This is a genomic window from Ruminococcus sp. RTP21484sp1_RTP21277st1_D2_RTP21277_210401 (assembly GCF_040924225.1).
GTDB lineage: Bacteria > Bacillota > Clostridia > Lachnospirales > Lachnospiraceae > Blautia_A > Blautia_A faecis.
This window is the reverse complement of record NZ_JBCOMJ010000002.1, coordinates 57,672-239,329: the sequence shown is the minus strand read 5'-3', so window position 1 is coordinate 239,329 and position 181,658 is coordinate 57,672. Positions and strand designations below refer to the sequence as shown.

144 protein-coding genes, 2 pseudogenes, 1 riboswitch and 1 other annotated feature (1 of these 148 only partly in view) are annotated in these 181,658 nt (G+C 43.2%); of the genes and pseudogenes, 129 read left to right on the top strand and 17 right to left on the bottom strand.

All coding sequences use genetic code 11. The annotated features are described in order from the left end of the window. Positions 1–212 precede the first annotated feature (212 nt). From AB5706_RS02235 to AB5706_RS02160, 16 genes are all read left to right on the top strand, one after another. Positions 213–1,061, top strand: coding sequence for a class II fructose-bisphosphate aldolase (locus AB5706_RS02235; RefSeq protein WP_118577759.1), 849 nt, complete (start codon positions 213–215; stop codon positions 1,059–1,061). 11 nt (positions 1,062–1,072) lie between these two features. Beyond that, a complete protein-coding gene (locus tag AB5706_RS02230; RefSeq protein WP_173734870.1) occupies positions 1,073–2,080 on the top strand; it encodes a LacI family DNA-binding transcriptional regulator in 1,008 nt (335 codons plus the stop codon). Further along, positions 2,077–3,591, top strand: a complete 1,515-nt coding sequence (xylB, locus tag AB5706_RS02225) for a xylulokinase (RefSeq protein WP_148461179.1) — start codon at positions 2,077–2,079, stop codon at positions 3,589–3,591. Before AB5706_RS02230 ends, xylB begins: the two co-directional genes overlap by 4 nt. 14 nt (positions 3,592–3,605) lie before the next feature. Next, the gene (locus AB5706_RS02220; protein ID WP_118577758.1) at positions 3,606–4,655 is read left to right on the top strand and encodes a galactitol-1-phosphate 5-dehydrogenase; all 1,050 of its coding nucleotides are present in this window, start codon (positions 3,606–3,608) and stop codon (positions 4,653–4,655) included. Further along, complete coding sequence (gene pfkB / locus AB5706_RS02215) at positions 4,645–5,589, top strand: 1-phosphofructokinase (RefSeq protein WP_368365704.1); 945 nt, start codon at positions 4,645–4,647, stop codon at positions 5,587–5,589. Before AB5706_RS02220 ends, pfkB begins: the two co-directional genes overlap by 11 nt. An 88-nt stretch (positions 5,590–5,677) precedes the next feature. Further along, positions 5,678–6,688: an aldo/keto reductase gene (locus tag AB5706_RS02210; protein WP_118577756.1), complete on the top strand. Its 1,011-nt coding sequence runs from the start codon at positions 5,678–5,680 to the stop codon at positions 6,686–6,688. A 423-nt stretch (positions 6,689–7,111) separates the two neighbouring features. Continuing rightward, positions 7,112–8,734, top strand: coding sequence for a response regulator (locus AB5706_RS02205; RefSeq protein ID WP_368365703.1), 1,623 nt, complete (start codon positions 7,112–7,114; stop codon positions 8,732–8,734). Further along, a complete protein-coding gene (locus AB5706_RS02200; protein ID WP_368365702.1) occupies positions 8,731–9,801 on the top strand; it encodes an FAD:protein FMN transferase in 1,071 nt (356 codons plus the stop codon). Before AB5706_RS02205 ends, AB5706_RS02200 begins: the two co-directional genes overlap by 4 nt. 116 nt (positions 9,802–9,917) lie before the next feature. After that, positions 9,918–11,732, top strand: a complete 1,815-nt coding sequence (locus AB5706_RS02195; protein WP_368365701.1) for a sensor histidine kinase — start codon at positions 9,918–9,920, stop codon at positions 11,730–11,732. After that, positions 11,719–12,705 (top strand): substrate-binding domain-containing protein, encoded by a 987-nt coding sequence (locus AB5706_RS02190; protein ID WP_226815126.1) that lies wholly within the window; start codon positions 11,719–11,721, stop codon positions 12,703–12,705. The genes AB5706_RS02195 and AB5706_RS02190 overlap by 14 nt, the downstream gene beginning before the upstream one ends. A gap of 380 nt (positions 12,706–13,085) precedes the next feature. After that, positions 13,086–14,063: an ABC transporter permease gene (locus AB5706_RS02185; RefSeq protein ID WP_118577750.1), complete on the top strand. Its 978-nt coding sequence runs from the start codon at positions 13,086–13,088 to the stop codon at positions 14,061–14,063. A 20-nt stretch (positions 14,064–14,083) separates the two neighbouring features. Continuing rightward, positions 14,084–15,595 (top strand): sugar ABC transporter ATP-binding protein, encoded by a 1,512-nt coding sequence (locus AB5706_RS02180; RefSeq protein WP_148461187.1) that lies wholly within the window; start codon positions 14,084–14,086, stop codon positions 15,593–15,595. Positions 15,596–15,605: 10 nt separating this feature from the next. Beyond that, entirely contained in the window at positions 15,606–16,583 is a 978-nt protein-coding gene (locus AB5706_RS02175) for an ABC transporter permease (RefSeq protein WP_118577748.1), read from the top strand. Positions 16,584–16,762: 179 nt separating this feature from the next. Beyond that, positions 16,763–17,875, top strand: coding sequence for a substrate-binding domain-containing protein (locus AB5706_RS02170; protein ID WP_173773161.1), 1,113 nt, complete (start codon positions 16,763–16,765; stop codon positions 17,873–17,875). A 414-nt stretch (positions 17,876–18,289) separates the two neighbouring features. Further along, a complete protein-coding gene (gene rhaB / locus AB5706_RS02165) occupies positions 18,290–19,693 on the top strand; it encodes a rhamnulokinase (RefSeq protein WP_118577746.1) in 1,404 nt (467 codons plus the stop codon). Positions 19,694–19,762: 69 nt separating this feature from the next. Next, positions 19,763–21,181, top strand: coding sequence for an arabinose isomerase (locus AB5706_RS02160; protein ID WP_173717089.1), 1,419 nt, complete (start codon positions 19,763–19,765; stop codon positions 21,179–21,181). A 166-nt stretch (positions 21,182–21,347) separates the two neighbouring features. Here the strand turns inward: AB5706_RS02160 and AB5706_RS02155 are convergent, their stop codons facing one another. Next, entirely contained in the window at positions 21,348–23,195 is a 1,848-nt protein-coding gene (locus AB5706_RS02155) for a sensor histidine kinase (RefSeq protein WP_368365700.1), read from the bottom strand. A 70-nt stretch (positions 23,196–23,265) separates the two neighbouring features. Next, positions 23,266–24,813, bottom strand: coding sequence for a response regulator transcription factor (locus tag AB5706_RS02150; protein WP_173717937.1), 1,548 nt, complete (start codon positions 24,811–24,813; stop codon positions 23,266–23,268). Between the two features lie 319 nt (positions 24,814–25,132). Here AB5706_RS02150 and AB5706_RS02145 point away from each other — a divergent pair, with 319 nt between their 5' ends. From AB5706_RS02145 to AB5706_RS02125, 5 genes are all read left to right on the top strand, one after another. Then, positions 25,133–26,644 carry a sugar ABC transporter ATP-binding protein gene (locus tag AB5706_RS02145; RefSeq protein ID WP_368365699.1) on the top strand — a complete coding sequence of 504 codons (1,512 nt, stop codon included), beginning with the start codon at positions 25,133–25,135 and terminating at the stop codon, positions 26,642–26,644. Further along, positions 26,644–27,639 (top strand): ABC transporter permease, encoded by a 996-nt coding sequence (locus AB5706_RS02140; protein WP_148461193.1) that lies wholly within the window; start codon positions 26,644–26,646, stop codon positions 27,637–27,639. Before AB5706_RS02145 ends, AB5706_RS02140 begins: the two co-directional genes overlap by 1 nt. Before the next feature lie 2 nt (positions 27,640–27,641). Beyond that, complete coding sequence (locus AB5706_RS02135) at positions 27,642–28,646, top strand: ABC transporter permease (protein ID WP_148461194.1); 1,005 nt, start codon at positions 27,642–27,644, stop codon at positions 28,644–28,646. A gap of 110 nt (positions 28,647–28,756) precedes the next feature. After that, positions 28,757–29,779, top strand: coding sequence for a substrate-binding domain-containing protein (locus AB5706_RS02130; protein ID WP_148461195.1), 1,023 nt, complete (start codon positions 28,757–28,759; stop codon positions 29,777–29,779). Between the two features lie 92 nt (positions 29,780–29,871). Continuing rightward, positions 29,872–30,030, top strand: a complete 159-nt coding sequence (locus AB5706_RS02125) for a DUF6783 domain-containing protein (protein WP_368356779.1) — start codon at positions 29,872–29,874, stop codon at positions 30,028–30,030. On the opposite strand, the gene AB5706_RS02120 is transcribed toward AB5706_RS02125, so the two are convergent. Further along, a complete protein-coding gene (locus tag AB5706_RS02120; protein ID WP_118577739.1) occupies positions 29,993–30,376 on the bottom strand; it encodes a DUF3783 domain-containing protein in 384 nt (127 codons plus the stop codon). The genes AB5706_RS02125 and AB5706_RS02120 overlap by 38 nt on opposite strands. Before the next feature lie 117 nt (positions 30,377–30,493). On the opposite strand from AB5706_RS02120, the gene AB5706_RS02115 reads away from it, so the two are divergent. The 23 genes from AB5706_RS02115 to AB5706_RS02000 all read left to right on the top strand — a co-directional run bounded on the left by AB5706_RS02115 (position 30,494) and on the right by AB5706_RS02000 (position 60,478). Continuing rightward, entirely contained in the window at positions 30,494–31,426 is a 933-nt protein-coding gene (locus AB5706_RS02115; protein ID WP_173717085.1) for a helix-turn-helix domain-containing protein, read from the top strand. 1 nt (position 31,427) lies between these two features. Beyond that, entirely contained in the window at positions 31,428–31,940 is a 513-nt protein-coding gene (locus tag AB5706_RS02110) for a hypothetical protein (RefSeq protein ID WP_173717084.1), read from the top strand. 286 nt (positions 31,941–32,226) lie between these two features. After that, positions 32,227–33,513: an ABC transporter substrate-binding protein gene (locus AB5706_RS02105; protein ID WP_148461198.1), complete on the top strand. Its 1,287-nt coding sequence runs from the start codon at positions 32,227–32,229 to the stop codon at positions 33,511–33,513. Positions 33,514–33,746: 233 nt separating this feature from the next. Then, positions 33,747–34,646, top strand: a complete 900-nt coding sequence (locus AB5706_RS02100) for a carbohydrate ABC transporter permease (protein ID WP_148461199.1) — start codon at positions 33,747–33,749, stop codon at positions 34,644–34,646. Beyond that, positions 34,639–35,466, top strand: a complete 828-nt coding sequence (locus AB5706_RS02095) for a carbohydrate ABC transporter permease (RefSeq protein WP_173717083.1) — start codon at positions 34,639–34,641, stop codon at positions 35,464–35,466. Before AB5706_RS02100 ends, AB5706_RS02095 begins: the two co-directional genes overlap by 8 nt. Before the next feature lie 53 nt (positions 35,467–35,519). Further along, positions 35,520–35,873, top strand: a complete 354-nt coding sequence (locus AB5706_RS23040) for a DUF6783 domain-containing protein (protein ID WP_472515470.1) — start codon at positions 35,520–35,522, stop codon at positions 35,871–35,873. Then, positions 35,860–38,985, top strand: coding sequence for a beta-galactosidase, LacZ type (lacZ, locus tag AB5706_RS02080; RefSeq protein WP_368365698.1), 3,126 nt, complete (start codon positions 35,860–35,862; stop codon positions 38,983–38,985). The genes AB5706_RS23040 and lacZ overlap by 14 nt, the downstream gene beginning before the upstream one ends. A 75-nt stretch (positions 38,986–39,060) precedes the next feature. Next, positions 39,061–41,085: a beta-galactosidase gene (locus AB5706_RS02075; protein WP_313719196.1), complete on the top strand. Its 2,025-nt coding sequence runs from the start codon at positions 39,061–39,063 to the stop codon at positions 41,083–41,085. Positions 41,086–41,192: 107 nt separating this feature from the next. Further along, complete coding sequence (locus AB5706_RS02070) at positions 41,193–42,176, top strand: AraC family transcriptional regulator (RefSeq protein WP_173769564.1); 984 nt, start codon at positions 41,193–41,195, stop codon at positions 42,174–42,176. 178 nt (positions 42,177–42,354) lie between these two features. After that, positions 42,355–43,659, top strand: coding sequence for a BMP family ABC transporter substrate-binding protein (locus AB5706_RS02065; protein ID WP_173769565.1), 1,305 nt, complete (start codon positions 42,355–42,357; stop codon positions 43,657–43,659). A gap of 252 nt (positions 43,660–43,911) precedes the next feature. Further along, complete coding sequence (locus AB5706_RS02060) at positions 43,912–45,444, top strand: ABC transporter ATP-binding protein (protein ID WP_368365697.1); 1,533 nt, start codon at positions 43,912–43,914, stop codon at positions 45,442–45,444. Beyond that, complete coding sequence (locus AB5706_RS02055; protein WP_173734883.1) at positions 45,445–46,542, top strand: ABC transporter permease; 1,098 nt, start codon at positions 45,445–45,447, stop codon at positions 46,540–46,542. It abuts the gene before it with no gap. Further along, a complete protein-coding gene (locus AB5706_RS02050; protein ID WP_148461206.1) occupies positions 46,543–47,535 on the top strand; it encodes an ABC transporter permease in 993 nt (330 codons plus the stop codon). A 449-nt stretch (positions 47,536–47,984) separates the two neighbouring features. After that, on the top strand, positions 47,985–49,289 hold the full coding sequence (locus AB5706_RS02045) for a trigger factor (protein WP_368365695.1): 1,305 nt from the start codon (positions 47,985–47,987) through the stop codon (positions 49,287–49,289). A gap of 192 nt (positions 49,290–49,481) precedes the next feature. After that, entirely contained in the window at positions 49,482–51,158 is a 1,677-nt protein-coding gene (locus AB5706_RS02040; protein ID WP_173734885.1) for a M3 family oligoendopeptidase, read from the top strand. Positions 51,159–51,237: 79 nt separating this feature from the next. Next, positions 51,238–51,810, top strand: coding sequence for a hypothetical protein (locus AB5706_RS02035; protein ID WP_173734886.1), 573 nt, complete (start codon positions 51,238–51,240; stop codon positions 51,808–51,810). Between the two features lie 202 nt (positions 51,811–52,012). Then, a complete protein-coding gene (locus tag AB5706_RS02030; RefSeq protein WP_173734887.1) occupies positions 52,013–54,274 on the top strand; it encodes an ABC transporter substrate-binding protein in 2,262 nt (753 codons plus the stop codon). A gap of 91 nt (positions 54,275–54,365) precedes the next feature. After that, entirely contained in the window at positions 54,366–54,494 is a 129-nt protein-coding gene (locus tag AB5706_RS02025; protein ID WP_368072609.1) for a DUF6783 domain-containing protein, read from the top strand. Positions 54,495–54,545: 51 nt separating this feature from the next. After that, positions 54,546–55,532 (top strand): ABC transporter permease, encoded by a 987-nt coding sequence (locus tag AB5706_RS02020; protein ID WP_118579276.1) that lies wholly within the window; start codon positions 54,546–54,548, stop codon positions 55,530–55,532. A gap of 10 nt (positions 55,533–55,542) precedes the next feature. Beyond that, on the top strand, positions 55,543–57,285 hold the full coding sequence (locus AB5706_RS02015) for an ABC transporter permease (protein WP_226815132.1): 1,743 nt from the start codon (positions 55,543–55,545) through the stop codon (positions 57,283–57,285). Positions 57,286–57,437: 152 nt separating this feature from the next. Next, on the top strand, positions 57,438–58,490 hold the full coding sequence (locus AB5706_RS02010; RefSeq protein WP_334285095.1) for an ABC transporter ATP-binding protein: 1,053 nt from the start codon (positions 57,438–57,440) through the stop codon (positions 58,488–58,490). Then, the gene (locus AB5706_RS02005) at positions 58,483–59,490 is read left to right on the top strand and encodes an ABC transporter ATP-binding protein (protein ID WP_148461212.1); all 1,008 of its coding nucleotides are present in this window, start codon (positions 58,483–58,485) and stop codon (positions 59,488–59,490) included. The genes AB5706_RS02010 and AB5706_RS02005 overlap by 8 nt, the downstream gene beginning before the upstream one ends. Before the next feature lie 658 nt (positions 59,491–60,148). Then, positions 60,149–60,478: a hypothetical protein gene (locus AB5706_RS02000; protein ID WP_173773153.1), complete on the top strand. Its 330-nt coding sequence runs from the start codon at positions 60,149–60,151 to the stop codon at positions 60,476–60,478. A gap of 94 nt (positions 60,479–60,572) precedes the next feature. Here the strand turns inward: AB5706_RS02000 and AB5706_RS01995 are convergent, their stop codons facing one another. Together AB5706_RS01995 and AB5706_RS01990 are read right to left on the bottom strand one after the other, a co-directional pair. Then, positions 60,573–61,253 carry a GTP pyrophosphokinase gene (locus tag AB5706_RS01995; RefSeq protein WP_173773152.1) on the bottom strand — a complete coding sequence of 227 codons (681 nt, stop codon included), beginning with the start codon at positions 61,251–61,253 and terminating at the stop codon, positions 60,573–60,575. Positions 61,254–61,329: 76 nt separating this feature from the next. Next, positions 61,330–62,244, bottom strand: coding sequence for a LysR family transcriptional regulator (locus AB5706_RS01990; protein WP_195391741.1), 915 nt, complete (start codon positions 62,242–62,244; stop codon positions 61,330–61,332). A gap of 218 nt (positions 62,245–62,462) precedes the next feature. On the opposite strand from AB5706_RS01990, the gene AB5706_RS01985 reads away from it, so the two are divergent. The 16 genes from AB5706_RS01985 (at position 62,463) to AB5706_RS01910 (ending at position 80,103) form a co-directional block, all read left to right on the top strand. Continuing rightward, positions 62,463–63,923 carry a UbiD family decarboxylase gene (locus tag AB5706_RS01985; RefSeq protein WP_195391742.1) on the top strand — a complete coding sequence of 487 codons (1,461 nt, stop codon included), beginning with the start codon at positions 62,463–62,465 and terminating at the stop codon, positions 63,921–63,923. A 109-nt stretch (positions 63,924–64,032) separates the two neighbouring features. Further along, on the top strand, positions 64,033–64,626 hold the full coding sequence (locus AB5706_RS01980) for a UbiX family flavin prenyltransferase (RefSeq protein WP_195391743.1): 594 nt from the start codon (positions 64,033–64,035) through the stop codon (positions 64,624–64,626). Beyond that, a complete protein-coding gene (gene lpdD / locus AB5706_RS01975) occupies positions 64,608–64,997 on the top strand; it encodes a prenylated flavin chaperone LpdD (RefSeq protein WP_237925774.1) in 390 nt (129 codons plus the stop codon). The genes AB5706_RS01980 and lpdD overlap by 19 nt, the downstream gene beginning before the upstream one ends. A gap of 132 nt (positions 64,998–65,129) precedes the next feature. Next, a complete protein-coding gene (locus AB5706_RS01970) occupies positions 65,130–66,173 on the top strand; it encodes an amidohydrolase family protein (protein WP_195391744.1) in 1,044 nt (347 codons plus the stop codon). Positions 66,174–66,328: 155 nt separating this feature from the next. Continuing rightward, positions 66,329–67,234, top strand: a complete 906-nt coding sequence (locus tag AB5706_RS01965; RefSeq protein WP_195391745.1) for a LysR family transcriptional regulator — start codon at positions 66,329–66,331, stop codon at positions 67,232–67,234. Positions 67,235–67,328: 94 nt separating this feature from the next. Beyond that, entirely contained in the window at positions 67,329–68,777 is a 1,449-nt protein-coding gene (locus tag AB5706_RS01960) for a subtype B tannase (protein WP_195391746.1), read from the top strand. Positions 68,778–68,934: 157 nt separating this feature from the next. After that, the gene (locus AB5706_RS01955) at positions 68,935–70,506 is read left to right on the top strand and encodes an ABC transporter substrate-binding protein (protein WP_195391747.1); all 1,572 of its coding nucleotides are present in this window, start codon (positions 68,935–68,937) and stop codon (positions 70,504–70,506) included. Between the two features lie 74 nt (positions 70,507–70,580). Then, the gene (locus AB5706_RS01950; RefSeq protein ID WP_195391748.1) at positions 70,581–71,543 is read left to right on the top strand and encodes an ABC transporter permease; all 963 of its coding nucleotides are present in this window, start codon (positions 70,581–70,583) and stop codon (positions 71,541–71,543) included. Then, the gene (locus AB5706_RS01945; RefSeq protein WP_195391749.1) at positions 71,543–72,436 is read left to right on the top strand and encodes an ABC transporter permease; all 894 of its coding nucleotides are present in this window, start codon (positions 71,543–71,545) and stop codon (positions 72,434–72,436) included. The genes AB5706_RS01950 and AB5706_RS01945 overlap by 1 nt, the downstream gene beginning before the upstream one ends. Positions 72,437–72,448: 12 nt before the next feature. Then, positions 72,449–73,447 carry an ABC transporter ATP-binding protein gene (locus AB5706_RS01940; RefSeq protein ID WP_330386289.1) on the top strand — a complete coding sequence of 333 codons (999 nt, stop codon included), beginning with the start codon at positions 72,449–72,451 and terminating at the stop codon, positions 73,445–73,447. A gap of 19 nt (positions 73,448–73,466) precedes the next feature. Beyond that, entirely contained in the window at positions 73,467–74,423 is a 957-nt protein-coding gene (locus tag AB5706_RS01935) for an ABC transporter ATP-binding protein (RefSeq protein ID WP_195391750.1), read from the top strand. Between the two features lie 97 nt (positions 74,424–74,520). Then, positions 74,521–75,084 (top strand): hypothetical protein, encoded by a 564-nt coding sequence (locus AB5706_RS01930; RefSeq protein WP_195391751.1) that lies wholly within the window; start codon positions 74,521–74,523, stop codon positions 75,082–75,084. Positions 75,085–75,095: 11 nt separating this feature from the next. Beyond that, positions 75,096–76,349, top strand: a complete 1,254-nt coding sequence (locus AB5706_RS01925) for a hypothetical protein (protein WP_195391752.1) — start codon at positions 75,096–75,098, stop codon at positions 76,347–76,349. Positions 76,350–76,356: 7 nt separating this feature from the next. After that, on the top strand, positions 76,357–78,144 hold the full coding sequence (locus AB5706_RS01920; RefSeq protein ID WP_195391753.1) for an MBL fold metallo-hydrolase: 1,788 nt from the start codon (positions 76,357–76,359) through the stop codon (positions 78,142–78,144). Continuing rightward, positions 78,122–78,799, top strand: a complete 678-nt coding sequence (locus AB5706_RS01915; protein WP_195391754.1) for a response regulator transcription factor — start codon at positions 78,122–78,124, stop codon at positions 78,797–78,799. Before AB5706_RS01920 ends, AB5706_RS01915 begins: the two co-directional genes overlap by 23 nt. Positions 78,800–78,948: 149 nt before the next feature. Beyond that, the gene (locus AB5706_RS01910) at positions 78,949–80,103 is read left to right on the top strand and encodes a tetratricopeptide repeat protein (protein ID WP_195391755.1); all 1,155 of its coding nucleotides are present in this window, start codon (positions 78,949–78,951) and stop codon (positions 80,101–80,103) included. Between the two features lie 191 nt (positions 80,104–80,294). Here the strand turns inward: AB5706_RS01910 and AB5706_RS01905 are convergent, their stop codons facing one another. Then, positions 80,295–81,494 carry a sensor histidine kinase gene (locus AB5706_RS01905; protein WP_195391756.1) on the bottom strand — a complete coding sequence of 400 codons (1,200 nt, stop codon included), beginning with the start codon at positions 81,492–81,494 and terminating at the stop codon, positions 80,295–80,297. A gap of 279 nt (positions 81,495–81,773) precedes the next feature. On the opposite strand from AB5706_RS01905, the gene AB5706_RS01900 reads away from it, so the two are divergent. From AB5706_RS01900 to phoU, 5 genes are all read left to right on the top strand, one after another. After that, entirely contained in the window at positions 81,774–82,634 is an 861-nt protein-coding gene (locus AB5706_RS01900) for a substrate-binding domain-containing protein (RefSeq protein ID WP_368365694.1), read from the top strand. 176 nt (positions 82,635–82,810) lie between these two features. Further along, the gene (gene pstC / locus AB5706_RS01895) at positions 82,811–83,665 is read left to right on the top strand and encodes a phosphate ABC transporter permease subunit PstC (protein ID WP_148461214.1); all 855 of its coding nucleotides are present in this window, start codon (positions 82,811–82,813) and stop codon (positions 83,663–83,665) included. Further along, positions 83,658–84,515: a phosphate ABC transporter permease PstA gene (pstA, locus tag AB5706_RS01890; protein WP_173717954.1), complete on the top strand. Its 858-nt coding sequence runs from the start codon at positions 83,658–83,660 to the stop codon at positions 84,513–84,515. The genes pstC and pstA overlap by 8 nt, the downstream gene beginning before the upstream one ends. A gap of 176 nt (positions 84,516–84,691) precedes the next feature. Beyond that, complete coding sequence (gene pstB, locus AB5706_RS01885) at positions 84,692–85,441, top strand: phosphate ABC transporter ATP-binding protein PstB (protein WP_179988267.1); 750 nt, start codon at positions 84,692–84,694, stop codon at positions 85,439–85,441. Position 85,442: 1 nt separating this feature from the next. Then, on the top strand, positions 85,443–86,123 hold the full coding sequence (phoU, locus tag AB5706_RS01880; RefSeq protein WP_173736609.1) for a phosphate signaling complex protein PhoU: 681 nt from the start codon (positions 85,443–85,445) through the stop codon (positions 86,121–86,123). Here the strand turns inward: phoU and AB5706_RS01875 are convergent. Next, the gene (locus AB5706_RS01875; RefSeq protein WP_472515469.1) at positions 86,104–86,283 is read right to left on the bottom strand and encodes a DUF6783 domain-containing protein; all 180 of its coding nucleotides are present in this window, start codon (positions 86,281–86,283) and stop codon (positions 86,104–86,106) included. The two genes, phoU and AB5706_RS01875, sit on opposite strands and share 20 nt — an antisense overlap. Between AB5706_RS01875 and AB5706_RS01870 the strand changes: the two are divergent. Then, positions 86,200–86,373: pseudogene (locus AB5706_RS01870) on the top strand (DUF6783 domain-containing protein); the annotation flags it as partial. The gene AB5706_RS01875 and the pseudogene AB5706_RS01870 overlap by 84 nt on opposite strands. A 62-nt stretch (positions 86,374–86,435) precedes the next feature. Here AB5706_RS01870 and AB5706_RS01865 read toward each other — a convergent pair. Further along, entirely contained in the window at positions 86,436–87,845 is a 1,410-nt protein-coding gene (locus AB5706_RS01865; protein WP_173717955.1) for an alanine/glycine:cation symporter family protein, read from the bottom strand. Positions 87,846–87,847: 2 nt separating this feature from the next. Continuing rightward, a riboswitch (glycine riboswitch) is annotated at positions 87,848–87,957 on the bottom strand. Positions 87,958–88,780: 823 nt separating this feature from the next. Between AB5706_RS01865 and AB5706_RS01860 the strand changes: the two genes are divergently transcribed. The 25 genes from AB5706_RS01860 to AB5706_RS01740 all read left to right on the top strand — a co-directional run bounded on the left by AB5706_RS01860 (position 88,781) and on the right by AB5706_RS01740 (position 121,249). Continuing rightward, the gene (locus tag AB5706_RS01860) at positions 88,781–90,247 is read left to right on the top strand and encodes an aminotransferase class I/II-fold pyridoxal phosphate-dependent enzyme (RefSeq protein ID WP_118583008.1); all 1,467 of its coding nucleotides are present in this window, start codon (positions 88,781–88,783) and stop codon (positions 90,245–90,247) included. A gap of 77 nt (positions 90,248–90,324) precedes the next feature. Next, positions 90,325–91,179 (top strand): polyamine aminopropyltransferase, encoded by an 855-nt coding sequence (speE, locus tag AB5706_RS01855; protein ID WP_148461219.1) that lies wholly within the window; start codon positions 90,325–90,327, stop codon positions 91,177–91,179. Between the two features lie 3 nt (positions 91,180–91,182). Next, positions 91,183–92,040, top strand: a complete 858-nt coding sequence (gene speB, locus AB5706_RS01850) for an agmatinase (RefSeq protein ID WP_173769572.1) — start codon at positions 91,183–91,185, stop codon at positions 92,038–92,040. A gap of 43 nt (positions 92,041–92,083) precedes the next feature. Beyond that, positions 92,084–93,343 (top strand): saccharopine dehydrogenase family protein, encoded by a 1,260-nt coding sequence (locus AB5706_RS01845; RefSeq protein WP_173769573.1) that lies wholly within the window; start codon positions 92,084–92,086, stop codon positions 93,341–93,343. Beyond that, positions 93,343–94,557: a carboxynorspermidine decarboxylase gene (locus AB5706_RS01840; RefSeq protein ID WP_173773135.1), complete on the top strand. Its 1,215-nt coding sequence runs from the start codon at positions 93,343–93,345 to the stop codon at positions 94,555–94,557. Before AB5706_RS01845 ends, AB5706_RS01840 begins: the two co-directional genes overlap by 1 nt. Before the next feature lie 216 nt (positions 94,558–94,773). Beyond that, the gene (locus AB5706_RS01835; RefSeq protein ID WP_173770669.1) at positions 94,774–96,141 is read left to right on the top strand and encodes an MATE family efflux transporter; all 1,368 of its coding nucleotides are present in this window, start codon (positions 94,774–94,776) and stop codon (positions 96,139–96,141) included. Between the two features lie 13 nt (positions 96,142–96,154). Beyond that, positions 96,155–96,742 carry a cytidylate kinase-like family protein gene (locus tag AB5706_RS01830; protein WP_148461225.1) on the top strand — a complete coding sequence of 196 codons (588 nt, stop codon included), beginning with the start codon at positions 96,155–96,157 and terminating at the stop codon, positions 96,740–96,742. A 432-nt stretch (positions 96,743–97,174) separates the two neighbouring features. Then, positions 97,175–97,816, top strand: a complete 642-nt coding sequence (locus AB5706_RS01825) for a class I SAM-dependent methyltransferase (RefSeq protein WP_148461226.1) — start codon at positions 97,175–97,177, stop codon at positions 97,814–97,816. 16 nt (positions 97,817–97,832) lie between these two features. After that, on the top strand, positions 97,833–98,633 hold the full coding sequence (locus tag AB5706_RS01820) for a class I SAM-dependent methyltransferase (protein WP_368365693.1): 801 nt from the start codon (positions 97,833–97,835) through the stop codon (positions 98,631–98,633). 26 nt (positions 98,634–98,659) lie between these two features. Continuing rightward, complete coding sequence (locus tag AB5706_RS01815; protein ID WP_173770666.1) at positions 98,660–99,610, top strand: acyl-CoA thioester hydrolase/BAAT C-terminal domain-containing protein; 951 nt, start codon at positions 98,660–98,662, stop codon at positions 99,608–99,610. Further along, on the top strand, positions 99,597–99,716 hold the full coding sequence (locus AB5706_RS01810) for a TnpV protein (RefSeq protein ID WP_233455994.1): 120 nt from the start codon (positions 99,597–99,599) through the stop codon (positions 99,714–99,716). Before AB5706_RS01815 ends, AB5706_RS01810 begins: the two co-directional genes overlap by 14 nt. Positions 99,717–99,943: 227 nt before the next feature. Further along, a complete protein-coding gene (locus AB5706_RS01805; RefSeq protein ID WP_173717963.1) occupies positions 99,944–100,906 on the top strand; it encodes an ORF6N domain-containing protein in 963 nt (320 codons plus the stop codon). Between the two features lie 79 nt (positions 100,907–100,985). Then, positions 100,986–101,480 carry a hypothetical protein gene (locus AB5706_RS23035; protein WP_243872619.1) on the top strand — a complete coding sequence of 165 codons (495 nt, stop codon included), beginning with the start codon at positions 100,986–100,988 and terminating at the stop codon, positions 101,478–101,480. Positions 101,481–101,714: 234 nt separating this feature from the next. Further along, on the top strand, positions 101,715–101,933 hold the full coding sequence (locus tag AB5706_RS01795; RefSeq protein WP_173717964.1) for a helix-turn-helix domain-containing protein: 219 nt from the start codon (positions 101,715–101,717) through the stop codon (positions 101,931–101,933). Between the two features lie 14 nt (positions 101,934–101,947). After that, entirely contained in the window at positions 101,948–102,553 is a 606-nt protein-coding gene (locus tag AB5706_RS01790; protein WP_173717965.1) for a DUF1819 family protein, read from the top strand. An 11-nt stretch (positions 102,554–102,564) separates the two neighbouring features. Then, positions 102,565–103,125, top strand: coding sequence for a DUF1788 domain-containing protein (locus tag AB5706_RS01785; protein ID WP_173717966.1), 561 nt, complete (start codon positions 102,565–102,567; stop codon positions 103,123–103,125). Positions 103,126–103,138: 13 nt separating this feature from the next. After that, the gene (brxC, locus tag AB5706_RS01780; protein ID WP_368365692.1) at positions 103,139–106,687 is read left to right on the top strand and encodes a BREX system P-loop protein BrxC; all 3,549 of its coding nucleotides are present in this window, start codon (positions 103,139–103,141) and stop codon (positions 106,685–106,687) included. Positions 106,688–106,707: 20 nt separating this feature from the next. Further along, positions 106,708–107,694, top strand: coding sequence for a hypothetical protein (locus tag AB5706_RS01775; protein WP_173770662.1), 987 nt, complete (start codon positions 106,708–106,710; stop codon positions 107,692–107,694). Positions 107,695–107,707: 13 nt separating this feature from the next. Next, positions 107,708–111,241, top strand: a complete 3,534-nt coding sequence (gene pglX, locus AB5706_RS01770; protein WP_368365691.1) for a BREX-1 system adenine-specific DNA-methyltransferase PglX — start codon at positions 107,708–107,710, stop codon at positions 111,239–111,241. A gap of 13 nt (positions 111,242–111,254) precedes the next feature. Beyond that, on the top strand, positions 111,255–111,485 hold the full coding sequence (locus AB5706_RS01765) for a DUF3791 domain-containing protein (RefSeq protein WP_368365690.1): 231 nt from the start codon (positions 111,255–111,257) through the stop codon (positions 111,483–111,485). Positions 111,486–111,529: 44 nt separating this feature from the next. Continuing rightward, positions 111,530–112,357: a hypothetical protein gene (locus AB5706_RS01760; RefSeq protein WP_173770660.1), complete on the top strand. Its 828-nt coding sequence runs from the start codon at positions 111,530–111,532 to the stop codon at positions 112,355–112,357. Between the two features lie 39 nt (positions 112,358–112,396). Then, positions 112,397–113,869 (top strand): RNA-binding domain-containing protein, encoded by a 1,473-nt coding sequence (locus tag AB5706_RS01755; RefSeq protein ID WP_173770659.1) that lies wholly within the window; start codon positions 112,397–112,399, stop codon positions 113,867–113,869. A gap of 9 nt (positions 113,870–113,878) precedes the next feature. Continuing rightward, positions 113,879–116,521: a BREX-1 system phosphatase PglZ type A gene (gene pglZ / locus AB5706_RS01750; protein WP_368179379.1), complete on the top strand. Its 2,643-nt coding sequence runs from the start codon at positions 113,879–113,881 to the stop codon at positions 116,519–116,521. A gap of 20 nt (positions 116,522–116,541) precedes the next feature. Continuing rightward, on the top strand, positions 116,542–118,659 hold the full coding sequence (brxL, locus tag AB5706_RS01745) for a protease Lon-related BREX system protein BrxL (protein WP_368365689.1): 2,118 nt from the start codon (positions 116,542–116,544) through the stop codon (positions 118,657–118,659). Positions 118,660–118,675: 16 nt separating this feature from the next. Then, a complete protein-coding gene (locus AB5706_RS01740; RefSeq protein WP_368365688.1) occupies positions 118,676–121,249 on the top strand; it encodes a TrlF family AAA-like ATPase in 2,574 nt (857 codons plus the stop codon). Between the two features lie 216 nt (positions 121,250–121,465). On the opposite strand, the gene AB5706_RS01735 is transcribed toward AB5706_RS01740, so the two are convergent. Next, positions 121,466–121,930 (bottom strand): XRE family transcriptional regulator, encoded by a 465-nt coding sequence (locus tag AB5706_RS01735; protein ID WP_306467778.1) that lies wholly within the window; start codon positions 121,928–121,930, stop codon positions 121,466–121,468. Continuing rightward, complete coding sequence (locus tag AB5706_RS01730) at positions 121,887–121,991, bottom strand: hypothetical protein (RefSeq protein WP_308768482.1); 105 nt, start codon at positions 121,989–121,991, stop codon at positions 121,887–121,889. Before AB5706_RS01730 ends, AB5706_RS01735 begins: the two co-directional genes overlap by 44 nt. 378 nt (positions 121,992–122,369) lie before the next feature. Here AB5706_RS01730 and clpB point away from each other — a divergent pair, with 378 nt between their 5' ends. The 9 genes from clpB to hslO all read left to right on the top strand — a co-directional run bounded on the left by clpB (position 122,370) and on the right by hslO (position 135,678). Next, a complete protein-coding gene (gene clpB, locus AB5706_RS01725; protein WP_368365687.1) occupies positions 122,370–124,952 on the top strand; it encodes an ATP-dependent chaperone ClpB in 2,583 nt (860 codons plus the stop codon). A gap of 26 nt (positions 124,953–124,978) precedes the next feature. Next, complete coding sequence (locus AB5706_RS01720; protein ID WP_118582984.1) at positions 124,979–125,152, top strand: DUF4250 domain-containing protein; 174 nt, start codon at positions 124,979–124,981, stop codon at positions 125,150–125,152. Positions 125,153–125,618: 466 nt separating this feature from the next. Beyond that, on the top strand, positions 125,619–126,110 hold the full coding sequence (locus AB5706_RS01715; RefSeq protein ID WP_226837944.1) for a MarR family winged helix-turn-helix transcriptional regulator: 492 nt from the start codon (positions 125,619–125,621) through the stop codon (positions 126,108–126,110). 77 nt (positions 126,111–126,187) lie between these two features. Beyond that, positions 126,188–128,350: an ABC transporter ATP-binding protein gene (locus AB5706_RS01710; protein WP_368365686.1), complete on the top strand. Its 2,163-nt coding sequence runs from the start codon at positions 126,188–126,190 to the stop codon at positions 128,348–128,350. Further along, entirely contained in the window at positions 128,347–130,194 is a 1,848-nt protein-coding gene (locus AB5706_RS01705) for an ABC transporter ATP-binding protein (protein ID WP_195379263.1), read from the top strand. Before AB5706_RS01710 ends, AB5706_RS01705 begins: the two co-directional genes overlap by 4 nt. Before the next feature lie 277 nt (positions 130,195–130,471). Next, entirely contained in the window at positions 130,472–132,547 is a 2,076-nt protein-coding gene (locus AB5706_RS01700) for a UvrD-helicase domain-containing protein (protein ID WP_368365685.1), read from the top strand. 324 nt (positions 132,548–132,871) lie between these two features. Then, positions 132,872–133,885: a hypothetical protein gene (locus AB5706_RS01695; RefSeq protein WP_368365684.1), complete on the top strand. Its 1,014-nt coding sequence runs from the start codon at positions 132,872–132,874 to the stop codon at positions 133,883–133,885. A gap of 81 nt (positions 133,886–133,966) precedes the next feature. After that, entirely contained in the window at positions 133,967–134,728 is a 762-nt protein-coding gene (locus AB5706_RS01690; protein WP_148461235.1) for a class I SAM-dependent DNA methyltransferase, read from the top strand. A 71-nt stretch (positions 134,729–134,799) separates the two neighbouring features. Beyond that, a complete protein-coding gene (gene hslO, locus AB5706_RS01685; RefSeq protein ID WP_295260592.1) occupies positions 134,800–135,678 on the top strand; it encodes an Hsp33 family molecular chaperone HslO in 879 nt (292 codons plus the stop codon). Here the strand turns inward: hslO and AB5706_RS01680 are convergent. Further along, positions 135,635–135,856 carry a DUF6783 domain-containing protein gene (locus AB5706_RS01680; protein ID WP_442973365.1) on the bottom strand — a complete coding sequence of 74 codons (222 nt, stop codon included), beginning with the start codon at positions 135,854–135,856 and terminating at the stop codon, positions 135,635–135,637. The two genes, hslO and AB5706_RS01680, sit on opposite strands and share 44 nt — an antisense overlap. 40 nt (positions 135,857–135,896) lie before the next feature. Between AB5706_RS01680 and AB5706_RS01670 the strand changes: the two genes are divergently transcribed. After that, entirely contained in the window at positions 135,897–137,813 is a 1,917-nt protein-coding gene (locus AB5706_RS01670; RefSeq protein ID WP_195409424.1) for an NAD(+) synthase, read from the top strand. A gap of 93 nt (positions 137,814–137,906) precedes the next feature. Here the strand turns inward: AB5706_RS01670 and AB5706_RS01665 are convergent, their stop codons facing one another. Then, positions 137,907–138,362, bottom strand: a complete 456-nt coding sequence (locus tag AB5706_RS01665) for an FMN-binding protein (RefSeq protein ID WP_173735222.1) — start codon at positions 138,360–138,362, stop codon at positions 137,907–137,909. A gap of 185 nt (positions 138,363–138,547) precedes the next feature. On the opposite strand from AB5706_RS01665, the gene addB reads away from it, so the two are divergent. Together addB and addA are read left to right on the top strand one after the other, a co-directional pair. Continuing rightward, positions 138,548–141,880: a helicase-exonuclease AddAB subunit AddB gene (gene addB, locus AB5706_RS01660; RefSeq protein WP_368365682.1), complete on the top strand. Its 3,333-nt coding sequence runs from the start codon at positions 138,548–138,550 to the stop codon at positions 141,878–141,880. Continuing rightward, positions 141,880–145,635 (top strand): helicase-exonuclease AddAB subunit AddA, encoded by a 3,756-nt coding sequence (gene addA / locus AB5706_RS01655; RefSeq protein WP_368365681.1) that lies wholly within the window; start codon positions 141,880–141,882, stop codon positions 145,633–145,635. Before addB ends, addA begins: the two co-directional genes overlap by 1 nt. An 87-nt stretch (positions 145,636–145,722) precedes the next feature. Here the strand turns inward: addA and AB5706_RS01650 are convergent, their stop codons facing one another. After that, a complete protein-coding gene (locus AB5706_RS01650) occupies positions 145,723–147,132 on the bottom strand; it encodes an RsmF rRNA methyltransferase first C-terminal domain-containing protein (protein ID WP_368365680.1) in 1,410 nt (469 codons plus the stop codon). A gap of 277 nt (positions 147,133–147,409) precedes the next feature. Here AB5706_RS01650 and AB5706_RS01645 point away from each other — a divergent pair, with 277 nt between their 5' ends. The 12 genes from AB5706_RS01645 (at position 147,410) to AB5706_RS01585 (ending at position 159,626) form a co-directional block, all read left to right on the top strand. Then, positions 147,410–149,911, top strand: a complete 2,502-nt coding sequence (locus tag AB5706_RS01645; protein ID WP_368365679.1) for a winged helix-turn-helix domain-containing protein — start codon at positions 147,410–147,412, stop codon at positions 149,909–149,911. Between the two features lie 75 nt (positions 149,912–149,986). Beyond that, positions 149,987–151,480, top strand: coding sequence for a hypothetical protein (locus AB5706_RS01640; protein WP_148461243.1), 1,494 nt, complete (start codon positions 149,987–149,989; stop codon positions 151,478–151,480). A 293-nt stretch (positions 151,481–151,773) separates the two neighbouring features. Further along, positions 151,774–152,886: an RluA family pseudouridine synthase gene (locus AB5706_RS01630; protein ID WP_368365678.1), complete on the top strand. Its 1,113-nt coding sequence runs from the start codon at positions 151,774–151,776 to the stop codon at positions 152,884–152,886. Then, positions 152,883–153,395, top strand: a complete 513-nt coding sequence (locus AB5706_RS01625; RefSeq protein WP_148461244.1) for an HD domain-containing protein — start codon at positions 152,883–152,885, stop codon at positions 153,393–153,395. Before AB5706_RS01630 ends, AB5706_RS01625 begins: the two co-directional genes overlap by 4 nt. Before the next feature lie 272 nt (positions 153,396–153,667). Then, entirely contained in the window at positions 153,668–154,021 is a 354-nt protein-coding gene (locus AB5706_RS01620) for a PadR family transcriptional regulator (protein ID WP_148461245.1), read from the top strand. A gap of 5 nt (positions 154,022–154,026) precedes the next feature. Next, complete coding sequence (locus tag AB5706_RS01615) at positions 154,027–154,752, top strand: DUF1700 domain-containing protein (protein WP_148461246.1); 726 nt, start codon at positions 154,027–154,029, stop codon at positions 154,750–154,752. After that, entirely contained in the window at positions 154,749–155,615 is an 867-nt protein-coding gene (locus AB5706_RS01610; protein ID WP_148461247.1) for a DUF4097 family beta strand repeat-containing protein, read from the top strand. Before AB5706_RS01615 ends, AB5706_RS01610 begins: the two co-directional genes overlap by 4 nt. A 93-nt stretch (positions 155,616–155,708) precedes the next feature. Then, a complete protein-coding gene (locus AB5706_RS01605) occupies positions 155,709–155,894 on the top strand; it encodes a PspC domain-containing protein (protein WP_021924744.1) in 186 nt (61 codons plus the stop codon). A 207-nt stretch (positions 155,895–156,101) separates the two neighbouring features. Then, on the top strand, positions 156,102–156,290 hold the full coding sequence (locus tag AB5706_RS01600; protein ID WP_118583262.1) for a small, acid-soluble spore protein, alpha/beta type: 189 nt from the start codon (positions 156,102–156,104) through the stop codon (positions 156,288–156,290). A gap of 381 nt (positions 156,291–156,671) precedes the next feature. After that, positions 156,672–157,547, top strand: a complete 876-nt coding sequence (gene pdxS, locus AB5706_RS01595; RefSeq protein WP_173716383.1) for a pyridoxal 5'-phosphate synthase lyase subunit PdxS — start codon at positions 156,672–156,674, stop codon at positions 157,545–157,547. Between the two features lies 1 nt (position 157,548). Continuing rightward, positions 157,549–158,148 carry a pyridoxal 5'-phosphate synthase glutaminase subunit PdxT gene (gene pdxT / locus AB5706_RS01590; RefSeq protein ID WP_173735229.1) on the top strand — a complete coding sequence of 200 codons (600 nt, stop codon included), beginning with the start codon at positions 157,549–157,551 and terminating at the stop codon, positions 158,146–158,148. Positions 158,149–158,321: 173 nt separating this feature from the next. Next, positions 158,322–159,626, top strand: coding sequence for an O-acetylhomoserine aminocarboxypropyltransferase/cysteine synthase family protein (locus AB5706_RS01585; RefSeq protein ID WP_173770639.1), 1,305 nt, complete (start codon positions 158,322–158,324; stop codon positions 159,624–159,626). Between the two features lie 13 nt (positions 159,627–159,639). On the opposite strand, the gene AB5706_RS01580 is transcribed toward AB5706_RS01585, so the two are convergent. Further along, the gene (locus tag AB5706_RS01580; protein ID WP_368357340.1) at positions 159,640–159,771 is read right to left on the bottom strand and encodes a DUF6783 domain-containing protein; all 132 of its coding nucleotides are present in this window, start codon (positions 159,769–159,771) and stop codon (positions 159,640–159,642) included. Between the two features lie 176 nt (positions 159,772–159,947). Between AB5706_RS01580 and AB5706_RS01575 the strand changes: the two genes are divergently transcribed. The 14 genes and pseudogenes from AB5706_RS01575 to AB5706_RS01510 all read left to right on the top strand — a co-directional run. Beyond that, a complete protein-coding gene (locus AB5706_RS01575) occupies positions 159,948–161,630 on the top strand; it encodes a bifunctional diguanylate cyclase/phosphodiesterase (protein WP_173770638.1) in 1,683 nt (560 codons plus the stop codon). Positions 161,631–161,843: 213 nt separating this feature from the next. Further along, positions 161,844–162,065, top strand: a complete 222-nt coding sequence (locus tag AB5706_RS01570) for a CotH kinase family protein (RefSeq protein ID WP_308768394.1) — start codon at positions 161,844–161,846, stop codon at positions 162,063–162,065. A 141-nt stretch (positions 162,066–162,206) separates the two neighbouring features. Next, complete coding sequence (locus AB5706_RS01565) at positions 162,207–163,169, top strand: hypothetical protein (RefSeq protein ID WP_368365677.1); 963 nt, start codon at positions 162,207–162,209, stop codon at positions 163,167–163,169. Positions 163,170–163,422: 253 nt separating this feature from the next. Then, positions 163,423–164,139 (top strand): ABC transporter ATP-binding protein, encoded by a 717-nt coding sequence (locus tag AB5706_RS01560; RefSeq protein ID WP_118583251.1) that lies wholly within the window; start codon positions 163,423–163,425, stop codon positions 164,137–164,139. 7 nt (positions 164,140–164,146) lie between these two features. Further along, on the top strand, positions 164,147–168,217 hold the full coding sequence (locus AB5706_RS01555) for an FtsX-like permease family protein (RefSeq protein WP_368365676.1): 4,071 nt from the start codon (positions 164,147–164,149) through the stop codon (positions 168,215–168,217). A 121-nt stretch (positions 168,218–168,338) separates the two neighbouring features. Continuing rightward, positions 168,339–168,620 (top strand) — a binding site (T-box leader). A gap of 38 nt (positions 168,621–168,658) precedes the next feature. Continuing rightward, positions 168,659–171,310: a valine--tRNA ligase gene (locus AB5706_RS01550; protein WP_118583247.1), complete on the top strand. Its 2,652-nt coding sequence runs from the start codon at positions 168,659–168,661 to the stop codon at positions 171,308–171,310. Between the two features lie 14 nt (positions 171,311–171,324). Further along, the gene (locus AB5706_RS01545) at positions 171,325–173,337 is read left to right on the top strand and encodes an LTA synthase family protein (protein ID WP_173716390.1); all 2,013 of its coding nucleotides are present in this window, start codon (positions 171,325–171,327) and stop codon (positions 173,335–173,337) included. A gap of 374 nt (positions 173,338–173,711) precedes the next feature. Then, complete coding sequence (locus tag AB5706_RS01540) at positions 173,712–175,004, top strand: bifunctional folylpolyglutamate synthase/dihydrofolate synthase (RefSeq protein WP_173716391.1); 1,293 nt, start codon at positions 173,712–173,714, stop codon at positions 175,002–175,004. A gap of 61 nt (positions 175,005–175,065) precedes the next feature. Beyond that, positions 175,066–175,218 (top strand): hypothetical protein, encoded by a 153-nt coding sequence (locus AB5706_RS01535; protein ID WP_021925740.1) that lies wholly within the window; start codon positions 175,066–175,068, stop codon positions 175,216–175,218. Between the two features lie 15 nt (positions 175,219–175,233). Next, complete coding sequence (locus AB5706_RS01530; protein WP_368365675.1) at positions 175,234–176,598, top strand: tetratricopeptide repeat protein; 1,365 nt, start codon at positions 175,234–175,236, stop codon at positions 176,596–176,598. A gap of 123 nt (positions 176,599–176,721) precedes the next feature. Next, positions 176,722–177,066, top strand: coding sequence for an STAS domain-containing protein (locus AB5706_RS01525; protein WP_173716393.1), 345 nt, complete (start codon positions 176,722–176,724; stop codon positions 177,064–177,066). Next, positions 177,066–177,491 (top strand): anti-sigma F factor, encoded by a 426-nt coding sequence (spoIIAB, locus tag AB5706_RS01520; RefSeq protein ID WP_118583239.1) that lies wholly within the window; start codon positions 177,066–177,068, stop codon positions 177,489–177,491. Before AB5706_RS01525 ends, spoIIAB begins: the two co-directional genes overlap by 1 nt. Positions 177,492–177,503: 12 nt before the next feature. Next, on the top strand, positions 177,504–178,220 hold the full coding sequence (locus AB5706_RS01515) for a SigF/SigG family RNA polymerase sporulation sigma factor (RefSeq protein ID WP_173716394.1): 717 nt from the start codon (positions 177,504–177,506) through the stop codon (positions 178,218–178,220). 8 nt (positions 178,221–178,228) lie between these two features. Then, positions 178,229–178,300, top strand: a pseudogene (locus AB5706_RS01510) (DUF6783 domain-containing protein); the annotation flags it as partial. Positions 178,301–178,409: 109 nt separating this feature from the next. On the opposite strand, the gene sstT reads toward AB5706_RS01510, so the two are convergent. The 3 genes from sstT to AB5706_RS01495 form a co-directional block, all read right to left on the bottom strand. Next, complete coding sequence (gene sstT, locus AB5706_RS01505) at positions 178,410–179,633, bottom strand: serine/threonine transporter SstT (RefSeq protein ID WP_173716395.1); 1,224 nt, start codon at positions 179,631–179,633, stop codon at positions 178,410–178,412. A 124-nt stretch (positions 179,634–179,757) separates the two neighbouring features. Then, positions 179,758–181,281: a response regulator gene (locus tag AB5706_RS01500; protein WP_173716396.1), complete on the bottom strand. Its 1,524-nt coding sequence runs from the start codon at positions 181,279–181,281 to the stop codon at positions 179,758–179,760. After that, on the bottom strand, positions 181,271–181,658 hold the final stretch of the coding sequence (locus AB5706_RS01495) for a cache domain-containing sensor histidine kinase (protein WP_226840987.1). The gene runs 1,370 nt beyond the window's last position; the window shows 388 of its 1,758 coding nt (coding positions 1,371–1,758); its start codon lies off the right edge, out of view — the gene reads right to left on this strand; the stop codon is at positions 181,271–181,273. The genes AB5706_RS01500 and AB5706_RS01495 overlap by 11 nt, the downstream gene beginning before the upstream one ends.

The following is a 181,658-nucleotide window of genomic DNA, read 5'->3' as shown; positions in this document are numbered from 1 at the left end:
CTGTTGATGGAAGCATTATACTACATTGGGACATTTTCCTTTATGGTATATTAGGACATTATCATAAATGGTTCATATTTACGCAAAAAGATGAAATATTTACTGTTGACAGAAATTTGGAAAAGAGTTAATATGAACTAAAACAGAAACGTTTCGGTTTCTCAAAAAACAGAAGATTCACGGCCTGTATCAGCAGGCAGAAGGAGGAGAATATGCCACTTGTTACATCTAAGGAAATGTTGTTGAAAGCTCAGCAGGGCGGTTACGCAGTGGGTGCATTTAATGCAGAGAATATGGAGATGGTGAAAGCGATCATTCAGGCAGCTGAGGAGTTGAAAGCACCTGTTATGATCCAGACTACTCCATCTACTATTAAATATGGCACTCTTGAGACCTATCAGGCAATCGTTGCAGCAGAAGCTGCAAAGGCTTCCGTTCCGGTTTGCCTGCACCTTGACCATGGCAGTAGTTTTGATCTTGCGATGAAGGCACTGAAGGCTGGATATACTTCCGTGATGATTGACGGTTCTAAGCTGGATTATGAAGGAAACATTGAGGTGAGCAAGAAGGTGGCTGACGTAGCAGCTTCTATGGGAATCCCATGCGAGGCAGAACTTGGTAAGGTAGGTGGTAAGGAAGACGACCTGGTTGCAGTTGCAGATACCAATACCGATCCACAGGAAGCCAGAGGATTTGTAGAGCGCACCGGCGTTACTTCTCTTGCGGTAGCAATCGGCACAGCACATGGCTTCTATGTGGGAACTCCTGTTCTTGATAAGGAGCGTTTAAGTGAAATTCGTGAAGTTGTAGATATTCCTCTGGTTCTTCATGGCGCTTCCGGCCTTAGCGATGAGGATGTTATGGATTGCGTAAAGAGAGGAATCTGTAAGGTTAATTTTGCCACCGAGCTTCGTGCAGCATACTCCAAGGCTGTCAGAGAGACACTTGAGGATGAGAAGGTATTTGATCCTAAGGCATATGGCAAGGCTGGAATTGCAGCTGTGAAAGAGCTTGTAATGGCCCGTATGAAAGTTTGCGGCTGTGACGGAAAGGCTGAGTAAGAGGCTGATTTATGGCAGCGACGATGAAAGATATTGCCAGACGGACAGGACTTGGTCTGGCAACGATTTCCTCTTATTTCAATGGGGGGAATGTAAGAGAGAAGAACCGTATCAAGATCGAAGAAGCCATCGAAGAATTACATTACGAAGTAAATGAAGTTGCCCGCGGTCTGAAGACCAATGCGACCAAGACAGTGGGGGTTGTGATTCCAGAGCTGAACAATGTTTTCTGCGCAGAAATCATCAGTGGAATGGAGGATATCCTCCGAAGCCATGGATATGCAGCGATTGTCTGTGACTGCAGAACAGATAAGAAGCTTGAAAAAGAAGCAGTGGATTTCCTTACCCGGAAACGTGTGGATGGAATTATCAATATGCCGGTAGATATGACTGGAGCCCATCTGAATGAATTTCAGAAAACAGGTAAACCCATTGTGCTTATCGACCGTATGATCCAGGGAATATCCTGCGACTGTGTGCTGGTGGATAATGTAAATGCAGCTGAGAAGGCTGTTGGCATGCTGGTAGAAGAACAGCATCAGAAGATTGGTCTGATCGGTGGACCGGATGAGGTATTCACTGCCAGACAGCGTATGTTAGGATATATGAAAGCACTTAAGGCTCATGGAATTGCGGTTGATGAAAAGCTGATCTGTCATGGTGATTACACGATCCAGGGAGGGGTTCAGGCAGTAGAAGAGCTGGTGAAAGAGAATCCGGATATGACAGCTGTTTTTGTGACGAACTATGAGATGACTATGGGGGCAGTGATCGGGCTTAATGAGATGGGGGTATCCATGCCAGAGGAGATTTCCCTGGTGGGATTTGACAATCTGCCTTTTGCCCGTGCATGCAGACCTGCACTTACCATTGTTTCACAGCCCACAGAGAAAATTGCAAGGGAAACAGCACAGATCATGCTGGAACGGCTTGAAGGAAGAGATGAGCTTCCTGACCATATTGTACGGAAACTTCAGACTGATATTTTTATGGGGAAATCCATAAGGAGACAAGGATGAGCAAAGACTATTTATTAGGAATTGATATTGGAACCAGCGCGTGCAAGGTTGCCATATTTAACAAGAACGGAAAGGTGATGGCTTCCGCCAATGGGGATTACCCTGTTTATTATCCTCATGAGGGATGGGCGCAGCAGAAGCCGGATGAATGGTGGCATGCGGTTTGCGGCGCTATTTGCGAATGCCTGGAGACAGGTAATATTTCAGGAGAGCAGATTGCCGGAGTGGGAATTGATGGGCAGAGCTGGTCGGCTATTGCCATTGACCATGAGGGAAATGTTCTGATAGATACACCTATCTGGATGGATACAAGAGCCCAGGAAATCTGCGACAGACTCAATAATGAAATCGGCAGTGAGAATATTTTCAATGTTGCAGGTAATTCTCTTCAGCCTTCTTATACCACAGCGAAGATTCTCTGGTATAAGGAGAATATGCCTGAAGTATATAATAAGATTTACAAGATCCTTCAATCAAACAGCTTTATTGCTTACAGACTGACTGGTGCCATCACACAGGATCTTTCACAGGGATATGGCCTGCATTGCTTTGATATGCGTACTGGTACCTGGGATGAAGTGATGTGTGAGAAACTGGGAATTCCTGTGGATTTTCTTCCGGAGATTGTTGCGTGCGATAAGGTAGTGGGAACTGTGACGGAAGAGGCGGCAGCCCAGAGTGGACTGACTGTCGGAACTCCTGTAGTGGCCGGCGGTCTGGATGCAGCCTGTGGGACACTTGGTGCAGGTGTGATCCATCCGGGGGAGACCCAGGAGCAGGGTGGACAGGCTGGTGGCATGAGCATCTGCACAGATACATACAAAGCAGATCCAAGTCTGATCTTAGGATATCACGTAGTGCCAGGCAAGTGGCTTCTTCAGGGAGGAACTACCGGAGGCGGCGGTGTCATGCGCTGGTTTGAGAGAGAATTTGCAGCTTATGAGAGGAGCCGCAAGGCGGATACCGGGAAATCCTCTCTGGAACAACTGAATGAAATTGCCGAGGCAGTACCAGCCGGAAGTGAAGGCGTTGTGTTCCTTCCCTATATGTCCGGGGAGAGATCCCCTGTCTGGAATCCATACGCCAAAGGCGTTTTCTATGGACTTGATTTTGCTAAGACCAAGGGACACATGGTAAGAGCCTGTATGGAGGGCGTAGCATTTTCCCTGCGCCATAATCTGGAGGTGGCTGAAGCAGCAGGTGCTAAAGCAGAAGTTCTTCGTGCTATGGGAGGTTCAGCCAATTCCCTTCTCTGGACTCAGATTAAGGCTGATGTGACAGGCAAGGCAGTGGTGGTCCCTGCTTCCGATACAGCAACCACATTAGGTGCTGCAATCCTGGCTGGCGTAGGAGTTGGATTTTATAAAGATTACGAGGAAGCGGTTTCCATGACAGTGAAAGAGACAAGACGCCATGAGCCCAATCCTGAGAATAAAGAAGTTTATAATAAGACATACCGTACATATAGGGATTTATATGAATCTCTGAAAGCTATGATGGTACGGAAGTAAGGAGGTATTTCAAGATGAAAGCAGCAGTTGTAGTTGCAAACGAGGATGTACAGTACCAGGAAATCGAAGAACCGCAGGCAAAACCAGGCTGGGTAAAGATTAAAGTAAAAGCTTCCGGCATTTGTGGCTCTGATGTTCCGCGAGTATTGAATCATGGTGTTCATTTTTATCCTATCGTTCTTGGACATGAGTTTTCTGGTGATGTAGTAGAAGTTGGCGAAGGGGTCACTAAGGTGAAAGTTGGCGACCGCGTTTCCGGGGCTCCGCTTCTTCCGTGCATGAAGTGTGATGATTGTCAGAATGGAAACTTCTCCTTATGTAAGCATTACAGTTTTATCGGTTCCAGGCAGCAGGGAAGTAATGCGGATTATGTAGTAATTCCAGAGCAGAATGCGATTCCTTTTGATCCGTCTATTTCCTATGAACAGGGTGCAATGTTCGAGCCATCCACAGTTGCTCTTCATGGACTCCTTCAGAATGATTATCAGGGCGGTCGCTGCGTAGCAATTTTAGGATGTGGAACAATTGGCATATTCACAATGCAGTGGGCAAAGATCTTTGGTTCCAAGAAGGTTGTCGTATTTGATATTAGTGAGGAACGCCTGGATCTTGCCATGAGAATGGGCGCAGATGCAGTTATCAATACAACCAAAGAGAATTATATGGAAGAGGCTATGGCAATTACCGGTGGTAAGGGCTATGAATATGTGTTTGAAACAGCCGGACAGGTTCCCACTATGCATATGGCATTTGAACTTGCTGCGAATAAGGCACACGTATGCTTCATTGGAACACCTCATGCAGATCTTACATTTACACCAAAGCAGTGGGAGAATATGAATCGTAAAGAATTTAAACTTACAGGCTCCTGGATGTCCTATAGTTCCCCGTTCCCAGGCAAAGAGTGGGATCTTACAGCTCATTATTTTGCAACCGGTCAGCTGAAATTTGATCCGGGATTTATTTATCGCAAAATGCCAATGAGTCAGGCTCAGGAAGCATTCCAGCTCTATAAGACACCTGGTCTTGTAAAGGGGAAGATTCTTCTGATGAATGAGGATTGAGCATATAATACTGACAGTAACATTAAATGCAGCCATTGATAAGCGGTATGTGGTAAATAACTTTAAGACTGGAGAAGTGAATCGTGTAAAGGAATGTACTTATGTTCCTGGTGGAAAAGGTCTGAATGTATCCAAGCCGGCTTCAATTTACGGAGCAGAGGTGACTGCCACAGGTTTTGTAGGTGGTTATGCAGGAGCTTATATTGAGAATGCATTGAAACCGTTTGGTATTAAAAGTGCTTTTTATCATGTAGCTGCAGAAAGCAGATCCTGTATTAATATCTGGGATGAAGTTAATAAAGTTCAGACAGAATTTCTGGAACCTGGGTTTACCCTTACAGAAGAGGATTTTGCCGGATTTGAGGAAAAATTCTGTAATCTTGTAAAAGAAGCGAAAGTAGTTGCAATGTCAGGAAGTGTTCCGAAAGGACTTGATGGAACTGCTTATCAGCGACTTATAAAGATTGTAAAAGAGGCAGGAATTCCGGTTATTCTGGATACCAGTGGCAAACTTCTTGAAATGGGAATTGAAGCAGCACCTACTATGATCAAGCCCAATATTGATGAAATCCGTATGCTCACAGGCAAGAAATGTGATAATATTCAGGATATTATAGATGCGGCGAAAGAGATTCATGCAAAAGGTGTGGAAATCGTAGCTGTTTCCCTGGGAGCTGACGGTTCTCTTGCAGTAGGTAATGGAGGAATTTTCCGTGCACTGGTTCCGAGAATAAATGCAGTGAACACAGTTGGGTGTGGAGATTCTATGATCGCAGGATTCGCACTGGGTTTATCCAGGAGACTTTCACTTCCTGAGACAATGAAACTGGCAAGTGCTATTTCAGCGGCAGCAGCCATGCGCGAGGAGACTGGATTTTTTGTGATGGAAGATATGGAAAAACTGCTTCCACAGATTGAGGTTACTAAATTATAAGAAAATGTAGTAAAAGATATTAAGCGAAAGTAAATTGCGTTGTAATTGAAAGCCATAGTGCAAAAGAAATGTTAAGGAGGATAAGAAAATGACAATGATTGATCCGGCAATTGTTCCGCAGAGAACACTTTATACTGGCGCTAAGATGCCAGCTGTTGGAATGGGTACTTTTGGAAGTGACCATGCAGATGCAGACGCAGTTTCTGCTTCTGTTGCAGGTGCACTTCGCGTAGGTTACCGTTCTTTTGATTGTGCTGCATGTTACGGAAATGAAGATATGATCGGAAAGATTTTCGCAGATGCATTTGCAGAAGGTATTGTAAAAAGAGAAGAACTTTTTATTGCCTCCAAAGTATGGAACGATATGCATGGTGACGGAGATGTACTGATTGCCTGTGCGAAGACCTTAAAGGATCTGAAGCTTGACTATCTGGATATGTATTATGTTCACTGGCCATTCCCGAACTATCATGCACCACATTGTGATGTGGATTCCAGAAATCCTGATTCCAAACCGTTTACAGTAGAGCGCTTTATGAAAACCTGGCGCCAGATGGAGCGCCTGGTAGATATGGGTCTGACGAAACATATCGGTATGTCTAATATGACAATCCCGAAACTGGAGGCAGTACTTCCACTTTGCAGAATTAAACCAGCTGCGATCGAGATGGAGCTTCATCCATGCTTCCAGCAGCCGGAGCTGTTTGATTATTGCAGAGCGCATGGTATTGAAGTGGTAGGATTCTGCCCAATTGGTTCTCCTGAACGTCCGGAACGTGATAAAATGCCAGAAGATATTGCGGATATTGAACTGCCAGAGCTGAAAGCAATTGCAGCGGCACATGGTGTACATCCAGCAGTTATCTGCATTAAATGGGCTGTACAGAGAGGTGCTTCCCCAATTCCATTCTCTTTGAAAGAGAAGAATTACACCATGAATCTGAAATGTGTCACGGAAGATCCTCTGACAGAAGAAGAGATGGAAACCATCCGTTCCCTTGATAAGAATAACCGTCTGATCAAAGGCCATGTATTCCTGTGGGAAGGTGCAAAGGACTGGCACGATCTCTGGGATGAGGATGGAGTGATTGTAAAATAATGGTTATAATTTCAAAGCTTCTTTGAATATCTTACACAGCAGAAAAGCTGCAGGGTTTATAATGCTTATAACTTTGCAGCTTTTTTGTTACCAGTAAACAGTAACAGTAACCAAACAGTTACTGTTCACTGGTAACGTTCCGCGAGGCGTTTTTTGTGAACAAAGTTCACAGAAAACCCGAGAATTGCGGCGCGAAATCATGCGAATGCATGATTTCTGTGCATCGCGAAGCGCGTTACTGTGAACGGAGTGAACAGTAACACACCAAACACACTCTGGAATTGTTTGTTTAGTTTGCATGATTTTATGGTATGTGATAATATAATATTTAGCTGAAATTAATAGAATACCATGTGCAAACAGGCATCGGGGGGGGGGAGCCGATGAGGTACATGCTGTGTATAGAAAGGGAAAGCGAAAACTATGTATCGAATTTTACTTGTAGATGATGAGATCCTGGTACGTGACGCCATAAAGGAGAATATTGACTGGAAGTCCATGGATTGCCAGCTTGTAGGAGACTGCGAAAACGGAAAGCAGGCAGCAGATTTTGTGAAGAGCCATCCGGTAGATATTGTTCTCACAGATATTTTGATGCCGTATATGGATGGAATGGAACTGAGCCATTTTCTGCATGATAATTACCCGGAGATCGTAATTGTGATCTTCAGTGGCTTCGGGGAATTTGAATATGCAAAGAAAGCAATTCAGTATAATGTAAGCGAATACATGCTGAAGCCGGTAACTGCTATGGAGCTTAGGGAAGTTATTGGCAAAATGAAAGAAAAAGTAGATCAGCAGAGAAAAGAAAAGAAGAAAATAGAATCCCTCACAAAGACATCTCAGGATTATCACAAAAATGCTCTGGTGATTCGTTCGAAAGCGATTGAATCTCTGGTAAGCTGTACGCGGGATGTGCAGGAGAGCCTGGAGGAATTGTCTGGAATGGGAATTAATCTGGAGGCAGCATCTTATCGGGTTGCGTTATTTGACATGGATCTGTTTTCCGATATTCATCAGATTGATATGGAAAAACGCCAGGAGAGCGCATTAATGGCTTTTGTTTTATTTAATGTTGCAGATGAGATCGTGACAGATCGTAATGCAGGAATTGCCTATCAGGAAGGAAATAACCGGGTGTGTATCCTCTTTATGGGAAACCGCAGCAGGGAGTTTTCCAGAGAAATACAGGAAATCTGTCAGGAAATCCAGAAAAAAGTAAAAGAAGTGATCGGCATTGAAGCTTCAGCAGGAATTGGGGGCTGGGTAAGGAATCCCGGAGATACGATCCAGTCTCATAACCAGGCTGAGAAGGCTATTGAACTGCGCTATTTACTGGGCGGAAATCTGCTCATTGACACAGAAACATTGAATCCGGAGAGAAGTATTTCTTTGCAGCAGCCATTAAGCGATATGGTAGATGGAATCAAGAAAGGCAATGAAGCTGAGATGAATCAGGCTCTTTCTGTTATGAAATCTGAGATCAAAAAGGCCAGAGTGGATAAAAGTCAGGCCTGTGTCTGCCTTCAGATGATTCTGCGCCATGCAGGAAGCTGCTGGGAAGCTCTTTCTTCCGAGAATGAAGATCTGTTCCACAAAAGAGAAATTCTCATGGGACAGGTAACCGAACAGAAAACTTTTAAGGAAGCCTTTAAAATGGCAGAGGACTATGTTCACGAGGTATTCGAAAGGTGCTCTTCCCTGAACAGCTCCAGCGGTCAGAAGCAGGCGGTACTTGCTATGGAATATATTCGCCAGCATTACAATGAGCCGGAATTAGGATTGAATGATATCTGCTCCTATCTGAATATTGGTACAAGCTATTTCAGTACTATTTTTAAGGAAGCCACAGGAGGCACTTTCCTGGAATTCCTCAGTAAGACCCGTATGGAAAAGGCAAAGGAACTCCTGGAACAGACTGCACTTAAGAACTATGAGATTGCGGAGAAGGTGGGCTTTTCAGATCCCCATTATTTTGGAATTTCTTTTAAGAAAATGACAGGTAAGACTCCTACCGAGTATGCAAGGGAAAAAAGATCCTTATGAAAAGAAAAGTACTGACGGCAGCCGGCATATGTATTGGAATTTTGATTCTTACAGAAGGCAGCAGGTATTTTGTTCAGAATCAGAAATGCCAGAAGCAGCTGTTTGCGATGGACACCTATATGGAGTTTACCGCATATGGTAAAAACAGCGAAAAAGCTGTAGATGCAGCTATAGAAGAAGTACAGAAACTGGATGCGATGTTATCAGCAGAAAACAGTAAAAGTGAAGTATATGCCTTAAACGAACAGGGAAATCTGCAGGCAACAGATGATCTGGCAGAACTGATCCTCCGGGGAAAAGAGATTTATCAGGAGACAGACGGACTTTTTGACGATACGATTTATCCGGTGATGAAGCTATGGGGATTTCCCACAGGTAATTATCATGTGCCTACAGCTGCAGAAGTACAAAAAAAACTGGCACTGGTGGATGGAAATAAAGTAGAAATACAGACCCGGGACTCTGATGAAAAGGGCAGGGACAGCAAAGAAAAAGCAAAGTTTGTAACGCTTGGAGCAGATCAGCAGATTGATTTTGGAGGAATTGCAAAAGGATATACAGGTCAGAAGCTGGCAGAGCTTTTTCAGGAATATGGCGTTTCTTCCGCATTGGTTTCTCTTGGAGGAAACATTCAGGCGATAGGGACGAAGCCAGACGGCAGCAGCTGGAAAGTGGGAATACGTGATCCAAAAGGCGGACAGCAGGATTATATTGGTGTTTTATCTGTGGAAAATCAGGCCGTAATTACTTCTGGCGGTTATGAGCGGTATTTTGAAGAAGATGGGAAGACCTATATTCATATCATCAATCCCAGGACAGGATATCCGGCAGATGGAGATCTGCTGTCTGTGACAATCGTATCAAGGGATGGTACACTTGCAGATGGAATGTCCACGGCTCTTTATATCATGGGTTATGAGAAAGCTTGTCAATTCTGGCGGCAGCACAGGGAAGAATTCAATGTGATCCTGGTGACAGATGATGGGAAGATTCATATTTCAGAGAATCTTAAGGGAAATTTTCAGACAGAGTGGGAGCTGGAAATGATTGAATCCGGAAGTGAATAATTGCAGCTATAAAAAGATTTGCTGCCAGCAGGTGGATTATTTCTACAGAAATCAGTGATGAAAGATATGAAAAATAAAAAGTTAAATGAATGAGAAAACGCAAGGGAGAGCAGCCTATGAATAAAAACAAAAGAGAACGAAAATTTCTTAAAGGCTTTAAAAGTATTCAAAGCACTATATTTGCGGCTGTTTCTGTTCTGGTTCTCTGTGCGGTGCTTGCAGCGACTGCAGTATCAGTAAGATATACGAATTCTACAGTTTATGAGAACTCTGCCATTTATACCCAGACCATTATACATCAGCTGAATCAGAATGTTGATTCGTATATTACATATATGGATAATATTGCCTCAGTTATTGCAAAAAGCCAGGATGCGTATCAGCTTTTGTACCAGCGTATCGGTGAGGATGAGGCTGTAAAAGAAGGGCACAGGAAGCGTCTCCAGGAACAATTCAGTACGATATTGAAAGGACGTGATGACATCTGCAACATTGGAATCGTGCAAAAAGATGGGGTTATGCTTATAAACAGCGGATATCAGGCTACCAATCCGGATCTGGATCTTTCCACTCAGGAGTGGTACACCAATGCAGTAGATAATTATAATCAGTATTGTCTCAGTTCTTCCCATGTCCAGCATGTGATTAAGGACCAGCGTCCGTGGGTGATTACATTAAGCCGCGAAGTCCATAATTTCTATGGCACGGGAAACAGTGACGGTGTTGTATTTATTGACTTGAATTATAGCGCCATCAGTGAGCTCTGCGACCAGAACAGCATTGGGGATAAGGGATATGTATTTATTCTGGATCAGGATGGGAACATCGTTTATCATCCAAGCCAGCAGCAGCTGTATAATGAGCTTCAGACGGAGAACATTGATATTGTTATGAATGCCGACACAGATACGGTAGTAACAGGAGAGGGAGATGACGAAAAAATCTATACACTTGCCCGCTCAGAGATAACTGGCTGGACGATTGTTGGCTGCATGAATATGGCAGAGCTTTTAAAGAGCAGCAAAGAGGCCAATAACATATATGTAATGACGGCCATTGTACTGGTTGTGATCGCCATGCTTATTTCCAGCTTTATTGCCAGAAGCATAACTCTTCCGATTCAGAAGCTTCGTGATTCTATGGAAAGGGTTCAGGAAGGAGATTTCAAGGCAGCAGATGATCTGGTTATACCTTCCCAGAATGAAATTGGAAGTCTTACCACATCATTCAATGTGATGACCCATAAGATTGAAGATCTGATGGCACAGAATGTCCACGAACAGGAACTGAAGCGAAAGAGCGAACTGAAAGCTCTTCAGTCCCAGATCAATCCCCACTTTCTTTATAATACGCTGGATTCCATTATCTGGATGGCAGAAGGAAAGAAATATGAAGATGTAGTACTGATGACCGCTTCTCTGGCACGGCTTTTGCGGCAAAGTATCAGCAACGAAGATGAAACGGTCCTCATCGGCCAGGAAATCCAGTATGTAAAGAGTTATCTCACCATTCAGAAAATGCGCTATAAGGATAAACTGGAATTTGAGATCAATGTGGATCCATCTATTAATAGTGTGCATATAGTGAAGCTTGTACTTCAGCCAATTGTGGAAAATGCAATTTATCATGGTCTTAAATATAAGGAATCAAAAGGGATGCTTACTGTTAACGGATACCAGAAAGATGGAAATGCAGTTATCGAAATAGCAGATGACGGTGTGGGAATGGATGAGGAGACCCTGAACCGGATTTTTGAGAAGCATAAAGTCAATTATCGTTCTAATGGTGTCGGTGTATACAATGTTCAAAGACGTCTCTGTATGTACTATGGAAAGGAATATGGTCTGAGCTATAAAAGTGAAAAAGGAAAAGGTACGACTGTTACAGTGGTAATTCCGATCGAGCAGGAGGAACATCATGAAAAAGCGTAAACAATGGCTTATGCTTGTATGCATAGCGCTGGCGGTGTGTCTGGTTTCCGGAGGAATGCTTTATATTCGTCAAAAAAATAATAACAAAAAGTGGTCATTAATTTACATACCGAAAACAGAGGATGGAACCAATGACTTCTGGACCTCCCTGATTTCCGGGACAAGAATGGCGGCGCAGGAATGCGGTGCAGAACTGGAAGTGCTGGCACCGGAGAGAGAACAGGATGTGGAGGTACAGAATAAACTTCTGGAAGAGGCCATTGAGAAAAATCCGGATGCAATATTATTTTCCCCTTCCAGCTTTGATGCTTCCGATGAATTATTGCAGGAGGCAAAAGATAAGGGAATCAAGATCACATTTATAGATTCCTATACAGAAAGCAATATTCAGGATATGACAGTTGCCACAGATAATCTGGAAGCAGGAAAGCAGCTGGGGGAATATGCCAGAACTTTTTTAAATAAGGATTCCCAGATTGCAATTGTAAGCCATGTAAAAGGTGTTTCCACCGCAATCGAAAGAGAACAGGGCTTTCGGGAAGGTCTGGGGGATTATAACAAGAATGTTGTAGACGTAGTATATTGTAATTCCCAGTTTGATAAAGCTTCACAGCTTACAGAAGAACTGATGGAGAAATATCCGAATCTTGAAATGATTGCAGGAATGAATGAATATTCCTCTGTAGGCGCAGCACGGGCGGTACAGAAACATGATATGGAAGACCAAATCCAGGTAGTGGGGGTAGACAGCTCCCAGGAAGCAGTCCAGCTTATGGAAAAGGGTGTCTTCAAGGGAATTGTTGTGCAGAAAGCGTTTAAGATGGGCTATCTGGGTGTAACGGAGACTGTGCGTATGCTGCAGGGCAAACCTTACGATGAGAATGTAAATTCCGGCTGTCAGCTTGTAACTCCGGAGAATATGTATTCCAGCGAAATCGAAAAGCTGATCTTCCCATTTAATACCATAAAATAGACTTTGTAGCTGTTCTGTATCTTCACAGCTGCACGTTTTGCGGAAGAGTTACCCGATTTATGCTGTACCAGATCTTTTTAATATACTCTGTCAGATAAAATGAGACCTCAGGTTCGATCCTTTTGCGTTTCTTACGTATGAAAAGGATTGAATTTGAGGTTTTTTGATTTTACATGGTAAAGTGTTAGTGCATATTTCACATAAAAGGTTAAAAATTTATGACCATACCGTAAATATTTAACCTTTTTCTGGAAAATATTCTATTACAATTGTGCAGAATTCAAGGTATTATATAGAAAACGCAGAGAGTGCAAAAAGTTATTGCTCAGGAAGAGTGAGGTAAACCTGGACAATAACAAAAAATCAAGGAGGGTGAAAAGTTGGAAAAGTTAAAACAAAATCCAATTGTGAAAAAGCTCGGCCTGAACAGAATCATGCTTGTCTGTATTCTTGTTCTTATGTTCGTAGTTTTCAAGGTAGTACTCGGAAGTAAATTCCCTGTTGGCGACAGTATCAAATCTACTTTGAACTATGTATACTTCCTGGGCTTTTTATCACTTGGAGTAACATTTGTAATTGCTACAGGAGGAATTGATTTCTCCATCGGACCGGTTATGTTCTGCTGTGCACTGGTTTCCGGTTACTGCATGACTTCTTATGGAGTTCCTTGTGCAGCTGCCATGGTTCTGTGTGTGCTCATTGGTCTTGCATTTGGTATATTTAATGGATGGCTGGTTTCTTATATGTCAGTTCCGCCATTTATCGTATCCATGGCTTCCATGAACATTGCAAAAGGTATTGCTTCTGTATTTACCAAGACACAGTCAGTCAGCTGGCCGCAGAGTTCTGATCCGGTAAACGGATGGTTCCGTAATATCGCATCTTATAATGGATTCCCGGTTGGTCTTGTGATCTTCCTTGGAATGGCAGTGGTTTGCGGTATTGTTCTTTACAATACAAAGCCAGGACGTTATATCCTTTGTCTTGGATCTAACAGCGAGGCAGTTCGTCTTTCTGGTGTCAATACCAGAAAATGGAGAATGCTTGCATATGTGATCTGTGGATTCCTGGTAGGAATCGGAGCACTGTTCTTTGTAGCTACTTATACAACCGTTCAGCCAGGATATGGCGATCAGTATAACAACGAGGCAATTGCAGGCTGTGTAATGGGTGGTACATCCATGGTTGGTGGACTTGCTTCCATCGGCGGTACTGTAATCGGTGTATTTATCATCTCTCTTCTTCAGCAGGGAATCATGGCATTTGGTCTTGGCAAAGGACAGCAGATGATTATTACAGGTATCATTGTTATTGTAGCAGTTTACGCTGACGTTTCTGCAAGACGCAGAAAGAACTGATCATAAGGGAGGATTCGATAATGGGTGAAGTTATTTTAACTATGAAGGATATTGATAAGTCCTTTCCTGGAGTTCATGCCCTGGATCATGTTAATTTCGAAGTGAAACGCGGTGAAGTACATGCACTTATGGGAGAGAACGGAGCCGGAAAGTCCACACTGATGAAGGTGCTTACCGGTATTTACCAGAAGGATTCCGGAACAATTACATATAAAGGCAAAGAGACAGAATTTCACAATACCCGTGAAGCTCAGGATGCCGGAGTGGTAATCGTACATCAGGAATTAAATATGATCGGAGATCTGACTGTTGCACAGAACATCTTTATCGGACGTGAACCGAAGAAGGGAATCCGTGTAGACGACAAGAAGATGATTGAAGATTCCAGGAAATTATTTCAGGATCTGAATATTGAAATCGATCCGAGAGAAAAAATGAGTAATCTTACTGTTGGTAAGCAGCAGATGTGTGAGATTGCAAAGGCTATTTCCCACAAAGCTGAGGTAATCATTTTTGATGAGCCGTCAGCAGCTCTTACTGAGAAGGAGATTGCGGATTTATTTGAAATCATCAAAGACCTTCGTAAGAAGAATCTTGGTATTGTATACATCTCACACCGTATGGATGAGATCAAGGTCATCACAGACCGTGTAACTGTCATGCGAGATGGTGGCTATGTTGGAACCCTGATCACAGCTGACAGTACAAAAGAAGATATTATCAACATGATGGTTGGTCGTGTTATTTACGAAGATCCGAAGGATCATAGCATGGTTGCCCCAGATGCTCCGGTTGTTTTGAAGGTAGAGCATCTGAATGCAGGCAAGATGGTTCAGGATGTAAGCTTCGAGCTTCGTAAAGGAGAAATCCTTGGCTTCTCAGGACTGATGGGAGCAGGACGTACCGAGACAGCCAGAGCACTGTTTGGGGCAGATCCGAAACAGAGCGGTAAGATTTCCATTATGGGTAAAGATGGACAGCTCCATGAAGTAACCATCAACAGCCCACAGGATGCTGTTAAATATGGTATCGGTTATCTGTCTGAGGACAGAAGAAGATATGGAGTTGTTGTTCAGAAATCTGTAACAGAGAACACAACCCTGGCTACCATGGAAGAATATTGCAACGGTTTATTCATCAACAAAGCCAAAGAGAAAAAAGTTACAGAGAGATATGTGAAAGAGCTTGCAACCAAGACTCCTTCTACAGACCAGCTGGTAGTGAATCTTTCCGGTGGTAACCAGCAGAAGGTAGTTATTGCAAAATGGCTTACCCGTGACAGTGAGATCCTGATCTTCGATGAGCCTACAAGAGGTATCGACGTTGGTGCGAAGAACGAGATCTACAAGTTAATGAGCAAGCTTGCAGCAGAAGGAAAATCTATTATTATGATTTCCTCTGAAATGACCGAGATTCTCCGAATGAGTGACCGAATCATCGTTATGTGTGAAGGTAAGGTAACAGGAAATATTGATATTTCTGAAGCTACACAGGAACACATCATGAATAAGGCGACACGGAATATCGATTAAGGAGGACGTCATGACTAAGAAGAAAAAAAGTATTTTAAGTGATCAGAGATTTATTGTTTTGCTGGTTATCATTGCACTGTCTGCTGTTTTCTCCTTTATGAGTAAGGAGTTCAGACAGTACACCACAATCCTGAGTATGCTGGATTTCTCATATTATGACCTTCTGATGGCAATCGGTGTTACATTCCCGCTTATCACAGGCGGTGTAGACCTGTCAATCGGAACTGGTATGGTATGTTACGCATTGATCGGCGGAACACTTGTAAGAAGCAACAATGTTCCAGTAGTAGTAGCAATGCTGCTCTGTGTAGTGCTTGGAATTGCAATCGGCGCATTGAACGGTGTTCTCATTGGTATCATGAACCTGCCGCCATTCCTTGCTACTCTTTGTACCTGTATGATTACCCGTGGTGCTGGTTCTCTTTGCAGTGCTACACCATGGCCAACACTGAATCAGCCAGGCGGATGGTTCCATTCCATCTTTAAACTGACAATCGGACAGGGAAGAAGCGCTTCCCGTTACCCGCTCGGTTTCCTTTGGATGATCCTTCTGGTAATCCTGATGGAGTTCGTTCTGAATCATACAAAATTCGGACGTTACACCATCGCAATCGGTTCCAACAAAGAAGCAGCAGCTCTTTCCGGAATCAATGTTAAGTTTTACCATGTAATGGTATACGTAGTTTGCGGTCTGTTTACCGGACTTGCAGCTATCGCATACGCAGCAGTAACTCCTACTGTACAGCCTGGTACTGGTGCTGGACTTGAGATGGACGCAATCGGCGGTGTATTCGTTGGTGGTGTTGCAGCTTCCGGTGGTTATGGATCTGTAGTAGGAACTCTGGTAGGTATTTTCGTAATCATGCTGTTAAAGACCGGTCTTCCATATGTCGGTCTGCAGGCAAACTGGCAGCAGATCATCACAGGTGTTGTATTGATCGTTGCAGTATTGATCGATATCCTGAAAGAGAAAAAAAGTGCACACTAATAACTGAAACATACAGGCTGGCTTACAGACAGTCAGCCTGAAGAAAAGCAGAATTCTGTTTATAAGCAGAACAGCTGGTAAACAGCAACAATTTCATAACGGATGTGAAGCGTCGGAGAGTGTAGCGACGTATCATCATAAAAAACTATATAATTTTTATTTCAAGGAGGAAGTAGTAAATGAAAGCAAAGAAAGTTATGGCATTAGTACTCTGTGCAGCAATGGTATCTGGTTTAGCAGCAACAACTGTTATGGCAGCTCCGGAAGATCAGTTTGAAGGACTTACAGCTAACGAAGCTTATGAATTCCCTATGATGGTTAAATCTTTCCAGTCTACATACTGGGAAGCAGCTATGAAAGGTATGGACAAAGCAGCTGAAGAATTAGGTGTTACCTATACAGCACAGGGACCAAACAGTGAGTCCGATATCGCTGACCAGGTTAACATGATCAATACAGCTATCGCAGCTAATCCTGTTGGATTAGGACTTGCAGCTTGCGATACATCTTCTGTTCAGGAAGCTCTTCAGACATGTGTTGACAAAGGAATCCCGGTTGTTACATTTGATACAGGTATCGCTGATGCTCCGGAAGGATCTGTAGTTTGCGAAGTCTGCACAGACAACAATCAGGCTGGTTCTGTAGCAGCTGAGAACATGTATCCGGCAATCAAAGACGTTATCGCTAATGCTGACGGACAGGTTATCATCGGTGAGGTTAATCAGGATGCTACAGCTCTTAACATCCAGCAGCGTGGTACAGGATTCATCAATAAGATGATCGAGCTGATTAAAGCTGATGGAAAAACAGTAGCAGTTAAAGGTAATGAGTTCTATGTAAACGCAGCAGAAGGTGCTGACGCTGAAGAAGCTGACGCAGACGTTGTTATCCAGGTTGCAGTTCCGGCACAGACAACTGTAGAGCTTTGCTCCACAGAGGCTCAGGCTATCCTTTCCCAGGAAAACTGTATCGCAATTTTCGGTTCCAACCAGGTTGCAGCAGAGGGTGTTCTTGCAGCTAACGCTAACCTGAACGTTCTTGGTTCTGACGCAGCTAACGGCGACGTTATCGGTGTTGGTTTCGACGCTGGTTCTATCATTAAAGCAGCTGTAACAGATGGCACATTCCTTGGTGCAGTTACACAGTCTCCTCTGATGATGGGATATTATGCAATCTACGCTCTGACAGCAGCTGCTAACGGAGCTGAGCTTGAGGATGTTCCTACAGCTGGTTACTGGTATGATTCTACAAACATCGACGATGAAAACATCGCTCCAAACCTTTACGACTAATTAAAAAGTAAAGAGACGACACAACGTCCAATGTTTGCAGGTTTATAAACTGTGAATGAAACAGACCCCTGGGGCATTGCCCCGGGGGTTTTCTGGGTGAAAGAGGAATTATTGCAGCACGGAAAATATTGTCACTATCTTCCGGATACTTTATGTGAGAGGTTTTTGGTGAATATAGTGGACAGAACATTCTGGTTGCAAATAAGGACACTTTTTTAGACAAACAAGGTTCTTATTTATTGATGGATATTATAGTACTATGATATCATCAATTAGAAAGGCAGCTGTGTGAGGAACATCAGGATTTGTACGTTATTGTTTATGGAAAATGTTCGATGCGACATTTGTGTGTGACAATAAGACAGGAACCTTGATACATACAGCGTAATTTTACAATTGAGGAGGTTTCATAAAATGACAAAGTATTATTTAGCAGTAGATATCGGTGCTTCCAGCGGACGTCTGATCCTTGGACATCTTGAGAATGGAAAAATGGAGCTTGAGGAAGTTCATCGTTTTGAGAATGGAATGGTAAAGAAAGACGGCGAGCTTTGCTGGGAGTTTGACAGACTTTTCCAGGAAATTAAGAATGGTCTTAAGAAATGTAAAGAGATCGGCAAGATTCCGGTAAGCATGGGCGTTGATACCTGGGGCGTTGACTTTGTACTGATGGATAAGGACGACAAGGTTCTTGGAAATACGGTGGGATATCGTGATCACAGAAATGAAGGTATGGATGAGGAAGTATATAAGACGATTTCTCTTGAGGATCTTTATGCACGTACCGGTATTCAGAAAGCAATTTTCAACACGGTATATCAGCTGATGGCTGTGAAGACAAAACATCCGGAATATCTGGAACAGGCTGAAACTATGCTTCATGTACCGGATTATTTCCATTATCTTCTTACAGGCAAGAAAACCTGTGAGTATACAGAGGCAACAACAGGTCAGCTGGTAAATGCAGAAACAAAGGACTGGGATTACGAACTGATTGATAAACTTGGATATCCAAGAAAAATGTTCCAGAAGCTGATCATGCCTGGTACCAGTGTTGGACACTTTACAGAAGAGGTAAAAGCAGAAGTTGGGTTTGATGTGGAAGTTGTAGCACCGGCTACACATGATACCGGATCCGCAGTTCTTGCAGTTCCTGCAAACGACGACGATTTTATTTATATCAGCTCAGGAACATGGTCATTGATGGGAATTGAAAGAGAAAAAGCTGACTGCTCCAAGAAGAGTTGCGAGATGAACTTTACAAATGAGGGCGGCTATGCAGGAAGATTCCGTTATCTGAAGAATATCATGGGACTTTGGATGATCCAGTCTGTTCGTCATGAATATGATGATAAATATGGATTTGCAGAAATCTGTCAGATGGCAGAGGAAGCGAAAGATTTCCCATCCAGAGTAGATGCAAATGATGAGTGCTTCCTTTCTCCGGAAAGCATGATCGAAGAGGTTAAAGATTACTGCAGAAGAACCGGACAGAAGGTTCCGGAAACTTTAGGAGAAATTGCTACTGTTATTTATACCAGTCTTGCTGAGTGCTATGCAAAGACAGCAAAGGAACTGGAAGAGATGACAGGAAGAACCTTCAGTCGTATCCATGTAGTTGGCGGCGGTTCCAATGCAGGCTATCTTAATGAGCTGACTGCGAGAGCAACAGGCAAAGAGGTTCATGCAGGTCCTGGAGAGGCAACTGCAATCGGTAATATTACCGCTCAGATGTTAAAAGCAGAAGAGTTTAAATCAATCGAAGAGGCTCGTACTACCATTCATGAGTCCTTTGGAATTAAGGTATATCAGGCTTAATGAAAAGTTAAAACAGCCGGGATATACGATCATTTGTATAATATATCAAATTAAACAGGAGGTACTACTATGTTAGTAAACACAAAAGCAAAAGTTGGTGTATTTTCTATTGCTTTAGGCGCATATCTGCCTCAGTTCCCTTCACTGGTACCAGAGTTTGAGGCTCAGTACGAGGCATTTAAGAAAACAATTCCGGATACCGTAGAAATCATCGATGGAGGAATGGTAACAACAAAAGAACAGTCTATGGCTGCTGGGGATAAATTCCGTGCAGCAGACGTTGATCTCGTTTTCCTTCAGATGTTAACCTACGCTACATCCTACAACATGCTTCCTGCAATCCGTGACCTGAATGTTCCGGTTGTTCTGGTAAATGTTCAGAAGCTGAAAGCTCTGGATTACGATCACACAGACATTGCTACATGGCTCGGCGAAGGATATGCCTGCGGTGCTGTTGGAGAAGCTGTTGCTGACCTTGAGAGAGCTGGAAAGAGACATGCTGTTATCACTGGTGTTGTAGAAGGCGGAGATCCAGATGTTCAGGCTGAGATTGAAGACTGGTGTAAAGCAGCTCAGGTAAGAAGAAGATTCCGTGACACAAATATTGCCCAGATTGGAAGACCTTACCCAGGTATGATGGACCTTTACATTGATGAGACTAACCTGTATAACAGAATGTTCCTTTATACCAAACAGTTTGACTGGGAAAAAATGTGGGCAATTGCGGATGATATCACAGATGAGGATGCAATTCGTGCAAAAGCTCAGGATATTCTGGACACCTTTGATATTGAGGGCGGCGGAACAATTGAGAAAGTATGGGATATGGCAAAATATGTTGTAGCATTTGAGAAATGGGTAAAGGACGAGCATCTTGGAATGATCGCTTCCCATTATGACGGATTTGCACAGGGCAAGGCTGGTGTCCTTGACAGTATGCTGATTCCGGCATTCTCTATGCTGATCAAACAGGGTACTGCATGTGCTGTTGAGGGTGATATGAAGGTTGCCATGGCAATGAGTATTCTGAAGACAATTTCCGGCACAGGCCAGCTTTCCGAGATGTATTCCATTGACTTCAATGATGACATCTGCATTATCGGTCATTCTGGAAGTGGTGATGCCGATATTTCTGATAAGAAACCTACCATGAAGATCGTACCAGTGTTCCATGGCAAAACAGGCGGCGGATATCTGACACAGTTCTATCCATACACAGGTCCGGTTACCTATCTTGCAATCACACAGGATGGAGACGGACGCTTCAAATTCGTTGTTGCTGAGGGAATCAACGAGGAAGGACCAATCCTTTCCTTTGGCGATACGAACATGAGAACTCGTTTTACATGTGGCGCAAGAGAGTTTGTAAACCGCTGGAGCGAAGCTGGCCCGACACATCATATGGCAGCTGCAACAGGCAGACATATTGATACCATCCTGAAGGTTGCAAAGATCTTCAATGTACCGGTTGATATTGTAACAAGATAATTTTCAAAGTTGTGTAAATAATAGCAAGAATAAGACCATCTATATGGTCTGTACACATATTCATATTCAATAAACGGGAGAGTCTGTGGACTCTCCCGTTTGTTATCTTCTGTGAAATTCCATACAAAAAGCACCGCCTGCGTAAGACGGTGCTGAAAACATCAGTTTACAGGGGCTTTGGCGTTTCGCCAGAGGTTTCATCACTCTTCGCTGGAATCCGAATCTGCACCTCGGTTCCTTTTCCTACATCGCTGGAATAAGTCAATCCATAATCTGCGCCATAAAGCACCTGAAGCCGTCTGTGAGTATTATAGATCGCAATATTGGTTCCACCTGAAATACTGGTTCCTTCCCCGGAAAGAATCATGGGCAGTTTATCTGGTGCGATTCCAACTCCGTCATCAGAAATCAGAAGTACAATATCCCCATCCTCCATCCATCCGGTAAGTACAATAGTTCCAGACTTGGAAGGTTTTTCCAGAATGCCGTGTAGTATGGAATTTTCTATAACAGGCTGCAGGGTCAGCTTTGGAATCTGGTATTCCATCAGTTCATCCGGAATATCGGAAATGAAGGAAATGCTGTCATGATAGCGCATATTCTGCAGGTGCACATAGATGGAAACATGTTCTTCTTCCTTGGCGATAGTACTGATTCCCTTTTTGCGACTAAGTGTCAGCTTGTAGAATCTGGAAAGACTTTGCACTGCGTTACAGACCTCAGAGGTACGTCCCTGCTGGGCCATCCAGTTGATCATATCCATGGTATTATAAAGAAAATGGGGATTGATCTGAGCCTGAAGGGAATTAAACTCGGCAATTCGCAGATCCTCAGCAGCCTGGGCCTGTTTTTCCATAAGCTGGTTCATTTTGCGTGTCATATAGTTGTAAGTATCAATAAGGTCACCGATTTCATCGTGTGCGCTTGGACTGTCCATAGGAACCGGAGGACCGTGGCGGACTGTCCTCATCTGACTGATAACTGAGGAAATTCGCCCTGTAATGGATTTGGACAAGGTACTTGCAAGCAAAAAGGCAAGCACCAGTACCGCAATATAAATGGATAAAAACTGCAGAACCAGGATATTACTCTGATTGATCAAGGGCTGGGAGGGAAGTACCGTCACCATAAACCAGCCTGTCTGTTTGATCCGGTAGAAACCAACGTAAACGGTTTTCCCCAGAATATCCTGTTCTATGAAACTGTTGGAGGACATGTAGGACTCCATGATCTTGTCGTAATCCAGCCAGTAAATTCCGGCGAGAGAATCACTGGAAGCAGAAACCAGATTGTTTCGCTCATTCATAATATAAGAAACACTGCCGTCCAGAGTAAGATTTCCAGACAGAATCTGTTGAAAATCATGACCGGAATAATAGACTGCCATATAAGCATCGTAGGTTCCGTTTTTATAGATCACGGAAGCATGGGTGATATATGCCTGATCCCCATATGCCTTTTGTTCCTTTGTACCAAGATAAAAGGAGGGACAAAAAAGCTGGGAAACGCGGCTTCCGCGGAAAATACCGTACCAGTAGGTTCCCCGGACCTGGTCGAGAGATAGAAAAGTATCTTTCAGGTCTTCCTTATCGAAAAGTGCATTTATGTCTGAAGGAGAGTCTTTTGGCACCTCCATATAAATCTTGACATTGGTAACGGGCGTACCAGCAATCAGCTGATCTACCTTTCGGGAAAAAGATGCCGCATCCGGGGAATCTGCCAGATCCGTGAAGGATTCGGTTAAGGCATTTTTAAAAAGTGTCTGGTAAAAATCAAGGGAAGAAATCTCTTCGCTTACATCCAGGACTTTCTGAATGGATTCTTCTATTAACGGCGCCATTTCAGCAGACCGGTCCTGTTCCTGGCGGATCGTATAGGAGACTACCATGTCGTAGGCTTTTCCATAAAAAAAGAAGATAATGGCAATCGCAGGAATTGACACGATCAAAAGAAGTACCAGGGTAAACTTGGATTGCAGGTTCAGATCCTGGTACCATTGCTTAAGCTTATGCAAATTATTTCACACTCCTCAAAAATATATAGGTGTTTTGAAATATATAAAATTTTTTATGTGTTGCAGAAAACTAACTCATTTTCTCTCGATATTCAGAAGGAGAAAAACCTGTATACTTCTTAAAACTTTTACCGAAATAATTCCCGTCACTGTATCCCACCCGCGAGGAAATATCTGTAATTTTATACCTGGGGTCAGACAGCAGCTGCTTGGCCTTTTCCATTCTGTATTCTGTGAGGTACTGATTTAAAGTCTGACCGGTCTCATTTTTGAAGAAGGTACACACATACGAGGTTGATAAAAATACATGATCACTGATATCTTTCACAGATAAGGTCTCGTTCATATATTTCTGCCCTATGTAATCCTTGATCAGAAAAATAGTAGAATTTTCTTCTTCTGTGCTGACTGCTGTCTGGAAAAAAATCTCTGTCTTTTTCACCAGCTTCTGGTGCATCTCATTATAGGAAAAAATCTTTTCCAATGTGTCTATTAAATTTTCCTGGGTATCTGATAAGGTTAGCTTCAGCTGACGCGCAGCATTGTCCAAAGCACGGAATAATTTGTAATAGAGATCCTTGGCCTGATTAGGCAGAATATTCTGATTCTGGTTATAATACAGAAACAGATTATCAAGGAAAGCTTTTGCTTTTTCCTTATTTTTTTCAGTGAGAAGAGTGAGAAATTCATTCTCCGGACTGGCAGAAAGCTCTGCGGCTGTTTCGGAAACAGGTGCCTGATAAAAAGGAGACAGAAAGGTACCTGTGGGGAAAAAGAAGCTGCTCTGCAGGGAAATAACAGCAGAAGTATAGGACTGATAAGCTCTGGAAATACCTGTAACAGTGTCTCCGGCTGCGATGCAGAATCTGGTGCAGCGGGAATACAGATTACAGAAAAATTCTTCAATACTTTTTCGAACGGCAGCTCCGGGAGTGGAACCAAACAAAAAGTAAACCATATACTGCACACGCTTTTCTGCAAAAATACAATCTATATGGAAGGTTTTTAAAAATTCCCGGACTGACAGAAACATGGCGTTTGCCTCTGAAAGAGGAAGCTCCTCCTCTGTATCGGTTTTAAGCACAATTGCAGTAAAAGGAGTGGTATTGCTGATAGACAGAGACAGCTCCGCTATGAGCTGATCAATACTTTCTTTCGCATGTGCGAAAGGCTGGGTGAGAAGAAGTGCCAGGCGGGAAGCGCTTTCCATGGAATGGATGGACGCATTTTGCCGGGTGCGTTTTTTCTCCAGGCAAAGATCACGGGCTTCCATAATGGCATCCCGGATTTCCACTGGGTTCAGAGGTTTCTCTATATAATTGACGGCTTTTAGCTTGATGGCAGCCTTTAGATATTCCTTATCCGAATATCCGCTCATAAAAACAGGAACAATATCAGGAAGAATTTCTTCCAGCTGTTCCAGCATTGCGATTCCATCCAGACGGGGCATACGCACATCGCATAGTACAATGTCCGGTCTGTGTACCCTGGCCATTTCAATTCCGTTTATTCCATCATCTGCCTGAAGCACTTCCTGGATTCCGATGGATTGCCAGTCAATGGAAGAAATCACACCGGTACGGGTGAGCTCTTCATCGTCTACGATCAGTAATTTCATAATGAATCTCCGTTATATCCCTCCGGAAATCACCGGAGCTCCTGATTAGTGAAATGACAGTAACTGCGAAAGAAATGAACAGTTATCTGTAAGGTTATAAAAACGTATTAATAAAAAATGCCACACCTATCATACCACAATTATATCCAAAATACGAGACTAAAAGTACCTTGCTTTGTGGAATATTTTTAAGATCAGTGGAAAATTTTACCCATTAAGTGGAAAATATTTTACCCTGTTTCAAAATATTTTCCCATTTTCAAACAAAGTGCACAGGTGGTAGAATAATAACAGATCAAGAAAGGGAGGAGAAAAAGCCGTGTCTGAATATGTTCTTGAATTAAAAGGCATTACGAAAATTTTCCCCGGCGTTAAAGCACTGAACAATGTACAGTTCCAGTTAAAGCCTGGCGAAGTTCACGCACTGATGGGCGAAAACGGTGCAGGTAAATCTACCTTCATTAAAGTAATTACCGGTGTACATAAAGCAGAAGAAGGCGAAATGTACCTGTTTGGAGAAAAAGTGGATTTCAAAGGTCCGAAGGATGCACAGGAAGCAGGAATTGCAGCTGTTTATCAGCACCCCACATCCTATCCACATTTAACAGTAGCTGAAAATATTTTTATGGGACATGAGATCAAGAAGAATCACATAATCCAGTGGAAAGCTATGAATGAGGAGGCAAATAAGCTTCTGAAGCAGCTGAATGCAGATTTCGATTCCACAGCAGAAATGGGAACCTTAAGTGTGGCCCAGCAGCAGATGGTTGAGATCGCAAAGGCATTGTCTACAAATGCAAAGATCGTGATCCTGGATGAGCCTACCGCTTCTCTTACAAAGAGAGAATCCGAGGAACTTTACAGAATCGTAGATCAGTTAAAGGAAAAAGGAGTTTCTATTATCTTCATTTCCCATCGTTTTGAGGATATGTACCGTCTGGCAAGCAGAGTTACCGTATTCCGTGACTCTCAGTACATTGGTACCTACGATGTAGATGGAATCACCAATGCAGACCTGATCAAAGCCATGGTTGGCCGTGAGATCAAGGATCTGTTCCCGAAACCGGAGGTTAAGATCGGTGATGAAATGCTTCGTATCGAGCACTTATCCCGCACCGGATATTTCAAAGATGTTTCTTTCAATGTACACGCTGGCGAGATCGTAGGTCTTACAGGTCTGGTTGGTGCAGGACGTACAGAAGTTGTAGAGAGCGTCTGTGGAATCACAAATCCAGATGAAGGTAAGGTTTATCTGGAAGGAAAAGAAGTACATATCAAACAGCCGTCTGACGCAATGAAGGAAGGAATTATCCTTCTTCCGGAGGATCGTCAGAAGGAAGGTCTGATCATGAGCTGGGGACTTGGAAGAAACGTAACACTTCCGACTATCAGCAAATATGCAAAAAAAGGCTTCAATGACGAGAAGACAGAAAGAGATCTTTCCAAGAGACTTCTGGAAGAGGTTGATACCAAAGCCGTTGATATTTTCCAGCCTGCAAGCTCTCTGTCAGGTGGTAACCAGCAGAAGGTTGTAGTTGCCAAGGCGCTTAGCCAGGAGATGAAGGTGGTCATCATGGATGAGCCTACAAAAGGTGTTGACGTTGGTGCCAAAGCTGAGATTTATGCGATTATGGGTGATCTTGCAAAGAAAGGTTATGCAATTATCCTGATTTCCTCAGAAATGCCGGAAATCCTTGGAATGTCTGACAGAATCGTTGTAATGTGCAACGGACGTAAGACAGGAGAGCTTGGAAGAGGAGAGGCAACCCAGGAGATGATCCTTGAGCTGGCTATGGAGAAAGGTACAACAGGAAAGGGGGCAGCTAAATAATGGAAAAGAAATCTTTCATGAAAAAGCTGACAGGTTCCCGTGAAGCACTGCTTGCAGTGATCCTGGTTCTGCTTTTCGTAGTAATCACAATCATCAGCCCGTCATTCCTTACATTCAAGTCTCTGACGGATATGCTGAAAAACAATGCGGTAACAATGGTAATGTCACTTGGTATGCTGTGTGTTATGCTGGTAGGCGGAATTGATATTTCCATCATGTCTACTCTGGCACTGACTGGTATGTCAATCGGTATGCTTCTGAAATACGAGCACATTTCCAGTACTTTCCTGGCATTTGTGATCGCACTGGCAATCGGAATCGCATGTGGTTTCCTGGTAGGTCTTGTGATCTCCAGAGCAGATGTTCCTCCGATCATCGCAACAATGGGCTTCATGTACATTTACCGTGCTATGGGATATCTGGTTTCCCACAACGGTGAGTGGGCAAGTGCAGCAGCCCTTGGTAAATTTAAAGATTTTGCAACAACAAAATTCCTGGGAATGAGCCTTGTAATCTGGGTGATCATCCTTTGCTATGTGATCTTCTTCGTATTCATGAAATGGACTACCATCGGAAGAAGAATCTATGCAGTAGGAAGTAACCCAAGTGCAGCTGAGGTTTCCGGTATCAATGTAAAAAATATTAAACTTCTTGTTTATACCATTATGGGTCTTCTTGCAGGTCTTGGCGGAGCTCTTCAGGTTTCCATTTACGCTTCTGCAATGCCTGATATGCAGCAGGGCGGTGAGATGGATGTTATCGCAGCCTGCGTTATCGGTGGTGTAAGCATGAGTGGTGGACGTGGTACAGTACTTGGTGCTCTTCTTGGATCCCTGATCCTTGCAACTATTGCAAAGGCACTTCCGCTGATTCCATTCTTCGATCAGCTGTGGCTGAATACCATCAAGGGTGTTATCATTCTTGTAGTCGTTGTTGTAAACATTGTTTTACAGCGTACAGCTGACAAAAATGCATTAAAGGGAAGGGAGATGTAATCATGGCTGGAAAATCTGGAAGAAGTATTAACAACGTGCCGAAAAGCCCTGTGAAACAGATGATCTTCAGCTGGGAAGGCATTCTGGTACTCCTGTTTATTGCAGTAAATATTTTCTGTGCAAACTTTTCCGAGTTCTATAATCTGAAGAGTCTGCTCCGTCAGATGCCTGTTTATCTGGCAGAAATCTTCTTAATGCTGCCGATGGCATACATTCTGGTACTTGGCGAGATCGATATTTCCGTTGGATCTATCGTGTGTCTCTCTGCAACAATGGCTTGTATTATGGCAAACACAGGAGCTCCATTCATCGTGGTAATCCTTGCCACACTTCTGGTTGGATCCCTTTGCGGTGCTGTAAACGCATTTGTCCTTACCAGATTTGAAGAACTGCCTCCAATGATCGTAACACTTGCAACCCAGATCATTTTCAGAGGTATTGCAGAAATCGTTCTTGGAAGCGGCGGAAGTATTTCCGTAACAAACACAGAAGGCTTTGCTGCACTTGGCGGAAAAGTAGGACGTGTTCCTTACATTCTTTTCCTGGTTCTGATCCTTGGAATCATTGCAGCAGTTATCCTTGGAAAATGTACCTTCGGACGCAGAGTATATGCAATCGGTACCAACCGTCTTGCAGCTTACTACTCCGGAATCCATGTACAGAAGATCCGTTTCGTGATCTACACTCTGATGGGAACCATCTCCGGACTGTGTGCACTGTTCCTGATGTCTTCCTCATTCGGTGCAAATACCACAACCGGTAACGGATTTGAAATGGATGCCATCGCAATGGCAGTATTCGGAGGAATCTCCTCCACAGGTGGTAAAGGTAATATCGCCGGCGGTCTGATTTCCGCATTTATCATCGTCTGCCTTCGTGTTGGTCTTGGACAGAGAAACATTCATCCGCAGGTTATCCTGCTGATCATCGGTGTGCTTCTGATCGGTGCAGTTGCACTTCCGAACATCATCAAAGAGATTCAGAAAAAAGCAAAAACAGCGAAATAAAAAATCCTTAACGAACTCATATATAACCTTATAAAGCTTGTAAACTGCCTTGCAGAAGGCGGGGCAGTTACAAATACAAAAACTATATTATTCCATGGGAGGAAAAAAACATGAACAAAAAAATCGTAAGCGCACTTCTTTGTGGAGCAATGATCCTTGGATCCGCAGTTCCGGCTATGGCTGGTTCCGCTGATGGAAAGAAAATCGCACTGGTTGGTAAATCCGCTGGTAACGCATTCTTCGAAATCGCTGCAAAATCCTTCGTAGAGACAGCTGAAGCAGAGGGAGCTACAGTTGATACTGTTTACCCAGAGGCAGCTACAGCAGATGCTCAGATCAAAGTTCTTGACAACCTGATCTCTCAGGACTACGATGCAATCTGCATCTCTGCAAACGATGTTAACGCACTTCAGGCAAAATTACAGGAAGCTATGGATGAAGGAATCAAGATCTCCTGCTTCGACTCTGCTACAAACCCAGACAGCCGTCAGATCTTCATCAACCAGGCTGGTACTGTTGCTGTAGGACAGGCTCTTCTTGATGCTTGCCTTGATATCTCCGGTGGAGAGGGACAGTTCGCAATTCTTTCCGCTACTTCTCAGGCTGCAAACCAGAACGCATGGATCGACGCTATGAAGAAGATTATGGAAGAGGATGACAAATATTCCAAGCTTGAGCTTGTAGAAGTTGCATATGGCGATGACGAGCCACAGAAATCCACAGACCAGACAGCAGCTCTTCTTGAAAAATACCCAGATCTGAAAGTTATCTGCGCACCTACAACAGTTGGTATCGCTGCAGCTGCTAAATACCTTCAGGACAATGGATCTGCTTGCAAACTGACAGGTCTTGGACTTCCATCTGAGATGCTTGAGTACACAGGTGCTGATGATGAGCATTCCTGCCCATACTTCTATCTGTGGGATATGCAGGGCCTTGGAAAACTTTCCGCTCTGACAACAATCGCTCTGATCAATGATGAAATCACAGGTGCTGTTGATGAAACCTTCACAGCTGGTGACCTTGGCGACTACACAATCACAGCAGCTGATGACGGTGGTACAGAAGTAGTTCTTGGTGCTCCACTTGAGTTCAACCCAGACAACATCGAAGAGATGGCTAAACTGTACTAATCAGACCGTTTAAGATTAGATGTTAATAAAGAAAAGGCCCTGCCGAGTGCAGGGCCTTTTCGCGTCCTGGATTTTCAGATACGCTCTAAAGTGTGTCTGAAAAATTATTCCCGCAATCTGCACGCACACTTTGCGGTACATTTTGCCCGAATTCGGTTGCCGTAGCCCGCTGCGGCGCCTTCATCCAGACAAGGAAGCAGATCTTGATTTGGCTTATTTGTGTGAATACATCTCCGTATGTTCTTTCATAAGCTCATCATGCAGCTTCAAAGAATCCCAGTGAACCGTAACCGGTGTAAGCATAGCTTTTAAGTTCACTGGCAGCAGGCCATTTTCCTTAAAGAAAGCCAGAAATTCATCCAGCTGCTCACTGGAAAAATCCTTCAGCACCATCATTTCTTCCTGAAAATTTTTTCCAAGATTAAATACCGGATTCTTAGAAAACCCAGGAATCTCGAAGAGAAATCCGAGACTTTCCAGGTACTCTGGTTGCTGTACCATGCGGACAGAGATTCTGTGTCGGTTCAAATATCTACGGATCTGGTGAAGACGATCCTCATCTTTAAAATTATATAATAAAATCTGGGTTTGTGACATAAGTATCCTCCTTTTTGCGTTTATCTAAAAAGAGAATAACAGAAAAATTTCCTTTTTACAAGGAAAGTGTGGTATGATAAAAAAAACTATATTTTTAATTTTGTTACAGGAGACTACATGGCGAAAAAACGAAAAATGAAAATGGAATTCCGCTATTACCAGATGCAGGATGGAATCCCCATTCTGGCACTTCTTGGTGAAAAGTGGGTGCAGAATTATGGAAGGGATGTGGATTACCTTCACTTTCATAACTATCTGGAGATCGGTTTCTGCTACAGTGGCGAAGGAGAGCTGGTGTTAGGAGAAGAGCCTGTACGCTTTGCAGGGCGGGAATTTACCATTATTCCACCGAACTTTCCCCATACGACCACCAGCGATGTGGGAAATATCAGCAAATGGGAATATTTGTTTATTGATGCGGAAGGTTTTTTGCAGGTGGCTGCAGGAACGCCCCTCAGGGCAGAAAAAATGATCCAGCGTATTTATTCAAAAGCACTTTGCCTGAAAGAATCAGAATATAAAAGCCTTTCAAACAAAATAATCAAGATACTGGAAATTATGCGCGCCAGTGATGAGTTTTATCTGGAAGAGGCCAAAGGAGTATTATTGGCATTACTTGCGGAAGTGGCAAGAATGAACCGTTCCTCTGAGGAAGAAAATATTGAGGAAAAAGGAAAAATCACCAATATGATTTCCAGGTCTATTGACTATATTTCCCAATGTTATATGGAGGATATCCGAATTGGTGATCTGGCAAAAGCCTGTCATATCAGTGAGACTCATTTTCGCAGGGTGTTTACCTCCTATATGCATATGAGTCCTCTGGAATATATTAACAAGGTAAGAATTCAGACAGCCTGTGAGATTCTGAAAAAGACGGATGAGTCTATCGCAGATATTGCCTACAAATGTGGCTTTACAACAAATTCCACATTTAACCGGAACTTCCGCCAGCTGATGGGAATGTCGCCGGCAGAGTGGCGGAAACGCCCGGAAAATTACGAGCAGCAGCTCTTGAAATTTGATATTCATTCAGAGGAGGGATGGTAGAATGTACGATTACAAAATAGTAGAACAGGTGACCAGAAAGAAAAAGAGGCTTTCCGGAGTATTAAAAAAGACCATGGTATTTTTTGCCGTAGTGTTTGTTGTTATGGGAATTACCATATCTCAGGCCTTTATGCTGGCTGGTTTTTGCCTGGCAGGTCTTTATTTTATTTACGGGACCTTTTGCCAGCGGGATTATGAATACATAATGGAAAATGAACAGCTTACCATAGATGTGATTTATGGAAACAAGTACCGTAAGACAGCCCATGAGCTGGATCTCCGGCAGCTGGAGGTGGTAGCCCCTCACTGGCATAGCTCAGTGGCAAAGTACAAAAAGAACGGTGGAACAGAGCACTTAAAGAAGTATGATTATACTTCCTATGAAGAAGATACTCCCTATTACACAATGATCATTAAGGAAGACGGACGTAAGATCAAATTACTTCTGGATCTTACAGAAGAGATGCTCCATACCCTGAAAACCAGGTATCCACAGAAAGTCTTTTTTGCATAGAAACAAAAGAAAAGAATGTGAATAGTTCACAAAATATACATATAAAGTTTGTGAAAAAGTACAGAAAAACAAATGAAATATGTGTGCTTTAGTGAAAAAAAACCATATACTTCGTAAGCATGACGAAAAAATTGAAAAAATGAACGAAACATGAAAAAGAAAAAAACAAGCATAATGGTCGAAAATGCACATTATATGGGCGGTATTGCATACATCACCCTATATGCGGATGGTATAATACATTCATAAGAAATACAGAGAAACAATTTTAAGGGAGGATATTTCTATGAAGAAAAAAGTACTTACCGTATTACTTACAGGTGCAATGGTAGCTTCCATGGCAGCAGGAGCAACAGTTGTATCTGCAGAGGACAACGACAACACATTAACCGTATGGGCATGGGACCAGAACTTCAATATCAAGTCCATGCAGATCGCAGCTGATCAGTATGCAGCTGATCATGAAGGCTTTTCAGTAGATATCATCGAGACATCTTCTGATGACTGCCAGACCAAGCTTACTACAGCAGCTAACGCTGGTGACTACAGCACACTTCCGGATATCGTTCTCATGCAGGATAACAGCTATCAGAAATTCCTGAAAGCTTATCCGGATGCTTTCACAGACTTGAAAGATATGAATGTTAACTGGGATGATTTCGGAGCTCTGAAACAGTCCTATTCTATGGTAGATGATACACATTACGGTGTTCCGTTTGATAACGGTGCTGTTATCGCCTGCTACCGTACCGATATCCTTGAAGAAGCAGGATATACACTGGATGACCTTACAGATATCACATGGTCCAAATTCGAAGAGATTGGTAAAGATATTCACGAGAAGACCGGCAAATACCTTCTTACAAGCGAAGCAACAGGCGGCGATACCCTTATGATGATGATCCAGTCCTGTGGTGCGAACTTCGTTAACGAAGACGGCGAAGCTTATATCGTTGGCAATGAGACAGCTGAGAAATGTATCGACCTTTACACAGAGCTGGTTCAGAACGACGTTGTGAAACTTGTAAACAACTGGGATGAGTACATTGCAACCATCACAAGCGGTGAGGCTGCTGGTATTGTAAATGGTAACTGGATCACAGCTACTCTGATGTCCACAGAAGATCAGAAAGGCTTATGGGGAATCACCACAATGCCTAAGGTTGACGGTGTTGACACAGCTACAAACTATGCAAACAACGGTGGATCTTCCTGGTATATTACCTCTAACTGCAAGAATGTAGAGCTTGCTGAGGACTTCCTTGCAAGCACATTTGGCTCCAGCACAGACTTCTATGATGCAATCCTTTCTGAGACAGGTGCTATTTCCTGCTATCTGCCAGCTGGTGAGTCTGATGTTTACAACGAGCCAAACGAGTTCTTTGGCGGACAGCCGATTTTCTCAACAATCGTAGAGTACTCTTCTCATATTCCGGAGTTCACAAAGACTCCATATCACTATGAGGCAAGAGAGTGCGTAAACACAGCTGTTGTTAATATCGTAAACGGAACAGCTAAGGAAGACGCTCTTCAGGAAGCACAGGATACACTGGCATTCAAGATGACTGAGTAATCCTTTCCGGGACAAGTAATTGAAATTAAATAGGAATTAATTATTAGGAGGCGGGGGACTGCTAAGTAGTCCTCCGTTTTCTGTTCAAAGAAAATGCCTGTTACTCCATACAGGCGCCTATCTAACAGTTGTACGGCTGAGCAAAAGGAAGTTACATAAAAATATTTTGCTCACTGGTACAGCTGTTAGATGGAAAAGTTGCAGTATATATAGGCTTGAAAGGAGGAGTTCCTGTGAATTCCAAGAAAAAAGGTATGACACTGGCTACGAAGCAGAAAGCTGCCGGATGGATATTCCTGGCACCAGCTTCTATCATGATCGCCATCATGAGCTTTTATCCAATGATTCGGGCATTTATCATTTCCCTGCAGACAGGTGCCGGCGCAAATATGCGTTTTGCAGATCCAATCTTCAGTAACTACAAACGTATCCTTGCAGATAAAGTGTTCCAGCAGTCCATTGGCAACACATTCCTGTATCTGATCATTCAGGTTCCGATCATGCTGATTCTTGCGATTCTGCTTGCACAGCTTCTGAACAACAAAGACCTGAAGTTCAAAGGCTTTTTCCGTACATGTGTATTTCTTCCATGTGCAACTTCCCTGGTTTCCTATTCCTTGATCTTCCGTTCCATGTTTGCAACAGACGGTCTGGTCAACAGTGTTCTGATGAAACTGGGAATTCTCTCCACAGGATATAATTTCCTTGGAAACTCCACCAGTGCGAAGATTGTTATTATCATCGCCCTGATCTGGAGATGGACCGGATACAATATGGTATTCTATCTGGCAGGACTTCAGAACATCGAATATTCTGTTTATGAGGCAGCGAAGATCGATGGTGCAAACGGATGGAAAACCTTCTGGAAGATCACAGTACCGCTTCTGAAGCCGACTATTATCATGACCTTCATCATGTCCATCAACGGTACCTTACAGCTGTTTGATGAGTCCATGAACCTGACAAAGGGTGGTCCTGCAAACTCAACCATCACAATGTCACATTATGTTTACAATACCTGTTTTGTCAACGTGCCGAACTTCGGATATGCAGCAGCAATGTCCTTTATTATCTTTATTATGGTAGCAGTTCTGGCATTTATCAACTTGAAAGTAGGTGATACTCGTGACTAAGAAAAACAAATCTGCAATCCAGAGAAGATTGATTCCTACATACATTTTTCTGATCATTGTATCATTTTTCTCCGTTTTCCCGCTGTACTGGATGATTTCAGCAGCTACAAATACCTCCACGGATGTATCACGCGGACGTATTATTCCGGGAAGCTATTTCATGGAGAACTTTAAGAACCTGACATCCCAGCAGCCACTTTGGAGAGCACTTGGAAACTCTTTCTTCTATGCAATCCTGACTACAGTGATCTGCCTTCTGATCTGTTCCATCGCCGGATACGGATTCGAAGTATATCATGACAAAGGAAAAGACAGATTGTTTTCTATTCTCCTTCTTGCCATGATGGTTCCTCAGGTTGCTACTATGGTTCCGTTGTTTAAGATGTTCTCAAAAGCGAAGCTTCTGAATACATCCATCGGATTTATCCTTCCGATCATTTCCACACCGTTTATGATCATGATGTTCCGACAGAATGCAAGAGCTTTTCCAGTAGATATTATCGAAGCAGCACGAATTGACGGCTTAAGCGAAGTGAGAATCTTTTTCCAGATGTTTATTCCAACCATGAAATCCACCTACGCGGCAGCCGCTGTTATTACCTTTATGAATGCCTGGAATGCATACCTGTGGCCGAAGGTAATCATGACAGATAACAAAGCCATCACAATGCCAATGCTGATCGCCAACCTGATCACAGGCTATGTAACCGATTACGGTATGCTGATGTGCGGCGTATTATTCTGTTCCATTCCGACCATGGTTGTATTCTTCGTTCTGCAGAAGCAGTTTGCAGAAGGTATCACCGGTGCGGTGAAATAAGTTTGAAAATCTAAGGGTGCTGCGATTTATTTGCGGCGCCCTTTTTTCTGAACATGGATACGCAATCTATGGACGATTTTTATATATTGTTCTGTAAAAAATCCATGGAAATAGAAAGTTTATATTACTATAATAAAACTAGAACGTGTTTGAAAAAGGCTTTCTGCAAGATGTGCGTCACAATTTGTGGGAGATTTCGCTCGAATGAGGGCACCGTAGCGGGCTACGGCAACCGAATTCGGGTGAAATCTCCCGCAAAGTGGGGCGTGCAGATTGCGGGAATGATTTTTCAAACACGCTCTAGTGCAGGGCATCTGGAAAATATTGCCCGCAACGTTTATAGAGAGAGGGTTACTGTTGTTACCAGTGAACAGTATCGAGAAAGGACTACATATGAAGGAATTTGATTATTCATTAGTTAAGAATCCCGAATATTTTAAAGACGGAAGAATGGAGGCTCACTCCGATCATATCACTTATGCAAACGTGGAAGAGGCTTCCGCAGGTGAGACTTCTTACCGCCACAGCTTAAATGGAATCTGGAAATTCCATTATGCCCGCAATTACGGAAATACCATAAAAGGCTTCGAGAGAGAAGATTATTCCTGCAAAGACTGGGATGACATCCGTGTGCCGGCCCATATCCAGATGGAGGGCTACGATGCACCTCAGTATGCCAATGTGCAGTATCCATGGGAAGGACACGAGGATATTCACCCAGGGGAGATTCCGGAGCATTTCAATCCTGTGGCAAGCTATGTGAAATATTTCACAGTGCCGGAACAGATGAAAGGAAAACGTCTTTTTATTTCCTTCCAGGGTGCAGAAAGTGGAATCGCTCTCTGGCTGAATGGCCAGTTTGTAGGATATAGTGAAGATTCTTTTACCCCGTCAGAATTTGAACTCACCGATTATGTGAAAGAAGGGGAAAATAAGCTGGCAGCTCAGGTGTTCAAGTGGACAGCCAGCAGCTGGTGCGAGGATCAGGATTTCTATCGTTTCTCCGGAATTTACCGGGAGGTTTATCTTTATACAGTACCGGATGTGCATGTGTATGATCTCCAGATCCGCGCAATCCCGGATGAGAGCCTTAACAAAGCACGGTTTGAAGTCAAGACCAGCACCTGGGGAAAGGGAAACGTACATATTGCTCTGTCAAAAAAAGGACAGACCATATTGGAGGAAAATAAGAGCTTAGGCGAAAATGCAGCAAGTACAGGAAGTGACCGGAACGGAAAAGATACAGCCACTGAAGCTGCTGGCAGAACCGTTCAGAAAGGTGTTGCTGATACATTTAGCTGGACAGTGGAGAATCCGATTCTCTGGAGTGCAGAAGATCCTCAGCTCTACGATTTGATCATGGAGGTTTTCGATGAGAATGGTATTCTTCAGGAAGTGATCCCTCAGAAAGTCGGTTTCCGCCGATTTGAAATGAAAGACGGAATTATGACTTTAAATGGAAAACGAATTGTATTTAAAGGTGTGAACCGTCATGAATTCAGTTCCATAACAGGAAGATGTGTATCCGAAGCAGAGCTACGCAAGGATCTGACCATCATGAAGCAGAATAACATCAATGCCATCCGCACCTGTCATTATCCGGATGCTTCTCTGATCTACCAGCTTTGTGATGAGTTTGGAATTTACATGATCGATGAGACCAACCTGGAAAGTCACGGCTCCTGGGATACAGCGGAATTTACGAAGGACTATACTTATGTGGTTCCCCATGATAAGCCGGAATGGCAGTCTATGATGTTAGACCGCGCCAATTCCATGTATCAGAGAGATAAGAACCATCCGGCAATCCTGATCTGGTCCTGTGGAAATGAGTCCTTCGGTGGTAAGGATATTTTTGAAATGTCCCAGCTCTTTAGAAATGCAGATCCTACCCGTCTGGTACATTATGAAGGTGTCTGCCATGACCGCAGATATAACGCTACCAGCGATATGGAAAGCCAGATGTATCCATCCGTGGAAGCAATTAAAGAGTTTCTTGCAAAAGATGCTTCTAAGCCCTTTATCTGCTGTGAGTATACCCATGCCATGGGAAATTCCTGCGGTGCCATGCATAAATATACAGATCTGACAGATACAGAGCCGAAATATCAGGGTGGTTTTATCTGGGATTATATCGATCAGTCTATTTACAAAAAAGACCGTTATGGAAAAGAGTTCCAGGCATATGGCGGAGATTTTGGCGAGCGTCCTACTGATTATAATTTCAGTGGAAATGGTATTGCATATGGCGGAAATCGTGATGCGTCTCCGAAGATGCAGGAAGTGAAATTTAATTATCAGAATATTACCGCACAGGTAAGTGCTGATTCAGTGAAGGTGATCAACAAAAATCTGTTTGTAAATACGGACACATTTGAATGCAGAGTAACTCTTCAGAAGGATGGAAACGTAATTCGTACAGAAGTACTGGATACAGCAGTGGCTCCTTTGAGCCAGATGGAATATGCTCTTCCATTTAAGAAAGAGGAGAAAGCAGGTGAGTACACGGTAACTGTTTCTTTCCATTTGAAAGAGGATATGCCATGGGCGAAAGCAGGTCATGAGGTTGCCTTTGGACAGTATGTTTACCAGGTGGAAGCAGCTGTTAAGCCCTGCACAGAGCATCTGGAGGTAATTCGCAGTACCCATAATATTGGCGTGCGCGGAGCGGAATTTGAGGTGCTTTTCTCCGTATTGAACGGTGGTCTTGCTTCCTATAAATACGCAGGAAAAGAAATGATCGAGGCAATTCCGAAGCCTAATTTCTGGCGTGCACCAACAGACAATGACTGTGGAAATCTGATGGCAATGCGCTACGGACAGTGGAAGCTTGCCAGCATGTATGTAAACCATAAGGATTACCGCGGAACGGCATATGGACCTGGAAATGCACCAAAGGTAGAGGAAAAAGAGCATTCCGTAAAGGTATCCTATACCTATTTTCTTCCCACTATTCCGGCAGCTGAGTGTACACTTGCTTATGAAGTTTTCGGAGATGGAAGAGTTCGTACCACACTTTCCTATGATCCGGTGAAGGAGCTTGGCGATATGCCGGAATTTGGTGTGATTTTCAAGTTTAATGCAGATTATGACCATGTATCCTGGTATGGACTTGGAGAAGCTGAGACCTATGCAGACCGTAAGAAAGGTGCAAAGCTTGGAATCTACGATAATATGGTAAAAGATAATGTGGCAAGATATATGGTTCCACAGGAATGCGGTGCCAAGGAAGAGGTCAGATGGGCGAAGATCACAGACCGGAAAGGCAGAGGAATGCTTTTTGAGATGGATAAAGAAAACGGCCCGATGATGTTCTCTGCCCTGCCATACACACCTCATGAGATGGAAAATGCAATGCATCCATATGAGCTGCCCCAGATTCATTACACAGTAGTGCGCGTGGCAAAAGGCCAGATGGGAATTGCCGGAGACGACAGCTGGGGAGCAAGAACCCAGGAAGAATATCTGCTGGATACAAGTAAGCCTATGGAGTTTTCATTTGTATTTAAGGGAATCTGAGAAAAAATACGTTACTGCTCACTCCGTGGTCAGTAACAAAAATACTCTTATCATGGCAACAAAAAGGAGATTGAGATGGCAAAAAAAATAGAATATGGCCGTATGCTGCATGGTGGTGATTACAATCCGGAGCAGTGGCTTGACCGCCCGGACATTCTGAAAAAAGACATTGAATATTTCAAAAAAGCCCATATTAATACAGTATCTGTAGGAATCTTTTCCTGGGCAGTACTGGAACCAGAAGAAGGAAAGTACAATCTGGGCTGGCTGGAAGAGATTATTGACAATTTATATAAAGAGGGAATTTCCACGATCCTGGCAACACCGTCAGGCGCAAGGCCAAAGTGGATGGCCGATAAGTATCCGGAGGTCCTTCGCATGGATCCGGACCGCACCAGAAGATTTTTCGGAGGCAGACATAATCATTGCTATACATCTCCGGTATATCGTCAGAAGGTTCATGATATGGACAAGCTGCTTTCCCAGAGACTGGGCAGTCATCCTGGTGTGATTCTGTGGCACATTTCCAATGAGTTTGGCGGAGAATGCTATTGCCCTCTTTGTCAGCAGAAATTCCGGGAATGGCTGAAAGAAAAATATGGAACCATTGAGAAGCTGAATTCCAGCTGGTGCACCACATTCTGGAGCCATATTTACAATAGCTTCGATCAGATTGAAGCCCCTTCCCCAAAGGGGGAGAACGAGCTTCATGCATTGAAGCTTGACTGGAACCGGTTTGTTACAGACCGCACCATTGATTTCATCAAAGGAGAGGTTGCTGCAATCCGTGAAGGTGGTTCTGAACTGCCGGTAACAGCCAATCTGATGTATGATTACAACGGTCTTGATTACAAGAAGTTCCGCGATGTTCTGGATGTGGTATCCTGGGACAACTATCCAAGCTGGCATAAGAAAGAGGAATTTTTCACTGCCATTGATGCAGGTATGCAGCATGATCTGATGAGGAGCATTAAGAATCAGCCATTTCTTCTCATGGAGTCCTGCCCATCTGCCACAAACTGGAAGCCCATCAATAAGCTGAAAAAGCCGGGAATGATGCTGGCTGCCTCTCTTCAGGCAGTAGCTCACGGCTCCGACAGCGTTTTATACTTCCAGCTGCATCAGAGCCAGGGGGCTTCTGAAAAATTCCACGGCGCAGTGATCGACCACTATGGCGGAGAGGATACCCGCGTGTTTAAAGAAGTGACAGAGGTTGGAGAGGCTCTGGAGACACTGAAGGAAGTCTGCGGCAGCCAGATGAAGTCTCCGGTAGCAGTCCTTTATGACAGAGAAAATAACTGGGCAATCCAGGATGCACAGGGACCGCGGAATGAGAACATGTTCTACACAGAAGCGGTACAGAAGCAGTACCGCGCCCTGCGGGAACAGGGACTGAATGTGGATGTGATCTCTATGGAGCATGAGCTTTCCAGCTATAAGATCGTGGCAGCGCCAATGGCTTATATGTTCAAAGATGGTTACGAAGAAAGATTAAGAGCATATGCAGAAAATGGCGGAACCCTGGTGATCACTTACTGGACCGGCCTTGTGGATGGTACAGACAAGTGCTTCCTTGGAGGAACACCATACGGGCTTATGGAGGCAGCCGGTCTTCGTACTACGGAGATCGATGCTCTTTATGACTGGGAAGAGAACCATGGAATTTCAGAACCGGGCAATCATCTGGAAATCAGCGGCACCTACACTTGCAAGAACCTTTGTGAGCTGGTAAAGGTTTCTGACGCAGAAGTGCTTATGCGCTATGGCGATGACTTCTATGCGGGAGCTCCTGTAGTGACACATAAAGCATATGGAAAAGGTCACGTATATTACGTTGGCGCAGATATGGAACAGGCTTTCTACAGTGATTTCTACGGAAAGGCAGCAAAGGAAGCTGGCATTCAGGCACCGCTGGGATTCGTACCGGCAGAGGTTTCTGTCACCTTACGTGAAAATCAGGAAAATGAATATCTGTTTATCCAGAACTATGCAAGAGAAACCAAGGCAGTTCCGGTTCCAGCAGAATATGAAGTGATCTACGGCGCAGCGGATGAGATTATGCAGCCGCTGGCAACCAGGGTCCTGAAAAAGAAAAAATAGAGATTAAAAATAGCGGAAGAAGTTAGTGTGAAAAGAGGTTTTGACACTAACTTCTTTTTGTGTATATAATTAGAAAAACAGAAATCATGCAGCAGGAGGTATGTGCAGTGCAGAGAGAACTCTTGGAGCAGCTTCGTGAAATTACAGAAGAAGAGAGAAGGATCCTGAACGGAGACGCAGAAGTGGACAGGGATCTTTACACGTCTGGAAGCGATTTTACCATTGACAGCAATAAGATGCTGGAGGAAGGAAAGCTGATCGCAATCCGCACCCATACCAGGTTTGTTCATTTTCCCCTTCACCGCCATAATTATGTGGAAGTACTCTACGTATGCGAGGGAACTCTTACGAATATTATAGATGGCAAACAGGTTATTGTGCGAAAAGGGGAACTGCTTTTTCTGAATCAGTTTACCCATCATGAGATTCTGGCAGCTGGCAGGAGTGACATTGCCATAAATTTTATGGTATTGCCGGAGTTTTTTGATGTGGCATATTCAATGGCAGGAAATAATAATGTTCTGGCAGATTTTCTGGTGAATGTACTGCGCCGGGATAACCAGCAGGGGGAATATCTTCATTTTAAGGTATCTGAGGTTCTGCAGATCCAGAATCTTCTGGAAAATATCATTTATTCCCTTGTAACAGGAAGAGGCAACCAGAATAAAATCAATCAGACTACCATGGGACTTATTTTTCTTTACCTTATGGACTCTGTACAGTATGTGGAAATGCGCCTTCCAAATCAGTACGAGAACATGATATCCATGACGACTCTGGATTATATTGAGCAGAAATACCGCACGGCCACCCTGACTGAGCTATGCGACATGCTTCACCTTCCCATGCATGTATTAAGCAAAATGATAAAAAAAACAACATGCTTTAATTTTAAGGAGCTACTTCAGCGGAAACGTCTTAGCAAGGCTGTGGAACTGATGTGTGATACCGACCTTCCCATCAGCGATATCATTGCAGCAGTGGGATATGAGAACAACAGTTATTTTCACCGTGTATTCAAGGAAAGATATGGGGTAACGCCAAGAGCTTTCCGCGTGGCTAATCAGAAAAATGATAAAGTAAGATTATGAAGAACGCGTAAAAATATTTTTACAAAAAAATTATCATTTGTTCAAAAATATTTTTTGAATTATATATAAATAGTTGACATTTAATTAGAAAAAAAATAAAATAACTGTAACGTTTAAGATTTTTCTTACATAGAGGGGAAAAGTCTCAGGCAAATAAAAATATCAAGGAGGAAGTAAAATGAAAAAAATGTGTAAAAAAGTAGTCAGCCTTCTTCTTGCAGCAGTGATGGTGCTTACAATGACCGCCTTCGCTTCTGTTGTTTATGCCGCTGACGAGGACAGCGTTGAAGCTGATCCGAACTTCAAGATGGGAGTTATTCTTGTAGGTGATGAGACAGAAGGATATTCTGCAGCTCATATCGCCGGTGTTAAGGAAGCAGCTAAAGAGCTGGGCCTTGACGACAGCCAGATTATCTGGAAATACAAAGTTCCGGAAGACTCCAGCTGCTACGATGCAGCAATCGACCTTGTTGGACAGGGATGCTCCCTGGTAATCGGTAACAGCTATGGACATCAGACTTATCTGGTACAGGCTGCTCAGGAATACCCGGATGTAACATTCGTTTCCATGACAGGTGATTTTGCAGCAATCAGCGGATGCGAGAATTTCAAGAATGCATTCACCAACATCTATGAATCCCGCTATGTATCCGGTGTTGTAGCTGGTCTGAAGCTGAAAGAGATTCTTGAGGATGGTACTCTTACTACAGAGACACAGCCAGACAGCTTTGATGCAGACGGCAATGTAAAGGTTGGTTATGTTGGAGCATTCAGCTATGCTGAGGTTGTTTCCGGTTATACCGCATTCTACCTTGGTATTAAGAGCGTTGTTCCGAACGTTGTAATGGAAGTTAAGTACACAAACTCCTGGTTTGATATTGACAAAGAGGGTGCAGCAGCTGAGGCACTTATTGCAAACGGCTGTGTGATCATCGGACAGCATGCAGACTCTACAGGTGCTCCTGCAGCTACACAGAAGCTTCATGATGATGGCAAGATCTGCTACTCTGTAGGCTACAATATTGATATGCTTGAGACTGCTCCTACAGCAGCACTTACCTCTGCTACCAATAACTGGGCAGTATACTACAAACATGCAATTGCAACCGTAATGGGCGGTGGTGACCTTGAGCAGGACTGGTCCGCAGGATATAATGACGATGCAGTAGGAATCACAGAACTTGGTGAGTCCTGTGCAGAAGGAACAGCAGACTATGTTGCTGATATCGAGAGCAAACTGAAAGACGGTTCTCTTCAGGTGTTTGATACCTCTACATTTACTGTAGGCGGCGAGGAAGTTACTTCTGCACCGGTTGACCTTTCCTTCATGGATTACACAACTGATCCTGCAACTGTTGTATATCAGGGCGAGACTGTTGAGGCTATCGAGGATGGACACTTTGCAGAGTCCACATTCAGAAGCGCTCCATACTTTACACTTCGTATTGATGGAATCACAGAGGACGCAGACGCTGTTGAATAAGCAGTAATGCGAAATCCTGCGAAGCATGATTTCTGTGCATCGCGGAGCAGGTAGCTGGGAAGAAACCTGAACAGTTATCGAATTACATGAAATCCAAAAGGGGAGCTGTAAAAAGGCTTCCCTTTTGTTTCGTAAGCGGGAAAGTTAAAATCCACGCGGATGTGGGATTTTGGCGAACGCTTCAAAGATAGGCAAAAAACCAGAAGAGCTTGTTTTGCCTTGATTATAAAACGGGAAGGGAGGCACAACACTTTGGAATATGCCATTCAATTAAAAAATGTTACCAAAACATTTGGAAAAGTTGTTGCCAACAAAAATGTCAACCTTGACGTAAAAAAAGGTGAGATTCTCTCCCTTCTGGGAGAAAATGGAAGTGGCAAGACCACTCTTATGAATATGATCTCCGGTATTTATTTTCCAGATTCCGGCGAGATCATGATAGACGGCAGGAAAGTGGAAATCCGCTCTCCGAAAGATGCCTACGATCTGGGAATCGGTATGATTCACCAGCACTTTAAACTGATCGACGTCTTCAGTGCCACTGAGAATATTGCGCTTGGTCTTGATAAAAAACAGAAATTTGATCTGAAAGAGGTTCGTAAAAAAGCACAGGCTATCTGTGACAGGTACCACTTTGATCTGGACCTGAATCAGAAGGTTTACGAGATGAGTGTATCTCAGAAACAGACTCTGGAAATTGTAAAAGTTCTCTACAGAGGAGCAAACATCCTGATTCTGGATGAGCCTACGGCAGTTCTGACTCCTCAGGAAACGGCAAGACTTTTTGAAGTAATCCGAAACATGAAAGCAGATAACAAATCCGTTATTATCATTACCCACAAGCTTCACGAAGTTCTGGAGATTTCTGACCGCGTGGCAATCCTTCGAAAAGGGGAGTACATAGGCACAGTAGAGACCAGTGAAGCTACAGAAAATTCCCTTACAGAGATGATGGTTGGCAAGAAGGTAGAACTGAATATTGCCCGCTCTGCGCCTGTAAATCCTGTGAAACGCCTTTCAGTTTCCCATCTGACTGTTTATAACCGTGAGGAAATCAAGGTGCTGGACGATGTAAGCTTCGATGTTTTCGGCGGAGAAGTCCTTGGTATAGCGGGAATTTCAGGAAATGGACAAAAGGAGCTTCTGGAAGCCATTGCAGGACTTCAGATTACAGCCCAGGGCAGCAGCATTGAATTCTATGAAAAAGGTAAAGAAGACCAGCCCCTTCAGCTGGTTGGCAAAACACCAAAGAAAATTCGGGATGCCGGTGTGCATCTTGCATTTGTTCCAGAGGATCGTCTTGGAATGGGACTTGTTGGTTCCATGGGTATGACGGGAAATATGCTGTTAAAGAGTTATGGAAATGGTCCATCTCCGATTACCGATATGCGTGCTCCGAAGAAAATGGCAGAAAAGGTAAAAAAAGAGCTGGAGGTAGTTACCCCAAGCTTAAATACTCCTGTATCCCGCCTTTCTGGCGGTAATGTACAGAAGGTTCTGGTAGGCCGTGAAATCGCAGAGGCACCGACAGTCCTGATGACTGCCTATGCAGTACGTGGTCTGGATATCAATACCTCCTATACGATCTACAATCTTCTGAATGAGGAGAAAAAAGAGGGCGTTGCAGTTGTTTATGTAGGTGAGGATCTGGATGTGCTCATTGACTTGTGCGACCGCATTCTGGTTCTCTGCGGCGGCAGGGAGAATGGTATCCTGGATGCCAGAACCACCACAAAAGAAGAAGTTGGTCTGCTGATGACAAATCTTCGGAAGGAGGGGAAATAAATGAGTGAATTAAAAACAAAAGAACCCTTAGTCCGAATTATAAAGCGTGACAAAAGCAGCTTCGGCTACAAAGTATGGGTTCGTGCAGCTGCCATTTTACTGGCACTGGTTGTAGATGCAATTTTCATTTACAGCGTAACCGGACTGAATCCGTTATCCGTATATGTAGTTATGTTTAACGGTACCTTTATGACAAGTATTCGTTTTTCCTGGGCAATGCGAGATCTGGTAACCCTGCTCTGCATCGGTATTGCTCTTGCCCCTGCGTTTAAAATGCATTTCTGGAACATTGGTGCAGAGGGACAGGTATTGGTGGGTGGTCTTGCCACTGCCATGGTTATGGTAAAATGCGGAGCCAGCCTTCCTACACCGGTGCTTTTCCTGGTAATGTTCCTTACCAGCGTGATCGCAGGCGGTCTGTGGGGCTTTATCCCGGCTGTGTTTAAGGCATACTGGAACACAAACGAAACACTGTTTACCCTGATGATGAACTATGTGGCAACCAGCATTGTGGCATGCATGACTAATATTCTTCGTGGAAAAGCCTCCAGCCTTGGTAAACTGAACATGTCTACACAGGTTGGATGGTTTCCGCAGTTTTTGGGACAGAGATATAATATTAACATTCTGATTGTTGTGATCCTGATGTTTGTCATGTTCTTCTATTTGAAATATTCCAAACAGGGATATGAGATCACCGTTGTCGGAGAATCTGAGAACACTGCAAGATATGCCGGTATCAATGTAAAATGGGTAACCATCCGTACCATGATCATTTCCGGTGCTATCTGCGGTCTGGTTGGTTTCCTGATCGTAGCAGGAAGAGACCAGACCATTTCCACCACATCTGCAGGTGGAAACGGATTTACCGCCATTATTGTAGCATGGCTTGCAAAGTTTAATACGTTTTATATGGCTCTGATCTCCTTCCTGCTGATCTTCCTTTCCAAAGGTGCAGCAGAGATTGCTTCTGCATACAGCCTGAACGATTATGCAGCAAGTATTATTGAAGGCGTGATTCTGTTCTTTATCCTTGGAAGTGAATTCTTCATCAACTATAAAATGATTTTCCGTGGTTCCAAAAAGGAGGTGCACTAAATGAGTAATCTGATTGCGTGGATCATCAGGGCAATTCCATTTGGAACAATTATCATGTTTGGTTCCATGGGCGAGATCACCACTGAGAAATCCGGAAACCTGAATCTGGGAGTTCCGGGAATTATGTATCTTGGCGGCTTTGCTGGCTTCGCCAGCTCCTATTTTTACGAGAAAAATTCAGCAGATCCAAAGGGTTGGATATGTGTGATCCTGGCGCTTGTGGCAGCAATTGCAGCCTCCATGCTGGGAGGGCTGATTTTCAGCTTCCTTACCATTACCCTTCGTGCAAACCAGAATGTAACCGGTCTTGCACTTACCACATTCGGTATGGGCGTTGCTAATTTCTTTGGTGTATTTATTTTAAATGGTGCAAGCTACACTGCAGCACCGCTGGCATACGCTTCTTTTTCAAAGAAGATTCCATTCCTGTCCAGTAAGCTGGGAATTGTAAGTAAAACTGTTTTTGCCTATGGTTTTCTGGTATATGCGGCAATCATCATTGCTGTTGTTCTGCATTACGTGCTGAACAAAACAAGAGTAGGTCTGAATCTTCGGGCTGTAGGTGAAAATCCGGGAACTGCAGACGCAGCCGGAATCAATGTAACCAAATATAAATATCTGGCAACCTGTATTGGTGCCGGTCTTTCCGGAATCGGCGGATTATATTACGTTCTGGATTATAATCAGGGCATCTGGGCGACAACGGGACAGATCGAGGCTCTTGGCTGGCTGGCTGTTGCACTGGTTATATTTACCACATGGAAACCTCTGAACTGTATCTGGGGCGCGTATCTTTTTGGTATGCTCTACTGGCTGTATCAGTTCCTTCCAAGTATTCTTGGAATCAAGGTTGCAAGCTATGTCACAGACCTGATCCAGATGGTTCCTTATGTGGTTACCATTATCGTACTGGTTGTAGTAAGCTTTCGAAAGAAAAAAGAGAATCAGCCTCCGGAAAGCCTGGGACTTTCCTACTTCCGAGAGGAAAGATAACAGGGATTGGTTTGATAGAATATTGAAATTTCAGAATCCTCTGCTTATGCTGTATGGTGCAGCATGCAGAGGATTTTTTATTCTTCAGACGGCAATACGATTTGTGAAAAATAAGTGTCCATAGGAAAAGAAAGTTTACAAAATATTTCGAAAATGTTATATTATTATTAAATGATATGAGTGTCAAAAGGTCTTTTGCCACTCATTTGATACCCCGGATTGCTCCGCAGCTACGCTGCTCCCGCAATCCTCCAAATATTCGAAATCCGCTGATTTACTGCGTAAATCGCTACTTTCTCATATTTGGCGTGTCCCAAGTTCAAACGCCTTATCGTGCAAGCACGAACGGCTTTTTGACCTTTTGACACTGGTATCATTAAATAACATGCGAAACATATAGAAAGGATAGCTGGCTCTTAGCTATACAGTTATCAGAAAGGAATAAAAATATGAAAAAAAGATATGTTCTTGCTGCGCTGGCAGCTATGACAGTACTTGCAGGCTGTGGAGATAATGCTTCTCAGCAGAAAAACACGGACAATACTACCCAGGAGAGCACAGCAGAGGATGATCTGACAGCTGCAGATCCGGATGAAGATGGAGAAGAACTGGATCCTGAATTTTCCCAGGATGTAGAGAATAATGAAGTAATCGATGCCGATGACGCAGAGGAAGAAGTGGCGCTTGATCCCATTACTCCTTCTGAATATCTGGTTCAGAATGCTTCTGATTATGTAACTCTTGGAGACTATGATGGTGTAGAGGTTACCAGGTACACCTATGAGATCACTGATGATATGGTGCAGGATGAGATTCAGGAAGAACTGGCAGATGCCAGCGATGAGCAGTCTACCAATGCACCTTCCGAGGACGGAAATATTGTATATATGAATCTTACTGCCACTGTGGAGGGTGAGGAAGCTGCTGATCCTGACGAGACTTTTATCACTTTGGGACAGGAAGAATTTGGTGCAGAATTTGACCAGAAGCTGACAGGTGTTTCTGCAGGAGACAAACTGGATTTTAGCATCACATACGGAGATGACACCTGGCAGGAAGACTGGCAGGGAAAAACCGTTGACTTTTCAGTGGAGATAACAGATGTTACAGCTTCCAATACTCCGGAATATGATGAGGATTATGTGAAGAATTATACCGGGTATGACACGAAGGAAGAATATGAGGCTTCTGTAAAAGAATATCTGGAGCAGTCCTATGAGGAACAGAGTACTTATGATGAGGCAGAAGATCTGATTTCTGCCTGCCTGGCACGTACAGAGTTTACGGGAGAATATCCGGACGACCTGTTTGAGGCATGCAGGGAAGAGGCACTCTCCGGTTATTCCATGTTTGTAGAGGAAGACGGAGATGTAAATGATGTGCTGGATATGTTCGGGGTTACAGAGGATGATATTGCAGAAGAAGCCAAAAATCTTGTAAACCGCCGTCTTTTCATCAGTGCATATGCCGAAGCCAATAATATTGAGGTAACAGAAGAGGAATACGTGAATTATGTGAATGAGTATGCTGACTACTATGGCGAGAGTCCTGCTGATTTTGAGACTCTTTATACACGGGAAACGCTTGTAAATGCCCTTTATGAGAGCAAGGTAACAGAGCTTCTTCTGGAAAAGGCAAACGTGACAGAAACTCCATATACACCAGAAGATTATGAGGAAGAGGAATCCGAAGAAGATGACACGCTTGATGATCTGGAAATCGTAGAAGAAGGAGAAGAAGGCGTAGCTGAATAAAATCTGAAGATTTGGCAAAACACACTTTTAACGTCATAATGTTCTTTTATTAATATTTTTTATAAATTTAAGCCTTTTAATTTAGATGTGATTATGATATAGTAAATAATACGCGACAATGGATGGACAGCATTCTGAAGATAAGCTTTAGGAAGTTTGTCCGCCCATTTGTGTCTATAAAGGAGGAACGAGATGAAATTTTCAGAAATGCCTTACACTCGTGTGGATTTTCCAGCTGTAATCGCACAGGCACAAGAGATTATCCAGCGCGCATCTTCTGCGAAGAGCGGAGAAGAGCAGTTCGAGATTCATCAGGAGTTTAACAAGCTGATGGATCACGTGAGAACTCTTTACACCATCGCCCATATCCGCAGGGATGGAGATGTGACAAATGAGTTTTATGACGGCGAGAAGAGCTACTATGATGAGAAGCTCCCGGAACTGAACGCAGTGACAAATGAGTATAAGAAAGTACTTTTTGCCACTCCATATCGTCAGTATATGGAAGAGAAAATCGGACCGGTTGCATTTAAGTCCATGGAACTGGAGATGAAATCTTTCGATGACAGTCTGATTCCGCTGATGCAGGAGGAGAATACCCTTGCTTCCCGTTACAGCAAGCTGATCGCTTCTGCCAAGATCATGTGGGAAGGAGAAGAACTGAACCTTTCCCTTATGCGTAAGTATATGCGCTCCCAGGATCGGAATACCCGTAAGAAAGCATGGGATGCTTTTTCAGGCTTCTTTGAGGAGAACCAGGCTGAGCTTGATGAAATCTACGATCTGATGGTGAAGAACCGTACCAGACAGGCACAGATGCTGGGCTTTGAGAATTACATTGATATGGGCTACTTCCGCATGAACCGTAATTCTTATACCAAGGAAGATGTACAGAAGCTTCGCGAGCAGATTAAGACTGTATTTGTACCGTTAGCTTCCAGAATGCACAAGAACCGTCAGGCACGCCTTGGGGTAGACGCACTTCGTTATTATGATATGGGTGTTTATTTCCCACAGGGAGATCCGGCGCCGATCGGTACTCCTGAGGAGATTCTTGAGAGCGGCCGCAAAATGTACACGGAGATGTCTGATGAGACAAGGGATTTCTTCAACATGATGATGGAGAATGAGCTTTTTGATGTATTCGGACGTAAGAATAAGGCTACCGGTGGTTACATGACGGAGCTTCCGGATTATGGTGTACCGTTTATTTTTGCAAACTTTAACGGAACCAGTGGTGACGTGGATGTAATCACACATGAGTGTGGACATGCATTTCAGAGTTATGTATCCTGCAAGGATCCAATCACCGATCACTCCAGGTATCTGACCATGGAGACAGCAGAAATCCATTCCATGTCCATGGAATTCTTTGCGGAACCATGGATCGAGCTTTTCTTCGGAGAAAGAGGCGATGATTACCGCAAGATGCACCTTGAGGATGCCATCGACTTTATTCCTTATGGAACAATGGTGGATGAATTCCAGCACATTGTATACGGCAATCCGGAGCTTACACCTAAGGAGCGACGTGATGCATGGAACAAGCTGGAGCAGGAGTACCGTCCATATATGGATTCCACTGGCTGCAGGTTTATGGAAGAAGGCGGTTACTGGCAGAGACAGCATCACATTTTTGAGATGCCTTTCTACTATATTGATTATGTACTTGCACAGCTTTGTGCATTCCAGTTTAAGATCCGCATGGAGAAAGATCATGACGCTGCATGGGCTGATTATATGAAGCTCTGCCGGCTTTCTGCAAGTGATTTCTATCCGTCCATGCTGAAACAGGTGGGACTTACAGTTCCATTTACAGATGGCTGCATTCAGAAGATTGTGGATGAACTGGATAAGAAGCTGGGTTGAGTCATCAGACAAAGACTGTGAGAGGAAAAGCAATTTCGGGTAAGAGATTGGGAATTCACAGGAAAGTTGAGGCAGAATTGTGAAAAAATATGGGAATGATTACCGTCAGAGAGGGAAACAATTTGAATATACCGGAAAATGGTATGGCAGCAGCCTGTCAGTGAAGGAGCTGAAAAGACATGCCCTTAACAATACAGGCCTTATGGCAGCCGCCCTTGTGATTTATTTTGCCAGTTTAATGCTGAACAATGAAGGCAGCAGGATCTTCTGGATATTGCTTCCCTATATGGTGGTAGTCTTCCCTGTTTCCTATGGAATCATGGGAGGTGCTTCCTTATTCCTTTTTTGCAGACAGCAGGAGGGAAAAGCAGATCACTCACAGGTGGTAATCCCGGAAGAGCATATAGGGCATATGACCTGTGCCCAATATGAAAAAGGGGTGCGACGTCCGGTAAGATGCAGCATTGCCATCACGGTACTGGGACTTTTTACAAGCGTGGCAAACCTGATTTTTTTGTTAAAAGATTTCGAAAATCTTATTTTTACAAGGGAACTATTATTCGAGGCTGCTGCCGTGTTGATTTTAGTACTGGGAAGTGTTAGCACTGCGCAAAACTGGCGGATTAAAGCGAAATTTACAAATTTTGAGTGAAAATCTTTCAGTTTTTGACAATTATGGACAAAATTCCAGACATATTTCGCCATATAGCTATTGCACATGTAATAAAACATGGTAAAATAGAGAGGTATAAGACAACAAATTTTCAGGTTGTCTGTAGTAGCTGGCCTCAAGAGTCCCCAACAGGCTCTGATGAATAGTTACAATAAAATATCTTAAAAAAGGAGGATAAGATATGAACAAGAAGAAGTTGATGGCCCTGTTATTAACAGGTGTCATGGCAGCATCAACAGTGAGCGTACCTGTTTTTGCTGAAGAAGCTGAGGGAGGTTCTTCTGATACACCACTTGTTATTGGACAGACTAACTTCTCCGAGAAATTCAGTGGATTATTCCACGAGGCAGTTCCGGATCAGCAGATCGCAGAGAATGTAGGTGAGTATCTGTTTGGAAGTGACCGTACAGGTGCTATTATTTACAATGGTATCGAGGGTGAGACACATGAGTATAACGGAACGGATTATACTTATACAGGACTTTCCGACGTAACTGTTACAGAGGGCGAGGATGAGACTGTATACAATTTCAAGCTTCGTGAGGGTGTAACATTTTCTGACGGTGAGCCTCTTACCGCAGATGACCTGATTTTCACATATTATGTACTTTCTGATACAGATTATGATGGAAATGCAACATTCTACTCCACCAATATCAAAGGTATGAAGAATTACCGTCTGAATTCCACAGCAGCAGATTCCATCACAGATGAGGATGTTGCAAATACACTTGCAGACATGCCGGATGAAGTTGCTGCAAGAGTGAAAGATGAGCTGATTGTTCCGCTTCTTACATCTGAGTATGAGTGGGCGCAGACTGCATGGGAAGATTATGCAGATGCTTATGGTGTTACAAACGGAGATGAGTTCTTTGGAATGCTTTACGCAGCAGATGAGAACTATTCTGTAGATGGCAAAGATCAGGATACGATCATTAATGAGATCGCAGACCAGTATGGCAAGGACTATCTTGCACTTGCAGCTGCCTACGGCGACGAAGCATACTTCGATGAAGATGCAGCAACAATCGCTTCCGAATACCTGGTAGAGCAGAAAACTGCAGCAGGTGAAGGTGAAGAGGTTGCGAACATTGAGGGAATCAAGAAGCTTGGTGATTACGAAGTTGAGGTTACCACAGATGGTTTCGAGGCAACTACAATCTATCAGCTTGGGGTAATCGTTGAGCCAATGCATTATTATGGAGATGCTTCTCTCTATGACTATGATAACAACCAGTTCGGTTTCACAAGAGGAGATCTCTCCGCTGTACGTGATAAATCCAACCAGCCACTTGGCGCAGGTCCGTACAAATTTGTGAAATATGAGAACAAGACTGTATACATGGAAGCAAACGAGAACTACTACAAGGGTGCTCCTAAGACCAAGTACCTTCAGTGGCGTGAGACTTCTGACGCAGATAAGATTGCCGGTGTTGAGCAGGGTACAATCGACCTTTCCGACCCATCCGGAAGCAAATCTGCATTTGACCAGATCAAGAGCATTAACGGAAACGACGAGCTCAATGGTGATAAGATTATCGTTAACGCAACAGACAACCTCGGATACGGATACATCGGTCTTAATGCAAACACAATCAATGTTGGTGGAGAGCCAGGATCTGACGCTTCCAAGAACTTAAGAAAAGCTCTTACAACTGTACTTGCTGTATATCGTGATGTAGCAATCGATTCCTATTATGGAGATGCTGCTTCCGTAATCAACTACCCGATCTCCAATACATCCTGGGCAGCTCCTCAGAAATCTGATGCAGATTATCAGGTAGCTTACTCTGTGGATGTTGATGGAAATCCGCTTTACACAGATGATATGACGGATGATGAGAAGTTTGCAGCAGCAACACAGGCAGCTCTTGGCTTCTTCGAAGCAGCCGGATACACTGTAGAGAATGGCAAGGTAACAGCAGCTCCGGAAGGTGCTAAGATGACTTATGAGATCATCATCGGCGCTGACGGAAGTGGAGACCACCCAAGCTTTGCAATCCTTACAGATGCGAAGGCAGCTCTTGAGTCCATCGGATTTACACTTGAGATCAATGATGTTACAGACTCCAACATTATGTGGGATGCTTTAAATGCAGGTACCGCAGAAATGTGGGCAGCTGCATGGCAGGCAACAGTGGATCCTGATATGTATCAGGTTTACCACAGCGCAAGTGTAAAGAGCAATTACTACCACATCAATGATGAAACACTGGATCAGGATATTATTGATGCCCGTTCCACAGCTGATCAGGAATACAGAAAATCTGTTTACAAACAGTGTCTGGACATTATTCTTGACTGGGCAGTAGAGATTCCGATCTATCAGAGACAGAACTGCGTTATTTACAGCCCTGAGCGTATCAATGCAGATACCTTTACGAAAGATGTTACTACATTCTATCCATGGTATGGAGATATCATTAATATCGAAATGAACTAAAGGTATAAAAGAAGAATGACTTGTTAGCGCAGTGGGTCCACCATAACCAGTGGACCCACTGCCTTACTGGCAGTATGCCTTGGGCTAGAGCGTGTCTGAAAAAGCATTCCCGCAATCTCCCACAAATTGTGACGCACATCTTGCAGAAAGCCTTTTTCAAACATGCTCTGGAACCCGGCCCGGTAAAACGGACAGAACCGGCAGGACACACTGCCAGTAAGAACAAGGTAAGTCAGTCTTCCCGCCCGATACTGAAAGGATAATTTATATAATGAAAAAATTTATTGTACGTCGTGTACTTCTTGGAGCGATGATCCTGTTCTTCGTTTCCATGATCATTTATTCAATTGAGAGAGCCCTTCCGACTTCTTATGTAGAGGGAAGAGCCCGTGATATGTCAATGAAACAGGGCGCGAAGCCCTATGATGAGCTGGTTGCTGAGTTAAATGCCGCTTATGGACTGGATAAGCCGGTCCTGGAAGGTTATTTCATCTGGCTTGGAAAAGCTGTTCATGGTGAATTCGGAGAATCCTGGATTTTCCATCAGCCAGTAAAACAGAAATTTGCCAGTGTCATCTGGTATTCTTTTGCTCTGGCACTGGCCTCCTTCCTGTTGGAAATTATCATTGCCATACCTTTGGGTATTATATCGGCAACGAAGCAGTACAGCAGGATTGATTATGCAGTTACCGTTTTTGCATTGATCGGTATTTCGCTGCCGTCCTTTTTCTTTGCTACCATTTTGAAATGGATTTTCTCTATTAATCTGAAATGGGTTGACCTGTATGGTATCGTAAGCCGTATGCATGAGTCCTATGGAAGTGTAGGTAAGGTACTGGATATGGCACAGCATATGATCCTTCCGGTTATTACGCTGACTATCGTAAGTGTTGGTTCCCTTATGCGTTATACCAGAACCAATATGCTGGAGGTTCTGAATGCAGATTATATCCGTACTGCCAGAGCGAAAGGTGTTCCGGAGAAAAAGGTAGTTTCTCATCATGCATTCCGCAATACTCTGATTCCGATCATCACCATCCTTGGAAGTACACTTCCGAACCTGTTCGGTGGAGCGATGATCACAGAGACTTTGTTCCAGATTCCGGGAATTGGATATACCTCCTACCAGGCATTAACTCAGGGAGATATTCCGTTTACCATGTTCTATATGGTATTTCTGGCATTTCTGACATTAACCGGCAATCTGATCGCAGATATCCTGTACGCTGTGGCAGATCCAAGGGTACGAGTAAATTAGGAGGAAAAACATGAGTACAGATCCAACAAAGAAAAAAGACGATCATGTCAGTACCTCCAAGGCACTGGATGATGAACAGCGTGTAAAAGTCCTTTCACCAGGAATGCTTGTTGCAAAGCGTTTCTTCCGCAATAAACTGGCTGTGGCAGGACTTGTAATTCTGGTAGCGATGTTTTTGTTTTCATTTATAGGTGGTATGGTAAGCCCTTACAATGAAAGCCAGGTATTCCGTAAAACAGATCATGTATGGAAAGACTATGCGGGAGCTACCTATAATAAATCTTATATTTTTACAACAGCAAATGGTGCAGAATTTCCTGCGCAGGGACAGCAGAAATTTATCCTTGCTACAAACAAGGGAAATGATTCCTTTGAAGCAAATGATGTAACCTACGGATTGGAACAAAAAGGTGAAGATTACTGGGCAATTTATTCTTCAGAATCAGTAGCAACCGTTCTTACACTGAAAGGAAAATCTACTTATAAACAGGTTGGAAATACAGAAATAACAGATGAAATCAAAGAAGGCTATGAAGAGGCTGTGGCAAATGATGCCAATACCTTTGAAGTAGATGGAACTACCTATACAATTGAGAAGGCCGGACGTGAGAATCAGATCACAATTTCCGGCGAAGTTGCATTTGCAACCAAGAAAGTATTCAGCGCAGCAACGAATGATGCAGAGATGGGATTTGATTTCCAGCAGGCAGCACTTGATGCAATTGAAGCAGGAGATGCTTCTTTTGAATACGATGGCGCAACCTATGAGCTGACTACAACAGAGAAAGAGACATCCACAGAGGTTGTAAAGGATGGCGAAGTTTATGCTACTGTTTCCAATCTTCTGGTATCTCCTCAGGCAAAAGGTGTGTTCCTTTCTCTTTCCTTTAAAGAAGCAGTAGAACAGGCAATTGCTGACAAAGCTTCTACATTTACAGCTGTTAATGAGGCTGGCGAAGAAGAAACCTATCAGCTTCAGACCAAGAATACACAGTATGTTGTAAGAAGCCAGAAAGCAACTACTGTAAATGATACTTATTCCGGACCAAGCAAAAAGCACTGGTTAGGAACAGACGGAAACGGTATGGACATGCTGACCAGACTGATGTATGGCGGACGTATTTCCCTGATGATCGGTTTCGTTGTTATCATTATTGAAGGTATTATTGGTATTCTGATCGGTGGTGTGTCCGGTTATTTTGGAGGATGGGTAGATACCATTCTCATGCGTGTGGTTGATGTTGTAATCTGTATTCCGGCAATGCCGCTGTACATTATCATCGGTTCTGTTATGGATTATTACAAAATTGACCCGCGAATCCGAATTTATGCACTTTGTGCAATTCTTGGTATCGTAGGATGGCCGGGAATTGCCCGTATGGTTCGAGGTCAGATCCTGTCTCTTCGTGAGCAGGAATTTATGGTTGCTACAGAAGCTACCGGTGTTCGTATTTCAAGACGTATTTTCCGTCACCTGATTCCGAACGTTATTCCACAGCTGATCGTTATTGCAACAATGGGACTTGGTGATGTTATCCTGATGGAAGCAACTCTTAGCTTCCTTGGAATCGGTGTTAAATTCCCATACGCTTCCTGGGGTAATATTGTAAATGCGGTAAATGATGTATACGTATTGACCAACTTCTGGTTCGTATGGATCCCGGCCGGATTCTTAATCCTGCTGACCGTTCTTGGATTTAACTTTGTGGGTGATGGTCTTCGTGATGCATTTGACCCGAAAATGAAACGGTAGGTGCGAATATGGCATTATTTGGTAAGAAAAACGCAAACTATATCTCAGCTAAGGAAACCAAAAGGATCTCCAAAGAGAATCGAAAGATCACCAATGAGATAGAGAAGAAGAGAAACAGAAAGAATATTCCGGAGTCAGAGTATATCACTACCATGAAGAACCCGGAAAACGTAGTTGAGTTTGACAATGTTCATACTTATTTCTTTACAGATATCGGAACTGTTAAAGCCGTTGATGGTGTAAGCTTTGAAATTCCTCAGGGAAAAACAGTTGGTGTTGTTGGAGAGTCCGGTTGTGGAAAGTCTGTAACAAGTCTTTCCCTTATGCAGCTGGTACAGCGTCCTCAGGGACAGACCGTAGAAGGAGAAATCCGTTTTAATACTGGCGACAAGGTTTACAATATTGTAAATACTCCTACAAGTGAAATGCAGAAGCTTCGCGGAAATGAGCTTTCCATGATTTTCCAGGAGCCTATGACTGCACTGAATCCGGTATTCCGCATTGGAGAGCAGGTTGATGAGATCACCAAGCTTCACAATCCGGATATGAGCAAAGAGCAGGTAAAGGCCAGAACCATCGAAATGCTGAAGCTGGTTGGAATTGCCAACAGTGAGGGCGTTTATAAGATGTATCCTCATGAGCTTTCCGGTGGTATGCGTCAGCGTGTATGTATCGCAATCGGTCTTGCTTGTAATCCAAGACTGATCATTGCTGATGAGCCTACCACAGCTCTTGACGTTACAATTCAGGCGCAGATCCTGGATCTGATGCGTAACCTGAAGGATAAGATCAATTCTTCCATTATGCTGATCACTCATGACCTGGGTGTTATTGCAGAGATGGCAGATTATGTAGTTGTTATGTATGCTGGCCGTGTAGTTGAGAAGGGTACTGCAAGCGAGATCTTCAAGAACCCGTCTCATCCATACACCATTGGACTTATGCGCTCCAAACCGGTTGTAGGCAAGAAGGTTGACAAGCTTTACAGTATTCCAGGTAAGGTTCCGAACCCTATTGATATGCCGGATTACTGTTATTTCCGTGACCGTTGTGAACTTAGCTGTGACAAGTGTCAGGGAAGCTATCCAGGCGTGATCAAATTAAGTCCTACACATGAAGTAAGCTGTTACCGTTATGCAGACCGTCCGGAAGCCGGATGGCTGGCAAATGTTCATCCGGGGGAAGGGGGCAAAACTCATGAGTGAGAATAAGACAGCAGAAAATACAAAGAATCAGCAGTCCGATAACATTCTGGAGGTATCCCATCTTAAGAAATATTTCCCGATCAAGGGTGGAATGTTCGGTAAGCAGGTTGGAGCTGTAAAAGCAGTTGATGACGTTTCTTTCACATTAAAGAGAGGAACCACAATGGGACTTGTTGGAGAGTCCGGATGTGGTAAATCTACCACAGGAAGAACCATCTTAAGGCTGATTGAGAAAACAGACGGACAGGTTCTCTTCAACGGAAAAGATGTTTACGGTCTTTCCAATAGAGAAATGCGCGATATGCGTACCAAGATGCAGATCATTTTCCAGGATCCATATTCTTCCCTTTCTCCAAGACTGCCAGTCGGAGAAATCATCGGGGAAGCAGTAAGAGAGCATAACCTGGTTCCCAAGTCTGAATATGCAGATTATGTGACCAAGATCATGGATGACTGTGGACTTCAGTCTTATCATAAAGACCGTTATCCTCATGAGTTCTCTGGTGGACAGAGACAGCGTATCTGTATTGCGAGAGCACTTGCATTGAATCCGGAGTTCGTTGTGTGTGACGAGCCGGTTTCCGCGCTTGATGTTTCCGTACAGGCACAGATCATCAACCTGTTAAAGGAACTTCAGGAGAAGAGAAATCTGACTTACCTGTTCATTTCTCATGATCTTTCCGTTGTAGAGCATATTTCCGATACCATCGGTGTTATGTATCTGGGAGGTCTTGTGGAGACTGGTACCACATCAGATATTTTTGCAAATCCTCTTCATCCGTACACAGAGGCTCTGTTCTCTGCAATTCCAATGCCGGATCCGGATCTGAAGAGAAACCGTATCATTCTGGAGGGAAATATTCCATCCCCGGCGAATCCGCCTAAGGGATGTAAGTTCCATACCAGATGCCGGAAGTGCATGGAGATTTGTAAGAATCAGGTGCCTGAGGTAAAAGATATGGGAAATGGGCATAAGGTGCGCTGCCATCTGTATGACTAAGAATAAAGCAGGCCAGGGATTACCTGGTCTGTTGCTATTTAGTGTGTTGAAAGTTGTTCAAGGCGGACGCATTCGGACAATGGTGATTGCTCACTCGCCGGCGCAACGCTCCAGCGAACTAACTGCTAACTGCGACTAAATCGTTCAGGAGAGCCTTCACGATTAAGTCTCCGTAAGCAGTGGATTTCGCCTACGCTAAAACCGCGCCTGAAATGGCTCGCTAGAGCAATCACCATTGCCCGAATACTGTGTACTGTCTGGGACTTATTTGTGCATAGGAACTTTCGACAGGGGGGAGGGGGAGTGATTGGTTTCCCGATACTTTTTTGACAACGATAGATTAAAAAAAACAATAAAGTTGCGGGATACCAACTACTTCACCCCACCCGCGTTGTTGTCGTTACTGTTTCTTTCTTCCCTTTCCAGTAACCAGCGATTTTGCAATGTATATTCGCAAGCCGCGCATTTTAGGAGCGGTTTTAGTGGAGGCGAGATCCATGACTTACGGAGACTTAGGCGCGAAGGCTTTCCTGAGCGTCTTAGTCGTAGTTAGTCATTAGCTTGCCGGAACGTTGCGACGCGCGGCGGTGAATATACATTGTAAAATCGCGTCTGGGATAACGACCAACACATTAAATAGCAAAACAGGAGGTTCTACATGGGAAAAAGAAAAAAAGAAGAATTGCCCGATTACACAGTAGCCAATATGGATGTGGATGGTATGCCCTGGAATTCCAGAAGACCATGGCAGATATTTCCTGGCGATCCATCTAAGAGCAGAAAAGAATTTGATGTAAAAGTACCGGAACCGGGAATGGAAAATGAAGTACCGGATGATCTGAGCGCTTTTCAGAATCCGCCGATGACGAAGGAAGAAAGAAGAGGAATCATCTGGCTTTCGTTGAAGGCGTCGCTGACTGTGGGGCTGATCTTTGGCGGTGCGGCATTTATATTTATTTTGTTTTGCGTATTCGTGTGGCTGAAATAAAAGAAATCTTATCAGAGAAAAAAGTTATATTTCTAAAAAATAGCGGCAGACAATTAATTTTGTCTGCCGTAAAATTATGTAGATTGAGCCTGTCTCAAATATCATGAAACATTCCAATCTTATTCTTAATCTGCTGCATTTCATTATCCATTTCGATTACTGCCTGTGCAGAGCGATACAGTTCCTCACTGATATCTTCGTATCCAGGCAGTTCCTCAATACCTTTTTTATAGCGCAGCTGATGTTCCAGCGTAGCCCAGAAATCCATACCATTTGTACGGATCTGAAGTTCTACCCGCATAGGTGTTTTCCCTTTGGAGAAGAATACCGGGATTTCAATGATCATATGATAACTACGATAACCATTTGGCTTTGGTTTTTTGATATAATCCTTGATTTTAATAACTTTAATATCATCCTGACCGGCAATCAGATCAGCAACCGTATAAATATCGTCTATAAAAGCACAGACGATTCGCACTCCGGCGACGTCGTTCAGCTGTTCCTGAATATTTTCTGCTGTAAAATCATACCCCAGCTTCTGCAGCTTGCGGTAAATACTCTCTGGTTTCTTAATTCTTGTCTTAATAAAGGAAATAGGATTCCTCTTATATTCCACTGAAAATTCATCATCAAGAACTTCCAGCTTGGTTTGTACTTCGCGGATAGCGCATCGGTACATCATCATCAGATCGCTGAACTTCGCTGCATTATTAATAAAACGCTGGGGGTCAGGAGTGTCCAGCCAGGGTACTTTCTTTTCTTCTTCAGTCATAGTAAATCCTTTCTTTTTATTTCAAAATTTAACTGTTCAAAATCCATTTGGTATTTCACTTGTTTGTCAATTCTTCTCATATTATATAAGAAGAGCAGGAAAGACGCAATATTTCTATTGGTTGTAAATGGTCAGTGTTTGAAGGAATGGCACTTTTTGAAGCATTACTTTTGGAACTATGAAAAACAGCACCGGTTATCAGAGATGGTGCTTCCCTCAACGGAACAGAAACAATATTGGTGTGCTGAAACAGGTCAAAATTTTTTTGCGCAAAAAGGCTGATGCCTTCTCCAGCCTCAACGGCGCTGATAATAGACTCCAGGCGTACTGTGCGAAGAATGTGTGGGCATATACCTGCTTCGTCAAAAAGCTGGAGACACAGTTGATGAATGGAAGTGTAGGGATGCATGAGAATAAAGCTTTCCCTGGAAATCTCATGAATAGAGATTTCGTCCCTATGTGCCAATGGATGGGAAAGGGGAAGTATGACGGAAAGTGTATCAGAAGCCATTGGGATAAAGATGCAGTCAGGATCCGTGATCATGGATTCCCTGGCGATGATACAGTCGAAACGCCCCTTTTCAAAGCCAGCCATAAGCTCAGGCTCTTCCACCTCAAATAGAGATAAGGAAATCTCAGGATGCAAAGTGGCAAACTGATGGAAAAAGTGTGTGAGACCATACTGGGAAAGAACCGGGAGAGTTCCTACGCAAAGGGAAGAAGAAAATCTGGTATTAAATTCTTTCATTTTTGCAATGGTCTGCTGATATTGAAGGGAAAGCTTTTGGGCCTCAGGATAAAAAAATTCGCCTGCCTGCGTGAGAACCGCGGAGCGCTTGCTTCTGTCAAAAAGCTGGATACCCAGTTCCTGCTCCATTTTTTTTATCTGCTTGGAAAGAGAAGACTGTGTGATATGAAGTGCTTCTGCTGCATCAAAAAATGTATTTTCCTGCACGGCATAAATAAAACATTCCAATTGTTCAAATGTCATGAGATGCCTCCTTTTGTTTCCAATCTGGAAACAATTGTACCATAAACAGAATTGAATATCCAGAGAATGAATTATAAAATGTTCATATCTGGAATGGTATTGTTACAGCTTGCGTAATAAATAGTAATACAGGAATAGAACTCACTTGCTGAAGTATTGCATTAAAAATGAATTGTAGTAGGCAGCAAGATAAAATGTTATACAAAGAGGGAGAACACATGGAAAATCAGGTTAGGGATTTAAGAAGTGCATTAAAATTACTAAAAGAAATACCAGGACAGCTGGTAGAAACAGACGTGGAAGTGAATCCAAAGGCAGAGCTGGCTGGAGTTTACCGTTATGTGGGAGCTGGCGGGACTGTGAAACGGCCTACAAAAGAAGGTCCCGCAATGATTTTTAACAATATAAAAGATCATCCCAAGGCGAAAGTGGCAATCGGCCTTCTTGCAAGTAGAAAAAGAGTAGCGGTATTGCTTGGCTGTGAACCGGAAAATCTTGGAAAAATGCTGTATCAAAGTGTGGCAGAACCCATACCGCCAGTGGAAATCTTCACGCCAGCTCCTTGCCAGGAAGTGATTCATAAGGCAGATGAACCGGATTTTGACCTGTATAAACTGATTCCGGCTCCGACTAATACTCCTGTGGATGCGGGACCTTACATTACCCTGGGAATGTGTTATGCAACCCATCCGGATACAGGCGTTCATGATGTGACGATTCATCGGCTTTGCATACAGGGAAAAGATGAATTGTCTATATTCTTTACCCCAGGTGCGAGACATATTGGGGCAATGGCAGAACGGGCAGAAGAACTGAATCAGACTTTACCTATTTCTATCAGTATTGGTGTGGATCCGGCTATAGAAATCGGTTCCTGTTTTGAACCGCCTACAACACCGCTAGGCTATGATGAACTTTCGGCAGCCGGGGCAATCCGCAAAGAACCGGTACAGCTTTGCAAATGCGTTTTCATAAAAGAAATGGCAATTGCAAATGCGGAATATGTGATTGAAGGAGAAGTGATTCCTCATGTGCGGGTCAAAGAGGATCAGAACAGTCATACCGGATATGCCATGCCGGAATTTCCCGGGTATACCGGACCGGCAAGTGAAGAATGCTGGCTGATCAAGGTAAAGGCAGTAACACATCGGAAGAATCCTATCATGCAAACCTGTATTGGCCCAAGTGAGGAGCATGTGTCAATGGCAGGAATCCCTACAGAGGCAAGCATTTATGGAATGGTGGAAAAGGCAATGCCAGGAAGACTTCAAAATGTATACTGTTGTTCAGCTGGTGGTGGAAAATATATGGCTGTGCTCCAATTCAAAAAGTTGTCTGCAAGTGACGAGGGGAGGCAGCGGCAGGCTGCTCTGCTGGCATTTTCTGCATTTAGTGAGCTGAAACATGTGTTTCTTGTAGATGAAGATGTGGACTGCTTTGATATGAATGATGTGCTGTGGGCAATGAATACCAGATTCCAGGGGGATGCAGATATTATTACCATTCCGGGTGTCAGATGTCATCCACTGGATCCATCCAATGCTCCCTCCTGTTCACCAGGTATAAAAGACCATGGAATTGCATGCAAAACTATTTTTGACTGTACAGTACCGTATAGGGAAAAAGGCAGGTTTACGCGGGCTGAATTTATGGAAGTGGATCCTTCGCGTTGGTTATAGAATGGGAAAATAATAATGATAAGTAACAATTGAAAAGATTCCTGATAAAAAAATATCAGAATTGTAATGGCGAAAAACAATATTGGAAATGAGAATAATAGAAAATAAAATGATTAAGAAGATTCCAAAAGAGAAAAAAAGATTGATTGTAGGTGCAACAGGTGCAAGCGGAATTCCGATTTTGCAAAAATGCCTGGAACTGATAAAAGAAGAGGAAGATTATGAATCCTGGCTGATCTTGACAAAAAGTGGTGAGCTGACCTGTAAGCAGGAAAGTTGTCTGTCCGTTGAAGTAATTAAAAAGCTTGCAGATTACTGCCTAAACCCGGAAGAAATCGGAGCAGAGCCTGCAAGCGGCTCTTTTAAAACCTGTGGGATGTTGGTTGTTCCCTGCTCTATGAAAACAGTAGCCGGAATTCGCAGCGGATATGCAGACAACCTTCTTCTGAGGGCAGCAGACGTAACCATGAAGGAACAACGCCCTCTGGTTCTTGCTGCAAGGGAAACGCCCATGAGTGCGATACATTTGCGGAATCTTTATGAATTATCCATGATTCCGGGTGTCCACATAATCCCGCCGATGTTGACCTTTTACCAGAAGCCAGAGAACATAGATGAAATGGTATATCACATTGCCGCGAAGCTTCTGGAACCATTTGGAATAGAAGCAAAGGAGTACAAACGATGGAATGGACTGTCGTAAAAAAAATCAGCACACCAGATTTTGATATAGAAGCCGGGGCTGCAAAAATCGGAGAAGACATTTTGTTATACATACAAGGCGGCGATAAACCTCATATTGGCTGTACGGTTATGGCAGTGCCAAGACCTTCTCTTTCAGGAAATGGGGAGAGAAGTGTCACGTCCTCTGTGGTGAATCTTACCGGGCATAAAGACGAGAGAATATGCCGTATGTTGGCTGAAGATGTATGCAGGACATGCGGAAAAACAGTGGTATGCACAGGCGGTTTTCATTTGGAGCAGATTACTATGGAGCAGACAAAGGAAGTGGAGAACGCAGCTAAAAGACTGGGAGTGGCATTATTGGGCGTTTTGCAGGAAACTCCATTGTAGGAAAATCTATTTATGCATGTTGCGGATAAATACAAAATGTAATCGAATTGCTTGTGAAAAACATCTCAGATATAATTCAGACTATAAGAAAGCTGGTTATCAATATTCTATAAATTGTAAGGAGGAACCAAAATGACAATTGATGCGAATATGTACTGGCTTCCGGAAGAATTATTCACCAACGAAAAAATGTTGGAAGAGTTTATGAGATGTATTCCGGAAGTATATGGAGTGCATGCAAGATGCGAAGAAGTCCCGGGCACCACAAAGAAACAGATTGTGCTGGAAGAACCAAAAGGCTGTGAGAACCTGAATTACGTTCAGGGAGAATATCAGATGGAAAAGCAGTTGGAGGACATGGATAAGGCTGGCGTTGAGAAAGCCATCCTGAAGATTCCCTGCTGTCATACCTGGCTTTCCCTTGAGATGTGTAAAAAATTTAACGATGGTCTTGCAAAACATGTGAAAGAGGGAAAGGGCAGATTTGCGGCACTTGCAGTTGTCCCGCCTTATGGTGGAAAAGAAGCCATCTATGAACTGGAACGGTGTGTAAAAGATCTTGGAATGACTGGCGTACAGATTTCTTCCCATTATGGAAATAAATATCTGGATGATGAAATTTTCCGTCCCTTTTTCCGAAAATTAAATGAAATGAAAATGACAGCCTATGTCCATCACTCTCCGATACCGGTAGATCACCAGTCCATTACCGATTACACTAATCTTCGCCGTTCCTATGGCCGCTGCATGGACCAGACCATTGCCATTGGCCGAGAGGTATTTGGGGGGCTGTTTGATGAGTGCCCGGATGTAAAACTGGTACACTCTATGCTGGGAGGTGCATTTTTCTCCTATTTGAGCTCAATGTTCCGTAAGAAGCCGGCAGGCGCCCAGCAGGATACGGTAAAACGTTTTGAAACAGACACAGACAGGTTCTGTGACCAGATCCGGGAAAACATTTATTATGAAGTGTCTCATGCGCAGCCTTGGGGAAAAGATCTTCTGGAATGTGCAGCGAAGATTCTCGGTGCAGATCACATTATTTTTGGAACTTCTTATCCGGTACGGGCAGAGTGGCTGACCGGAGGACCGGAATTTATCCAACAGCTGGAACTTACAAAAGAAGAGAAAAAACAGATTCTTGGTGAAAATGCAAGAAGCATCTACAGGTTTTAAAAACAGAAAAATTTTCTTTGATTCCCACTGTTGCATGAAAAAATTAAAAACAGTGGGAATTTTTGTGGATTTATGCTAAAATACATTGGTAAACAGACAATAAGGTTGTATGTAACAGACAAAAAGGATTCTAAAGTGGAGAGGACGGCAAATTTATGGAATTAAGCTATATTCGTGAGTTTGTGGTGCTGGCGGAGATGGGAAACTATCTGGAAGCTGCGGATGCTTTATTTATAGCCCAGTCATCTTTATCCAGACACATAAAAAGCATTGAGCTGGATCTTGGTTCTCCTTTATTTGACCGGACGACCAGAAAAGTAGTGTTAAATGGTTTCGGACAGGCGTTTTTGCCATATGCAAAAAAGATGGTGGAAATACAGGAAGAGTATGAAAATGTGCTTCAGAGCTATTTAAGCGGAGTATCTTCTACGATCACTGTTGCCTCGATTCCGTCTATGGTCCGGTACAATATCACCGATGTACTGGCTGGTTTTAAACAGGCCAATCCCAGATATAAGTTGAATATACTGGAAGCGGACTCTTCCCAGATTTTACAACTCCTTTTGGAGGATAAATGTGAATGCGGATTTGTCCGGGATAAGGATGGATTATTTGATGGATTTAATAAAATTCCATTTACAACAGATCATCTGGTTGCTATATTACCTAAAAATCATCCGCTGGCAGAACGGGAATACCTGTCTCTGGAAGAAATACAGAATGAGCCATTTTTGTTTTTGAATAAAAATACAACGATGTACAGCATCTGTGTCAATGCCTGCCGGGAAGCCGGGTTTGAACCCAATGTAGCATTTACTGGACTTCGGGGAGAGAATCTGATCGATCTGGTTGCGAAAAAGATGGGGGTGGCAGTACTTACAAGAAGACCGATCTCTGGCAGGATTTATGAAGATGTGGTTCTGGTTGATGTAGTTCCGTATGTGACAACCAGTATCTGTCTGGTCTATCAGAAAAATAAGAAAATTGCAGATCCCCTGAAAAGTTTCCTGGGATATGTGCAGACTTATGTAAAAGAAAATGAGAACGCAACTGAGAAATAGAAAGAATAAGAACCCCCGTGAGGCGTAAAGCAGTGAGAATGGAAGCGCGAAATCATGGGGGTTCTATTTATGCAAAGAACAGAAAGGAAAAGCAATGGGAAATCTGAATATAAAAGAACAAAAGAAATCATGGATTTATTTAAAAAAATGGAACTGCTACAAACTGGAGCAGGTCTGTTATTGTGAGAAACCGAGAGTGCCCAAGGAACAGTGCATGAACATTTTCGTTCCGGCAGAATACATGGATAAGCAAGGAAATCGTATTACAGAAGGAAGCAGGATGGGTTATACAGCGGATACAGCACCGGTTATTTTCGAAAATGGACTGGCAGGCTATCATGAAGCAGAGCCTTTTGAATTGGATGACCATCGCTCCATGGGTGTAGAGTCTATTTTGGCTGGTTTTGTGTATGTGTCCTGTGGCTGCAGAGGAAGAAGCTCTGTAGATAAAAAAGGCATACTATGCGGAAAAGCTCCTGTGTCAGTAGCAGATCTGAAGGCGGGAATCCGTTTCCTAAAAAGAAATGCCAGCGTGCTTCCGGGGAATATGGATCGTATCATTTCAGTGGGAATCAGTGCAGGTGGCGCAATGAGCACCCTTCTTGGATGTACTGGAGACTGTACTGATTACGAGGAAGAATGGAAGGAGATGGGAGCAGATCTTACTCAAAGTGACAGTATTTTTGGAGCTCAGTGTTATTGCCCAATCACGGATCTGGATCATGCGGATTTTGCATATGAATGGATGTTTGAAGGTCAGATACATTATATGGGAATGCCCTTTGTAGGTTTTAATGAAGGTAATTTAAGTCCGTTTGCACAAAGCCTTTCATGGAAAATGGGAGAAAAATATGTGGAGTATTTTAACACTCTGGAGCTGAAGAACCCGGATACAGGGGAAATGCTAAAAATATCCAAAGATCATGGTGGAAATGGGAGTGCTTACCTGAAAAAACAGCTGGAGAAAGCAGCAGATAAATATGTGGCGAAATTTCCAGAACGGAAACAGGAACTGGAACATTATTCCTGGCTGCATTTCCGGGAAGGGAAAGCTTACATTTCTTCTATTAAGGAAATGGAACAGGATTACCACAAGCGCCTGAAACTTTGCCCGGCTTTCGATGATCTGGATCTGATCCAGGCAGAAAATCAGGAATTTGGAACCAGTGTTACAGATAAAAGACATTTTAACACCCCGCTGGCTAAAATCATGGAAGAACTGAAAGTGGAACATCCTGGTGAAACAGCCAGGTATCTTCCTGGTTATAAAAAAATTTGTGGGGATAAAGAGCTTGCCAGACAGAAGAGATTATTAAATCCTCTGAATTATATAGGAAAAGAAAAAACTGCGCCTTACTTCAGAATCAGAGTAGGTGCAAAAGATGCGGATACTTCTCTGACTGTGACCATGATTCTTGCCCTGAAACTGATGGAATGTGGAAAGACCAACGTGGATTATGAAATTGTGTGGGATGAAGCTCATGGAAGAGCTGATTATCCAGGTGAAATGGTGGAATGGGTACGGTCGATTTATGCAGTTTAAGCATAAAAGCCTTTTTAAGTTGGATTGCTTGTTGAATAATCATAAAGTATAATGCATTTATAAAGAAGAGATGTACAAAATGACGAGTCGAAAGATGCTATAGCAGAAAAGTAAAAGAAAAAATGATGAAAATGTCAGTGAAGAAAGGGAGAATATCATGAGAAAAAGAAATATCGCACTTATCCTTGCAGCAAGTATGATGGCAACATTCGCATTCGGAGGAACAACTGCTTTTGCAGCTGAAGAAGGCAAAACCGATTCTGTTACAGTAGGAATTATGGCAGATCCGGAAAATATGGGACCGTGGTCCGGAATGTCTATGGGTCGTATTGCTGTTCTTTTTACTACTTATGAGTATCTGCTTACCAGAGAAGACGGCGTTGCATATGGAGTTCTTGCAAAGAGCTGGGATGAGGTAGATCCGAAAACTTATGATGTAGAGCTTTATGATTACATTCATGATGCAGCTGGGAATCCGCTGACCGCTTCTGATGTTGTATTTAGTTTTGAATCTGCAATTGCAACAAAGAACTATGGAAAACTTTCCGTAATTGACAGTGTAACTGCAACAGATGATTACCATGTAGAGTTTAAATTTAATAAAGATCTGGAAATCGGAGAATTTGAGAATGTTATGCTGGAATGTGCCATTGTAACACAGGCAGCTTATGAAGCATCTCCAGACCAGATGGCAACCACACCTGTTGGAACCAGCGCATATCTGGTAGACAGCTATGTACCAGGTTCTGAGATCGTTATGAAAGATACCGGGGATTACTGGCAGACAGATGAATCATTGGTACATGGAACAAGTATCCACAATGCAGGAGAAATCCACTTCTCTGTAATTACAGAGGCTTCCCAGCATACTGTTGCTCTTCAGACAAATTCTGTAGATATTTCCAACGGTGTTCCGGATACAGATATTTCCAAATTTGAAGAGGGCGGCGAGTTCTCAGATGGCAATGCAGTCAGCGTTGTAATGGATAATCTGACCTACGATGTAGAGTACAATATGTCTGACAGTTCTGTATTTAAGGATGATGACAATCTTCGTCTGGCACTTGCTTATGCCATTGACAAAGATGGAATCAACGTAGGTGTATTTAATGGAAACGGAACAGCTGTAAAAGATTTCGCAAATGCAACCTATCCGGATTACAACAGTGAGTGGGACAGTGAAGATTATTATGATTATGATGTAGATAAAGCAAAAGAGTATCTGGAGCAGTCAAATTATGACGGTTCTACCTTAAAACTAGAATACATCAATTCCGGAATGAACGAGATGATCTGTCAGATGCTTCAGGCTTACTGGGGACAGATTGGTGTAACAGTAGAACTGGTTGGTTACGATCAGATGATGGGCCAGCAGGAGCAGTACAATGCAGACGGATTTGACATTCTTCTGAAAACGACAGGTTCTACAGACTACATTGTAAACCAGTGGAAGCTTTGTTGGGATAAGAGAGATTATGAGTCTCTTACCGGCGGTGCTGCAAACTTTACCCAGGATGACCAGCTTCAGAGCCTGATGGAAGCAGCTTTAAGCACCAAGACCTATGGTCCGGAGAGCATTGAAGCATTCCATGATTATCTGGTTGAAAAATGTTATGGTTATGGCGTTGTAGAAGGACCAATCAACATTGTACATTCTGACAAGATTTCAGATGTAGCACTTGACATCCGTAACCAGATCCTTCCTGGAGCCTGCACTTACGCAAAATAAAAGGGTACAGCCCTGGTCAGCCACCGGTTTTTTGTACATCGGTGGCTGTGCCAAAGGAAAGGAGTTCTTGGAATATGTGGAAATATACAGTAAAGCGTATTCTCTGGATGATCCCGGTACTTCTGGGAATCTCCATTGTAATTTTTACAATCATGTATTTTTGCCCTGGTGATCCGGCAGTTGCCATTCTTGGAAATGGTGCCACACCTGCGGCTATTGAAGCAAAACGTATTGAAATGGGTCTGGACAAGCCTTATCTTGTCCGTTTACTTTCTTATTTAAATCAGGTGTTTTTACATTTTGATCTCGGTACCTCTTATTTTCAGAACCAGTCTGTTATGTCCGGTATTTTATACAGACTTCCTTACACCTTTACCATTGCCCTGATCTGTATGCTTCTTCAGATCGTAATCGGTACCCCGCTTGGAATTACAGCAGCAGTACATCAGAACGGAATTGCAGACCGTATCTGCATGATTATTGCACTTGCAGGAGTTTCCATTCCTGGTTTCTGGCTTGCCATGATGCTGGTTCTGTTTTTCTCTGTAAAACTTGGATGGCTGCCGCCATATGGCGTAGGCGGACTCCAGTATTTCATTCTTCCTTGTATTGCAAATGCTTTTGCCGGAATTGCTTCCCAGGCAAGGCAGACACGCTCCAGTATGCTGGAGGTCATTCGTTCTGACTATATTGTGACCGCAAGGGCAAAAGGTCTGTCTGAGCGGGACATTCTTTATAAACATGCGCTTCCAAATGCATTGATCCCGATTATTACCGTAGTTGGAAATGGTATGGGAATGATGCTTGGCGGTACAGTAGTAATCGAGTCCGTATTCTCTATTCCGGGAATCGGAATGTATACCACATCTGCGATTAACAACCGAGATTACCCCATCGTTATGGGGGGTGTATTGTTCCTTGGAGCAGTATTCAGTCTGATCATGCTGCTGGTTGATATTATCTACGCATATGTAGATCCGCGTATCAAAGCACAGTATGAAGGACAGCAGAAAAGCTGGAAAAGGAGGAAAAAATAATGGCAGGCAGTGCAGCTGTTGCAGGACATGCAGCAAAGACTAGAAAAAAGAAAGAAAGCCAGTTCAGTCTGGTAATGAAGCGTCTTCGTAAAAACAAGCTGGCTATGGCCGGTCTGGTCATTATTCTTATATTATTTGTCGTAGCGCTTCTGGCACCATGGATCATGCCTTATGCATATGACGAAATGAACATGCTGGAACGTTTTTCCGGTCCTTCTTTCGCACATCTGTGTGGAACAGATGAAATGGGAAGAGATATTTTCAGCCGTCTTCTTTATGGAGCAAGAGCTTCCCTTTCCCTTGGATTTCTGGCAACGATCATTTCTACTGTGATTGGTATGTTTATTGGTTCCATTGTTGGATATTTCGGTGGAATTGTAGATACCGTTGTAATGAGACTTGTGGATATCCTTCAGGCAATCCCCGGAATCCTTCTGGCAGTTGCAATTTCAGCCTGTCTGGGAAGCGGATTTGTGAATACCATCATTGCCCTTTCCATAGGTGGAATTCCTATGACTGTAAGACTTCTCCGCGGCTCAATTATGGGGGTACGCAAAATGGAATATCTGGAAGCTGCGCAGACCATCAACTGCTCCGTTCCCAGACTGATTATGAAACATATTCTTCCAAACAGTATTTCTCCGATTATCGTTTCGGTTACCATGGGAATCGGAAATACTATTCTGATGGCTGCATCCTTAAGCTATATCGGACTTGGTGTTCAGCCGCCTACACCGGAATGGGGCGCTATGCTTTCAGCAGCAAGAACTTATATGAGAGATTATCCTCATATGGTACTGTTTCCAGGACTTGCCATTGCACTTGTGGTTCTTTCGCTGAATATGCTGGGTGACGGACTTCGTGATGCATTGGATCCGAAACTGAAAAAATAGGGGGGACAAATCGTGAATACTCAAAAGAATACCACTCCTTTTATTGAAGTGAAAAATCTGACCGTACATTATACCTCTGAGGAAAAAGAAATTCATGCTGTAAATGATGTTTCTTTTTCCCTGGAAAAGGGAGAAACCTTAGGTTTGGTGGGAGAAACAGGTGCCGGAAAAACAACGATTGCCAAATCTATTTTGCGGATCCTTCCAGAACCACCGGCGCAGGTAGATGAGGGAGAAATCCTTTTGGAAGGGAAAAATCTGCTTCCTTTGTCAAATGATGAAATGCGTAAAATCCGAGGAAAAAGAATTTCCATGATTTTCCAGGATCCTATGACAGCTTTAAATCCGGTTATGCGTGTAGGTGCCCAGATTGCAGAAGGTATTGCCCTTCATGAACATGCTTCAAAAAAAGAAGCAGAAGAAAAAGCAAAGAGAATGCTGGAAATGGTTGGAATCCCAGGTTCCAGATTCCGTGATTACCCACATCAGTTTTCCGGCGGAATGAAACAGAGAGTTGTAATCGCCATGGCACTGGCTTGCAGCCCGGATCTTCTTCTGGCTGATGAACCTACCACTGCTTTGGATGTGACCATTCAGGCGCAGGTTCTGGATATTATAAAAAATCTTCAGAAAAAGTTAAATACAGCTATGATTATGATTACTCATGATCTTGGAATCGTAGCTGAGGTGTGTGACAATGTAGCAGTTGTGTATGCTGGTGAAATTGTGGAATACGGAAGCAAGGAAGAAATATTTGATCATCCTACACATCCTTATACCATTGGTTTGTTTGGCTCGCTTCCAGATATTCATTCTGATGTGAAGCGGCTTTCTCCAATCGCAGGAATGCCGCCTGATCCGAGTAATCTTCCAGCTGGATGTGCGTTTTCACCTAGATGTCCTTACGTAACAAAAGAGTGCAAAAAAGATGCTGTCGGTCTGGAATTACTTGGCGGCACTCATGTATGCAGATGCATCAAAGCAGCAAAAGCTGCTAATGACAAGGCATGAAGCGGAAAGGAGAATAGAGATGTCAGAGAATTTGATGGAAGTAAAACATCTGAAAAAATATTTTGAAACTCCTAAGGGAATGCTTCACGCAGTAGATGATGTGACTTTTTCTATAGGAAAAGGTAAAACAATGGGGGTAGTCGGGGAGTCTGGCTGCGGAAAATCCACTTTGGGACGAACTTTGATTCATTTGTACGAAAGCACAGATGGTCAGATCTTTTTCAACGGAGAAGATATTACCCATGTGCATAAACATAAACTTCATCAGTTAAGAGAACAAATGCAGATTATTTTTCAGGATCCTTTTGCTTCTCTGAATCCCAGAATGACAGTAGAGGAAACTATTCGGGAACCTCTGGAATTGTCGGGGAAGTTAAAAAAAGGAGAACTGAGTGACGAGACAGACCGTATTATGGAACTGGTAGGAATTGATGAACGTCTTCGGTACTCTTATCCTCATGAATTGGACGGAGGAAGAAGACAGAGGGTAGGAATCGGTCGTGCTCTTGCGCTGAATCCGGCGTTTGTGGTGTGTGATGAGCCGGTTTCCGCGTTGGATGTTTCCATTCAGGCACAGGTACTGAATCTTTTGCAGGATCTTCAGGAAAAATCAGGAGTCACTTATATGTTTGTTACCCATGATCTGTCTGTAGTAAAACATATTTCTGATAATATCTGTGTTATGTATCTGGGGCAGCTTGTGGAGACTACCACTTCAAAAGAACTGTTTGACAGACCGTTGCATCCTTATACAAAGGCTTTGCTTTCTGCAATTCCTTCTATTGATATTCATCATCAGTCACAGCGGATCATTTTGAAGGGAGAAATCGTTTCTCCCATTGAACCGAAACCAGGATGCCGTTTTGCAGCAAGATGTCAGTATGCTACAGAAAAATGCCATCAGCCGCAGGAACTTCGTGAGGTTTCAAAAGACCATTTTGTATCATGCTGTAGGGTGGAAGAGATTAATTCGTAACTGTTTAGTTCCTTTACAGTTACAAGCCAAAATACATCCCAAATCACCTTTGGCGATGGCATTTTGGTAACATCAGAAATAAAACAGGAGAGAAAGAATGGGCAGATACTATCAGAAATATTTCGAGGATTATGAGGAAGAACGTGTTCCGAACAAACGTGGAAACGGAACACATCTTCAGTATACCTATAAAGGATTTTATTACAGACAGGAGCTTAATCCGGTTATGCAGGCGCTTCTTCGGGTGTGTTATGTGGTACTCTTTGTCCTGGAATTGTACTTTTTTGCAAAGGCAGGCACTAAGGAACTTCACTGTAATTTGAATCCGGTAATGGCTCTGCTTCAGGCTTTTAGTATGCTGGGATATGTATGGCTTGGCTGGATCCTTTTCTTTTATGTATCTGCACCAAGGGATATGACCATTTATAAGTACAAAAGTACTGCAGTTCAGATTCAAAAAGCACAGAAGCTTTCGGTAGGATTGTCACTGGTCATGCTTTTTATGGCTGCGGGGATAACAATAGCTTACAATGGTTTTTCTTTCGTTCTTGTGATAGACCTGCAGGAATATATTCTGGTGGCAGTTCTTGGAATTTTATGGCTATATACGGAAAAAAGTATGCGATACAAAAAAATATATAATTCCCAGAAGGGAATGTGAGGAGGGGCTGTATGAAAGCTGGCGCAGGAAAATCAGAAATCGTACTGGCTGAAGAATATTTGGAAATAGAGGATTTTGCTGTCATCCACAGAACCCTGAATGCACGTGCGGTTGTAATCCAAAGCGGGCAGACTGTGGTGCTGCTGTCCCTTGAGATAACATCTATGCCAGATGAGGAAACTTATGCAATCCGTAAGAAAATTGCAGAAAATTATCCGGTTGAGGAGGATCATGTGTGGGTATGCGTCACACATACTTTTTCTGCACCTCATTTATTACCGGATTTTGTTTTGAAAGATTCGGATAAAATTGCAGAAAAAGCAAAATATCGTGAAGAATTGATAAGAGCTTCTCTGGAGGCTGTAGGAAAAGGCTTTGCAGGTCTTCAGAAGGCTTTCGTGGGAATAGGAGAAGGCTATAGTCTGGTAAACTGTAACCGTGATGTACAGCTGGAAGACGGCTGGTGGGTAGGAACCTGCGGTCCGGGGATTTGCGACCATAAAGTCTCTGTTGTACGTATTAATAAAGAAGACGGAACACCTATGGCTGCCTTGTTCCATTATGGTCTTCAGTCCTCGGTGCTTGATGGTTCTGCATTAAGCGCGGGTGGAAAAGCCGTAAGTCCGGATGTTGCAGGAATTGCCTGTGACTATGTGGAAAAAAATACAGGAGATGACGATTTTGTTGCACTGTATCTGATCGGGGCAGCAGGTGACCAGGCTCCGGTAGAAAAAGCAGTTACAGAAACATTTGTCCGTGGAGAAAAAATCAAGACAGACCGTAGGGAAGAGGGATTTGGAATCTGTGAAAAACTTGGCAACAGTCTGGGAGAGACTGTATGCCAGATAAACGGACAGATTACATGCGAAGAAATGGCGCAGGAACTGGAAGTAGGAAAAATAGAATTTTCAGTACCGGGAAAGGAAATGGAACGAGAACTGAAAAAACTGCATCCAATGAAAATACCAGAATATATTCCAGCGCAAGATAAAGTGACGACAGTGGAGACAATCTGCCTGGGAGATCTGGCTCTGGTCGGAGTGAAACCGGAATTGAACTGCAAAAGTGGTATTGCACTTGGGACTTTTTCCCCATATCGCTATACATGGGTATGCACCATGGTAAATGGCGGAGCCAAGTACATGGCAGAGCGGGATGCTTATGATAACAGCAAATATGAAGCAATGAATTCTCCTTTTGGAAAAGGGGCTGCAGAGATTTTATTGAGAAAGGCACTGGGACTTCTGGAAAAAATGAAAGGATGAAACATATATGACGGAAAAAAACTATACCAGAGAAGACATAGATAAGGCATGTATACAGGCTGCGAACCGGTTTAACCAGTTTGAATTCCAAGTTCCGGATGCTCCTGGTGAGGAAAAAGGACGCAAGATGGCATACAACCTATATGTTCCAGAGAACATGCAGGCTGGGGAAACCTATCCTTTGGTTTTGTTTATCCATGATATGGGAAGTTGCTCAGAGGATGTGACCAGAACCCTTACCCAGGGAAAGGGAGCGACTGTGTGGGCAACCAGCTACTGGCAGAACCGCCAGCCGTGTTTTGTGCTGGCTCCCTGTTATCCAAGACAGGCAGCTGATGATGATTTTCAGGTGACTTGGGAGGCAGATGCCACCGTAGAATTGGTAAAAGAGATACTTCGTCTGCAGCCATCTGTAGATGAAAAGCGGATTTACGGAACTGGGCAGTCCATGGGATGTATGATGCTGATGGAACTGATGCTTCGCAATCCTGGATTTTTCGGCGGATGTTTCTTGGTGGCAGGACAGTGGAATCCCCAGACCTGCGGTGCACTGAAAAATGAAAATATCTGGGCACTTGTTTCGGAAAAAGATTTTAAAGCTTTTCCCATTATGGGAGACTGCATGAAGCAGATAGAAGTGAACGGTGGTAGAGTTACCAGAGGAAACCTGGACGCAAAAGCATCGTTACCAGAACTGAATCAGAAAGTAAGGACAATTGCAGGATCAGGAGAGCATATCTTTTTCACCTGGTTTGAGGGGGATTCTGTATTGGAAGAACTGGAAGATATCAAGCCTTGGTTTTACCATATGGCAACCTGGCCACAGGCGTACAATCTGGAAGCAGTTGGAGACTGGCTGTTTGCACAGCGAAGAAGTCCTATTGATTTTTCGTGTAAACATCATATTTTACTGGAACATGAAGATGGAAGCCGTCAACCTATGGATGTACCTTTTTTTCAGTCAAAGAAGATTGCACCGGGAACCTGGCAGATTTTAAGTGATGGGGATTATTCTTATCTGGTAGAGGGGGAAAATGAGGCGCTTGTAATTGATTCAGGCTATGGATGCGGTAATCTCCGCGCATACTGTCAGAGTCTGACCGACAGACCAGTAAAACGGATTGCTAATACTCACGACCACTTTGATCATACAGCAAATAACAGTTATTTTGACTGTGCATATATGTCCGCAGAGACAAAAAAACTGGCGACAATTCCGTTCCCTAGTTTTGAGGGAATCTGTTTCCCAAGATCTTACCCGGTACAGGTGATTGACGAAGGCTATGTATTTGATCTTGGCGGAAGACATCTTGCCACCTTTAAGATTCCGGATCATGCAGTAGGAAGCCTTGCCTTTCTGGATGACCAGGAGGGAATCTTGTTCTGTGGGGATGAGCTTTGCATGCCTTTTGGAAAGCCGGTAAACGGCAGCGTTGAATATGTACATGACCTTCTTTTGAAGCTTTGGAAACGAAAGGATGATATCAAGGTTCTTTATGGCGGTCCTGGAAAGGGAGAAACACGGATTATTGGACAATTGCTGGAAAACATGGAATATATTGTGTCTGGCCATGAGGGCGAAATGATGCAGCCTGAACCTGGAAAGGATGCCGGTAAAAAACCACAGGGAAGTGAACCTATTGTTTATCAACGCCGCCTGCCTCACCCGCCAGACCGTCACCAGGATGATCCGGCAGATGCTGCTTATAAAAGAATTATGAACTATGCAGGTATTTGCGTGATTTATGACATTCGGAGAGTAAAAGAGAAGAATGCAGACGATATTAATATGTGACGATAATAAAGCGGTACATGAGGGGCTTTCAGGATATCTGAAGGCCCTTCATTATCATATATATTCAACTTATGATGGAGAAAGTGCCATAACGGTGCTGGAAAGAGAAAAGATAGACCTTGTGATACTTGACGTGATGCTTCCAGGAATATTCGGGACGGAGGTCTGCAGGCAAATTAGAAAGAAAAGTGATATTCCGGTTCTGATGTTAAGTGCAAAAGGGGATGAAATTGACCGAATCATTGGGCTGGAAATAGGAGCAGATGATTATGTCACAAAACCTTTTTCTCCAAGAGAAGTAGCTGTCAGAGTACGGAATATGCTAAGAAGAGCAGAAAAAAGTCAGGAAAACCAACGGCTTGTGTGTGCTGAGCTATGTATTGTGATAGAAGCTTATGAAGTCTTTGTAAGGGAGGAAATGGTTGACCTGACGCCAAGGGAAACAGAGGTTTTGTATTATCTTGCAAAAAATGCAGGCAGGGTTTTAACCAGAAATCAAATTATGAACTGTGTATGGGGATATGATTACTGCGGAGATACCAGAGCCGTTGATAATCAGATTAAGAGGATACGGCAAAAACTTCCTGCTGACGGAGTTCATTTCGAAATAAAAGCGGTATACGGAGTGGGCTATAAGTTTGAGTTTGCCCTATAAAATTACATTGCAACCATTTTTCTGCCACAATTCCAGATTATGATAAAAGAACAGAAGAACAAAAAGGATTACCGGTGAACAGAAAGTAACCAAACATGTAACAGGGGGATGAACGTTCTTCAAAATAAAGAATACGGAGGAGATGTAGCATGAAGAAAATGATATTGGCAGGTATGATGGCATCTGTGCTGGCAGCAGGAGGAAACGTGAGTGTAAATGCCCAGGCACTTACTCTGGAAGAGTTAAAAGAGTCTCTGGCATTGAAGATTGATACCAGTGACCTTTCTAGTGAAGAGCTTATGGAAAAAGGGCTTCAGTATGAGAATGGAGAAGGCGTTGTACAGTGGTATGCCATGGCAAAAGCCTACTATGAAGCAGCCAAAGAGACTGGAAATGAAGAAGCAGAGACTGCTTTGGAACGGCTTGATGGGGTAAAAAAGGAGATGTTGGATAATAGTCCGGATGGACAGGGGGACGTATTTGAGTTTTTCAGAACTGGTGTAACAGCAGGTCAAGGGGGAGACTATGAAAAAGCCTATGCCGTTTCCTATGATGACGCGTTCTTTTTTGAAGATCCGTTGTACCGTGGAATTGGAAATCTGGGAGATCTTTTGCGAGATGGAAACGGTGTAGAACAGGACATTGAAAAAGCAGTTTCCATTTATGAATTTAATGCAGAGGTTCTTGGAAAAGGAAATGGCTATACAAGTCTTGGACTGCTTTATAGTGCAGAAGATGGTACCTATCCGGGAATCGAACACAGTACAGACAAAGCTATGGAATATTTTTTGAAATCCTATCAGGATGAAAGCTTGGAGGAAACTGATTTTAAGGGTCCACGTTATGCAGCAGATTTGTTTGATGAAGGATATGACCATGATGATGGAACCCATGAGAATCCGGATTATGTAAAAGCAGAGGAAGGCTATCTGGTTGCTGCTGAAGGAAATGGACGTACCTTTGACGGAACAGCCTGCTATAAACTGGGAACGTATTACGAAGAGGGTAGAGAAGGCATTGAACAGAATGATGAAAAAGCGCTGGAATTTTATCTGAAAGCAGTTTCTGATGAAAACGTACATGGAACCATGCTGGGAATTCCCCAGACTTATCTGTCATTAGGCCGCTTTTACGAAAAGGGAATCGGAGTAGAAGCAAACGAAGAAACTGCGTGTGAATATTACACCAAAGCGCTTGAGGCAGCAGACGAAAACCTGGCACTTGAGAATGCAGCTGGAAATCAGGCCGCACAGGAGGTTCATGATCAGGCGCAGGAAGCATTGAACCGATCGGAAGCAGAATAAGACAGAGGAGAGAAAATAAGAATAAAAAGAAAGCCAGAAGGAAAAGAAAACAAGAGCAAAAAAGCACTGGAATAAAAAAAGTGCTAGAATAAAAAAAGTGCTAGAATAAAAGCCAGCCGTATCAGTAAAGGAATCTTTCACGTTTACTGATGCGGCTTATTTTAATGAAGGGAGAGTTTTTTATCGTTTAATTAAGAAAGGGAAATTGTAAAAATAAATTCAGTTCCCTTATTCGGCTCACTGAAAACCTGGATGGATTCCTGGAGTTCATCCATAATTGTTTTTACAATAGAAAGCCCTAGTCCGCTCCCAGATGCATTATGTGAGGAATCGACCTGATAAAAGCGCTCAAAGATATGGGGGAGCGCTTGGGGGGGAATGCCGCAGCCATTGTCTTTTAAGTGTAAGGTCAGGTGTTTTTGTTCTGTATAAATACTAAGAATAATGGATCCGCCTTCCGGTGTGAATTTGAATGTATTGTGAAGAAGCAGATCCAGTGCGCGCGACATCAATTTTTGATTGGTTTTAAGTGAGGGAAGCTGTGTAATGTCCGGGAAAAGAAAGACAATTCCCTGGTCTTCTCCAATGGTGGAGTAGCGAAAGAGAATTTCTTTAAATACCTGTTCAGCGGAAACAGCTTCTTTTTGAATCTTTTTTTCAAAAAGCGAGGATAGTTCCAGAATTTCCTGAATGGTAGCTTCCAGCCTGGAAGTTTCCGTTAAAATCATTTCGTAATACTGATAAAGCTTTTCCTCATCGGTAACGTATCCATCCAGAATGGCTTCCATCAGGCTGCGGATAGATGTAATGGGAGATTTCAGTTCATGATTCATATCAGCAAGATACATTTTTTCACGTTTTTCTAATTCACTTTTCTTTTTATCAATATAACGAAAACTTAGAAAAACGGTAAGATATATTAAGGTAAAGACTGTAAAAAATATTACCAAATATAGAAAGATGTTTGGTAAATCGCGGATCATCACAAAGGTTCCGGCTCTCATTTTATTTTTAAAAAAAGGACAGCTAGAAATCAGGACGATTCTGGTGGAATGATCATAAGCAAAGACGGCAGTACCGTAGCGTAAATCGTATGTTTTGTCAGCAAGTTTTTTTTTGCAGGAACTGATGTTAAAATCCTGGATCCCTTGGCTGTTACTAGGGGAAAATTGCTGGATTAGATGATCTTCATTGTCATAAAGAAGATAGATTGCACCGAAATAATTAGGTGTAGAAAGTTTACCGTCTTTTGCCAGACTGGCAGCATTTTCGATGGGATTCTGGATTAGATCCCATCGATGGGAATAATAGTGATAAGAAAAAATAGCCAGGGGTATAAGCATTAGTCCGGACAAATAAACAGATGTAAAAAAAACATAAACTTTTTTCATGATTAGCACCTACACTTGTATAGAAATAAATAACACAAGTTTATGATAAAAAATTTTTTGTTTTGTAGCAATTCGATTTTTGCATTAATGTTATCACAAAATGCATGAATGACGTATATTTAGGAAAAGCAGATTTAAAGTATGTTTGGGTAAAAAATGATTTTACAATGATTTTACTATTTGAAGCTAGTGTATTTTACATCAGGACAGTATCATACACCTGTAATCGCGAGAGAGAGAATAACAAAAAGGACCGCGAAGAAAAGGAGAAAATAAATCATGAAAAAAGGTTTAGCAGTAGCAATGGCGGCATTATTAGGAGTAGCAACAATGGGAACAACAGCAATGGCAGCAGCTTCCGGAGATATTACAATCTGCTCCAGAGAAGACGGATCCGGTACAAGAGGTGCATTCATTGAACTGTTTGGAATTGAAGAAAAAGACGCAGATGGAAATAAAGTAGACAATACAACAGAAGCAGCAAAGATCACAAACAGCACATCCGTTATGTTAAGCACAGTAGCACAGGACGTAAATGCAATCGGATATGTATCTCTTGGTTCTCTGGATGACAGTGTAACAGCATTAAAAATCGACGGAGCAGAGGCAACAGCAGAAAACATTGAATCCGGAGATTACAAAGTAGTTCGTCCATTCAACATTGCAACAAAGGATGATGTAAGCGAAGCGGCACAGGATTTCATTACATACATCATGAGTGCAGATGGACAGAAGATCATTGAAGACAACGGATACATCTCAGTAGGCGACAAACCTGCATACGAAGCAGCTGCTGTAGAAGGAAAAGTTGTAGTAGCTGGTTCCTCTTCTGTAACACCTGTTATGGAAAAACTTGCTGAAGGCTATAAAACAGTAAATGACAAAGTTGAAATTGAGGTTCAGCAGAGCGATTCCACAACCGGTATGACATCTGCAATCGACGGACTTTGCGATATCGGTATGGCATCCCGTGACCTGAAAGACAGCGAGACTGAGGCTGGTCTTACCGCAACTGTTATCGCAAAAGATGGTATCGCTGTAATAGTAAACAACGACAGCGGTGTTGAAGAACTTACCAGTGAGCAGGTAAAAGATGTTTACACAGGAAACATCACAATCTGGGAAGACCTTACAAAATAATAAGAAATAAAGTTACTGTTCGCAAAAAAGACCTTGTGGAATGCTACCAGTGAATAGTAAAGAAATAAAGTACCTTTACAGTTACGAAACATGAAATAGAAATAAGGAATCCTGCAAAGCCGGTTAAAAGCTTTGCAGGATCTAAATTTTCCGAATAAAAAAGGAACTTACTTTATATGAAATCGATCAATGAAACTGTAATGAAATTTGTTTTCCTTGCAGCGGCCTGTACCTCCGTATTAGCCGTTGCATTAATCTGCATTTTCCTGTTTGCAAACGGAATCCCGGCAATGGCGAAGATTGGCCTGCCAGATTTCCTGTTTGGAATGAAATGGAAACCATCCAATGGACTGTATGGAATTTTTCCATTCATTCTTGGAAGTATCTATGTAACAGCCGGGGCCATTGTGGTGGGAGTTCCAACAGCTCTTCTGCTTGCAATCTTCCTTGCATTTTATTGTCCGAAAAAGCTGTATGCACCATTAAAGGCAATGGTAAACCTCCTTGCAGGAATACCATCTGTTGTATATGGATTTTTCGGTTTGACAGTGTTTGTCCCGCTGCTTCGACAGCTTACCGGTCATGATGGAAGTACCATGCTGACAGCTTCCGTGCTTCTTGGAATTATGATCCTTCCAACGGTAACCGGCGTTGCAGAACCAGCCTTAAAAAGTGTTCCCACAAGTTATTATGAAGGGGCATTGGCACTTGGAGCAACCCACGAAAAAAGTGTATTTGGCACTGTTTTCCCGGCTGCAAAATCAGGTGTATTAGCTGGCGTGGTTCTTGGAATCGGACGTGCCATTGGTGAGACGATGGCAGTGATCATGGTAGCTGGAAACCAGACCTGGATGCCACAGGGGCTTTTCAAAGGACTTCGAACCATGACCGCAAATATTGTAATTGAAATGGGCTATGCAACCGATCTTCACAGGGAAGCGCTGATTGCTACAGGTGTTGTACTTTTCGTATTCATCCTGATTATCAACCTGTGTGTATCAGCCCTGAAAAGGAGAGCAGAAGATGAGTAAAAATAAATTATCTTATTGGAAAAATCATCCTGGTTCTGCCATCCTGAGGCTCCTGGTATGGTTATCTGCAATTATTACAGTGGCAGTTATGGCGTTTCTTGTTGGTTTTATTCTGATAAAAGGTGTTGGAAATCTGACACCAGACTTGTTTGCACTGGAATATAATTCTGACAATGCATCTTTGATGCCGGCACTGATCAACACCTTGATTATCACCCTGTTATCTCTGGCGATCGCAGTGCCATTTGGAATTTTTGCAGCAATTTATCTGGTTGAATATGCGAAAAAGGGCAGCAAGCTGGTTAAGATCATCCGTATTACAACAGAGACTCTTCAGGGAATTCCATCCATTATCTTCGGTCTGTTCGGTCTTCTGTTTTTCAGTACCGCTCTCCATTGGGGATATTCCCTTCTGGCGGGAGCTATGACATTGGTGATTATGATCCTTCCGCTGATCATCCGTACTACAGAGGAGGCACTTATGGGTGTCCCGGATGCGTACAGAGAAGCTTCCCTTGGCCTTGGGGCAGGAAAGCTCCGCACCGTGTTTAAAGTGGTGCTTCCAAGTGCAATTCCTGGAATCCTTTCCGGTGTGGTACTTGCGACAGGACGTATTGTTGGTGAGACTGCAGCCCTGATTTATACTGCCGGTTCTGTGGCGAAGGTTCCATCCAGTCTGATGGGATCCGGACGTACCCTGGCAGTACATATGTATGTGCTTTCCAGTGAGGGACTTTACATGGATCAGGCTTATGCTACAGCGGTTATTCTGCTGATCTTCGTACTTGTGCTGAACTGGGTATCCGGTTTCTGTGCAAAGCATTTAAGCAAAGCCACAAACGGACAGTAAGTGCCACAGGTGTTGCGAATGTATGCAGTTGTGGCAGCGCAATAGGCGAGAAATAACTAACTTTCATATATGATAATATTGCCAGCAGGCGATACGTCAGCTTGATAAAAATTCACACTCAGCAGAGTTGTTTAGAAAATGCAATAGAACTAAAAATTTCTGCAGCAAGGAGAATTATGGGTAAAATAGATGTAAAAAACATGGATCTGTACTACAGCAGCTTCCATGCCTTGAAAAATATTAATCTGGAGATTCCGGAAAAGAAGATTACCGCGTTCATTGGTCCAAGCGGCTGCGGAAAATCCACATTGCTGAAATCCTTAAACCGTATGAACGATCTTGTGGAAGGCTGCAAGATCACAGGCGATATTTGTCTGGACGGTGAGGATATTTATGGTGATATTGATGTAAACCTTCTTAGAAAACGTGTTGGGATGGTTTTCCAGAAACCAAATCCTTTTCCAATGAGCATTTATGATAACATTGCATATGGACCTCGTACTCATGGAATTCATTCCAAGGAAAAACTGGACGATATCGTAGAGCGTGCTCTTCGAAATGCTTCTATCTGGGATGAGGTAAAAGACAGGTTGAAAAAGAGCGCCCTGGGTATGTCTGGCGGACAGCAGCAGAGACTTTGCATTGCAAGAGCTCTTGCAGTAGAGCCGGAGGTACTTCTTATGGATGAGCCTACCTCTGCACTTGATCCAATTTCCACATCTCACATTGAGGATCTGGCGTTGGAATTAAAAGACCGTTACACCATCGTGATCGTAACTCATAACATGCAGCAGGCAGTCCGTATTTCTGACAAGACTGCATTTTTCCTGCTGGGTGAGATTATTGAATACAACGATACTACAGAACTGTTTTCCAGACCACAGAACAAGAAAACAGAAGAGTATATTACAGGGAGGTTTGGTTGATATGAGAGATGTGTATACCGCAAAGCTTTCCAGGCTTTCAGATGAGATCCTGGAAATGGGAAATCTGTGCGGTCAGGCCATCATGAAGACCTGTCAGCTTCTGGCAAGCGTGGAGGTTCGTGAGGCTGCCACAAAGGAGATTGGAAGAATTGAAAAGGAGATTGACGACAAAGAACATAATATTGAGGCTCTTTGCATGCAGCTTCTTCTGAAACAGCAGCCGGTTGGTACTGATCTTCGCAAAATTTCCGCAGCACTTAAGATGGTAACAGATATGGAGCGAATCGGCGACCAGGCTACTGATATTGCGGAGATTCTGAACACAGGCAGCGTTCATGTACCAGTAACTGCTATTCCACTTCAGGAAATGGCAGATTATGCCATGCATATGGTAAATGACAGTGTTACTGCTTATGTAGAGGAAAAAAGTGATCTGGCAAAAAAGGTGATCAGCAGTGATGATATTCTGGATAATCTTTTCAATAAAGTAAGAAATGCGTTGGATCAGAACACCATGGACTTTTCCAGTGACGAGGTTCTTGATCTTCTGATGATCTCCAAATACTATGAGCGAATCGGCGACCACGCCACCAACATCGGAGAGTGGGCAGAGTTTTCTGTAGACGGAATTCACAGAAACGGAGACAGCATCAGCGATCTGTTTAATCCGGATTCCTTATAATAAGATTAGAGCGTGTTTGAAAAATCATTTCCGCAATCTGCACGCCCCACTTTGCGGGAGATTTCACCCGAATTCGGTTGCCGTAGCCCGCTACGGCGCCCTCATCCGAGCGAAATCTCCCACAAATTGTGACGCACATCTTGCAGAAAGCCTTTTTCAAACACGCTCTAGAACAAAGACAGGGGCAAACATGTTTTGCCTCTTTTTTGCAGGAAAGTTACATATAAAAGAACCTTGTCTGACTGGCTAAAAGCATCGTATCAGACAAGGCTCTATGTTTTTCAGGAGAGGAATTCTTTCTGTTCTTTTATCTTATTCGTAATTTTTATGTTTTTTAAAGAAATCCTTTGTTTCCTTTACGACTACACCGCTTAAAGCAAGCAGGGCAATCAGGTTCGGGAAGGCCATCAGGGCATTGAAGATATCTGCAATGTTCCAGACAGCAGCAACAGTCATGTACGGTCCGAAGAAGACGCAGATGATATATAACCAACGGTAAGTCTTTACTGCAGTCATGTTGCGGTTGAAAAGGTATTCCAGGCAGCGCTCACCGTAATAATCCCATCCAAGGATGGTTGTGAATGCGAAGAATACCAGGCACAGCATAAGAGCAAAGGAAGCAAACTGTGCAGGGAATGGAAGTCCCTTCTGGAAAGCAGCAGTAGTAATCGCAACACCCTCAAGTCCTGTATTCCAGGTCTCAGTAATGACAATGGAAAGACCTGTCATGGTACAAATTACAATGGTATCAATAAAAGTACCGGTCATGGAAACAAGTCCCTGACGAACCGGTTCCTTTGTCTGAGCGGCAGCAGCAGCAATAGGAGCGCTACCAAGACCAGATTCGTTTGAGAAAATACCGCGGGCAATACCTTTCTGCATTGCCACAACCATGGTTCCCATGGCACCGCCTGCAAGGGCACTTCCGTTGAAGGCTGTTTTTACAATTGTAGCGATGGCACCAGGAACTGCAGTAATATTTGTGATCACAATGATCAGTGCAAGTGCAACATAAAGAACCGCCATAAATGGAACGATGATCTGGGAAACCTTTGCAATACGCTGAATACCGCCAAGAACTACAAGTCCTACACATAAGGTAAGAATCAGGCAGGCAATTACAGTTGCCCAGGAGTATGTATTTCCAAAAAGGGAAACGGTGTGTACAGTATCCGGGTCAAAGAAGTTCTTTACTGCAGAAGCAATACCGTTTACCTGAGTAAAGGTACCAATTCCGAAAAGACCGACCCCGGCTCCGAAGAATGCAAAAATCTTTGCAAGCCATCTCCACTGTTTTCCCATACCATTCTCAATATAATAAAATGGTCCGCCAAGAACGTGTCCGTCCTTGTCGATGGTACGGTATTTGATGGCCAGAAGTCCTTCTGCGTATTTGGTTGCCATTCCGAAGAATGCAGCAACGATCATCCAGAACAGGGCTCCGGGTCCGCCTGCAGCAATAGCAGTGGCAACACCTACGATGTTACCGGTTCCGATAGTTGCGGACAAAGCTGTGCAGAGCGCACCAAAGCTTGTGACTTCACCTTCGCCGCCTTCTTCATTTTTTACCATAAATTTCAGTGCTTTTCCCAGATGTCTTACCTGTAAAAAGCCTAACCGAACGGTTAAAAGGAATCCTGTGATCAGGATCAGAATGATTAACGGAAGTCCCCAGACTACTCCGTCAAACCAGGTGATAAAGTTGTTGATTTGTGTAAACATGTTCTCTTTCCTCCATCCTTTTGCCTGAGAGATTAACAGCATTACAAATGCTGCGTACACCTTCGGCGCTCTTCCATAAATTTTTTTGAAGAGACTCTCCTGAGTTACGAAAAACCTGCTTATACATTTTCTATAAAATGTACGAGCATGACGGTCATTCGTACTGTGTAGAAACACACTAATACACAGAATATCATATACGATCATAAATTTCAATGAAAATGTTAGAAAAATATTTTGTTTTGACAAGAAAAATATTTGCCTTTCCTTCATTGCAGCACAGGAGCGCGTTTGGAAAATCATTTCCGCAATCTGCTGGTATTATAAAATGAAACAATCTGCTGGTATCATAAAATGAAACAGTTGACATGCATTTTCATATGTGCTATGCTTATGAAGATTTTGAAAGACAAAGAAAGAGTCTTTTCAAAGCAATTATTTTGGATCACTCCATTTGGGGTTAAGGCCATACGGACAGCCGGGTCCACTGCCGCTGATGGTAACTTTGGTTGCCTTATTGATTGAGTTAGAAGCTCAAATTTTATAAGTTGGTTCCTTTGATAACCACTATGCGCCTGAGGCGCAGACTTGTGAAACGGTCAATAAGAGTAGTAAAAGTATGATTGCTATATAGACTCTGACATATATCATCCGGATTTCTATTTTATGTAAATACGAGGATTCTTATATTTATTATAAGTCAATGGAGATAGAATCGGGAAGAATGATCCAAGCAGGTTTGCGGTTTTAAGGCAGCCTGCTTTTTTTTATGTAATAGAAAATTACGTTGGAATTTCCTATTATATAAAAAGCTCTGCCGGGTAGGATTCCACTGCAGCGGAAGCGCAGATGGCGCTGGAGACGCCCCTTTGCAGGCGGAGAATCCTGCAAACAGGATTCTTTATACAGACAAAGGAACTGGAAATGGAGACGCAATGAACAGAACTCGTTTTAAACTGGACCAGAATCGTGCACCAATTCACGAGGCTCTGGAAAATTTCCGGCGCATGAGGGTGGTACCCTTCGATGTGCCAGGACATAAAAGAGGAAGAGGAAATCCGGAGCTTACTGAGTTTCTGGGGCAGAAATGTGTAGGCGTGGATGTAAACAGCATGAAGCCGCTTGATAATCTCTGTCATCCTGTATCTGTGATCCGGGAGGCAGAAGAACTGGCAGCTGATGCCTTTGGAGCAGCTCACGCCTTTCTCATGGTTGGCGGAACTACAAGCTCTGTACAGACCATGGTGTTAACTGCCTGTAAGAGGGGGGACGAGATCATTCTTCCCCGCAATGTTCACAGAAGCGTGCTGAATGCGCTGGTTCTGTGCGGAGCAATTCCGGTTTATGTGAATCCGGAAGTAGATCAGAGACTCGGAATCTCTCTTGGAATGCGCCGTGAGCAGGTGGCAAAGGCAATTAAGGAGCATCCCAATGCAGTAGCTGTGTTGGTAAACAATCCTACCTATTATGGAATTTGCAGTGATCTTCGTGCAATTGTGCGGATGGCTCATGAAGCAGGAATGCTGTGTCTGGCAGATGAAGCCCATGGGACTCATTTTTATTTTGGAGGAGGCCTGCCGGTTTCGGCAATGGCAGCTGGTGCAGATATGGCATCTGTATCCATGCATAAAAGCGGCGGAAGCCTGACCCAGTCCAGCCTTCTTCTGACTGGACCTGGCGTCCATGCCGGCTATGTCCGTCAGATCATCAACCTGACCCAGACTACTTCCGGAAGCTATCTTCTGATGTCAAGTCTTGACATTTCCCGGCGGAATCTTGCACAGCGCGGACGTCAGATTTTCCATCAGGTAGCAGATATGGCAGAATATGCAAGGGAAGAGATTAACGCCATTGGCGGCTATTACGCATTTGGAAAAGAACTGGTGAATGGAGATTCGGTTTTTGATTTTGACATTACGAAATTAAGTGTACATACTCTGGATATCGGACTTGCAGGAATTGAGGTTTACGACATTCTGAGAGATGAGTATGATATTCAGATCGAATTTGGTGATATCGGAAATATTCTGGCTTATCTGTCAATTGGAGACCGTGCCCAGGAAGTAGAGCGGTTGGTAAGCGCCCTTGCGGAGATCCGCAGGCGTTTTCAGAAGGATAAATCAGGATTGCTGGATCAGGAATATATTGATCCCCAGGTAGTAACAAGCCCTCAGGAAGCTTTTTATGCAGAAAAATGCAGCCTTCCTCTCAGGGAAACGGAAGGAAAGGTATGCAGTGAATTTGTAATGTGTTATCCTCCGGGAATCCCAATTCTGGCTCCAGGGGAACGGATCACCCCGGAAATCCTGGATTACATTGAATATGCCAAGGCAAAAGGATGCAACATGACAGGTCCGGAAGATCCGGATATATTACGGTTAAATGTGCTGGAGCATGTCTAAAAAAGGCTGTCTGCAAATTGTGACACACATCTTGCGGGAATAATTTTAAAACACACTCTGGCAGGGAGGTAAAGAAAATGGAAATGTGGTTTTCGGAATTTCATACACCGGATGTGAAGCATAGTATCCGGGTAAACCGTCAGCTCTACTCAAGGCAGAGCGACTATCAGCGAATTGATATTTTTGAGACACCGGAATTTGGCAGGGTTCTTACACTGGATGGCAATGTAATGCTCACGGAACGTGACGAATTTATTTATGACGAAATGATTACCCATGTACCTATGGCTGTCCACAAAGAAGCCAGGGATATTCTTGTAATCGGAGCAGGAGACGGTGGAGTGGTACGTGAACTGACCAGATATGACCGTGTCCGCCATATTGATCTGGTAGAGATGGATCCCATGGTAGTGGAAGCCTGCCGTGCCTATCTTCCGGGAAATGCCTGCAGGCTTGATGACAGGAGAGTGCATCTTCATTATGAAAATGCATTGAAATTTATCCGACGCTGTGAAAATAAATATGACCTTATTATTGTGGATTCTTCCGATCCTTTTGGCCCTTCGGAAGGCTTGTTTACCCGTGAATTTTATGGAAACTGTTATAATGCGCTGAAAGAGGATGGCATCATGGTCAATCAGCAGGGAAGTCCTTTTTATTCTGAGGATGCCCACGCCATGCAGCGCAGTCACAAAAGAATTGCCAGTACGTTCCAGATCAGTCGTGTTTACCAGGCACATATTCCTACCTTTGCTGCCGGTTACTGGCTGTTTGGTTTTGCAAGCAAAAAGTACCATCCGGTGGATGATCTGGATCCGGAGGCATGGAACGCCCTGAATCTTCGCACCCGTTACTATACCACAAGGCTTCACAGAGGTGCATTTTATCTTCCGGCTTTTCTGGAGGAAATGCTTCAGGAGGTGGAGGACTGATTTATGATTTTACCAAATATTGAGAATTTTATTGGCTGTGACAGCAGCTTTGAGGAAGCAGGGATTGTTCTTTACGGAGCGCCCTTTGATTCTACCACAAGCTTTCGCCCTGGAGCCAGGTTCGGCCCTTCTGCCATTCGTCATGAAAGCTTTGGACTGGAAACCTACAGCCCTTATCAGGACCGCGACCTTACAGATATTCAGGTATTTGACAGTGGAGATCTGGAGCTTTGCTTCGGCAGCAGTGAAATGGCACTTGCTGATATACAGAATCGTGCCTGGGAAATTCTGGAAGCAGGAAAGATACCCTTGCTTTTAGGCGGCGAGCATCTGGTGACACTGGCGGCTGTAAGAGCCACAGCCAGAAAGTATCCAGGGCTTCATATTATTCATTTTGATGCCCACGCAGATTTGAGGGATGATTATCTTGGTGCCCGTTTAAGCCATGCGTGTGTCATTCGCAGATGCCATGATATACTGGGAGATGGACGGATTCATCAGTTTTGCATCCGAAGTGGGGAAAGAGAAGAATTCCGGTTTGCAAAGGAGCATACAGATTTTCATCCTTTTACCTTTGAAGGCTTGGAAGAGACCATACAGGAGTTGGACAGGGAGCAGGTTCCGGTATATTTTACCATTGATCTGGATTGCCTGGATCCATCCGTATTTCCGGGAACTGGTACACCGGAGGCGGGAGGCGTAAGCTTCCTTGAGCTTCTTGCGGCTATTCGGAAGGTATCAGAATTAAATATTGTGGGAGCAGATGTCAATGAGCTGGCACCTATGCTGGATCCAAGCGGTGTTTCCACAGCCACAGCATGCAAGGTGGTCAGGGAACTGCTGCTGGCAGTGGCGAAATAAAAACAGCTGCGATAGTGAAATATAAAATAAGGAGATAAAAAATATGAGCAGAGTACTTGTAATCGGCTGCGGCGGAGTAGCCAGTGTAGCAATCCAGAAATGCTGTCAGGCAGATGAGGTATTTACAGAACTGTGTATTGCAAGCAGGACAAAAGAAAAATGTGATGCCCTTGCCCGGAAGCTGGAGGGAAAAACAAAAACAGTTGTTACCACAGCAAAGGTAGATGCAGATGATGTAAACCAGCTGATCCAGCTGATCAATAGTTACAAACCGGATCTGGTAATGAACATTGCACTTCCATACCAGGATCTGACAATTATGGATGCCTGTCTGGCATGTGGCGTAAACTATATGGATACGGCAAATTATGAGCCCGAAGATACCGATGATCCGGAATGGCGGGCTATTTATGAAAAACGCTGTAAGGAAGCTGGATTTTCCGCATATTTTGATTATTCCTGGCAGTGGGCATACCGGAAGAAATTTGAAGAGGCAGGACTTACTGCACTCCTTGGCTGCGGCTTTGACCCTGGCGTTACACAGGCATACTGTGCATATGCATTAAAGCATGAGTTTGACCAGATTGATACCATTGATATTCTGGACTGCAACGGAGGAGACCACGGATATGCGTTTGCAACCAACTTTAACCCGGAGATCAACCTTCGTGAGGTAAGCGCTCCTGGAAGCTACTGGGAGAATGGACATTGGGTGGAAATTCCTCCGATGGCCATCAAGCGGGAATATGATTTTGACCAGGTCGGCGATAAGGATATGTATCTTCTTCATCACGAGGAAATTGAGTCCCTTGCCCAGACAATTCCGGGAGTAAAGAGAATTCGTTTCTTTATGACATTTGGACAGAGCTACCTGGATCACATGCGCTGCCTGGAGGATGTGGGAATGCTTTCCACTACCCCGATCAGCTATAACGGACAGGAAATTGTTCCCATCCAGTTTTTGAAGGCGCTTCTTCCGGATCCGGCAAGCCTTGGTCCTCGTACCAAAGGTAAAACCAATATTGGCTGTATTTTCACCGGAGTAAAGGATGGAAAAGAGAAAACCTACTATATTTATAATATTTGTGACCATCAGGAATGCTATAAGGAGGTTGGAAGCCAGGCAATCAGTTACACGACAGGCGTTCCGGCCATGTGTGGGGCATTAATGATGCTTACTGGAAAATGGATTCGTCCAGGAGTGTATACAGTAGAAGAATTTGACCCGGATCCGTTCCTGGAGGCACTTGACAAATACGGACTTCCACGCAGTGAAAATCATAATCCGGAGCTGGTTGATTAATGGAAAAAACAGATACAAGACCACCTTTTGCAGCATCCGGTGGAGTTATTCCGCCGGAATTCCGGAAAATCAAGACGCCTTGTTATGTTCTTGACGAAACAGCGCTTATAAAAAATGCAGAATTAATGGGAAAGATTGCCGAAAGAACTGGATGTAAAATGCTCCTGGCGCAGAAGGCTTTCAGCAATTATGACTGCTATCACCTTCTGGAGCCTTATCTGGCTGGAACAGAAGCAAGTGGACTGTACGAAGCAAGGCTTGGCGCCCAGGAGATGCCAGGAAAAGAGGTACATGTATTTTGTGCCGGATACCGTGAGGATGAATTTGAAGAACTGCTTTGCTTTGCAGATCATATAGTGTTTAACTCACCCTCCCAGCTTCTCCGTTTTGGAAAAAGAGCGAAGCAGGCCGGAAAAAGCGTAGGGCTCAGGATCAATCCGGAATGCTCTACCCAGGAGGGACATGAAATTTATGATCCCTGTGCCCCGGGCAGTCGTATGGGTACCACGAGAGCACAGTGGGAGGCTGCTGTGAAAATGTATCCGGATCTGACCGGATTATTGGATGGTATTCACTTTCACACCCTTTGCGAGCAGGATTCCTCTGATCTGGAAACCACTCTTGCAGCGGTGAAGGTGAAATTCGGAGATCTGATTTCTCAGGTAAAATGGCTGAACCTGGGAGGAGGACATCATATTACAAGACCAGGTTATGATATTGCACGGCTTGAAAAGTGCATTGAGGCGGCAAAGGAAGAATGGAAGGTGGATATTTACCTGGAGCCTGGAGAGGCATGGGCTTTAAATGCCGGATTCTTTCTGACAACCGTGCTGGATGTGCTGCAAAATGGTGATACCCGGCTTGCAATTTTGGATGGAAGTGCGGCATGTCATATGCCGGATGTTCTGGAAATGCCTTACCGTCCTCCCCTTCTTGGAGCAGGGGAGCCAGGAGAGAATGCCGTTACCGTCCGTCTTGGAGGACCAACCTGCCTGTCCGGGGATGTTATAGGAGATTACAGCTTCCAAAAGCCTTTGACATACGGAAATCTTCTCATGTTTGGTGATATGGCCATATATACAACCTGCAAAAACAATACCTTTAACGGAATGCCCCTGCCTGATATCTGGCTGCGGCATGGTGATAAAACCATGGAACGTCTGACTGATTTCGGTTACGAGGATTTTAAAGGCAGACTTGGACATCGCAGGTGATCATAAAAAATCTGTTTGACTTTTTGAAAAACAGGCAATATAATTAAATCAAACGAGTAGCAGGTAAGCGTAAATCCAGTTTACAAGCTACTCGTTTTTTATTTTACCAAAATTGAATATCGCCATGAAAAAGTGTGTAGCCTGTCAGCGTAAGTCCAGCTTATATGACAGGGTGCGCGCTTTTTTTGTGCAGAAAAAGAGAGGAGTTAAAACAAAATGGCGAAAAGCAACAAGATGAAGGAGATGCCGGTGAATAAGCTGATGGTCCAGATGGGAATTCCGATGATCTTATCCATGGCATTGCAGGCAGTCTATAACATTGTAGACAGCGCATTTGTAGGAAATATGAGAGTGGGCAGTGAATCAGCACTAAATGCACTGACTTTGGTATTCCCGGTTCAGATGCTTATGGTGGCAGTAGGAATTGGAACAGGTGTAGGAACCAATGCACTTCTTGCAAGGACACTGGGACAGGGAAACCGTAAAAAAGCTGCAAAGGTAGCAGGAAACAGTCTGTTCCTGGGTGTGATCATTTATGTGGTTTGTTTATTATTTGGCATCTTTGGAGTGAGAGCATATATTTCATCTCAGACAGTAGATGCAGAAGTACTTGAGATGGGAGTCAGTTATCTGCGGATATGTTGTGTGATTTCTTTTGGAATCATCTTCTTTTCTTTGTTTGAAAAGCTGTTACAGGCCACAGGACGCTCTCTTTATTCTACAATCGGTCAGGTGGTTGGAGCAGTTATAAATATCATCCTTGATCCGATCATGATCTATGGGATTGGACCTTGCCCGGAAATGGGAGTGAAAGGTGCAGCCTACGCAACTGTAATTGGACAGGTAGCATCCGCAGTATTACTGCTTATCTTTCATATCAAATTAGATAAGGAATTTGAGCATGGGGCAAAATACATGAAGCCGGATGGCAGAATTATCAAGGAAATCTATGCGATCGGACTTCCGGCGATTATCGCTCAGGCGCTGATGTCTATTATGGTTTATGTGATGAATCTGATCCTGAAGTTCAATCCGTCAGCACAGACAGCTTATGGATTGTTCTATAAAGTTCAGCAGTTTGTTCTCTTCCTTGCATTTGGTCTGCGAGATGCAATCACTCCGATCATTGCATTTGCTTATGGAATGAGAAGCAAAAAGAGAATCCAGGATGGAATCAAATATGGTCTGATCTACACTATTGCATTAATGATTATTGGAATTGCAATTACGGAGATTTTCCCTGGAGCATTTGCAACGCTGTTTAATGCAGGACAGTCAAGAGAATATTTTATCGGCGCGATGAGAGTGATCTCGGTAAGTTTCCTGTTTGCCGGAATCAATGTTGCTTATCAGGGCATTTACCAGGCACTGGACGGTGGTGTGGAATCATTGGTTATTTCACTTTTGAGACAGCTTATTATCATCCTGCCGTTGGCAGGAATCTTTTCCCTGTTTGTGAGAAATGGTCAGGTGGGCGTTTCCTTGATCTGGTGGGCATTTCCGATTACAGAAGTAATTGCATGTCTGGTAGGATATGTATTTTTAAAAAGAATCAGAAAAAATAAAGTTGATGCTTTGCGTTAAGGAGGAACTGGAAATGGCAAAAAGAATTATTACAATCAGCAGAGAATTTGGAAGCGGTGGACGTTTTATCGGAGAAGAAGTCGCGAAGAAGCTGGGAATTGCTTATTACGATAAAAATGTTATTAATGAAATTGCAGAAAAGTCCGGATTATCGCCAGAATACATTCAGGAAAATGCAGAATTATCTCCGAAAAAAGGGATGTTTGCATATGCACTTGCCGGACGTGACATCACAGGAAGATCTGTGGAGGATATGGTATATGAGGCGCAGAGAAAAGTTATTTTAGAACTAGCCGAGAAGGTCCCTTGCGTGATCATTGGAAGAAATGCGGACTATATCCTGAAAGACCGTGATGATGTGCTGAATGTATTTATTCATGGAAATATGCCGGAGAAAACACAGCGGATCATTCGATTATATAATGTAGATGAGAAAAAAGCTGTGAAAATGATGGCCGACACAGATAAAAGACGTATGACAAATTATAACTTTTACACGGAGCATAAATGGGGAAAGGCCAGTAATTATACGTTGTGCCTGAACAGTTCACAGCTTGGATATGACAGATGTGAGAAGATCATTATGGAATGTATTAAATAACAGGAGGTGTATACTGTTTACTACAAATTGCTGTTGGTTCCAGGGCAGGAATATTAGACGAAATAGTCAGTGAGGTTTCTATGGCGATTTCTATTTTTCGCTATGGATGGAAAAATATGGATTGTTCTGAATGTGAGACATAATGACAAAATCTGCTTGATAAACCAGATAAAGGTGATATACTGGATGCATAAGAAAAGAAACCGTGTGGAATTACAGTTTTGTTTTCACACGGTTTTTTAGAAGATATGAGTTAGATAATACTAACACTGGCGACTTACTTGAAAAAGAGGGCAGATTTTTATGAAAATATTGATTTATGGAAAATGAATATTTGGGGTTTCCTGTCTTTACAAATTCTAATGGTTATGTGAAAAAATTGAAGACATGTGAATGTAAGGCGAAAACAGCACAGTGATTGGAGGAAAAAGCATGAGAAACGAAGAATACAAAAGGTTGTCGATTGCTGAATTTACAAAAGCAGCAGGAAGATATGAAAGTAACCATGCGGGTATATACGAAATGTGTAAGAAGGATTATCCAGATATTCTGGCGGAGCTGGAGAAAGAGTCGTTTAGAGAATTGTTGGATGCAGGCTGTGGTCCGGCTCCAATGATTTCTTTATTATCAGAAAAATATCCAGACAGGCATTATACCGGGTTGGATCTGACTCCTGCGATGATCGAACAGGCAAAAAAGAAAGAGATTCCAAATGCAACATTTGTTGTGGGAGACTGTGAGAATTTTCCTTTTGAAAATGATTCATTTGATGCAATTATTTGTTCTATGAGTTTCCATCATTATCCGGATCCACAGGCATTTTTTGACAGTGTAAAAAGATGCCTTCGCCCAAATGGGAGATTGATTCTGCGTGATGTGACCAGTGACAATAAAGTATTGGTATGGCTGATGAATACACTGGAAATGCCTTTGGCAAATATATGTGGACATGGAGATGTCCGGGTTCCAACAAGAGATGTGGTCATGAAATGCTGTAGGAAAGCAGGATTAAAAGTAGAAAAATTTGAAATCCGTAAAGGTATGAGGATGCATTGCGTTGTAAGAAAACAATAGAAGAAGGCGATAGACAATGAAAAAAAAAGTGAATGTGACAGGTGTGCCGGAAACGATGGTACAGACTTTGTATGCAAGAGCAAAAGAAACAAAAAAGCAAAATGCCAAAATCAAGGATAAGATTGCAATAGAACTTGTGGAGAAGCTGGACTATAACTTTTCCAAAGCAGATAAGGATAAAGCCATGAATTATGGCGTAATTGCGAGAACAATCGTATTAGACCGGATGGTTAAGCAATATCTGGAGAAGCATGCAAATACAGTTGTTATAAATATTGCATGTGGACTGGATACCAGATGTTATCGGATGGAGAGAAAATATCTGCACTGGTACAATGTGGATCTGTCAGAAACGATGAAGATAAGGAGTCAGTTCCTTACCGAAACTGGTCCGGTATATCAGATTGCAAAGTCTGCAATGGATGAATCCTATGTAGATGATATCGATTATCATGGTGAGAATGTTCTGGTAATAATCGAAGGTCTTACAATGTATTTGTGTGAAAAGGATATTAGAAAAATGTTTTCTATTATTGAGAAATCATTCCAGAAGGTAACCGTAATGGTTGAAACCATGTCCCCTTTTGTTGTAAAACATGTGAAAGAAAAATCTATAGAGAGGAGCAATGCAAAATTCACATGGGGAGTTAAGAATGGAAAGGAACTGCAAAGAATCATACCGGCATTTTCTGTTCGACAGGAAGTCAGTCTGATTGAAGGAATGAAAGAGCTTATGCCGATTTATCATGTGATAGGAAAGTTTCCAATCGTTCGGAACATCTCAAATAAAATAATAGTTATGGAGAAACGTGGCTGATATTATACAAGCAGGAGCTGATATAGATGATGAAAAGACATTTTGATGTGGAATCAGATGGATTTTATGGTGCATACTGGAAATGCAAAACAGGTTCAGACTGTGCAATGATTGCAATGATCGGAGATGATCCGGAGGATTATCTGGCGCGTACATCCGTGAAATGGCTACATAAACTCGGTGTGAATGTGATGACAATGTCACCTGGAAAAAAAGATTATGGACATCATAATTATCCATTGGAACGTATAGAGAAAGCAATCAATTGGTTAAAAGCACATGGTGATCAGAAGATAGGAATTGTCGGGGCATCTACTACAGGAACACTTGCCTTAACTGCCGCTTCTTATTTTGAAGATATTACATTGACGATCGGTCTGACACCGAGTGACTTTGTCTGGCAGGGATTTATGCAGGGCAAAAAGGATGGCTGTAAGGAATGGCCGATAGAGGGAGAATCTCTTTTTTCGTATAAAGGAGAACCACTTCCGTACATGCCTTTTTGCTATAAACATCCGGATTACTGGCATGTGATTGAAAAAGAAACAAAGCGAACCGGTGATATGATTAATTCAAGAAAACTGTTTGACGATTCGGAAAAGGCTCATCCAATCCAAGAAGACGAGATGATCAAGATTGAAAAGATCAATGGAACATTATTGCTGATTGGTGCGGAAGATGATGCGTTGTGGGATACTGCAAAATACATCCGTCGAATGAAGCAGCGTATAAAAGAACATCCGCATACATGCAGATTAGAGTCTGTAATTTATGAGCATGGAACCCATTTTGTTTTTCCGGAGAGCATGCTAAAGACAATGCTTCCGGTTGGTTCCGGACTCTTTGTGAAACTGGCATTTCAGGCAGCAAGAAAACATCCGAAAGAGTGTCGCAGAGCACGTCTAAATATTGATCAGCGGGTGAGAAATGCTGTTGCAAAATGGAAGAGAGTAGATAGATCTTTTGAAAGTGGATAAAGCAGCTAGAGAACGGGAAAAAGTGATCTTGAAACAGTTAGAAGAAAAAGAACCACTGCCGGATAAAGAGAAAGATCAGATGGCATGGGTAAGAGCAGTCAACTAGCACAGAGCGATTGCAGAAGAGATTATTCTCAAGGAATTGATTTATGTTTAAATGAAGGTGATGAGGTCGTGGATTGCGACCTCATTATTATATGAAAAATAGCAGTAGGCAGAATGAGAAAAATAGGGTAAAATGGGAACATGGATTTTGGAAACTCATAAGAAATGATTGTGCGGTAAAGTAATTTGAAATGCCAGTTTGGCATTTCAAGTTATAGAGGAGATGGAATGGCGGATCAGAAAGTAAAAGAAATGGAACCAGTGGAAACACAAATAGTTGAAATCATGCCACCGGACATTGAAAATCTGATTTATGTAGTAAGAAACAAACAAGTCATGGTGGATAGTGATCTGGCAATGCTTTATCAAGTAGAAACAAAAGCTTTAAATCGTGCAGTAAAAAGAAATATAAAACGATTTCCAGAAGATTTTTGTTTTCAGCTTACAACAGAAGAAACAGAATCTTTGAAGTGCCAATCTGGCACCTCAAAAATACAAGAGCCAGAAAAAAAGGATGGACGAGGTGGCAGACGTACGCTACCGTATGTATTTACAGAGCAGGGAATATCCATGCTGGCCAGTGTATTGCATAGCGAGGTGGCAATTAATGTAAGCATAGGTATTATGCGTGCATTTGTAGAAATGCGACGGTTTATAGCCAACAATGCACTTTTGTTTGAAAGGATTAGTAACGTTGAGCTAAAACAACTGGAATATCAGAAAAAGACAGATGAAAAGCTGGAGCAAATTTTTGAGTACATATCAGATCATGAGGAGTCTAATCAAAAGATATTTTTTGATGGTCAGATATATGATGCGTTCAGTTTACTAATAGGACTGATTCAGAAGGCAGAAACGGAAATTGTTCTGGTAGATGGATATGTGGATGTAGGAACATTAAATATTTTGTCAAAGAAGAAAGAAAATGTGGCGGTGACAGTTTATACACTGCAACGGACAAAATTATCTCAAACAGATGTAGATAACTTTAATGTACAGTATCCTAAACTGGATGTGAAGTACACAAGAGCATTTCATGATCGATTTTTAATTCTTGATAAAACGAAAGCATATCATGTTGGTGCGTCTTTGAAGGATGCAGGTAAAAAATGTTTTGGAATTAATCTGATTGAAGATGCAGGTATTGTAAGGGATATTTTACAGAGAGTGGAATTAGAAACAGAAGAATAGAAAAGTAAGTTATGCAGAAAGGCGTGAGTCATAAGAATATGGCTTGCGTCTTTTTCTGTCTGGAAAGGAAGTGGGGAGAATGGCACAGATTTTTCGTGTAGAGAGAACTAAGAATTTTACGGTAATGAGTAATCATCATTTCAAGAATAAGAATCTGACATTGAAAGCGAAAGGGCTATTATCGCTGATGTTAAGTTTGCCAGAGCTATTCTTCGAGAATCACGAAATGCAAGACGAAATTCGGAAATTAAACGACGAAATTCATCGTTTGACAACCGAACTGTCCGAAACGCAGAAGCTGAATCAATTGCTTCAGAAGAACAACGACGATCTGAGGAACAGAAACGGTTTGAAGAGCAGGAGCGAGCAAGAGCTGCTCGAAGAAGAAATAAAAGACGTTCGGGACCAGAACTCTAAATTGCAGATACAGGTGAATAAATCATCTGTGCAAGCTGTTGATGAGGCATATAGAAAACAAAAAGGAGCAGAAAAACAATTACAGTCATTAAAGTATCAGGCGGAACAGAATAGAAAGACAGCTGAGAAGGAAGTGCAAAAATTGAAAAAAGGATAAGATTGCAATCAGAGAAAATAAACGAGATAAAATTTTTCTGTGGAATCGGATATATAGTGGCACGTGTACTTTCAGCTTGTCTTATTAAGATGTGCTTCGTGTGATTTTAAATGCGATATTTCAGAATTGAATTACGATTTTTGATAGATTAGATTGTTTGAAACGCATTTTTATGATATGATGATAAATACCATGTGAACAGATATTTCAAGCAAATAAGATTGAGGTGAAAAAATGGCAGTTAGTTACAAGAAATTGTGGAAATTGTTAATTGATAAAGAAATGATGAAGAAAGATTTGCGTGCAATGACAGGAGTTAGTACAACAACGATGTCTCGATTATCAAAAGATGAAAATGTAAGTACAGAGATTCTGTCAAAGATATGTTCTGCTTTGAATTGTGATGTTGGAGACATCATGGAATTTGTTCCCGATAAAAAAGAGAAACAGTAAGGAGGTACGGGAACATGGATCATTCTTATCCTTATATTGCGTCTTTGACCAGAGAGCCGTTCCTTTTCTACGAAATGCGTTCTACCGCAAAGCTAATGGTAGAAGGAAATTCTGATGATGCAATTGTTAAAGAAATTGTAGAGCAGAATCTTTTTCAGTATCCAACTGAAAAATCTATTACACGCATGGCGAAAGCCTGCATCAAACGGCTTCATGTACTAGAAGATGATTCACTGGTTGCTGCGATTGCGTCACAGCCAACGGATGTAGCAAAACAGATTTGTCTTTATGCATTGATGAAGCAGAGCCGACTGGTTTGGGAATTTATGCTGACCGTCATTGGCGAGAAGTACAGATTAAGGGACACGTTTTTTGGTAAGATAGATTTGAATACATTTTTTATGCGTTTACAGGAGCAGAATGATACCGTAGCTTCCTGGAGCGATAGTACGATAACAAAGTTAAAACAGATTATTGCCAGAGTGCTTGTCGAAACAGAATATCTCGACAACCTCAAGGCAGATCATTTGAATCCAGTATGGCTGCATCCTATTTTGGAGAATGCCATCAGAAGCAATGGCGACACGGCGGTACTGCCGGCGTTTAATTGCTTTGTGTAGGAGGTAACCCGATGAGTGAAATAAAAGAGCGCCTGGACAAAGTTCGGGCATTGATTCAGGAGCCGGAGTTCCTGGAAGGCAAGGGACTCAGCAATGAGGTGAATATCAGAATCTTCTGTTATGAACCGGAGAACGAAATGGTTGTCCGCCATTTTGTAAATCAGCTGGAAACCGATCAGTCCTTAGATTGCCATTTGATTGTTTGTAATTTATATAAAATATTTCTTTCTATCTGCGATGATATGGACATCACAGATGCGATTCCGGATATGGAAGAAGCTGACGGAAGTGCTTATCTTCTGGAGCAGCTTAACTCCGCAATCGGCAATGGAGAGTTCATTGATAAAATCCAGTATGAGCCACACGAACCGGGTGATGTGCTAATGCTGACAGGTGTGGGCGAGGTGTTCCCGTTTATGAGAATCCATACGTTACTGGAAGCTTTGCAACCGTATTTTTTCGATGTTCCGATTTTGGTTATGTATCCGGGTGAGTTTGATGGTCGTCATGTAAAATTGTTCAATCGTTTGACACCAAATGATTATTACCGGGCATTCAATGTCATAGATTAAGGGGGATAAAGCCATGATGATTCGAGATATGTTTGCGGATGACATTAACCGCAAAATCAATGGTGTAATTAAAGTAGATCAGGCTGCTGATGATGTAATCGAGCAGGAGTTAAATGAATATGTCATTACCAGAGAATTGAAGAAACATTTCATTACGTTCTTCAATTATTACGGTGATGCTTTCGACCAGCCGACCGCTGATATGGGTGTTTGGATTTCTGGTTTCTTTGGAAGTGGTAAATCTCACTTTTTGAAAATGCTTTCCTACCTTTTGGAAAATAAAGAGGTAAAAGGTATCCGCAGTGTGGAACGTTTCCGTAAAAAATTTGAGGATGACCCGGCAACTTTTATGCTGATCGACCGTGCCACGAAGGGACAGACGGAAACCATTCTTTTCAACATTGATATTGAAGGCTTCAGCAATAAAGACAAGACTGCCGTACTTCGTGTATTTGCAAAGATGTTCTACAACCATTTGGGATTTTACGGTGAGAATCTGAAAGTTGCCATGATGGAGCGTTATATTGACCAGCAGAGAAAAACCGAGGAGTTCCGCAGAGTTTTTGAAGAAAAGAAAGGCAAGCCTTGGCTTGAAATGCGCCGTGCCTTTGCTTTCAATGGCAAGTTCATCATCCCGACGTTGATGGAAGTTCTGGATATGAGTGAGGACGATGCTAAGGCGTGGTTTAATGATAAAACCGCAACAGAAATTTCGATTGCACAGCTTGTGGAAGATATGAAAGCCTATGTAGATACCAAGCCTGCCAACTTCCGTCTGCTGTTTATGATTGACGAGGTTGGTCAGTATGTTGGTACGGATACCGATATGCTTTTGAACCTCCAGTCTCTGACTGAAAAAATCGGAAGTGAGTGCGATGGTAAGATTTGGGTGATCTGCACCGGACAGGAAGCCATTGATGAAATCATCAAAGTTCGTGCGGATGAGTTCTCCCGTATCCAGGCTCGTTTCAAAACAAGACTGAGCTTATCTTCTTCCTCCGTGGATGAAGTTATCCAGAAGCGTATCTTAAAAAAGAAGCTGGAAGCAACGAAAGACCTGGAAGGTGTTTATGAGCAGAATGATTCTGTTTTGCGTAACTTGTTCAGTTTTAGCGGCTCTATTCTGGATATTAAAGGTTATTCCGGACCGAGAGAATTTACAGAGAACTTCCCATTCGTGCCGTATCAGTTCATCATCATGCAGAAAGTATTTGCTGAAATCCGCAAGCACGGAAATTCCGGTAAGCACCTGTCTGGTGGTGAGCGTTCCATGCTCTCCGGTTTCCAGGAAGCTGCACAGAAAATTCAGGATAAGGATGAATACGCACTTGTTCCATTCTTCCGTTTTTACGATACAGTACATACTTTCCTGGACGGTTCTATTCGCCGAGTGATCGAGCGTTGCCAGAAAGCTGCTGACAACGGGGACGGTATCGAACAGCAGGATGTAGATGTACTGAAACTTCTGTACCTGATTCGATATATTGATGATATTCCTTCCAATCTGGACAATATTGTTATCCTTATGGCAGACGATATTCGTGTAGATAAGATTGTTATGCGTGAAGCTGTACGCGGATGCCTTGATCGTCTGATGAGCCAGAACTATATCGGCAGAACCGGAGACACTTATAACTTTCTGACTGATGAAGAACAGGACATTCAGCGTGAAATCCGGGATACCAACGTGGATACCGCTTCTATTGTGGAGCGTATCGCTCAGATGATTTACGGTGACATTTTCACAACTAAGAAGTTTCGTCATGGAAAATATGACTTTGCTTTCGATCAGATGGTTGACGGCATTACCGTTGGAGTGGCAACAGGTGGTATGCGTCTGCGTTTCCTGACCGTTGCTACCGATGCTATTGAAAAAACTGATTACCGTCTGATGGCAGAGTCAAAAGGAAACGAAGCAATCGTGGTTCTGGCTGATACGCCTTACTATGAATCTCTGGAATCTGCTATGAAGATTCGTAAGTATGTAAAGCAGAGAAATGTAAGCCAGCTTCCAAAAACTGTGCAGAAAATCATCAGTGACCAACAGGACGAAGCCGGAAAATATGAGCTGAGTGCAATGACCGAATTGCAAAATGCCATTGAAAGGGCGCAGTTCTATGTAGACGGCGAACATCTGGAAATTAAAGCCGGAAATGCCAAAAGCAAAATTGACCAGTCTCTTGAATATCTGGTTGCTCATGTATATAGCAAGCTCGACCTGATTACAGATAATGCAGGAAGTGACGCAGATATTATTGCAATTCTGACAGGTGCGGTAACGGCACTTCCGGGCATGGAGCCAAACCGTGATGCTGCTTCTGCTATGGAAGAATATCTGGAAATGCAGGATGCGAAAAAACTGCCGACATCTATGGCGGACGTACAAAGCAAATATAGTGCAATTCCGTATGGATGGAAAGAAATTGATATTGCTGCGGTTACGGCACAGCTGATTTATTCCCAGAAAGTAACCATCAAGTATGCAGGCAATACCATTCAGCCAGATAACCCGAAATTGCCAGATATGCTCCGCAAAAAGAGTGAGATCGGCAAGACTTCCATCAGCAAGCGTAAAACCATTTCTGCTACGATGATGCGTGATGTAAAAGCGATGCTCCGAGAGTATTTCGATATCATGGATGTACCGGATGATGAAGATGGTCTGATTCGCTTTGTGACTGAGAAATTCAGTGAACAGCGTGATTACTATGCTTCTTTGGATGCCCGTTATGATGGACATAAATACCCGGATCGTGCATTGGTACAGGAAGCCATTCATCTGATGGATGATGTACTTTCTCAGAAGAAAGACAATATTGCCCTGATTGAGCGTGTCCTGAAAAAAGAGGATGCTCTCTTTGATAATAAAGAAGTCATGAGCAACGGCATTGAAAACTTCTTCAAAACTCAGGTGACAGTATTCGACCAGGCAGTACAGTTTGAAAAATCTCTGCATGATGACCTTGAACGTATTGCAGAAAATGAAGAAGCACACAAGGCACTGAATACCATCCGTTTGATTACTATGGTTCAGACCGGAAGCAAGTTCAACTATACCCGGATTCGTGAACTGAATCCGTTGATGGATACGGTTCGTACCGCCCATGATAAGATGCTGGAAGAAAAACGTGCCGAGGTTCTGGAAACAGTTCGTCAGTGTATGGAAGCAACCCACACTGCCGCAAACGGCGATTCCAAGGCATCCCATCTGATTGAAAAATCAGACCGGTATTTCAGCCAGTGCAAGGAGAAAATTGCAGAATTAAAGAGTCTTGCCCTTCTGGATGCTATGTTCTTGCCGATGTGTCAGTACAAGGATGATACAGTCGGTAATATTGAATCTGTTTTGGCTCCGCCTACACCGAAGCCGCCAGTACAGCCGATACAGCAAGGAAAAGAGCAAACGACTGCAAAGAAAAAGGTAGTTCGTGCCTATAACCGTCAGGTTGTATTCCAAGCAAAGACCTTACAGACGGATGCGGACATTGATGATTATGTAGAAAAGATTCGTTCTCAGCTGAAACAGTTGCTGAAGAATTGCGATGAGATCAAGCTGAATTAGAAAAAGTATAGGGGAAAATAATGGATAGCAATGAATCATCTAACGAGAAAACAGAATTTCAATTAGAAAGCGAAAGAAATCCAGAAATGGACAAATTAGCTGAGAGAAAAATTTCAGGACAGCAGTTAGAGAAAAGTATAAGCCCTGCAATTAAGAATATGACTTCGATTATTCAAAAAAATCAAGCGAGTATGTTGGGATTGTTGCAGACTAATATGAATTATGCGTTGGAGCCATTAAAAAATTCAGTACTAGGTCGAATGCAAGAATTATTAGATGTTTGGAAGCAGGCATTTGCTGTAAAATATGATTTTAGCGAGTTAGCTGAATCGGCTCGTAGAATGAGCGAAATAATTTCTGAATCTGTACAAAGAATTAGAATTCCAGCTCTTTCTGAAGAACGTAAACAGGAACTTATAGAGGCACATAAATTATGGGGAAGTTATGGATGGACAATGAATCCGTGTGAGAATGCAAAAAAGATATTTGAGCATATGCCTAGTGATAAAAAGTCAGCAGATATTATTGCATTAAAACAATGTTCAGGCCAAAAAATGGAGCAGATTTTTGAGATTATTAGCGAAACTAAGAGAGTGAAAAAAGCAGACTTTGAAGAAGCAGTGTTTGATTATAATCATAGGCAGTATAAATCGTGTGCACTTATTTTATTTTCATTAGTAGATGCGGTATTGATTAGATTGCAGAAAAAATCAGACTTAAAGGGAAAAAGGCGTGAAGTTGGTTTAAGAGCCGTGAGTAAAGCAAAGACACGTACAGAAACAGATATAAATGTACAAATGCTTTTTATTGCTATGTTTTATACAAATCTTTTTGCTTGCCTTGAAAAAGTATTTGAAGGTGGAAAAGATTTCAAAAATCAGCCAGATGTAATAAACAGAAATTTTCTTGATCATGGAATGATGACAAAGAAGGTTAGAAAAAAGGATTGTATTCAATTATTTTTATTGTATTATAATATGCTTGAATTACTTGATATGATTTATTAGAAGGGTAAATACTATGGATAAAAATGCGATTAAAAAATTTGCTGTCTGGGCAAGAACAGAGCTGATCGCCCGTGTTTCCCTAAAAGGTGTGGAATACGGTATCACTGAGGACAAAATTGAGGATGCCAATGTGGACAGCGTTGGCGGCAAAGTCCTCACTGCCGACGAAAAGAAACAGCGTCAGGCTCTTATTGCTGAGATTAACGATAAAGGATATAAGCAGGTCATGGAGGAGGTTGCCTATACTTGGTTCAACCGCTTCTCTGCTCTGCGATTCATGGAAGTCAACGGCTATCTTCCTTCTCATGTGCGTGTATTCACGGATGAGGAAAACAACTTTAAGCCGCAGATTATAACCGAAGCCATTCATTTGGATTTGGATGGACTGGATATGGAAAAGGTCTATGAACTGAAAGATGCCGAAAAGACCGAAGAACTGTATAAATATCTGCTGATCGTGCAGTGTAACGCCTTGAATAAGATTCTGCCAGAAATGTTCCAGAAGATTGCAGATTACACCGAGCTTCTTCTACCGGACAATCTGCTCCGTGAAGGCAGCGTCATTCAGCAGATGATTGAGCTGATACCGGAGGATGATTGGAAGGATGCTGTCCAGATCATCGGCTGGTTGTATCAGTATTATAACAGTGAGAAAAAGGATGACGTTTTCGCAGCACTGAAAAAGAATGTGAAAATCACAAAAGAAAACATCCCTGCAGCAACCCAGCTTTTCACACCGGACTGGATTGTTCGCTACATGGTGGAGAACAGCCTTGGTCGTTTATGGCTGGAGGGACACCCAGATGTCAAGGAGCAGCTTCTTCCTACCGAGGAAGAACAGTCTGCTTATGCTGCCGGAAACCGTGAACCGGAAGATACCAAATGGCACTACTATCTGGAAGAAGCCGAGCAGGAGCCGGAAGTACAGGCACAGCTTGCCGAGATTCGTAAGGAATACGCCGCACTGACGCCGGATCAGCTGAAAGTCATTGACCCTTGCTCCGGTTCCGGTCATATTCTTGCGTATATGTTTGATGTGCTGATGAAGATTTATGAATCCTACGGCTATACCACCCGTGAAGCAGTGGCAAGTATTGTAGAGAATAATCTTTACGGTATGGATATTGATGATCGTGCGGCACAGCTGGCTTACTTTGCGGTAATGATGAAAGCCCGTCAGTATGACCGCCGATTCTTTGGCCGTGGCATTCAGCCCCATGTATATGCTATTGTGGAGAGCAACCATGTAGATAAATTTGCAGTGGACTATTTCTGTAATGGCGATGTGAAGCTCACAACAGCTATGGACACCATCATCAAAGAACTGCATGATGCAAAGGAATACGGCTCTATTCTGACTGTAACACCGCAGAATTGGACTGCTCTGTATGACCGTTTTGCTGAGATTACGGAAGATATAAATATGTCTCGTGAGACAGCATTGAGAGAATTGCTGCCGTTGGTGCAGGTGGCAGAAGCACTGGCACAGAAATATGATGTAGTTGTGACGAATCCACCGTATATGGGATTAAGTAATGGAAATGCAAGACTTAATAATTATGTTAAAAAGGAATATCCAGATGGTAAGGCTGATTTTTGCACATGCTTTATGATAAAGTGTATGGAAATGTGTAAGAAAAATGGAAAAATGTCGATGATAAATATTCCTGCTTGGATGTCCTTAGTTAGTTTTGAAAATCTCCGAAAAAATTTCATAAAGAATTATATAATTGATAATATGCTTCATTTCGGAAGAGGAATATTCGGTTCGGATTTTGGCTCGGTTGCATTTTCAATTACAAAACACAGTAATACGGACTTTACTGGAACTTATATGCGACTGTTTGAAAAGCAGGGAGATGTTGAAACTGTTGAAGAAAAAAATAAAAGATTCTTTAGTGAAAGAAAATATAATTGCAGCGGAAAAGAGTATTTAGCAATACCAGGTGTTCCAATTGCATATTGGCTATCACATAAATTCTTTGCAACATTTAATGCTAAACAATTAGGTGAAGTGTTGGTAACGAGAGAAGGTATGGCAACTGCTGATAATGATCGTTTTCTTAGATTGTGGTCAGAAGTGAAGATGGAGTCCATTGGATTTGGAGTGCAAAACGAACGAGAATGTATAGCTTCAAAGAAGAGATGGTTTCCTTATCAAAAAGGTGGAGAATACAGAAAGTGGTATGGAAACCAAAATTACCTTGTTAATTGGGAAAATGATGGCTATGATGTGAAACATAACTATGATCTAAAAACAGGGCGGTTAAGATCACACAATTATAATGGCGAATATGCTTTTAGAGTTGGTTTAACATGGACATCATTAAGTATCAGTAGCATTTCTGTAAGATACTCACCGACAGGTTTTTTGTTTGATTCAAAAGGGGCGATGGGTTTTTGTGATAATAGAAAAGATTTAATGAGAGCGATTGCATTGTTAAATAGCAAAGTGGGTTCAGAATATTTGAAAATATTTTCTCCAACAGTTGATTTTAAGGTGGGAGATGTTATTCAAATACCAGATTATTCTCAAAAAGATGAAATTATAAGTGAATTAACAGAGAAGTGCATTGAACTATCAAAGAGAGAATGGGATTCATACGAAACATCATGGAATTTTGAACGTCATCCTTTTATTGGTCATTTTTGCACAATAGCAGAGGCATTTCAAAAATGGGTAGACCAATGCAATGATTGGTTTGAGAGTATGAAAACTGCCGAAGAAGAATTAAATCGTGTGTTTATAAACATTTATGGTTTACAGAATGAAATGACACCGAATGTAGATGAAAAGAATATTACAATCCGCAAAGCCAATCTTAGTAGGGATATTCGTTCCTTCATTTCCTATGCAGTTGGCTGTATGTTTGGTCGTTACTCTTTGGATGTGGATAGTCTTGCTTATGCAGGCGGTGAATGGGATGCCAGCAAGTATGCTTCTTTCGATGTTGATAAGGATAACATTATCCCAATTTGCGATGATGAATACTTTGAGGATGATATTGTTGGTCTATTTGTGAAATTTGTGAAAACCGTTTACGGTGCAGATACGTTGGACGAAAACCTGAAATTCATTGCCGATGCTCTGGGTGGCAAAGGTCAGCCGAAAGATGTGATTCGGAATTATTTTATAAATGAATTTTTTAAGGATCATTGTAACACTTATCAGGTTACGGGTTCTGGAAAGCGCCCGATTTACTGGCTGTTTGACAGTGGCAAGAAGAATGGTTTTAAGGCTCTGATTTATATGCACCGTTATCAGCTGGACACCATTGCTCGTATCCGTACCGACTATGTGCATGAACAGCAGGCTCGTTATCGTACAGCCATTGCCGATCTGGAACAGCGCATTGCCAATGCTTCCACCGGCGAGCGTGTGAAGCTGAACAAAAAGCTGACCACATTGCAGGCACAGGATACTGAAATCAGAACCTACGAGGAAAAGATTCATCACCTTGCCGACCAGATGATTTCTATTGATCTGGATGATGGTGTGAAAAAGAATTATGCAATTTTCCAGGATGTTTTGGCTAAAATAAAGTAAGGAGGGATTGCGTATGATGACTGCAAACCCGATTTTACTTCAGAAAAAATATGCCCGTGTCATTGAGTGTTTTGCCAAACAGCAGGGACTTTCACTGGATGAGGCATTGGGATTATTTTATCATTCCGAAGTTTATCGGCTAATGCGAGATGGTGTTTCTGATATGCACTGTATGAGTGATCTGTATCTTGCAGAGAAATTAAGACTGGAATATACAGAGAAGTTTCTGGAAAATCGCCAATAACTGAAATGTGAGTTTGGTATTTATTCGTGATGAGGTGCTACAAAATGATTGATTTTAACAATCCGAACACGTTCCCCAAAGAATTGAGAAATTGGGGAACTGAATTTGAAAAGATGATTTTAAGAAGAGTAAATACGGATAATATTGAGGAATGGTGGCAAATTGAACATCAGTTGCAAGATATTAGAATCGATGAATCGAAGTTGGTTACTGATTTTGTTAAAGATAATATGGATACAGAAATTGCAGTATGTCATTGTACACGTATTTTAGATGAGAATGAATATTGGAAACATGGTCTTGTGACTGCGGGAGGGAAAAACAGTGCTGGCGAGAAACGATTACAAAAACTCCTTGTGGATATAGGTTTAGATGATGACAAAATAGAAGAAGTATTTTCGCATGTATATTATTTATGGAATCGAGATAAACAATCCAGAACAAAGCCGGTACATTTCTTTATTGATAAAAGTCAAGTATATAAGGACGATCAATTAAACCATTTTGCTATCAATTTAGGGGGCGAAATTTTGCGATGGTCTTTGGAGGCGATTGACAGGGAACTGTATAAAGAAGAACCTTATAAGCGTTTATGGATTATGGGGACTCCGTCTGTAATAACATTTAAGGTAAAATTAGATGATATTCATGAGATATATCGCAATAGTTTAATTGCCGAAATAGTCAAATATAACATAACGAATGATCTCTTTGGCTTTAATTATGAATTTGAATTTACAGGAATGACAGTTGGAGATGTTCCGCCGCAAAATATTTTAAGTATCGAAGAAATAAAAGATTACATACAAATGCAAGAAAAATATTCCGATTATAAGGGATTCTATGATGAATTGAAAAGTGACTTTAAATAATCAGGTGGCGAATGCTACCAAAGAGAGCGAGGTGTTACAATGACCATAGAAGAAATTCTTGCAGGAGAATCGAAGAATGTGGAGTTCAAAGAGAACCTGCCGGAGAAAAGCATCAAATATATGAAGTCTGTGGTTGCCTTTGCAAATGGAACCGGAGGAAAAATCATTTTCGGAATTGCTGATAAAACCAGAGAGGTGGTTGGCTTTGACAAGGAAGATGTATTCAAGAAAATGGATGCCATAGCCAATGCCGTATCAGACAGCTGTGAACCGGCAATCATCCCGGATATTACTTTACAGACGGTCGATGGTAAGACGGTCATTGTGGTAGAGGTTTCTGAGGGCAGACAGCGTCCATATTATATCAAAGCCCTTGGCAGAGATGGCGGTGTATATGTCCGTGTTGCCGGAACAACCCGCCTTGCCGATGAGTATATGGTAAAGGAGTTGCTGTTCGAGGGCAGTAACCGCTACTACGATCAGGTTTTGTGTACAGGACTGAATATCACGGATGAAGATATTGATGCTCTTTGCAAAGCAATGAAGGAACAGGCAGTCAGGAATGCCCATAATGAGGAACAGAAAGCATCTATCAAAGATGTCGGCAGGCAACAGCTGCGTTCCTGGGGTGTTTTGATTGAGCGTGATGGAAAAGATTATCCGTCCAATGCCTTTGCTATTTTGACAGGCAACGGTGGACTTCATGTTGCAACGCAATGTGGCGTGTTCAAAGGTACAACGAAAGCGGTATTTGTTGACCGTAGAGAATATACCGGTCCGCTTTGGGAACAGATAGACGAAGCATTTCAGTTTGTCTTGAGAAATATTCATCTGGGTGCTACTATTGTGGGAATTTATCGCCAGGATGTTTATGAGATTCCACCGGATGCCATTCGTGAGTTGATTATCAATGCTATGGTACATCGTAGTTATCTGGATCATGGTACGATACAGGTAGCGGTATATGACAACCGATTAGAAATTACTTCTCCAGGAAAGTTGCCAATGGGACAAACGATGGAGCGTATGAAAGAAGGCTATTCTAAAATCAGAAATGAAGCTCTTGCTCATGCGTTTGCTTATATGAATCTGATCGAGCATTGGGGAAGCGGCATTCCAAGAATTATAGACAAAGTAAAAGCTTCCGGACTGCAGGAGCCGGAGTTTATTGGTGGCGAAGTTGATTTGCGTATCAATATTTATCGAGGTCAGGTTCATACCAATAACGCCATAATTAACGCCAATAACACTAAAAATGGCGCTAATGGCGTTAATTATGGCGCTGATGATGGCACTAATGGCGCTGAAGTGCCACTTAATAAGGAACAGACGCAGATAGAAAAATTGTTGCAGATTATAGAGAAGAATCCGTCTGCAACACAGGCCTATTATGCAGAAAAAATGGGTATATCGAAAAGAACGGTTTCTCGAATGTTCGCTTCTTTACAGGAAAAAGGTAGATTGGTACAGAGCGGAACAAAACGAAAAGCAAATTGGAAAATTATAAGGTAGGAGGACAGCATGGATACAGATAAAATAATACAAGATTTAAATCGCAGGTTTGCTGCACCTCTTCCTGAGTTTTATCAGCGTCGTATCATTTTCTGGTACGATGAAGATAAGGAATTTGAGGATAAACTGGATGAAGTGGTTTTGGAAAATGCAAAGGTGATTGCGCTGACTGGAAATAATGCGTTTTCTGTAAAAAAAATGCTTTCAGTAGATGATTTGACCACAAATTATCTGGTTTACAGTCCGTGTGTCTATAACCGCCCAGATGATAACTGGCTTCTAGATGTGGAGCTTTACAGCGAAGAGTTTCGGGCGGATCTGATTTCTATCTGGATGGATGAGATGGGACTTATATCAAATCCGGCAATGAGGAAACAGGTTAAAAATTATCGTGCTTATTTCAATGCGAAAGACCGTCGTTTGAAAGTTAGCACGCAGAATAAAGTTCCGGAAACACCGGCACAGTTACACATGGCTGTCATGGCGGCAATCTGTGGATTGAAAGATGCACAGCCTAATATGATTCTCCGTAGTGTTTTCCAGGCGGGACTGGATTTGAATAATAATACGGTTTATCAGGATTTTGTAAAATATCATGCAGACGCAGCTTTTTGGGCGATGGTTCGTCAGGGATGCGGATTTGTGGAGGAAGAACCAGATCTTGGGCGGTTGGCAATTCATCTGCTTTTAACTGCGGCGACCCGTACCATGCGGCAGGAATATCTTGCCGGACTGGACGGTTTTATTTCCATGCCACATCAGGCATATTGCTATGATTTTATTTCTGAATGGCTTCATAGTGATAACATTCCGCAATTATATGATGTGGCACGTTATGTTGAGGATGAAGCTCGTCTGTATCAGCGTTTTGAAAAGCTGACAGTAGAAGATTTGGTAGGAACAGAGTGCTTTCCGTGTATTAATGAAGTGATTCTGACAAAGCTAATGACAGAGATCAGTGACCATATCATTGATGTGGATACCATTACGAATACCGTTGAAAAACGGAGAACTTGTGCATGGTATGAGCCATTTGAGAATTTTTATGACGGTATCTTACAAGTGGCGAATATGCAAAGCTTCTTTAAGGAACATTCTGCCGGATTCCATACCGCAGAAGCGAAAAGTATCTGGAAAGAATATACAGAGAGTTACTATCAGATGGACACTTATTACCGTTTGTTCCATCTTAGTTTTCAAAAGAGTTTGGAGACTTCTAATATTCTGCTGGATGATTTATTTAAGCACGTTGTCGATAAAGTGGAAGGACTCTATAATCATTGGTTCTTAGGTGAGTTGGGCAACAACTGGTCGGCTGTATGTGCGGATGAACTGGCAACTTACGGTAAAGTTCTGGAAGTACCGCAACAGGAGGATTTTTACCGTTCCCGTATCCAAACCTCGGATACGAAAGTATTTGTAATTATCTCAGATGCCATGCGTTATGAAGTGGCAGCTACGATGGCAGATCAGCTTCAGCGAGAAACGCAAAGTAAGGTTTCTATCAGTAGTATGCAGAGTATCTTCCCTTCTACTACAAAGTTTGGTATGGCGGCTTTGTTGCCGCACAAAGAACTGACAGTAGAGGTTCGGAACGATATTTTGACGGTTTTGGCAGATGGACAGTCTACGGCAAGTACTTATAGGGATAAGGTTCTGAAAACAGAAGATTCGGCAAGCGTGGCTTTAAAGTATAATGACATCATTGCTATGAAACGAGCGGAAAGAAGTGCTTTAGTAAAAGGTATGGATGTGGTCTATATTTACCACGATACCATAGATGAAGCCAGCCACACTTCGGATACTGCTGTTTTTGCTGCGTGTGACAAGGCGATTTCAGAATTGAAGAACCTCGTGCGTATCATTGTAAATGAATTTGGCGGAACGAATATTTTAATTACGGCAGACCATGGATTTCTTTATACATACAGTCCTTTGAAGGAAGATGACAAAGTAGATAAAAGAGGCTTTTTTGATGTGGATGTAACAAATTCTGATATCAGAAAAAAAGAAAGCATCAAGCGGTGTGTAGAATATGGCAGAAGATATGCAATTATGCAGAAAGGTGTGCAACCAGATTACTTGATGCCTGTAAAATTCCTGGGCGGAAATACAGAATTCGATGGATTTGCACCGAGAGAAAGTATTCGTATCAAAATGAATGGCGGCGGTATGAATTTTGTGCATGGTGGTATCAGTTTACAGGAAATGGTTGTTCCGGTGATTGAGTATCATTATCTCCGCAATGATTCTATGGAATATAGGCGAAATAAGCAGAAATATGATACCAAGCCGGTAACGGTCAATTTACTGTCCGCAAACCGTAAAATCAGCAATATGATTTTTTCGTTGAATTTCTATCAAAAAGATGCGATCAGTACAAATCGTGAAGCAGCAACCTATCAAGTTTATTTTACAGATGAGGACGGCAAACAGATTAGTGATATTCAGAAGATTATTGCAGATAAGACCAGCGATAACGGTGCAGAAAGAACTTTCCGTTGTCAGTTTAATTTGAAATCTCTGAAATACAGCAATACAGCTACTTATTATCTGGTAATTGCAGATGAACAGGGATTACAGCTGCCACAGCGGGAGCCATTCCAGATTGACATCGCCTTTGCGGTGGACGAGTTTGATTTTTTTAGTTAATGCCGCAGGAGGAGAGAAAGATGGAGCAATTTGCAGAGGGTGAAAGTACCCGTGAAGAAATAAAGAACAAGCTCCGTCAGAACTTTGACGGTAAGATTGTTCGGAAAGACCTGACAAAGAAAATCAAAGAAGGGGCGAATGTCCCAGTGTATGTTCTTGAGTTCTTGTTGGGACAGTATTGCAGTTCAGATGATGAGACGGTTATAGAGAAAGGCGTACAGAATGTGAAGCGTATTCTTGCTGACAACTTTGTACGTCCGGATGAATCACAGAAGATTCTGTCTCAGCTGCGTAAAAAAGGCAGTCACACAATCATTGATATGGTGACTGTTCGACTGGATATGAAAAAGGATTGCTTTTTTGCAGAGTTTTCTAATTTGGGCGTTGGTAATGTACCGATTGCCGATGAATATCCAGAAAAATTTGATCGCCTGCTCTGTGGCGGTATCTGGTGTATTGTTCAGCTGGATTATGAGGTTGAAGGCGACAATAATTTTGGTATTGAGGACATTGATGGAAATCCGCTTCGTTCCAAACAGAAAAAGCAGAAAGATATTTCTCCAATCAGTATCCGTAAGCTGACACCAATCCAGATGCCGCACATTGATATTGATGAACTAAAGCAAGGGCGAACAGCTTTTACGAAAGATGAATGGCTGGATATTCTTCTTCGTTCTATCGGCATGGAGCCAGATGAATTTGCATATCGTGAGAAATGGCTGCTCCTGACCCGCATGATTCCATTAGTTGAGAATAACTTTAATCTTTGTGAGCTTGGACCGAGAAGTACCGGTAAATCTCATCTTTACAAAGAGATTTCACCGAACAGTATTTTAATTTCCGGTGGACAGACGACGGTTGCAAACCTGTTTTACAATATGGGACGCAAAACGGTCGGACTGGTCGGCTTATGGGATTGTGTAGCCTTTGATGAAGTGGCAGGTATCAAGTTTAAAGATAAAGATGGCATTCAGATTATGAAGGATTATATGGCATCCGGATCTTTTGCCCGTGGCAAAGAAGAAAAAGCTGCTACTGCGTCCATGGTATTTGTGGGAAATATCAATCAGAGTGTGGAGGTGCTGTTGAAAACCTCCAGTCTGTTTGCACCTTTCCCGCAGGAAATGGGAACAGATACTGCATTTCTTGATCGTATGCATTGTTATCTTCCAGGATGGGAGATACCGAAGTTCAGACCGGAGCATTTTACCGATGATTACGGTTTTATCAGTGACTATTTGGCAGAGTTCATCCGAGAACTTCGCAAGGAGCAGTATGGAGATGCACTTGATAACTACTTCCGCTTGGGGAGAAATCTGAATCAGCGTGATACAATTGCGGTTCGTCGTATGATAGACGGTTATCTGAAGTTGATGTACCCAAATGGTGAGTTTACCAAAGAAGAACTGGAAGAAATTATTCAGATTGCATTGGAAATGCGTCGCCGTGTCAAGGAGCAATTGAAGAAGCTGGGCGGTATGGAATTTTATGATGTAAACTTCTCTTATATAGATTTAGAAGACATGTCAGAACATTATGTTTCCGTACCAGAACAGGGTGGCGGTAAGCTGATACCGGATGGAATGTGTAATCCGGGACAGGTTTATACCGTATCCAGAGGAAAAAGTGGCATGATTGGTGTATTCCGTTTGGAAAGTCAGATGCTTCCGGGCAATGGCAAAATTGAACGAACTGGCTTAGGCAGTGATTCTAAATGCAAGGAAGCGGTGAACACGGCATTTAATTATCTGAAAGCCAACGGCAATCGAATCAGTGGCGCTATCAGCACTTCAACCAAAGACTATATCATCAACTATCAGGATTTACAGGGAATTGGTATGACAGACAAATTGGCACTTCCAACATTGATTGCACTTTGTTCGATTGCCCTTGGAAAGTCTGTTGTCAGCAACTTGGCGGTGTTGGGAGATATAACAATTAGTGGCACAATGATAAAGGTGGATGAACTTGCCAATACACTTCAAATCTGCCTGGATAGCGGCGCAAAGAAGGTGCTGATTCCGAGTACATCGTTTGTTGATTTCGCAAGTGTTCCTGCTGATCTGATGAGTGCATTTCAGTTGATTCCGTATCAGAGTGCTGAGGATGCGGTGTTTAAGGCGTTGGGGGTAGAGTAATATAAGGAGGGATAAAATGTTTGAATCAGGGCTTGAATTTTTAAGGGCAGATTTTCATCTGCATACACAAAAAGATAAAGAATTTTCATATAGTGGTGAACCAAATGAGTTTGTGAAATCATATATTTCGGCATTGAAACAAGCAAATATTTCTGTTGGAGTTATTACCAATCATAATAAATTTGACAAAGATGAATATAAAGCCTTAAAAAGGGCAGCAAGTAAAGAAAAAATATTTATATTACCTGGTGTGGAATTGACTGTTAAAGAGGGAGCTAATGGTATACATACTCTTATAGTTTTTAATCCTGATGAATGGTTAGAAAATGGTAATAATCACATTCAAACATTTTTAACAGCCGCATTTGCAACAATATCTAATCCTGAAAATAGAAATACAAAATGTTGTTATGATTTAAAAAGCACATTGGAAAAACTGGAAGAGTATGGAAAAGATTATTTTGTAATATTTGCCCATGTTGATCAAGGCAGTGGTTTGTTTAACGAATGTGGAGGCGGTCTTTTAGAATCGCTCTCAGGGCTTGCTCCGTTTAGAAAACGAGTTTTAGGAATACAAAAATCGAGGACAAGGGATAATATAAATAAATTTAATCGTTGTTTTGGATATATTCCAGCTCTTATAGAAGGATCGGATCCTAAATCATTGAAAGATATTGGAAAAGGCGATAAACAAACATATTTAAAAATCGGAGAATATTCATATGCGGCGATTAAATTTGCATTACAGGACTATAAAAGTAGAGTTGCTGAATCATTACCGGAAAGAAGACATGGGTATATTGAATCTATAAGTTTTCAAGGCGGAAAATTTGATGGACAGACCATTAGATTTTCATCAGAGCTTAATTCGTTAATTGGAATTCGCGGAAGTGGAAAGTCGTCTGTGCTTGAAGCAATTCGTTATATATTTGATTTGCCGTTGCAAACAGATAAAGAATATAAAGAATCACTGATAAAAAATATTTTTGGCTCAGGAGGAAAAGCAACATTATCTGTTGTTGATAAACATGGCAAACATTATATTGTTAGTCGTATATACGGAGAACAGAGTAATGTTATAGATGAAAATGGGCTTGACTTAAATATACAACCGTCAAGCTTGTTTGATGGAATTCAATATTTTGGGCAAAAAGATCTATCAAGTAGTGCTGATCATGAAAATGGTCTTCTTGAAAAATTGGTTGGTGGAAAAATAGGAAAAAGTGCAGAAATAACATCTTGTGTGAAGGAGTTGACAACAGCGGTTTCTCAATTATTAGATGCGAATAAAATTCCAGAGCAGATTGAGGAATGCAAAATTAAAAAATCTGAAGTTGAGCATAAAATGTCTATTTACAAGGAAAAAGGCGTTGCAGAAAAATTAAAAAAACAAACTGGATACACAACAGATAAAGCAAAGTTAGATTCTGTAAAAGGACGAATTGATTCGGCAGTACGAGAATTAAAAAAGTGTTATGATAATAATAAAGATGTGACTTTAGGCCTGCAGGGCGTGGAAAGTATTTATAATTCTGATATTATAAAGAAGGCAAGTGATATTTTAAGTGCAATTGGAAATGAAATTTTAAAAATTGGAGAGTCCGTCACGCAGATAGAAAGTACTTCGTTAGAATTTGCAGATGTAGTGGAAATGTTATCGAAAAAAATAGATGGATTATCTGATGAATTTGCTGAAATAAAAAGAGAAATCAAAGATGATACGTTGGATATTGATGGATTTGTCAAAATGACAGAAGAGCTGGAAAAATGTAAAGAGAATTTAAAGCAACTAGATGAACGAGCTAAATCCAAAAAACAAATAGAAAGTGCATTCAAGAAAGCACTGCGCGAAAGAAATGATATATTATTAGAACAATTCAATGCATATAAACTTGAAATTCAGAAAATTAATGAATCACAAAATGAATTAAAAATCACTATTGATTTTAAAGGTGACAGAGATAATTTTAAATCACAGATGAAGACTGATTTTAGGGGGTCAGGTATTTCTGAAATAAAATATCAATCCTTATGTGACACGTTTAGAGATTATGTGGAGCTTATAGAAGACTGGATATTATGTGATGGTATGAAAATCAAGGAAATTATTTCATCCCCAGAATATACAAAGCTTGATAAAAAATTGCAAGATCAGTATGCGGATCTTCTGAAGAATCAGGTTTCCAATAACGTTGAAATATATTATCATGACAAATTATTACGACACCATTCAATAGGGCAGCGTGCGTCAGCTCTTATATTGTTTATACTCATGCAGTCTGATAATGATATTATTCTTATAGATCAGCCAGAAGATGATTTGGATAATAAAATTATTTACGATGAAGTAATTACAGCAATTGCAAAAAAGAAACAAGATATACAATTTATTTTTGCTACACACAATGCTAACATTCCAGTTCTGGGTGATGCTGAAAGAATTTTTGTGGTTGAGTATCAAGATACAACGATTGATATATCGCAAGGGAATATTGACCTGAAATCTACACATAAGCAAATTGTAGATATTATGGAAGGCGGAGAGGAAGCATTTGATAAAAGGCAATTAATTTATACATCATGGAAATAGATTGCATAGATGATCAGATTAAAAAATCAAGAACAAACAAATAAGTATATTCCATATTGGGTATAATTTAAGTTTCGCTAAGTTTCACTTATGTAGGTGTCTGAGGGAAATTCAATAGTTAAAACATGAAAAAAAGCACTGAAAACCGTTGGATTATTGGTTTTACAGTGCTTTTTCTTTTGCCAAAGAGGAAAAATGCAGAGAATTTAAGTTTTGTTAAGTTTCACTGAGTTCCGATTTTACAGAGCGCCATTGTTTCTTTGGCTCATATTTTCCACATCCATCACAGGTCTGTGGCCAGTTGATTTTCCATTCAAAATATTCATCTCTGGTAATTTCACCGGATTTCAGTTCATCCATCCGAACCACCCATTCTTTCAGAAAATCATTCAGAACCCCATAATCAAACCACATACAGACAGGAGCATGAGCAGGCCAGCTATCATTGTCATGGTAGTAAACGGAAGTGTCAGCTACTTCATTGCATTTTTCACCGGGAAATTTCCGAGGGAGAAACAGATGCAGGGCAGATGGATTAAATTCATCCAGCCAGAAAAGCAGTTCCATCATTTCGGAAGCGTCACGTCCAGTGGTATCATAGAGGGTATAAGGATTAACATCAAGAGCCTGTGCCATTTTATCGACCAGATCTTTTTGGGGGAACACGAACGCCTTTTTCATATTGTACAATTCTATGTTGATCGGTCAGTCCGATCTTCTCTGACAGTTCTTTTTGTGTTATTTTCCGGAATGTCCGGATTTTTTTAGCTTCAGATTAAAATTCATAAAGTCAACTCTGCATTAGTCCTGATAAACATCCATTGAACATTGTAAAATTAAGGAATGAACAACTATTAGCCATGTGAAGCTGTGATATACGTCATGCACAGCTCGGAAATTGCATGCTCGTAGCGTTCACACAATCTTCATAAATAATTAGCACTCACATATTGACAGTGCTAACAATCCATGCTATATTAAAAACCGTAATAAGAAACTACCTATACAAAACGCAGCCCCTGCGAGTTACTTTTTTAAAGAGCCGCGGCAGCTGCGTTTTATATATAAAAATAGGTGGGTGAAATTATTTTCATTCACCCAAGCTGAAGGAGGAGAGCCTATGAACATCAGCAAATTTACGCAGAAATCCGTACAGGCTGTTCAGAATCTGGAGAAGGTTGCTTACGAATACGGCAATCAGGAAATCGAACAGGAGCATCTGTTATATACCCTCCTGACACAGGAAGACAGCCTGATTCTCAAGCTTATTGAGAAAATGGAAATAAATAAAGATTATTTTATTGATACTGTAAAGAAAGCTCTGGATGCCAAGGTAAAGGTATCCGGCGGAGAACTCAGATTCGGACAGTATCTGAATAAGGCTTTGGTAAATGCAGAAGATGAAGCTAAGGCAATGGGAGATGAATACGTATCCGTAGAGCATCTTTTCCTGGCCCTGCTGAAATATCCAAGCCCCAGCATGAAGAAAATCTGGAGCGAATTTGGCATTACCAAAGAACGCTTCCTGCAGGCACTTTCCACAGTACGTGGAAACCAGCGTGTAGTAAGCGACAATCCGGAAGCCACTTATGATACTTTAAATAAATATGGCGAAGATCTTGTGGAAAAGGCAAGAAGCCAGAAGCTGGATCCGGTCATTGGACGTGACTGTGAGATTCGGAATGTGATCCGTATTCTTTCCCGTAAGACCAAGAACAATCCGGTTCTCATCGGTGAACCTGGTGTTGGTAAAACAGCCGCTGTAGAAGGTCTTGCACAGCGAATTGTAGCCGGAGATGTACCGGAAGCACTGAAGGATAAGAAAATTTTTGCCCTGGATATGGGTGCACTGGTAGCAGGTGCCAAATATCGTGGTGAATTTGAGGAACGTCTGAAAGCAGTTCTGGAAGAGGTGAAAAAGAGCGAAGGTCAGATCATCCTGTTTATTGATGAGCTTCATCTGATCGTAGGTGCAGGTAAGACGGATGGCGCAATGGATGCCAGCAATATGCTGAAACCAATGCTTGCCCGTGGTGAGCTTCACTGCATCGGTGCTACCACACTGGATGAGTATCGTCAGTATATTGAGAAAGACGCTGCCCTGGAACGTCGTTTCCAGCCGGTTATGGTAGATGAGCCAACTGTGGAAGATACCATTTCTATCCTTCGTGGTCTGAGAGAACGTTACGAAGTATTCCATGGTGTTAAAATCACAGACAGCGCACTTGTTGCAGCTGCAACACTTTCACATCGTTATATTACAGACCGTTTTCTTCCGGATAAGGCAATTGACCTGGTAGATGAGGCCTGTGCCCTGATCAAAACAGAGCTGGATTCCATGCCAACTGAGCTGGATGAGCAGCGCCGTAAAATCGATCAGATGAAAATGGAAGAGTTGTCTCTGAAGAAGGAAACCGATAATTTAAGCAAAGAGCGTCTGGAAGAGCTCCAGAAGGAGCTTGCGGAAATGCAGGATTCCTTTAATACCCAGAAGGCTCAGTGGGAGAACGAGAAACATTCTGTAGAGAAGCTTCAGAAGCTTCGTGAACAGATTGAGGATATGAACAAACAGATCCAGATCGCAAGACAGAACTATGATCTGGAGAAAGCTTCCGAACTGCAGTATGGCGAGCTGCCGAAATTACAGCAGCAGCTGGAAATTGAAGAGCGCAATACAAAAGAGAGTGACAGAAGCCTTGTCCACGAAGTAGTAACAGACGATGAAATCGCAAGGATCATTTCCCGTTGGACTGGCATTCCGGTAGCAAGGCTGACAGAGGGAGAGCGTGCCAAACTGCTTCATCTGGAAGATGAGCTCCACAAACGTGTTATCGGTCAGGAGGAAGGTGTGCGCCGTGTAACCGATGCCATCCTTCGTTCCAAAGCAGGAATCAAAGATCCGACCAAACCAATCGGTTCTTTCCTGTTCCTTGGACCTACCGGTGTTGGTAAAACAGAGCTTGCCAAAACTCTTGCACAGACTCTTTTCGATGATGAGCAGAATATGGTTCGTATCGACATGAGCGAGTACATGGAGAAATACTCTGTATCCAGACTGATCGGAGCTCCTCCGGGATATGTTGGATACGAGGAAGGCGGACAGCTTACAGAGGCTGTTCGTCGGAAACCGTACAGCGTTGTACTTTTCGATGAGATTGAGAAGGCACATCCAGATGTATTCAATGTACTTCTGCAGGTACTGGATGATGGTCGTATTACCGATTCCCAGGGACGTACTGTAGACTTCAAGAATACAATTCTGATCATGACCTCCAATATCGGATCTCCTTATCTGCTGGATGGTATTGATGAAAATGGAGAAATCAAGGAAGAAGCCCAGAAAGAGGTTATGGATGATCTGCGCGGACATTTCCGTCCGGAATTCCTGAACCGTCTCGATGAGATCATTCTGTTTAAGCCGTTGACAAAAGATAATATTGGTAGTATCGTTGATCTGATGGTAAAAGAGCTGAATGACCGTCTTGCCGACCAGGAGCTTTCCCTGGAGCTGACAGATGCAGCCAAGAAGGATGTTATTGACAATGGTTATGATCCTGTCTACGGTGCAAGACCTCTGAAGCGTTATCTTCAGAAATATGTAGAGACACTGACTGCCAGGAAAATCCTTTCAGGCGAAGTCCATACCGGCGATACACTGGTACTGGATGTGGAGAATGGAGAGTATGTGGTTAAAGTGAAGTAAAGGAAAAGAAAAGGAGTCCAAGTCTTATGATACCAAAAGATCCTATGATTTTGCTTAGTTATGTAAATACCCAGCTTCGGGATTATTACGATTCTCTGGAAGCACTGTGTACCTGCCGCGGACTGAACAGGGAATCCCTGTTGGATAAGATGGATTCCATCGACTACCACTACGACGAAGAGACCAATCAGTTTATTTGAAATCACAATATTCAATAATTTAATACCGCTTGTCAAAGCTGTGAAAACCGCTTGGCAGGCGGTGTTTTTTTGCTACAGGAAATTCCTGTTACGTATTACATAAAAAGCCTACCGGGCAGGATTGCACTGCGGCGGAAGGGGAGTTGTTGCTCCAGGCGACCCGCCGCAAATGGAGAATCCTGCAAGCAGGATTCTTTTTATCATGAAAACTCCGGATAACAGATAATATGGTCTTATACATAATTGTTAGCCGACAAAATAAATACATATTTTAAATTCAATAAAATTAAGATATTAATCTAAAAAAAATATAAACTGCACAAAAAACACTTGCGTTTCTTGTGAAAAAGTGTAAACTATAAAATTAGTCGGCTAACTAATATAAGAAAGCTGAACAGGAACCTGAAACTGTGATACACACTCTAAAGCCTGTATTCCAGTTTCAGACAGCAAGTGAGGTGAGAATTTGGAAAATGACAATGAGAAAAGCATTCAACGTCTGATTATGGAAATCAGCCGCATGTATGTGGAAAAATGCTTTGGTAAATTAAAAGGTCTGGGAATCCATCCAAGACAAATGCCTATTCTGGCTGTTCTGTGGAAAGAAGACGGATGCAGCCAGAAAGAACTGGCCAGCCAGTTAGGCGTGAAGCCGCCTACTGTTACCGTAAGTATCCAACGCCTGGAAAAAATCGGTATTATAGTTCGAAAACAGGATGAAAAAGATCAACGCATAAGCCGGATTTATCTTACAGAAGAAGGAAAAGCAATAATTAATGAAGGTATGCGAATGGTAAAGGAAGGAGAAAAACAGGTTCTGACAGGATTTTCCGAAAGTGAGTTATGTCTGATGAAACGATTCTGCATACAGATTAAGGAAAATATTGCGGCAATGCCAGCACCAGAGTTTTCACCGGAAGAAATGTGCATGGGACATTTTTGCCATAATAAAAAGTAGTACAGGAAACTGAAAAACAAAGCAAAAGGCAGAAAAGCCCGGATGCTTTGAAAAAATGTAGAAAGGACAACCCAAGCATGATTAACTTAATGAAGTATCTGAAAAAATCAGCAGGCTACATCGTCCTGATCATTGGACTGCTGTTTTTGCAGGCATACTGTGATCTGTCCTTGCCGGATTATACCTCCAAGGTAATTAACGTAGGGATCCAGCAGGGGGGAATACCAGATGGTGTTCCGGAAAAAATGCGTCAGAGCACAATGGAAAATCTGCAGATTTTTATGGACGAAGACACACAGAAAGAAGTTCAGGACTCTTATGTCCTGGATGGAGACACATATGAACTGAAAGATGGCATTACAGGGGATAAACGTGAGGAATTAAACAATCTTCTGTGCAAACCTCTGATGATGTACACCTCTTTTACCTCTGGCAGTGAAGAGAGCCGGAAAATGCTTTCCCAGATGCAGGTACCGGAAGGAACGGACCCAATGCAGGTTCTGTCAGCAATGCCGGAGGATGCAAAAAAACAGATGCTGGAGGCTGCAGATGAGAAGCTTTCCGACATGCCGGAATCCATTCTTACACAGGCCGCTGTCAGTGGTGTGAAAGCAGAATACGAAGCTATGGGCGAGGATCTGGATGCAATTCAGATGAGGTACATCCGGACATCCGGAATCCAGATGGTCCTGATGGCGCTGGTGATCATGCTGGCCGCTGTAAGTGTTACCTTCCTTTCAGCAAGAGTGGCAGCAGCCCTTGGACATGATCTGCGAGATAATGTATACCGCAAGGTTATTCATTTCTCCAGTAACGAATATCATAAATTTTCTACTGCATCCCTGATCACGCGAAGTACCAACGATGTGCAGCAGGTACAGCAGGTTATGACCATGATGTTCAGAATCGTTCTGTATGCGCCCATCCTTGGCATCGGAGGCGTGATCAAGGTTCTCAAGACCGATTCCTCCATGACCTGGATCCTTGGAGCCGCAGTAGCCATCATTCTGATTGTTATTTTTGTACTGTTCCAGATTGCAATGCCGAAATTCACCAGGCTGCAGACTCTCATTGACCGTCTGAACCTGGTAACCAGGGAAATCCTTACCGGAATCCCGGTTATCCGTGCGTTCAGCCGTGAGAAGCATGAGGAAGAGCGTTTTGAAAAAGCAAATATGGATCTGACAAAGACAAACCTGTTTGTAAACCGCTGTATGACATTTATGATGCCGATCATGATGCTGATCATGAACGGTGTATCTGTAGCGATTATCTATTTCGGTGCACATGGCGTTGACAATGGAACTATGCAGGTAGGAAATATGATGGCATTTATCCAGTACGCAATGCAGATCATCATGTCCTTCCTGATGATCACAGCAATCTCCATTATGCTCCCAAGGGCAAACGTGGCAGCCGGCCGTATCTGTGAGGTTCTGGAAATGGAGCCATCTGTAAATGATCCGGAGGAACCGGTAATGCCAGATAAGCAGGAAAAAGGAACGGTCGAATTTGACCATGTAAGCTTCGCTTATCCGGAAGCAGGGGAAAATGTCATTAACGACATTACCTTTAAGGCAGAAAAAGGCCAGACTGTTGCCATTATCGGAAGTACCGGAAGCGGCAAGAGTACGCTGATCAACCTGATTCCCAGATTTTATGATGCAACGAAGGGCTGTGTCAAAGTAGATGGTGTGGATGTACGAAATATGACACAGCATGAGCTTCGTGACCGTCTGGGCTATGTACCTCAAAAGGGAGTCCTGTTCTCTGGAACCATCGACTCCAACATTCGTTACGGTAAGCCGGATATGCCAGAGGAAGATGTAAAACTGGCAGCTCAGATCGCGCAGTCTGATGACTTTATTGAAGCGAAACCGGAAGGCTACAAAGCACCTATTTCACAGGGAGGAAATAATGTATCCGGTGGCCAGAAGCAGCGTCTTTCCATTGCAAGAGCGATTGCCAAAAAGCCGGAGATCCTGATTTTTGACGACAGCTTTTCCGCACTTGATTTCAAGACTGACAGCAAGCTTCGCAAGGCTCTGAAGGAAAAGACAAAGGATATTACCACTATTATCGTAGCACAGCGAATCAGCACCATCCTGAATGCAGATCAGATCATCGTGCTGGATGACGGAAATATGGCAGGCATCGGCACCCACAAGGAACTGATGAAGAACTGCGAGGTTTACCGCCAGATCGCCATGTCACAGCTTTCAGAGGAGGAATTAGCATGAGTGAAAACAAAGCCAGAGGCCCTGTGATGGGTGGTCATCGGAGCCGTGCAATGAACTCCGGGGAAAAGGCAAAAGACTTTAAAGGAGCAATGAAACGACTTTTGAAATACATGGAACGCTACAAAATCCGTTTCGTTCTCATGTTTCTGTTTGCAATTGCAGGAACCATTTTTAACATTGTAGGACCAAAGATCCTTGGAAAGGCAACAACAGAGCTTTTTAACGGTCTGGTAGCCAAGGTAAACGGCACCGGAAGCATTGATTTTGAAAAAATTGGCTATATTTTGTTATGGACATTAGGACTGTATCTGGCAAGTGCCTGCTTCTCCTTTATCCAGGGTTATGTGATGACCGGAATTTCCAACGACGTTACCTACAATTTACGTAAAGATATTTCAAAGAAATTCAGCCGCCTCCCAATGAACTATTATGAGAGCCGGACAAACGGCGAAATCCTTTCCCGCGTAACGAACGATGTGGATACCCTTCAGATGAGCCTGAACCAGAGTATTACCCAGCTGATCACATCAGTTACCACCCTGATCGGTGTGTTTGTGATGATGCTGTCCATCAATGTGTGGATGACTCTGGCTGCCCTTCTGATCCTTCCGCTGTCCATGTTTATCATCAATTTCGTTATGAAGCACTCCCAGAAATATTTCCAGGCACAGCAGAAGTATCTGGGTGAGGTAAATGGCCAGATTGAAGAGAACTACGGTGGACACAATGTAGTGAAGGTATTTAATAAAGAAGAAGACGTAGTTGCAGAATTTGAAAAAGACAACCAGAAGCTTTACGAATCAGCATGGAAATCCCAGTTTTTCTCCGGAATCATGATGCCGGTCATGCAGTTTGTTGGAAACCTTGGATATGTTATGGTAGCCCTTCTTGGAGGATGGTTCACGATCAAGGGTTCTATTGAAGTGGGTGATATTCAGTCCTTTTTCCAGTACATCCGTAACTTTACCCAGCCCATCCAGCAGATCGCACAGGTAACCAACCTGCTTCAGTCCTCAGCAGCCGCTTCCGAGCGTGTGTTTGAGTTCTTGGATGAGGAGGAAGAGGAGACCACCAAAGAGAATGCTGTTTCTATTGACGGGCTCAGCGGAAATGTAGAATTTGATCATGTAAGCTTCGGCTACAATCCGGAAAAGATCATTGTCCACGATTTTTCGGCAAAGGTCAGAGATGGTCAGAAAATTGCGATTGTAGGTCCTACCGGTGCAGGAAAAACCACAATGGTTAAGCTGCTCATGCGCTTCTATGATGTAAACAGTGGTTCTATTAAAGTAGATGGCCATGATGTAAAAGATTTCAACAGAAGCGAGCTTCATGAAATGTTTGGAATGGTGCTTCAGGATACCTGGCTGTTTTCCGGAACCATTATGGAAAACATCCGCTATGGACGGCTGGATGCTACCGATGAGGAAGTGATCGCAGCAGCAAAGGCTGCTCATATCCACAACTTTATCATGCAGCAGCCGGGAGGCTATAACATGGTTCTGGATGAGGAGACCAGCAATGTTTCCCAGGGCCAGAAGCAGCTCCTGACAATTGCAAGAGCCATTCTTGCAGACAATAAGATCCTGATCCTGGATGAGGCTACCTCCTCCGTTGATACCAGAACCGAGGTACAGATCCAGAAAGCTATGGATAACCTGATGAAAGGCAGAACCAGCTTTGTCATCGCTCACAGACTTTCCACCATCAGGGACGCAGATCTGATCCTGGTTATGAAGGATGGGGATATTATCGAGCAGGGCAGCCATGAAGAGCTGCTTGCAAAGAAAGGATTCTACGCAGATCTTTACAACAGCCAGTTTGATAAGACGCAGACTGCATAAAAGTAAGTGAAACAGATAAAAAAATACAGCAGCTTTTTCGGAAAATATACGGAAAAACTGCTGTTTTTTTTGTCTTCAGAGAGAAAAAATCCAGGGATTTGCTGTCTGTACTTTTACCCGCAGATAATGTATAATGGAGCAAAGTTTCTGCCGGAAAGGAAGGCAGGGACAAAGTCATGACAACGAAAAAAACTCATTTATTGCAGCTGCCCTGGGTGTCTTTTTACAAGGCTGGTAGAAAGGGCTGCAGCGCGAATGTTAAAGGAGTATACCCCCAATGACAATTGATAATAAAGACGGAGCAGCTTTTCTTGCATACGTTACAGATAAATTAGAAACCAGGATCGCCCATATCAGCCAGTCCATTCTGGAAGGACAGAAGGATATCGAAGGAATGCATGAGTATTACTGGGAGAACTATACGGAGATGGACCAGTATGGCTACGAAAATTTCGATAACCAGCAGGCGCTTCTTCACCAGATCAACGCCAACGAGCAGCAGATCCATCTGCGAAAGAGATTTCGTAAAATGCTGGATTCCCCTTTCTTTGGAAGGGTGGATTTCGTATTTGAAGGGGATGAGGAGCCGGAGATTTTTTATATTGGAATCGGAAATTTTGCAGAAGAGGCAGGGCATACGCCGCTGATCTATGACTGGCGTGCTCCTGTCAGCGGGCTTTTCTACGACTATGATAAAGGTCCGGCGTCTTACCAGGCACCGCTGGGAACTATCTGCGGTGAAATTGTCTCCAAGTGGCAGTACAAGATTCGAAATGGCCGTATGATTTACCAGTTTGAAAGTGATGTGAAGATTGATGACGAGATTCTTATGGCAGAGCTTGGCAGCGGAGGCAGCACTGCGCTGAAAAATATTGTCCGCACCATCCAGAAGGAGCAGAATGCCATCATCCGAAACACCAGGGATAAGATCATGGTAATCCAGGGCGCAGCCGGAAGCGGTAAGACCTCCATTGCCTTGCACAGAATTGCCTATCTTTTGTATCACGACCGCAAGAACCTGAAATCCTCCAATATCCTGATCCTGTCTCCCAACAGCATTTTTTCTGATTATATTTCCCATATACTTCCAGAACTGGGAGAGGAAAATATTAAAGAAATGAGCTTTGATCTTTTTGCCTACAGACAGCTGAAAGATACGGTATCTGACTGCGAAGACCGTTATGACCAGATTGAGCGCAGCCTGAATTTCCCGGATATGCCTTCCTTATATAAGGAAAAACAGTCCAGGGAATTTTTGAATCAGATGGAGGGGTATCTCACCTCCTTAGAAGATGAGCTGATGGATTTTCATGATGTGGAATATAAGAGCTTTACGAAAAAGGAAGAGGAGATCATTGATCTTTTTTACTTTAAATTTCAGGATATCCCTCTGTTATCACGTATGGAGGCAGTTGCAGAGAATTTCATTGATGAGGTAGAGACGCTTCGGGATAATGATATGGATGAGGAAGAACGTGCCATTGTAATGGAGAAATTCATGAATATGTATGAGACACAGGATCTCTATGTGATCTACAGCCGTTTTCTGGAAAGCTGCGGCTATCCGGGACTTCCCCATGTACAGCTTCAGGAGCGAAAGCTTCGGTACGAGGACGTCTATCCGGTGCTTTACATGAAGTACCGTCTTCTTCGCCAGACCAGTCACAATGGTATCAAGCACCTGGTAGTAGACGAAATGCAGGATTATTCAAGGCTTCAGTATCTGATCCTTAAAATGATGTTTCCCTGCCGTATGACCATCCTGGGGGACAAAGCCCAGACTATGGAAGATGAGGCTCAGGATGTCCTTGGGTTTTTACCGAAAATTTTCGGAAAAGAGATCCGCAGGATCGTCATGAACAAAAGCTACCGAAACACTGTGGAGATTGCTTCTTATGCGAATCAGCTTGCAGGGATTACAGATATGGATCTGTTTGATCGTCATGGCCAGCCAGTGGAAGAATTATTTTTTAAAGGGAAAAAACAGCAGGCAATGGAAGCGGCTCTGGATGAGCTTGTGAATAAGCTTCAGCTGGGAGCAGAACAGTTTGAGACAGCTGCGTTGATCCTTCGCACGGAATCTGAGGCAAAAGAAGCCGCCCGCATTCTGAAAGAAAAACTGAAAAATACAGGGTTTGATATGGAAAATCGTTTCTCGTACCTGCATCGTGACAGCAACAGCTTCTGCAAAGGCCTTACAGTTACTACGTTTTATCTTGCAAAAGGTCTGGAATTTGACCAGGTATTTTCCCTGTTCCCTGTAGCAGATCAGAGCCCGATTGCAAAACAGGGACGTTATATTGCAGCTACCAGAGCGCTTCATAAATTGCATATGTACGAATACGGAAAATAAATATTACAAAAGTATGACAAACAGAGCGTAAAATAAAAAAGAAATTCAGGTTGGCGGAACATGCTGTCAAATGCAATGTACATTTTGCAGACAGGATTTTACCAACACTCTTTGAAAAAATGTATAAAGTTCGTCACGAAAGTTTATAATATTTTCACAGCAAATTTAGATTCTGCAGTGGGAAATCCATTGACAGGATTGTAATAAAATTGTAAAATACAGCTCGGGAGATTTTTATAAACGAGAAATATTTTCGTTTTGTTAATGAAATAGAATAATGTAAATTTACAAAATTTACTTATGAAAAGAAATAAGGAGGATACTATGAAGAACAAAAAGATTTTAGCTATCTTAACGATATCAGCAATTGTTTCTGCAGCTGCCACAGGCTGCAGTTTTGGCGGAGACGAGCCGGAAGAACAGGTAGTGGTAACTGAGACACCTGCTCCGGAAGCAACCGCTACACCTACTCCGGAGCCAACCATCGCGCCAGACGTACAGGACAGCACCTATACATCAAGCAATGGGGCTGTCTCCATTAAGCTTCCAGATGCTACCTGGTCCAATAAGGCGGATGAGGCAGATATGCTCAGCTTCGAATCCCCGGAGCAGGGTAAGATCCTGATCCTTCATGGACAGGGAGAAGAGGACATGTCTTCTGCTATGCTTCCGGATACGCAGGATCTGGCTGTGGCATTAGAGCAGGCTTCTGACCTTGCAGAAGGTACTGACTTTGAAATCCAGGATTATACCGCCAGTGATGTGGAGGGAGTAGGCGTTTATTCTTACACTGTGAAGTACACAGATGCTTCCAAGAGCGGCGGATATGTTTATGCGATCCATAAAATTTATAAGAGCTCTGATGAGTATTACAATATTTGCGGATCTGTTGTGGATGAGGCTTCTTATGCAGGAGTTAAGGCTGCAGTTGATTCCTTCGGAATTGTAGGAGAGTCTTCTTTGAAAGCTGCTGCACCGGTACAGTCTTCTGACAGTGCAGACGGAAGCACTGAGGGAAGTACAGATGGTTCCACTGACGGAACACAGAGTGCAGGTACTGATTCTGCGTCCTCAGGTGATGGAAGCAGTGATGGAACAATCACAAACTCCGGCGGATTTACCCAGGAGCAGCTTACAGACACCAACCAGACCAGAACTATTTACCGTAACTCCGATGGCCATCCCCTTGTAATTACTCCGGATGGAAATGGAAACTGGGTTGACTTTGATGGAAATACCTATCGTTTTGTGAATAATGAGGATGTTTACGATCAGAATGATGTGGATTATTACTGGCATGGAGAAGGTGCAGACGTATATTACATGCCTGTAGAGTAATAACAGAAAAAGCAGAATGTTGACTTACACGGACACAGCTACCCGGGATGGATGGCTGTGTCCGTGACAGTTGGAGGGAATATGGATAATTTTCAGGCTTATGGCGAATTTGCCAGAGTATATGATATGTTCCAGGACAATGTGGACTACCAGACCTGGGGCAAATGGCTGAAGCAGCAGCTTGCAGCGCAGGGAATCACAGACGGACTTGTGCTGGATCTTGGCTGCGGCACGGGAACCATGACTGAGATACTGGCAGAGGCTGGCTATGACATGATCGGAGTGGATAATTCCGGGGAAATGCTGGCAGAGGCCATGGAGAAACGGGTAGAGTCCGGGCATGACATCCTGTATCTTCTTCAGGATATGCAGGAGTTTGAACTTTATGGAACCGTACGGGCTGTGGTAAGCGTGTGTGACAGTCTGAATTACATAACAGAGGAAGAGGAGCTGGAGCATGTGTTTGCCCTGGTAAATAATTATCTGGATCCTCAGGGGATTTTTCTGTTTGATATGAATACGGTTTATAAGTATCAGACTATGATCGGGAATACTACGATTGCTGAGAACCGGGATGAGGGAAGCTTTATCTGGGAGAACAGTTATGATGAGGAGACCGGGATTAATACGTATGAGCTGGCTCTGTTTATTCCAAGAGAGGACGGACTTTATGAGAAGGATGAGGAGGTTCACTATCAGAGAGCCTATTCTTTGGAGAAGATCAAGGAACTTATTGGAAAAGCGGGGATGGAGCTTCTGGCAGTGTATGATGCTTATACACTGGAGCCACCGAAGGAAGATAGCGGCAGGCTTACCTTTGTAGTAAGGGAACATGGTAAATGATAATATAATAATAAGATAAATAGCTATAGGATTACGATTAACATTATAACAGTATAGATTGGAGAATACACATGAATGATTATATCATCCGCGCGACTGCAGCTAATGACCAGATCCGTGCATTTGCGGCAGTGACCACTGAGATGGTGGAGACTGCAAGAGAGCATCATAATACAAGTCCGGTGGCTACGGCAGCGCTTGGAAGACTTCTGACTGCAGGAGCCATGATGGGCTCCATGATGAAGGGGGAAAAAGATGTTCTGACCCTTCAGATCAAGGCCGGCGGTCCCCTTCAGGGAATTACGGTAACTGCCGATTCCCAGGGAAATGTAAAGGGCTATGTAGGAAATCCAGATGTCTGCATTCCGGCAAATTCAAAAGGTAAGCTGGACGTTGCAGGAGCAGTTGGTCCTGGATTCCTGACTGTGATTAAGGATATGGGGCTAAAAGAGCCATACAGCGGACAGGTTATGCTTCAGACCTGTGAGATCGCAGAAGACCTGACCTATTATTTTGCAACAAGCGAGCAGGTACCGTCCGCAGTTGGACTTGGAGTCCTGATGAATAAGAACAATACAGTACGTCAGGCTGGTGGATTTATTGTACAGCTGATGCCATTTGCAGAGGAAGAAGTGATTTCCAGGTTAGAGCAGAACGTACAGAAAATCAACTCTGTCACCAACCTGTTAGAGGAAGGACATACCCCGGAGAGTCTGCTGGAGAAAGTGTTGGAAGGCTTTGACATACAGATTAACGAGAAGATGGACACCCGCTTCCACTGTAACTGCTCCAAGGAGCGAGTAGCGAAAGCGTTGATCAGCATCGGCAGAAAAGAATTAAACGAAATGATCCAGGAAGGCAAGCCAATCGAGATGAACTGCCATTTCTGTAATACCAACTACAATTTCACAGTAGAAGAGCTGAAAGAAATTCTGAGAAGATGCAAATAAGCTGAATTGAGACAGAATCACTATTTTCCGTCATAGAGTTTGCACTGGTGATTGGTGCGCAGATTGCGGTATATTTCATCCGAATTCGGTTGCCGTAGCCCGCTACGGCGCCCTCATCTGGGCGAAATCTCCCACAAATTGTGACGCACATCTTGCAGAAAGTCTTTTTCAAACACACTCTAAGGCGTGGAAATAGTAGGATAAGAGAGGACTAGGATATGAATCAGGGATTTATTAAAGTAGCGGCAGGAACGCCGCAGGTTACAGTTGCTGATTGTAAGGCCAATACTAGGGCAATTCTGGAAGTAATCCGTGAAATGGAGACACAGCATGCCAAGCTGATGGTGCTGCCTGAGCTTTGCATCACAGGCTATACCTGTCAGGATCTTTTCCTTCAGAGAAGACTGCTGGACAGTGCATGGGAGAGCCTTCTGACTATTGCAGAGGAGACTGCGGATGTGGATGCGCTGATCTTTTTGGGACTTCCTATGCGGATGAACGGCAAGCTCTACAATGTGGCAGCAGCATTGAACCACGGAAATATCCTTGGATTTGTACCTAAGACTCATATTCCAAACTATAATGAATTCTATGAGCAGAGACACTTTGCTTCCGGGATGGATGTGTGGACAGATGTGACAGTTGGGGAGGAAAGCGTACCTTTTGCCAGCAATCTGATTTTCTCATGTGAAGGACTGCCGGAGCTGACTGTTGGCGCGGAAATCTGCGAGGATCTGTGGGTTCCACTTCCGCCTAGTGTAAATCTGGCACAGGGCGGTGCTCATATTATCGTCAATCTTTCTGCTAGTGATGAGATGGTAGGCAAGGATTCCTATCGCCGTGATCTGGTGAAGGGTCAGTCTGCCAGACTGGTGTGCGGCTATATTTACGCCACAGCCGGAGAGGGTGAATCCTCCCAGGATCTGGTATTTGGCGGACAGAATCTGATCGCAGAGAACGGCACCATGCTGGCAGAGGCGAAGCGCTTCCAGAACACTGTGATCTACGGAGAAATTGATGTGCAGAGACTGGCAGATGAGAGAAGAAGACTTTCCACCTATCCGGCATCTGATGATGCTGACTGCCAGATCGTACCTTTTGATGTGGAAGTGGAAGAGACCTCTCTTACCAGGAAGTTTGCTCCCTATCCTTTCGTACCTTCTGTAAAAGAAGAGCGTGATATGCGCTGTGAGGAGATTCTGAACATTCAGGCTATGGGACTTAAGAAAAGAATGAGCCACATCCACTGCCAGAAGGCAATGGTTGGACTTTCCGGAGGTCTTGATTCTACACTGGCATTGCTTGTAATTGCACGTACTTTCCAGCTGATGGGACTGCCATCAGAGAATATCCGCTGTGTTACCATGCCTTGCTTTGGCACCACAGACAGAACTTACCAGAATGCCTGCAAATTAAGCCAGTGTCTTGGTGCTGCTCTGACTGAGGTCAATATTAAAGAGGCGGTAAATATCCATTTCCGTGATATCGGTCACGACGATTCCGTTCATGATGTAACCTATGAAAACTGTCAGGCCAGAGAGCGTACTCAGATTCTTATGGATATGGCAAACCAGGAGGGAGCACTTCTTGTGGGAACCGGTGACCTTTCCGAGCTTGCTCTTGGATGGGCAACCTATAATGGAGACCATATGTCCATGTATGGTGTAAATGCCTCTGTTCCCAAAACGCTTGTAAGACATCTTGTCCGCTATTATGCAGATACCTGCGGAGAGAAAGAACTGGAAGAAGTTCTTCTGGATATTCTGGATACTCCGGTAAGTCCGGAGCTTCTGCCACCTAAGGACGGCAAGATCGCGCAGAAAACAGAAGATCTGGTTGGTCCTTATGAACTTCATGATTTTTATCTGTATTATATGCTTCGTGCAGGCTTTGAACCGGATAAGATCTATCGCATTGCCTGCTGTACCTTTGAGGGTACCTATGACAAGGCTACGATTCTGAAATGGCTGAAAATCTTCTACCGCAGATTTTTTGCCCAGCAGTTCAAACGCTCCTGTCTTCCTGACGGCCCGAAGGTAGGTAGTGTGGCACTGTCTCCAAGAGGTGACCTGCGTATGCCAAGTGATGCAAGCGCAGCGGTATGGATGGAAGCTCTGGAGAAGCTTGAAGTATAAAACTATTGTGCGGTACGCTTTTTATGCATTTTGCAGCTGTATTTCGCGTAGCATACAGCTGTAAAGGTAGGAAATAATTAGGTTTGTTTATTGCTATGCCGGCGGAGAACTTACATGGTTCTCCGCCTTTTTTAATGCATCTTCAATGGCAGAAATAAGCAGCTGTGACGTATATTTTCTGTCCGTGGAATATTTCAGGTCGTCCAGGGACTGGCTGTCAACAATCTGGCTGGCCAGTGATTCCAGGGAAGGCTTTACCAGCGGAAACATGGCAGTGGTGCTTTCACTTAAATTTACCAGCTCAATAGACTGGATATTGTTTTGATCTACTGTAACCTCCACGTCAAAAGTATTTTTATTCAAAGTAAGGGAACTGCGGTAAACGCCAGGCGTATAAATCCCCTCTCCAGCAACAGAAGTGGTCTGGCTTTTTCCAGGCCCGAACATAAAGTAGATCAGGATTCCCAGAAGAACAGCAAGAATCAGAAAGGCAATGGTATATACCACTTCCTTCATATGTAACACGATAATCCTGGTTTTCGAACTCATGGACTGCGCCTCCTGTATCGCACTGATAATGAAAAAAATAATCCTGGCCGCAAAACCAGGCTCTAATCTTCTTATTCTATCCTATTATCAAAGAATGGAAAATATGATAGAATATAAAACAGAATGATTTTTTATCAGATACAGGCTTTTTTTATTCCATACAATTGGCAGAAGGAGGAAAAAACGTGTCCCTACAATTCATCATCGGCAGCTCCGGCATTGGCAAGACGCATTATGCATGTGAACAGATCATCCGGGAATCTATGGAAAATCCACAGCACCTGTACTATATTATCGTCCCGGAACAGTTCACTATGCAGACACAGAAAAATGTAGTCGAAATGCACCCCGGAAAGGGAATCCTGAATATCGATGTGCTCAGCTTCCAGCGTCTTGCCTATCGTATTTTCGAGGAGACAGGCGGTGCTCGGGAAGTGCTTCTGGATGACACTGGAAAAAGTATGGTTCTTCAGAAGCTGGTGCAGCAGCATCGTAAAAATCTGCCCTATCTTGGCAGCCAGATGAACAAACCGGGCTATCTGGACGAAGTGAAATCTCTGATTTCAGAATTTATGCAGTATGATATCCGGGAGGAAGAACTGCAGGACATGCTGGGAAAAACAGGGGAGGACTCTCTTCTTCATATGAAAATGCAGGATGTGGGTGTCCTCTATCAGGCATTTCTTCAGTATCTGGAAGGTCATTATATGACCGGCGAAGGCGTGATGGACGCTTTGAAAAAAGCCATTCCTTTTTCAGATAAACTGAAAAAATCCGTACTCCTTCTGGATGGCTTCACCGGTTTTACTCCGGTGCAGATGAACGTGATCCGGGAACTTTTAAATGTCTGCGATAAGGTTCTGGTAACTGTCACTATGGATGCCGGAGAAAATCCCTTGCAGATGGGAAAACCACATCAGTTGTTCTATATGAGCAGGAAAATGATCCACACCTTGTCTGGTCTGACCAGCAATCTGGATGATCCCATTCTTCTGAAAGATGAGAGAAAGGGCCGCTTTGGAAATTCCACCTCCCTTGACTTCCTGGAGAAGCATCTTTTCCGCTACAAAAGATCTGCCTATGAGAAGAAACAGGAAGAAATCTGCATATTTGCAGCAGAATCCCCTGTAAAAGAACTGGAAGAGACAGCCAGGAGAATACGCCGTCTGGTTCGTGAAAAAAATCTGAAATACGGAGAAATCGCTGTGATTACCGGAAATCTGGAGGCGTACAAAAGTATTGCATCTCAGGTATTCGAGGAATCCCGGATCCCTTATTTCCTGGATGAGAAGCACACCATTCTGATGAACCCATTTATAGAATATATTCGTGCTGCTCTTGAAATGGTTACAAAGGGTTTTTCCTACGAAAGTGTTTTCAGGTATCTGCGCTGTGATATGTCCGGCCTTGGAAGGGACCAGGTGGATATGCTGGAGAATTATGTGCTTGCCCTTGGAATCCACGGTTACAAAAAGTGGTCCGAGAAGTGGGTGAGAGTTTACCGGACCATGGACCCGGAGGATATTCAAGTATTGAATGAATACCGGGAAATATTTGTGAGGGAGGCTGAGATCCTGGCGCAGGGATTTTCCAGTGGAAAGAGAAAGGTATGTGAATATTGTTATAGTTTATATCAGTTTATTGCAAGCTGTGAAATACAGAAAAAACTGAAGAAACAGGAGCTTTTCTTTAAAGAAAAAGGGGAAAAAGCTCTGGAAAAAGAATACGCCCAGATATACGGAATTGTTATGGAGCTTCTTGACCGTATGGTAGAGATCCTTGGAGAGGAAGAAATTACAAGAACGGAATTTGTTCAGCTTCTGGAAACTGGTTTTGCCAAGTCAAAGGTTGCGCTGATCCCGCCCAGTATGGATCAGGTCCTTATTGGAGATATGGAAAGAACCCGTCTGAAAGAAATAAAGGCACTGTTTTTTGTAGGTGTAAACGAGGGAAATATTCCGAAAAATACAGACTCAGGCGGAATTCTGACCCAGATGGACAGAGAATTCTTTGCAGATGAGGGAATGGAGCTTGCACCAGGTCCGAAAGAGCTGATGAACACCCAGCGCTTTTACCTGTATCTGAATCTGACAAAGCCAAGTGAGCATTTGTGCCTTTCCTACAGTTTGTCAAATGGAAAAGGAGAACCTATAAGCCCGGCATATCTGATCCACAGTATACAGGCTCTATATCCCGGACTGGAAGTGAAAAATGCAGGTGATGAGGAATTCAGCCTGAACGCCATGGAGCTTCCGGGAACCAGTCTGGAATGCTTCCTGAAAGGTCTTGGAGAGGGTGCTGTGGGACAGGGAAGTCCTTTGTACAGCGAGCTTTACAGCTGGTATCTTAGAAGTCCTAAATATAGGACTTTAGCCAGAAAGCTGGTGGAGGCTTCCAGAACCAGAAAGCCTGCCGATATTATCAGTGAAAGTGTGGCAAAGGTTCTCTATGGAGAGGTATCACCCTACAGTGCCACCAGGCTGGAGCGTTATTCCGCCTGTGCTTTTGCCCATTTCCTCCAGTATGGTCTCAAACTTACGGAGCGTGTAGAATATGAATTCCGCGCCATGGATATGGGAAATATTATGCACAAGGTGCTGGAGTCTCTGATAAAGGAAGTGAACAAAGAAAAGCTTTCTCTGGCAGAGCTTTCTGAGGAAGAGAGGGATGCGCTGGCAGACCGCCTGGTAGATAAAATAAGTGCAGATTATGGAAATACCATTCTAAAAAGCAGTGCACGCAATGAATATATGATTCAGCGCACCAAGCGAATGGTACGAAGAACTGTGTGGGCAATTCAGAAACAGCTGAAATCCGGGGAATTTGAGCCGGAAGGTGTGGAAGTTGTTTTTCAGGGCGGTCGGATCGATCGCGTGGATACTATGGAGACAGATGATGGGAAGCTGTATGTCCGCGTCATTGATTATAAGACCGGGAATACTTCTTTTGATCTGGTTTCCCTGTATCATGGTCTGCAGCTGCAGTTGATGATCTACATGGACGGTGCCCTTACCGTAGAGCAAAACAAGCATAAGGATAAAGATGTGATTCCTGCAGGGGTATTTTATTACAATATCAAGGATCCTATGATTCAGGAAAAAATAGATGCAGATATAGAGACTGTCCAGGAAAAAGTGCTGAAGGAACTAAAGATGAACGGACTGGTTCTGAAAGATAAAGAACTGGTACAAAAAATGGACAGTTCCCTTGTGTCAATTCCCGTATCCTTTAACAAAGACGGAAGCTTCCGGAAAAATTCTTCTGTAGCCTCAAAAGAGCAGTTTGATATTTTAAACCGTTATGTAAAAACAAAGATTTCTCATATCAGACAGTCCATTATGACCGGAGATGCCCAGGTTTCCCCTTATATGATTGGAAAGAAAAATGCCTGTACCTACTGTCCTTACAGCGGCGTATGCGGTTTTGACATGGACATTCCAGGCTATGAATTCCGCAGGCTGAAAAACTTTACAGATGAAGAGCTGTGGGATGCTTTTGTGAAGGAGGTGGATGAATAATGGCAGTGAACTGGACGAAAGAGCAGGAGCAGGTTATCAATTTAAGAAACCGGAATATTCTGGTAAGTGCAGCAGCTGGTTCCGGAAAGACTGCGGTGCTTGTGCAGCGAATTCTAAAAAAGGTGATGGATCCGGAACATCCTGTTGACATTGACAGGCTGCTGATTATGACGTTCACAAGAGCAGCAGCAGGGGAAATGCGGGAACGAATTGCAAATGCCCTGGAAGATGCTCTCTGTGAGAATCCGGACAATGAGCATCTGCAGCGTCAGACTACCTTGATCCATACGGCGCAGATCACTACGATAGATGGCTTCTGTGCTTATGTGATCCGCAATTATTTCCATCTTATTGGTCTGGATCCTGGTTATCGGACAGGAGAAGAGGGAGAATTGAAGCTTCTGAAAGAGGATGTGATGAAGGAGCTTCTGGAGAACTATTACATAAAAGATGACAAAAAGTTTAAGTATTTTATCGAATGCTACGCATCAGGCAAAACAGATGATGGAATTAAAGAACTGATTTATTCTCTGTATAATGCTGCCATGAGCAATCCATATCCGGATACCTGGCTGGAAGAATGCATAGATAGTTATAGAAATACGGATTTAGAGTCTGTAAAATCCTCAGAATGGATGAATTTGTTATGGAAAAACATTACGGAGGATCTTTGTCAGGCAAAGGAACTGATTACTCAGGCTAGGAGCTTTTGCAATGCGTCAGGAGGGCCATACCTGTATGATGAAGCACTGCAAAGTGATCTCATCCTCATTCGTGCAGCAGAAGAGAAAGCTGCCGTCGGTGATTTTGACGGAGCAGGGGAGCTTCTTGGCAAACCGGCTTTTGCCGTTCTTTCCAGAAAGAAACCAAAAGATCCTGTAGATGATACGCTGAAAGAGCAGGTAAAGTCTCTTCGGGAAAATGCAAAGGATATTTTAAAGGATATTGGAACACGGTATTTTTCCGTAAAGGAGGAGGAACTTCCAGTGCTTCTGGAAACCTGCCGGGAGCCTGTAGAAATGCTGGTAGAGCTTACCAGGGAATTTATCCGTATGTATGGAGAGAAGAAGCGGGAAAAAAATATTCTGGACTTTACGGACATGGAGCATTTTGCGCTGGAAATCCTGATTCAAAAGGTTCATGCAGAGGAAGAAAATGGCGAAAACGACGGTGATTGGACGGGAGAGAAAAAGTATATTTATCACATGAGTCCGGCAGCGCGTGAACTTTCCATGAAATATGACGAGGTCATGGTGGATGAGTACCAGGACAGTAACCTGGTACAGGAAATGATTACCAACTGTGTTTCCGGCTGGGCAGATGGAAGAAAAAATATATTTATGGTAGGTGATGTGAAGCAGAGCATTTACCGGTTCCGCCTTGCCAGACCAGAGCTTTTTATGGAAAAGTATGAAAAGTACAGTTTAACGGACAGTACGGAACAGCGAATCGATCTTCATAAAAACTTCCGCAGCCGGTCCCAGGTATTGGATAGTGCAAACTTTATTTTCCGTCAGATTATGGGAACAGATCTTGGTGGAATTGCTTACGATAAAGCCGCAGCTCTTTATCCTGGCGCTGTGTTTCCGGAAGGAAACAAGGAAAGCTTTCTTCCTGCAGAAGTTCTTCTGGTAGAAAAGGATTCCGAAGAACTGGAGGATCTGATGGAAGGAAAGGATGCCCGGGAACTGGAGGCTCTTGCTATTTCCCACAGAATTAAGGAAATTGTGGGAAAAGAGCTGGTACTTGATAAGGAAACCAAAGAATATCGTCCTGCGAAATACGGAGATATTGTAATCCTTCTCCGCACCGCTTCCGGCTGGTCAGAAACCTTTACAGAGGTACTTTCTGCCCACGGAATTCCTGTGTATGCCGCTTCAAAAACGGGATATTTTTCAGCACTTGAGGTGGTTACGATTCTGAATTATCTGCAGGTCTGCGATAATCCTCTTCAGGATATTCCTTTGACGGGTGTGCTGAGGTCGCCGCTGGTGGGATGTACTACCCAGGAGCTTGCCGTTTTGCGGGAAAAATATCCGAAGGGGATGTTGTATGACAGCGTGTTGAATTTCCTGAAAGAATATGAGGGGCAGGAAAGAACTCTTTACCACAAATTACATGGGTTTATAGTCCTTCTAAATGAAATGCGTGATCTTGCGGTGTACACTCCTGTCCATGAGCTGATTCTTGAGATTCTCCGCAGAACCGGCTATGGTAATTATGCAAAAGCTCTGCCAAATGGTGCACAGCGGAGCGCCAACCTCGCTATGCTGGTGGAAAAGGCAATGGATTATGAGAAGACCAGTTACAGAGGCTTATTTAATTTTGTCCGATATATTGAACATTTGCAAAAATATGAAGTTGATTATGGCGAAGTAAATCTTTCTGGTGCAGGAGAAGGTTCCGTGGAAATCATGACGATCCACAAGAGTAAGGGACTCGAGTTTCCGATTGTAATCCTTGCCGGTATGGGAAAACAGTTCAACATGCAGGATCTGAACGCCAGACTTCTGATTCATCCAGATTACGGTCTTGGCGCTGACGCCATTTTGCCAGACCGTCGGCTGATCGTGTCAACACTGTATAAGCAGGTGATCCGCCGTAAGCTTCTGGAAGAGACTCTGGGGGAGGAAATCCGAGTACTTTACGTTGCCCTGACGCGTGCCAAGGAGAAACTGATCATGACCGGAACAATAGGAAATCTGGAAAAAAGGCTGCTTTCTTTATACAGATTCCGCGAAAATGAACAGGAACTTCTTCCGGCAGAAACGCGGTTGAATGGAAAAACTTACTGGGATTACGTGTTGCCTGCGCTTGCAAGGCACCGCTGCATGGATGAACTTTTTGAGGAGTTTGGATTACTGCCATCCCATGATAATCTGCTTTATGATGATCCGGCAGAGTTTCAGGTGAAAAGGATCACAGCGCGGACTTTAACGGAGGCTGAAGTGGTGGAACAGGCTGCCGGGCAGATGGAAGACGATATTCTGGATAACTGGGATTGTGAGAAAATCGTGGATCCTGAAATCAGAGCGGAATTGGAAAAGCGTTTTGGATTTGTATATCCTTATGAATATCGTAAGGATATTCCGGTGAAGGTCAGTGTATCGGATCTGAAAAAGAAGAGTTACCATGAAGATACGGATATTGAAGAAGCTGTATATTTCGAACCGGACATTGTTCCGCTGGTTCCAAGATTTATTGAGGAAAAGAAGGAAGCGGAAAAGGCGTTCACAGGTTCTGCAAGAGGTACTGCCTACCATCGTGTGATGGAATGTCTTGAGTACAATAAAACGGATAGTTCACAGCAGCTGAAAGAGCAGATCGACGCACTGGTTCAGAGCAAAAAAATGTCTGAAGCAGAAGCCGAATGTATCAGAATTTCAGATATTCAGTCTTTTGTAAATGGGGCACTGGGGCAGAGAATGAAAGTCGCTGCATTATCGGGGCTTCTTTTCAGGGAACAGCCTTTTGTCATTTCCAGAAGTGCCGCTGAAATAGATGAGGCATGGGATCCACAGGAACGTGTGCTTGTGCAGGGAATCATAGATGCTTATTTTCTGGAAGGGGATGAGATCGTGCTGGTTGATTACAAGACGGATCGTGTGCGCAGAGGGGAAGAGCAGAAGCTGGTTGATCTGTATCACACCCAGCTGGAGGATTATGCGCAGGCACTTCAGAGAATGACTGGGCGGAGGGTGAAGGAGAAGTATATTTATTCCTTTACGTTGAAAAAAGAGATATTGTTAGGATGATTGCTTGTGTTCGCAGAGGGTGCGTGGATGTGGCACGCCACATCCACGCACGTCGCAGGCGGAAGGGAAAGCGAAAATTTGACAACCTTACACTCTCCACCCCGCTGGATACTTATTTTTCAATGTCCCATTCACAAGTTTTCCAAACCCAAGGGGATACCCTTCCACACAAAGCAAATGCCATCCTTTAGAATGAGCAGCCTCCTCAAGCTCAATTGTAAGAGTTTCCCCTTTCAGATACCGTTCCAGTCTTGGATCATTCACAGAAAGGGAAATCACAGCTTCCGCTTCATTTTTCCGGAAAGCCAGTGCAAGCGGCTGAGCCGGTTCAAACCGGTTTTTCTTCAGATCTCCCAGATAAAGTCCGTTCCGAATAAACGTAAGTCCTCTGAAATTACAGGAAACAGACGGCAGATAATAAACCTTATCTGCCCGGACCTCCACCCGGTTCCAGTCAAACTCCTGACCATCTAAAGTTTTCAACCCGATTTCTCTGAAAAATTCTTCCATATACTTCCGGACATCTGCAGCCAGACGACTGGTCTTAGAAGTACCAGCGGAAGGTCCAGTTGTTCCCTCCTTTTGCAAGAGGGCTAGAAAATGCCCCTCCCCCTGCATCTTATGGGGAAAAATGCGCACACATTTTTTCAGTTGTGGATTCCCATCTCCCCATTCAGGATTTCCGGTGGAAAAGCCCTCATAATCCTCCATGGAAATCAGAGACAGCTCCGGCCGTTCCCTGAGAAGCCAGGAAATGATCTGCTCATCCTCACAAGGTGCAAAGGTACAAGTAGAATAAAGCATCTGTCCTCCCGGCTGCAGCATGTCTGCCGCATTCAGGCAAAGCTGTTTCTGAATTCTGGAAAGCTCCTCAGACTTCTCAGGAGTCCAGTCTTTGGCAAGAGCTTCCTCCTTACGGAACATCCCCTCTCCGGAACAAGGTGCATCCAGAATGATCTTATGGAAAAATTCCGGAAAATTCTTTACCATTTTTTCAGGCTTTTCATTGGCAACAAAAAGATTGGGAATCCCAAACAGTTCCAGGTTTCGAAGCAGTGCTCTTGCCCTGGTAGTGCTGATATCATTTGCAACCAGAAGTCCTTCACCCTTTAGGGCGGAACCAACTGCAGTTGCTTTTCCTCCAGGAGCTGCACACATATCCAGCACATATTCTCCTGGCTCCACCGGAATACGGGAAGCGGGGGTCATGGCACTTGGTTCCTGAAGATAATAAAGTCCGGCCTGGTAAAGAGCACACCGGGATGGTCTTACATCCTCATTGTAAAAATAACCATTCGAAACCCATGGGATTTTTTTTACTTCAAAGGGCACGATCTGTTCAAATTCCTCACAGGAAATCTTTGCCGTGTTTACCCGGAGCCCATAAGTACGCGGCTGTTCATAAGCTGCCAGAAAAGGTTCAAATTCATCCCCAAGCATATCCTCCATCCGATGAAGAAAAGCCTGAGGCAGAGCTGATAATTTATCTGAATCCATAGAAAAATCTCCTTAGTACTGAAATAGAATTAGATATGAAAAAAATGTCTGCAAAAATCTTACGCAAACTGTGAAGCATATCTTGCAGAAAGCATTTTTTAAACACATTTTAGTATAGCGGAAGAAAAAGAACAAGTCAAACATAAGCAAAAGCAAAAGAATCCATTGGAATTTCCTGGTTTTTCCACTATAATTAAATATAGAATGATCATTAGAGCGTGTCTGAAAAATTATTCAACAGCAATAGATCTATAAAGTAAGAGAGTGAGGGTATGAAATGCCAAAAGAAAAAATCAGCCTGAATTCTATTTACATATCAGAACGTTTACAAAAATCCCTGCAGCCTGTTTCCAACAGCGCGCTGACAGCCATAACAGCCCCTATGGGATATGGCAAAACAACCGCCGTAAACTGGTATCTGTCCAGACTGGCGAAAGACACTCAGGCTTTGCTGATCCGGATCAGCATCTACTCCCAAAACCTTTCCATCTTCTGGAAAAGTGTGCAAAATGCATTTTCCTTCGCAGGTCTTAACTTTCTGGAAAACTACGACTGCCCGGAAGATGAAGCCTCCGCTGGATTTTTGACGGAAATTCTATGCTATCAACTGGAAAAATGTGAAAATTGTTATATTTTTATAGATGACTTTCATCTGTTAAAAGATGACCGGGCGGCCACTTTCCTGTGCAGAATGGCAGGGAGGATTCCGGAAAATGTGCATCTGATCGTAGCAAGCCGAAATCATTTTATCAGTGATGACTGGATTGTAAGACTTGGAGGAAGACTTCACAGAATAGAAATAGAGGATCTGCGTCTGAACTCTGGGGAGCTGTTAGCCTATATCCGCCGCTGCGGAACCAGCCTGACAGACAGCCAGCTTGAGCAGCTTCTGAAATCCAGCGAAGGATGGTTCGCAGCTGTTTACCTGAATTTGTGTTCTTTTTCAAAATCAGGAGAATTGCCAGGAAAAACATCTGATATTTACCAGATGTTTTCCGCTTCCATGCTGAATCCTTTGCCAGAAGACAGAAAAGAATTTTTAAGTGCCATGGGGCTTGCAGATGAATTCACGGAAGAGATGGCAGAATTTATTACAAAAAGAGAAGACGTACACCAGATCCTGAAAACGCTCACCAGGCAGAATGCTTTTGTCACCTGCCTGAATGACGGGCAGACTTACCGCTTTCACCATATGATGAAAGAGTGCGCGTTTCGTGCGTTCAGAACACTGGATGATTCCAGACAGGCTTTCTATTATGAAAGATATGGTGCATGGTATGAAAAATATGGTGCCTATATCCATGCCTTGTCAGCATACCGGCGAAATCAGAATTTTGCAGCTATTCTCCGGGTGGTGCAAAAAGATGCCGGAATCTTACTTGCTTCTCTAAAACCGGAAGAGGTTCTGGAAGTTTTGAACAGATGTCCGGTTTCCGTTTTAAAAGAATATCCGCTTGCAATTCTGGTTCTTATGAGATGCATGTTTAACTGGAAAAATATTCCCAAAATGCTGGAACTGAAAGAACTTCTTCTGGCATCCATCAGAGAACATCCAAAGCTGTCTGAGGAAGAGAGAGGAAATCTTCTGGGCGAATGCGACCTGATCCAGAGCTTTCTTATGTACAATGATATTTCGAGAATGAGTCAGTTTCACCGCAGTGCCAGCGAGAAGATGACAAGACCTGCCATCAGTATCCGAAGTGACGGAGGCTGGACGTTTGGCTCCCCATCTGTACTTATGATGTTTCACAGGAAAAGCGGAGATCTTGACAAAGAGCTGGAAGAGATGAACCAGTGTATGCCTCATTATTACAAGATCACAAACGGACACGGACAGGGTGCAGAAACGATTATGAGCGCAGAGGCTCACTTTATGCGCGGAAATTTTGTTGATGCCCACATAGCATTGGAAAAGGCTTATACCCAGATTCAGGGAAACGGGCAGGAGAGCATTGCACTTTGCTGCGATTTTCTGGCACAAAGGCTGTCTATCTGCATGGACATAAAAATGAGAAATACATTTGAAGAACGTCGAAAAGAACTGCTGCAGGGGCATAATACCACCTGGGTCAATATTTTTGACAGCACCTGCGCCTATTACTATGCAGTCACCGGACAAACGGAGCGGATTCCGGCTCTCTTTGGAGCGCATATGCTTTCTACGGTGAATTTTCTGGCACCTGGGAGACCGATGATGGAAATGATCGAGAATCAGGTTTATCTTGCCCAGGGAGAATATTCGAAGGTGATCGGAAGAAGCGAATCCATTCTTGCCATGTGTCAGGCTCTTCACTACGATCTGGTGGCGCTTCATGTGCAGATCCAGCTTCTTGCGGCCAACTGGAAGCTGGGAAAAACAGAACAGGCGCTTGAACTTTTGAGAGGATCACTTTCCCAGGCTTTTCCAGATGGAATCCTTATGCCATTTGTGGAGAATTATCCATACATAGAGGAGCTTTTGAAGGGAAGCTTTTTCGGAATCAATGAAAATTTTCTTTTCAGGATCACCAGAATGGGGAAAGAATGGGAAATGCGGTGCGATCAGTTAAAAAAAGAGGAGGCGTATCCGCCGGTCTTTAAAGTACTGTCAGATCGTGAGCTGGAGATTACGGAGCTTATGGCGAAGCATATGAGCAACAAAGAAATCGCCCAGAGTCTGTTTTTATCCGAGGGAACTGTGAAGCAGTACATCAATCAGATTTATTCCAAATTACAGATTCCCGGGGATGTCCGGGTGAAGCGCAAGTATCTTTTGGAGATGATGGAAGGGAAAAGCTAACTGGAAGTTAATACTATTTTTGTCAGAGAAAACGTATAGTAAAGGTACAACATATTTCGACAGGAGGAAAATGGTATGAAGAGAAAAATAGTTACAGCGGTCATCGCGTTTATTTTATGTGCAGCAGTTGTTCCCACAGCTGGTATTTACAGCGTAATGGCAGAAAACGAGGATACGCTTCAGGTAGAGGACGGAGCTGACTATGCAGCACTTTCCGGTGTATGGAAAAATGAAGATGCACAGGCTGATGAAACTCTTACCTTAAGTGCAGACGGATTGTTTGTATATCACACCGGAGAAGGCGATGATGTTCAGGGATATCTGGAATATGTGGATGAATACAACGACGGAAATGGCAGATATGACATGTACAATCGCATGGGCATGTGGCTGGAGGGATTTTATCTGGACTCCGCGGATACTCTTCATATGGGAAATGACGGAGCTGCGGTTTTTACCAGAGCAGAGGAAGATCAGGCAGAAGAGAATTCGGAAGGTCAGACTGAAAACGAAGACAGCGTGGAAAAGAAAAGCTATGTCCTCATGTCAAATAAACGCTATACAGGACTGCGCCCTCTTTATAACAATTCCAGTTGGGAAGGAGGGTATTTCTATTCCGATATGACAGAGGACTGTATGACGGTGATCGTCAACTGCAGTGCTTTAAATGACAATGAATTCACCGGTACCCCGGAGGAATATATGGAACAGTTTGCAGGCTTTGTAAGTGAATCGGAAATAAAGGATTTCACAGCAGTACAGAACCAGGAATATACAGAGAAATTCACTTATCCGGCATATGAACTGGAATTTACCACCGGAGCAAATGAAGATACCTGCAAATGGAAAATGCTGTATTTCCAGACGGATACCAATACCTTTGCTTATGCTTACAGAGTTTCAGCGGATTTTGCTGAGGAGATGGAGGCGGAATACCGGGATGCCATTTCTTCTCTGGAGCTGACGGAGATTGAGGGCGTTGAAAATACAGAAACCACTTTCACTCAAGGGGAAGATTATGATCCAAGTGCCGAAGGAGAGAGCCTGGAAATGTTTATCTCTTATTTTGACAGCTGGTACCAGTATGGAGATTTAAATGCCATGAATATCCGGCTTTATGGAGAAGGAACCTGGGAAATCTACAACAGCCTGAATAGTGATAAAACAGGGGGATATTTTTTTGACAGCGGTACTTTTACCACACTTGGCACAACTGCCTTGAAACTGGTCAATGACAGCGGAATCTATGTGGCAGATGTTACTTTGGATGGAGATGGCGATCTGATGCTCAGTCCTGTGATTTCCGGATATGGAAATATTTATGCAGGTGCAGCTTTTTTACGAGAGTCCGATTCTATCGCCTACGAAGCCCAGACAGCTGACGATGGTGAAGGATACGGAGACTACATTCCTGATGAAGATTATGTAGAGGAAAGTGATCCGGGAGATACTTATTACTGGTATGATGGGGAAGGAAATGTAATGTACTTTGATGGTTCCGACAGCTATTATATAGGACCGGATGACGTGTTCTATATTGATGAGGCAGGAAGGCTGATGGAATACTGATAAGCAGGTAAAACTAGTACATCGTTTCGTAAATAACTATACCAATCGCGTAGGATGGGGATTCGAGTGTGCAGATTGCAGAAAGCCTTTTTCAAACACGCTCTGGGACGTGGACAAAAAGAATTTCCTGAAAAATATATGACAAATTTTGCAAGCCGAATACCTATGTGTATTTCGGCTTGCTTATTATTTACTGTTTTAAGATCATAGGGGATTTCATAAGCTTTCATTTTGTGATAAACTATGTGATAAAGCTAAACAAGCTTCGTGTTTTGAGCAGCGGAGATTTCATTTTGACAAAGATATGGGCAGGAGCTATCAAGGATGCAGATATGGAAAGATATCTTGAGATAAGGATCACAGAGTCTGGAAAAGTAGGAGAGGTTTTGCGGGCTGAGGCAGGGCTTACAAAGAGGCAGATCAGTCAGGCAAAGTTCAGGCCGGGAGGTATCCTTAAAAATGGAAAACAGTGCCGTGTAACGGAAATAGCAGTGCCTGGTGATCGGCTTCAGGTATGTCTGGAAGCGAAAGGGATTGATTCAAAGCAACTGGTGTGTCCAGATACAAGTAGTTTCATAGAACGAGGAAAAAAACAATTATTGGATTTCGAAAGACAAGAGCTGGAAGAAGGATTAAAACCCCAGAAACTTCAGATCCTTTATGAAGACCAGGATTTACTTGTAGTAAACAAGCCGGCTGGTATGGTGACGCACCCATCCGGAAGCCATTATCAGGACAGCATTTCTAACCTGCTTGCAGCCTATTTTCGTGAAAAAAATGAGACAACACGCATTCGGTCCATTGGACGTCTGGATAAAGAGACCTCCGGGATTTTACTTTTTGCCAGAAACCAGGTGGCGGCAGCCAGATTGCAGAAGCAGAGGGAAGAAGGAAAGCTGCAGAAGAAATATCTGGCGCTTGCAGAAGGAGATTTATCAGAAGCAAATGATTCTGTATTCTGGAAAGAAATTGCTATACCACTTGCCCCGGATCCGGAAAATCCCATGAAAATGAAAATTTCTCCAGATGGACTGTTGCCAGGAAGCAGGAATGCAGTTACGTATTATAAGAACATAAAAAGTTTCGGCAATGTGACTCTTGTTGAGCTTCAGCTGGAAACCGGACGAACCCATCAGATCCGGGTTCACATGTCAGGGATAGGTCACCCTCTTCTGGGAGATACGATGTATAATCCTAGAGTGTGTTTGAAAATGAGTAACAGCAAAGAAAAAAAGAATACGGAAGGCAGAATTAATAATAGGAATGACTGCTTCAAAAGAGCTGCGCTCCATGCCTGGAAGCTGACTTTTTGTCACCCATTTACAGATGAAATAATCACTCTGGAAGCTCCCCTTCCAGATGATTTCTGCCGCTTTTTGAATGCAAACGAGGAGGAAAAAACATGACAGAAACACAGCAAACCATAAATAATGTTATCGCAAAAATGATCGCATATTCCGATGGAAACAAGCATGATATTGCCCATTTCCTGAAGGTATATACATATGCCAGAATGATTGGCGAGATGGAAAATTTAACCGAAAGAAAGCAGGAAATTCTGGAAATCGCAGCCGTGATCCACGACATTGCCTGCCCTGTATGCCGCGTAAAATATGGTAATACAAATGGCTCCAACCAGGAAAAAGAAAGTCCTGAGCTGGTAGAAAATTTCCTCAAGGATGTGGAAATTGATGATGAAATGAAAGAGAGAATCAACTATCTGGTCAGCCATCACCACACCTATACAAACGTAGACGGAATGGATTACCGCATTCTTCTGGAAGCTGATTTTCTTGTAAATGCAGATGAAAGTGAAATGTCTGAGAATGCTGTTGAAACAGCCAGAGAGCGCGTATTTGAGACCAATACAGGCAAAAAATTACTCACAAGTATCTATAAATTGCCTGCCAGGTAAAGCAATAGAAGGCGTTGAAAAAGAAAAAATTGGGCTTGTAGTGAAGGATAAAAAAGGCTTTCACCTGTGACGGAGAAATTTATCAGTTATTTGAAGTGAAAGAAAATATGTTGAAATATTGGCGTGGCATTGGCTGCGCCTTTTTTTGTGTAAATGATAGAAATATATAAATTTGTTTTTAAAAATGGTATTGACAAAATTATATTATATATCATATAGTATTGTTAATTAAATAATATTGATGAATTATATAATATGATTGGAGTGATCAGATGGTATTTAACACAGGAGCTGCACTTCTGGACGCTATTGTCCTGGCGGTTGTGTCCAAGGAGCCGGAAGGTACTTACGGATACAAGATCACCCAGGATGTACGCGGAGTTCTGGATATTTCAGAATCCACACTTTATCCAGTGCTGCGCCGCCTGCAGAAGGATGACTGCCTGGAAGTTTACGATCAGGCATATGCCGGACGAAATCGCAGATATTATAAACTGACGGAGAAAGGGCAGGCACAGCTGAATTTGTACAAGATCGAGTGGAAGAATTATTCCACCAAGATAGGCAGTATGTTTGAGGACGTTGGCAGAAATGCGGACAGCGGCCACATGAGGGAGGAGAATTAACAGGTATGGACAGAGCGCAGTTTATGAAACAGCTAGAGAGGCTGCTGTCTGATATTTCGGAAGCAGAAAAGCAGGAGGCGCTGGCTTACTACAACAGTTATTTTGATGAAGCCGGTCCTGAGAATGAGGCTTCCGTGATCAGAGAGCTTGGAAGCCCCGGAAAAGTGGCTGCCATAATAAAGGCAGACCTTGACGAAAGCAATGAAGAATATGCACAGTATACAGAGAATGGATATGAGGACTTGAGGGAAAACAAGGCTTCTTATATGCCGGAGATTCGCCAAAGAGATGGGAAACATGCAGGAAAAACAGATCGTATCCACAGGGGATATCGCCCGAAAGAGAAGGGAAGCAACAGCAGGTTTATCCTGATCCTAATTGCCCTGGTATTTCTTTCCCCATTTATCATTACAGCAGCTAGTGGCGTATTCAGTATTTTACTGGTGGTGATCTTGTTTCCGTTTTTGGCGATTTTTGTATCCGGAGTTGTGGCGTTCGCATTTATCGTAGCAGCTTGCGCCTGCATTAGTGTGGGTGTTGGAATTTTGGTTACCAATACAGCTGTGGGACTTCTGGTAATGGGAATCGGCTGTCTTTTGTTTGCATCAGGAATTCTGTTCTGCATTTTAACAGGATGGCTGGGCTCCACAATTTTCCCATGGATCCTTCGCAAGGTGACAGACTTTTTCCAGAAAATCGTGTATCGGAATAAGAAGGAGGAGCAGGCATGAAAAAAGGAACAAAGGGAATGCTGATTGCAGCAGGTGCTTTCGCAGTGGCAGGAATTGGTTTCTGTATCGGTGGAATTTCTGTAGCAGCAGTGGAAACAGGCGGAAATGTGTTTGATCAGGCTGGACAGCTGCTTCAGGATAATGATTATCCGCTGGCTGGTCTGATCCATTTGGGAAACGCCCAATATCATTCTTCTGACATAGATTGGGATGCTTTAGATGGAAATACTGTGGATATGGATTTTGCCAGTGATCTGGAAATCAGTTTGAAGTATGATGAGCTCCTTATCCAGGAATACGATGGTGACAAGATTCGGGTAAATGTGGCAAATGATGCGAAGAACGATGTAGTGGTTAAGGAAACTTCCGGGAAAATCACGATTACAGATACCCGCAGTGGAAATGTAAAAAAGAAGAAACAGATAAAAGTCATTGTTCCTTCCGGGAAAGACTTTGATACGGTAAGCCTGGGTGTTGACATGGGTACTATTGATCTGGAGTGCGATTTAAAAGTACAGGAGCTTTCGGTGGAAGTTGGCGCTGGAGAATTTAGCGGTTATGGAAATATCACAGCAGCGTATTGTGATCTTCAGGTTGGCGCCGGAACCATCGACATTGATCAGCTTGATATTCAGAAACTGAATGCGGACTGCGGTGCTGGTGAAATTGACATGGTAGTAACTGGAAAAGAGAAGGACTATAATTACGATCTTTCCTGTGGTATGGGTGAGATTAATTTGGAGGATTCTGAGTACAGTGGAATTGGCATTGAGAAAAACATTTCCAATGAAGGTGCCAGAAAAGATATGGTGCTGGAATGCGGAATGGGCGAGATTGATGTGGAGTTTACTGGGGAAAGCTAAATCTTGCAGAAAGCTCTTTTCAGACACGCTCTGGTGTAAAGTTATGTAATGGATAAAAAATAAGACAGAAATGTCAGATCGGAGGAATTAATTATGAGCAATAAGCGTTTATACAAATCAACCGTAAATTGTATGCTGTGCGGTGTGTGCGGAGGAATTGCCGAGTATTTCGATATTGACCCAACCCTGGTCCGCCTGGCCTGGGTAATCCTGACCTGCTTCGGCGGCGCAGGAATCTGGGCATATATTATTGCAGCGATTATTATTCCGAAAGCATAAGAAGAATTGCACAAGATCCACTGCCTGCGAAAACTTAGCTGCGGGGGGCCGAGCTGCTTAGTTGTAGTTGACAGTCAGCTTGGCAGAATATTGCGACGGTTCGCGTGGAATATGCCATGTCAAATTGCATCCACTTTGAATAAATGTATTATATTTTGTCCATACTCCCTATATACATCCAAACACTGTAAAAAGGAGCATAGACATATGAACAAAGACAAAGAAGTAGAAGCTTACAAATCCGGAAATCTTACCCCTGAAGAACAGACAAAATATGAAATTGCTCAGGAACTTGGCATTCTGGATAAAGTCTTAGAAGGGGGCTGGAAAAGCCTCTCCGCCAAAGAAACGGGCCGGATCGGTGGCATAATGGCGCGAAAGAAACCGAAAAAATAATAGTATATTATTTGCCCCTGCAACTTGCCATCAGGCTAGAGCGTGTTTGAAAAAGGCTCTAGGAGGGGCGGGAAAATGGGGGACGCGTAAGCGTCTCCTTTTCAGAAAAAAATGGAGGAAAATTATGCGTATCCTGATAGCAGAAGACGAGGTAGAAATTGCCCGGGCACTGAAGGTTTTGCTGGAAAAAAACAAGTCCTGCAGGACAGTTTAAGAGAAAATATTCAAACTGTCATTTTAAAATATATAAAAATTGGATATTTATAACGGTACAGTATTCCTGTATGCTTTCAGACAAATAAAAGGCAGTTGAAGAAATGGAGATCTGTTAAAACAGTGCCACACAATTTTTCTGCACAATACATACAGGAGGAAATCAAAATGAGCCAGGAAAGATATGCATTAAATAAACAGCTTGCACAGATGTTAAAAGGTGGAGTGATCATGGACGTTACCACTCCGGAACAGGCAAAAATCGCAGAGGAGGCAGGTGCCTGTGCGGTTATGGCGCTGGAGAGGATTCCGGCAGATATTCGTGCAGCTGGCGGTGTTTCCAGGATGAGCGACCCAAAAATGATCAAAGGAATCCAGGAGGCAGTCTCTATTCCGGTTATGGCGAAATGCCGTATCGGACATTTTGTAGAAGCGCAGATCCTGGAAGCAATTGAGATTGATTATATTGATGAGAGCGAGGTACTTTCCCCGGCAGATGATGTTTACCATATTGACAAGCGTCAGTTTAAAGTACCATTTGTATGCGGAGCCAAAGATTTAGGAGAAGCTTTAAGGCGAATCGCAGAAGGCGCTTCCATGATCCGTACAAAAGGCGAACCAGGAACCGGCGATGTGGTACAGGCGGTGCGCCACATGCGCATGATGAACAGCGAGATCGCGAAAGTGGTTTCCATGCGTGAGGATGAGCTTTTTGAAGAAGCAAAGAACCTGCGTGTACCGTATGAGCTGGTTGAGTATGTACACAAAAACGGAAGACTTCCTGTGGTAAACTTTGCAGCAGGCGGTGTTGCGACTCCTGCAGATGCGGCCCTTATGATGCAGCTTGGCGCAGAAGGTGTGTTTGTGGGCTCTGGTATTTTCAAATCCGGTGATCCGAAGAAGCGTGCAGCAGCTATTGTAAAAGCGGTCACCAACTATCAGGATTCCAAAATGCTTGCAGAGCTTTCCGAGGATCTTGGTGAAGCTATGGTTGGAATCAATGAGCAGGAAATCCAGCTTCTGATGGCAGAGAGGGGCAAATAAGATGAAAATCGGAATCCTTGCTGTGCAGGGAGCTTTTGCAGAACATAAGAGTAAACTGGAAAAACTGGGTGCCCGGTGCATGGAGCTGCGGAAAAAGGAAGACCTGGATGGAGACTTTGACGGACTGGTTTTGCCAGGCGGGGAGAGTACGGTACAGGGAAAACTCCTTCGGGAGCTGGAAATGTTTGAGCCTTTGAAAGAGAAAATCCAGACTGGAATGCCGGTGCTTGCCACTTGTGCAGGGGTGATCCTTCTGGCTGACCACCTCTCTAATGATGGGCATGTGTATTTCGGAACCATGCCTGTGACAGTAAAAAGAAATGCCTACGGCAGACAGCTTGGCAGTTTTCACACCATCAGGGAAATGAAAGGAATCGGTCAGGTTCCCATGACATTCATTCGTGCCCCTTATATTGAAAAATGTGGGGAAGGCGCAGAAGTACTGGCTGAGGTGGATGGAAACATTGTAGCTGTAAAGTATAAAAAGCAGTATGGACTGGCATTTCATCCGGAACTGGATGAGGATGACAGGATACATGAGGCGTTTCTGAATAGTGTAAAGAAATATGCAAAGAAAAATTCCCCAAATACCTGGCTATAGAATGAACCTATAACCAGATATTATTTTTACATATTAGACAGATAATCCCCAGTATGTTACTATGCATTCATCAACAAAAACAAAGCAACAGCAAAGAAAAACATCAAAAACAATAACAAAACTAACATTAACAAAAAATGATGAAAAATAGTAAACATACGGAGGAAAGAAAAATGGCAGATATCAGAGATTCTAAAAACTGGGGATTTGAAACAAAACAGTTACACATTGGACAGGAGAAAGCAGATCCGGTAACAGATGCAAGAGCTGTTCCAATCTACGCTTCCACATCTTATGTGTTCCATAACTCACAGCATGCAGCTGACCGTTTCGGACTTCGCGATGCCGGAAATATTTATGGAAGACTTACCAACCCTACAGAGGATGTTTTCGAGCAGAGAATTGCTGCTCTTGAAGGTGGAGTTGCAGCACTTGCAGTTGCTTCCGGTGCAGCAGCTATCAATTATACATTCCAGGCACTTGCAAAAACAGGTGAGCACATTGTAGCTTCCAAGACCATCTACGGCGGAACATACAACCTTCTGGCACATACTCTTCCGCAGACCAGCGGTATCACCGCAACATTTGTAGACCCGGATGTAGAAGGCTCCTTCGAAGCGGCAATTCAGGAAAACACAAAAGCAATCTTTATTGAAACCCTTGGAAACCCGAACTCCAACCTGATTGATATTGAAGAAGTTGCAAAAATTGCGCACAAACATAACATTCCTCTTGTAGTTGATTCTACATTTGCAACTCCTTACCTGGTTCGCCCGATTGAGTATGGTGCAGATATCGTCGTTCATTCTGCCACCAAATTTATCGGCGGCCATGGAACTGCAATCGGCGGCGTAATCGTAGACAGCGGTAACTTTGACTGGAAGGCATCCGGCAAATTCCCGTGGATTTCTGAGCCGAACCCAAGCTATCATGGAATTTCCTTTGCAGAGGCAACCGCTCCGGCAGCATTTGTAACTTACATTCGTGCAATCATCCTTCGTGATACAGGAGCTACCCTTTCTCCATTCCATGCATTTATGTTCTTACAGGGACTGGAAACTCTTTCCTTAAGAGTGGAGCGTCACGTAAGCAACGCCCTGAAAATCGTAGATTACCTGTCTAAACATCCACAGGTAGAAGCTGTTCATCATCCATCACTGGAGAGTGAGCCAAGCCATTATCTTTATAAGAAATACCTTCCAAACGGTGGCGGTTCCATCTTTACATTTGAGATCAAGGGTGATGCACAGACCGCTCAGAAGTTTATTGATAACCTTGCAATCTTCTCACTGCTTGCAAACGTTGCAGATGTAAAATCTCTTGTGATCCATCCTGCAACAACCACACACAGCCAGTGCACAGAGGAAGAGCTTCTTGACCAGGGAATCAAACCAAACACAATCCGTCTTTCCATCGGTATTGAGAAAGTGGAAGACCTGATCGCGGCTCTGGACGCAGCATTCGAGGCAGTAAAATAATTAAAAAATAAATTCATTTTTGTAAAAGGTACTGTATCTCCTGAAATGGAAATATAGTACCTTTTTTACGGGCTGCAACAAACGAATTCGGGCAAAATATGCCGCAAAGTGGGACGTGCGGATTGCGGGATGATTTTTCAAACAGGCTCTGGCATCTACGGAATGGTTACAGATTATCATAAAAATGTTTGTATTATTTATTCTTCTGTTTATACTTTTTTAACATTTTATGTGCAGAATTGTCAAAAACGGTAGACAGAATTGTGCAAAGTATGGTAAAATATTGATGTATTAGGGGAAAAGGGAAGGCAGTGATTTTGTGTGATAGATATCTCTAATCTTGACAGCCATATATTTGATGCTCTGTCTCAGACTTCAGATAATATGTACATTTATATAGCAGACCTGGAACGCGATTTTTCCAGATGGTCTAAGCCAAGTGTGGATTACTTCAATCTGCCGGGAGAATTTATAGAGAATACGGCGAAGGAATGGGTACAGCATATCCATCCTGCAGACCAGCATATTTTTCTGGAGGATATCGGTCGTATTTTTGAGGGGAAAAGCAACCGGCATAATTGTGAATACCGGGCTTTAAATAAATATGGGAAATATGTATGGGTAAGGTGCCAGGGAATTGTGGAGCGGAATGCGGATGGAAGCCTTGGCCTTTTTGTTGGCACGATGATGAATCTTGGTGTGAATGCCAAGTTTGACCAGCCCACTGGTTTATATACGTTTCATGAGCTGAAGAAGCAGCTTCCGTCATTTATCAGTCATGGAATGGAAGGTGCGGTTCTTCTTTTTGATGTGGACAGACTTCAGAGAATCAATGATATTCTTGGGTATCTGGTAGGAGATGAGGTGCTGCAGCGTCTGGGACAGAAATGTCAGAGTATGGAGGGCGTTATTTCTTATCGAGGACCAGGAGGTAAATTCTATTGTATTACCACGGAGAAATCCGAGAGTGCGCTTGACCGGATTTACCGGGAAGTGCAGAGATTTTCGGAGGAAGTCCCCAGGGAGATGAATCTGGAGATCCAGTTGACAATTTCCTGCGGAGTGGCCTTTTTTCCACAGGATGCAGAGGATTTCGAGACTTTGCATGCAAATGTGGAATACGCCCTTGAGCAGGCGAAGAAAGTGGGACGTGGTAGCATTGCGCAGTTTTCCGGACAAATGCACAGAAAAACAGTGGAGAAATTCCGACTGCAGGAAGTTCTCCGTGAGTCTGTTGCCAATAATTGCAGAGGGTTTGCACTGGTATACCAGCCTCTGGTGAACGGAGAGACTCAGGAGGTTTATGGTGCTGAGACTCTGATGCGTTTTTATCTGCCGGATGGAACCCTGGTTTCCCCAATGGAATTTATTCCGATCCTGGAGGAAGACGGAACCATCAGACAGGTGGGAGAGTGGCTTTTGAATGAGGCACTTGCCCAGGCGGCCTTGTGGCGCATGGAGAATCCTGATTTTGTGATTTCCGTGAATGTTTCTTATATCCAGATACTTCAGGAAGGCTTCAGGGAAATGGTGACACGGATCGTGGAAAAATCCGGCACACCGGAGAAGCAGTTGATCCTGGAGCTTACAGAGAGCTGTAAGGTATCGGATCCCAACGGCCTTCGGGATGATTTTGAATATTTTAAAAATATGGGGATCAATATGGCACTGGATGATTTCGGCACGGAGTACTCATCCATTGCATTGCTTCGCAAGCTGAAACCACAGTGGATCAAGATCGATCATACTTTTGTCCGTTCCATTCAGGATGATGAGATGGATCAGGCGATTCTGGAATATATTATGAATCTGAGTAAGCAGACCAGAATAAAGGTTTGTGTGGAAGGTGTGGAGAATGAGGAAATCCTTTCCGTTGTCCAGACTTATAAGCCGGAATTGCTTCAGGGATACTATTATTCCAGACCCTGTCCGGCGGAGGAATTTTCAAAGAAATATTTCAATGGAAAAGATAAGACAGGCAGCTACGGTTGTCTGAAAAAATAATTCTGATAAGCGCTTTTTTATACGCTCTAAGGGAAATACTAGTACATCGTTTTCGAAATAACTATACCACTCACTTGTCTGTGAATTCGATTGCACAGGTATAAAAGCCTCGGCGTAGCCCGCTACGCCTACGTTTTTATACCTGCACACTCGAATCCACATCCTACGTGATTGGTATAGTTATTTACGAAGCGATGTACTAGTCTTTCGTCTATTGCAAGTGACCCCGATACAGATCGGTATAGCTTTAAACTGGAATTTGATCATTACATTAAAGGGCAGACCTGCTATGGTTTAGATAAGCTAATCCTGAATAATAATTATGCAGACGCTACCAATATGAAAGAAGCTGTAGAGGACAGTTTTATGCTGCGCAATTATGGCACAGAAGATGGAAATGAAGCATTACAAAAAACAGAGTCAGGTGGTGTATAATAAGAAAAACGGAGTTGAAAAGCCATGGTTAATCCGTTATAATTTTCATATATAAATACATGAAAAAAGTGTTTTTTCAGAAAATTGTATGTTGCTGGTCATGGGGTGGACAGCAAAGACTATATGAAGGGGGATTTTTCTATGACGAAAATGAAGAAGATTTGCATACCTGTTCTTGCAGCTGCAGCCCTTGCATTTTCAGTTCCCGGAACTACGCAGGAGGCAGAGGCTTCCTGTAATACTTACCGTGTGAATGTTGTTACTGGATATCTGGCTCTGCGGACAGATACATCCTATAATAGCGGTAATGAGATCGGAGAACTTTACAGTGGTGATCTGGTGGAGGTACTGGATTATACTGGCGCCACTGGTTACTGGTATGTATACTCTCCTAAGTATGACGATTTCGGATATGTGAATAATGATTATCTGGATTCTGTGACATCTTCCTATAATACAATGTGGACCGTAAGCGTTTCCACCGGATATCTGGCTCTTCGCAATGCACCGGAATATGATGCATCTAATGAAATCGGTGAGCTCTATTCGGGAGATACCGTCTGGGTTTCCGACAGCAGCAATTCTCAGTACTGGTATGTGTATTCCCCGAAACTGGACGGCTATGGATATGTGAACCAGGAGTACCTGTACAGAGAAGAGGGACTGGATACAGATTCCAGCTATTTTGGTGAAATAAGAACGGTCAGTGTTGCCAAGGGCTATCTGGCACTTCGCAATATGAAGGCATATGATGCTTCCAATGAAATCGGGGAATTATATTCCGGTGATACCGTACAGCTTCTGGATACAAGTGATTCCCAGTACTGGTATGTGTATTCCCCGAAATATGATACCAATGGATTTGTAAACAAAGATTATCTGGTGGGTGGAAATGCATATGCTACCTTGTATGTAAAAGTGCCTACCGGCTATCTGGCTCTTCGATCCGCTATGGGATATGATGCGGCAAATGAGATTGGTGAACTGAATACCGGTGATACTGTGGTAGTAATTGATTCCAGTTCAGATAAATACTGGTATGTATATTCTCCACGCCTTATGAAATACGGATATGCAGATTGTAATTATATATTCTGCAATTGATGAGCAGGAAAGAAAAACAGCCTCTGACTTTTTTACTGGGAAAGTCAGAGGCTGTTTTTGAAATAACTATAATTTTTATAACTGCACACTTGAATTCATATCCTACGCGATTGGTATAGTTGTTACTGTTTACTCCGTGACCAGTAACGTATAGTTATCTTTATAGAAATTTCATACTTTCTCTGATTGAACAAAAAAACCTGCAATGCTATACTAAAATTAAAATATATTTGAAAAACAGGAGTGTGATAAATTGCAGGGTACCACAGAAAACTATATTCACCTTGAAAAGGTTTCTAAGATTTATGGAACGAAAGAAGTAAAAATAATCGCAGTAGATGAGATCAGCTTTAACATAGCTAAAGGCGAGTTTGCCGTGATCGTAGGGCCCAGTGGTGCTGGCAAGACTACGGTTCTGAATATTCTGGGCGGAATGGATACTGCCACCAGCGGTCAGATCTGGGTAGATGGAAGGAATATAGCGAAATACAATAACCGCCAGCTCACCAGCTACCGCAGGGATGATATTGGATTTGTTTTTCAGTTTTATAATCTGGTTCCCAATCTGACAGCCTTGGAAAACGTAGAACTGGCAGGACAGATCTGTAAGAACCCCATGGATCCGAAAACTGTTTTGGAAGAGGTGGGGCTGAAAGACAGACTTGGAAATTTTCCTGCCCAGTTATCAGGCGGTGAACAGCAGAGAGTTTCCATTGCAAGAGCTCTTGCCAAGAATCCGAAGATGCTCCTTTGCGATGAGCCAACAGGCGCTCTGGATTACCAGACTGGTAAGGCGATTCTCAAGCTTTTACAGGATATGTGCCGCCAGAAGGGGATGACAGTAGTGGTTATCACTCATAACTCTGCATTGACGCCTATGGCAGATCGCGTGATTAAAATAAAAAACGGCAAGGTGGCACAGATGACTTTGAATGCCCACCCAACCCCGGTAGAAGAAATTGAGTGGTAGGTGAGAGATGAAAGCATTAAGAAAAGAATTCTGGATGGAGATCCGAAAAAGCAAATCCAGGTTTATCTCCATTCTTCTGATCGTGGCTCTTGGAGTGGCCTTCTTTTCCGGTATTCAGGCTTCCTCGCCGGATATGCGCTATTCCGGAGATGCCTATTATGACGAAAGCAGCCTGATGGATATCAAGGTTGTGGGCACAATGGGCCTGACATCTGATGATGTTTCTTCCATAGAAAGTATAGATGGCATCGAGTCCGCAGAAGGTGCCTGGTCTACCGATGTGATGTGCGGGGAAGGCCAGAAGCAGAAGGTTCTTCACATTGAATCCATAAATGACACAGTGAATAAACTGGATGTGCAGGAGGGACGCCTTCCGGAAAAAAGTGGAGAGATTTTTCTGGATAGCACATTTGCTTCTTCCAATGAATATAAGGTAGGAGATAAGGTGGCTTTGCGTGAAGAAGGAGATTCCCCCGTTCTTGTGACCACAGAATATACGGTAGTGGGAACTGGAAGAAGTCCTCTTTATATTTCCTTTAATAGAGGAAATACCACCCTTGGAACTGGTGAAGTCAATGGATTTGGATATGTGCTCCCAGAAGATTTTGACCAGGAAATTTATACGCAGATTTATGTGACCGTTCATGGGGCAAAGGGTCTTACAAGTTATACAGACGGTTATGAGAATCTGATCGCCAAGATCAAAGACCGTGTTGAAAACATAGCAGATGATCGCTGTCAGATCCGCCTTGCAGCTGTGAAGGCGGATGCACAGGAGGAAATCAATGATGCCCAGAAGAAGTTGGACGATGGGAAAAAAGAGGCAGATGAAAAGCTTGCTGACGCAAAAGAAGAGCTGGATAAAGGTGAAAAGGATTTAGAAGACGGCAGGAAAGAGTATGAAGATGGAAAATCCCAGTTAGAAGACGCAAAAACAGAGCTTGCCGATGGAAAAAAACAGCTGGAAGATGCGAAGACAGAGCTTACTGATGGGAAAAACCAGTTAGAAGATGCAAAAGCGCAGCTTGCTGATGGAAAAAGTCAGCTGGAATCTGCCAGGAGTCAGCTTTCCTCCAGCAAAAGCCAGCTTGACACTGCCAGAAGCCAGCTGGATGATGGATGGAGTCAGGTAAATGCAGCAAAAGCCCAGCTTGCTGACGGACAGGCTCAGCTTGATTCCGCGCAGAAGCAGGTAACCAGTGGTCTGGCAGAATTAGAGGAAAATCAGAAGACTTTAGATGAAAATAAAGCGAAACTTGCAGATGGAAAAGCCCAGATTGAGGCAGGCGAGCAGCAGTTAGAAGCCGCAAAGCAGACTTTGACAACAAAGCAAAGTGAACTGGATCAGTCAAAAGCGGAGATCATTGCCGGACAGCAGCAGATCGAAAGTACCAGAACCCAGTTAAATGCCCAGAAGCAGCAGATTACAGATGGACTTTCCCAGGTATCAGCAGGAGAAGCACAGCTTCAGGATGGAATAAGTGCTTTGGAAAGTGCAAAAGCTCAGCTGACGGAGCTGCAGAGTCAGCTTGAGATAGTACGCGCAAGTTACAACGCAGCACTGGAAAATCCGGATGCTTCCCAGGAGGAAATAGATATTCTGGCAGCTCAGGTGTCTGCACTGGAAGAACAGGAGGCGGCGGTAAGCCAGCAGATTCAGGCAAGTGAAGCGCAGATTGAGAGTCAGCGGCAGCAGCTTGCAGCGACCAGAAGTGAGTTGGAAAGCGGGCTTGCAGCAGTCGAGAATGGACTTTCCCAGCTTTCTCAGAAAGAAAGCGAGCTGAATGCTGGACGGGAACAGATAACAGCAGGTCAGGCAGAGATTGACGCCGGATGGATTCAGATTCAGGAACAGGAGAATACTCTTGCTGCTTCGAAAGCTGAGATAGAGGCAGGGGAACAGGAACTGGAAAAAGGTCAGAAGCAGTTAAAGGCAGCAAAGAAAAAACTGAATAAAGCCCAGAAAGAAATTGATTCCAATGCAGAGACCCTGGCAGCAGGACAGGCGGAACTGGATGCCAATGTGGCAAAGCTGAATGACAACGAAGCGCAGTATGCTTCCGGCCTGGAACAGTATAATTCCGGTGCCCGGCAAATTGCGGAAAATGAGGCAAAGCTTACTTCCGGTGAGCAAGAGATTGCAGAAAATGAGGCAAAACTTGCCGATGGTGAGAAAGAAATCGCAGACAATGAGAAGAAGCTTGCAGACGGTGAAAAAGAGATTACAGACAATGTGAAAAAGCTTCAGGATGCGGCTAAAGACTTGAAAAAAGGCGAGAAAGACCTTGCAGACGGAAAGAAAGAGTACGAAGACGCCAAAAAAGATGCTGAGGATGAGATTGCCGAGAATCAGCAGAAGCTGGATGATGCGAAAAAGGAGCTGGAAGATCTGGAAATGCCGGAGTGGATGGTCACAGATAGGGAGGCTCTTCCGGAATATACGGATTACGGTGATAATGCAGATCGTCTTCGAAACATCGGTCAGGTTTTCCCGGTCATCTTTTTCCTGGTAGCGGCATTGATCAGTCTTACCACTATGACTCGTATGGTGGAGGAGCAGCGAACCCAGATCGGTACCTTGAAGGCATTGGGATATAAGAAGTCTGCTATTGCAGCAAAATACATCTGTTATGCATTTTTTGCAACTCTTCTTGGCAGTGTGCTGGGAATGCTGATCGGAGAGAAAATCATTCCATACATTATTATAACTGCTTATGGAATTATGTATCATAACGTGGCAAATACCATTTCCATTGATTATCAGCCTGGCTTCGCACTGATCGCTTCCGCAGCCTCTGTTGTATGTACAGTTGGAGCCACTCTTTTCGCAAGTGGAAAGGAGCTGCAGGAGACACCGGCCTCTCTTATGCGCCCACCGGCTCCGAAAGAGGGCAAGCGGGTATTGCTGGAGCGGCTCACATTTATATGGAAGCATTTAAGCTTTTCCTGGAAGTCCACAATTCGAAATCTTTTCCGTTACAAGAAGCGCCTGATCATGACGGTCTTTGGAATTGCAGGAAGCATGGGACTGATGCTGGTTGGCTTTGGGATTCAGGATTCCATCAGTGATATTGCCGCTATTCAGTACCGGGAGCTTCAGCATTATGACGGAATGGTGATTGAGGACAGCGATGCTACAGAGGAAGAACATGCAGAGCTGTTTGAATATATGAAGGAAAATGAGCAAATCGCCCATTGCAATCGGGTACAGATGACGAAGATCAGTGCTCCGAAAGGCAGCTCCAGCGTCAGTATTTATCTGTTTGTGCCAGAGAGCCTGAGTGAGTTTGCAAGGGATGTAACCTTAAAGAACCGTATTACCGGGGAAACATATGAGCTTACCGACGAAGGTGCTGCTATTTCCGAGAAAACAGCATCCCTGCTGGGATTAAAGGTGGGAGATATGATTCCCCTAAAAAAGGGAGATAAGGAATATAAGGTGAGGGTGGCTGTGATCACAGAGAATTATATGAGCCATTACCTTTATATGACGCCCAGGGTTTATGAGCAGACGTTCGGGGAAAAGCCGGAGTATGAGAACATTGTGTTTACTATGCAGGAAGACTGCAAGGATGATCTGGAAATGGCAGGAAGCCGGATCCTTGCTAATCCTGGTGCTCTCAGCATCAGTTATACCAGTAGTCTGGCATCACAGGTTGACCGTATGCTGAGCACTCTGGATGCGGTGATCCTGGTGCTGATCGTTTCCGCAGGAATGCTGGCTTTTGTGGTATTGTATAATCTGAATAATATCAATATTACAGAAAGACAGAGGGAGCTGGCAACTTTGAAGGTGCTTGGCTTCTATGACGGAGAGGTCTCCCAGTATGTGCTTCGGGAAAACGTGATCCTGACAGTGCTTGGAATTATGTTTGGAGCAGTGTTTGGAATTCTCATTCACAGGTATGTGATTACTACGGTTGAGGTGGATGCAGTTATGTTTGGACGTAATATTAAGCCGTTGAGCTTTTTATACAGTGGAATTCTGACAAGCATATTTTCCATTGTGGTGAATGGGGTGATGCATTTTAAGCTGAAAACCATTGATATGGTGGAATCCTTAAAGAGTGTGGAATAAAAATTATTGTAATTGTGAAATTTTTAAATTAGCTTGACAAGCCGGAAGAATGCAATTATAGTTATATCCATAAAAGTGGCGGCTTTTTCCGGATATTTACAAGGAGATCAGACCGCTGCAGCGAAAAGCGTTGAAGAAGAGGAGTAAGTAAATGCCCTCCCAGAGAGAAATGTCCAGGGATAACTGTGGTGGAAGACATTTTGAGATCCGCATTCACTGAAGGTAGCTTCTGAGCCGGGAAACTGAACAAGCAGTGATATCTGCAGTAAGTTTTCACGCAATTCCAGCGTTACAGGAAAGAGATATGTGTACAACAGAGCGAAGACTGTAAATGAATTCAGGGAAACAGTACTTTGCATTTTGCACATAATGAAGGTGGTACCGCGTTAATTTCGCCCTTCACACAATTGTGTGAGGGGCTCTTTTTTTAGGAGGAAAATCATGAGCAAAGAACTTGCAAAGACCTACGATCCAAAAGGAATCGAGGAACGTCTTTACCAGAAATGGATGGACAACGGATATTTTCATGCAAAAGTAAACCCGGATAAGAAACCATTTACCATTGTTATGCCGCCGCCAAACGTAACCGGACAGCTGCATATGGGACATGCACTTGATGAAACTATGCAGGACATTCTCATCCGTTTCAAGAGAATGCAGGGCTACGAAGCACTGTGGCAGCCGGGAACTGACCATGCAGCTATTGCTACAGAGGTTAAGGTTACTGAGAAACTGAAAAAAGAAGGCATCGACAAGGCAGAAATCGGCCGTGAGAAATTCCTGGAATATGCCTGGGAGTGGAAAGAAGAGTACGGCGGAAAAATTATCAACCAGCTGAAGAAACTTGGTGCTTCCGCAGACTGGGAGAGAGAGCGTTTCACCATGGACGAAGGCTGCTCCAAGGCCGTACAGGAAGTTTTCATCAAGTTATATGAAAAAGGCTACATCTACAAAGGTTCCCGTATCATCAACTGGTGTCCGGTATGCCAGACTTCCATTTCCGATGCAGAGGTTGAGCATGAGGATCAGGACGGATTTTTCTGGCACATCAATTATCCGGTTGTTGGAGAAGAAGGAAAATTCGTGGAAATTGCAACAACACGTCCGGAAACACTTCTTGGAGATACTGCAGTTGCAGTAAACCCGGATGATGACCGTTACAAAGACATTGTTGGCAAAATGCTGAAGCTTCCCCTCACAGACAGAGAGATCCCGGTTATTGCCGATGAGTATGTTGATAAAGAATTTGGTACCGGATGCGTAAAAATCACACCGGCACATGATCCTAACGATTTCGAGGTTGGAAAGAGACACAATCTTCCAGAAATAAACATCATGAATGATGATGCTACCATCAATGAGCTGGGTGGTAAATACGCCGGCATGGATCGTTATGAGGCAAGAAAAGCCATGGTAGAGGATCTGGACAAGCTTGGCCTTCTGGTAAAGGTTGTTCCGCACAATCACAGCGTTGGAACACATGACCGCTGCCATGCAACCGTAGAGCCGATGATCAAGCCTCAGTGGTTTGTAAAGATGGATGAAATGGCAAAAGCTGCTATCAAGACTCTTGAGGATGGAGATCTGAAATTCGTTCCAGAGCGTTTTGACAAGACTTACCTTCACTGGCTGGAGAACATCCGTGACTGGTGTATTTCCCGTCAGCTGTGGTGGGGACACAGAATTCCGGCTTACTACTGCGATGAGTGTGGTGAGACTGTAGTTGCAAGAGAAATGCCGGAAAAATGTCCGAAATGCGGATGTACGCATCTTCATCAGGACGAGGATACTCTGGATACCTGGTTCAGCTCTGCTCTGTGGCCATTTTCCACACTTGGCTGGCCGGATAAGACACCGGAACTGGAGTACTTCTATCCAACAGATGTGCTGGTAACCGGATATGACATTATTTTCTTTTGGGTTATCCGTATGGTATTCTCTGCTCTTGAGCAGACTGGCAAGACACCGTTCCATCATGTACTGATCCATGGTCTGGTAAGAGATTCCCAGGGACGCAAGATGAGTAAATCCCTTGGAAATGGTATTGACCCGCTGGAAGTAATCGACAAGTACGGCGCAGATGCTCTTCGTCTTACTCTGATGACTGGTAATGCACCTGGAAACGATATGCGTTTCTACTGGGAGCGTGTAGAATCCAGCCGTAACTTTGCAAATAAGATCTGGAATGCTTCCCGTTTCGTTCTTATGAATCTGGAAGGAAAGGATGTAACGGAGCCGGAGATTGGTTCTCTTTGCGCTGAGGACAAATGGATCCTTTCCAGACTGAACAATGTGATCAAAGAAGTAACCGACAATATGGAAAAATATGAGCTGGGTATTGCGGTTCAGAAAATCTATGATTTCCTGTGGGATGAGCTTTGCGACTGGTACATTGAGATCGCCAAGGTTCGTCTGTGGAAGGCAGAAGAGGATCCAAAGGCGGCAAACGAGGCTCTCTGGACACTTCGCACAGCGCTGACCCAGGGACTGAAGCTACTTCATCCGTTTATGCCATTTATCACAGAGGAAATCTACTGCACACTGCTTCCGGAGGAAGAGTCCATTATGATCTCTGACTGGCCGGTATATAAGGACGAGTGGAATTCTCCTGAGGCTGAGCTTGCAATCGGAAGCTTCCAGGAGGTTGTCCGCGGCATCCGTAACACAAGAACCAGTATGAATGTTCCGCAGAACAGAAAGACACATCTGATCATTGTTGGAAAAGATGCTGCTATCTGTCAGATGTATGAGAACAGCAAGAAATCCTTTGCAAACCTTGCTTTTGCAAAAGAAATCCATGTTCAGCAGGATAAGACTGGTATCGGTGAGGATGCAGTTTCTGTTGTTGTTTCCAATGCAGTTGTTTATATGCCTCTGGAAGACCTTGTTGACAAGGAAAAAGAACTTGAGAGACTGACAAAGGAGCAGGAGAGACTGACTAAGGAAATCGCCCGCTGTGAGGGAATGCTGAATAATCCAAATTTCGTAAATAAGGCTCCTGCTGCCAAGGTTGATGCAGAGAAGGAGAAGCTTGCGAAGTACAAAGAGATGAAAGATAAGGTTGAAACACAGCTTGAGCAGCTTAAGAGATAAAAAGGAGATTTTGCATGAAGCTGAGCAAATTTTGCAATAAGATTTCCCTGATTCTCCAGGCACTCTGGTGCGCAGTGCTCTATTTCCTTATAGAGGCACTGTGCCGCCACTCTGTAGTGGAGGCCTGGGATTATATGACGGGAAAACCGTTGGTATTTGCTTATAATACGATGTTTATTTTTACTACAATGCTGATCGTTTATCTGTTTCACAGGCGGTGCTTCTGGAGAGTTGTGGTTTCCGTTTTCTGGCTGTTTCTGGGAATCGTAAACTGCATTCTTCTGATGAACCGTGTTACACCATTTACCGGACCGGATCTGCATATGCTGACGGATGGTATTGCGATCATGCAGAAATATCTGCCGTTTTATGGTGTGGTGATCGGATGTATTTTGATCGGAATTGTGGTGCTGGGGCTTTTGATCCTACTGGTCAAGGGACCGAAGTATGAACAGAAGATTAAGTACCGGTATGTGATTCCGCTGGTAATTGCTGGTTTTGTGGCTTTTGGAGGCGTGACACAGCTGGCTCTTGAAAAAAGGGTTTTGTCTAATTATTTTGGCAATATCGCGTTTGCTTATGAGGATTATGGTTATCCTTATTGTCTGGCGACTACTATTTTTAATACAGGTATCAGTGAGCCGAGGGATTATTCTGAGGATGAGATTAACCGGATCGAGAAGACAGAGTCCAATCTTCCAAAGACCAAGGAGGATGGAAAGAGACCGAATATTCTGTTCCTTCAGCTTGAGTCTTTCTTTGACCCGACACTGGTAAATTACCTGGATATTTCTGAAGATCCAATCCCGAACTTCAGGAAGCTGATGAAAGAGTATTCTTCCGGATATTACAAGGTTCCTTCTGTTGGAGCCGGTACGGCAAATACGGAATTTGAGACCATTACAGGTATGAGTCTTCACTATTTTGGACCAGGTGAATATCCTTATAAGAGTATTCTTAAGGAGACTACCTGTGAAAGTGTGCCCTATGTTCTGAAAAATCTGGGGTATTCCACACATGCGGTACATAATAATGAAGCCAACTTCTATGGAAGAAGGTCTGTTTTCCCCAATCTGGGATTTGACACCTTTACCTCTGAAGAGTATATGGCAGATGAGAACCTGCAGAATCCTCTTGGATGGGTAAAAGACAGTGTGTTGACGGATGAGATCATTAAGTGTCTGGATTCTACTGACAGTCCGGATTATGTGTATACCATTTCCGTGCAGGGACATGGTGATTATCCAAGCGAGCCCATTCTGGACAATCCTTCTATTACAGTTTCCGGTTCTCCTACGGATGAGCTGAATTGTAAATGGGAGTACTATGTGAATCAGATTCATGAGATGGATCAGTTTGTGAAAGAGTTAACAGATGCTTTGGCAGACTATCCGGAGGATGTAATCCTGGTTATGTATGGGGATCATCTGCCGACTATGGGACTGACTGTGGAGGATCTGAAAAATAAGTATCTTTTCCAGACGGAGTATGTAATCTGGGATAATATGGGACTTACCAAGAAAGATGAGAATCTGGCTTCTTATCAGATCGCAGCAGAGGTTCTGGACAGAGTTGGTATTCATGAGGGTACGATCATGAAATATCATCAGGCAAGAAGAAATACCAAGAATTATCAGGTCGATCTGGAAACTCTGCAGTATGATGTGCTGTACGGTCAGCGATATGCTTATGGAGGAGAAAATCCTTTTGAGAGAATGAAGATGCGGATGGGACTTTATGATGTGACCTTAGATTCCATTCGGTTAGTGTCGGATACAGATTGGACTTATTATATCCAAGGCACGAATTTCACCCCGTCCAGTCAGGTGAAGCTGAATGGAGAGTGGTATGATACGGCATATGTAAGTCCGAACATGCTGGTGATCTCGGGTACGGAGCTGTCGGATTTTGACAGACTGGCAGTTGTACAGAGAAGTAACAGCTCGACGAGGAAGGCTCTTAGCAAGAGCTTTGACAGAGCGGTTTATGCATTGTATGATAGTCAGTGGAAAGTGAATTCCCGATAGGAACGTTTCCTGGCTGGGCACCTGGTCTCATCAGGTCTGCTCTGAGCGCGGTGTGCGGCCAAAAAAATTAAAAACATCAGAATTTTGCTGAAACCGAAGAAAGGAGAGGACAAATTTGCTCCGCTGGAGCTCAGACTGTGTCCTCTTCTTTTTTAACCCTAAATTCTGCCGTATGAGATTTTTTCGGAACCTCTCTGATTTCTTCTGTGCGAGGTTTGTCGGATAAAAAGTTACGATTAGGGGTGGACTTCTGGTGTGACTATTATATAATGGTAGAGGAATGGAACTATTCAGAAGGCAGTATATTCTGCCAGACTTACGATGAGAATGAAAAGTTACGGATGAAATACGATAGATAAATGGTGGTTAAGATTATGAATTATGAGGAAGCGGTTGCTTATATTGAGGAGACTCCGAAGTTTACAAAAAAGAACAGCCTGGAGCATACAAAGGAATGCCTGAGGAGACTGGGAAATCCACAGGAGAAGTTTAAGGTGATACATGTTGCGGGAACGAATGGGAAGGGGAGTACCTGTGCGTTTCTCACATCTATTCTCAGGGAGGCAGGGTATTCCTGCGGCCTGTTTACGTCTCCCCATCTGGTGAAGATCAACGAGCGGTTTCAGATCAATGAGGTGAATATTGATGATGACACCTTTTTGAAAGCTTTTGAGAGAGTGAAAGTGCTGGCGGACGAGCTTGTGGCTGAAGGAAGTTACCATCCTACTTATTTTGAAATGCTGTTTCTTATGGGAATGGTGATCTTTGCAGAGGCAGGGGTGGACTATGTGACTTTGGAAACCGGGCTTGGCGGAAGGCTGGATGCGACTACAGCGGTAGAGAATCCTGTAGCTTGCGTGATTACATCTATCAGTCTGGATCATATGCAGTTTTTGGGAAATACGGTAAGAGAGATTGCAGGGGAGAAGGCTGGAATCATTGTTCCGGGAGTTCCTGTAATCTATGATGGAAATGACAAGGATGCGGCAGAAGTGATCGCTGCGAAGGCAAAGGAGCTTGGAAGCCCGGCTTATAAAGTAGTTCAGGCTGGAGCAAAGGTACTGGGAAATAATAAAGACGGCATTGATTTTTCCCTGGAGGACGATTATTATGGGGATACCAGGTTCCATATTCCTTTTATTGCATGGTATCAGGTGATGAACGCATCTCTGGCGCTTACAACTATGGAAGTGCTGAAAGACAGGATTCCGGTGACCATGGAACAGCTGCAGGCAGGAATTGCAAATACCAGATGGCAGGGCAGAATGGAGACCATTTTGCCGGGCGTGATCGTGGATGGTGCACATAATGAGGATGGCGTGCGCAGGTTTGTGGAGACTGCAGAGCGGTTTCAGAAGGAGTATCCGCTGACACTTTTATTTTCTGCGGTGAATGATAAGGATTATCAGGATATGATCCATACAATTTGCAGCAGAATAAAATTCCGTAAAGTTGTAACCACAGAGGTTGGGGGATACCGTGAGGTGCCGTCTGCGGAGCTGGCAGAGATCTTTTGCAAAGAAGGCTGTAAGGATATTGGAAACTCTGATAATATTGAAGAAGCTTTTCATATGGCGCACGAGGCCAAAGGAGAGGACGGAATGCTGTTTTGCGTGGGTTCTCTTTACCTGGTGGGAGAGATTAAGACACTCTTGTTGAAAAAGTAAATTGTCTGCAAGAAAACATGGGATTTCTGGTTGATTTTCCAGGAGTCTGTGGAGGAATTTTATGATCGATTACGAAGAGGAACTTAAGAAATTTGAGCCCTGTCTGGATGTGACAGACGCGGAAGAGGCTATTTACGATAGAGAGCTGACGGATATTCTGGACATTCTTCAGGAAATGCTCAGGGAGTCCAAAAGCGGACGCAGGATGAAATAGAATAGGAGATACTTAATGAACTGTATGAATTGCGGCGCGTTCCTGGCTGACAAGGATCTGGATTACTGTCCTCATTGCGGGTGCAACGTCCTGATCCAGAAAAAGGTGGAGTATCTATCCAAACTTTATTACAATCAGGGCTTGGAGAAGGCAAGTATCCGGGACCTTTCAGGAGCTGTTAACTGTCTGAAGCAGAGCCTTACCTTTAACAAGAGAAATATCCAGGCGAGAAATCTTCTGGGTCTTGTGTATTTTGAAATGGGAGAGGTGGTCGCTGCTCTTAGCGAGTGGGTGATCAGTAAGAATCTGCAGTCTACCCGGAATATTGCGAATGAATATATTAATCGTCTTCAGGCGAATTCGAATAAACTGGATGCTATTAATGAGACAATAAGAAAATATAATAATGCCCTGGCTCTTTGCAGGGAAGGTCATGAGGATATGGCTGCTATTCAGCTTCGCAAAATTCTGAACCAGAATACCAAGCTGATCAAAGGCTATCACCTGCTGGCGCTGATCTATATGAAGAATCATGACTGGGGCAAGGCAAGAAGAACCTTGAAAAAGGCGGTTCGTATTGATAAGACCAATACAACTACATTACGTTTTCTTCGTGAAGTAGATGAGAGAACTGGTGTAACGACCAGACTTGAGAAACAGAAAAAAGGACTTTTTGGTGCCAAGGGCAAGACAGAAGGTTCGGATGAGATTTCCAGAAGTACTGTGGTACAGCCGGCAGTTTACAGGGAAAATTCCAGAATTTCACTGTTTGTGACACTTATGGCGGGTGTGGCAGCAGGTGCGGCTGCATTTTGGTTTCTGGCAGTTCCGGCTATCAAGCAGGGGATTTACAGAGAAGCCAATCAACAGATTGTAAAGTACAGCGAGTCTCTGGTCAGCCAGGGTGCGGAGCTTTCCAAAGCCCAGGGTGAGGCGAAGGAATCCGGAGATGTGGCAGAGGAAATCACCCAGCAGCTTGATGCCGAGCAGAAGAAGAGTACCAGTTATCAGGCACTTCTGAATGCGTATGCAGCTTATACACAGAATGAGTATGATGCAGCTGCATTGGAAATCCAGAAGGTTTATGAAGATCAGCTGGGAGATGATGTAATGGGAATTTACAATACCATCTGTTCAGCTACTGGTGTGTCTGGAATCACGGAAGACAGTAAGTCTGAGGGCAGCGAAGATTCCTCTGATTCCGAAAGCAATGATGGAACTGACAATACAACAGATGGTTCTGAAACGGATTCCTCTGGTTATGACAGTTCTTACAATGATGCATCTGGTGACAGTGGGTATGATGAATCCGGATATTCTGATTACAGCGACGAAAACGGCTATTATGATGAAAATGGTGATTTTCAGTATTATGAATAAAAATTTCTGAATTACAATAATGAGAAACCTCTGAACCGGGGATGTGCGGGATAGACCTGCACATCTCTTTTTCTTTTTTCTGTGCAGAGGGTCAAAATAGAGTAAAAAAGGGGGAATTTATTTATGAAACCTGTTTTTGAAACTACGGGAACCTGTCTGAATATTAAACTGCCTGAGGAACTGGATCATCCGGCTTCTGAGCTGATCCGGAGAGAATCAGACAGGATTATGGGAAAAATATATATCAGAACCATTTGTTTTGACTTTGGAAATACTGTTTTTATGGACAGTTCGGGCGTAGGTTTGATCATGGGGAGATACCGGGCTCTGGGGATGCGCTCTGGCTGCATGAAGGCCTGTCATGTAAACGGATATATTGAAAAATTGCTGCGGCTTTCAGGTGTGAGTAAATTTCTGGAACTGGAAAGAACAGAAAATGAGATGCAGCTGGAAGGGAGGGGAGTCTGATGGGAAATTCCAACGAAATGACCATTATTTTTGACAGCCGTCCGGAGAATGAAGGGTTGGCAAGGGTAGCTGCCGCGGCATTTTGCACCCAGCTGAACCCCACACTGGAGGAAGTAGCAGATTTGAAAACGGCTGTGTCAGAGGCTGTAACCAACTGTATCATCCATGGCTATCAAGGAGAGGTACATAAGATACGGATGAAGTGTGTCAGAAAAGAGAGAACAATTTATCTGGATATTGAGGATGATGGCATAGGAATTGCAGATGTGGAAAAAGCAATGGAGCCCTTATATACGACCCGCGCTGATCAGGACAGATCAGGAATGGGGTTTACTTTTATGGAAGCATTTATGGATGAGGTTAAAGTCACCTCACAGGTTGGAAAAGGAACCTGTGTGCATATGAGCAAAAAAATCGGTAATTGATCAGGAGGAAGCATGGATCACACTCTTGCTCTCATTGGGCGCATTCACCAGGGAGATAAAGAGGCAAGAGATACTTTGTTTTCGGAAAATATGGGACTGGTATATAGCGTTGCCAGGCGTTTTCTGGGGAGAGGGGTGGAAATGGAGGATCTTTTTCAAATTGGAAGCATCGGGCTTTTGAAGGCTGTAGATCATTTCAATCCTGAATTTGATGTGAAGTTTTCTACTTATGCAGTACCAATGATCATTGGAGAGATTAAGCGGTTCCTTCGGGATGATGGAATTCTGAAGGTGAGCCGCTCCATAAAAGAGAATCAGTATAAAATCTGTAAAATGAGGGAGGAATTGGAGAAAAAGTTAGGCCGTGAGCCGGATCTAAGAGAACTTTCAGATGCTATGGATATGCCGATGGAAGAATTGGCGATGACGCTGGAATCGGCTGCAGAGGTAGATTCTATTTACAAGACTGTGTATCAGGGAGATGGAACGGATTTGCAGCTTGTGGACAGGCTTCCGGAAAAAGAGGATCGCCATGAAAAGCTTTTGAACCGGATTTTTCTGGAGGAGATTCTGGAAAAACTGGAAGGAGAGGAGAAAAGACTGATCGTATTTCGGTATTTTCAGGATATGACACAGACAGAGGTTGCAAAAAAAATGGGAATGTCCCAGGTTCAGATTTCTAGGATGGAGAAAAGGATATTGAAGAAGCTGAGAGAAATGGAGAAGTAAGAGCCAAAGTGAAACTTTGCGGTATATTTTTCCCGGATTCAGTTGACGTAGCCCGCTATGGTGCCCTGATCCCGGCCAATTCTCCCACAAATTGTGACGCACATCTTGCAGAAAGCCTTTTTCAAATATGCTCTGGAAAAGGAGAAAAAGCAAAGTATTTTCTCATATTTTCCAGAGCATTATTGGGTGTTAGAATTTAATCTCTTTTCCTTCCAGACGCCACTGTCTGAACTCTGCAGAAGCAGAGAGAAGCAGGTCAGAAGAGGAGTTAAGGGCTGTCTCAACTGAGTCCTGGATAACTCCGATAATAAAGCCTACAGCTACAACCTGCATGGAAATGTCGTCAGAAATTCCGAAAAGGGAGCAGGCCATAGGAATCAGAAGGAGGGATCCGCCGGCAACACCGGAAGCACCACATGCAGAAAGGGCTGCAAGAAGGCTGAGGATGATGGCGGTTGGGATATCAACGTGGATTCCAAGGGTAAAAGCAGTTGCCATTGTCATAACGGTGATGGTGATAGCAGCTCCGTCCATGTTGATGGTTGCACCAAGAGGAATGGTTACGGAATAGGTGTCACGGTCAAGCCCCATCTCCTCACAGGCTTTCATATTTACTGGAATATTGGCAGCGGAACTTCTGGTGAAGAATGCGGTGATGGCACTTTTCTTCAGGCAGTGCAGAATCAGCGGATATGGATTCTTGCGGATACACCAGTAAACCAGAAGCGGGTTTGTTACAAAGTAGATGAAAAGCATGCTGCCTACCAACAGCAGCAGTAGTCTTCCATAGGTAGTGAAAATGTCTAATCCGTTGGTGGATACGGTGTTAAATACCAGACCGAAGATTCCGAAGGGTGCCAGGTTGATGATCCAGCTGACCACCAGGGATGTTCCGTCTGCAATGTCAGCAAGGACTTTTTTGGTGGTGTCATTTGCTGTACGAAGGGCAAGTCCAAGAAGGATGGCCCAGGTAAGGATACCTACATAGTTTGCATTCACCAGGGAAGATACCGGGTTGGCAACAATATTCAGAAGAAGGTTGCTGAGGACCTCCACAATACCCTGTGGAGCACTGGCGTCTGCGGCTGCATTGGTAAGTGTCAGCTGTACAGGGAAAATCATGCTGGCGAAAACGGCAATCACAGCTGCCAGTACAGTGCTGAACATGTAAAGGGCAACTACTGTTTTGATAACGCCGCCATGGGATTTTCCTGCGTTGCACAGTGAACTGAGAACCAGAAAGAATACCAGAAGGGGTGCGATGGCTTTCAGGGCACCTACAAATACATCACCAAGGATGGCAATGCTGGTTGCACCGGGGGCTGCAACTCCAAGGATGGCACCAAGAATCAGACCGACGACGATTCGTTTTACCAGTGCAATCCCGGTCCATTTGTTCCATAGATTTTTCATTTGTTTCTTTACCTCTTTCCCTCTTTAATTTGATAAAAGATTAATCAATTAACTAATTATAAAGGATGTGAGGGGATTGTGCAACAAACTTTTAGGAAAATTGCAGTGAATCTCTATTGTATCTCTATTGTACAAAAAACTTTGTTTTATATTCAGAAGGGCTCAGGCCTTCATATTTCCGGAAAATCGAAGAAAAATAGGTGGCATCCTTATATCCCACAGCTTCTGCAATTTCGTAAGTAAGCAGATCCGTATTATGCAGAAGCTCCTTTGCCTTATGAATGCGCTCCTTATTGATGTACTCAGTAAGAGAACAGGAGGTTGCCTTTTTGAAGGTGCGGCTTAGGTGGGAGGGGGAAATATGCAGTTCCTGAGCAATGGTATCCAGGGAGAGATTTCCAGCCAGATTCTGGACAATATACTGTATGGTGTTTTCTATAATGTAATTGGGAACTGCATGGGTGTTCATACTGTTTTCCCTGGTATATTCCATGATCTGAGAAACAGCACTCTCCAGGGCAAAAATATCCCGGGATTTCAAAAGGTCTTCCAGATATCTAAGGGGAACAGGCTCCAGCTCTTTTTTTACCAGTACACGGCAGCAGATGTAGTAAATCTGGGAACAGATATTCTTTGCATCCTGTGAATTGGTAAAACTGCTTTTGAACTTGGAAAAAATATGATTGGAAACAGAACTGGCTTCCTGGAAAGCCCAGTTGTTCAGACTGCTTTCAATCTGATAAAGATTCAGTGAATTTTCTACAGAAAGTTCCGCAGATTCCTCGGAATTGATGCTTTCAAAAACAGAAATTCGTTGTTCGCTATAAAAGTTATGGGTAAGTGCCTGGATGGCCTCGGAAACTGCCATCTGAAACGCTTCCGGGGATTGATGAAGAGCACTGATCCCGGTAAGAATTTCAGAAGAACTGAATGCCTTTACAATACCGGAGATCTCACGACAGTTTTCCAGAATATATTCTGGAATGGAAGGGCTGGGCTCCGTCTGGAAATAAACATTCAGGATTAAATTGTTATAACGGTAACAATAGGTGTTCTTTTTCTCCGCAATTACAATTTTTTTCAGAGCTGACAGATCCGGTTCATCGGAAGAGGGTTTAAAAGCTGCTACATAATAGCAATCCATGTGAAGTCCAAGGGAAAGAAGCTTTTCTTTTAATTCTTCTGTGCAGGGATGGTCAGTCAGCTCCTGCATCAGCTGATCCTTCAGGAAAAAGACACCTTCTTTTGCAATATTCTCCTGCTGTTGGGAAACAATCAGTTGCTTTTGAGCCTCCTGGACAGCAGCGAAAAGTTCTTTTTTATTGGTTGGCTTTAAAATGAAGGAGGTGACGTGATATTTGATGGCAGTCTGTGCGTACTCAAAATCAGCGTATCCGGTCAGGATGATCACCTTTGTCATAGGATGATTTTCGTGAACAAAGCGAGCTACTTCCAGTCCGTCTGCAGCGGGCATTTTGATATCTGTGATTACGATATCCACAGGATGATTTTTCAGAAAATCTATGGCCTCCATTCCGTCAGAAGCGCTTCCCACAACCTGACAGTCGATGGATGCCCAGTTCATATAATTGGAAATACCTTTTCGCATAGTGACTTCGTCGTCAACTACAAGAAGCTTAAATATCATGGGAAAACTCCTTTCTTGGAATGTGGAAAGAAACTGTGGTGCACTTGTTTGGAAGGCTTGTGATCTTTATCCCCGAGTCTGATCCATAAAGCAGTTTCAGCCGCTTGTCCAGGTTTTTCATGCCGATGTGAGTGTGGCTGTCTTTCTCAGAATGCCGGATGGACTGAATATCTGGTATCACTTCAAAACCGATTCCGTCGTCAATAATGCAGATTTCCAGCATTTGGTCATCTCCCTCTATGATCTGGATGATCAGATGACCTTTTCCTTTCTTGGGTTCCAGACCGTGGACAATTGCATTTTCCACAAGTGGCTGAATGGAAAGACAGGGGATTTCGCAGGAAAGAGCCTGTTCCGGTATCTGGATATCGCAGGAA

Bases quoted from the DNA above. Each gene is read 5' to 3' on its own strand.
- AB5706_RS02115 (WP_173717085.1), top strand. From the start codon at position 30,494: ATGGCGAAAAAACGAAAAATGAAAATGGAATTCCGCTATTACCAGATG.
- pglZ (WP_368179379.1), top strand. From the start codon at position 113,879: ATGGATACAGATAAAATAATACAAGATTTAAATCGCAGGTTTGCTGCA.
- AB5706_RS01620 (WP_148461245.1), top strand. From the start codon at position 153,668: ATGGTATTTAACACAGGAGCTGCACTTCTGGACGCTATTGTCCTGGCG.
- AB5706_RS01650 (WP_368365680.1), bottom strand. From the start codon at position 147,132: ATGGATTCAGATAAATTATCAGCTCTGCCTCAGGCTTTTCTTCATCGG.
- AB5706_RS01545 (WP_173716390.1), top strand. From the start codon at position 171,325: ATGAAGCTGAGCAAATTTTGCAATAAGATTTCCCTGATTCTCCAGGCA.
- AB5706_RS01565 (WP_368365677.1), top strand. From the start codon at position 162,207: ATGACGAAAATGAAGAAGATTTGCATACCTGTTCTTGCAGCTGCAGCC.
- AB5706_RS01600 (WP_118583262.1), top strand. From the start codon at position 156,102: ATGAACAAAGACAAAGAAGTAGAAGCTTACAAATCCGGAAATCTTACC.
- addA (WP_368365681.1), top strand. From the start codon at position 141,880: ATGGCAGTGAACTGGACGAAAGAGCAGGAGCAGGTTATCAATTTAAGA.
- AB5706_RS01915 (WP_195391754.1), top strand. From the start codon at position 78,122: ATGCAGACGATATTAATATGTGACGATAATAAAGCGGTACATGAGGGG.
- clpB (WP_368365687.1), top strand. From the start codon at position 122,370: ATGAACATCAGCAAATTTACGCAGAAATCCGTACAGGCTGTTCAGAAT.
- lpdD (WP_237925774.1), top strand. From the start codon at position 64,608: ATGGAATGGACTGTCGTAAAAAAAATCAGCACACCAGATTTTGATATA.
- AB5706_RS02120 (WP_118577739.1), bottom strand. From the start codon at position 30,376: ATGTCACAAACCCAGATTTTATTATATAATTTTAAAGATGAGGATCGT.
- AB5706_RS02150 (WP_173717937.1), bottom strand. From the start codon at position 24,813: ATGAAATTACTGATCGTAGACGATGAAGAGCTCACCCGTACCGGTGTG.
- AB5706_RS01845 (WP_173769573.1), top strand. From the start codon at position 92,084: ATGAGCAGAGTACTTGTAATCGGCTGCGGCGGAGTAGCCAGTGTAGCA.
- AB5706_RS02175 (WP_118577748.1), top strand. From the start codon at position 15,606: ATGACTAAGAAGAAAAAAAGTATTTTAAGTGATCAGAGATTTATTGTT.
- AB5706_RS01535 (WP_021925740.1), top strand. From the start codon at position 175,066: ATGATCGATTACGAAGAGGAACTTAAGAAATTTGAGCCCTGTCTGGAT.
- pstC (WP_148461214.1), top strand. From the start codon at position 82,811: ATGAAATCGATCAATGAAACTGTAATGAAATTTGTTTTCCTTGCAGCG.
- AB5706_RS02110 (WP_173717084.1), top strand. From the start codon at position 31,428: ATGTACGATTACAAAATAGTAGAACAGGTGACCAGAAAGAAAAAGAGG.
- AB5706_RS01555 (WP_368365676.1), top strand. From the start codon at position 164,147: ATGAAAGCATTAAGAAAAGAATTCTGGATGGAGATCCGAAAAAGCAAA.
- AB5706_RS01900 (WP_368365694.1), top strand. From the start codon at position 81,774: ATGAAAAAAGGTTTAGCAGTAGCAATGGCGGCATTATTAGGAGTAGCA.
- AB5706_RS01640 (WP_148461243.1), top strand. From the start codon at position 149,987: ATGAAGAGAAAAATAGTTACAGCGGTCATCGCGTTTATTTTATGTGCA.
- AB5706_RS02065 (WP_173769565.1), top strand. From the start codon at position 42,355: ATGAAAAAAATGTGTAAAAAAGTAGTCAGCCTTCTTCTTGCAGCAGTG.
- AB5706_RS01910 (WP_195391755.1), top strand. From the start codon at position 78,949: ATGAAGAAAATGATATTGGCAGGTATGATGGCATCTGTGCTGGCAGCA.
- AB5706_RS02015 (WP_226815132.1), top strand. From the start codon at position 55,543: ATGAGTACAGATCCAACAAAGAAAAAAGACGATCATGTCAGTACCTCC.
- AB5706_RS02205 (WP_368365703.1), top strand. From the start codon at position 7,112: ATGTATCGAATTTTACTTGTAGATGATGAGATCCTGGTACGTGACGCC.
- AB5706_RS02045 (WP_368365695.1), top strand. From the start codon at position 47,985: ATGAAAAAAAGATATGTTCTTGCTGCGCTGGCAGCTATGACAGTACTT.
- AB5706_RS02075 (WP_313719196.1), top strand. From the start codon at position 39,061: ATGGCAAAAAAAATAGAATATGGCCGTATGCTGCATGGTGGTGATTAC.
- AB5706_RS01825 (WP_148461226.1), top strand. From the start codon at position 97,175: ATGAGAAACGAAGAATACAAAAGGTTGTCGATTGCTGAATTTACAAAA.
- brxC (WP_368365692.1), top strand. From the start codon at position 103,139: ATGATGATTCGAGATATGTTTGCGGATGACATTAACCGCAAAATCAAT.
- AB5706_RS01615 (WP_148461246.1), top strand. From the start codon at position 154,027: ATGGACAGAGCGCAGTTTATGAAACAGCTAGAGAGGCTGCTGTCTGAT.
- AB5706_RS02235 (WP_118577759.1), top strand. From the start codon at position 213: ATGCCACTTGTTACATCTAAGGAAATGTTGTTGAAAGCTCAGCAGGGC.
- AB5706_RS01705 (WP_195379263.1), top strand. From the start codon at position 128,347: ATGAGTGAAAACAAAGCCAGAGGCCCTGTGATGGGTGGTCATCGGAGC.
- AB5706_RS01645 (WP_368365679.1), top strand. From the start codon at position 147,410: ATGCCAAAAGAAAAAATCAGCCTGAATTCTATTTACATATCAGAACGT.
- AB5706_RS01990 (WP_195391741.1), bottom strand. From the start codon at position 62,244: ATGACATTTGAACAATTGGAATGTTTTATTTATGCCGTGCAGGAAAAT.
- AB5706_RS01815 (WP_173770666.1), top strand. From the start codon at position 98,660: ATGATGAAAAGACATTTTGATGTGGAATCAGATGGATTTTATGGTGCA.
- spoIIAB (WP_118583239.1), top strand. From the start codon at position 177,066: ATGGGAAATTCCAACGAAATGACCATTATTTTTGACAGCCGTCCGGAG.
- AB5706_RS02190 (WP_226815126.1), top strand. From the start codon at position 11,719: ATGAAAAAGCGTAAACAATGGCTTATGCTTGTATGCATAGCGCTGGCG.
- AB5706_RS02030 (WP_173734887.1), top strand. From the start codon at position 52,013: ATGAACAAGAAGAAGTTGATGGCCCTGTTATTAACAGGTGTCATGGCA.
- speE (WP_148461219.1), top strand. From the start codon at position 90,325: ATGGAAATGTGGTTTTCGGAATTTCATACACCGGATGTGAAGCATAGT.
- AB5706_RS01775 (WP_173770662.1), top strand. From the start codon at position 106,708: ATGGATAGCAATGAATCATCTAACGAGAAAACAGAATTTCAATTAGAA.
- AB5706_RS01790 (WP_173717965.1), top strand. From the start codon at position 101,948: ATGGATCATTCTTATCCTTATATTGCGTCTTTGACCAGAGAGCCGTTC.
- AB5706_RS01695 (WP_368365684.1), top strand. From the start codon at position 132,872: ATGAAGAACAAAAAGATTTTAGCTATCTTAACGATATCAGCAATTGTT.
- AB5706_RS01585 (WP_173770639.1), top strand. From the start codon at position 158,322: ATGGCAGATATCAGAGATTCTAAAAACTGGGGATTTGAAACAAAACAG.
- AB5706_RS01515 (WP_173716394.1), top strand. From the start codon at position 177,504: ATGGATCACACTCTTGCTCTCATTGGGCGCATTCACCAGGGAGATAAA.
- AB5706_RS02140 (WP_148461193.1), top strand. From the start codon at position 26,644: ATGGAAAAGAAATCTTTCATGAAAAAGCTGACAGGTTCCCGTGAAGCA.
- AB5706_RS01860 (WP_118583008.1), top strand. From the start codon at position 88,781: ATGAACAGAACTCGTTTTAAACTGGACCAGAATCGTGCACCAATTCAC.
- pdxT (WP_173735229.1), top strand. From the start codon at position 157,549: ATGAAAATCGGAATCCTTGCTGTGCAGGGAGCTTTTGCAGAACATAAG.
- AB5706_RS02160 (WP_173717089.1), top strand. From the start codon at position 19,763: ATGTTAGTAAACACAAAAGCAAAAGTTGGTGTATTTTCTATTGCTTTA.
- lacZ (WP_368365698.1), top strand. From the start codon at position 35,860: ATGAAGGAATTTGATTATTCATTAGTTAAGAATCCCGAATATTTTAAA.
- AB5706_RS02020 (WP_118579276.1), top strand. From the start codon at position 54,546: ATGAAAAAATTTATTGTACGTCGTGTACTTCTTGGAGCGATGATCCTG.
- AB5706_RS01820 (WP_368365693.1), top strand. From the start codon at position 97,833: ATGAAAAAAAAAGTGAATGTGACAGGTGTGCCGGAAACGATGGTACAG.
- AB5706_RS01735 (WP_306467778.1), bottom strand. From the start codon at position 121,930: ATGAAAAAGGCGTTCGTGTTCCCCCAAAAAGATCTGGTCGATAAAATG.
- AB5706_RS23040 (WP_472515470.1), top strand. From the start codon at position 35,520: ATGGATACGCAATCTATGGACGATTTTTATATATTGTTCTGTAAAAAA.
- AB5706_RS01700 (WP_368365685.1), top strand. From the start codon at position 130,472: ATGACAATTGATAATAAAGACGGAGCAGCTTTTCTTGCATACGTTACA.
- pglX (WP_368365691.1), top strand. From the start codon at position 107,708: ATGGATAAAAATGCGATTAAAAAATTTGCTGTCTGGGCAAGAACAGAG.
- AB5706_RS01740 (WP_368365688.1), top strand. From the start codon at position 118,676: ATGTTTGAATCAGGGCTTGAATTTTTAAGGGCAGATTTTCATCTGCAT.
- AB5706_RS02230 (WP_173734870.1), top strand. From the start codon at position 1,073: ATGGCAGCGACGATGAAAGATATTGCCAGACGGACAGGACTTGGTCTG.
- AB5706_RS01765 (WP_368365690.1), top strand. From the start codon at position 111,255: ATGATGACTGCAAACCCGATTTTACTTCAGAAAAAATATGCCCGTGTC.
- AB5706_RS01995 (WP_173773152.1), bottom strand. From the start codon at position 61,253: ATGACTGAAGAAGAAAAGAAAGTACCCTGGCTGGACACTCCTGACCCC.
- AB5706_RS02135 (WP_148461194.1), top strand. From the start codon at position 27,642: ATGGCTGGAAAATCTGGAAGAAGTATTAACAACGTGCCGAAAAGCCCT.
- AB5706_RS02050 (WP_148461206.1), top strand. From the start codon at position 46,543: ATGAGTAATCTGATTGCGTGGATCATCAGGGCAATTCCATTTGGAACA.
- AB5706_RS02210 (WP_118577756.1), top strand. From the start codon at position 5,678: ATGACAATGATTGATCCGGCAATTGTTCCGCAGAGAACACTTTATACT.
- pfkB (WP_368365704.1), top strand. From the start codon at position 4,645: ATGAGGATTGAGCATATAATACTGACAGTAACATTAAATGCAGCCATT.
- AB5706_RS02105 (WP_148461198.1), top strand. From the start codon at position 32,227: ATGAAGAAAAAAGTACTTACCGTATTACTTACAGGTGCAATGGTAGCT.
- AB5706_RS01795 (WP_173717964.1), top strand. From the start codon at position 101,715: ATGGCAGTTAGTTACAAGAAATTGTGGAAATTGTTAATTGATAAAGAA.
- AB5706_RS02055 (WP_173734883.1), top strand. From the start codon at position 45,445: ATGAGTGAATTAAAAACAAAAGAACCCTTAGTCCGAATTATAAAGCGT.
- xylB (WP_148461179.1), top strand. From the start codon at position 2,077: ATGAGCAAAGACTATTTATTAGGAATTGATATTGGAACCAGCGCGTGC.
- AB5706_RS01665 (WP_173735222.1), bottom strand. From the start codon at position 138,362: ATGAGTTCGAAAACCAGGATTATCGTGTTACATATGAAGGAAGTGGTA.
- rhaB (WP_118577746.1), top strand. From the start codon at position 18,290: ATGACAAAGTATTATTTAGCAGTAGATATCGGTGCTTCCAGCGGACGT.
- pdxS (WP_173716383.1), top strand. From the start codon at position 156,672: ATGAGCCAGGAAAGATATGCATTAAATAAACAGCTTGCACAGATGTTA.
- AB5706_RS01920 (WP_195391753.1), top strand. From the start codon at position 76,357: ATGACGGAAAAAAACTATACCAGAGAAGACATAGATAAGGCATGTATA.
- AB5706_RS02195 (WP_368365701.1), top strand. From the start codon at position 9,918: ATGAATAAAAACAAAAGAGAACGAAAATTTCTTAAAGGCTTTAAAAGT.
- AB5706_RS02220 (WP_118577758.1), top strand. From the start codon at position 3,606: ATGAAAGCAGCAGTTGTAGTTGCAAACGAGGATGTACAGTACCAGGAA.
- AB5706_RS01720 (WP_118582984.1), top strand. From the start codon at position 124,979: ATGATACCAAAAGATCCTATGATTTTGCTTAGTTATGTAAATACCCAG.
- AB5706_RS02180 (WP_148461187.1), top strand. From the start codon at position 14,084: ATGGGTGAAGTTATTTTAACTATGAAGGATATTGATAAGTCCTTTCCT.
- hslO (WP_295260592.1), top strand. From the start codon at position 134,800: ATGAATGATTATATCATCCGCGCGACTGCAGCTAATGACCAGATCCGT.
- pstA (WP_173717954.1), top strand. From the start codon at position 83,658: ATGAGTAAAAATAAATTATCTTATTGGAAAAATCATCCTGGTTCTGCC.
- AB5706_RS01785 (WP_173717966.1), top strand. From the start codon at position 102,565: ATGAGTGAAATAAAAGAGCGCCTGGACAAAGTTCGGGCATTGATTCAG.
- AB5706_RS01935 (WP_195391750.1), top strand. From the start codon at position 73,467: ATGTCAGAGAATTTGATGGAAGTAAAACATCTGAAAAAATATTTTGAA.
- AB5706_RS23035 (WP_243872619.1), top strand. From the start codon at position 100,986: ATGGCACAGATTTTTCGTGTAGAGAGAACTAAGAATTTTACGGTAATG.
- AB5706_RS01985 (WP_195391742.1), top strand. From the start codon at position 62,463: ATGGAAAATCAGGTTAGGGATTTAAGAAGTGCATTAAAATTACTAAAA.
- AB5706_RS01965 (WP_195391745.1), top strand. From the start codon at position 66,329: ATGGAATTAAGCTATATTCGTGAGTTTGTGGTGCTGGCGGAGATGGGA.
- pstB (WP_179988267.1), top strand. From the start codon at position 84,692: ATGGGTAAAATAGATGTAAAAAACATGGATCTGTACTACAGCAGCTTC.
- AB5706_RS02040 (WP_173734885.1), top strand. From the start codon at position 49,482: ATGAAATTTTCAGAAATGCCTTACACTCGTGTGGATTTTCCAGCTGTA.
- AB5706_RS01500 (WP_173716396.1), bottom strand. From the start codon at position 181,281: ATGATATTTAAGCTTCTTGTAGTTGACGACGAAGTCACTATGCGAAAA.
- AB5706_RS01955 (WP_195391747.1), top strand. From the start codon at position 68,935: ATGAGAAAAAGAAATATCGCACTTATCCTTGCAGCAAGTATGATGGCA.
- AB5706_RS01865 (WP_173717955.1), bottom strand. From the start codon at position 87,845: ATGTTTACACAAATCAACAACTTTATCACCTGGTTTGACGGAGTAGTC.
- AB5706_RS02000 (WP_173773153.1), top strand. From the start codon at position 60,149: ATGGGAAAAAGAAAAAAAGAAGAATTGCCCGATTACACAGTAGCCAAT.
- AB5706_RS01525 (WP_173716393.1), top strand. From the start codon at position 176,722: ATGAAACCTGTTTTTGAAACTACGGGAACCTGTCTGAATATTAAACTG.
- speB (WP_173769572.1), top strand. From the start codon at position 91,183: ATGATTTTACCAAATATTGAGAATTTTATTGGCTGTGACAGCAGCTTT.
- AB5706_RS02130 (WP_148461195.1), top strand. From the start codon at position 28,757: ATGAACAAAAAAATCGTAAGCGCACTTCTTTGTGGAGCAATGATCCTT.
- AB5706_RS01610 (WP_148461247.1), top strand. From the start codon at position 154,749: ATGAAAAAAGGAACAAAGGGAATGCTGATTGCAGCAGGTGCTTTCGCA.
- AB5706_RS01530 (WP_368365675.1), top strand. From the start codon at position 175,234: ATGAACTGTATGAATTGCGGCGCGTTCCTGGCTGACAAGGATCTGGAT.
- AB5706_RS02010 (WP_334285095.1), top strand. From the start codon at position 57,438: ATGAAGAACCCGGAAAACGTAGTTGAGTTTGACAATGTTCATACTTAT.
- AB5706_RS01710 (WP_368365686.1), top strand. From the start codon at position 126,188: ATGATTAACTTAATGAAGTATCTGAAAAAATCAGCAGGCTACATCGTC.
- AB5706_RS02200 (WP_368365702.1), top strand. From the start codon at position 8,731: ATGAAAAGAAAAGTACTGACGGCAGCCGGCATATGTATTGGAATTTTG.
- AB5706_RS01930 (WP_195391751.1), top strand. From the start codon at position 74,521: ATGGGCAGATACTATCAGAAATATTTCGAGGATTATGAGGAAGAACGT.
- AB5706_RS01625 (WP_148461244.1), top strand. From the start codon at position 152,883: ATGACAGAAACACAGCAAACCATAAATAATGTTATCGCAAAAATGATC.
- AB5706_RS02005 (WP_148461212.1), top strand. From the start codon at position 58,483: ATGAGTGAGAATAAGACAGCAGAAAATACAAAGAATCAGCAGTCCGAT.
- AB5706_RS01605 (WP_021924744.1), top strand. From the start codon at position 155,709: ATGAGCAATAAGCGTTTATACAAATCAACCGTAAATTGTATGCTGTGC.
- brxL (WP_368365689.1), top strand. From the start codon at position 116,542: ATGGAGCAATTTGCAGAGGGTGAAAGTACCCGTGAAGAAATAAAGAAC.
- AB5706_RS01835 (WP_173770669.1), top strand. From the start codon at position 94,774: ATGGCGAAAAGCAACAAGATGAAGGAGATGCCGGTGAATAAGCTGATG.
- AB5706_RS01830 (WP_148461225.1), top strand. From the start codon at position 96,155: ATGGCAAAAAGAATTATTACAATCAGCAGAGAATTTGGAAGCGGTGGA.
- phoU (WP_173736609.1), top strand. From the start codon at position 85,443: ATGAGAGATGTGTATACCGCAAAGCTTTCCAGGCTTTCAGATGAGATC.
- sstT (WP_173716395.1), bottom strand. From the start codon at position 179,633: ATGAAAAATCTATGGAACAAATGGACCGGGATTGCACTGGTAAAACGA.
- AB5706_RS01690 (WP_148461235.1), top strand. From the start codon at position 133,967: ATGGATAATTTTCAGGCTTATGGCGAATTTGCCAGAGTATATGATATG.
- AB5706_RS01950 (WP_195391748.1), top strand. From the start codon at position 70,581: ATGTGGAAATATACAGTAAAGCGTATTCTCTGGATGATCCCGGTACTT.
- AB5706_RS01670 (WP_195409424.1), top strand. From the start codon at position 135,897: ATGAATCAGGGATTTATTAAAGTAGCGGCAGGAACGCCGCAGGTTACA.
- AB5706_RS01760 (WP_173770660.1), top strand. From the start codon at position 111,530: ATGATTGATTTTAACAATCCGAACACGTTCCCCAAAGAATTGAGAAAT.
- AB5706_RS01970 (WP_195391744.1), top strand. From the start codon at position 65,130: ATGACAATTGATGCGAATATGTACTGGCTTCCGGAAGAATTATTCACC.
- AB5706_RS01980 (WP_195391743.1), top strand. From the start codon at position 64,033: ATGATTAAGAAGATTCCAAAAGAGAAAAAAAGATTGATTGTAGGTGCA.
- AB5706_RS01755 (WP_173770659.1), top strand. From the start codon at position 112,397: ATGACCATAGAAGAAATTCTTGCAGGAGAATCGAAGAATGTGGAGTTC.
- AB5706_RS01905 (WP_195391756.1), bottom strand. From the start codon at position 81,494: ATGAAAAAAGTTTATGTTTTTTTTACATCTGTTTATTTGTCCGGACTA.
- AB5706_RS01945 (WP_195391749.1), top strand. From the start codon at position 71,543: ATGGCAGGCAGTGCAGCTGTTGCAGGACATGCAGCAAAGACTAGAAAA.
- AB5706_RS02170 (WP_173773161.1), top strand. From the start codon at position 16,763: ATGAAAGCAAAGAAAGTTATGGCATTAGTACTCTGTGCAGCAATGGTA.
- AB5706_RS01925 (WP_195391752.1), top strand. From the start codon at position 75,096: ATGAAAGCTGGCGCAGGAAAATCAGAAATCGTACTGGCTGAAGAATAT.
- AB5706_RS01540 (WP_173716391.1), top strand. From the start codon at position 173,712: ATGAATTATGAGGAAGCGGTTGCTTATATTGAGGAGACTCCGAAGTTT.
- AB5706_RS01960 (WP_195391746.1), top strand. From the start codon at position 67,329: ATGGGAAATCTGAATATAAAAGAACAAAAGAAATCATGGATTTATTTA.
- AB5706_RS01550 (WP_118583247.1), top strand. From the start codon at position 168,659: ATGAGCAAAGAACTTGCAAAGACCTACGATCCAAAAGGAATCGAGGAA.
- AB5706_RS01840 (WP_173773135.1), top strand. From the start codon at position 93,343: ATGGAAAAAACAGATACAAGACCACCTTTTGCAGCATCCGGTGGAGTT.
- AB5706_RS01805 (WP_173717963.1), top strand. From the start codon at position 99,944: ATGGCGGATCAGAAAGTAAAAGAAATGGAACCAGTGGAAACACAAATA.